This window comes from Micromonospora sp. HM134, from assembly GCF_007833915.1.
Taxonomy (GTDB): domain Bacteria; phylum Actinomycetota; class Actinomycetes; order Mycobacteriales; family Micromonosporaceae; genus Micromonospora; species Micromonospora wenchangensis.
The window spans coordinates 169,413-396,695 of the sequence record NZ_CP041061.1; the positions used below are offsets into that span (position 1 = coordinate 169,413).

The 227,283-nt window shown below is 73.0% G+C and carries 217 protein-coding genes, 4 tRNA genes and 1 pseudogene (2 of these 222 running past the window's edge); 118 read left to right on the forward strand and 104 right to left on the reverse strand.

What is annotated here, in order from left to right; translation table 11 throughout:
• The 3 genes from FJK98_RS00855 to purD form a co-directional block, all read left to right on the forward strand.
• Positions 1–1,086, forward strand: the 3' portion of a protein-coding gene (locus tag FJK98_RS00855) for an adenylosuccinate synthase (RefSeq protein ID WP_145917300.1). Its footprint begins 204 nt before the window's first position; only the last 1,086 of its 1,290 coding nucleotides appear in the window; its start codon lies off the left edge, out of view; its stop codon occupies positions 1,084–1,086.
• A 200-nt stretch (positions 1,087–1,286) separates the two neighbouring features.
• Positions 1,287–2,213 carry a type IV toxin-antitoxin system AbiEi family antitoxin domain-containing protein gene (locus tag FJK98_RS00860; protein ID WP_145917301.1) on the forward strand — a complete coding sequence of 309 codons (927 nt, stop codon included), beginning with the start codon at positions 1,287–1,289 and terminating at the stop codon, positions 2,211–2,213.
• Between the two features lie 240 nt (positions 2,214–2,453).
• A complete protein-coding gene (purD, locus tag FJK98_RS00865) occupies positions 2,454–3,704 on the forward strand; it encodes a phosphoribosylamine--glycine ligase (protein WP_145917302.1) in 1,251 nt (416 codons plus the stop codon).
• Positions 3,705–3,748: 44 nt separating this feature from the next.
• Here purD and FJK98_RS00870 read toward each other — a convergent pair whose 3' ends face one another.
• From FJK98_RS00870 to FJK98_RS00885, 4 genes are all read right to left on the reverse strand, one after another.
• Positions 3,749–4,924: a serine hydrolase gene (locus FJK98_RS00870; RefSeq protein ID WP_205789346.1), complete on the reverse strand. Its 1,176-nt coding sequence runs from the start codon at positions 4,922–4,924 to the stop codon at positions 3,749–3,751.
• 93 nt (positions 4,925–5,017) lie between these two features.
• A complete protein-coding gene (locus FJK98_RS00875) occupies positions 5,018–6,583 on the reverse strand; it encodes an AMP-binding protein (protein ID WP_145917303.1) in 1,566 nt (521 codons plus the stop codon).
• Between the two features lie 149 nt (positions 6,584–6,732).
• Entirely contained in the window at positions 6,733–7,947 is a 1,215-nt protein-coding gene (locus FJK98_RS00880) for an acyl-CoA dehydrogenase family protein (protein WP_145917304.1), read from the reverse strand.
• Between the two features lie 2 nt (positions 7,948–7,949).
• Entirely contained in the window at positions 7,950–8,402 is a 453-nt protein-coding gene (locus FJK98_RS00885) for an SCP2 sterol-binding domain-containing protein (protein ID WP_145917305.1), read from the reverse strand.
• Positions 8,403–8,480: 78 nt separating this feature from the next.
• Between FJK98_RS00885 and FJK98_RS00890 the strand changes: the two genes are divergently transcribed.
• Positions 8,481–9,119: a TetR/AcrR family transcriptional regulator gene (locus tag FJK98_RS00890; RefSeq protein ID WP_194821032.1), complete on the forward strand. Its 639-nt coding sequence runs from the start codon at positions 8,481–8,483 to the stop codon at positions 9,117–9,119.
• A gap of 16 nt (positions 9,120–9,135) precedes the next feature.
• On the opposite strand, the gene FJK98_RS00895 is transcribed toward FJK98_RS00890, so the two are convergent.
• The 7 genes from FJK98_RS00895 to FJK98_RS00925 form a co-directional block, all read right to left on the reverse strand.
• Positions 9,136–9,753, reverse strand: a complete 618-nt coding sequence (locus FJK98_RS00895) for a DedA family protein (RefSeq protein WP_145917307.1) — start codon at positions 9,751–9,753, stop codon at positions 9,136–9,138.
• Positions 9,754–9,826: 73 nt separating this feature from the next.
• Entirely contained in the window at positions 9,827–11,140 is a 1,314-nt protein-coding gene (locus FJK98_RS00900) for an adenylosuccinate synthetase (RefSeq protein ID WP_145917308.1), read from the reverse strand.
• Positions 11,137–12,096, reverse strand: a complete 960-nt coding sequence (locus tag FJK98_RS00905) for a hypothetical protein (RefSeq protein WP_145917309.1) — start codon at positions 12,094–12,096, stop codon at positions 11,137–11,139. Before FJK98_RS00905 ends, FJK98_RS00900 begins: the two co-directional genes overlap by 4 nt.
• A gap of 10 nt (positions 12,097–12,106) precedes the next feature.
• A complete protein-coding gene (locus FJK98_RS00910) occupies positions 12,107–13,147 on the reverse strand; it encodes a serine/threonine protein kinase (protein WP_145917310.1) in 1,041 nt (346 codons plus the stop codon).
• Positions 13,144–13,896, reverse strand: a complete 753-nt coding sequence (locus FJK98_RS00915) for an NUDIX domain-containing protein (protein WP_145917311.1) — start codon at positions 13,894–13,896, stop codon at positions 13,144–13,146. Before FJK98_RS00915 ends, FJK98_RS00910 begins: the two co-directional genes overlap by 4 nt.
• Before the next feature lie 147 nt (positions 13,897–14,043).
• The gene (locus tag FJK98_RS00920) at positions 14,044–14,934 is read right to left on the reverse strand and encodes a MaoC/PaaZ C-terminal domain-containing protein (protein WP_370517062.1); all 891 of its coding nucleotides are present in this window, start codon (positions 14,932–14,934) and stop codon (positions 14,044–14,046) included.
• A 230-nt stretch (positions 14,935–15,164) separates the two neighbouring features.
• Positions 15,165–16,613, reverse strand: coding sequence for a 3-oxoacyl-ACP reductase (locus tag FJK98_RS00925; protein ID WP_145917313.1), 1,449 nt, complete (start codon positions 16,611–16,613; stop codon positions 15,165–15,167).
• 56 nt (positions 16,614–16,669) lie between these two features.
• Here FJK98_RS00925 and FJK98_RS00930 point away from each other — a divergent pair, with 56 nt between their 5' ends.
• From FJK98_RS00930 to purB, 4 genes are all read left to right on the forward strand, one after another.
• Positions 16,670–17,962, forward strand: a complete 1,293-nt coding sequence (locus tag FJK98_RS00930) for an acetyl-CoA C-acetyltransferase (protein ID WP_145917314.1) — start codon at positions 16,670–16,672, stop codon at positions 17,960–17,962.
• Positions 17,963–18,105: 143 nt separating this feature from the next.
• A complete protein-coding gene (locus FJK98_RS00935) occupies positions 18,106–19,050 on the forward strand; it encodes a TNT domain-containing protein (RefSeq protein WP_145917315.1) in 945 nt (314 codons plus the stop codon).
• A gap of 112 nt (positions 19,051–19,162) precedes the next feature.
• Entirely contained in the window at positions 19,163–19,417 is a 255-nt protein-coding gene (locus tag FJK98_RS00940) for a hypothetical protein (protein WP_145917316.1), read from the forward strand.
• A 153-nt stretch (positions 19,418–19,570) separates the two neighbouring features.
• Complete coding sequence (gene purB, locus FJK98_RS00945) at positions 19,571–20,995, forward strand: adenylosuccinate lyase (protein ID WP_145917317.1); 1,425 nt, start codon at positions 19,571–19,573, stop codon at positions 20,993–20,995.
• 285 nt (positions 20,996–21,280) lie between these two features.
• Here purB and FJK98_RS00950 read toward each other — a convergent pair whose 3' ends face one another.
• Both FJK98_RS00950 and FJK98_RS00955 read right to left on the reverse strand, forming a co-directional pair.
• Positions 21,281–21,847, reverse strand: coding sequence for a YbjQ family protein (locus FJK98_RS00950; protein ID WP_145917318.1), 567 nt, complete (start codon positions 21,845–21,847; stop codon positions 21,281–21,283).
• 24 nt (positions 21,848–21,871) lie between these two features.
• Positions 21,872–22,555, reverse strand: a complete 684-nt coding sequence (locus FJK98_RS00955; RefSeq protein WP_145917319.1) for a DUF1986 domain-containing protein — start codon at positions 22,553–22,555, stop codon at positions 21,872–21,874.
• Between the two features lie 463 nt (positions 22,556–23,018).
• On the opposite strand from FJK98_RS00955, the gene purS reads away from it, so the two are divergent.
• From purS to FJK98_RS00975, 4 genes are all read left to right on the forward strand, one after another.
• Positions 23,019–23,279, forward strand: a complete 261-nt coding sequence (gene purS / locus FJK98_RS00960) for a phosphoribosylformylglycinamidine synthase subunit PurS (protein ID WP_145917320.1) — start codon at positions 23,019–23,021, stop codon at positions 23,277–23,279.
• Positions 23,276–23,959, forward strand: a complete 684-nt coding sequence (purQ, locus tag FJK98_RS00965) for a phosphoribosylformylglycinamidine synthase subunit PurQ (RefSeq protein ID WP_088641952.1) — start codon at positions 23,276–23,278, stop codon at positions 23,957–23,959. Before purS ends, purQ begins: the two co-directional genes overlap by 4 nt.
• A gap of 70 nt (positions 23,960–24,029) precedes the next feature.
• Entirely contained in the window at positions 24,030–26,834 is a 2,805-nt protein-coding gene (gene purL, locus FJK98_RS00970; protein WP_145917321.1) for a phosphoribosylformylglycinamidine synthase subunit PurL, read from the forward strand.
• Between the two features lie 4 nt (positions 26,835–26,838).
• A complete protein-coding gene (locus tag FJK98_RS00975; RefSeq protein WP_145922501.1) occupies positions 26,839–27,594 on the forward strand; it encodes a 2-phosphosulfolactate phosphatase in 756 nt (251 codons plus the stop codon).
• Positions 27,595–27,669: 75 nt separating this feature from the next.
• Here FJK98_RS00975 and FJK98_RS00980 read toward each other — a convergent pair whose 3' ends face one another.
• Positions 27,670–29,970, reverse strand: a complete 2,301-nt coding sequence (locus tag FJK98_RS00980; protein ID WP_145917322.1) for a carboxypeptidase-like regulatory domain-containing protein — start codon at positions 29,968–29,970, stop codon at positions 27,670–27,672.
• Between the two features lie 150 nt (positions 29,971–30,120).
• Here FJK98_RS00980 and FJK98_RS00985 point away from each other — a divergent pair, with 150 nt between their 5' ends.
• From FJK98_RS00985 to amcA, 5 genes are all read left to right on the forward strand, one after another.
• Positions 30,121–30,474, forward strand: coding sequence for a sterol carrier family protein (locus tag FJK98_RS00985; RefSeq protein WP_145917323.1), 354 nt, complete (start codon positions 30,121–30,123; stop codon positions 30,472–30,474).
• Positions 30,475–30,641: 167 nt separating this feature from the next.
• Positions 30,642–32,177 carry an amidophosphoribosyltransferase gene (gene purF, locus FJK98_RS00990; RefSeq protein WP_145917324.1) on the forward strand — a complete coding sequence of 512 codons (1,536 nt, stop codon included), beginning with the start codon at positions 30,642–30,644 and terminating at the stop codon, positions 32,175–32,177.
• A 59-nt stretch (positions 32,178–32,236) separates the two neighbouring features.
• Complete coding sequence (gene purM / locus FJK98_RS00995; protein WP_088641956.1) at positions 32,237–33,391, forward strand: phosphoribosylformylglycinamidine cyclo-ligase; 1,155 nt, start codon at positions 32,237–32,239, stop codon at positions 33,389–33,391.
• 129 nt (positions 33,392–33,520) lie between these two features.
• Positions 33,521–34,624 carry a cyclophane-forming radical SAM peptide maturase AmcB gene (gene amcB / locus FJK98_RS01000; protein ID WP_305070099.1) on the forward strand — a complete coding sequence of 368 codons (1,104 nt, stop codon included), beginning with the start codon at positions 33,521–33,523 and terminating at the stop codon, positions 34,622–34,624.
• Positions 34,593–34,826, forward strand: a complete 234-nt coding sequence (gene amcA / locus FJK98_RS01005; RefSeq protein ID WP_145917326.1) for a multiple cyclophane-containing RiPP AmcA — start codon at positions 34,593–34,595, stop codon at positions 34,824–34,826. Before amcB ends, amcA begins: the two co-directional genes overlap by 32 nt.
• Positions 34,827–35,007: 181 nt before the next feature.
• On the opposite strand, the gene FJK98_RS01010 is transcribed toward amcA, so the two are convergent.
• Together FJK98_RS01010 and FJK98_RS01015 are read right to left on the reverse strand one after the other, a co-directional pair.
• A complete protein-coding gene (locus FJK98_RS01010; protein WP_088641959.1) occupies positions 35,008–35,226 on the reverse strand; it encodes a DUF3073 domain-containing protein in 219 nt (72 codons plus the stop codon).
• A 340-nt stretch (positions 35,227–35,566) separates the two neighbouring features.
• Positions 35,567–36,649 carry a Glu/Leu/Phe/Val dehydrogenase gene (locus tag FJK98_RS01015; RefSeq protein ID WP_145917327.1) on the reverse strand — a complete coding sequence of 361 codons (1,083 nt, stop codon included), beginning with the start codon at positions 36,647–36,649 and terminating at the stop codon, positions 35,567–35,569.
• A 214-nt stretch (positions 36,650–36,863) separates the two neighbouring features.
• Here FJK98_RS01015 and FJK98_RS01020 point away from each other — a divergent pair, with 214 nt between their 5' ends.
• Together FJK98_RS01020 and FJK98_RS01025 are read left to right on the forward strand one after the other, a co-directional pair.
• A complete protein-coding gene (locus FJK98_RS01020; protein WP_145917328.1) occupies positions 36,864–37,703 on the forward strand; it encodes a hypothetical protein in 840 nt (279 codons plus the stop codon).
• A gap of 251 nt (positions 37,704–37,954) precedes the next feature.
• Positions 37,955–38,164, forward strand: a complete 210-nt coding sequence (locus FJK98_RS01025; RefSeq protein WP_007073996.1) for a BldC family transcriptional regulator — start codon at positions 37,955–37,957, stop codon at positions 38,162–38,164.
• 102 nt (positions 38,165–38,266) lie between these two features.
• Here FJK98_RS01025 and FJK98_RS01030 read toward each other — a convergent pair whose 3' ends face one another.
• A complete protein-coding gene (locus FJK98_RS01030; protein ID WP_145917329.1) occupies positions 38,267–38,656 on the reverse strand; it encodes a PPOX class F420-dependent oxidoreductase in 390 nt (129 codons plus the stop codon).
• Between the two features lie 43 nt (positions 38,657–38,699).
• Between FJK98_RS01030 and FJK98_RS01035 the strand changes: the two genes are divergently transcribed.
• Complete coding sequence (locus tag FJK98_RS01035; protein ID WP_145917330.1) at positions 38,700–39,482, forward strand: bifunctional 2-polyprenyl-6-hydroxyphenol methylase/3-demethylubiquinol 3-O-methyltransferase UbiG; 783 nt, start codon at positions 38,700–38,702, stop codon at positions 39,480–39,482.
• A gap of 31 nt (positions 39,483–39,513) precedes the next feature.
• On the opposite strand, the gene FJK98_RS01040 is transcribed toward FJK98_RS01035, so the two are convergent.
• Positions 39,514–39,816 carry a hypothetical protein gene (locus FJK98_RS01040; RefSeq protein ID WP_088641963.1) on the reverse strand — a complete coding sequence of 101 codons (303 nt, stop codon included), beginning with the start codon at positions 39,814–39,816 and terminating at the stop codon, positions 39,514–39,516.
• 168 nt (positions 39,817–39,984) lie between these two features.
• On the opposite strand from FJK98_RS01040, the gene FJK98_RS01045 reads away from it, so the two are divergent.
• Together FJK98_RS01045 and FJK98_RS01050 are read left to right on the forward strand one after the other, a co-directional pair.
• Positions 39,985–40,839, forward strand: a complete 855-nt coding sequence (locus FJK98_RS01045; RefSeq protein ID WP_145917331.1) for a 3-hydroxyacyl-CoA dehydrogenase family protein — start codon at positions 39,985–39,987, stop codon at positions 40,837–40,839.
• Positions 40,836–41,579 carry an enoyl-CoA hydratase/isomerase family protein gene (locus tag FJK98_RS01050; protein ID WP_145917332.1) on the forward strand — a complete coding sequence of 248 codons (744 nt, stop codon included), beginning with the start codon at positions 40,836–40,838 and terminating at the stop codon, positions 41,577–41,579. Before FJK98_RS01045 ends, FJK98_RS01050 begins: the two co-directional genes overlap by 4 nt.
• A 43-nt stretch (positions 41,580–41,622) precedes the next feature.
• Here FJK98_RS01050 and FJK98_RS01055 read toward each other — a convergent pair whose 3' ends face one another.
• The gene (locus tag FJK98_RS01055; RefSeq protein ID WP_145917333.1) at positions 41,623–42,975 is read right to left on the reverse strand and encodes an ABC transporter substrate-binding protein; all 1,353 of its coding nucleotides are present in this window, start codon (positions 42,973–42,975) and stop codon (positions 41,623–41,625) included.
• Positions 42,976–43,158: 183 nt separating this feature from the next.
• Here FJK98_RS01055 and FJK98_RS01060 point away from each other — a divergent pair, with 183 nt between their 5' ends.
• A complete protein-coding gene (locus tag FJK98_RS01060; protein WP_145917334.1) occupies positions 43,159–43,548 on the forward strand; it encodes a hypothetical protein in 390 nt (129 codons plus the stop codon).
• Positions 43,549–43,598: 50 nt separating this feature from the next.
• Here the strand turns inward: FJK98_RS01060 and FJK98_RS01065 are convergent, their stop codons facing one another.
• A complete protein-coding gene (locus FJK98_RS01065) occupies positions 43,599–44,012 on the reverse strand; it encodes a hypothetical protein (protein ID WP_145917335.1) in 414 nt (137 codons plus the stop codon).
• A gap of 126 nt (positions 44,013–44,138) precedes the next feature.
• On the opposite strand from FJK98_RS01065, the gene FJK98_RS01070 reads away from it, so the two are divergent.
• On the forward strand, positions 44,139–44,855 hold the full coding sequence (locus FJK98_RS01070) for a DUF2786 domain-containing protein (RefSeq protein WP_145917336.1): 717 nt from the start codon (positions 44,139–44,141) through the stop codon (positions 44,853–44,855).
• Between the two features lie 52 nt (positions 44,856–44,907).
• Here the strand turns inward: FJK98_RS01070 and FJK98_RS01075 are convergent, their stop codons facing one another.
• The 9 genes from FJK98_RS01075 to FJK98_RS01115 all read right to left on the reverse strand — a co-directional run bounded on the left by FJK98_RS01075 (position 44,908) and on the right by FJK98_RS01115 (position 51,232).
• Positions 44,908–45,432: an SRPBCC family protein gene (locus tag FJK98_RS01075; RefSeq protein WP_145917337.1), complete on the reverse strand. Its 525-nt coding sequence runs from the start codon at positions 45,430–45,432 to the stop codon at positions 44,908–44,910.
• A 210-nt stretch (positions 45,433–45,642) separates the two neighbouring features.
• Positions 45,643–45,716, reverse strand: a tRNA-Phe gene (locus tag FJK98_RS01080).
• A gap of 102 nt (positions 45,717–45,818) precedes the next feature.
• A tRNA-Asp gene (locus tag FJK98_RS01085) sits at positions 45,819–45,895 on the reverse strand.
• 31 nt (positions 45,896–45,926) lie between these two features.
• A tRNA-Glu gene (locus FJK98_RS01090) sits at positions 45,927–45,999 on the reverse strand.
• 143 nt (positions 46,000–46,142) lie between these two features.
• Positions 46,143–46,931: a polysaccharide deacetylase family protein gene (locus FJK98_RS01095; protein ID WP_145917338.1), complete on the reverse strand. Its 789-nt coding sequence runs from the start codon at positions 46,929–46,931 to the stop codon at positions 46,143–46,145.
• 62 nt (positions 46,932–46,993) lie between these two features.
• Positions 46,994–47,947 carry a MerR family transcriptional regulator gene (locus tag FJK98_RS01100; RefSeq protein WP_145917339.1) on the reverse strand — a complete coding sequence of 318 codons (954 nt, stop codon included), beginning with the start codon at positions 47,945–47,947 and terminating at the stop codon, positions 46,994–46,996.
• Complete coding sequence (idi, locus tag FJK98_RS01105; RefSeq protein ID WP_145917340.1) at positions 47,937–48,563, reverse strand: isopentenyl-diphosphate Delta-isomerase; 627 nt, start codon at positions 48,561–48,563, stop codon at positions 47,937–47,939. Before idi ends, FJK98_RS01100 begins: the two co-directional genes overlap by 11 nt.
• 4 nt (positions 48,564–48,567) lie before the next feature.
• Positions 48,568–50,049: a phytoene desaturase family protein gene (gene crtI, locus FJK98_RS01110; RefSeq protein WP_145917341.1), complete on the reverse strand. Its 1,482-nt coding sequence runs from the start codon at positions 50,047–50,049 to the stop codon at positions 48,568–48,570.
• 28 nt (positions 50,050–50,077) lie between these two features.
• On the reverse strand, positions 50,078–51,232 hold the full coding sequence (locus FJK98_RS01115; RefSeq protein WP_145917342.1) for a polyprenyl synthetase family protein: 1,155 nt from the start codon (positions 51,230–51,232) through the stop codon (positions 50,078–50,080).
• Positions 51,233–51,296: 64 nt separating this feature from the next.
• On the opposite strand from FJK98_RS01115, the gene FJK98_RS01120 reads away from it, so the two are divergent.
• The 3 genes from FJK98_RS01120 (at position 51,297) to FJK98_RS01130 (ending at position 55,130) form a co-directional block, all read left to right on the forward strand.
• Entirely contained in the window at positions 51,297–52,208 is a 912-nt protein-coding gene (locus FJK98_RS01120; RefSeq protein WP_145917343.1) for a phytoene/squalene synthase family protein, read from the forward strand.
• Positions 52,205–53,527 (forward strand): deoxyribodipyrimidine photo-lyase, encoded by a 1,323-nt coding sequence (locus FJK98_RS01125; protein WP_145917344.1) that lies wholly within the window; start codon positions 52,205–52,207, stop codon positions 53,525–53,527. The genes FJK98_RS01120 and FJK98_RS01125 overlap by 4 nt, the downstream gene beginning before the upstream one ends.
• Before the next feature lie 118 nt (positions 53,528–53,645).
• Complete coding sequence (locus FJK98_RS01130; protein ID WP_145917345.1) at positions 53,646–55,130, forward strand: NAD(P)/FAD-dependent oxidoreductase; 1,485 nt, start codon at positions 53,646–53,648, stop codon at positions 55,128–55,130.
• 136 nt (positions 55,131–55,266) lie between these two features.
• Here FJK98_RS01130 and FJK98_RS01135 read toward each other — a convergent pair whose 3' ends face one another.
• Positions 55,267–56,022, reverse strand: coding sequence for a crotonase/enoyl-CoA hydratase family protein (locus tag FJK98_RS01135; protein ID WP_145917346.1), 756 nt, complete (start codon positions 56,020–56,022; stop codon positions 55,267–55,269).
• 173 nt (positions 56,023–56,195) lie between these two features.
• On the opposite strand from FJK98_RS01135, the gene FJK98_RS01140 reads away from it, so the two are divergent.
• Positions 56,196–57,047 (forward strand): Rieske 2Fe-2S domain-containing protein, encoded by an 852-nt coding sequence (locus tag FJK98_RS01140; RefSeq protein WP_145917347.1) that lies wholly within the window; start codon positions 56,196–56,198, stop codon positions 57,045–57,047.
• A gap of 181 nt (positions 57,048–57,228) precedes the next feature.
• Here the strand turns inward: FJK98_RS01140 and FJK98_RS01145 are convergent, their stop codons facing one another.
• The 12 genes from FJK98_RS01145 to FJK98_RS01200 form a co-directional block, all read right to left on the reverse strand.
• Complete coding sequence (locus tag FJK98_RS01145) at positions 57,229–58,548, reverse strand: LysM peptidoglycan-binding domain-containing protein (RefSeq protein WP_145917348.1); 1,320 nt, start codon at positions 58,546–58,548, stop codon at positions 57,229–57,231.
• A gap of 76 nt (positions 58,549–58,624) precedes the next feature.
• Positions 58,625–58,999 (reverse strand): hypothetical protein, encoded by a 375-nt coding sequence (locus FJK98_RS01150; RefSeq protein WP_145922502.1) that lies wholly within the window; start codon positions 58,997–58,999, stop codon positions 58,625–58,627.
• A gap of 53 nt (positions 59,000–59,052) precedes the next feature.
• A complete protein-coding gene (locus tag FJK98_RS01155; protein ID WP_145922503.1) occupies positions 59,053–59,568 on the reverse strand; it encodes a TadE/TadG family type IV pilus assembly protein in 516 nt (171 codons plus the stop codon).
• 56 nt (positions 59,569–59,624) lie between these two features.
• Positions 59,625–60,074 carry a TadE family protein gene (locus tag FJK98_RS01160; protein ID WP_228543197.1) on the reverse strand — a complete coding sequence of 150 codons (450 nt, stop codon included), beginning with the start codon at positions 60,072–60,074 and terminating at the stop codon, positions 59,625–59,627.
• 68 nt (positions 60,075–60,142) lie between these two features.
• Positions 60,143–60,334, reverse strand: coding sequence for a hypothetical protein (locus FJK98_RS01165; protein ID WP_145917349.1), 192 nt, complete (start codon positions 60,332–60,334; stop codon positions 60,143–60,145).
• A gap of 28 nt (positions 60,335–60,362) precedes the next feature.
• Positions 60,363–61,226 (reverse strand): type II secretion system F family protein, encoded by an 864-nt coding sequence (locus FJK98_RS01170; protein WP_145917350.1) that lies wholly within the window; start codon positions 61,224–61,226, stop codon positions 60,363–60,365.
• A complete protein-coding gene (locus FJK98_RS01175; protein ID WP_145917351.1) occupies positions 61,223–62,122 on the reverse strand; it encodes a type II secretion system F family protein in 900 nt (299 codons plus the stop codon). Before FJK98_RS01175 ends, FJK98_RS01170 begins: the two co-directional genes overlap by 4 nt.
• A complete protein-coding gene (locus FJK98_RS01180; protein ID WP_145917352.1) occupies positions 62,119–63,672 on the reverse strand; it encodes a CpaF family protein in 1,554 nt (517 codons plus the stop codon). The genes FJK98_RS01175 and FJK98_RS01180 overlap by 4 nt, the downstream gene beginning before the upstream one ends.
• Positions 63,662–64,465, reverse strand: coding sequence for a ParA family protein (locus FJK98_RS01185; RefSeq protein ID WP_145917353.1), 804 nt, complete (start codon positions 64,463–64,465; stop codon positions 63,662–63,664). The genes FJK98_RS01180 and FJK98_RS01185 overlap by 11 nt, the downstream gene beginning before the upstream one ends.
• Before the next feature lie 2 nt (positions 64,466–64,467).
• Complete coding sequence (locus FJK98_RS01190) at positions 64,468–65,118, reverse strand: SAF domain-containing protein (RefSeq protein ID WP_145917354.1); 651 nt, start codon at positions 65,116–65,118, stop codon at positions 64,468–64,470.
• Between the two features lie 55 nt (positions 65,119–65,173).
• Positions 65,174–66,145 carry a hypothetical protein gene (locus FJK98_RS01195; protein WP_370516974.1) on the reverse strand — a complete coding sequence of 324 codons (972 nt, stop codon included), beginning with the start codon at positions 66,143–66,145 and terminating at the stop codon, positions 65,174–65,176.
• Between the two features lie 17 nt (positions 66,146–66,162).
• Complete coding sequence (locus FJK98_RS01200; RefSeq protein ID WP_145917355.1) at positions 66,163–66,723, reverse strand: hypothetical protein; 561 nt, start codon at positions 66,721–66,723, stop codon at positions 66,163–66,165.
• 532 nt (positions 66,724–67,255) lie between these two features.
• On the opposite strand from FJK98_RS01200, the gene FJK98_RS01205 reads away from it, so the two are divergent.
• Positions 67,256–67,984: an A24 family peptidase gene (locus tag FJK98_RS01205; RefSeq protein WP_240762531.1), complete on the forward strand. Its 729-nt coding sequence runs from the start codon at positions 67,256–67,258 to the stop codon at positions 67,982–67,984.
• A 6-nt stretch (positions 67,985–67,990) separates the two neighbouring features.
• Here the strand turns inward: FJK98_RS01205 and FJK98_RS01210 are convergent, their stop codons facing one another.
• Complete coding sequence (locus tag FJK98_RS01210) at positions 67,991–68,614, reverse strand: phosphatase PAP2 family protein (RefSeq protein WP_145917357.1); 624 nt, start codon at positions 68,612–68,614, stop codon at positions 67,991–67,993.
• Positions 68,615–68,782: 168 nt separating this feature from the next.
• Between FJK98_RS01210 and FJK98_RS01215 the strand changes: the two genes are divergently transcribed.
• Positions 68,783–71,134 carry a glycoside hydrolase family 65 protein gene (locus tag FJK98_RS01215; RefSeq protein ID WP_145917358.1) on the forward strand — a complete coding sequence of 784 codons (2,352 nt, stop codon included), beginning with the start codon at positions 68,783–68,785 and terminating at the stop codon, positions 71,132–71,134.
• Here FJK98_RS01215 and FJK98_RS01220 read toward each other — a convergent pair.
• Positions 71,099–71,584, reverse strand: coding sequence for a hypothetical protein (locus FJK98_RS01220; protein ID WP_145917359.1), 486 nt, complete (start codon positions 71,582–71,584; stop codon positions 71,099–71,101). The genes FJK98_RS01215 and FJK98_RS01220 overlap by 36 nt on opposite strands.
• A 186-nt stretch (positions 71,585–71,770) precedes the next feature.
• Between FJK98_RS01220 and FJK98_RS01225 the strand changes: the two genes are divergently transcribed.
• On the forward strand, positions 71,771–72,553 hold the full coding sequence (locus FJK98_RS01225; protein WP_240762533.1) for an SAM-dependent methyltransferase: 783 nt from the start codon (positions 71,771–71,773) through the stop codon (positions 72,551–72,553).
• A gap of 90 nt (positions 72,554–72,643) precedes the next feature.
• Here the strand turns inward: FJK98_RS01225 and FJK98_RS01230 are convergent, their stop codons facing one another.
• From FJK98_RS01230 to FJK98_RS01265, 8 genes are all read right to left on the reverse strand, one after another.
• Positions 72,644–73,735 carry an NADPH:quinone reductase gene (locus tag FJK98_RS01230; protein ID WP_240762535.1) on the reverse strand — a complete coding sequence of 364 codons (1,092 nt, stop codon included), beginning with the start codon at positions 73,733–73,735 and terminating at the stop codon, positions 72,644–72,646.
• Entirely contained in the window at positions 73,732–74,958 is a 1,227-nt protein-coding gene (locus tag FJK98_RS01235; protein WP_145917361.1) for an MFS transporter, read from the reverse strand. The genes FJK98_RS01230 and FJK98_RS01235 overlap by 4 nt, the downstream gene beginning before the upstream one ends.
• A gap of 239 nt (positions 74,959–75,197) precedes the next feature.
• Positions 75,198–75,671, reverse strand: coding sequence for an Rrf2 family transcriptional regulator (locus tag FJK98_RS01240; protein WP_204958567.1), 474 nt, complete (start codon positions 75,669–75,671; stop codon positions 75,198–75,200).
• A gap of 29 nt (positions 75,672–75,700) precedes the next feature.
• Positions 75,701–77,668, reverse strand: coding sequence for a chorismate-binding protein (locus FJK98_RS01245; protein WP_145917362.1), 1,968 nt, complete (start codon positions 77,666–77,668; stop codon positions 75,701–75,703).
• A 90-nt stretch (positions 77,669–77,758) separates the two neighbouring features.
• Positions 77,759–78,406, reverse strand: a complete 648-nt coding sequence (locus FJK98_RS01250; protein WP_305070087.1) for an isochorismatase family protein — start codon at positions 78,404–78,406, stop codon at positions 77,759–77,761.
• Between the two features lie 20 nt (positions 78,407–78,426).
• Entirely contained in the window at positions 78,427–79,200 is a 774-nt protein-coding gene (locus FJK98_RS01255; RefSeq protein WP_145917363.1) for a 2,3-dihydro-2,3-dihydroxybenzoate dehydrogenase, read from the reverse strand.
• Entirely contained in the window at positions 79,197–80,762 is a 1,566-nt protein-coding gene (locus FJK98_RS01260; RefSeq protein WP_145917364.1) for a class I adenylate-forming enzyme family protein, read from the reverse strand. The genes FJK98_RS01255 and FJK98_RS01260 overlap by 4 nt, the downstream gene beginning before the upstream one ends.
• 2 nt (positions 80,763–80,764) lie before the next feature.
• Positions 80,765–81,316: an SRPBCC family protein gene (locus FJK98_RS01265; protein ID WP_145917365.1), complete on the reverse strand. Its 552-nt coding sequence runs from the start codon at positions 81,314–81,316 to the stop codon at positions 80,765–80,767.
• A gap of 964 nt (positions 81,317–82,280) precedes the next feature.
• On the opposite strand from FJK98_RS01265, the gene FJK98_RS01270 reads away from it, so the two are divergent.
• The 7 genes from FJK98_RS01270 (at position 82,281) to FJK98_RS01300 (ending at position 88,751) form a co-directional block, all read left to right on the forward strand.
• A complete protein-coding gene (locus tag FJK98_RS01270) occupies positions 82,281–82,727 on the forward strand; it encodes a cobalamin B12-binding domain-containing protein (RefSeq protein WP_145917366.1) in 447 nt (148 codons plus the stop codon).
• Positions 82,724–84,004 (forward strand): methylaspartate mutase, encoded by a 1,281-nt coding sequence (locus tag FJK98_RS01275; RefSeq protein WP_145917367.1) that lies wholly within the window; start codon positions 82,724–82,726, stop codon positions 84,002–84,004. The genes FJK98_RS01270 and FJK98_RS01275 overlap by 4 nt, the downstream gene beginning before the upstream one ends.
• A gap of 12 nt (positions 84,005–84,016) precedes the next feature.
• Positions 84,017–84,973 (forward strand): amino acid ABC transporter substrate-binding protein, encoded by a 957-nt coding sequence (locus tag FJK98_RS01280; protein ID WP_145917368.1) that lies wholly within the window; start codon positions 84,017–84,019, stop codon positions 84,971–84,973.
• Positions 84,974–85,020: 47 nt separating this feature from the next.
• A complete protein-coding gene (locus tag FJK98_RS01285; RefSeq protein ID WP_205789348.1) occupies positions 85,021–86,061 on the forward strand; it encodes a DMT family transporter in 1,041 nt (346 codons plus the stop codon).
• A 1-nt stretch (position 86,062) separates the two neighbouring features.
• A complete protein-coding gene (locus tag FJK98_RS01290; RefSeq protein WP_240762537.1) occupies positions 86,063–87,133 on the forward strand; it encodes an aspartate-semialdehyde dehydrogenase in 1,071 nt (356 codons plus the stop codon).
• Positions 87,130–88,188: an aspartate kinase gene (locus FJK98_RS01295; RefSeq protein ID WP_168222362.1), complete on the forward strand. Its 1,059-nt coding sequence runs from the start codon at positions 87,130–87,132 to the stop codon at positions 88,186–88,188. The genes FJK98_RS01290 and FJK98_RS01295 overlap by 4 nt, the downstream gene beginning before the upstream one ends.
• A gap of 170 nt (positions 88,189–88,358) precedes the next feature.
• Positions 88,359–88,751 carry a Fur family transcriptional regulator gene (locus tag FJK98_RS01300; RefSeq protein WP_145917370.1) on the forward strand — a complete coding sequence of 131 codons (393 nt, stop codon included), beginning with the start codon at positions 88,359–88,361 and terminating at the stop codon, positions 88,749–88,751.
• A gap of 71 nt (positions 88,752–88,822) precedes the next feature.
• On the opposite strand, the gene FJK98_RS01305 is transcribed toward FJK98_RS01300, so the two are convergent.
• The 5 genes from FJK98_RS01305 to FJK98_RS01325 form a co-directional block, all read right to left on the reverse strand.
• A complete protein-coding gene (locus tag FJK98_RS01305) occupies positions 88,823–89,215 on the reverse strand; it encodes an SCO5389 family protein (protein ID WP_145917371.1) in 393 nt (130 codons plus the stop codon).
• A gap of 129 nt (positions 89,216–89,344) precedes the next feature.
• Positions 89,345–90,217, reverse strand: coding sequence for a hypothetical protein (locus FJK98_RS01310; RefSeq protein ID WP_145917372.1), 873 nt, complete (start codon positions 90,215–90,217; stop codon positions 89,345–89,347).
• Positions 90,205–91,101 carry a hypothetical protein gene (locus tag FJK98_RS01315; protein ID WP_145917373.1) on the reverse strand — a complete coding sequence of 299 codons (897 nt, stop codon included), beginning with the start codon at positions 91,099–91,101 and terminating at the stop codon, positions 90,205–90,207. Before FJK98_RS01315 ends, FJK98_RS01310 begins: the two co-directional genes overlap by 13 nt.
• A 222-nt stretch (positions 91,102–91,323) precedes the next feature.
• The gene (locus tag FJK98_RS01320) at positions 91,324–92,895 is read right to left on the reverse strand and encodes an aminotransferase class I/II-fold pyridoxal phosphate-dependent enzyme (RefSeq protein WP_145917374.1); all 1,572 of its coding nucleotides are present in this window, start codon (positions 92,893–92,895) and stop codon (positions 91,324–91,326) included.
• Positions 92,895–94,217, reverse strand: coding sequence for an NAD(P)/FAD-dependent oxidoreductase (locus FJK98_RS01325; RefSeq protein WP_145917375.1), 1,323 nt, complete (start codon positions 94,215–94,217; stop codon positions 92,895–92,897). The genes FJK98_RS01320 and FJK98_RS01325 overlap by 1 nt, the downstream gene beginning before the upstream one ends.
• A gap of 582 nt (positions 94,218–94,799) precedes the next feature.
• Between FJK98_RS01325 and FJK98_RS01330 the strand changes: the two genes are divergently transcribed.
• Positions 94,800–95,471: a hypothetical protein gene (locus tag FJK98_RS01330; RefSeq protein ID WP_228543176.1), complete on the forward strand. Its 672-nt coding sequence runs from the start codon at positions 94,800–94,802 to the stop codon at positions 95,469–95,471.
• 147 nt (positions 95,472–95,618) lie between these two features.
• Here the strand turns inward: FJK98_RS01330 and FJK98_RS01335 are convergent.
• The 6 genes from FJK98_RS01335 to FJK98_RS01360 all read right to left on the reverse strand — a co-directional run bounded on the left by FJK98_RS01335 (position 95,619) and on the right by FJK98_RS01360 (position 100,538).
• Positions 95,619–95,693 (reverse strand) — tRNA-Lys (locus FJK98_RS01335).
• Positions 95,694–95,780: 87 nt separating this feature from the next.
• Positions 95,781–96,578: an ABC transporter ATP-binding protein gene (locus FJK98_RS01340; RefSeq protein WP_205789467.1), complete on the reverse strand. Its 798-nt coding sequence runs from the start codon at positions 96,576–96,578 to the stop codon at positions 95,781–95,783.
• The gene (locus FJK98_RS01345; RefSeq protein WP_205789349.1) at positions 96,575–97,642 is read right to left on the reverse strand and encodes an iron chelate uptake ABC transporter family permease subunit; all 1,068 of its coding nucleotides are present in this window, start codon (positions 97,640–97,642) and stop codon (positions 96,575–96,577) included. The genes FJK98_RS01340 and FJK98_RS01345 overlap by 4 nt, the downstream gene beginning before the upstream one ends.
• A complete protein-coding gene (locus FJK98_RS01350) occupies positions 97,639–98,688 on the reverse strand; it encodes an iron ABC transporter permease (protein WP_145917377.1) in 1,050 nt (349 codons plus the stop codon). Before FJK98_RS01350 ends, FJK98_RS01345 begins: the two co-directional genes overlap by 4 nt.
• Positions 98,685–99,623 (reverse strand): ABC transporter substrate-binding protein, encoded by a 939-nt coding sequence (locus tag FJK98_RS01355; RefSeq protein ID WP_145917378.1) that lies wholly within the window; start codon positions 99,621–99,623, stop codon positions 98,685–98,687. The genes FJK98_RS01350 and FJK98_RS01355 overlap by 4 nt, the downstream gene beginning before the upstream one ends.
• 63 nt (positions 99,624–99,686) lie before the next feature.
• Positions 99,687–100,538, reverse strand: coding sequence for a siderophore-interacting protein (locus tag FJK98_RS01360; RefSeq protein ID WP_145917379.1), 852 nt, complete (start codon positions 100,536–100,538; stop codon positions 99,687–99,689).
• A 303-nt stretch (positions 100,539–100,841) separates the two neighbouring features.
• On the opposite strand from FJK98_RS01360, the gene FJK98_RS01365 reads away from it, so the two are divergent.
• The 3 genes from FJK98_RS01365 (at position 100,842) to FJK98_RS01375 (ending at position 104,236) form a co-directional block, all read left to right on the forward strand.
• A complete protein-coding gene (locus tag FJK98_RS01365) occupies positions 100,842–101,402 on the forward strand; it encodes a carboxymuconolactone decarboxylase family protein (protein WP_145917380.1) in 561 nt (186 codons plus the stop codon).
• Positions 101,403–101,665: 263 nt separating this feature from the next.
• Positions 101,666–102,805: a tryptophan dimethylallyltransferase family protein gene (locus tag FJK98_RS01370; RefSeq protein ID WP_145917381.1), complete on the forward strand. Its 1,140-nt coding sequence runs from the start codon at positions 101,666–101,668 to the stop codon at positions 102,803–102,805.
• Positions 102,806–102,826: 21 nt separating this feature from the next.
• Positions 102,827–104,236: a tryptophanase gene (locus tag FJK98_RS01375; RefSeq protein WP_240762539.1), complete on the forward strand. Its 1,410-nt coding sequence runs from the start codon at positions 102,827–102,829 to the stop codon at positions 104,234–104,236.
• Between the two features lie 64 nt (positions 104,237–104,300).
• Here FJK98_RS01375 and FJK98_RS01380 read toward each other — a convergent pair whose 3' ends face one another.
• From FJK98_RS01380 to FJK98_RS01395, 4 genes are read right to left on the reverse strand one after another with little or no spacing between them, the layout of a single operon-like run.
• The gene (locus tag FJK98_RS01380; protein WP_145917382.1) at positions 104,301–104,855 is read right to left on the reverse strand and encodes an ATP/GTP-binding protein; all 555 of its coding nucleotides are present in this window, start codon (positions 104,853–104,855) and stop codon (positions 104,301–104,303) included.
• A gap of 17 nt (positions 104,856–104,872) precedes the next feature.
• On the reverse strand, positions 104,873–105,238 hold the full coding sequence (locus FJK98_RS01385) for a DUF742 domain-containing protein (protein ID WP_088642016.1): 366 nt from the start codon (positions 105,236–105,238) through the stop codon (positions 104,873–104,875).
• Positions 105,235–105,666 carry a roadblock/LC7 domain-containing protein gene (locus FJK98_RS01390; RefSeq protein WP_145917383.1) on the reverse strand — a complete coding sequence of 144 codons (432 nt, stop codon included), beginning with the start codon at positions 105,664–105,666 and terminating at the stop codon, positions 105,235–105,237. Before FJK98_RS01390 ends, FJK98_RS01385 begins: the two co-directional genes overlap by 4 nt.
• Positions 105,663–108,071 (reverse strand): nitrate- and nitrite sensing domain-containing protein, encoded by a 2,409-nt coding sequence (locus FJK98_RS01395; RefSeq protein WP_240762541.1) that lies wholly within the window; start codon positions 108,069–108,071, stop codon positions 105,663–105,665. Before FJK98_RS01395 ends, FJK98_RS01390 begins: the two co-directional genes overlap by 4 nt.
• 534 nt (positions 108,072–108,605) lie before the next feature.
• Here FJK98_RS01395 and FJK98_RS01400 point away from each other — a divergent pair.
• From FJK98_RS01400 to FJK98_RS01405, 3 genes are read left to right on the forward strand one after another with little or no spacing between them, the layout of a single operon-like run.
• On the forward strand, positions 108,606–109,316 hold the full coding sequence (locus FJK98_RS01400; protein ID WP_145917384.1) for a hypothetical protein: 711 nt from the start codon (positions 108,606–108,608) through the stop codon (positions 109,314–109,316).
• Positions 109,317–109,373: 57 nt separating this feature from the next.
• Positions 109,374–109,571: a hypothetical protein gene (locus FJK98_RS33775; protein ID WP_240762543.1), complete on the forward strand. Its 198-nt coding sequence runs from the start codon at positions 109,374–109,376 to the stop codon at positions 109,569–109,571.
• Positions 109,547–110,131 (forward strand): hypothetical protein, encoded by a 585-nt coding sequence (locus FJK98_RS01405; protein WP_240762545.1) that lies wholly within the window; start codon positions 109,547–109,549, stop codon positions 110,129–110,131. The genes FJK98_RS33775 and FJK98_RS01405 overlap by 25 nt, the downstream gene beginning before the upstream one ends.
• A 25-nt stretch (positions 110,132–110,156) precedes the next feature.
• Here FJK98_RS01405 and FJK98_RS01410 read toward each other — a convergent pair whose 3' ends face one another.
• The 3 genes from FJK98_RS01410 to FJK98_RS01420 all read right to left on the reverse strand — a co-directional run bounded on the left by FJK98_RS01410 (position 110,157) and on the right by FJK98_RS01420 (position 112,953).
• Entirely contained in the window at positions 110,157–110,906 is a 750-nt protein-coding gene (locus FJK98_RS01410; RefSeq protein WP_145917385.1) for a ZIP family metal transporter, read from the reverse strand.
• A gap of 67 nt (positions 110,907–110,973) precedes the next feature.
• Positions 110,974–112,182, reverse strand: a complete 1,209-nt coding sequence (eis, locus tag FJK98_RS01415; RefSeq protein ID WP_145917386.1) for an enhanced intracellular survival protein Eis — start codon at positions 112,180–112,182, stop codon at positions 110,974–110,976.
• Between the two features lie 51 nt (positions 112,183–112,233).
• The gene (locus FJK98_RS01420; RefSeq protein WP_088642022.1) at positions 112,234–112,953 is read right to left on the reverse strand and encodes a PP2C family serine/threonine-protein phosphatase; all 720 of its coding nucleotides are present in this window, start codon (positions 112,951–112,953) and stop codon (positions 112,234–112,236) included.
• 63 nt (positions 112,954–113,016) lie between these two features.
• On the opposite strand from FJK98_RS01420, the gene FJK98_RS01425 reads away from it, so the two are divergent.
• Positions 113,017–114,051, forward strand: coding sequence for an AAA family ATPase (locus tag FJK98_RS01425; RefSeq protein ID WP_145917387.1), 1,035 nt, complete (start codon positions 113,017–113,019; stop codon positions 114,049–114,051).
• On the opposite strand, the gene FJK98_RS01430 is transcribed toward FJK98_RS01425, so the two are convergent.
• Complete coding sequence (locus FJK98_RS01430; RefSeq protein WP_145917388.1) at positions 114,036–114,596, reverse strand: helix-turn-helix domain-containing protein; 561 nt, start codon at positions 114,594–114,596, stop codon at positions 114,036–114,038. The two genes, FJK98_RS01425 and FJK98_RS01430, sit on opposite strands and share 16 nt — an antisense overlap.
• Positions 114,597–114,665: 69 nt before the next feature.
• On the opposite strand from FJK98_RS01430, the gene FJK98_RS01435 reads away from it, so the two are divergent.
• Positions 114,666–115,871, forward strand: a complete 1,206-nt coding sequence (locus FJK98_RS01435; protein ID WP_145917389.1) for a benzoate/H(+) symporter BenE family transporter — start codon at positions 114,666–114,668, stop codon at positions 115,869–115,871.
• A 28-nt stretch (positions 115,872–115,899) separates the two neighbouring features.
• On the opposite strand, the gene FJK98_RS01440 is transcribed toward FJK98_RS01435, so the two are convergent.
• On the reverse strand, positions 115,900–116,103 hold the full coding sequence (locus FJK98_RS01440) for a hypothetical protein (RefSeq protein WP_145917390.1): 204 nt from the start codon (positions 116,101–116,103) through the stop codon (positions 115,900–115,902).
• A 581-nt stretch (positions 116,104–116,684) separates the two neighbouring features.
• On the opposite strand from FJK98_RS01440, the gene FJK98_RS01445 reads away from it, so the two are divergent.
• Positions 116,685–117,899 (forward strand): IS110 family transposase, encoded by a 1,215-nt coding sequence (locus FJK98_RS01445; RefSeq protein WP_370516975.1) that lies wholly within the window; start codon positions 116,685–116,687, stop codon positions 117,897–117,899.
• 63 nt (positions 117,900–117,962) lie between these two features.
• Here FJK98_RS01445 and FJK98_RS01450 read toward each other — a convergent pair whose 3' ends face one another.
• The 4 genes from FJK98_RS01450 to FJK98_RS01465 all read right to left on the reverse strand — a co-directional run bounded on the left by FJK98_RS01450 (position 117,963) and on the right by FJK98_RS01465 (position 119,889).
• Complete coding sequence (locus tag FJK98_RS01450) at positions 117,963–118,322, reverse strand: hypothetical protein (protein ID WP_145917392.1); 360 nt, start codon at positions 118,320–118,322, stop codon at positions 117,963–117,965.
• A gap of 44 nt (positions 118,323–118,366) precedes the next feature.
• The gene (locus FJK98_RS01455; protein ID WP_145917393.1) at positions 118,367–118,615 is read right to left on the reverse strand and encodes a hypothetical protein; all 249 of its coding nucleotides are present in this window, start codon (positions 118,613–118,615) and stop codon (positions 118,367–118,369) included.
• Between the two features lie 80 nt (positions 118,616–118,695).
• Positions 118,696–119,166: a large conductance mechanosensitive channel protein MscL gene (gene mscL / locus FJK98_RS01460; protein WP_145917394.1), complete on the reverse strand. Its 471-nt coding sequence runs from the start codon at positions 119,164–119,166 to the stop codon at positions 118,696–118,698.
• Between the two features lie 39 nt (positions 119,167–119,205).
• Entirely contained in the window at positions 119,206–119,889 is a 684-nt protein-coding gene (locus FJK98_RS01465; protein WP_145917395.1) for a FadR/GntR family transcriptional regulator, read from the reverse strand.
• Positions 119,890–119,938: 49 nt separating this feature from the next.
• Here FJK98_RS01465 and FJK98_RS01470 point away from each other — a divergent pair, with 49 nt between their 5' ends.
• Positions 119,939–121,204 carry an MFS transporter gene (locus FJK98_RS01470; RefSeq protein ID WP_145917396.1) on the forward strand — a complete coding sequence of 422 codons (1,266 nt, stop codon included), beginning with the start codon at positions 119,939–119,941 and terminating at the stop codon, positions 121,202–121,204.
• Between the two features lie 9 nt (positions 121,205–121,213).
• Here the strand turns inward: FJK98_RS01470 and FJK98_RS01475 are convergent, their stop codons facing one another.
• Entirely contained in the window at positions 121,214–121,570 is a 357-nt protein-coding gene (locus tag FJK98_RS01475) for an STAS domain-containing protein (RefSeq protein ID WP_088642031.1), read from the reverse strand.
• A gap of 158 nt (positions 121,571–121,728) precedes the next feature.
• On the opposite strand from FJK98_RS01475, the gene FJK98_RS01480 reads away from it, so the two are divergent.
• From FJK98_RS01480 to FJK98_RS01505, 6 genes are read left to right on the forward strand one after another with little or no spacing between them, the layout of a single operon-like run.
• Positions 121,729–122,589 carry an STAS domain-containing protein gene (locus tag FJK98_RS01480; protein WP_145917397.1) on the forward strand — a complete coding sequence of 287 codons (861 nt, stop codon included), beginning with the start codon at positions 121,729–121,731 and terminating at the stop codon, positions 122,587–122,589.
• Positions 122,589–123,005 (forward strand): STAS domain-containing protein, encoded by a 417-nt coding sequence (locus FJK98_RS01485; RefSeq protein ID WP_145917398.1) that lies wholly within the window; start codon positions 122,589–122,591, stop codon positions 123,003–123,005. Before FJK98_RS01480 ends, FJK98_RS01485 begins: the two co-directional genes overlap by 1 nt.
• Entirely contained in the window at positions 123,002–123,418 is a 417-nt protein-coding gene (locus FJK98_RS01490) for an anti-sigma regulatory factor (RefSeq protein WP_145917399.1), read from the forward strand. The genes FJK98_RS01485 and FJK98_RS01490 overlap by 4 nt, the downstream gene beginning before the upstream one ends.
• The gene (locus FJK98_RS01495; protein ID WP_145917400.1) at positions 123,415–124,431 is read left to right on the forward strand and encodes a SpoIIE family protein phosphatase; all 1,017 of its coding nucleotides are present in this window, start codon (positions 123,415–123,417) and stop codon (positions 124,429–124,431) included. Before FJK98_RS01490 ends, FJK98_RS01495 begins: the two co-directional genes overlap by 4 nt.
• Positions 124,432–124,454: 23 nt before the next feature.
• Positions 124,455–125,780: a sensor histidine kinase gene (locus tag FJK98_RS01500; RefSeq protein ID WP_145922514.1), complete on the forward strand. Its 1,326-nt coding sequence runs from the start codon at positions 124,455–124,457 to the stop codon at positions 125,778–125,780.
• A 1-nt stretch (position 125,781) separates the two neighbouring features.
• Entirely contained in the window at positions 125,782–127,320 is a 1,539-nt protein-coding gene (locus FJK98_RS01505; RefSeq protein ID WP_145917401.1) for a SpoIIE family protein phosphatase, read from the forward strand.
• 845 nt (positions 127,321–128,165) lie between these two features.
• Here FJK98_RS01505 and FJK98_RS01510 read toward each other — a convergent pair.
• A complete protein-coding gene (locus FJK98_RS01510; RefSeq protein WP_145917402.1) occupies positions 128,166–129,011 on the reverse strand; it encodes a helix-turn-helix domain-containing protein in 846 nt (281 codons plus the stop codon).
• Positions 129,012–129,042: 31 nt separating this feature from the next.
• Between FJK98_RS01510 and FJK98_RS01515 the strand changes: the two genes are divergently transcribed.
• The 4 genes from FJK98_RS01515 to FJK98_RS01530 all read left to right on the forward strand — a co-directional run bounded on the left by FJK98_RS01515 (position 129,043) and on the right by FJK98_RS01530 (position 132,511).
• Complete coding sequence (locus FJK98_RS01515; RefSeq protein ID WP_145917403.1) at positions 129,043–129,612, forward strand: TIGR03086 family metal-binding protein; 570 nt, start codon at positions 129,043–129,045, stop codon at positions 129,610–129,612.
• A gap of 132 nt (positions 129,613–129,744) precedes the next feature.
• Positions 129,745–130,281: a PadR family transcriptional regulator gene (locus FJK98_RS01520; protein ID WP_145917404.1), complete on the forward strand. Its 537-nt coding sequence runs from the start codon at positions 129,745–129,747 to the stop codon at positions 130,279–130,281.
• Positions 130,278–131,003 carry an ABC transporter ATP-binding protein gene (locus tag FJK98_RS01525; RefSeq protein ID WP_145917405.1) on the forward strand — a complete coding sequence of 242 codons (726 nt, stop codon included), beginning with the start codon at positions 130,278–130,280 and terminating at the stop codon, positions 131,001–131,003. The genes FJK98_RS01520 and FJK98_RS01525 overlap by 4 nt, the downstream gene beginning before the upstream one ends.
• A complete protein-coding gene (locus FJK98_RS01530; protein ID WP_145917406.1) occupies positions 131,000–132,511 on the forward strand; it encodes an FtsX-like permease family protein in 1,512 nt (503 codons plus the stop codon). The genes FJK98_RS01525 and FJK98_RS01530 overlap by 4 nt, the downstream gene beginning before the upstream one ends.
• 117 nt (positions 132,512–132,628) lie before the next feature.
• Here FJK98_RS01530 and FJK98_RS01535 read toward each other — a convergent pair whose 3' ends face one another.
• The gene (locus tag FJK98_RS01535; protein ID WP_145917407.1) at positions 132,629–134,725 is read right to left on the reverse strand and encodes a S9 family peptidase; all 2,097 of its coding nucleotides are present in this window, start codon (positions 134,723–134,725) and stop codon (positions 132,629–132,631) included.
• 74 nt (positions 134,726–134,799) lie between these two features.
• On the opposite strand from FJK98_RS01535, the gene FJK98_RS01540 reads away from it, so the two are divergent.
• Positions 134,800–136,236 (forward strand): FAD-binding oxidoreductase, encoded by a 1,437-nt coding sequence (locus tag FJK98_RS01540; protein WP_240762547.1) that lies wholly within the window; start codon positions 134,800–134,802, stop codon positions 136,234–136,236.
• Positions 136,237–136,377: 141 nt separating this feature from the next.
• On the opposite strand, the gene FJK98_RS01545 is transcribed toward FJK98_RS01540, so the two are convergent.
• On the reverse strand, positions 136,378–138,441 hold the full coding sequence (locus tag FJK98_RS01545; protein ID WP_145917409.1) for a SpoIIE family protein phosphatase: 2,064 nt from the start codon (positions 138,439–138,441) through the stop codon (positions 136,378–136,380).
• Positions 138,442–138,733: 292 nt separating this feature from the next.
• On the opposite strand from FJK98_RS01545, the gene FJK98_RS01550 reads away from it, so the two are divergent.
• Both FJK98_RS01550 and FJK98_RS01555 read left to right on the forward strand, forming a co-directional pair.
• Positions 138,734–143,101 carry a HAMP domain-containing protein gene (locus FJK98_RS01550; protein ID WP_145917410.1) on the forward strand — a complete coding sequence of 1,456 codons (4,368 nt, stop codon included), beginning with the start codon at positions 138,734–138,736 and terminating at the stop codon, positions 143,099–143,101.
• Positions 143,098–143,655, forward strand: coding sequence for a two-component system response regulator (locus FJK98_RS01555; RefSeq protein ID WP_145917411.1), 558 nt, complete (start codon positions 143,098–143,100; stop codon positions 143,653–143,655). The genes FJK98_RS01550 and FJK98_RS01555 overlap by 4 nt, the downstream gene beginning before the upstream one ends.
• A gap of 72 nt (positions 143,656–143,727) precedes the next feature.
• On the opposite strand, the gene FJK98_RS01560 is transcribed toward FJK98_RS01555, so the two are convergent.
• Positions 143,728–144,234 carry a GbsR/MarR family transcriptional regulator gene (locus FJK98_RS01560; RefSeq protein WP_145917412.1) on the reverse strand — a complete coding sequence of 169 codons (507 nt, stop codon included), beginning with the start codon at positions 144,232–144,234 and terminating at the stop codon, positions 143,728–143,730.
• Positions 144,235–144,330: 96 nt separating this feature from the next.
• Here FJK98_RS01560 and FJK98_RS01565 point away from each other — a divergent pair, with 96 nt between their 5' ends.
• Positions 144,331–145,266 (forward strand): ABC transporter ATP-binding protein, encoded by a 936-nt coding sequence (locus tag FJK98_RS01565; protein WP_145917413.1) that lies wholly within the window; start codon positions 144,331–144,333, stop codon positions 145,264–145,266.
• Positions 145,263–146,855, forward strand: a complete 1,593-nt coding sequence (locus FJK98_RS01570; protein WP_145917414.1) for an ABC transporter permease — start codon at positions 145,263–145,265, stop codon at positions 146,853–146,855. The genes FJK98_RS01565 and FJK98_RS01570 overlap by 4 nt, the downstream gene beginning before the upstream one ends.
• A 4-nt stretch (positions 146,856–146,859) precedes the next feature.
• Here the strand turns inward: FJK98_RS01570 and FJK98_RS01575 are convergent, their stop codons facing one another.
• Complete coding sequence (locus FJK98_RS01575) at positions 146,860–147,195, reverse strand: STAS domain-containing protein (protein ID WP_145917415.1); 336 nt, start codon at positions 147,193–147,195, stop codon at positions 146,860–146,862.
• 170 nt (positions 147,196–147,365) lie between these two features.
• Here FJK98_RS01575 and hemL point away from each other — a divergent pair, with 170 nt between their 5' ends.
• Genes hemL through ccsB form a run of 6 tightly spaced genes read left to right on the forward strand, consistent with a single transcriptional unit; the run spans position 147,366 to position 153,399 of the window.
• Positions 147,366–148,703 carry a glutamate-1-semialdehyde 2,1-aminomutase gene (gene hemL, locus FJK98_RS01580; protein ID WP_145917416.1) on the forward strand — a complete coding sequence of 446 codons (1,338 nt, stop codon included), beginning with the start codon at positions 147,366–147,368 and terminating at the stop codon, positions 148,701–148,703.
• Between the two features lie 6 nt (positions 148,704–148,709).
• On the forward strand, positions 148,710–149,357 hold the full coding sequence (locus FJK98_RS01585; protein ID WP_088642050.1) for a histidine phosphatase family protein: 648 nt from the start codon (positions 148,710–148,712) through the stop codon (positions 149,355–149,357).
• Position 149,358: 1 nt separating this feature from the next.
• The gene (locus tag FJK98_RS01590; RefSeq protein ID WP_145917417.1) at positions 149,359–149,934 is read left to right on the forward strand and encodes a TlpA disulfide reductase family protein; all 576 of its coding nucleotides are present in this window, start codon (positions 149,359–149,361) and stop codon (positions 149,932–149,934) included.
• A complete protein-coding gene (locus tag FJK98_RS01595; protein ID WP_145917418.1) occupies positions 149,934–150,779 on the forward strand; it encodes a cytochrome c biogenesis CcdA family protein in 846 nt (281 codons plus the stop codon). The genes FJK98_RS01590 and FJK98_RS01595 overlap by 1 nt, the downstream gene beginning before the upstream one ends.
• Positions 150,779–152,401: a cytochrome c biogenesis protein ResB gene (locus tag FJK98_RS01600; RefSeq protein WP_145917419.1), complete on the forward strand. Its 1,623-nt coding sequence runs from the start codon at positions 150,779–150,781 to the stop codon at positions 152,399–152,401. The genes FJK98_RS01595 and FJK98_RS01600 overlap by 1 nt, the downstream gene beginning before the upstream one ends.
• On the forward strand, positions 152,401–153,399 hold the full coding sequence (ccsB, locus tag FJK98_RS01605; protein WP_145917420.1) for a c-type cytochrome biogenesis protein CcsB: 999 nt from the start codon (positions 152,401–152,403) through the stop codon (positions 153,397–153,399). The genes FJK98_RS01600 and ccsB overlap by 1 nt, the downstream gene beginning before the upstream one ends.
• Here ccsB and FJK98_RS01610 read toward each other — a convergent pair.
• Positions 153,365–153,586 carry a hypothetical protein gene (locus tag FJK98_RS01610; protein WP_145917421.1) on the reverse strand — a complete coding sequence of 74 codons (222 nt, stop codon included), beginning with the start codon at positions 153,584–153,586 and terminating at the stop codon, positions 153,365–153,367. The two genes, ccsB and FJK98_RS01610, sit on opposite strands and share 35 nt — an antisense overlap.
• A gap of 555 nt (positions 153,587–154,141) precedes the next feature.
• On the opposite strand from FJK98_RS01610, the gene FJK98_RS01615 reads away from it, so the two are divergent.
• Positions 154,142–155,719 carry a ricin-type beta-trefoil lectin domain protein gene (locus FJK98_RS01615; RefSeq protein ID WP_145917422.1) on the forward strand — a complete coding sequence of 526 codons (1,578 nt, stop codon included), beginning with the start codon at positions 154,142–154,144 and terminating at the stop codon, positions 155,717–155,719.
• 220 nt (positions 155,720–155,939) lie between these two features.
• Positions 155,940–157,085: a LacI family DNA-binding transcriptional regulator gene (locus tag FJK98_RS01620; RefSeq protein ID WP_240762549.1), complete on the forward strand. Its 1,146-nt coding sequence runs from the start codon at positions 155,940–155,942 to the stop codon at positions 157,083–157,085.
• 106 nt (positions 157,086–157,191) lie between these two features.
• Here the strand turns inward: FJK98_RS01620 and FJK98_RS01625 are convergent, their stop codons facing one another.
• Entirely contained in the window at positions 157,192–157,668 is a 477-nt protein-coding gene (locus FJK98_RS01625) for a MarR family winged helix-turn-helix transcriptional regulator (protein WP_145917423.1), read from the reverse strand.
• A gap of 63 nt (positions 157,669–157,731) precedes the next feature.
• Here FJK98_RS01625 and FJK98_RS01630 point away from each other — a divergent pair, with 63 nt between their 5' ends.
• Genes FJK98_RS01630 through FJK98_RS01640 form a run of 3 tightly spaced genes read left to right on the forward strand, consistent with a single transcriptional unit; the run spans position 157,732 to position 158,974 of the window.
• Positions 157,732–158,292, forward strand: coding sequence for a carboxymuconolactone decarboxylase family protein (locus FJK98_RS01630; protein WP_145917424.1), 561 nt, complete (start codon positions 157,732–157,734; stop codon positions 158,290–158,292).
• 47 nt (positions 158,293–158,339) lie between these two features.
• Positions 158,340–158,621 (forward strand): hypothetical protein, encoded by a 282-nt coding sequence (locus FJK98_RS01635; protein ID WP_145917425.1) that lies wholly within the window; start codon positions 158,340–158,342, stop codon positions 158,619–158,621.
• Positions 158,618–158,974, forward strand: a complete 357-nt coding sequence (locus tag FJK98_RS01640) for a ribbon-helix-helix protein, CopG family (protein ID WP_168222363.1) — start codon at positions 158,618–158,620, stop codon at positions 158,972–158,974. Before FJK98_RS01635 ends, FJK98_RS01640 begins: the two co-directional genes overlap by 4 nt.
• Before the next feature lie 69 nt (positions 158,975–159,043).
• Here FJK98_RS01640 and FJK98_RS01645 read toward each other — a convergent pair whose 3' ends face one another.
• The gene (locus FJK98_RS01645; protein ID WP_145917427.1) at positions 159,044–159,916 is read right to left on the reverse strand and encodes an alpha/beta fold hydrolase; all 873 of its coding nucleotides are present in this window, start codon (positions 159,914–159,916) and stop codon (positions 159,044–159,046) included.
• A gap of 191 nt (positions 159,917–160,107) precedes the next feature.
• Here FJK98_RS01645 and FJK98_RS01650 point away from each other — a divergent pair, with 191 nt between their 5' ends.
• Positions 160,108–161,568, forward strand: coding sequence for a menaquinone biosynthesis decarboxylase (locus FJK98_RS01650; RefSeq protein ID WP_145917428.1), 1,461 nt, complete (start codon positions 160,108–160,110; stop codon positions 161,566–161,568).
• Entirely contained in the window at positions 161,568–162,479 is a 912-nt protein-coding gene (mqnP, locus tag FJK98_RS01655) for a menaquinone biosynthesis prenyltransferase MqnP (protein WP_145917429.1), read from the forward strand. The genes FJK98_RS01650 and mqnP overlap by 1 nt, the downstream gene beginning before the upstream one ends.
• A gap of 236 nt (positions 162,480–162,715) precedes the next feature.
• Here mqnP and FJK98_RS01660 read toward each other — a convergent pair whose 3' ends face one another.
• The gene (locus FJK98_RS01660) at positions 162,716–163,681 is read right to left on the reverse strand and encodes a terpene synthase (RefSeq protein ID WP_145917430.1); all 966 of its coding nucleotides are present in this window, start codon (positions 163,679–163,681) and stop codon (positions 162,716–162,718) included.
• 203 nt (positions 163,682–163,884) lie between these two features.
• Here FJK98_RS01660 and FJK98_RS01665 point away from each other — a divergent pair, with 203 nt between their 5' ends.
• Positions 163,885–164,511: a UbiX family flavin prenyltransferase gene (locus tag FJK98_RS01665; protein WP_145917431.1), complete on the forward strand. Its 627-nt coding sequence runs from the start codon at positions 163,885–163,887 to the stop codon at positions 164,509–164,511.
• A gap of 173 nt (positions 164,512–164,684) precedes the next feature.
• On the opposite strand, the gene FJK98_RS01670 is transcribed toward FJK98_RS01665, so the two are convergent.
• Positions 164,685–164,951, reverse strand: a complete 267-nt coding sequence (locus tag FJK98_RS01670; protein ID WP_145917432.1) for a BldC family transcriptional regulator — start codon at positions 164,949–164,951, stop codon at positions 164,685–164,687.
• Positions 164,952–165,219: 268 nt separating this feature from the next.
• Between FJK98_RS01670 and FJK98_RS01675 the strand changes: the two genes are divergently transcribed.
• From FJK98_RS01675 to FJK98_RS01685, 3 genes are all read left to right on the forward strand, one after another.
• Positions 165,220–165,678 (forward strand): Lrp/AsnC family transcriptional regulator, encoded by a 459-nt coding sequence (locus FJK98_RS01675; protein ID WP_088642067.1) that lies wholly within the window; start codon positions 165,220–165,222, stop codon positions 165,676–165,678.
• A gap of 118 nt (positions 165,679–165,796) precedes the next feature.
• Positions 165,797–165,994, forward strand: a complete 198-nt coding sequence (locus FJK98_RS33780; RefSeq protein WP_228543997.1) for a hypothetical protein — start codon at positions 165,797–165,799, stop codon at positions 165,992–165,994.
• An 87-nt stretch (positions 165,995–166,081) separates the two neighbouring features.
• A complete protein-coding gene (locus tag FJK98_RS01685) occupies positions 166,082–167,173 on the forward strand; it encodes a PLP-dependent cysteine synthase family protein (protein ID WP_145917433.1) in 1,092 nt (363 codons plus the stop codon).
• A 23-nt stretch (positions 167,174–167,196) separates the two neighbouring features.
• Here the strand turns inward: FJK98_RS01685 and FJK98_RS01690 are convergent, their stop codons facing one another.
• The 4 genes from FJK98_RS01690 to FJK98_RS01705 all read right to left on the reverse strand — a co-directional run bounded on the left by FJK98_RS01690 (position 167,197) and on the right by FJK98_RS01705 (position 173,589).
• Positions 167,197–167,817 (reverse strand): putative glycolipid-binding domain-containing protein, encoded by a 621-nt coding sequence (locus tag FJK98_RS01690; RefSeq protein ID WP_145917434.1) that lies wholly within the window; start codon positions 167,815–167,817, stop codon positions 167,197–167,199.
• A 92-nt stretch (positions 167,818–167,909) separates the two neighbouring features.
• Positions 167,910–169,913: a DEAD/DEAH box helicase gene (locus FJK98_RS01695; protein WP_145917435.1), complete on the reverse strand. Its 2,004-nt coding sequence runs from the start codon at positions 169,911–169,913 to the stop codon at positions 167,910–167,912.
• Positions 169,914–170,157: 244 nt separating this feature from the next.
• The gene (locus FJK98_RS33785) at positions 170,158–171,888 is read right to left on the reverse strand and encodes a hypothetical protein (protein ID WP_145917436.1); all 1,731 of its coding nucleotides are present in this window, start codon (positions 171,886–171,888) and stop codon (positions 170,158–170,160) included.
• A gap of 123 nt (positions 171,889–172,011) precedes the next feature.
• Positions 172,012–173,589: a C40 family peptidase gene (locus FJK98_RS01705; protein WP_145917437.1), complete on the reverse strand. Its 1,578-nt coding sequence runs from the start codon at positions 173,587–173,589 to the stop codon at positions 172,012–172,014.
• A 246-nt stretch (positions 173,590–173,835) separates the two neighbouring features.
• Between FJK98_RS01705 and mqnE the strand changes: the two genes are divergently transcribed.
• The 3 genes from mqnE (at position 173,836) to FJK98_RS01720 (ending at position 175,908) form a co-directional block, all read left to right on the forward strand.
• The gene (mqnE, locus tag FJK98_RS01710; protein ID WP_145917438.1) at positions 173,836–175,005 is read left to right on the forward strand and encodes an aminofutalosine synthase MqnE; all 1,170 of its coding nucleotides are present in this window, start codon (positions 173,836–173,838) and stop codon (positions 175,003–175,005) included.
• Positions 175,006–175,028: 23 nt separating this feature from the next.
• Positions 175,029–175,469 (forward strand): hypothetical protein, encoded by a 441-nt coding sequence (locus FJK98_RS01715; RefSeq protein ID WP_145917439.1) that lies wholly within the window; start codon positions 175,029–175,031, stop codon positions 175,467–175,469.
• A 166-nt stretch (positions 175,470–175,635) separates the two neighbouring features.
• A complete protein-coding gene (locus FJK98_RS01720) occupies positions 175,636–175,908 on the forward strand; it encodes a DUF4229 domain-containing protein (protein ID WP_145917440.1) in 273 nt (90 codons plus the stop codon).
• A gap of 137 nt (positions 175,909–176,045) precedes the next feature.
• Here the strand turns inward: FJK98_RS01720 and FJK98_RS01725 are convergent, their stop codons facing one another.
• Positions 176,046–177,440 (reverse strand): C39 family peptidase, encoded by a 1,395-nt coding sequence (locus FJK98_RS01725; RefSeq protein ID WP_145917441.1) that lies wholly within the window; start codon positions 177,438–177,440, stop codon positions 176,046–176,048.
• 204 nt (positions 177,441–177,644) lie between these two features.
• Here FJK98_RS01725 and FJK98_RS01730 point away from each other — a divergent pair.
• From FJK98_RS01730 to FJK98_RS01745, 4 genes and pseudogenes are all read left to right on the forward strand, one after another.
• A pseudogene (locus tag FJK98_RS01730) lies at positions 177,645–178,952 on the forward strand (M14 family metallopeptidase); the annotation flags it as partial.
• A 363-nt stretch (positions 178,953–179,315) separates the two neighbouring features.
• Positions 179,316–180,254, forward strand: a complete 939-nt coding sequence (locus FJK98_RS01735; protein ID WP_145917443.1) for an ABC transporter substrate-binding protein — start codon at positions 179,316–179,318, stop codon at positions 180,252–180,254.
• Between the two features lie 97 nt (positions 180,255–180,351).
• Positions 180,352–181,386 carry an iron ABC transporter permease gene (locus FJK98_RS01740; protein ID WP_205789472.1) on the forward strand — a complete coding sequence of 345 codons (1,035 nt, stop codon included), beginning with the start codon at positions 180,352–180,354 and terminating at the stop codon, positions 181,384–181,386.
• Positions 181,383–182,174 carry an ABC transporter ATP-binding protein gene (locus tag FJK98_RS01745; RefSeq protein WP_145917445.1) on the forward strand — a complete coding sequence of 264 codons (792 nt, stop codon included), beginning with the start codon at positions 181,383–181,385 and terminating at the stop codon, positions 182,172–182,174. The genes FJK98_RS01740 and FJK98_RS01745 overlap by 4 nt, the downstream gene beginning before the upstream one ends.
• Before the next feature lie 18 nt (positions 182,175–182,192).
• Here FJK98_RS01745 and FJK98_RS01750 read toward each other — a convergent pair whose 3' ends face one another.
• From FJK98_RS01750 to FJK98_RS01775, 6 genes are all read right to left on the reverse strand, one after another.
• Positions 182,193–182,954, reverse strand: coding sequence for a VOC family protein (locus FJK98_RS01750; protein WP_168222605.1), 762 nt, complete (start codon positions 182,952–182,954; stop codon positions 182,193–182,195).
• A 91-nt stretch (positions 182,955–183,045) separates the two neighbouring features.
• Entirely contained in the window at positions 183,046–183,783 is a 738-nt protein-coding gene (locus tag FJK98_RS01755) for an ABC transporter permease (RefSeq protein WP_145917447.1), read from the reverse strand.
• Between the two features lie 12 nt (positions 183,784–183,795).
• Entirely contained in the window at positions 183,796–184,704 is a 909-nt protein-coding gene (locus FJK98_RS01760; protein WP_145917448.1) for an ABC transporter ATP-binding protein, read from the reverse strand.
• Positions 184,701–185,012: a transcriptional regulator gene (locus tag FJK98_RS01765; protein WP_088646174.1), complete on the reverse strand. Its 312-nt coding sequence runs from the start codon at positions 185,010–185,012 to the stop codon at positions 184,701–184,703. The genes FJK98_RS01760 and FJK98_RS01765 overlap by 4 nt, the downstream gene beginning before the upstream one ends.
• On the reverse strand, positions 185,009–185,635 hold the full coding sequence (locus FJK98_RS01770; protein ID WP_145917449.1) for a transporter: 627 nt from the start codon (positions 185,633–185,635) through the stop codon (positions 185,009–185,011). Before FJK98_RS01770 ends, FJK98_RS01765 begins: the two co-directional genes overlap by 4 nt.
• Before the next feature lie 65 nt (positions 185,636–185,700).
• Positions 185,701–187,833 (reverse strand): AAA family ATPase, encoded by a 2,133-nt coding sequence (locus FJK98_RS01775; protein WP_145917450.1) that lies wholly within the window; start codon positions 187,831–187,833, stop codon positions 185,701–185,703.
• A gap of 271 nt (positions 187,834–188,104) precedes the next feature.
• On the opposite strand from FJK98_RS01775, the gene FJK98_RS01780 reads away from it, so the two are divergent.
• On the forward strand, positions 188,105–188,956 hold the full coding sequence (locus FJK98_RS01780) for a menaquinone biosynthetic enzyme MqnA/MqnD family protein (protein WP_145917451.1): 852 nt from the start codon (positions 188,105–188,107) through the stop codon (positions 188,954–188,956).
• A 34-nt stretch (positions 188,957–188,990) separates the two neighbouring features.
• Here the strand turns inward: FJK98_RS01780 and FJK98_RS01785 are convergent, their stop codons facing one another.
• Both FJK98_RS01785 and FJK98_RS01790 read right to left on the reverse strand, forming a co-directional pair.
• Entirely contained in the window at positions 188,991–189,941 is a 951-nt protein-coding gene (locus FJK98_RS01785) for a serine hydrolase (RefSeq protein ID WP_145917452.1), read from the reverse strand.
• On the reverse strand, positions 189,941–190,924 hold the full coding sequence (locus FJK98_RS01790) for a hypothetical protein (protein ID WP_145917453.1): 984 nt from the start codon (positions 190,922–190,924) through the stop codon (positions 189,941–189,943). The genes FJK98_RS01785 and FJK98_RS01790 overlap by 1 nt, the downstream gene beginning before the upstream one ends.
• Positions 190,925–191,293: 369 nt before the next feature.
• Here FJK98_RS01790 and paaA point away from each other — a divergent pair, with 369 nt between their 5' ends.
• The 26 genes from paaA (at position 191,294) to FJK98_RS01920 (ending at position 220,345) form a co-directional block, all read left to right on the forward strand.
• Complete coding sequence (gene paaA / locus FJK98_RS01795) at positions 191,294–192,379, forward strand: 1,2-phenylacetyl-CoA epoxidase subunit PaaA (protein ID WP_145917454.1); 1,086 nt, start codon at positions 191,294–191,296, stop codon at positions 192,377–192,379.
• Positions 192,376–192,687, forward strand: coding sequence for a 1,2-phenylacetyl-CoA epoxidase subunit PaaB (paaB, locus tag FJK98_RS01800; RefSeq protein ID WP_145917455.1), 312 nt, complete (start codon positions 192,376–192,378; stop codon positions 192,685–192,687). The genes paaA and paaB overlap by 4 nt, the downstream gene beginning before the upstream one ends.
• Complete coding sequence (paaC, locus tag FJK98_RS01805) at positions 192,684–193,409, forward strand: 1,2-phenylacetyl-CoA epoxidase subunit PaaC (RefSeq protein WP_145917456.1); 726 nt, start codon at positions 192,684–192,686, stop codon at positions 193,407–193,409. The genes paaB and paaC overlap by 4 nt, the downstream gene beginning before the upstream one ends.
• Before the next feature lie 25 nt (positions 193,410–193,434).
• Positions 193,435–193,911 (forward strand): 1,2-phenylacetyl-CoA epoxidase subunit PaaD, encoded by a 477-nt coding sequence (paaD, locus tag FJK98_RS01810; protein WP_145917457.1) that lies wholly within the window; start codon positions 193,435–193,437, stop codon positions 193,909–193,911.
• Positions 193,908–195,020: a 1,2-phenylacetyl-CoA epoxidase subunit PaaE gene (gene paaE, locus FJK98_RS01815; RefSeq protein ID WP_145917458.1), complete on the forward strand. Its 1,113-nt coding sequence runs from the start codon at positions 193,908–193,910 to the stop codon at positions 195,018–195,020. Before paaD ends, paaE begins: the two co-directional genes overlap by 4 nt.
• A gap of 515 nt (positions 195,021–195,535) precedes the next feature.
• Positions 195,536–196,726, forward strand: a complete 1,191-nt coding sequence (mqnC, locus tag FJK98_RS01820) for a cyclic dehypoxanthinyl futalosine synthase (RefSeq protein WP_145917459.1) — start codon at positions 195,536–195,538, stop codon at positions 196,724–196,726.
• A 518-nt stretch (positions 196,727–197,244) separates the two neighbouring features.
• On the forward strand, positions 197,245–198,579 hold the full coding sequence (locus FJK98_RS33790) for a transposase (RefSeq protein ID WP_240762089.1): 1,335 nt from the start codon (positions 197,245–197,247) through the stop codon (positions 198,577–198,579).
• 250 nt (positions 198,580–198,829) lie between these two features.
• Positions 198,830–200,089, forward strand: a complete 1,260-nt coding sequence (locus FJK98_RS01830) for an LPXTG cell wall anchor domain-containing protein (protein WP_145917460.1) — start codon at positions 198,830–198,832, stop codon at positions 200,087–200,089.
• Between the two features lie 188 nt (positions 200,090–200,277).
• Positions 200,278–200,925 carry a demethylmenaquinone methyltransferase gene (locus FJK98_RS01835; RefSeq protein ID WP_240762903.1) on the forward strand — a complete coding sequence of 216 codons (648 nt, stop codon included), beginning with the start codon at positions 200,278–200,280 and terminating at the stop codon, positions 200,923–200,925.
• Positions 200,926–200,992: 67 nt separating this feature from the next.
• Positions 200,993–201,214 carry a hypothetical protein gene (locus FJK98_RS01840; RefSeq protein WP_145917462.1) on the forward strand — a complete coding sequence of 74 codons (222 nt, stop codon included), beginning with the start codon at positions 200,993–200,995 and terminating at the stop codon, positions 201,212–201,214.
• 134 nt (positions 201,215–201,348) lie between these two features.
• Positions 201,349–202,623, forward strand: a complete 1,275-nt coding sequence (locus FJK98_RS01845) for a geranylgeranyl reductase family protein (protein ID WP_145917463.1) — start codon at positions 201,349–201,351, stop codon at positions 202,621–202,623.
• A 136-nt stretch (positions 202,624–202,759) separates the two neighbouring features.
• A complete protein-coding gene (locus tag FJK98_RS01850) occupies positions 202,760–203,125 on the forward strand; it encodes an NADH-quinone oxidoreductase subunit A (RefSeq protein ID WP_067300536.1) in 366 nt (121 codons plus the stop codon).
• A 14-nt stretch (positions 203,126–203,139) separates the two neighbouring features.
• Complete coding sequence (locus FJK98_RS01855; protein ID WP_145917464.1) at positions 203,140–203,817, forward strand: NADH-quinone oxidoreductase subunit B family protein; 678 nt, start codon at positions 203,140–203,142, stop codon at positions 203,815–203,817.
• A complete protein-coding gene (locus FJK98_RS01860; protein WP_088646157.1) occupies positions 203,814–204,545 on the forward strand; it encodes an NADH-quinone oxidoreductase subunit C in 732 nt (243 codons plus the stop codon). The genes FJK98_RS01855 and FJK98_RS01860 overlap by 4 nt, the downstream gene beginning before the upstream one ends.
• Positions 204,546–204,600: 55 nt before the next feature.
• Entirely contained in the window at positions 204,601–205,926 is a 1,326-nt protein-coding gene (locus FJK98_RS01865) for an NADH-quinone oxidoreductase subunit D (protein ID WP_145917465.1), read from the forward strand.
• 52 nt (positions 205,927–205,978) lie between these two features.
• Positions 205,979–207,079, forward strand: coding sequence for an NADH-quinone oxidoreductase subunit NuoE (gene nuoE, locus FJK98_RS01870; protein ID WP_145917466.1), 1,101 nt, complete (start codon positions 205,979–205,981; stop codon positions 207,077–207,079).
• Positions 207,076–208,392, forward strand: a complete 1,317-nt coding sequence (gene nuoF, locus FJK98_RS01875; protein WP_145917467.1) for an NADH-quinone oxidoreductase subunit NuoF — start codon at positions 207,076–207,078, stop codon at positions 208,390–208,392. Before nuoE ends, nuoF begins: the two co-directional genes overlap by 4 nt.
• The gene (locus tag FJK98_RS01880; RefSeq protein ID WP_145917468.1) at positions 208,392–210,818 is read left to right on the forward strand and encodes an NADH-quinone oxidoreductase subunit G; all 2,427 of its coding nucleotides are present in this window, start codon (positions 208,392–208,394) and stop codon (positions 210,816–210,818) included. Before nuoF ends, FJK98_RS01880 begins: the two co-directional genes overlap by 1 nt.
• Positions 210,815–212,164, forward strand: a complete 1,350-nt coding sequence (gene nuoH / locus FJK98_RS01885) for an NADH-quinone oxidoreductase subunit NuoH (protein WP_145917469.1) — start codon at positions 210,815–210,817, stop codon at positions 212,162–212,164. The genes FJK98_RS01880 and nuoH overlap by 4 nt, the downstream gene beginning before the upstream one ends.
• Before the next feature lies 1 nt (position 212,165).
• Positions 212,166–212,804 carry an NADH-quinone oxidoreductase subunit NuoI gene (gene nuoI / locus FJK98_RS01890; RefSeq protein WP_067300509.1) on the forward strand — a complete coding sequence of 213 codons (639 nt, stop codon included), beginning with the start codon at positions 212,166–212,168 and terminating at the stop codon, positions 212,802–212,804.
• Positions 212,801–213,571: an NADH-quinone oxidoreductase subunit J gene (locus FJK98_RS01895; protein WP_145917470.1), complete on the forward strand. Its 771-nt coding sequence runs from the start codon at positions 212,801–212,803 to the stop codon at positions 213,569–213,571. The genes nuoI and FJK98_RS01895 overlap by 4 nt, the downstream gene beginning before the upstream one ends.
• 115 nt (positions 213,572–213,686) lie before the next feature.
• Positions 213,687–213,986 (forward strand): NADH-quinone oxidoreductase subunit NuoK, encoded by a 300-nt coding sequence (gene nuoK / locus FJK98_RS01900; protein WP_067300503.1) that lies wholly within the window; start codon positions 213,687–213,689, stop codon positions 213,984–213,986.
• 12 nt (positions 213,987–213,998) lie between these two features.
• Positions 213,999–215,957 (forward strand): NADH-quinone oxidoreductase subunit L, encoded by a 1,959-nt coding sequence (nuoL, locus tag FJK98_RS01905; RefSeq protein WP_145917471.1) that lies wholly within the window; start codon positions 213,999–214,001, stop codon positions 215,955–215,957.
• 64 nt (positions 215,958–216,021) lie between these two features.
• Complete coding sequence (locus FJK98_RS01910; RefSeq protein ID WP_145917472.1) at positions 216,022–217,554, forward strand: NADH-quinone oxidoreductase subunit M; 1,533 nt, start codon at positions 216,022–216,024, stop codon at positions 217,552–217,554.
• Between the two features lie 64 nt (positions 217,555–217,618).
• Positions 217,619–219,172 carry an NADH-quinone oxidoreductase subunit NuoN gene (gene nuoN / locus FJK98_RS01915; RefSeq protein ID WP_145917473.1) on the forward strand — a complete coding sequence of 518 codons (1,554 nt, stop codon included), beginning with the start codon at positions 217,619–217,621 and terminating at the stop codon, positions 219,170–219,172.
• Between the two features lie 90 nt (positions 219,173–219,262).
• Positions 219,263–220,345 carry a polyprenyl synthetase family protein gene (locus tag FJK98_RS01920; protein WP_145917474.1) on the forward strand — a complete coding sequence of 361 codons (1,083 nt, stop codon included), beginning with the start codon at positions 219,263–219,265 and terminating at the stop codon, positions 220,343–220,345.
• Positions 220,346–220,373: 28 nt separating this feature from the next.
• Here the strand turns inward: FJK98_RS01920 and FJK98_RS01925 are convergent, their stop codons facing one another.
• Complete coding sequence (locus tag FJK98_RS01925; RefSeq protein WP_145917475.1) at positions 220,374–221,564, reverse strand: MFS transporter; 1,191 nt, start codon at positions 221,562–221,564, stop codon at positions 220,374–220,376.
• A gap of 158 nt (positions 221,565–221,722) precedes the next feature.
• Between FJK98_RS01925 and FJK98_RS01930 the strand changes: the two genes are divergently transcribed.
• Positions 221,723–222,505 (forward strand): IclR family transcriptional regulator, encoded by a 783-nt coding sequence (locus FJK98_RS01930; protein WP_088646144.1) that lies wholly within the window; start codon positions 221,723–221,725, stop codon positions 222,503–222,505.
• Positions 222,506–222,602: 97 nt separating this feature from the next.
• On the opposite strand, the gene FJK98_RS01935 is transcribed toward FJK98_RS01930, so the two are convergent.
• Positions 222,603–224,729 carry a PhoX family phosphatase gene (locus FJK98_RS01935; protein ID WP_145917476.1) on the reverse strand — a complete coding sequence of 709 codons (2,127 nt, stop codon included), beginning with the start codon at positions 224,727–224,729 and terminating at the stop codon, positions 222,603–222,605.
• Positions 224,730–224,966: 237 nt separating this feature from the next.
• On the opposite strand from FJK98_RS01935, the gene FJK98_RS01940 reads away from it, so the two are divergent.
• Positions 224,967–225,461: a sigma-70 family RNA polymerase sigma factor gene (locus tag FJK98_RS01940; RefSeq protein ID WP_228543438.1), complete on the forward strand. Its 495-nt coding sequence runs from the start codon at positions 224,967–224,969 to the stop codon at positions 225,459–225,461.
• Positions 225,458–226,159: an anti-sigma factor gene (locus FJK98_RS01945; RefSeq protein WP_088646141.1), complete on the forward strand. Its 702-nt coding sequence runs from the start codon at positions 225,458–225,460 to the stop codon at positions 226,157–226,159. The genes FJK98_RS01940 and FJK98_RS01945 overlap by 4 nt, the downstream gene beginning before the upstream one ends.
• Positions 226,160–226,189: 30 nt before the next feature.
• Here the strand turns inward: FJK98_RS01945 and rarD are convergent, their stop codons facing one another.
• The gene (gene rarD / locus FJK98_RS01950; protein WP_145917478.1) at positions 226,190–227,113 is read right to left on the reverse strand and encodes an EamA family transporter RarD; all 924 of its coding nucleotides are present in this window, start codon (positions 227,111–227,113) and stop codon (positions 226,190–226,192) included.
• A 52-nt stretch (positions 227,114–227,165) separates the two neighbouring features.
• On the reverse strand, positions 227,166–227,283 hold the 3' end of the coding sequence (locus FJK98_RS01955) for a GNAT family N-acetyltransferase (RefSeq protein ID WP_145917479.1). 317 nt of this gene lie beyond the right edge of the window; only the last 118 of its 435 coding nucleotides appear in the window; its start codon lies beyond the right edge, outside the window; its stop codon occupies positions 227,166–227,168.

Sequence of the window (227,283 nt, forward strand, 5' to 3'; positions counted from 1 at the left end):
ATCGGCAACGGGGTGGTGGTCGACCCGAAGGTGCTGCTCGCCGAGATCGACGGGCTCGCCGAGCGGGGGGTGGACGTGTCCCGGCTGCGGATCTCCGGCGACGCGCACCTGATCATGCCGCACCACCGGGCGCTGGACCGGGTGGTGGAGCGCTACCTCGGCTCGGCCCGGATCGGCACCACCGGGCGCGGTATCGGCCCGGCGTACGGCGACAAGGTCGCCCGGATGGGCATCCGGCTCCAGGACCTGCTCGACCCGGGCATCCTGCGCAAGAAGCTGGAACTCGCGTTGCGCGAGAAGAACCAGCTGCTGTTCAAGGTCTACAACCGCAAGGCGATCGACGTCGACGAGACCGTCGAGGAGTACCTGCGGTACGCCGAGCGGCTGCGGCCGTACATCGCCGAGACCCGGGTGATGCTCTGGGACGCCCTGGACCGGGGCGAGACGGTGCTGCTGGAGGGTGCCCAGGCCACCATGCTGGACATGGACCACGGCACGTACCCGTTCGTGACCTCGTCGAACCCGACGGCCGGTGGGGCGTGCGTGGGTGCCGGCATCCCGCCCACCGCGATCAACAGGGTGATCGCGGTGAGCAAGGCGTACACCACGCGGGTGGGGTCGGGCCCGTTCCCGACCGAGCTGTTCGACGACAACGGCCAGCACCTGCGCAAGGTCGGCCACGAGTACGGCACCACCACCGGCCGGGAACGCCGGTGCGGCTGGTTCGACGCCGTCGTGGCCCGGTACGCGTGCCGCCTCAACGGCGTCACCGACCTGGTCGTCACCAAGCTGGACGTGCTCACCGGCCTGCCCAAGGTCCCGCTCTGCGTCGGGTACGAGATCAACGGCGAGCGGTTCGACGACATGCCGATGACGCAGACCGACTTCCACCACGCCACCCCGATCTACGAAGAGCACGACGGTTGGTGGGAGGACATCAGCAAGGCCCGTACCGAGGACGAACTGCCGGACAACGCCCGCCGCTACATCGCCCGCATCGAGGAGATCACCGGCACCCGGGTCAGCGTGGTGGGCGTGGGCCCCGGCCGCGAGGAGAACGTCGTCCGCCACCCCCTCCTCCCCTGATCTGCCCCCTCCGCCCTCCCCTCCCCTCCCCGTCCCGCTGCGCCCCGTCCCGCTGGCCCCGGTGATCAAGAGGTTTGCGTCACGGATTCGCCTTCCGGTGACGCAAACCTCTTGATCACCTGTGGAAACCCGGGGGTTGTCCACAGGGTTATCCACAGGGGTGGAAGTGGGGGTGGGTGGGGCGTGAGGGTGGCGGGGTGATGCCGCTCGAAATTCTCCGTCGGGTCGCCCTCGGGCAGGACGGCATGGTCACCACGTCGCAGGCCCTCGCGGCCGGGCTGACCCGGGACCACGTCCGGCAGCTCTGCCGCTCCGGCCGGTGGACGCGACTGTCCCGTGGCTGCTACGCCCCCGCCGGGCAGCCACCGGACGCGGTCGCCCGCCGGGCCCGCATCCGGGCGGCGGTGACGAGCCTCGGCCCCGGAGCCTTCGCCGTCCTCGACAGCGCCCTCACGCTGCACGACATCGCCGGGCCGCGCCGACCCGCCGTCCACGTGTCGGTGCCGGTGGACCGGCCCCGGCCGCAACGGCACACCGACCCCACGCTCGTCGTCCACCAGCTCACCGTGGCCCCGGGCGACGTCGTCGACGTGGCCGGCATCCCCGCGACCTCGCCGTTGCGCACGGTGACGGACATGATTCTCCGGCTCGACCGGTACCCGGCGGTTTCCGTGCTCGACTCGGCACTGAACCGGGGGCTCGTCACCCCGGATGACCTGGCGACCGCGCCGGCGCTCGTCCGGGGTCGCCGGGGTGCCCCGGCCGCCCGCAGTCACCTCGCCGAGGTGGACGGTCGCGCCCAGTCGCCGCTGGAAACCTGGTCGCGGCTGCGCTGCATCGACGGTGGAGTCCCGCCCGACGTGCTGCAACAGGAGGTCCGGGACGGGGACGGTCACCTGCTCGGCATCGGTGACCTCGGGTGGCGGGCGGCGCGGTTGATCGCCGAGGCCGACGGGGTGGGCCCACACGGCACCCCGGAAGCCCTGTTCGCCGACCGCCGCCGGCAGAATCTCCTGGTCAACGCGGGTTGGCGGGTGCTCCGGTTCACCTGGTCCGACGCGCTGCGCCCGGACTACATCCCGCACACCGTCCGTCAGGCCATGGCCCTCACCCGCTCCCGCCCCTAGGCCCTCGACGCCGCGCCGCTCCCGCCCCACGCCTCCCCTTCCTCTCGTCCCTCCCTCGGCCGGTGATCAAGAGGTTTGCGTCAGTTGATCAAGAGGTTTGCGTCAAAGTTGATCTTCAACGTGACGCAAACCTCTTGATCACCGGGGAGAGCCGGGGGGAGAGCCGGGGAGAGGGCGAGCGGGGGCGAGCGGGGGCGGGGCGGCGCGGGGGCAGGGGGGTGGTGGGTAGGATTCGTCGCCGTGCGCGTACTTCTTCTGGGTGGTGGCGGGCGGGAGCATGCGCTCGCGCTGGGGTTGGTCGAGGATCCGGCTGTCGAGGTCCTGTTCGCGGCGCCCGGTAACCCGGGGATCGCGGGTGTGGCGGAACTGCGACAGGTCGATCCGGTCGATCCCGCCGCGGTGGCCGGGTTGGCGGTGGAGGTCGGTGCCGACCTGGTGGTGATCGGGCCGGAGGCACCGCTGGTCGCGGGGGTCGCCGACGCGGTACGCGCCAAGGGCGTCCCCGTCTTCGGTCCGTCGGCCGCAGCGGCCCGGTTGGAGGGCTCCAAGACCTTCGCGAAGGAGGTCATGACGGCGGCCGGGGTGCCGACCGCCCGCGCGTACACCTGCACGGACGCGGAGAGCGTCGGACGGGCGTTGGACGAGTTCGGCACGCCGTACGTGGTGAAGAACGACGGGCTGGCGGCCGGCAAGGGCGTGGTGGTCACCGACGACCGGGCCGCCGCGCTGCGGCACGCGCAGGAGTGCGGCCGGGTGGTGATCGAGGAGTACCTCTCCGGCCCCGAGGTGTCCCTGTTCGTGGTGACCGACGGCGAGGCCGCCGTACCGCTGCTGCCGGCGCAGGACTTCAAGCGGGCCGGCGACGGCGACAGCGGCCCGAACACCGGCGGCATGGGGGCGTACGCGCCGCTGCCGTGGGCACCGCCGGGCCTGGTGGACGAGGTGATGGCTGACGTGGTCCACCCGACGCTGGCCGAGATGCGCCGCCGGGGCACCCCGTTCGCCGGACTGCTCTACGTCGGGCTGGCGCTCACCGCCGCCGGCCCCCGGGTGATCGAGTTCAACGCCCGCTTCGGCGACCCGGAGACCCAGGTGGTGCTGGCGCTGCTGGAGACCCCGCTCGGCGGGCTGCTGCACGCCGCCGCGACGGGCACGCTGGCCGCGCACCCGCCGCTGCGCTGGCGGGACGGCGCGGCCGTCACCGTCGTGGTCGCCGCCGAGGGCTACCCGGCCACCCCGCGTACCGGTGACGTGATCACCGGCGCCGACCACCCGGGCGTCATCCACTCCGGCACCGCCCGCCGGGCCGCCGACGGCGCGTTGCTCTCCGCCGGCGGCCGGGTCCTCTGCGGTACGGCCACCGGCCCGGACCTGACCGCCGCCCGCGACGCCGCCTACGCCCTGGTACGCGGCATCGAACTGGCCGGCTCGCACCACCGCAACGACATCGCCGCCACCGCGATCGACGGCCGGATCACCGTCCCGGACTGACGACCCCCGCCGGCCCGACCGGCTCCCGACCGCCGGGCGGCACCTCAGAGCAGGGACAGGGCGGCGGCGATCACCCGTTGGGCGGTGGCGCTGAGTTCCTCGCCCTTGGCGTCGGTGCTGGTGATCGAGTACTCCACCCGGAACCGGCCGTCGCGGGTGGAGGCGACCCCGGCGAGGTAGCCGTACCGGGAACCGGTCTTGATCCACAGGGTTTCGCCGTCGGGCAGCGGGAACGCGGTGAGTCCGGCGCTGTAGCGGGCCGGCCCGCCGCCGACGTCCGGGACACCCGGCAGGGTGAACATCGTGCCGAGCTGGGCCGACGGCACCACCCGGCCGGCGAACAGCGCGGTGAGGAAGGTGTCCAGGTCGGTCAGGCTGGAGATGACGTTGCCGGCGGCCGGGGTGAAGGTCTGGCTCCAGGTGGTGGCGTCGACCAGTTCGGTCCGACCGTCGCGGACGACGGCCTGGTAGCCGTGGGCGTGCGGGCCCCGGATGCGCGGGTCGTCGCCCGGCGCGTACGTGTCCTTCAGGCCGAGCGGTCGGGCGATGCGCCGGTCCAGTTCCGTCGCGTACGGGCGGCCGGTGACCTTCTCGATGAGCAGCCCGGCGACGATGTAACCCATGTTGGTGTAGTGCTGCCTCGTGCCGGGGTCGAACTCGCGGGGGTTGTCCAGCCCGAGCCGGACCAGCTGTCGTGGGGTCCACCTGTCGTACCGGTGGGCGAGTTGCCACTCGATGTCGTCCGGCACGACGGGGCTGGGCAGGCCGCTGGTGTGGTCGAGCAGTTGCCGGACGCTGACCGGCGGGTAGTCGGCGGGGAGCAGCCCGGGGAGGAGCCGTTGCACCGTCGCGTCGAGGTCGATCCGGCCCTCGGCCACGAGTTGCAGCACGATGGCGGCGGTGAACGCCTTGGTGACGCTGCCGACCCGGAACCGGGCGTGCGGCGGCACGGGGGTCTGGCCGCGCAGGTCCCGCACGCCGGTGCTGCCGGTCCAGCAGCCGTCCGGGGTGGTGATCCGGATCTGGGCGCTGGTCGCGTCGGCGTCGGGTAACCCGGCTATCGCCTGCCGGACGGGGGTCGGGTCGAGGGTGCCGGGTCGGCAGCCCGCAGCCCCGCGCCGGTCACCGGCGGAGGCGGGAGACGGTACGGGGGCGGCGACGGCGAGCAGGGCACCGAGCGTCGTGGCGACGAGCACGGCCCGGCTATTCATGATCTTCATGGCGTCGAGCCTGCCGGTCGCGGGGAGCGACGACATCGGGGAGAGTCCCCCGCCGCACCCCGATCGTCGGCTCGGGGGGACCACCGGGGAGGATCAGCCGTAGTAGCGGCGGAGTTCGCGGGTGAGCACCTTGCCGGTGGCGTTGCGCGGCAGGTACTTCACGAAGATCACGTCCCGGGGTACGGAGAACCGGGCCAGGTAGCGTCGGACGTACTCGCGTACCGCCTCGGGGTCGAGGGTCTCGCCGGGGTGCAGGGCGAGGAACGCGGCCAGCCGTTGCCCGTACTGCGGGTCCGGCACGCCGAGCACGGCGGCCTCGCGGACCTGCGGCAGCCGGGCGAGCAGGTCCTCCAGCTCGGACGGGAACACGTTCTCCCCGCCGGAGACGATCATGTCGTCGGCACGGCCGTCGACGAAGAGCAGCCCGTCGGCGTTGACCCGGCCGAGGTCACCGGTGTCGAGCAGCCCGTCGTGGGTCTCCCGGCGGGCCCCCGAGGTGTAGCCCTCGAAGAGCATCTCGTTGCCGACGAAGATCCGGCCGACCCGCCCGGCCGGCACCGGCTTCCCGTCGTCGTCGAGGATCTCCAGGCGGGTGCCGTGCGGGGGGCGGCCGGCGGTGGTGGGGGCCCGGCGCAGCTCGGCGGGGCCGGCGATGGCGGCCCAGGAGACCTCGGTCGAGCCGTACAGGTTGTAGAGGACGTCGCCGTAGGTGTCCATGAAGCGGGTGGTGAGGCCGCCGGGCAGCGCCGAGCCGCTGACCGCGACCACCTTCAGCGCCGGCCGGGGCTCCGGCGGCGGCACGTCGAGCAGGCGCTGCACCATCACCGGTACGGCGAACAGCGCCTGACACCGGTGCGTCACGAGCGCGGCCAGCGTGGCGGCCGGGTCGAACCGGCGGTGCAGCACGATGCTGGCGCGCAGCGCGAAGGCGACCTGGAGTGCCGCGTATCCCCAGGTGTGGAAGATCGGGGCGGCGATCAGCACGGTGTCGTGGGTGTGCAGCGGGATGCGGTCGATGATGGACACCAGCGGGCCGAAACCGGGCGGGACGGGCCGGCGGGCCCCCTTGGGTGTGCCGGTGGTGCCGGAGGTCAGCACGATGGTCCGGCCGTCCTGGGCGGGCGGGGTGAGCCGGTCGCCGGGGAGCGCGGCGGCGATCAGGTCGTCGAGGCCGGGTTCGTCGACCCGGTGCACCTCGGCGGGGACACCCAGGACCCGCTCGGCGAACTCGGTGTCGTGCACCAGCACCCGCAGCCGTTGCTCCTCGGCGACGGTGGCGAGCTGCGCGGCGGACAGCCCGGTGTTGACCAGCACCGCGTCGGCGCCGAGCAGGGTGGCGGCGACGATGCCCTCGATGAGCCCGTGGTGGTTGCGGCACAGCAACCCGACCCGGTCCCCGGCCTGTACGCCGAGCACGCTGCGCATCGACCGGGCGAGCCGTTCGGCCCGGTGGAGCAGTTCCCGGTAGGTGAGTTCGTGGCCGTGCTCGTCGACGACGGCGACCCGGCCGGGGTCGCGGGCGGCGGCCTGCCGCAGTTCGCCGGCCATGCCCCAGCCCCACCGGCGCAGCGCGGTGAGTTGCGAGGCGACCCGGACGGGACGTCCGGGGGTGAGCAGTCCCCGCCTGGTCAGTGTGGCCACGATGAACGGCAGGTCCATCCGGCGACCTCCTTCGGGGTACGACGTGGGGCCCGGCCGGGGCCTCACCAGGGATTCCTTTCCGATCATGCGTCGTCGCCGGCCGACCGCCCAGTCGGCGTCGCCCGTGGTGGACGGGCGGTGACCGGGCGGTCGACCGGTGGCGACGGTCAGCGGATCTGGACGCCGGAGATGGCCCGGGAGATGACCAGCCGTTGGATCTCGGAGGTGCCCTCGAAGATGGTGTAGATCTTGGCGTCCCGGTACCAGCGTTCGACCGGGTGGTCACGCAGGAAGCCGGCCCCGCCGAGGAGCTGCACCGCCTTGTCGGTCACCGCGACGGCCACCTCGCCCGCCTTGAGCTTGGACATCGAGCCCTCGCCGGCGGTGAACGGCCGGTTGTTGCGGCCCATCCAGGAGGCCCGCCAGACCAGCAGCCGGGCGGCGTCGATCTCCATCTTCATGTCGGCCAGCGCGAACGCGACGGCCTGGTTCTCGATGATCGGCCGGCCGAACTGGACCCGGTCCTTCGCGTAGTCGAGGGCGTACTCGTAGGCGGCGCGGGCGACGCCGAGCGCCTGTGCGCCGACGGTCGGCCGGGACAGTTCGAAGGTGCGCATCGCGGCCTGGCCGCTGGCCCGCCGGCCGGACCGGGCGCGGGCCAGCCGCTCGTCCAGCGCGTCCTTCCCGCCGAGCAGGCAGCGTCCGGGCACCCGGACGTCGTCGAGGAAGACGTCGGCGGTGTGCGAGGCGCGCAGTCCCAGTTTCTTCAGCTTGCGGGTCGCGTGCAGCCCGGCCGTCCCCGGCGGTACGATGAACGCGGCCTGCCCGCGCGAGCCCAGCTCGGGCGCGACGGAGGCGGTGACCACGTGCACCCCGGCGATCCCGCCGTTGGTGGCGTACGCCTTCTGCCCGCTCAGCACCCACTCGTCGGTGGCCTCGTCGTAGCCGGCGCGGGTACGCATGGCCGCGACGTCGGAGCCGGCCTCCGGTTCGGTGGTGCAGAACGCGGCGACGGCGGGTTCGTCGACGGTGCCGAAGCACTGCGGCACCCATTCGACGAGCTGGTCGGGGGTGCCGGCGCCGTAGATGGCGGCGACGGCGAGCGAGCTGCCGAAGATGCTCAGCCCGATGCCGGCGTCGCCCCAGAAGAGTTCCTCACTGGCGATCGGCAGGGACAGCCCGGTGGGGTCGGCCCAGCAGGTGGCGAGGAACTCGAAGCCGTACAGGCCGATCTTCGCCGCTTCCTGGATGACCGGCCAGGGGGTTTCCTCCCGGGCGTCCCACTCGGCGGCGGCCGGGCGCACGACCTCGGCGGCGAAGCCGTGCACCCAGTCCCGCAGGTCCCGCTGTTCCTCGTTCAGGTCGAGCGAGAACTCGGCCATCGTCAGGCCTTGGGGATGTCGAACAGGTTGGCGATGTTGGCGGCCAGGCCCAGGTCACCCTTGGCCTTGAGCTTGCCGGTCATGAACATCATCACCGGGTTGGCCCCGCCGGAGACGATCTTCAGGAACTCGACCGGGCCCATGCTGAGGGTGAGCTTCGGGTCGCGGGTGGGGGTCTCCGAGACGGTGCAGGTGCCGTTCTCGATGACGATCTCGTAGGTGTCGCTGCCGCCGTCGGGCCGGCCGGTGATGTTCCAGTGGATGACCGCGCTGGTGGCGCCGGCGCGGTCGGCGCGGAAGATCTGCGGCATCCGGCCGAAGACCTCGCTGAGCACCTTGCCGCGCAGGTCGCCGGACATCACCTCGGCGATCTTGTCGTCCGGGGTGGACTTGACCAGCTGGGCGAACTCCTTGGGGCCGTAGTTGGCGAAGTTGGCCGGGTCGAAGTCAGTCATGGAAATTGCACCTCTCGGGGCGGACCGGTTCTGGTTACTCTAGCGTAACCTTACGCACGAGTAGGTATGCTCGCAAGGGTGTCCAGCACGCCGAGCTTCAAGCGCCTCCCCCGGGCCGTACGCGAGCAGCAGATGCTCGACGCGGCCGTCAAGGTCTTCTCCCGGCGCGGCTTCCACGCCGCCAGCATGGACGAGATCGCCGAGGACGCGGGCATCTCCAAACCGATGGTCTACGCCTACCTCGGCACCAAGGAGGAACTCTTCATCGCCTGCCTGCACCGGGAGACCGCCCGGATGATGCTGGCGATCGCCGGGGCCGCCGCCCCCGACCTCCCGCCCGACCAGCGGCTCTGGCGCGGCCTGCGGGCCTTCTTCGGCTTCGTCGGGGCGCACCGCGACGGCTGGGCCGTGCTCTACCGGCAGGCCCGCGGCTCCCAGCCGTTCGCCGCCGAGCTGGCCGCGATGCGCGCCCGGCTGGTCGACGTGGTCGCCGGGATGCTCGACCACGCGCTGCGCGCCCGGGACCGGGAGGTCGCCGCGACCGAACTGGAGGTCGTCGCGTACGCCCTGGTCGGCGCGAGCGAGTCGCTGGCCGACTGGCTCGCCGACCACCCGGAGGCCGAGCCGGAGAAGACCGCCACCCGGATGATGAACGTCGCCTGGCTCGGCGCGGCCCAACTCCTCGACGGGGTCACCTGGCGTCCCCCGGCGGACTGACGCCCCACCGGCGGGGTCAGCGGTGGGTGGCGGCGCGGTGGCGGGCCCGGTGACGCAGCCAGCGGACCAGCTCCAACAGCCCGGTGACGGCCAGCGACAGCCCGACGCCGACGAGCAGCCCCCGGACCGGGTCCCGCTCGAAGGCCAGCCCGCCGAAATATCCGAGCAGCCCGCAGTACAGGCCCCAGACGACGGCGGCGACGGTATCGAAGAGCAGGAAACGGGGCAGCGGGTAGCGCACCGCGCCCATGGTGAGCGTGACGGCCGTACGACCGCCCGGGACGAACCGGGAGGTGGTGAGGATCGAGCCGCCCCGCCGGTCCACCGCCCGGCGGGCCCAGTCCGACCCGGTCCGGCGGCGACTGCCGTCGGGCAGCCGGGCCAGCCGGTGCGCGCCCCCGCCCCGGCCGATGCCGTACGAGGCGTGGTCGCCGACGAGCGCGCCCACCGTCGCCGCCGCGATCACCGCGGTCAGGTTCGGCTCGCCGGTGGCGGCGAAGACCCCGGCGGTGATCACCACGGTCTCGCCCGGCACGACCGGGAAGAACGCGTCGACCGCGGTCACCACGAAGATCACCAGGTACACCCAGGGCGAGGTGACGGTGTGGTGGAGCAGGTCGAGCACCGACTGCATGCCCTCATGCTCGACGCTGGGCCGCCGGCCGGGGGCCCAGTCGCCGGATCAGGCCGCCGCCCCGGTCGTCGGATCAGCTCACCCGCTGGGGAGCCGGCAGCGGATCGGCGGCCGACCGGCCGTGCTCCCGCTTGTCGGCGGCGGTGGGGCCGTGCGAGGTGAGCACCACCGGGGCGGCCAGCGCCTCGGACACCGCCGCCGGCCAGTCGGTCGGCGGGGCGTCGTACACCGGGCGGGTCCGCAGCAGGCGGGCGGTGAGGGCCGCCTGCCGCTCCAGGTCGCCGGGCGGGCCGGGGCGCAACCGGTCGATGCCGTCGTAGCGGCGGCACAGCTTCAGCGCCGGGCGGGCCGGGCCGGGGCGGGTCAGGTCGAGGTGGGTGAGGGCGAGGCCGTCCACCCCGCCGGCCACGTCCAGGGCGTACCGGTGGGCGACGGCGTCGAAGTGGCCGAACCGGAACCGGCCCTGCCACGGGTTGGTCGGGTTGCGCGGGTCGGTCAACGGCAGCGTCCGGTCCTCGGTGACCAGCGGACCGGGCCCGTGCCGGGTGGTCACCGTCCGCACCACCCCCAGCCGGTACGCCGCCCCGGCCGCCCCCGCCTCGGCGAGCAGCGCCTCGGCGTTGGCGAAGGTGGTGGTGCTCCACGTGGTGTACGGGTGGAAGCCGTGCCATTCGTCCAGCAGCACCCCCTGCGCACCCTCGAACACCACAGTCCCCGCCCGCAGCACCCCGGCCAGGTACGACCGGTCGACGATCGCCACCCGGTCGGCGAAGCCGGTGAACGCCGGCAGGCAGTCCGCCACCGGCGGGGCGTCCAGCGGGCCGAGTTCGGCGGTCAACCGGTCCCGCAGCGCGGTGAGCCGGCGGCGCAGCAGCTCCCGGTCCCGGCAGTCGGCCACCCGGGGTGCCTCGTCGGGGTGGGCGAGCCCGTACCGGACGGACTCGCCCACCCCCAACCCGCAGGAGCCGTGCCGGTCGGCCCCCCGGGCGATCTCCCGGAGCCGGTTCGCGGCCCGGTGGTACGGCGTGGCCAGCAGCGCCTCCCCGTCGACGGTCAGCCGGTCGAGGGCGTCGGGCACCCCGACCGAGGCGAGGTGGTCGGCCTCGGCGGCCAGCGCCAGCGGGTCCACCACCTGCTGCCGGGCCAGGTGGGTACGCACCTCCGGGCGGAACGTCCCCGCCCCGAACTGGGCGAACGTGTGGTGCCTGCCGTCGGGCAGCACCACGTTGTGGGCGGCCTGCGCACCCCCGTTGAACCGCACCACGGTGTGCACGTGGCGGGTCGCGCAGAGCCAGTCCACGACGGTGCCCTTGCCGGCGTCGCCGTAACCGAGGTCGACCACGATCACGTGCCGGCCGGGCTGTCCGGGGTCGGGGAGGCCGGTCACAGCCGGGTCACCCCACCGGTCCGGCGCGACGCGGTGGGCAGCGTGGAGACCTCGGCGCGCCGGCCGCCGCCCAGCGTGGCCAGCGCCTTCGACACGGTACGGCCGGCGGTGGAGCCGGCCCGGTCCAGGTCGCGCAGCCCCTCGTCCAGGTCGATGGCCTGCTCGCCGAGGCCGACGGTGAGCGCGATGGTCTCGCAGACCGCGTCCAGGTCGTCGAGGACGACGGCGCGCTGCCCGAGCAGGTCCCGCCAGAAGTCGAGCACCTTGGCGTTGCCGGCGTAGTGGCTGCCGGCGGGGAGCAGGTAGTAGGTGTCCCAGCGGCGGGTCACCTCGTCGACGATCTGCCGCAGCGGCACGTCCTCGCCGAGGTCGTCGCCGATCAGCCGGCTCACCTCCCGCCGGCTGACCCGGGGGTACGCCAGCTCGTCGCCGATGATGAACAGGTAGCCGCGCCGGCCCCGCTTCTCCCAGCTGTCGGTGACCGTGTGCCGGGCCATGAAGTACATCGCCAGCTCGTACGACTCGGTCATCTGACCGCCGCCGCCGCCCTCCAGCACGATCCGGCCGAGGTCCTCGTCCATCCGGTTGTCCGACTCGAACTGCCCCACCTGCAACGGCACCCGGTCGCAGGTGGCGTCGCCGATCGCGCCGAACAGCACCTGCGGGTCGCGGGCGTAGCCCTGGCGCAGCAGCAGGCCGAGCAGCTGCGGCAGCTTGGCCTGGAGGGTGCGGGGCACGGTCCCCATCGAACCGGTCACGTCGAACAGCACCGCGATGGGTGTCGACTGCGGGTGCTCGGCCGAGTCCCGGCTCTCCCGGACCGCGCCGCGCGGGTCGAGCGCCGGGTGCACGGTCCGGGCCCCGCTGTCGCTGTAGGAGAAGGCGCCCCTGCCCTTCTTCTTCCGGTAGCGGTCGGCGGCGTCGTACACGTCGGTGGACCAGATTCCGCTGCCCATGGCAGCCTCCCTAGGGGTTGAGGGTGAACGGTCGGAAGGTGCGCGGCCCGTAGAGCCGGTCGAGCACCTCGTCGAGTTCGCCGAGCAGTCGCCAGGCGTCGTCGGGTCGGGCGGCCAGCGCCGGGCGGCGGCAGCCGTCGGCGAAGGCGCGCAGTTCGCGGGGGGCGCGGTCGCCCATCAGCCAGCTCATGCACGTCGCGGCCATCGCCAGGTCGGTGCCGGGGCCGGCCGGCCGCCGCGCGGTGACCTCCGGCGGGTACCAGTCCTCGTGGCCGGGGACCAGCGCCGGGACGGTGCCGCCGTCGACGGCGGAGAAGCACCAGTCGACGAGCACCACGCCGTGCGCGTCCGGCTCGATCAGCACGTGCCGGGGGAGCACCGCGCCGTGCACCACGCCGGCCCGGTGGGCCAGGCCGAGGGCGACCAGCAGCCGCCGCCACATCCAGGCCGCGTCCCGGGCGTCCAGCCCGTCGGGGTACGCCCGGCGTACCGCGTCGAGGTCGTGCAGCCCGGGTACGGCGGCCAGCACGCTGATCCGGCGTTCCGCCCCGTTGGCGGCGTCGCGGTGCCGGAAGCTGTCCACCAGCCGGGGCACGTACGGCAGGTGGCGCGGGTCGCCGCGGTCTTCGATCTGCCGCAGCGCGTACGCCTCGCGGGCGACCAGGTCGTTGTCGGCCGGGTCGCGGGGCAGCTTGAGTAGCCGGTCCGCCCCGACGTCGTAGAGGTCGGCGAGGTCGCCGGCGTGGGCGAGCGCGCCGAGCCGGTATCCGCCGAGCACGACCGTCGCGTCGGTGGCGGTGCGGCCGGCGGGTGCGGGCCGGGCGGAGGCAGGACCGGCGGGGTCGGGTGTGCCGGTCGCCTGCCAGCGGGTGGTGACCTGGACGAAGGCGTCGGTGGCGGCGGCGCGTACCCGGGCGTCGAGCGCGCCCAGCCGGTCGGGGTGCAGGGCCGCGACCAGCTCGCGGTAGCGCCGGGCCGGGGTGTCGACGCCGAACAGGTCGGCGTCGGTGCGGGCTGCCGCGACCAGCCGGATCGCCTCGTCGGTCCTCACCGGACGGTCTCCTCCCGGGCGGGGCGCAGCAGCGCCGGGTGCAGCAGCCGGGCGTCACCGGCCCGGTAGAGCCGGGCCCGGGGACCGCCCCGGGCGCCACCCCGTTCGGTGTTGCCGCCGGTGCTCTCGACGAAGCCGGGGACGGAGAGCACCTTGCGGTGGAAGTTGCCGGCGTGCAGCGGGTGCCCCCAGACCGTCTCGTAGACGCCGCGCAGCTCGGCGATGGTGAACTCCGGGCCGAGGAAGCGGGTGGCCAGCGGGGTGTACTCCAGCTTGGAGCGGGCCCGCTCCAGCCCGTCGTCGACGATCCGGGCGTGGTCGAAGGCGAGCTGCCGGCTGGGCAGGGCGGTGACCGGCAGCCACCCGGCCTCGTCGGCGTCGCTGTCGGCGACCGGGTCGGGCAGGTCGGGGGCGAAGGCGAGGTGGGCGACGGAGACGATGCGCATCCGGGGGTCCCGGTCCGGCGCGCCGTAGCTGGCGAGCTGTTCCAGGTGGACGCGGCGCAGCCGGTCGCCGCCGAGGCCGGTCTCCTCGGCGAGTTCACGGCGGGCCCCGGTGTCGAGGTCCTCGTCGGGCTGGACGAACCCGCCGGGCAGCGCCCAGTGCCCCTGGTACGGGGGTTGGCCACGCCGGATCAGCAGCAGGTGCAGCGCGCCCTCGCGGATGGTCAGCGCCACCACGTCCACGGTGATCGCGGTCGCGGGGTAGGCGCTGGGGTCGTACCCGGCGAGGAAGTCCTGCTCGTTCACGGCGTTCCTCTCAGGTTGAGAATTACTCGATCTGAGAAGAACTTAGCTCACGAAGAAGTGCTCCGCAACCGGTGGAGCCGGCCCGGTACCCGCCCGGTGCTGTGCGTCCCGTCACGCGGGCCGCCCGGCACCGGGCGGCGTCCGGCCTCAGCGGACGGTGCCCACCAGGTGCGGGCGGCCCGTCCGGGCGTCGTGCAGGGCGAAGTCCCAACCCGGGACGGCGCTGAACGCCACCGTCGAGGGCAACGGCACCGGCAGCTTGAACCCCACCTCCACCGTGTACGCCTCCGGCAGCCGGCTCTCCAGCGCGGCCAGGCAGCGGGCCTTGCTCCACATGCCGTGCGCGATCGGCCGGGGGAAACCGAACAGCCGCGCCCCCAGCCGGGAGGTGTGGATCGGGTTGTGGTCCCCGGAGACCCGGGCGTAGTCCGTACCCACCCGGGGGGTGAGCCGCCAGTGCGCGGTGGCGGCCGGCGGTGCGGGCCGCTCGCCGGGGTCCCGCCCGGTGACGCCGGCCCCGCGCTCCCGACCCAGGTACGTCGACACCCCGCGCCACACCTCCTCGCCGTCGACCGATCCGACCAGGACGACGTCGATCTGCCGCCCCCGGGCATGCGGTCGCAGGTGCTCGGCGTGCGCGACGAAGTCCCACGGCACGTCGGCCGGGACCGGTCGGCGCACCGTGATCCGGTTGCCCACGTGCACCACCCCGGCCAGCGGGAACGGGAACTCCGGCAGGGTCATCAACCGCAGCGCCAGCGGGAACCCCAGCACGTGCGGGTAGGTCGCCGGCAGCGCGTCGGCCAACCGGAAACCGCACACCCGGTCGTACTCCGCGAGGTGGGCCCGGTCCACGGTGACCCCGGCGACGGCCAGCTCGACCGGGGGTGCGGCGTCCGGCCGGCGGGACCGGCCGATGCCGGGCACCGCGTCGCGCAGCGCCCGCCGGTAGAGCGCGCCCGGTCGGGGCAGCCCCGGCAGCACCACCCGGGCCTGCGCCGGCGGCTCGCCGTCGTGGCCGCCCGACCGGCCCGTCAGGTCCTCGGTGACGGCCGCCGTCGGGCCCGGGGCGGGCGGGGGTGTCAGGTCCCGGGAGGCGTACGCCGACAGGTCGTGGGTCTCGTCGACGCCCGCGTCCGGTGCCGGGCCGGCGGCGCGGGCGGCAGCCAGCGCGGCCGGTGAGATGACCTCGGTCGGCCCCTCGATCAGGTCGTTGACCGACAGTTCGCCGTCGTCGGAGTCCCCGGGTCGGTTCCTGCGCCGTGCCATCACGCCCCCAGCAGACTCTGACCGCAGACCCGGACTACGTTACCGCTGACCGCCGCCGAGGCCGGCCAGGCCAACCAGCCGATCGTCTCGGCGACGTCCACCGGCAGGCCGCCCTGCGCGAGGCTGTTCATCCGGCGACCGGCCTCCCGGATCACCAGCGGAATGCGGGCGGTCAGCCGGGTCTCGATGAACCCGGGCGCGACCGCGTTGACGCTGATCCCGCGTTCGACCAGCGCCGGGGCGAGCGCGTCGACCAGGCCGATCACCCCGGCCTTGCTGGTCGCGTAGTTGGTCTGCCCCCGGTTACCGGCGATCCCGGCGATCGACGATACGGCGACCAGCCGCCCGCCCTCGGGAATCAACCCCCGCTCCAGCAGCACGTCGTTGATCCGTTCCTGGCTGGAGAGGTTGACGTCGAGCACCGCGTCCCACCGGTCGGCGTCCATCCGGCCCAGCGTCCGGTCCCGGGTGATGCCGGCGTTGTGCACCACCACGTCGATCCGGCCGTGCCGGTCGGCCAGGTGGTCGGCGAGCCGGGTGGGGGCGTCCGCGCCGGTCAGGTCGAGCTGTACGGCGGTGCCGCCGATCTCGTTGACGACCGCCGCGAGGGCGTCGCCGGCCGCCGGGACGTCCAGCGCGACGACCTGCGCGCCGTCGCGGGCCAGCACCCGGGCCACCGCCGCGCCGATGCCCCGGGCCGCGCCGGTGACCAGCACGACCTGCCCGGCCAGCGGCCGGTCCCAGTCCGCCGGGGCGGCGGCCGGCCCGGTGCCGACCCGGACCACCTGCCCCGAGACGTACGCCGACCGGCCGGAGAGCAGGAACCGCAGGGTCGCCTCCAGGCTGGTCGCGGTGCCGGCGTCCCCGTCCGGGGTGACGTACACCAGTTGGGCGGTGACACCGCGACCGAACTCCTTGCCGATGCTGCGGGTCAGCCCCTCCAGGGCCCGCTGGGCGGTGGCCTCCCGGGCCGAGCCGCACTCGGCCGGCGGGGTGCCCAGCACGATCACCCGGCCGCTGGGCAGCACCGAGCGGGCCTGCGGGTGGAAGAAGTCGTAGAGCTGGCGCAGGCCGGTGGAGCCGGTGACGCCGGTGGCGTCGTAGACCAGGGCACCGAACCGGGCGGGCGTCCCGTTCCCGGTCGCCGCGCTGGCGGCGGCCGATCCGCCCGGGGTGTCCGGGTCGGCGGCTGCGGCGGAGCCGTCGTGCCCGACGGCGGGTGGGGTGGCGCCGGTTCCGGTGCGCACGTCGACCCCGGCGGCGGTGAGGATGGCGGTGACCGGCCCGGTGAGCCGGCCGCCGGCGGCCGCGCCGAACAGGACCGGGCCGGGCAGCAGCGGGTCGCCGGGGGTGTGCCGGCGCAGTCGCGGTGGGTCGGGCAGCCCGAGGCGCTTGACCAGCGCGCGGCCGGCCCCCGATTGGACGAAGCTCGCGTACCTGTCGGTCATAGGCGTAGCCTACTGACCAGTAGGTTGTGGGCAAGTCCTGAAACGGAGGCGGGATCGTGCAGAGCATCCGGCGGGTCGCGGTCATCGGCGGCAACCGCATCCCCTTCGCCCGGTCCAACTCCCGGTACGCCAGCGCGTCCAACGCCGACCTGCTCGGCGCGGCGCTGGACGGGCTGGTCGCCCGGTTCGGGCTGGCCGGGCGGCGGGTCGGCGAGGTGGTGGCCGGGGCGGTGCTCAAGCACGCGAAGGACTTCAACCTGACCCGGGAGGTGGTGCTCGGCTCGAAGCTCGACCCGCACACCCCCGCGTACGACATCCAGCAGGCGTGCGGCACCGGCCTGGAGGCGGCGATCCTGGTCGCCAACAAGATCGCCCTCGGGCAGCTCGACGTGGGCATCGCCGGTGGCGTCGACACCACCTCCGACGCGCCGCTGGCGATCAACGAGGACATGCGCCGTACCCTGCTGAAGCTCAACAGCGCCCGGACCCTCGGCGAGCGGCTGAAGATCGCCGCCAAGCTCCGCCCGCACCAGCCGTTCCGGCCCGAGCTGCCGCGCAACGCCGAGCCCCGGACCGGGCTGTCGATGGGCGAGCACGCCGCACGCACGGCGCTGCGCTGGCAGATCGACAGGCGGTCCCAGGACGAACTGGCCCTGCGCTCGCACCAGCGCCTCGCCGCCGCGTACGAGCGGGGGTTCTTCGACGACCTGATGACGCCGTACCTGGGTCTGACCCGGGACCAGAACCTCCGGCCCGACACCAGCCTGGACAAGCTCGGCGCGCTCCGGCCGGTCTTCGGCACCCGGGGCCCGGACGCCGAGCAGGCCACCATGACCGCCGGCAACTCGTCCCCGCTGACCGACGGAGCGTCCACCGTGCTGCTCGCCTCCGAACAGTGGGCGCGCGAGCACCAGCTCCCCGTGCTGGCCTGGTTCTCCTGGTCGGAGACGGCGGCTGTCGACTTCGTACACGGCGACGAGGGGCTGCTGATGGCCCCCGCCTACGCGGTGCCCCGGATGCTGGACCGGGCCGGGCTGACCCTCCAGGACTTCGACTTCTACGAGATCCACGAGGCGTTCGCGTCGCAGGTGCTGGCCACCCTGGCCGCCTGGGAGTCGCCGGAGTTCGGCAAGGACCGGTTGGGACGGGACGCCCCGCTGGGCGCGATCGACCGGGACCGGCTCAACGTCACCGGCTCGTCGCTGGCCGCCGGGCACCCGTTCGCCGCCACCGGGGGCCGGATCGTGGCCACGCTGGCCAAGCTGCTCGCCGAGAAGGGCAGCGGGCGTGGGCTGATCTCGATCTGCGCGGCCGGCGGGCAGGGCGTCACCGCCATCCTGGAGCGCTGACCCCGGGCTTCACCGCCCGGCGCGGGTCTCGCCTCCCGCCGGGACGGGGCACCCATCGGGGGATGAACCACCCAAAAGCTCACTTTCACGTGCTGACCTCCGCAGGATGAGGGCGCTACTCGTCCCGTTCCAGGAGGTTTGTGGTGAAATGCAGCCGTTGGCTTCTCGCCGTGCTCTCCAGCGCGGCCCTGGCCCTCCTCCCCGGGGCCGCCCCCTCGGCCGGCACGCCGGGCAGTACGGCCCGGGCCGCCACGCTTGTCGACGACACCTCCCGGGGGCCGGACGGCAACCGCCCCGGCTCCCCGGGGACGGACGACGACCGATCCGGCCACGGCGGGCAGCCCACCGCCCGCGCCGAACACCGCCGACCCCGCACCCCGCAGCCGCCGCCGGACACACCGAGCCTGTGCCGGCCCGGCCTGCCGCCGGACGCCCCGCAGACCACCCGGTTCTACGACGACAACCGGCTGCTCGGGCCGGCCGTGCTGCCGACGGAGAGCCCGGTCGGCCCGCTGCTCGCCGGCTACCGGCGGTTCGGTGCGCAGACCGAAGCCCAGTGGATCGGCAACTACACCGTGAACGGGGCCGGCACGGCGCTGGTCTTCCCGCCCGAGAACGGCTTCTTCCTCGGCCCCGACGGCAAACCGGTGAAGCAACGGCAGACCATGCTGCCCGGCTACCGGCTCGACCGGTTCGGCTTCACCGGCGGCAGCTTCCTGGCCCCGCTCGGCACCCCGTTCAGCTCCCGCTCCCTCGCCCCGCAGAGCCTGAACACCCCGCCCACCCCGCCGGCCACCACGCCCGCCGCGCCGCTGGCGAACTACCACACCTACTGCGTGCTGACGCCCTTCGACGTCGACTCCGGCCCGATCGCCCCCTGGTTCGCCCAGCCCGGCATGGGCACCCAGTTCCAGCTCAACCCGGCGTACGTGCCGGAGGCCGGCAAGCTGCTCACCGTGCAGTGGCTCCTCGACCACCACGTCATCGTCGAGGAGTATCTCGGGGGAAGCACCCCGCCGTGCGCGGCCGACGCCGTGCCGCGTCAGGGTGGGCGGGGCGGTGGGCTGCGTACCGCCCCGGTCTGCTGATCCGCCGCCGGCCCGACCTGCCCGGCCGCCGGCTCGGTCCGGTCCGGCTGGGCCGGCTGGTGGCTGCCGGGCCGGTCGCCCGGCGGCCTGTCGACGCACCCTGGAGGTCATCGTGGATCGGCACGAGCTGCGTAACGCCCTATTCGCGACCGGGATCTCCCCGGACGCCTTCGAACTGGAGGGGGTGCACGAGCACGTTCCCCTGCCACCCGACTTCTGGTTCCTCCGCCGCTCCGCCGACGGGCGGTGGGAGGTCGGGGCGTACGAACGTGGGGTGTACGACGTCCGCCTGACCTGCGACACCGAGCAGGAGGCGTGCGCGGGGTTGTGGCGGGCGCTGACCGGTCGGCCCGAGGGCGCGGGCTGAGGCCCGGCCTCGCCGGGTGATCCACTCATCGGAGGCGGAACAGCGGTGTCCCCGCCCGCGCGATACCGCTGCTCCGCCTCCCGGGAGCCGATCATTCCGCCCCGCGGCGGCCCGACCAGGGCGGCGGCCGTCGGGTAGGAGAGAATGAGGTACGTGACGACGATCCCGAACGTGCTCGCCCACCGGTACGCCTCACCCGAACTGGTCGCCCTCTGGTCCCCGGAGGAGAAGGTGCGGATGGAGCGGCGGCTCTGGCTCGCCGTGCTCCGCGCCCAGCGGGACCTCGGCGTGGCGGTGCCCGACGGCGTGGTCGAGGCGTACGAGCGGGTGGTCGACCAGGTCGACCTGGCCTCGATCGCCGAGCGGGAGCGGGTCACCCGGCACGACGTGAAGGCCCGGATCGAGGAGTTCAGCGCGCTCGCCGGGCACGAGCACGTGCACAAGGGGATGACCTCCCGCGATCTCACCGAAAACGTCGAGCAGCTCCAGGTGCGCGCCTCGCTGGAGCTGATCCGGGACCGCGTGGTGGCGGCGCTGGCCCGGCTGGCCTGGCTCGCCCACGAGCACTCCGGCCTGGTGCTGACCGGCCGTTCGCACAACGTCGCCGCGCAGGCCACCACGCTGGGCAAGCGCTTCGCCTCGGCGGCGGAGGAGCTGCTGATCGCGTACGAGCGGCTGGAGGACCTGATCGGCCGCTACCCGCTTCGCGGCATCAAGGGCCCGGTGGGCACCGCCGCCGACCAGCTCGACCTCTTCGACGGGGACGCGGAGAAGGTGGCCGAGCTGGAGCGTCGGGTCGCCGGTCACCTCGGCTTCGCCCGGGTGCTGGACAGCGTCGGGCAGGTCTACCCGCGTTCGCTGGACTTCGACGTGCTCGCCGCGCTCGCGCAGGTGGCCGCCGCGCCGTCGTCGCTGGCCACCACGATCCGGCTGATGGTCGGTCAGGAACTGGCCACCGAGGGCTTCAAGCCGGGCCAGGTCGGTTCCAGCGCGATGCCGCACAAGATGAACACCCGCTCGTCGGAGCGGGTGAACGGCTTCGCGGTGATCATCCGGGGTTACCTGTCGATGGTCGGCGAGCTGGCCGGGGACCAGTGGAACGAGGGGGACGTCTCCTGCTCGGTGGTGCGCCGGGTGGCCCTGCCGGACGCGTTCTTCGCCGCCGACGGGCTGTTCCAGACCTTCCTCACCGTGCTCGACGAGTTCGGGGCGTACCCGGCGGTGATCAGCCGGGAGCTGGAGCGCTTCCTGCCCTTCCTGGCCACCACCAAGATCCTGGTCGCGGCGGTGCGCCGGGGCGTCGGCCGGGAGGTCGCGCACGAGGTGATCAAGGAACACGCGGTCGCCGTCGCCCTCGCGATGCGGGAGAAGGGTGCCCCCGACAACGACCTGTTCGACCGGCTGGCCGCCGACTCCCGCCTCGGCCTCACCCGCAGCGAGATCGACACCCTGGTCGCCGACCCGACCACCTTCACCGGCGCCGCCCAGGCCCAGGTGGACGCGATCACCCGCCGCATCACCACGGTCGTCACCGCCCACCCCGAAGCCGCCACCTACTCCCCACCCCCCATCCTCTAACCGCCCCCCGCCCCCCGCCCCACCCTCCTCCGTCCCCCCGCCCCGGTGATCAAGAGCTTTACGTCACCACCGGAGATCAACCAGCCCCAAACCTCTTGATCACGCCCCTCCAGGCCCGGCCGGGCGTCGGCTCTGCCCGATGATCAAGAGGTTTGCGTCAGTGGTGGAGATCGAATTGGCGTAAAGCTCTTGATCACCGGGGCGAGGCGGGGACCAGGCCAGGCGGGGAGCAGGGGTCAGGCGGGAGTCGGGGCGAGGCGGGGCCAGAGGGCCGGGGCGGGTGGGTCAGGGGTTGCGGGTGGGGGTTTCGGCGGCGGAGGAGAGGTTGGGGGCGCTCGCCGGTTCGGCGATGCCGCCGGGGGCCTCGGCGAACCCGGGGTCGTGGGCGGTCTCGGCGGCGACCAGGGGCTGGTCGTGCGGCATGACGTCGGGGACCTTGGGTACCACGATCACGGCCGTGCCGTAGGCGCAGATCTCCATCCACATCTCGCCGCAGTCCCGGCTGTCGAAGCGCATCCCCACCACTGCGTTGGCCCCGATGCGCAGGGCCTCCTCGCCGAGCCGGGCCACCGAGTCGGTGCGCCAGCGGGTGAGGTTGTCCGGGGCCATCGGGTCGTACGCTCCGCCGCGCAGGTTCTTGACCCCCTCGCGGTACGGGTTCCGGGTCCGCGCCATCGACGACACCACTTCGCCGAGGATCTGGCGGATCTCGTAGCCGGGCAGTTGATCCGTCGTCACGACCAGCACGGTTCCGATGCTGTCAGCAGCGGTACGGCGTCGAAGCGTGCCGTACGCACCTGGTCGGATGCTGCAAAACCAGGCGGCGCGGACGGCCGGCGCGCGACCGGCCATCCGCACCGCGCGGGGTGGTAACCGTCAGACACCGGCCGTCGAGGTGATCCAGGCCCGGTTGTACGCGACGCTGCCGTAGTTCTGGATGCTCGACCCGTCGGCGGTGGAGGCGACCCCGACCTGCCGGCCGTTGTAGAACTGCGGGCCGCCGGAGTCGCCGCGCCACGCGTTGCCGTTGACCCGGGTGCTGCGGATCGCCTGCCCGCCGTACGCGTCGGTGGCGTTGGTGCTGGTCACCTGCACCGAGGCGGTCTTGAGCTGGCTGGACGCCCCGCAGCCGCTGTAGCAGGTCATGCCCCAGCCGTAGATGGTGTTGGTGGAGCCGACCGGCGGGTTGCTGCTGGACAGGCTGACCGCGGTGGTGCTGACCGTGCTGGACAGCCGCAGCAGGGCGAGGTCGTTGCGGGTGTAGGAGGCGCTGACGGTGCGGGTGGTGCCGCCCGAGGCGTAGTAGACGCTGCCGACCCGGACGGACATGGTGCCGCTGACGCAGTGCCGGGCGGTGAGCACCCACTGGGCGGAGATGACGCTGCCGGAGCAGGTGAACGACCCGTTGCTGAAGACCGCGGCGGCCCAGGGGGCGGAGGAGACGATGCTGCCGCCGATGATCGGCTGCGGGCCGGCCGGGGCGGCGGTGGCCCCGGAGGCGGCGACGAGGACACCGGCGAGGGCGGTGGTGAGCACCGCGAGCGTGGAGCGGAGACGCATCGGGGGGACTCCTTCGGTTCGGGCCCGGGGTCGCCGGGCGTGGTCGGGCGTCCGGGGCGGGGGTGGCCCTTCGTGGACGCCGACCAGACATCGATGTTTAACGATTGAGGCTAGGGGGCGGTGAGCGGCTTCACAAGGCTGACATCGAGATCGCCCAATGTGACAGAAATGACCCGGGATGTGCTCGTCCCTGTTTGTCGGATACCGGTCGCAAATCTGGCGTTGAGCCGCGTATTGCCTGCTCAGGTAGGGTGTGTCGGAGCGACGCGGCGACGATCGGCAACAAATCCGTATCAGAGCGGCAACGAACGGATCTCGACCGCCCGTCCCGGCGGCCGGTAATGTCGATCACTGCCTGAACTGCGCCCGGCCGGTGCGTCCGGACCGGAATCTGCCAGGTACGCTGGCTGCGCTCGCCCGTAGTGGGCCGGCACCCAACTGCGTACACAGTCAGGAGTGCCCAGTGCCTCGCGTCGTCGTCGACGTCATGCTCAAGCCCGAGATCCTCGATCCTCAGGGCCAGGCCGTCGCAAACGCGCTGCCGCGGCTCGGCGTCAGTGACGTCGCCTCCGTCCGGATCGGCAGGCGGATCGAGATCGAGTTCACCGGCGAACCGGACCTGGACCGGGCCCGGGAGATCGCCGACAAGCTGCTCGCCAACCCCGTCATCGAGGACTTCACGGTCCGGGTCGAGGCCGACGAGACCGCGGACGCGAACTCGTGACCGCCCGCGTCGGAGTGGTGACCTTCCCCGGCTCGCTGGACGACGGGGACGCCGCCCGCGCCGTGCGGATCGCCGGCGCGGAGCCGGTCCGGCTCTGGCACGGTGACCCGGAGCTGCACGGGGTGGACGCCGTCGTCCTCCCCGGTGGCTTCTCCTACGGCGACTACCTGCGCTGCGGGGCCATCGCCCGGTTCGCCCCGGTGATGGAGACCCTGGTCGACGCCGCCCGGGGTGGCCTGCCGGTACTTGGCATCTGCAACGGCTTCCAGATCCTCTGCGAGGCCCACCTGCTGCCCGGCGCGCTCACCCGCAACCAGCACCTGCACTTCCGCAACCGCGACCAGGTCCTGCGCATCGAGTCGGTCGGCACCGCCTGGACGAACACCTTCCAGCCCGGCCAGGAGATCCTCATCCCGGTCAAGAACGGCGAGGGCTGCTACGTGGCGGACACCGCCACCCTCGACGCGCTGGAGGCCGAGGGGCGGATCGTCGCCCGCTACGTCGGCGGCAACCCGAACGGCTCGCAGCGGGACATCGCCGCGATCACCAACGCCGCCGGCAACGTGGTCGGCATCATGCCCCACCCCGAGCACGCGGTCGAGGCGCTCACCGGCCCCTCCCTGGACGGTCTCGGCTTCTTCACCTCGGTGCTCAAGCACCTGGTGGGGACGCCGGCGTGACGGTGCGCGGCGGCAACATCGGTCGGCTCCACCGCCCCACCGGCGGGTACGAGCGCAGCGAGGAGAGGTCATGACCACCCACCAGGACCCGGCCGTTCGGGCAGCCGCGGGCGTCGCCCCGGCGGAACCGCACGCGGCCGTCGCGCCGCCGGCGGTCGCCGCCCGGCCCGACGGTCCGACGCCGGTCACCGACTGGGCCGACGGCGTGGACACCGTGCAACGGGCCGCCGGCACCGGCGACGAACTCCAGCCGTACGCCGAGCTGGGCCTGCGCGACGACGAGTACGACCGGATCCGGCACATCCTCGGCCGCCGCCCTACCCAGGCCGAGCTGGCCATGTACTCGATCATGTGGAGCGAGCACTGCTCCTACAAGTCGAGCAAGGTGCACCTGCGCCAGTTCGGTGAGAAGGCCCCGCCGAGCGACCGGCTGCTCGCCGGCATCGGGGAGAACGCGGGCGTCGTCCGGGTCTCCGACACGCTGGCCGTCACCTTCAAGGTCGAGTCGCACAACCACCCGAGCTTCGTCGAGCCCTACCAGGGCGCGGCGACCGGTGTCGGTGGCATCGTCCGGGACATCCTGGCGATGGGTGCCCGCCCGGTCGCGGTGATGGACCCGCTGCGGTTCGGTGCGGCCGACCACCCGGACACCGCCCGGGTGCTGCCCGGCGTGGTGGCCGGCGTCGGCGGCTACGGCAACTGCCTCGGCCTGCCCAACATCGGCGGCGAGCTGGTCTTCGACCCCTGCTACCAGGGCAACCCGCTGCTCAACGCGCTCTGCCTCGGCGTGCTGCCGGTCGACCGGTTGCAGAAGAAGGACGCCGCCGGCCCCGGCAACATCGTGGTGCTGCTCGGCGCGAAGACCGGCCGGGACGGCATCGGCGGCGTGTCGGTGCTGGCCAGCGCCACCTTCGACGAGGGCAGTGAGCAGCGCCGCCCGTCGGTGCAGGTCGGTGACCCGTTCATCGAGAAGCTGCTGATCGAGGCGTGCCTGGAGCTGTACGACGCCGAGCTGGTTGTCGGCATCCAGGATCTCGGCGGCGCGGGTCTGACCTGCGCGCTCACCGAGACCGCCGCGTCCGCCGGCACCGGGATGCGGGTCTGGCTGGAGCGGGTCCCGCTGCGCGAGCCGTCGATGGAGCCGCACGAGATCCTCGCCAGCGAGTCCCAGGAGCGGATGCTGCTGGTGGTAACCCCGGACAAGCTGGAGGCGGTGCTCAAGACCGCCGACAAGTGGGGCGTGCTCGCGACCGCGATCGGTGAGGTCACCCCGCCCGCGCCCGACGGCCGGCCGGGCCGGCTGCTGGTCACCTGGAACGACCACGTGGTCGTCGACGTGCCGCCGGGCTCGCTGGTCGACGACGGCCCGGTCTACGCCCGCCCGATGCGGGAGCCGGCCGACCTGATCCTGCTCCAGGCCGACCGGGCCGAGACGCTGCCCCGGCCGAGCAACCCGGAGGCGCTGCGGGAGACCCTGCTGCGCATGATCGCCTCGCCGAACCTGGCCGACAAGACCTGGGTCACCGAGCAGTACGACAGGTACGTGCTGGGCAACACCGTGCTGGCCCAGCCGGAGGACTCCGGCGTGATCCGGATCGACGAGCGGACCGGCCTCGGGGTCGCCCTCTCCGTCGACGGCAACGGCCGGTACGCCCGCCTCGACCCGTACCAGGGGACGAAGCTGGCGCTCGCCGAGGCGTACCGGAACGTGGCGGTGACCGGCGCGAAGCCGATCGCCGTGACCAACTGCCTCAACTTCGGCTCGCCGGAGGACCCGGGCGTGATGTGGCAGTTCGCCGAGGCCGTCCGTGGCCTGGCGGACGGCTGCCTGGAGCTGGGCATCCCGGTGACCGGCGGCAACGTCAGCTTCTACAACCAGACCGGTGCCGCCGCCATCCACCCGACCCCGGTGGTCGGCGTGCTGGGCGTGCTGGACAACGTGGCCGACCGGGTGCCGATGGGCTTCGTGCCCCGGGCCAACGGTGACCACGACCAGGTCTACCTGCTCGGCGACACGCACGTGGAGCTGTCCGGTTCGGAGTGGGCCTGGGTGACGCACGAGCACCTCGGCGGCATGCCGCCGCAGGTCGACCTGGGCCGGGAGCGGCAGCTCGCCGAGCTGATGGCCGAGGCGGCCCGGGTGGGTCACCTCAGCTCCGCGCACGACCTGTCCGACGGCGGCCTGGCCCAGAGCCTGGTCGAGTCGAGCCTGCGCCGGGGCGTCGGGGTCCGGATCGGCGTGCCGGAGCGGTTCGCCGACGGTTCGCTGCCGTTCGTCTTCCTGTTCAGCGAGTCGGCCGGCCGGGCGTTGGTGACCGTGCCCCGGGGACACGAGAAGGCGTTCACCGCCCTCTGCGACGAGCGGGGCGTGCCGTGGGAGCAGATCGGCGTGACCGACCCGGCGAGCGGTGCCCTGGACGTGCACGGCCAGTTCCGGATCGGTCTGGACGAGCTGCGGGCCGCGCACACCGCGACCCTGCCCCGGCTCTTCGGCGGCCCGGAGGCGGCCCAGGTGCAGGTCGAGGCGGTCCGGACGGGCACCACCACGATCGCGCCGGCCACCGCCACGCAGCCGGTGGACGTGCCGGAACAGCAGCAGCCGGCGGACGCGGACGACCCGGCCGCCGAGGTGGTGGCCGCTCCGACGGGCGCCGCCCCGGGGCCGGGCGACCCGGAGACCGGCGCTGCCGCGCCGGAACCGGGCACCGCGTCGACGTCGGACGCCTCCGCCGGTGCGGACGCCGCGTCGGAGGCCGGTGGGCACGATGCCGACGGACCGGCGGCCGGGCCCGCCCCGCAGGCCGGCGCGGACGACGCGACGGCCTCCGACACCGGCGACGGTGACGGGCAGCGCCCGACGCCCGATCAGCGCTGAGGCGGTGGCCTCGGCCGTCCACGTCCAACCCGGATCGGGTGCCCGCTTCGACTGGGGGCTGACCGGGGCGGCGGAACTCGGCCGGGTCTGTGCCGTACTGGTGGTGGTGGACGTCCTGTCGTTCACCACCGCCGTCGAGGTCGCGGTCGCCCGGGGGGTGCGGGTCCACCCGTTCCCCTGGGGCGAGCAGGCGGCCGACTACGCGCAACGGGTCGGCGCGGTGGCGGCGGTGGGCCGTCGACAGACGACCACCGCGCACCCATGGTCGCTGTCCCCGGCGGCCCTGGGCAGCGCGCCCGTCGTCGCCGACCTGGTGCTGCCGTCGCCGAACGGCTCCGCGATCAGCGCCGCCGCCAGCGCCACCGGCCGGCCGGTGGTCGCGGCCTGCCTGCGCAACGCCCGCGCCGTCGGGCGGTGGCTGCACCACCAGGGGTACGGCACGACGGACGCCCCGGTCGGGGTGATCGCCGCCGGTGAACGCTGGCCGGACGGCACACTGCGCCCCTCGGTGGAGGACCTGCTGGGCGCGGCCAGCGTGCTGGACGCCGTCTCCGGGGTGCCCGGTGGGCTGTCCGTGGAGGCGGCGATGACGCTCGCCGCCCTGGCCAGCACCCCGGACGTGCCGGCGGCGGTACGTGGCTGTGTCTCCGGCCGTGAGCTGATCGAGAGCGGCTTCGCCGGGGACGTCGAGGCGGCCGTCCAGCGGGACGTCTCGACCGTGGTTCCGGTGCTCCGTCAGGGTGTCTTCTCGGCCGGCTGACCCCGGCCCGGAAACGACAGTGGGCCGCCCCGACACGTATCGGGGCGGCCCACTGTCGTCGCTGTCGCGGGTGGGTCAGTCGTCCAGCCAGTCGAGGCGGCGTCCGCCACGCTCCGGGGGCGGGCCGTCCGGCCGGGCCCGACCGGACGGGGGCTGGTCGCGACCGGGCTGACCCTGCTCGCCGTAGTAGCCACCCTGCTGCTGGTCGTAGCCCTGCTGGTCGTACCCGCCGCCGCGCTGCTGCGGGGGTTCCTGGCCGTAGCCGCCCTGCTGCTCGGCAGCGTAGCCACCGGCCTGGCCGTAGCCGCCGCCCTGCGGGGAGCCGTAGCCGGGCTGCTGGTCGTAGCCGCCGCGCTGGTCGTAGCCGGCCGGCTGGTCGTATCCGCCCTGGTGGGCGCCACCCCGCTGGTCGTACCCGCCGCCGCGTTGGTCGTAGCCGCCCTGGTGGGCACCCGTCGGCTGGTCGTACCCGGCCTGCTGGTCGTAGCCGCCGTGCTGGCCGCCCTGGTGGGCACCGGTCGGCTGGTCGTAGCCGCCGCGCTGGCCGCCGCCGTAGCCCTGGGCCGGCCCGGCGTCGTATCCGGCCTGCTGGCCGTAGCCGCCGCCGGAGTAACCGCCGGTCGGCTCGGCACCCCGGCCGTAGCCGCCCTGCTCGGACTGGCCGTAGCCGCCCGCGCCCGGCTGGCCGTACGCGTCCGGCTCCGGCTGGTAGGTGCTCGTCGGGTACGGGTCGGCTGCCGGCGCGTACGCGGTGCTGTCGCCGGTGTACCGGCCGGTGGGCTCGTCGTAGCGCTGGTCGCCGCCGTAGCCGCCGGCCTGCTCCTGCGCCGGGTAGCCGGCACCGGCCGTCGCGCCGTAGTCCCGGCCGCCGTATCCGCCACCGGAGGCGGGCGCGTTGCCGTACCCGCCGCCCGACGCGGGCGCGTTGCCGTAGCCACCCCCGGAGGCGGGCGCGTTGTCGTAGCCGCCGCCCGAGGCGGGTGCGGCACCGTAGCCACCCCCGGAGGACGGCGCGTTGCCGTAGGCCGGTGGGTTCGCCGCGCCGTACGCGCCTGCGGCGGCACCCGCCGCGCCGGCCGCGCCGTAGCCACCGCCGGAGGCGGGTGCGGCACCGTAGCCGCCCGGCTGCCCGCCGTATCCGCCCTGGCCGGCGGGCTCGTCGCCGTAGCCGCCGGCGCCGGCCCAGTTGTCCTGCGGTGCGCCGTAGGGCTGCGGTGGCGCGCCGTACGGGTCCGGCGGGACGTCGTCGACGACCGGACGCTGCAACATCGTCGGCGCGTCGCTCAGTGCGGAACTGCCGACCATCGTCGGGTCGGGGCCGGCACCGACCCGGTTGACCACCCGGGTCTGGTCGTCGGTGCCGCGTGGGCTCCGGGGACCGGGGACACCACCGGCCGCAGCGGCGCCGGCCGGTCCGTTCCCGTCGTCGTCGGCGTTCTTGCGGCGGATCCAGAGCAGCACGATGGTGCCGACGCCGGCCGCCACCAGCAGACCGCCGAGCAGAATGATCAGGAAGGAGCCGAACCCGCTGTCGTCGTCCTGCGACGCGGCCTGCTGCTGCCCGCCGGTCGGTTCGGTGCTCTCCTCGGTGGTCTCCTCGGTCGTCTCCTCCGAGGGGGTCGGCTCGACGGAGGTCGACGGGGTGGCGCTCGGGCTCACCTCGACCTTCAACGCCAGGCTGATCCGCTGGTTGCTCAGGCTCTGCCCGGCCCCCGCGCTGATCGGCTTGGTGGCGACGACGCCGTCCTTGCTGGCCCCGAGCACCATCGAGCCGGGCGCGATCGGGTTGGAACTCGACCCGGTGATCCGGAAGTTGCCGCTGCCGTCGCTCGTGGTGTTGAACTGCTTGCCGGTCGAGTCCTCCAGCCCCACCACCGCGTTGGGCACCGCGTCGCCGGTGGCCGCCACGACCACCTTGCCGGAGATCGACTTCACCGTCGGCTTGTCCTGCGGCGCGGTGGTCTGCGGCGCGGCCTTAGCCACCAGGGTCACGGTGGTGCTGCCCGAATCTTCGCCGTTGGCATCGACGGCTCGGACAGTGATTTGGGCGGAGCCGTTGGACGCGTCGTCGGCGAGGGCGAAGCTGGCGCTGAAGTTGCCGCTCTGGTTGACCTTGCTGCGGTTGCAGCCGTTCACGCAGCGCAGCTTGCCATTGCTGGAGGTCACCGAGATGTCAACCGAAGCATCATCACTGACGGTGACTGAGAAGTTGACCTGGGTGGTCTTTCCGGCCTCGACGGAACTTGGGGACGCCGACACGTTGTTGACGCTCGGAGCGGCGAAAGCGGGTGTGGCGGGGACGGTGAGCAGGGCGCCGGCCACCAGGGCTACGACCACACCGGCCCGCTGCGTCCAGGCACGTCGGTGTGTTGACACGTCCACCGCCTTCCGGTCTGACTTCCCCGGCGGGGGCCGGGGATCATCACGGTACGAATACGCCGTCGGCAACTATGCCTTGTCTGACCGGATCGGCGCGACCCAGGGGCCAGCGTGGCGTCCGGCGGCCCCGGGTCGTATCGTCCCGTCGTGTCCTCTCCGCACATTAAGTCCGCCGTGGTACTGGCGGCGCTGACGGCGCTCGATGAGGGGCGTACGCCCGAACGACCGGTGTACCGCGAGGCGGTCCGTACCCTTCTGACCGCCCTCGCGGAGCGTGCCCCCGGCCGATCGGTGGAGGTGCGTGTCCCACCTTACGGTGCAGTTCAGTGCGTTCCGGGGCCCCGACACACCCGGGGCACCCCGCCGAACGTGGTGGAGATGACGCCGGACACCTGGCTGGCGCTGGCCACCGGACGGCTGTCGTGGGCGCAGGCGGTCACGGACGGTCGCGTACAGGTGAGCGGAAACCGGGCGGATCTCTCTGACCATCTGCCGCTCTAGCTGCACCGTTCCGCCCGAAGGGGTGACGGGGTGGAGGCGGATCGTGACTTTCTGTATTGACTCGTGTTCGCGTACACTGTCAGGCGACGACAGTGGTCCAGGGCCGAAAGGCGCGGAGCAGCCCCCGGCTCCGCCAGGCCAGTCCAGACCAGCATGAGGGAGCGGCAGTGCCCCGAGGCGATGGCCGGCTGAGCCACGACCTTGACCCCCAGCGACCCGGCCCCCAGGACGCCTGTGGCGTCTTCGGCGTCTGGGCCCCGGGTGAAGAGGTCGCCAACCTCACCTATTTCGGACTCTACGCACTCCAGCACCGCGGCCAGGAGGCCGCCGGCATCGCCGTCAGCGACGGCTCGGGAGTGGTGGTCTACAAGGACCTGGGCCTGGTGGCCCAGGTGTTCGACGAGCCGACCCTGAAGAGCCTGCGCGGCCATCTGGCGATCGGGCACGCGCGTTACTCCACCACCGGCGGCTCGACCTGGGAGAATGCCCAGCCGACCATCCGTTCGACCACCTCCGGCACCACGATCGCCCTGGCGCACAACGGCAACCTGGTCAACACCGCCGAGTTGCAGAAGGAGGTCGCCGAGCGTGGCCTGCTCGACGACGGGGCCACCAACGACACCTCCCTGGTGACCATGCTGCTGGCCAGCCGCCCCGACCTGTCGGTGGAGGCCGCCGCGCTGGAGGTGCTGCCGCAGCTGCGCGGCGCGTTCAGCTTCGTCTTCATGGACGAGTCGACCCTCTACGCCGCCCGCGACCCGCACGGTGTCCGCCCGCTGGTGCTCGGCCGGCTGGAACGCGGCTGGGTGGTGGCCAGCGAGACCGCCGCGTTGGACATCGTCGGCGCGAGCGTGGTCCGGGAGGTCGAGCCGGGCGAGCTGATCGCGATCGACGAGGAGGGCCTGCGGTCCAGCCGGTTCGCCGCGCCGGAGCCCAAGGGCTGTCTCTTCGAGTACGTCTACATCGCCCGCCCGGACGCCACCATCGCCGGCCGCAACGTGCACGCCGCCCGGGTGCAGATCGGCCGGCAACTCGCCAAGGAACACCCGGTCGAGGCCGACCTGGTGATCCCGGTGCCCGAGTCGGGCACGCCGGCCGCCATCGGGTACGCCGAGGCGTCCGGCATCACCTACGGCGCCGGCCTGATGAAGAACCCGTACGTCGGGCGTACCTTCATCCAGCCGTCGCAGACCCTCCGCCAGCTCGGCGTACGACTCAAGCTCAACCCGCTGCGGGAGAACGTGCGGGGCAAGCGGCTGGTCGTGGTCGACGACTCGATCGTGCGTGGCAACACCCAGCGGGCGATCGTCCGGATGCTCCGCGAGGCGGGCGCGCTGGAGGTCCACGTCCGGATCTCCTCCCCGCCGGTGAACTGGCCGTGCTTCTACGGCATCGACTTCGCCACCCGGGCCGAACTGCTGGCCAACGGGTTGGACAACGAGGGCATCCGGCGCTCGATCGGCGCCGACACCCTCGGTTACGTCTCGCTCCCCGGTCTCATCGCCGCGACCGAACAGCCCAGGAGCAGGCTCTGCCGGGCCTGTTTCGACGGGGAGTACCCGATCGACCTGCCGGCCGGGAACCTGATCGGCAAGCACGTGCTCGAAGGGGTGGGCCGGCGGGTCGCCGACGCCCCGGACACCTCCGAGCACCACACACCGCTCGTCGCCACTCCGGGCGGCGCGACCGCCCACCGCCCGTAGCACACCGGGGCCGTCCGGCCACCGTCGGCGCGGCACCGAGAACCACAAAGGGGAGAACCGTGACCTACGTGTCCGAGCGCAGCGGCGCAGGAAGCAGCCCGAGCGGCGCCGGTGGCGACCGCCAGCCCTGGACGGCGGGGACCGGCCGCACCACCCGCAAACGCTCGGTTTCGTACGCCGACGCCGGGGTGTCGATCGAGGCGGGCGACCGGGCGGTCGAGCTGCTCAAGTCGAAGGTGAAGGAGACCCGGCGGCCGGAGGTCATGGGCGACCTGGGCGGCTTCGCGGGCCTGTTCCGGCTGGACACCAAGAAGTACAAGAACCCGATCCTGGCGTCCTCCACCGACGGGGTGGGCACCAAGCTGGTCATCGCCCAGCAGCTCGACATCCACGACACGATCGGCATCGACCTGGTCGCGATGGTCGTGGACGACCTGGTGGCGTGCGGGGCCGAGCCGCTGTTCCTGCTCGACTACATCGCCACCGGCGAGGTCGTGCCGGACCGGGTCGCCGAGATCGGCGCGGGCATCGCCGACGGCTGCCGGTACGCCGGCTGCGCGCTGCTCGGTGGCGAGACCGCCGAGCACCCGGGCGTGCTGCGTCCCGACGAGTACGACGTCTCCGCGACCGGGGTCGGCGTGGTCGAGGAGAGCGAGATCCTCAGCCCGGACCGGGTCGAGGTGGGCGACGTGGTGATCGCGATGCGCTCGTCCGGCCTGCACTCCAACGGCTACTCGCTGGTCCGGCACGTGCTGCTCGGGGCCGGCCGGATGCGGCTGGACGTGGTGATCGACGACTTCGGCCGGCAGCGCACCCTCGGTGAGGAGCTGCTCACCCCGACCAAGATCTACGCGCAGGACTGCCTGAAGCTGATCACCGAGGCGGAGGTGCGCTCGATCGCCCACGTCACCGGCGGCGGCATCCCCGGCAACCTGGTCCGGGTGCTGCCCGAGCACGTCGACGCGGTGGTCAACCGGGCCACCTGGAAGCCGCAGCCGATCTTCGACCTGATCCAGTCGAAGGGTCGGATCGAGGACCCGGAGATGGAGTCGACGTTCAACATGGGCGTCGGCATGTTCGCCATCGTCTCCGCCGAGGACGCCGACCGCGCGCTGGCGACCCTCGCCGGCCGGGGCGTGGACGCCTGGCAGGCCGGCGAGATCATCGAGGGCACCGGCAACGTGCAGATGATCGGCCAGCACACCCGGGGCTGATCGGCGGGGCTGCTCGGCCGGATGCCTGGTCGGGGGTTCACCCGAGCGGCCATCGCCGCCTAGCCTGAAGGACACTTCGGGCACGGGGGAGGAGGGTCGATGGCTGCTCGGTGCCGGTCCGTGACGGGCATGCAGGGGATCGCGGCGATCCCGTCGTACGTGGTGATGCAGCCGACGACGCTGTGCAACCTGGACTGCGCGTACTGCTATCTGCCGCACCGGGCGGCCGACCGGCGGATGCCGGTGGCGGTGGCCGGGGCGGTCGCCGCCGCGGTGACCCCGTGGGTGGCGCGGGGCCGGTTCTCGGTGGTCTGGCACGGCGGTGAGCCGCTCGCCGCCGGCCGGGACCACCTGGCGGCGCTGATCGCCGAGTTCCCCGCCGGGGTGGAGCACCACGTGCAGACCAACGCCACCCTGATCGACGACGCCTGGTGCGCGTTCTTCGCCACGCACGGGGTGCGGGTGAGCGTGAGCGTGGACGGCCCGGCCGTCCGCAACGGGGACCGGGTGACCCGGGCCGGCGCCCCGGCGTACGACCGGATCGTCCGGGGGATAGCGGCGTTGCGTCGGCACGGTCTGCCGTTCTCGGCGCTGGCGGTGGTGAGCCGGCCGACGCCGGGGCTCGCCACCGAGTTGTACGACTACTTCCTCGACCTGGGTTGTGACGTGCTCGGGCTGAACATCGAGGAGACCGAGGGGGTCAACACCCGCAGCAACGCGCACGACGCGGCGACGGTGACCGCGTTCTGGGCGGAGCTGGTGGCGGCCTGGCGGCGGGCGCCCAGGGTGCACCTGCGGGAGGTCGAGTGGTCGTTGCGGTACGCGGCGGCGGTGCTGGCCGGCACGGAGGGCGACCTGCTGCCCCGGCAGCTCGACCCGATCCCGACGATCGGGTACGACGGCTCGGTGACCGTGCTCTCCCCGGAGCTTGCCGGCTTCACCGACGCCCGCTACGGCGATTTCAGCAGCGGTAACGTGCTGGCCACCCCGCTGGCCGAGATCCTGGCCGGGGCGGCGGGCACGGGCTGGGTGGGTGAGTTCCTCACCGGCGTCGAGGCGTGCCGGTCGTCCTGCCCGTACTTCGGCTTCTGCGGCGGCGGCCACGCGGCCAACCGCTACTTCGAGCAGGGGCGGTTCGACGGTACGGAGACCGAGCACTGCCGCAACAGCAAGATCCGCCTATTGGAGGGAGTGTTGGAGCATGCCCGAGACCACGAGTCACCGGCCACCTGAGCGGGTCGGGGCCGGCCCGGACCAGGTCACCGACCGGGTGCGGGAGGCCGCTGGGGGACTCTCCGCCCTGCTCCACGAGGCCGAGGCCGCCCGTCGTCACCGCGCGGAGGTGTCGGGCGCGGAGGGTGCCGGCGCGGTCTGCGCCTGGAACCATTTCGAGAACATCCCGACCTTCTACAACTGGAACAACCGGCCGCGCTGAGCGGGGGTGACCGGCCTCGCCGTACGGTGACGGGCCACGGACACCCCGATCAGGGACCGCGCCGACCGGCCGGAGTGTGCTCCGGGACGGCGTGGTCCCTGATCGTCGGTCGTGACGCTGCTCTGGTCGGGCACATGCGTGAGCACGCGGAGAGTTGCCGCGTGCTCAGTGTGACCGGAGGTCAGCGGGTCGGAGGAGCCCAGGGGTCCGGGTCGTCGTCCGCATGATCCTCATCGTCGTCGTCGACATACTCTTTGTAGTCGTCGTCGAAGTGCTGCTCAGACTTCCCACCAGCACCCGCCAGTTCGCGCTGCAAGGCGGTGAGGTCGGTGTTCGGGGAGTGGTACTTCAACTCCCGCGCCACCTTCGTCTGCTTGGCCTTAGCACGGCCGCGCCCCATGGCTCGACCCCCTCGCACAGAATGCGGGGCAGCCCGAAGGCGGGCCCCGATGACGTCAGGCATCTCTCGTGGCTCTTACGGTACATGGGGATGCCACCGTTCGGCACCTCGGGTTACCGTCTGCCGGCCCTGCGCGTCGCAGTCACCCGGTCGTCACCGAGTGTACCCGGTAAGGGGTGAGCCTAGGACCGCCCGTGACGCCGGTCAAACCGCCCGAAAAGCCGTGAAAGGCCATGCTATCGCGCGGTCGACCCGCCGGAGGCCGGCAGCCGTACGGATCCGGCCCGGTACGCCCGGTGGCGTCCCGGGCGCGGACCGTCGCCGCGCCCGGGACCTGCCCTCAGCCCAGGTGGATGGTGCGCAGCCGACCCACGTCGGCCATCCGGCGCTCGGCCAGCCGGTCGGCGGCCACCGCCGGGGGCACCCCCTCGTCGTCGGCCAGCCGGAGGATCTGCCGGGTGGTGTCGAAGATCCGGGTGGCCCGCAGCTTGGCCCGGTCGAAGTTGAAACCCTCGATCTCGTCCGCGACCTGGATGACCCCACCGGCGTTGACCACGTAGTCGGGGGCATAGAGGATGCCCCGGTCGGCGAGGAGCTTCTCGATGCCGGGATGGGCGAGCTGGTTGTTGGCCGCGCCGGCGACCACCCGGGCCCGCAGGGCCGGCACGGTGTCGTCGTTCAGGGCGCCGCCCAGCGCGCACGGGGCGTACACGTCGATGTCGGTGGCGACCAGCGCGGCGGTGTCGGCGACCAGGGCGACCCCGGGGTGGTTGGTCCGCGCCCACTCCAGCGCGCGGGGGTCGACGTCGGTCGCCACCACCTCGGCCCCGTCGTCGACCAGGTGCCCGGTCAGGTGCCTGCCGACCTTGCCCAGCCCGGCCACCCCGACCCGACGTCCGCGCAGGCTCGGGCTGCCCCAGACGTGCTCGGCGGCGGCCCGCATCCCCTGGAAGACGCCCCAGGCGGTGAGGACCGAGGAGTCACCCGCCCCGCCGTGCTCCACGCTGCGGCCGGTGACGTACCGGGTCTCCCGGGCGATCACGTCCATGTCGGCCACGTAGGTGCCCACGTCGCAGGCGGTGTAGTAGCGCCCGGCCAGGGACTGCACGAACCGCCCGTACGCGCGCAGCAGCGCCTCGCTCTTGACCTGGTCCGGGTCACCCCAGATGACCGCCTTGCCGCCGCCCAGGTCCAGCCCCGCCAGCGCGTTCTTGTACGCCATCCCGCGCGACAGGTCCAGCACGTCGGCCAGCGCCGCCTCCTCGCTGGCGTACGGGTAGAACCGGGTGCCGCCCAGCGCGGGCCCCAGCGCGGTCGAGTAGATGCCGATGATCGCCTTGAGGCCGCTCTGCCTGTCCTGGCAGAAGACGACCTGCTCGTGACCGGCCGGTCCGGGGTCGTCGGTGCTCACGAATACGCCCATGGCTCGCTCCTGGTGTCGGTGTGCGCCCTTGTGGGGCGCGGACCTGGTCGGCCGGCGGGGATGCTGCCGGCGCTGGTCAGCCTAATATCGGTCGGGAACCGTGCTGTCGTCCACGTCGCGTGCGACCGGGCCGGCCGGGGCCGCCCGCCGGCGGCGTTCCGGTCGCGCACGACGGCAGCGGCACCGGTGCGGGGTTTCGTGGGAGGATCGCGCGGTGCCGTCGCTCTTCGCTTCTTACCTGCGCGTGTACGAGCCGCTGACCGCCTTCGACCGGGACCGTCAGTCGTACTGGCGGCGCTACGTGCGGGAGGGGCGGGCGGTGGCCCCGTTGGAGGGGCCGGGCCGGCAACGGACCTCGGTCATCGCGGCGCTCGGCGCGGGCTGGACGAGACTGCCCGACCTGCCCGACGAGGCGTACGTGCTGGAGGTCGACGACGCGCTGCTGGTCTGCCCGTGGAACCTGCGGGTCCGGGTGGCCGAGGCGGCCCTGAGCGCCCGGGAAGGGGTGCCGTCGGTGATCGCCGACGCGTTCGTCCCGCCGATCCTGGCCGGGCAGGCCAAGACCGTGGTGGAGGACTGGCGCAGCGGCGCCCGGGTGCTGGAGCACGGGGTGCCCCGGCTGCACGAGCAGATCGCCACCTGGGGCGTGCCGCTGCGGTGGTTCGTGCTCTTCGAGGCGGGTGAGCGGGAGCTGGTCACCCGGCCGGAGCGGCGGGCGCTGCGCTACCGCACGGAGATCTCCAAGGCCCGCCGGCGGGCTTCGCGGGCGCTGTCGGTGCTCAAGAAGTCGATAGGTGCCGCGCCGATCACCGAGGCGGTCGAGGAGGCCGCCCGCTGGCTGGAGGAGTTCCACCCTCGGTCGGTGGTCGAGTTGGACTACGGCGGCCTGGTGCAGTTGCTCTCCGACGAGACACTGGCCGCGGACGACTCGCCGGAGCTGGTGGCGGGCGGCCTGGCCGGGCTTTCCCGGGGCGAGACGGACGAGGCGTCGGCGGCGTACGACCGGTTGGTGGCGCGGTGGCGGGCGATCCAGTTGCTGGAGCGGTGCAATTGACCAGATATCGCCCATTCGTGCTGTCAATTATGAGTCACCCTCGTAGTTAACGCATCACGAACCGTGATCATGAGTCCGAATAAGGTACTTTCTGCCGTGTAAAAGTCAGATAAATCGGGCATGGTTCATCCGTCCGTCTAGGGACCTTCGGCCGTTCGGCCCATGTCGGACATCGGGGACTAGCCGGACCATGGGAGACGCGTCGGCCGGCGGGACCCCGGCCGATGTCTATCCATGTGGAGGAGTGACCGATGGCATCGCGAACGCACGAACCAGAGCCGCTACTCACGCCGGCCGAGGTGGCGTCGATGTTCCGTGTCGACCCGAAGACGGTGACCCGGTGGGCCAAGGCGGGGAAGCTCAGCGCGATCCGAACCCTGGGCGGACACCGTCGGTACCGTGAGTCGGAGGTGCGGGCGTTGCTACAGGGCCAGATCCCCCAGCAGCGCCAGGGGGACTGACCCGGTCAGAACGTTACGGACCCCAGGGGCGGTTGGACGTCGCAGCAGCGACGCACCACCGCCCCTGAGTCGTCTCCGCCCTCCGCAGCGATCCGGTCCGGGTCACTGCGGCGGAGCGGTCAGACTGATCCGGATGCCGACGGTGCCCGCCTCGCCCCGGCGCAGCCGGCTGCCGAGCAGGGTCAACCGGCCCAGCAGCCGGTACTTGCGCTTGAGCAGGTCGCGTACCCGGCTGCTCTCCTGCGGCCCGCAGAGCACCGCGTGCCCCGGCACCGCCTCACCCAGCGGACGACCGCGCACGTCACACGGGGCCACCGTCACCGTGCCGTCCCGCCTGATCCGCTTGACCTTGCCCGAGTCGGCGACCGTCCAGACCGCCAGCGTGTCGCCGTCGCGGACCGCCCAGACCGGGGTGGACACCGCACGGCCGTCCTTGCGGAACGTCGTCAGCAGGACGTACTTCTCCGCCGCCAGGCGGTCCAGGTCGGTCACGCCGCCCAGGATACGGTGGAGGGACCCGGATAGCGTGCAGGTCGTGACCGGAGAACCTCGACTCGGCGACGTGTTCGGCGAACTGCTGCGCGACGCGTACGCGGTGCACACCGGGATCGGCCCCCGGCCGCTGGTCGGCGGGCGGCTGCCCCGACCGGTCATCGAGATCATCGAACGGGACGACGGGCTGGTCAACGGGGCCCCCGCCGCGCACTACCTGGACGGGCCGGAACACTGGCAGCCGTACGACCACCGGGCCGTGGACCGCACCCGGGGCGCCACCCTGGACGTCGGCGTCGGGGGCGGGCGGATCGCGCTGGTGCTCCAGGAGCGCGGCATCCCCGTCACCGGGCTGGACACCTCACCGGGGGCGCTACGGGTCAGCCGGCACCGGGGCGTCCGGGACCTCGTCCTCGGCACCGTCGACGAGCACGTCGCCGACGGCCGGCGCTACGACACGTTCCTGCTGCTCGGCAACAACCTGGGGCTGTTCGAGGGGCGGGACCGGGCACCGGCGTTCCTCGCCGCGCTGGCCGCCCTGGCCCGGCCCGGCGCGCAGGTCATCGCGCACGGCACCGACCCGTACGGCACCACCGACCCGGTGCACACCGGCTACCACGAGCGCAACCGGCAGCGGGGTCGGCTCGGCGGGCAACTGCGGCTGCGGCTGCGCTACCGCGAACTCGGCACCGACTGGTTCGACTACCTGGTGTGCTCCGCCGAGGAACTGGCCGAACTCGTCCGGGGCACCGCGTGGCGGCTGACCGACGTGGACGACCGCGACGCCCCGTACTACCTGGCCACCCTGCGGTTGCGCGGCAGATGAGCGGGGGCCCGGTCGGGCCCCCGCCCACCGGTCAGACCTGGACGGTCGGCGGGAGCTGCTCCGGGGGGAGGCCACCGTCGCCGTCGACCACCTCGTCCGGGGTGCCGTCCTCGTCGATGTCGACCATGGTGATGTCGACCTTGCCGTCGCCGTCGGTGTCGAACTGGAACAGGTCCGCCCGGCCGTCGCCGTCGGTGTCCACCACCCACACGTCGGTCTTGCCGTCGTTGTTGGTGTCGGCGCGGAGCAGGTCGACGCGCTCGTCGCCGCGCGTCTCCACGACCGCCGTGCCGTCGGTGGTGCCGCTGTCCACGGTCTCCGGTGCCTGGCTCATGTCGACTGGTTCCTTCCCTTGACGTTGGGCCGTCAGTACCCGGTGCGGCGGTCCCCCACGCATGCCGCCGGGAACGGTGCTGCATAGGGTCGCACCCATGAGCCAGCGGAGCGAGCGGCAGGGCGTGCCGGAGACCCCGCACGCCGCCGTGCGCAGTGAGGGAGCGTCATGAGTCGTCTTGTCGTCGTCGGGGCCGGCACGATGGGGCTCGGCATCGCCTACGTGGCAGCCGGTGCGGGCTACGCGGTCGAGCTGGTGGAGGTGGACCGGGGCCGGGCCGAGGCCGCCGCCGTCCGCCTCGACGAGCTGGGCGCGCGGGCGGTGCAGCGGGGGAAGCTCGGCGTCGACGCCGCCGCCGCGCAGCGGGCCCGGATCACCCTGCGGGGTGCGCTCGCCGAGGTCGCCCCCGCCCCGGAGGTGATCGTCGAGGCGGTGCCCGAGCGGCCCGACCTGAAGCGGTCGGTGCTCGCCGAGGCGGAGCGGCTGCGCCCGGCGCTGCTGGGCAGCAACACCTCCAGTATCCCCATCGGCGAGTTGGCCGAGGGGCTGGCCCGCCCGGAGTCCTTCCTCGGGCTGCACTTCTTCAACCCGGTCTGGGCGATGGCCCTGCTGGAGGTGGTGGTCGGCGCGGCCACCGCACCGGAGACCACCGCGGCGGCCGTCGCGCTCGCCGGCCGGCTGGGCAAGGACCCCGTCGTCGTACGCGACCTGCCCGGCTTCGCCACCTCCCGGCTCGGGGTGACCCTCGGCCTGGAGGCGATCCGGATGGTGGCCGACGGGGTGGCCGCACCGGCCGACGTGGACAAGGCGATGGTGCTCGGCTACCGGCACCCGGTCGGCCCGTTGGAGCTGACCGACCTGGTCGGCCTGGACGTGCGGCTGGACATCGCCCGCACCCTCCAGGCCGCCTACGGTGACCGGTTCGCGCCGCCGCCGCTGCTGGTCGAGATGGTCGCCGCCGGGAAGCTCGGCAAGAAGTCCGGCCAGGGCTTCTACACGTGGAAGGACGGTCGGCGGCAGTGAGCGGACTGCGGGTGGAGGAACTGCCCGACCGGGTGGTGGTGACGCTGGACCGGCCGGAGAAACGCAACGCCATCGACGCCGACCTGATCGGCGCGCTGCACGACGTCTGCGCCGCGCTGGAGGCCCGGCCCCGGCTGCTGCTGCTCACCGGGGGCGCGGATGGCCTGTTCGCCGGTGGCGCCGACATCGGCCAACTCCGCGAGCGGGGCCGGCTGGACGCCCTCGCCGCGATCAACTCGGCCGCCTTCGCCCGGCTCCGGGCGCTGCCGATGCCGAGCGTGGCCGCCGTGGACGGCCCCGCGCTGGGCGGCGGCGCGGAGCTGGCGTACGCCTGCGACCTGCGGGTGTGCACGGCACGGGCGGTCTTCGGCCAGCCGGAGGTGCGGTTGGGCATCCTGGCCGGCGCGGGGGCGACCCACCGGCTGCCGGCCCTGGTCGGTGAGGGCCGGGCCAAGGAACTGCTCTTCACCGGCCGCCGCGTCGACGCCGACGAGGCGTTGCGGATCGGCCTGGTCAACCGGGTGGTGGCCGAGCCGGCCGAGCTGCTGCCCACGGCACATGGGCTGCTCGACGAGATGGCGAAGGGTTCCGCGCTGGCGTTGCGGCTGACCAAGCTCGCGGTGGACGCCCCGCCCGGTGCCCACCCGCAGCTCGACCTGGTCAGCCAGGCGGTGCTCTTCGAGGACGAGGAGAAGCACCGCCGGATGACCGACTTCCTGGAGCGTCGCCGGCCCCGGTGAGCCGGGACGGGGCGGCACCGGACCGGTGCCGCCCCCGCCGACGTCAGTGGCGGATCGGCACGCCCGCGTCCGCCAGCGCCTTGATCAGTCCGGCGGACTCACCGAAGCCGATGACCAGCACCGCCTCCGGCTTGTAGTTCTTGATCTCGCCGGCCAGGCTGCCGAAGTCGACGGGTGGGGCCTTGGCGTCGGCCGGCGGCTCGTAGGTGAGCAGCTTCACCCGGTCGCTGCCGAAGCCGGCCCGCTCCAGCTCGGCGCGGACGGTCTCCTGGAGGCCCTCGCCGTAGGAGTCCTTGCGGGCCACCACCACGATCCTGTGCGGGCCGTCCCGGAGGATCACGTCGGCCAGCGCCCGGCCCTGGAGGCTGTCCGGCGGGGCGGTCCGGAAGTAGAGGCCCTTGTCGTCGGCCTGGCTCAACCCCGCGTCGGTGTTGGACGGCGAGAAGAGGATCTTGCCGGCCGCCACCACGTCCGGCAGCACGGCGGCGGAGATCCCGGACGCGGCGGCCCCGATGATGACCTGCACCTTGTTCTTGACGTGCGAGGCCACGGTGGCCTTGGCCACGGCCGGGTTGGTGCCGTCGTCACCGTCGAACCAGGTCACCGGGTCGCCGAGCACCCCGCCCGCGGCATTGATCTCCTTGATCGCCAGCGCCACGCCGGCGGCCAGCGGCGGGTAGGCCAGGGCCAGGTCGCCGGTCTTCGGCAGCAGGCCACCGATGATCAGCGGGGAGCCGTCGCTGCGGTCGTTGCGCCCGCCCCGCTGCTTCTTCGGCTTCGGTGCGGCCTTGGTGCTCACCCCGGACTCGTCCCCGGCGCCGACGAACTCGGTCTTCGCGTCGTTGATCTTCTGGTTGTCGAAGTGCAGGGTGGCGTAGCTGGCGGTGGCCGGCTCCCCGAGGTCGGTGAAGCCGGCGCGGTTCAGCGACGGGCCGCGGTACTCGATGTCCTGACCGTCCCGGGCCAGGGCCAGGCAGCTCGCCGCGTCCGTGCAGCGCTGGCCGTTGGTGGTCACCCCGACGATCTGCTTGGCGATGTCGGCCGGATCGGTGCTGCCGGCGAGTTGGGCGGCCAGCGCACTGATCATGACCGCGTCGTACGACTCCGCCGCGTAGAGATAGTCGGTCAGCTTCGCGTCGACGGTGCGGAGCCGCTGCTTGAAGTCGTCGCTGAGCGGCGTGAGCGGAGTGGTGCCCTTCATGCCGTCGACGAGGTCGGCCCGGTCCTTCAGCTCGGCGGCGAAGGAGTTCTGCATGTTGCCGTCGGTGCCGTACAGACGCACCTGCGGGGTGGCCGCCTCCTCGGGCTTGTCGGTCGTCCCGCACGCGCTGACGGCGAGCAGCAACGACGCACAGGCCGCCAGGATGGCCGCGCGCGGGCCGCGGGTTACGAGCATGGTGGTCCTTCCTCCGGCGCAGGTCCGGTGCGCACCATAGCGTGCCGGCGGGGACCGTGGGACCAGGGAGGCGGCCCTCGTCGCCGGCCCGACAGTGCAACGCACGCTCCGTCACGCTGTCCCGGCAGGTGGTCACCGTTTCCGGCGTCCGCCCGCTTGACCTGGCGTCCTACTGTGCCGCAGGTGACCGACGTACCGGATCAGACGCTCGCCGACGCTACCGCCGTACTCCATTCGGCGCTGACCGGGGACGGCGCCGCCGTGGTCGGCACATTCGACGCCGTGGTGGACCGGTCGGGGCTCGCCGGGGCGTACACGGTCGCCTGGACCCTGGCCGCGACGATGGTCGGTGACCCGCCGCCGCCCGGCACGTGCGCGCTGGACTTCCCCGGCATCGACGAGGCACGGTACGACACCCGCTGGGTGGCCCGGTTCGTCAGCGCGTACGCCAACCACGACGCCGACACCGGCGAGGCGCTGTTCGGGGCGGCGGTCGCCGACGGTCAACTGCCGGACTGCCTGCTCACCCTCGCCGGCTCGGCGGTGGCGACGCTGCGCAGCCGGGCCGGCTGACCCGCCCGGCCCCACCGCCCGTCCCTCGGCGGTAGGGCCGGCGGCGGGGCTCAGTACGCGTGGTACGCCACCAGCGGCTCGTACTCGTAGCGCAGGTTGGAGAAGCGGACCTTGAAGTTCGCGCCGTCGCGCACGTTGGTGGCGACGGTGATCCAGTCCGACTTCGCCGGCAGGTAGGTGAGGTAGTTGCACTTGTTGGTCTTGTCGATGAAGACCACGCACGCCTCGGTGCCGAACTCGCTGCTGTTCTTGACGTTCACGTCCTTGCACCGGGTGCTCGCCTTGTACGGCCCGGCGTCCCCGCCCCACCCGCCGGCCTGGAAGTACGAGCGGACCGCCCCGCCGTAGCAGGTCGCGGCCGACGCGGAGAGGTTCGTCTCCCCGGCGGCCTGCGCGGGTGTGCCGAACCAGAGCAGGGGCAGGGTGGCGACGAGCGCGGTCAGGCGGGCGGGCCGGGATGCCATGGTGGTGCCTCCAGGGGAAGAGGGGGACCCTGAGTCGCGGACAGGGCGCGGTGAGTGGCGATGATATATGTCTATCTCTGATCCCGCTGTGACAGACCGGTGAACCTTCTGTGGTACCAGTGACGCATGTCCGAGGCGATGCTCAGCAAGGTGCGCAAGCTGCTGGCCCAGGCCGAGGACCCGGCCTGCACCCCCGCCGAGTCGGCCGCGTTCACCGCCAAGGCCACCGAGTTGATCGCCCGGTACGGCGTCGATCGGGCCCTCCTGGCCGCCCGCGACCCCACCACCGACCCGGTCGGCGACCGGGTGATCGACGTCGTCGCCCCGTACGCCCGGGACAAGGCCGGCCTGCTCGCCGCAGTGGCCGACCCGCTGCGCTGCCGGTGCGTCCGTCGACCGGACGGCAGCGGGTTCACGCTGCACCTGTTCGGCTTCGCCAGCGACCTGGAACGGGTCGACCTGCTCTTCACCTCGCTGCTCGTACAGGCCGCACACGGGCTCGCCGGCACCGCCGTGCCCTCCGGTGAGCAGCCGGCCGCCTTCCGCCGCTCCTGGCTGGCCGGCTTCGCCCGGGTGGTCGCCGAGCGGCTCCGGGCCGCCGAGGCGGGTGCGGTGGCCGAACGCGGCACACCGTCGGTCGCGCTGGTGCTGGCCGACCGCTCGGACCGGGTGGCCCGCCGGGTCGCCGAGGTCTACCCCCGGCTGCGTACCGCGCCGACCCGCCGGCTCGCCGGCTCGGGCTTCGGCGCGGGCGCGGCGGCCGGCCACCGTGCCGACCTGGGCGGCCCCGACGCGGTCCGCCACCCGACCGCCCGGACGCCCCTCGGCGGCCCACCCCGCTGATCGGCCCGGTTCCCCCGCGTCCTGCCGGCGGACGCCGGCCGCGCGAAGTCGCTCACTGTGGTCCGGGGGCGGTCCGGGTCAGGGTGTCCAGGTAGCGGCCGAGCAGCTCGTGCCAGCCGGCGGTCAACGCCGCGCGGTAGCCCTCGGCGGCCTCACCGTGCCGGTCGAAGTGGCGGTGCTCCAACTCGATGCGGGTCTGCCCGGACTCGTCCGGCAGGAACAGCACCTCCACCTCGCTGGCCCGCGCCGGATCGGGCACCGGCACCCGGTCGGGGCCGAGCTGCCAGGTGAAGACGAGCCGACGCGGCGGGTCCCAGGTGAGCACCCGCCCCCAGTCGCCCCGGAAGCCGTACGGACCGATCTCGTAGAGCATGCCGCCGGCCCGGGGTTCCATCCCCAGCTCGGCCAGCGCCGCCGGCCCGGACCAGGTGTACTCGCGGACCCACCAGTCGGCCAGCGAGCCGGTGAAGACCGCGAACGCCTGCTCCGCCGGGGCGGGGACGAGGAGGGTGCAGCGCAGCGAGTACCGGTCGACGTCCTGATGGACGCCCTCCGGATCTGGCTTCTCCTGTCCCATAGGCCCGGACCATACCGGCTGGGGGTGCGCTCCGCAGCGCCGTGTACCGGCTCTTTCCGGTCAGTGGGCACCCACGACCCAGCGAGGCTCCTGGATGTCCCGGGGTGTGCCGCCACGGCGGTGGTCGATGGCGGGCCAGGGCCGGATACACGAAAACGGTGACCGCGTTTCCGCAGGTCACCGCTCTCTGTAGCCCGGCGAAAGGCTATGTGGCCAGGGGCGGGGTCGAACCGCCGACCTTCCGATTTTCAGTCGGACGCTCGTACCAACTGAGCTACCTGGCCTGGTACTTCGGGACATGGTACCCGGCGGGCGGGGTCTCCGCCGACAGGGTGCCGCGTCCCGATACGCAGAACGCCGCGCATTGGTACACGCGGCGTCGGCGCTGGCGGTCCTGACGGGACTTGAACCCGCGACCTCCGCCTTGACAGGGCGGCGAGCACTCCAACTGCTCCACAGGACCTTGCTCTGTTGCCTCCGGCTGAGCCGGACCGTGCCCCCAACGGGATTCGAACCCGTGCTACCGCCTTGAAAGGGCGGCGTCCTGGGCCGCTAGACGATGAGGGCGGCCCCGCCATCATTGCACACTCGCAACTTCAAGCGGACTTGCTCCCATCCGGCCCCGCCGGAGGCATGAGAAGCATATGCCATGCCCCGGCGGTCGGCCAAACCGGTATGCCCGCCGGGGTGCGGCCCGGCAAAGTAGCAGGTCAGCGAGGTGGCGCGATGCCGAAACGGCGCTTGAGGTCGCCGATGACGTGCGGCACGGCGCTCAGCGTTCGGCTCCGGTCGCCCCCGCCGTCGTGCATCAGCACCACCGCGCCGGGCCGGGCGGCGCCCGTGATCCGCCCGGAGATGACCCCGGCGGCGGGCTTCGCCCAGTCCTGGGGGTCGACGGTCCAGTGCAGCGACCGCATGCCGAGTTCCTTGGCGACCTGCACCACCTCCGGCGTCCACCGGCCACCGGGCTGGCGGTAGAACGGCACCTTCGCGCCCGGCACCGCCTTGGTGATGGCCTGGTTGGTGCGGACCAGGTCGGCCCGGATCTCGGCGACCGGCCGGCGACCCAGGTCGACGTCGTGGTGCCAGCTGTGGTTGCAGAGCTGGTGCCCCTCCCGGACGATCCGGGCCACCAGTTCCGGGTGCTTGCGCACCTGGGTGCCGACCACGCAGAACGTCGCCTTCACCTTGTTCGCCCGCAGCTGGTTGAGCACCCGGGGCGTCCAGGTCGGGTCGGGACCGTCGTCGAAGGTCAACGCCACCGCGCGTACCCCGGTCGCCTTGCGCAGCCCGGCGGGGAGCGTCTTGGGCTTCGGCCGGAGCCGGGGCTTCGGCTTGGTGGTGGGCAACGGCTTCGGGGACGGGGTGTGGGCCGGCTCCGGTGCGGTGGTGGTCGGGGCGGGCGCCGCTGCCGGCCGGACGTTCCGGTGCTGGTCGCCGCAGCCGGCGACCAGCAGGAGCAGGCCGAGGGCGACCGCCAGAACGGGGCGTGAACGCATCGTCACTCCGGGGGATGGGGTACGCGGACGGCCCCGACGGTAGTTCACGAAAGCGAAATATGTCAGGCCCGGTCGGCCCCCGTCGACTGGTCCAGCGAGTCCCGTACGGCCAGCGCGAGCGAGACCGCCTCGGCCAGGTCGACCGGGCGGACCACCCCGGCGGGCAGCGTGTCGGCCCGCCAGCCCGGCCCGGCGGCGAGCACCAGCAGCGGCCGGCGGGGCACCGCGAGCAGTGCGGACAGCTGCGCCGGGTCGGCGGTCGGCCGGGTGTGCGACCAGACCACCACGGCCGCCGGCCCGGTCCGGTTGACCGCCTCGACGAGCGCCGCCGCCGGCACCCGGGCACCGAGCATCCGGTAGGCCACCCCCGCTTCGGCCAGCGCCGCGGCGAGCGCCTCCAGCGGCAGGGTGTGCTGCTCCTCGTCGGCGCAGGAGAGCAGGATGCGGGCCGGCCCGGTGGCCCGGCCGGACCGGGCGACCGCCGCGAACGCCTCGGAGACGCACCGGGACATCAGGTGTTCCACGTCGATCAGGCCGGCGGTGGCGACGTGCCGTTCGCCGATGCCGGCCAGCACCGGCCGGAGCAGCCCCTCCCAGGTGGCGACGACCCCGTCGGCGGCCAGGGCGTGTGAGATCGTGTCGCTGATCACCGCCGCGTCCAGCCGCATGGCGGCGCGGGCCAGCCCCCGGGCCGCCGGGCCGGCCCGGCCGACCGGGATGGTCTGCCCACCGCCGTCGCGGCCGGCGCCCGCCCGTAGCCGGGAGGCGACCCCGGGACCGGGGACGACCGGGCTCAGTTTCGCCCAGCGGGCCGCCTCCGCCGGGGTGACCCCCTCGGCGGTGAGCTTGCGCATGATCTCCAGGCGGGCCAGGTCGGCCGGCGTGTAGCGCCGGTGGTGGCCCGGGACATGCTGGCTGGGGCCGAGGCCGTAGCGCTGGTGCCAGGTGCGCAGCGTGGTGACCGCCACACCCAGCCGGCGTGCCACGGCCCCCGCGCTCAGCGGCTCATCGACCACCCGACCGCTCCGACGCGTCGTCCACCCGGTCGCCGGACGGGGTGGCGGAGGCGGCACGGGGGCTGCCGGTGGGGCCGCTCGGGGCCGGGTGCAGCAGTCGGCTCACCACCCCGCCGAGCCAGGGGGCGTACGTGCGCGGGTCGGCGTCGATCTCGGTCATCAACCGGGTCGGGTCGGCCCAGCGCAGTTCGGCCACCTCGTCCGGGTCGGGCCCGAGGGGCAGGTCGACCGGCACGTCGGCCCGGAGCACGTGGTCGTACTCGAACTCGACCCGGCCGGTGGCCGGGTCCTCGGCGTAGTAGAGGTAGACGCCGACCTCGGTCAACGAAACCGGTCCGGTGCCCAGCTCCTCGGCGAGCCGGCGGTTGGCCGCCTCGGCCAGGGATTCGCCCGGCAGCGGGTGCCCGCAGCAGGAGTTGGCCCAGCGCAGCGGGAACCGGGTCTTGACCGGGGCCCGTTGTTGCAGGAGCACCCGGCCGTCCGGGTCGACCAGCAGCACCGAGAAGGCCCGGTGCAGCCGTCCGGGCGCCTGGTGGGCGGCGGCGACGGTGGCCTCGCCGAGCGCCTGGCCGGTGTCGTCGACCAGCTCGACGAGGTGGCCCTCCCGGGACTTCACGCGGTCACCGACCCGCGCCGGTGATGCGGTTGGCGGCCAGCTTGCCGGAGATCAGCACCATCGGCACGCCCACGCCGGGCTGGGTGCCGGAACCGGTGAAGACCACGTTGGGCAGGCTGCGGTGCAGGTTGGACGGGCGGAACGGCCCGGTCTGGAAGAGGCTGTGCGCGGCGGCGAACGGCGTACCGGCGGCCATTCCCTGCTCCTCCCACTCGGCGGGGGTGATCGTACGCAACACCTCGATGCCGGCGCCGAACCCGACGTACCCGCGCTCCTCCAGGGTGGTGACGAGCTGGTCGGCGTAGCGCCGGCTCAGGTCACCCCGCCAGTCGAACGGGGCCCGGTCGAGGTTGGGCACCGGGGCCAGCACGTAGTAGGTGTGCCGGCCGGCCGGGGCGACCGACGGGTCGGTCCGGCTCGGGTTGGTGACCAGCAGCGACGGGTCGGTCATCAGCTCGCCGCGCCCGATCACCTCGTCGAAGGTGCCCTTCCAGGACCGTCCGAAATGGATGTTGTGATGAGCGATCTTCCCATACCCCTGCGTCGATCCGACGTGCAGGACGACGCAGGACGGCGAGTAGGTCAGCTTCCGGCGTCGGCCCCCGGGCAGCAGGTCGCGGTAGGCGACCGGCAGGTCCGGGTTGAGCACCACCACGTCGGCCGGGATCAGCTCGCCGTCGGCGGTGACCACGCCGGTGGCCCGGCCGTTGGCGGTCTCCACCCGGGCGACCGTGGTGTCGTAGCGGATCTGGACGCCGTGCTTCTCGGCCGCGCCGGCCATCCCCCGGGAGACCGCGTGGATGCCGCCGCGCGGGAAGTAGACCCCGGCCACCGAGTCGAGGTAGGCGATGACGCTGTAGATGGCCAGCGCGTCGTGCGGCGCGAGCCCGGCGTACATCGCCTGGAAGGAGAAGATCCGCTGGGTGCGGGGATCGGAGAAGAACTGGTTGATCTTGGTCTGGAGGCGGCGGAACGCCCCGTTCGCCAGCAACTTCAGCAGGTTGCCGGTGAGCAGGTCGGTCGGGGCGTCCAGGTTGCGGTCGATGAAGTCGGCCCGCTCCCAGTTCCACAGGTTGCGGGCGTACTCGACGAACCGCAGGTAGCCGTCGGCCTCGCGGGGGCCGCAGACCCGGGAGATCTCGGCCGCCATCCGGGTGGTGTCGGTGATCACGTCCAGGGTGGAGCCGTCCGGGTAGTAGGCCCGGTAGGCGGGGTCGAGCGGGGTCAGGTCGAGCCAGTCGTGCAGCTCCTCACCGACCGCGCCGAGCGCCTCGGCGATCAGGTCGGGCATGGTGAGCACGGTGGGGCCGGTGTCGAACTCGTACCCGTCGACGCTGAGCCGCCCGGCCCGGCCGCCCGGCACCGGTTCGCGTTCCAGCACGGTCACCTGCCGGCCGCTGCCGGCCAGGTGCAGCGCGCACGCCAGCCCGCCCAGGCCCGCGCCCACGACCACCACCCGGTCCGTACGTCCCGTCACGGTCCGCACGCGACCACCTCCTTCACGAAGTTGCCCATCATGCCCGCCGCGCGGTGGCGGCGGTGGCGAGACCGGTCAGCGCGGTGCGCGCGGTCTCGTCGATCGACGCGGTCCCCAGCGCGGCCAGCGCGTCGGCGACCCGGTCGGAGATCATGTGTTCCACCCGGGCGACCGCCCCGGTGTCGGCGACGAGTTCGGCCAGCCGGGCCAGCTCCCGGCCACCGGTGACGCTGCCGGCCCGCTCCAACGCCCGCCGCTGGCTGCCGGTGGCGAGCTGCCGGGCGAGCATCAGCAGCGTGGTCGGCTTGCCGGTGCGCAGGTCGTCGCCGGCCGGCTTGCCGGTGGTGACCGGGTCGCCGTAGACGCCGAGCAGGTCGTCGCGGAGCTGGAACGCCTCGCCGACCGCCAGCCCGTACCTGGTGTACGCGGCGATCAGCGGCGCGTCGGCGTCGGTGCCGGCCAGGCAGGCGCCGAAGAGCAGGGGACGCTGCACGGTGTAGCTGGCCGTCTTGTAGCGCGCCACCCGCAGCGCCCGGTCGACCGACCAGTTCGCCGCGTCGTTCTCGCCGAGCACGTCGAGGTACTGCCCGGCGATGGTCTCCACCCGCATCTGGTCGTAGCAGCGCCGCACCTCCATGAGCCGGGACGGCGGCATGGTGGCGTGGGCGAGCAGCCGGTCGGCCCAGACCAGGCAGAGGTCGCCGATGAGGACGGCGACCGACTCACCGAACCGGTGCGGGTCGCCGGTGTGGCCGGCGGTGACGTGCCGCTCGGCGGCGGCCCGGTGCGCGGTGGGCAGGCCGCGTCGGGTGTCGGAGGCGTCCATCACGTCGTCGTGCACCAGGGCGAAGGTGTGCAGCAGTTCCAGCGCGGCGAGCGCGGGCAGCACCGTGGGCAGCGGCTCGTCCCCGCCCACCACCCCCCGCCAGCCCCAGTAGGCGAAGGTCGGGCGTACCCGCTTGCCGCCGGCCAGCACGCAGTCACGTGCCGTCGCGGCGAAACCGCCCATCGCTGCGTCGATCTCGGTCAGCGCGTCGACCTCGCGGGCGAGAAACGCCGACAGGGTGTCGTCGACGCCGTTGACCAGGTCACGGGCGTAAGCGGCCAGTACGCCGCGGACCGGATCGTCCGTCGCTCCCGGCTGTGCCGGCGCGACGCGGAGCGCATTACCCGCAACTGCGTCGTTGGCCATGTGGGGGAGCGTACCCTAGGGTTACGAGTTGCGTCGATTGCTGCGTCGAATCCGAGGAGGCCCGGTGGACACCGATCTCACCGCTGCCTATGCCCGCTCCCGGGAGCTGCACAAACACCACGGCCGCACCTACTATCTCGCCACCCGGCTGCTGCCCGCTTGGAAACGGCGGCACGTGCACGCCCTGTACGGATTCACCCGCTACGCCGACGAGATCGTCGACCGCACCGAGGACCTGCCGCCCGCCGAACGCGCCGCCCTCCTGGACGCCTGGGGTTCCCGCTTCGTCGCCGGACTGCACGGCGAACCGGTCGACGACCCGCTGCTGCCGGCGGTGCTGCACACCATCGCCGTGTTCGACCTGGACCGCGCCGACTTCGCGTCGTTCCTGCGCAGCATGGCGATGGACCTGACCGTCATGTCGTACCCGACCTACGACGACCTGCTCGACTACATGGAAGGGTCGGCGGCGGTCATCGGCACCATGATGCTGCCCATCCTCGGCAGCTCCGACCCGGCCGCCGCCCGGGAGCCGGCCCGGCAACTCGGGTTCGCCTTCCAGCTCACCAACTTCATCCGGGACGTCGCCGAGGACCTCGACCGGGGCCGCACCTACCTGCCCGACGAGGACCTCGCCAAGTTCAACGTCACCCGCGAGGACCTGCTCGCCGCGCGGGCCGCCGGCCGCAGCACCGACCGCATCCGCGACCTCATCGAGTACGAGGTGACCCGCGCCCAGGCCCACTACGCCGCCGCCGCGCCCGGCATCACCCTGCTCGCCCCCGCCTCCCAGGCGTGCATGCGCACCGCCTACGCCCTCTACGGCGGCATCCTCGACGAGGTCGCCGCCCAGGACTACGACGTGTTCGTCCAGCGGGCCGTGGTGCCCCAGCGGCGACGACTCGCGGTGGCGGCGAAGGCGCTGCTCACCCGTACCGGCACCCCGGTCGCGGTGCCCGGCCCGGCGGTGTCGTGAGCGGCCGTACGGCGGTCGTGCTGTTCACCCGCGACCTGCGGGTGCACGACCACCCGGCACTGGCGACGGCCTGCGCCGCGTTCGACCGGGTGGTGCCGCTGTACGTCCTCGACCCGGCACTGGCCGGCCACTCGCCCAACCGCAACCGGTTCCTGCACCAGTGCCTCGCCGAACTGCGGGACACCCTGCGCGCGCTCGGCGGTGACCTGGTGGTCCGCCGGGGCGACCCGGTGGCCGAGACGATCCGGCTCGCCCGCGAGGTCGACGCCGAAGGCATCGGCCTCTCCGCCGACGTCAGCCGCTACGCCCACCGCCGCGAACGCCGGCTGCGCGCCGAATGCGACAGGCACCGGCTGTTCCTGCGGCTGTTCCCCGGCGTCACCGTCGTCGAACCGGGCGAGCTGCGACCCGGCGGCGGCGACCACTACCGGGTGTTCACGCCCTACCACCGGGTCTGGTCGGGGGCGCGGTGGCGGGAGGAACTGGCCGCGCCCCGGCGGGTCACGCTGCCCGACGGGGTCGCCGTCGGTCGACTGCCGGCGGCACCGAAGGGGGAGTCGCCGGACGCCGCGGCCGGCGGCGAGTCCGTCGGGCAGTGCCGGCTCACGCAGTGGTTGCCCACCCTCTCCCGGTACGACGACATCCACGACGACCTGGCCGCCGACGAGACCTCCCGGCTCAGCCCGTACCTGCGGTTCGGCTGCCTGTCCCCGCTGACGGTGGCGAACCGGGCCGACGACCGGGGGCACCCGTTCGTCCGGCAGCTCTGCTGGCGGGACTTCTACCACCAGGTCACCGCCGCCTTCCCGGAGATCGCGGCCAAGGCGTACCGGCGCGGGGCCACCGAGGACTGGCGGTACGACGCGGCGGCGCTGGACGCCTGGGCCGACGGCCGCACCGGCATGCCGATCGTGGACGCCGGCATGCGCCAACTGCACGCCGAGGGCTGGATGCACAACCGGGCCCGGCTGATCACCGCCGGCTACCTGACCAAGGTGCTCGGCCTCGACTGGCGGCCCGGCCTCGAGGTCTTCTCCCGCTGGCTGCTCGACGGCGACGTGCCCGACAACTCCGGCAACTGGCAGTGGGTGGCCGGCACCGGCAACGACAGCCGCCCGTACCGGGGACTCAACCCCGTCCGCCAGGCCGAACGCTACGACCCCGACGGCGGGTACGTGCGCCGCTGGGTGCCCGAGCTGGCGACGGTCGCCGGCAAGGCCGTGCACCAACCGTGGCGGCTGCCCCCCGAGGTACGCCGCACCCTCGACTACCCGCCGCCGCTGGAGGTGCCCGGCGCTGACCCGGTCTGGCTCCGCTGACACCGGCCCGGGTGGTGCTGGGCTGGTCCGACATCGCCGGGCCGGGTCCGCCGCCCGGGAGCGGGAAATCCGGGATGGACCGGTGGCCGGGGGCGGGGCCGTGCGGAATGCTGGCGGGATGGCAGAGCCGGAACTGGTGGACGTGGTCGTGGTCGGGCTCGGCGTGGGCGGCGAGGAGGTGGCCGGGCGACTCGCCGAGGCCGGCCTCAGCGTCGTCGGCGTCGAACGGGACCTGGTCGGCGGGGAGTGCCCGTACTGGGGCTGTATTCCCAGCAAGATGATGATCCGGGCGGCGAACGCGCTGGCCGAGGCCCGTCGGGTCGACGGGCTGGCCGGGTCGGCGCAGGTCCGGGCCGACTGGGCCCCGGTAGCGAAACGCATCCGGGAGGAGGCCACGGACACCTGGAACGACCAGGCCGCCGTGGACCGGTTCACCGGCAAGGGCGGCCGGTTCCTGCGTGGCAGCGGCCGGTTGGACGGCCCTGGCCGGGTCCGGGTCGGTGACCAGGTGTTCCGGGCCCGGCACGGCATCGTCCTCGGCACCGGCACCCGCCCCTCGATCGCACCGATCGACGGGCTGGCCGACACCCCGTACTGGACGAACCACCAGGCGATCGAGGTGGCGGAGCTGCCGGCGAGCCTGCTGGTCCTCGGCGGTGGGGCGATCGGGGCGGAACTGGCGCAGGTCTTCGCCCGGTTCGGGGTCCGGGTGACCGTGCTGGAGGCGTCCGGCCGGATCCTCGCCCTGGAGGAACCCGAGTCGTCCGAGGTGGCCGCCGCCGCGCTGCGCGCCGACGGGGTGGAGATCGCCACCGACGTCAAGGCCGAGCGGATCGACCACGACGGCGACGCGTTCACCGTGCACGCCGGTGACCGGTCGTTCAGCGCCGAGAAACTGCTGGTGGTCACCGGCCGCCGGGCCCACCTGGACGAGCTGGGGCTGGACACCGTCGGGATCGACGCCGGCCAGCGCTACCTGCCGGTGGACGACCGGATGCACGTCACCGACGGGATCTGGGCGGTCGGCGACGTCACGGGCGAGGGCGCGTTCACCCACATCGCCATGTACCAGGCGTCGATCGTGGTCGCCGACGTGCTCGACCGGGTCCGGCGGGCCGGGGCCGGCCCCGATGCCAGCGGCACCGCCAGCGTGGTCGGTGGCGCGATGGGCGCGGCCAGCGCGGTCGGGGGGTCGATGGGCGCGGCCGGCCCCAGTGGTGCCGCCGGCACCGTGCCCCGGGCCGACTACCGGGCGCTGCCCCGGGTCACCTTCACCGACCCCGAGGTGGGCGCGGTCGGGCTCACCGAACGGCAGGCCCGCGAGCGGGGCATCAACGTGCAGGTCGGGTTCACCGAGCTGTCGTCGTCCACCCGGGGGTGGATCCACAAGAGCGAGCCGGGCGGCTTCATCAAGGTGATCGCCGACGCCGACCAGGGGGTGCTGATCGGGGCGACCTCGGTCGGCCCCGCCGGGGGCGAGGTGCTCTCGGCGCTGGTGGTGGCGGTGCACGCGGCCGTACCGGTCAGTCAGCTCCGGCACATGATCTACGCGTACCCGACGTTCCACCGGGCCATCCAGAGCGCCCTGGACGACCTGAGCTGAGCCCGGCGGGCCGGCCGGCACGGCTCACCGCCGCGCCGGCCGGCCCGCCCGCATCCGGTGCCCCCGCCCGGCGGTACGCCCGGCCGGGACCGCTCAGTGGCCCCTGATCGCGCGGTGGCCCGGGGGGCGGGCCGGCTCACTCGCCGTGGCGGCCGGCACCGGCGGCGAAGCGGGCCGCGCCGGCCAGCGCGTCGGCCGCGAGCGAATCCATCCCGTAGGCGAGTTCGGTGGCGAGCGCCTCCGGCTCGGGCCGCCCCTCCCCGGCCAGCACCGACGCCCGGTCGTTGCGCAGGCAGGTCTGGGGGTGCCGGGCGATCTCGGCGGCCAGCCGCTCGGCCGCCGCCCGTGCCTCACCCGGCGCGACCACCCGGTTCACCAGCCCCATCGCGTACGCCTCGTCGGCGGGCACCGGACGGCCGGTGAGGATCAGGTCCATCGCCCGGCTCCGGCCGATCAGCCGGGGCAGCCGCACCGTGCCGCCGTCGATCAGCGGCACCCCCCAGCGTCGGCAGAACACCCCGAGCACCGCGTCCGACTCGGCGACCCGCAGATCGCACCAGAGCGCCAGCTCCAGGCCGCCGGCCACCGCGTACCCGGAGATCGCCGCGATGACCGGCTTGGACAGTGACATCCGGGTCGGACCCATCGGGCCGTCGCCGTCGGGCTCGACCCGGTTGCCGCTCGGCGTGCCGATCGCCTTGAGGTCGGCACCCGAGCAGAACGTGCCGCCCGCACCCCAGAGCACCGCGACCCGGGCGGCCGGGTCGGCCTCGAACGCACGGAACGCGTCGGCGAGCGCCCGTGCGGTCGGCCCGTCGACGGCATTGCGGGACGCCGCCCGGTCTAAGATCACCGTGGTCACCGCCCCGTCCCGGACAACATGCACCGCCATCCCCCCAGCATCCCGCATCCCCCCGGCCGGGGCGCGCGGTGGTGGGCCGATGTTGCGGTGCCCCGGCGGCGTCGATACCGCTACCTGGCCGCCGTTGAGTCGATCGAGCCAGGGGACCCGGATTGGTGCCGGTCGCCCGGTTTGCGACCCGGTCAGCCGGGAAGTCGGACAGGGTGCGAGCGTTGATGACGAAACTCGAACAGGCCACCGCGCTGGACCGCACCGGAGACCGGTTGCAGCGTGCCGTCCAGGCGACCCTGCGCCCGCAGCGGGTCCGCGACCTGCTGCACGGCGTCTTCCTGGGCCATCCGCTGCACCCGGCGATGGTGCAGGTGCCGGTCGGTGCCTGGATCAGCGCCGCAGTGGTCGACCTGCTCCCCGGCCAACGTCGGGCGGCCACCGCGCTGGTCGCGCTGGGCACCGTGAGCGCGGTTCCCGCAGCCGTGGCCGGGCTCAACGACTGGGCGGAACTCTCCCGGGACCAGCGCCGGGTGGGACTGGTCCACGCCGCCGCCAACACCGTCGGCCTGACCCTGTACGCCGGCTCCCTCGCGGCCCGGTTGACCGGTCGGCACGGCGTCGGGCGGGCACTGGCCTACCTGGGGCTGGGCGCGGCGAGCGCCGGGGCGTACCTCGGTGGGCACCTGGCGTACAAGCAGGGGGCGCAGGTCAGTCAGAGCGTCTCCGAGCTGCACCGGATGGGCGACGGGTGGCGGCCGGTGGCCGAGCTGGCCGGGTTGCCGCAGCGCAAGCTGGTGACCCGCGAGGTGGACGACGTCTCGGTGATCCTCTACCGGCACGGCGACGAGGTCACCGTCATGCTGGAGCGCTGCCCGCACCAGAGCGGCCCGCTCGGCGAGGGCGAGGTACAGGAGATCGACGGGCACACCTGCGTGGTCTGCCCCTGGCACGGCTCGGCGTTCCGGCTCAACGGCGGCGAGGTCGTCCACGGCCCCTCTGCCACCGACCAGCAGATCCTCCCCACCCGCGTGGTCGACGGCACCCTCCAAACCCGCCTCCCCTGACTGTCCCCCTGCCCCCGCCCCCACCTCGCCCCGTTCCACGTCGCCCCGCCCTCGCCTTTGGAGGTTGATCAAGAGGTTTGCGTCAAAGTCGATCTTCAACTTGACGCAGACCTCTTGATCACCGGGGCCAACAAGGGCAGCGGACGGTGGGCGGGCGGCAGGGTGGGGCGTTCGGGCGGGGTCAGTCGCGGCGGTGGCGGCCGGTCACCAGGTCCCGGGCGGCGGAGGCGCGGCTGCCCATCGAGCGGCCCGGGGTGCGGCCGGTGGTGGTGCGGTTGGTGGACATCCGGGCGGCGGCGATCCGGGCGGCCGAGGTGCGGCCGGCGGTCACCCGGACGGGGCGGCGACGCAGGCCGAGCACCGCACCGATCTGCGCGCCGACGATGCTCGCCACGGCCAGTACCGCCGAAACGGCCAGCGGCCTGTTGATCGTGTCGTCCGGGGTGGCCCGGGACGCCCCGGCGGCCATCGCCGGTGGCACACCGACCGGCCGTTCGGCGGGCGGTTGGGCGGTCTGCGGGGTGGCCGTCTGCGGCGTGGCCGGTCCGATCTTCCCCGGCTTCGGGGTGGCCGGACCGGTCGGCTTCGAGGCGGCGGGCCCCGTCGGCTTCGGGGTGGCGGGTCCGGTCGGCTTGCCCGGGGTGGCAGGCGCACCCTGGTGCTGCGGGTCGGCCTGGCCGCCGGGGGTGGTGGCGGGCGGGCGCGGGGACGGCTTGCGGGGCGTACCCGGGACGAGGTGGCCGCTGGCGTGCCGGCGGGCTCCGGTGTCGTCGGCCTCGGCGGGGAGCCTGATGAGCTGACCCGGCCTGATCCGGTCGGCGTCGTGCAGGTCGTTGAGCCGGGCCACCTCGGGGTAGCGGTCGAAGTCGTCCAGGTAGCGTTCGGCGACCTCGCCCAGGTAGTCGCCCCGGGCCACCCGGTAGACCGGCTTCGCGGCAGGCTTCTCGGCACCGGGGACGGGACCGAGGCCGGTGCCGGGGGCGGCGCTGAGGGCAGCGCCGCCGATGCCGGCGCTGGGGGCGGCACCCAGGCCGGTACGGGAGGTGTCCAGCGTCGTCGCCACCCCGGTACCGGCGGCGGCCGGCATCGGCTGGGTCAGGGTCACCGCCGCGCTCGCCGCCGGACTCGCTGCGATGATCAACGCGACCGAGCCCAGCAGGGCCGCCGCCGCCCGCTGCTGCCGGCGCATACCGGGCAGCCGGGGTGTCTGCCGGCGGGTCACCTGGGCGCCGATCTCCACCAGTACGGAGAAGGCGAACGTCGCCCAGCCGAACCAGCCGACCAGCGCGAGCGCCCGGATGAAGAGCTGTCCGTCGTCGCGGCTGGTCAGTACGGTGCCGACCTCGGTGAGGGTGGGCAGGTGGTCGGGCAGCGGGTTGCCGGCGAAGGCGAGCAGCGCCACCGGCGCGCCGACCAGCAACGCCATCAGGACCACCAGCGACCCGAAGCCGGTGAGCAACTGGCCGGTACGTCGGGCGGTGGAACCACGGGGTGTGGTCATGCTGCCCTCCTTCCTGCGGTCTGCCGGTGCGGGGGCACCGGGTGCGTGGGCCGACGGGTCCGCCGGGCCAGCGGGTTCATGGTCGGTCGGTGAGGGTGCGGGCGGTCGCCTCGCCGGCGACGGTGACGGTGCGGTCCATGCCGATCAGGCCGAGCAGGTGCCGGCGGTAGACGACGGTGACGCGTACCCGGATCTGCTTCTCGCCGGCCACCACCGGGAAGCTGACCTGTTGGCCGGTCACGTCGGAGTTGCCCCGCAGGTACTGCGCGACGGCCGCGCGGGCACCCGGCTCGTCGATCACCTTGGGCCGGCCCTCGATCGCGGCTGCCCGGTCGATCACCTGGCCGCCGCTGCGGGCCGCCTCGGCGGCCAGGTCGTCGGCGCGTTGCAGGGTACGTAGCTGACCCGCGCCGTCGTACGCGACGCCGATCACCGCCAGCACGCCGATCATGGCGACGGCCAGGAACAGGCTGATCCGGCCCTCATCACCGGTGGGGCGGGCGGTCACTGCCGGCTCCGGTAGCGGTCCAGCGGGGAGCCGAACGTGGCCTCGACCCGCTTGTCGCCCATCGGCAGCCCGGGGAAACGCATCCCGGCGAAGGAGACCGTGCAGCTGACCCGGACCCAGATGCTCACCGGTTCGCCGAGTTGGCTGCGGAACGCCGTGCCCAGCGACGTGTGGTCGGAGTTGCGGGTGGAACCCCAGACCGTGACCTGGGGTGCGCTCGTGCAGTTGAGGCCCCGCCAGTCGAGCTGCCGGCGGGCGGCCGACCGGGCGGCGCTCTCCGCCGTGCCGGCGTCGCGGGCGATCGAGGCGGCCCGCGCGGCGTCGTGGGCCGCCGCCTCCACCGCCTCGTCGGCGACCGCGACCCGGCCGGCCACCCCGGCCAGCATCAGCAGCGCGAGGAACGCCGGGGCGAGCACCGCCACCTCCACCGACACCGATCCCCGGGTACGCCCCGCAGCACGGTCGCCCGGCGGGTCGGCGGTGGGGACGACGGACCGGTCGCCCCGGGGCAGTCGCCCGACCCGGCCGGCCAGCGCGGCACGCCAGGTGCGCCGGGGCGGGTGGCCGGTCACGGGTTCGTCCACCGTTCGACGGTGCCGTGGGCGGTCTGCCGGACGTCGAACCGGACGGCCGGGATGACGCTCAGGGATTTCCCGGTGACCGTGCAGGTCACCTCGGTCGCGGTGGTGGCGCAGGTGGTCTTCGCGCCGACCAGCCAGTCCCCGGCGGCACCCAGGAAGTGCCTGGCGCGGGCCTCGCCCGCCCCGGCCGGCGCCTCCAGGACCCGTTGCGCGTTCACCCCGCTCTGGGCGGCGTGCATCGCCGTCGACCGGGCCACGAACCAGGCGGCGATCTGGATGGAGCCGAAGAGGAGCACCAGCACCGCCGGCATCACCACGGCCAGTTCCACGGGGTTGGCCCCCCGGTCCGTACCCCCGGCGGTGAGCCGGCGGCGGGCGGCCCGACCGGCGGCGCGGAGCCCGGCCGGCACGGCACGCCCGGCGTCGGGTGCGCGCAGGGGTGCGCGCCGGGACCGGGCGGTGGGGGCCGTCCGGTCCCGACACGAGATGGCCAGGGGGATGCGGGTCACGGGTTCGCGATGCTGTTCATCCAACCCTCGGCCTTGGTCTTGACCAGGGCGGTGACTGCGGCTGCGGCAACCACCAGGCCGGCGATGATCACGGCGGTCGGGACGGGGCTGTCGCCCCGCTCCGCCTCGCGGCGTAGCTCGGCCAGCCGGGCCACGGTGGCCACGTAGAGGAAGGTGACGAGGTGCATGGCGGGACTCCTTGGGGAGGTGGACTACTCAGAGGCGGGCGACGAACGGATAGAGGACGAACGCCAGCAGCACGAAGACCAGCAGCGAGCCGGGAATGTCCAGCCGGCTGGTGACGCCCTCGGCGCGGGCCAGGTTGTCGGTGCGGATCTGGTCCCGGAGCGACTCGGCGCGGCTGCGCAGCGTCTCGTGCACCTGGGCGCCCTCGCTGCCGGAAGACCGCATGATCGCCCCGACGTCGCCCAACTCCGGGATGCCGATCTTCTCGGCCAGGTCCTGAAGCTCGTCCCAGGGCGAGTGCATCTGCATCTGGGCGATCCGCAGCGACTCCCGGATGCGGGCGAAGACCCAGCCGTCGCAGACCGCCGCCGCGCGCTCCAGCGACTGCACCGGGCCGTGCGCCGCCGACAACTGCAACGCCACCAGGTCCAGGTAGGTGCAGACGGCCGCGCGGAACTCCTCCCGGGCGGTGTCCGCCTTGGCCAGCACCGTGCGGTGCGCGAGCAGCGCACAGACCAGCGCCAACCCCAGACTGCCCAGCACCGGTACGACCACCGGCATGCTCACCCCGGCCAGGAAGAGCAGCGCCCCCGCCACCGTCGGGGTGGCCAGCCCGACCAGGGCGGAGAGCAGGATCGACATGGTGTACTGCTCGGGGGTCTGGTCGAGCAGGGCAAGCTGGCGGTGCGGCGGGCGCAGCCAGCGGGAGAAACCCCCCAACCAGTCCGGCCCGCGTCCGGCGGCGACGGCGGCGCCCGCAGGCTGGTGCAGTCGGCGCAACGCCGGGCCGAGCGCCGGGGAAGCCGGCAACGCCTCCCGGACCAGCAGGAACAGGCCGAGCCCGATGGCCGCGCCGCCGAGCACCGCGATGGTGAGCTGCCAGTTGAGCGTCACGCGACCACCTCCGCCGGGTCGGGCCGGGGCAGGAACCGGGGCGGCGGCGGGGGCTGGCTCATCGCGCGTACCCAGGCCAGCAGGGCGATGAACGCCGCGGCGAGCACCGCCATCAGCAGCTGACCGAAGAACGTCCCGTACGGCCGGACGTACTCGGTGTTGACCAGCCCGTACGCCAGCACGGCCAGGGTCATCCCGGTGAGGAAGCGGACCGCGAACCGGGGCTGGGTGCGCTTGGCCTCCACCTCGCGTCGGGTGGCCACCTCGGCGGAGGCGGCCGACGCGATGGAGCCGAGCACGTCGCCGAGGCGCTCGCCCCGGTCGGTCAGGTGCAGGATCAGCGCGGCGACCACCTGGTCACAGACCGGGTCACCGATCTCGTCGGCGAACGCCAGCAGGGCGGACCGGGCCGTCCAGCCGGCCTGGAGGCGGGCGGCGAGCAGCCGCACCTCCTCCTGGATCTCCTCCGGGACGGTGGCGATGGTGGTGATGATCGCCTGCTGGAGGCCCTGCCCGGTGTTGGAGACGTCCTTGAGCCGGCGGGTCCACTCGCCGACCGCCTCGATCCGGGTGATCGCCCGCTGTTCGGCCCGGCCCACCGCGAACAGCCACGGCACCCCCGGCACCGCCGCCGCCACGATCAACCCCACCACCGGCAGCCCGGTCAGCAGGAACGCCAGCGCCCCCGCCACCGCCGCCGCGCCCAACATCATCTGGTGCGCCCGCTGGTCCCGCCGGTTGGTGCCCGGGCCGAGCCAGAGCCGGCGCAGCCCGGTGGTCGAGTTCCGGGCCGGCCGGGTCGGCTTGGTGGTGCCGAACAACGCCACCACGGCCAGCACCATCCCGCCGACGCAGGCCGCGCCGGAGACCACCGCGAGCAGTTCGATGGTGCTCATCGGCGTACCGCCGGGGCGAGACGGCTGTGCCGGGGCCGACGCCACGCGCCCGCCCCGGCCTCGATGAAACGGGACAGCAGCCGGGCGTCGTAGCCGACCCGCAACAGTTGACCCCGGACCCGTTCCGGCAGGTGGCGGGGGATGGCCCGGCCGTCCGGGCCGGGCCCGAACACGGTGGTGGTGGTGATCCGGTTGGCGTCGCCGACCCCGATCACCTCCTCCACGTGGGAGACGAACCGGTGCTTGCGTCCGCCGATCGCGGTCTCGTCCTCGACGGTGACGTAGACGATCAGGTCGAGGGCGTTGCCGGCCATCCGACGGGCCTGGTCGACGGTCATCTCCCGGCCGTGCGCCAGGGCCAGCTCGATGATCCGCTCGCTCACCCCGGCCGGGGTACGGGCGTGGATGGTGCACATCGACCCACGGCTGGTGGTCATCGCCTGGAGCATCGGCACGATCTCCCGGGACCGGACCTCACCGACGATGATCCGCAGCACGCCCATCCGCAGCGACACCGGGATCAGGTCGGCGATGCTCACCTCACCGGCGGGCCGACCGTCCAGGCCGCGTTCGCCGTGCCCCTCCCGGGACTCGAAGCTCATCACCGCCCGGTGCTTGTCGCCGCGTCGGGCCGGCAGCAGCTCCCGGCTCTCCTCCAGCAGCACGTACGGCTCGTCGGGCGGGATCTCGTCCATCAGCGCCCGGATGACAGTGGTCTTGCCGGCCCCGGCCAGCCCGGCGACCATGATGTTCAACCCGGCCCGCATGGACGCCCGGAGGAAGTCGCGCAACAGCGGGTCGATCATCTCGTCCAGGTCGGGGCGGCTGCCGGCCAGGTCGTCGAGGCTGACGTCCAACGTGTTGTGCTTACGGATCACCGCGTAGGGGCGGTGGCTGACCAGGAACACCGCCGCCAACCGGCTGCCGTCGGGCAGTTGCAGGTCCAGCGTCGGCTTCGAGGTGGACAACGACCGCTCGGTGGCCCCGGCCCGGCGGGCCGCCGCCTGGAGGATCTCCACCAGCTCGTCGTCGCTGTCGGCGATCGGCTCACCCCAGTCGACGCCACCGCCGTGCCGGGTGATGCGCACCTGGTCGCAGCCGAGGATGTGCACCTCCTCGATGGTGTCGTCGACCAGCAGGGTCTGTAGCCGGCCAAGCCCGACCAGTTCGGCGGTCACCTGGTCGAGCAGGGTCCGTTCCTCGTCGGCGCTGAGCGGGGTGCCGGCCCGGCGTACCGCGTCGGCGTAGCCGGAGACCACGGCGACGGCGAGCCGGGCCCGCTCGACCTCCTCGGCGTCGGCGTCGAACTCCCGGCCGCGCTGCCACTGGGTGAGCCGTTCGCTCAACTCCCGACGCAGCTCGCGGACCACCGCGAAGTCCACCTTCGGCCGGGGAGGCGCGGTCGGCGCGGGCGTCGGCGGGGCGGTGGCCGGCGGCGTCGACGGGGCGGGGGCGTAGTGCCGGCCGTTCACCGGGGCCAGTGGCGGCATCGTGGAGGTGACCCCGGGCGGCGGGGTACGCGGGTCGTGGGAGACCGGCTCAAACCGCATCCGGCACCCCCTGCGCCGGGGTCGGCCAGGCCAACCGGGCCCGCCGCTGCTCCAGCAGCTCCCGTACCGGGGCCTCCAACGCGGTCGCCGCGCGCATCAGCGGCCGTCCGGCGCGGACCGTGCCGCCGAAGCTGAGCGCCTGTGCGGTACGCGGGTCCTCCGGCAACCGGGCGATCACCGGCACCCCCAGGGCCTTACCGATCTCGGCTTTGCCGTGCCCGTCGCCGACCACCACCAGCCGCAGCGTGCCCGGGGGCACCCGGTGGTCGGTGAAGTCCCGTTCGATGGCCCGGATCATCGACCGGGTGCCGGACAGGCCGGGCAACTGCGCCCGGGTCACCAGCAGCACCACGTCGGCGGCGCGCAGCAGCGGCCAGGGCGGCCCGAAGACCTGGAGCCGACCACAGTCGACGATCACGTCGTAGCCGGGGCGGCCCTTCTCCAGGGTGCGGAAGAAGTCGGCGAACCGCTGCCACAGCGGCGCGACGCTGCCGGCCTGCGCCGGGTCCACCACGCCGGGCAGCAGCAGCCGCTCCCGCCTCGGCGCGTCCAGGTCGACCAGTTGCGACCAGAACGTCGACTCCAGGCTGCCGTCGCGCAGCTCACGCACGGCCAGCTCGCCGATGCCGCGCGGCCCGTCGAGCTGGCCGCCCAGGTAGCCGGCGAGCACCGAGCCGCCGGCCGGGTCGCACTCGGCGAGCACCAGCCGCCGGTGCCAGCTCAAGGTGCAGGCCAGCGCCGTGGTGGTGACGCCGGGCGACCCCTTCGCCGAGACCAGCGCGATGATGGCCATGGTCAGGCCGCCTCGGTCAGCACGAGGGCGATCCGCTCCTGCGCGGCCAGCACCACCACCGCCGGGACGTCCCGGACCGCGAGCGCCAGGTAGATCACCACGTCGTCGTTCTCCGGGGTGAGGGTGTCGATCACCGTGGCGGTGAACCGGGTCGACGACGGCGTGTTGTCGGAATCCTCGTCCGGGGTGCTGACCAGCAACACCTTGTCACCGGGGTGCAGCTTGCGGGCCGGCACCTTGCTCGGCTCCAGGCCCAGCGCGATCTGCTGCTGCCCCTGGCTGAGCAGCGGGGCGTCGGTGAGCTGCGCCATGGTGAGCAGCGACCCGGGGACCAGCGACACGGCGGCCCGCTTGCCGACCACCTCGTCGCGCTTCTTCGCCGGCACCGGGGACAGCCCCGCGCCCCCGGAGACCTGCACGCTGACCAGGTCGTCGGCGGTCAGGACGCGGCCCACCTCGACCGGGCGGGCGACGGCCAGGTAGCTGCCGGTGGCCCGCACCGAGGTGACCGCGAAGGCCGCGCCGAGACCACCCAACGCGATCAGCAGCACGGCGAGCCCGAGCAGGCCGGGCCGGGTACGGCGCTGCCGGACCACCTTGGGCGGGGCGATCGGCGCATCCACCGGAACTCCATCGCGGGTGGCCAGACTCACTGGACAATCTCCGTTCGCGACTGCGGGGCTCGCAAAACCGTGGAACAGCCGGCGCTCATCGGGTCACCACCTGGAGTTCCTTGATCTGGATGTCGATGACGCCGCTGGTGCGGGTCTGCGCGATGTCGCCGCTGCGGCCACCGCCGACCCAGTGCACGTTCCAGAAGGTGGTGGCGCTGACCCGGTAGTTGCCGGCCTTGGCGTAACCGTCGTAGCCGCAGGTCGGCGACTTCTTGCCGGCGTTCGGGCCGGTCGCCTTGTACGGCGTGCCGGGAGTCCGGCAGGTGATCTTCTTGCCGTTGCCCATGTCCCACACGGTCCGTTGCACCCGGGCGGTGATGGTGACGGTCAGGCCCCGGTCGCTGGCCGAGGCGTAGAGCGGGCCGAAGTAGTTCCGACCGGTGCTGGCCCACATCCAGACCGGCAGGCCGACCAGGCCGGGGCCCACGCTGCGCCGGGGGGCCACCGAGGTCCGGGGCGGCAGCAGGCTGATCGAGGCGAGCGCCCGGCGGGCCAGTTCCTCCGGGTCGGGCGGGGTGCCGAACCCCGGCGGCGGCTCGTCGCGCAGCACCGTCGACTGCGCGCCCAGATCACCGCCGTTGCAGGTCTGGACGTACCACACCTGGCCCTCGGGGGCTTCCTCCTGCGGCTCGGCGACCTTGTAGTAGCAGCCGCTGGCGTTGTCGAACCAGCCGAGTTGCGGGTTGTAGCAGGGCAGCGGCTTGCCGTTCCACTGGCACTTCGGGGTGGCGCCGGGGCTGTTCGGGCTGCCCGGTCCGGTGCCACCGCCCGGGTCACCGGGGGTGCCCGGGTCGTCGTCCCAGATGCTGCAGTCGTTCTGGCCCGGTGGACACTCCACCCCCGGGCCGGCCGCCTGCACCGGGGCCGGTGGCGCGGCCACGGCCACCAGCGCGGCCAGCAGCAGGCCGGCGAGCACCCGGCGGGGCAGGCCGCCGACGGGTCGGAGCAGACGGCGGGCGGCGGGCTCGGGGCCGGCCGGGGGCAGGGTGGCGGAATGGGTCGGCACGGGCGTTCCTTCCCCGGTCAACATGGCTGGTCCTCGTGGGCGGCACCGTCGTTGATCAGCCAGCGGCCGTCCGGGTAACGGGTCGCGGTGGCGGTCGCCAGGTGCCGGGTGCCGGCCGAGCCGGGCACCACCCGCTTGTCCTTGCGGTAGACCAGCCGGTAGCCGGTGGCGTCCAGGCAGTCCTGGATCTCCACCGTCGCCGGGCGGCCGTCGAGGCTGACCGAGGTGACGGAGGGCTCCGACTTCAACGTCCCGGTGCGGATGGCGCCGTGCCGGCGGGCGTCGTCGATCGCCACCCGGACCCGGGTGAGCAGCGGGTCGCCCAGGAACCGGGTCAGCTTCGGATAGAAAGGGTCGCTGTCCCGGCTCGCCTCCCGGGAGGCTTCCAGGTATCCGGCGTACGCGGCCAGCGCGGCCCGCTCGGCCGCCTTTTCCACCTCGGTGGTTGGGCGGTCGTCGCTGGCCGGTCGGGGGGCGGGGCCGGAGGTCGTCTCCGGCGGGTCCGCGCAGCCGGCGAGGGCGGCCACCACGGCGACGACCAGGCAGCTGGTCCAGTGGCGGGATCGCCCTGTACGCATTGCCGTGCCCTCCTCGGTGGCACCCGGTGGCGACGATCGTGGCGGCCTCCGGGCATGCGGCGGTACTCCGGGATGATGTCGATCGGACAGTTCCGGGTGCTGCGGCATTTACCTGTGCGGATCTGTGCGGATGGGTGGATTCTGGCGTCCGACGCGGCTGCTCGGGGTTGCGTCGTACCCAAGGGGCGAGCATAGGCTGACGTGCGCCGATGCAACAGAGGCAATTCATCCGAGCACTCACCGTGATGGGCAGGAGTGACCGAAGGTGGGCGATGTCCAGGGTGTCCGGCCGGTGCCACCGGTGCCCGCCGATCGCGGTCCGGTGCCCACCGATCGGGTCGGCCCGGTCGGCGAACCGCCTGCGTCGCCGGAGGATATGGGACGGGTCGAGCGGGCTGGTCCGATCCGTTCCCCGAAGGTCGCGGTCGATGCCCCGGAAGCGCCCGGCGGGGTGGGGGACGCTCAGGTCTCCACTGAGGACGCCGACCTGATATCGGACCGTTACGTCGACCCCGTCCGGACGTCACGCTCCGTGTCTGTCCTCCGCCGACTGGCCGGGGCGCTGACGGTCGCGCCGGTGCTGCGGCTCGCGGTCGCCCGGTACGCCGTACCCCCGGGGGTGGCCGACCGGGTGGGGTGCGACGGCTGCGGCGCCGCGGTCGGGCTGGACCGGCCGCTGCCGGCGCTCGGGCCGACGGCCCGCTGCCCGGCCTGCGCGGGCCGGGTCGGTGCCGCGCCGTTCGTGGTCGAGGCGCTGCTGGTGGTGGCCGCGGCGGTGCTGGTGCTGGTCGACGGGCCGCTGGGCGAGCGGGTCGCGCTGGCCTGGTGGCTCGGCTGCGCGGTCCCGCTCGTACTCGTGGACCTGGCGGTGCACCGGCTGCCGGACCGGCTCACCTGGCCCGCCGCCGTCGGCACCTGGGCGTTGCTCGGGGTGGCCGCGGCGACCGGGGCGGGTGCCGGGGCGTGGCTGCGGGCGGTGACCGCCGGGGTGGCGCTCGGTCTGGCCTTCGCCACCACCACGCTGCTGCTCGGCCGGCGGGGTTTCGGCCTGGGCGACGCCAAGCTCGCGCTCGGGGTGGGGGCGTTGCTCGGCTGGCAGGGGTGGGGGGTGGTGGTGACCGGGCTGGTGCTGACCTTCCTGCTGTCGGCGCTGGTCGGGGTGGTGCTGCTGGCCAGTCGCCGGGTCGGGTGGTCGAGCCACCTGCCGTTCGGGCCGTTCCTGGTCGCCGGCACCTGTGCCGCGCTCCTGCTGGTCGGCTGACCCGGCTCAGCCGACCCGCTGACCCCGGTCGACCTCCCGGGCGGCCGGGTCGGCGTGCCGGCGCAGCATCTCGGCGAGGGGCCGGGCCGCCGGGAGGGTGACCAGCAGGGTCACCGCCAGGCCGAGCAGCAGGCCGGCGAGGACGTCGTGCGGGTAGTGCACGCCCACGAAGACCCGGGAGAACGCGGCGAGCAGGGCCAGCGGGGCGGCCAGCAGACCCCACCGTGGGGACAGCAGCAGGACGGCGGTGGCCAGCGCCCCGGCGATCGTGGCGTGGTTGCTCGGGAAGGACCAGTCACCGGTCGGCGGGCACGGTGCGGCCAGGATGGTGACCGCCCCCCGGCAGGGCCGCTCCTCGTCGACGAGCGACTTGAGTAGCTCGCTGCACCCGTACGCCAGGATGACGGTGGCCGGCGCGACCAGGGCGAGAGCCCGGCCCCACGGGTCTGGCCGGCGCAGCCGGGGCACGGCGACGGCCACCAGCATCAGGCCGAGCAGCAGGATCACCGCCTCGGTGAAGTGCACCGCGAACCACTGCGCCGGGGCCGGGGCGGCATCGGCCACGTCGACGACGTCGCGGTACCACTCTTCGCTGATGTCGGGAATGTCTGTGGCAATCGTCTGGTTCATCACTCACCTCACCAAAGTGTCATACCTCTTTTAGGCCCATCGGGGCACAGGAAACGGGTGGACCGGTCACATGGTGCGCGATGCCGGAGCGGACCCCCGCCCCCGTCACAGCGAGTTCACAGCGGCCCCCGCGATTGGCCGCCCACCGCCGCCGGGTACCTCCCCGCCGTGCAGACGGACGAGACCTGGCAGATCCGGCGGACCGCCACCGACCTGGACCGGCTCGGCGAGACCGAGTCGGTGTTCGCCCTGTCCAACGGCTGGGTGGGCTGGCGGGGCACCCTCGACGAGGGCCAGCCCTACGGCATGCCGGGCAGCTACCTCAACGGGTTCCACGAGCGGCGGCGACAGAGCTACCCCGAGGACGGGTACGCCTTCCCACAGGAGAGCGACACCGTGATCAGCGCGCCCAACGCCGCCCTGATCCGGCTCTGGGTGGCCGGCGAACCCCTCGACCTGCGCACCGGCACCGTCCGCGCCCACGAGCGCACCCTCGACCTGCGGGCCGGCGTGGTGGAACGGCACACCGAGTGGATCTCACCGGCCGGGCACGGGGTACGGGTCCGCAGCACCCGGCTGGTCTCGCTGCCCCGGCACGCCGTCGCCGCCGTCCGCTACGAGATCGAACCGTTGGACGACCGGCCGGTCGAGATCCGGGTCTGCTCGGACGTGCTGGCCAACGAGCGGGTGCCCGAACGCGCCGACGACCCCCGGGCCGCCTCGGTCGTGCACGACCCGCTCGACGCCGAGCTGCACCGCCCCGACGGCCACCGGGGCGTGCTGGTGCACCGCACCGACCGCAGCGCCCAACGGGTCGCCGTCGCGGTCACCCACGAGACGGACGCCCCGGCGGGGTTCACCGACGGCGATGACCACACCCCGGACCGGCTGCGCACGACCGTCGAGGGCCGGCTCGCTCCGGGCGAGCGGCTCCGCCTGACCAAGTACGCCGCGTACGAGTGCGCCGCAGTCGACGGCGGCACCCCCGACGAGCTGGCCGACCTGGTCACCGCCGAGGCCGACGCCGCCCGCCGGCACGGGTTCGACGCGCTCCTGGCCGACCAGCGGGCCGTGCTCGACGAGCGGTGGCGCACCGCCGACGTGGAGATCGACGGCGACCCGGAACTCCAGCAGGCCGTCCGGTTCTCCGTGTTCCACCTGCTCCAGGCGGGCCGGGTCGACGGCGACCGGACCATCGCGGCGAAGGGACTCACCGGCAACGGTTACGACGGGCACGTGCTGTGGGACACCGAGAGCTACGTGCTGCCGGTGCTGACGTACCTGCTGCCCGGGGTGGCCCGGGGCGCGCTGCGCTGGCGGCACGCCCACCTGCCGCAGGCCCGGGAGCGGGCCGCCGAGCTGCGGCTGACCGGGGCCACCTTCCCCTGGCGGACCATCGGCGGCCGGGAGTGCTCCGGCTACTGGCCGGCCGGCACCGCCGCCCTGCACGTCAACGCCGACATCGCCGACGCGGTGCTGCGCTACGTCACGGTCACCGGCGACCAGGAGTTCCTCGCCGACACCGGGCTGGAACTGCTGGTCGAGACGGCCCGGCTGTGGGCCGGCTACGGCCACTGGTCCGACGACGGCGCGTTCCACGTCACCGGCATCACCGGCCCCGACGAGTACGCCGCCCTGGTCGACGACAACGTCTTCACCAACCTGATGGTCCGGCGCAACCTGCGGGGCGCCGCCGACGCTGCCGGACGGTACCCGGAGCGGGCCGCCGCGCTCGGCGTCGACCCGGCGGAGATCGCCGGCTGGCGGGCCGCAGCCGACGCCGTGCACCTGCCCTACGACCACAAGCGCGGGGTGCACCAGCAGGCGGCGGGCTTCACCGGGCAACCCGAGTGGGACTTCGCGGCGATGACCGACGACGACTACCCGCTGCTGCTGCACTACCCCTACCTGGAGCTGTACCGGCGGCAGGTGGTCAAGCAGGCCGACCTGGTGCTGGCCATGCAGCGCTGCCGGGGGGAGTTCACCGCCGAGGCCAAGGCCCGCAACTTCGCCTACTACCAGGCCCGTACCGTCCGCGACTCGTCGCTGTCCGCCGGCTCCCAGGCGGTGCTCGCCGCCGAACTGGGCCACCTGGACCTGGCGTACGACCTGTTCGCCGAGGCGGCACTGCACGACCTCGCCGACCTCGGCGACAAGACCGGCGACGGGCTGCACCTGGCCGCGCTGGCCGGGACGTGGACGGCGGTGGTGGAGGGCTTCGGCGGGCTGCGCGACGACACCGGCGAGTTGTCGTTCGCCCCCCGGCTGCCGGCCCGGATCGACTGGCTCACCTTCCACCTGCGCTGGCACGGGCAGCGGCTGCGGGTCACGCTGACCCGCGACGGGGCCCGCTACGAACTGCCCGACGCCGACCCGGAGACGACCGTCGCGCTGCGGCACGCCGGGGAACCGGTCACGGTCACCGGCGCGGCGGCGGTCACCCGGCCCCTGCCGCAGGTGCCCGACCCGGGGCCGGAACCGCCGTCACCGCACGGCCGGCGGCCCGCCCGCCGGGCCTGACCCGCCCCGCATCCGCTCCCGTACCACCGCCAGCTCCTCGAAGGCGTACGCCCAGTTGTGGCACTTGAAGCTGCGCAGGCCGGTGACCGGGGTGTGACAGTCGAGGCAGTGCACCCCGGCGATCGCGCCCGGGATCTCGGTGTTGACGTAGCGGCGGTCACCGAGGATCACCGTGGCGATCATCAGCGGGTCGTGCACCCCCTTGAGGGCCGAGGCGACGATGTCCAGCCAGGTGGTCCGGCGTCCGCACTTGGAGCAATCCGGCTCGTCGCCGCTGACCCACAGGGGCGCGCCGATGCTCTGCGCCGGCATCCCGAGCAGCTTCTCCAGCCGGCGTACGTCGTGTTCCGGGGTGGTCCAGCGGTGCCGCCCCGGCAGCGAGGCGGGTGAGTCGTACACGGCCCGGAACAGGGCCGGGTCCACCTCCACGGTCTCCCGGGCAGTGTTCATCGGATGCCTCCTCGCCGACAGTCGGTGTCACCGTCATACCGGCAGGTGACGGTCGTGTGCTGCCGGCTCGCCGACACGGGGGGTCAACATGTCGTCGCCCCGGGTGCTAGACATCAGGGCGCGGGGTGCCCGCCGCCCGGCGGCGGGTCGTCCCGCAGCGACGACGCGAGTGGAGGGAGAGGGCCGGTGACCGCGCCGACCGACGCCGAGCAGGGACCGAACGTGGCCCGGATGTACGACTACTACCTCGGCGGGTGCCACAACTTCGCCGCCGACCGGGCCGCCGCCGAGCAGATCCTGCGGATCTTCCCGGACACCGGGATCGCCGCCCAGGCCAACCGGCACTTCCTGCGCCGGGCCGTCCGGCACGCCGCCGAGCTGGGCGTACGCCAGTTCCTCGACATCGGTGCCGGGCTGCCCACCCAGGGCAACGTGCACGAGATCGTCCGTCAGGTCGCCCCGGACTCGACGGTGGTCTACGTCGACTACGACGAGGTCGCCGTCACGCACGCCCGGCGGCTGCTGCCGACCGACGGGCGGACCACCGTCGTCCGGGGTGACCTGCGCCGGCCGGACGAACTGCTGGCGCACCCCGACGTCCGGGCGGCGATCGACCTCGCCCGTCCGGTGGCCGTGCTGCTGGTGGCGGTGCTGCACTTCGTCACCGACGCCGAGCAGCCGTGGGACGCCGTCGCCCGGCTGCGGGACGCGACGGTTTCCGGTAGCCCGCTGGTCGTCTCCCATCTCACCACCGACGGTGCCCCGCCGCTGCCCACCCAGCAGGGGCAGGCGGTCTACCAGCGCAGCAGCGCCCCGCTGGTGCCCCGCCCGCACGCCGACGTGCTGCGCTTCCTCGACGGCTACGACCTGGTCGATCCGGGGCTGGTCCGGGTGGCCGAGTGGCGGCCCGACGGGGAACCCCGGGAGCGGATCTCCCACGGCTACGCCGGGATGGGCCTGCGCCGCTGACCGCCGGACCGGGCCGTCCGCACGACGGGCCCGTCGTTCCCGGGCCGGCCGCCCGGTCCGCCGCCACCGGTCCGGCCGGTCCGGTGGTGGTCAGGGTGGGGTGGGCAGCAGAAGGGTGCGGACCCCGTGCAGGCCGTCCTCGGCGCGGCGGTGCGCCTCGGCGGCGTCGGCCAGCGGGAGCGTCTCGACGGTCCGGGCCCGCAGCCGGCCGTCGGCCAGCAACGCGTTGATCGCCCGCGCCGCGTCGGCCAGCTCGGCGACGGTGGCGTGCGAGATCACGAAGCCCAGCACCGCGCCGTCGCGCAGGTACAGCTCACCGGCGGGCAGCGTCGGGGTGGTGCCCAGGCCGGCCAGCACCAGCACCCGGCCCCGGGCGGCGAGCAGGCCGACGGTGCTGGTCAGGTCGTTGACCCCGGCCGCGTCCAGCACCACGTCCACCCCGGACGGGCAGGCCCGGCGGACCTGCGCGGCCCAGTCGGCGTCCCGGTAGTCGATCACCGGCTCCGCGCCGAGAGCGGCGCAGTGGTCGGCGTCGCGGGGGTGCGCGGTGGCCACCACCCGGGCCCCGGCGGCGCGGGCCAGGGTGACCGCGGCGCTGCCCACGTTGCCGCCCGCGCCGATCACCAGCACCACCTCGCCCGGCCGGACCCGGGCATGGGTGACCAGGGCGAGGTAGGCGGTCGCCGCCGGGTGCGCCACCGCCACCGCGGTCAACGGGTCCACCCCGGCCGGCACCGGGTAGAGCCGTTCGGCGGGCACCGCCACCCGCCCGGCGGCGGCACCGGGCCGGCCGGCGTGACCCATGCTGTTGCACCACACCCGGTCACCCGGCGCGAAGCCGGTGACGGCCGTGCCGACCCGCAGCACCGTGCCGGCCAGGTCCCGCCCGATGACGAACGGGAAGGTCAGCGGGGTGCGGAACGCGCCCGAGCGGACGAAGGTGTCCACCCGGTTCACCGGGCTCGCCTCGACCCTGACCAGCACCTCGGTCGGCATCGGTTCGGGCGCGGGCAGCGGGCCGACCCGGATCGACCCGGCCGGCCCGGTGCGGTCCACGTACGCGGCGGTCGTGGTGCCCGGCGCGCCGGGCCGGTCGGTCCGGGGTGTCGGCGGGGCCGACCGGCCCACGCCCGGCGTCGGTCGGGCGGTGGGGCCCCGGCCGGGCCCGGTCGCGCCGGTCACGACGCCACCGCCGGGGTACGCCGGGTGATCCACTGTCCGAGGTGGAGCACCAGCAGGGCCAGCACCGCCCCGGCCGCGCCGAGGGCGTACATGGCGGGCACGCCGGAAGCGAGGGCCGCCCCACCGGCGGTGGTGCCCAGGCCGATGCCGAGGTAGATGGCCGACGAGTTCAGCGACACCACCAGCGGGGCCTGCTGCGGCGCGGCGGCGATCAACCGGTGCTGCTGCGCCGGGGTCTGGCACCAGCTCGCCGCGCCCCACACGCCGACCAGCAGCCCGACCACGGGCATCGGCGCGGACCCGGCGGTGCTGAGCAGCCCGAGAACGCCCAGCGAGACGACCATCGCGGCGTACCCGACGGCCAGCACCGGCACCGCGCCCCACCGGTCGGTGGCGTAGCCGGAGGCGACGTTGCCGACGACCGCACCCGCCCCGTAGAGCAGCAGCATCAGGTTGACCTGGTACGCGCCGACGCCGAGCGCGCCGAGGGTGGGCACCGCGAAGGCGTACACCGTGTAGGCGGCGGCCATCCCGATCACGGTGAGCGGCAGCACGGCGAGCACGGCCGGCCGGCGCAGCGCGGTCAACCGGGCGCGTAGCGGCACCGCCGCTGCACCGGGCAGGGCGGGCATCGCCAGCCGGACGGCCACCGCGACGGCGAGTGCCAGCAGGGCCACCGCGACGAGCGCGGCCCGCCAGCCGAGCCACCGGCCGGTCAGCCCGCCCAGCGGGACGCCCAGCGCGGTGGCGACGGTGAGTCCGCCGATCACCACGGCCAGGGCCCGCCCGCGTAGCGCCGGTGGGACCAGGGAGGCGCCGGCCGCACCCGCGTTCGGGGTGTACGCGGCGGCGCCGGCGGCGGCGACGATCCGCCCGACGATCAGCACCGGCAGCGTGTCGGCGGCGGCCGAGAGCAGGTTGCCGGCGGCGAGCACCAGCAGCGCGGCGACGAGCAGGGTACGGCGTGGCAGCCGGGCGGTCAGGGTGGACAGCACCGGGGCGAGGACCGCGTACGAGATGGCGAAGACCGTCACCGACTGCCCGGCGGCGGCGGTGGAGACCCGCAGCGCGGCGGCCATGTCGGGCAGCAGCCCGGCGACCACGAACGCGTCGGTGCCGACGGCGAAGGTGCCGGTCGCGAGGATCAGCGTGAAGCGCAGGCCCCGGCCGGGCCCGGCGGTGGTGGCCGGCCCCGGGCCGGTGCGGGTGTGCAGGTGGGACATGAGGTCTCCGGATGCGGGACGGCATGCGGCGGCGCGGCGGAGCGCGCCGGGCACGGGATTCGGGTGTGGACGACCACCGGGTGCGGACGGTGGGGGAACCGCCCGCACCCGGCGGCCGGGACCGCGGGGCGGTGGTGCGGTCGCGGGTGGACCCCGGCCGGTCGCGGGTGGACCGTTGGCCGGCGGCGGGTACGTGGGCCGACGGTCGGCCGGCGGGCGCGTGGGTGGCGGCCGGGGCGTCAGCCGCGCAGCAGCGCGTAGCGGCGACGGGTGCGTTCGGCCGCCTCCGCCGGTGCCGAGGCGAGCAGGTCGGCCAGGGTGTGGCCGGCCAGTTCGCGTCGCCAGGCCAGGTCGGCGCGGTGCATGACGGTGCTGATGGCGCACGGGGTGCGGAACTCCGGCGCGGAGGGGTCGACCCCCGCGCCGCGCTGGCGGATCTCGGTGCACCGGAACGGGTTGTCGGCCCCCTCGATCGCCACCGTCACGTCCATCACGGTCACGTCCGCCGGTTGGCGGGCGAGCCGGAACCCACCGCGTGCGCCGGGCACCGACTGGAGGATGCCGGCCCTGGTCAGGGCCTGGAGGCACTTGGTGAGGTAGGCCGGGGGCAGCTCGAACCACTCGGCGAGCCGGACGGCGGGCATCGGGTGTTCGCCGCCGATCCAGGCGAGGGTCAGGCAGCAGTGCAGCCCCCACTCGACCTGCTCGCTCATCCGCATAACCTGGATAGTACACGTCCTGGTTAGCCGAGGAAGTCGACGCCGACGGCCGAATACGCGCGTCCCGCCCCCGGCTGCGGCAGGACCCGCAGTAGCTCCCGCAGAATGCCCACCCCGTCCTCGGTCAGGATCGACTCCGGATGGAACTGCACCGACGCGAACCCGGCCGCCCGCAGCGCGTACACCTCACCGGTCGCCGGGTCGCGGCTCACCTGCACCGTCTCGGCGTGCCGCCCCTGCGGCAGCAGCGAGGTGGGACAGCGCCCGGTGAAGGTGTTGTAGAAGGCGACCCGGTGCGGCACGCCGAACAGCCGGATCTCCTTCTGCACCCCCTGGTTGGGCACCGGCAGCCGGTGCAGCGGAATGCCCAGCAGGTCGCACAGCACCTGATGGCTCAGGCACACCGCGAGGAACGGGCGGCGACCGGCCAGCAGCGTGCCGATCGTGTCCCGCAGCAGCCGCACCCTCGGGTCGCCGCCGTCGCGCGGGTCACCCGGACCGGGCCCCAGCACCACCAGGTCGTACGCGTCGACGGTGAACGGCTCGTCGTGCCGGCTTACCGTCACGTGAAGCCCCAGCGAGCGCAGTTGCTGGCCGAGCATGACGGCGAAGGTGTCCTCCGCGTCGACCACCAGTACCCGCCGGCCGTCGAGCACCGGATCGGCGTCACCGGCCCGGTACGGGTCCCCGGCGTCGGGCTGGTCGGACGCCAACCAGAACCGGCCCACCCGCTCGTTGCGTTGCCGCAGTGCCCGCCGCACCCCCGGATGCCCGGCCAGCCCGCCGACCGGCTGGGCGTGCAGGGCGGTCAGCAGGCCGGCGGCCTTCGCCCGGGTCTCCGCCGCCTCCGCCACCGGGTCCGAGTCGCGCACCAGCGTCGCGCCGACCGACAGGCGCAGCCGGCCACCGGAGTCGATGTCGGCGGTCCGGATCACGATCGTCGAGTCCAACGTCCGGCGGCCGTCCCCGTCGTGGCCGATCAGGGCCAGCGCGCCGCTGTAGTAGGCGCGACCCGTCGGCTCGTACCGGCCGATCACCCGGGTCGCGTTCTGCAACGGGCTGCCGACCACGGTCGGGGCGAACATCGTCTCCCGCAGCACGTCCCGCACGTCCGCGTCGGTGCCCCCCTCGACCAGGTACTCGGTGTGCGCGAGCCGGGCCATCTCCCGCAGGTACGGGCCCCGGACCCGGGCGCCGTCCGGGCAGATCCGGGCCATCATCTTCAGTTCCTCGTCGACGACCATGAACAGCTCGGCCGTCTCCTTGGAGGTGGCGAGGAAGTCGAGCACGCCGGGCAGGGTCGGCCCGGACTCCGGGTACCGGTAGGTGCCGCTGATCGGGTTCATCACGGCCCGCCCGCCGGCCAGGCTGACGTGCCGTTCCGGGCTCGCCCCGACCAGCGTCCGGTCGCCGGTGTGCACCAGGAACGTCCAGTACGCGCCGTTCTCCGCCGCGAGCAGCCGGCGGAACAACCGCAGCGCGGCGGTCAGCGGGTCCCCGCCCAGGTCGGCCATCCAGGTGCGCTTGAGGACGAAGTTGGCCCCCTGGCCGCTGCCGATCTCGGCGTCGAGCACCGCGCGCACCAGCCCGGCGTACGCGGCGTCGGACAGGTCGTAGTCGCCGGGGCCGACCGGGATCTCGCCGTCGGGGATGCGCCGCAGTACCTCGGCCAGCGGCAGCACCTCCTGCTGCTCGACCCGCATCGCCAGCAGCGGGGTGCCGTCGTCGGGGGCGTCGAACCCCCGCTCGGCGAGCTGCCGGTAGGGGATCAGGACCAGCAGGTCCTCGGCTCCGGCCGGGCCGGCCGGCTCGGGCAGGGGCAGTTCGGCCAGCCGGTCGACCGGGGCGACCGGGCCGGCGAGCACGTCGACCCAGCCGTACTCGTGCGCGTACGGCCGGTGCAGCAGGGCGAACGGTCCGTGGCACCCGGCGCGGTCGACGGGTGGCAGCGCGACCGGTCCGGACGGCGCTGGTCGGTGCTCCGCGAACATCGGCCGCCTCCTCTCGTGGTGGGTGGCCGACCGGCCGGTGCAGGGGCCGGCCGGTCGGTGGTGGGACGGTGGGTGCGGGCCGAACCGTGCTCAGGCGCGGGCGGCGGTGCTGACGGACAGCGTGGCGAGCAGGGTGTCGGTGTCGGCGACCACGGCGCACCGGTTCGCCGCGTAGGTCAGGGCCATCCGGTGGTCGTCGGCGGTGAAGTCGGCCACCGCGTCGGCGGCCACGAACGTCTCGATGTCGTGCGAGAACGCGTCGCAGGCGGTGGCCAGCACGCCGACGTGCGCGTACACGCCGCAGACGACGAGCTGGTCGCGGCCGGCGGCGCGGATGCGGTCCAGCAGGTCGGTGCGGTGGAACGCGCTGTACCGCCACTTGGTGAACACCCAGTCCCCGACGGCGGGGGCCAGCGCCGGGTCGACCCGGCGCTGCTGCGGCTCGGCGGTCATCCCCGGCCCCCAGAAGTCGGCGAGCAGGCCCCGCTGGAGGGGGGTCATCGAGCCCGGCTGCGCGGTGTACGCCACCGGCACCCCCAGCTCGGCGCAGCGGGCGCGCAGCCGGGCCGCGTTGTGCCGCAGGGCCCGGCCCGGCTGCGCGTCGGGCGGGAACGGGCGCAGGAAGTAGCCCTGCATGTCGTGGACGAGCAGCACCACGCGGGCCGGGTCGGGCACCCAGCCGACGGTGTTGCCGGGCAGTTCGGGCAGGTCGTACCGGATGGTGTCCGGGATGCCCACGGTTGCCTCCTCGGTCAGGCTCAGACGCCGAGCGTGGCGCCGCCGTCGACGGTCAGGTGCTGCATGGTGATGTGCCGGGCGTCGTCGGAGATGAGGAACAGCACGGCGGCGGCGATGTCGGCCGGGTCGGCGATCCGGCCGAGCGGAATGCCCACCCGGTACGCCTCCGGCACCCCACCGATGGTGGAGCGCCGGGCGGCGTCGTCAGGCAGCAGCGCGGCCAGCATCGGGGTGTCGGTGGAGCCGGGGGCCACCACGTTGCACCGGATGCCGTACCGGGCGACTTCCAGCCCGAGCGCCTTGGTGAACGCGGTCGCCGCCGCCTTGGACGCGCCGTACGCGGACATGCCGGCGCGGGCGGTGCCGGCGGCGTTGGAGGCGACGGTGACGATGGTGCCGCGCCGCCGGGGCACCATCCGGTCGGCCACCGCCCGGCAGGTGTGGAACACCCCTGTCGCGTTGACCGCGAAGGTGAGCTGCCAGTCCTCCTCGGTGAGCGTGCGGGCCTCGCCCGAGCGCAGCACCCCGGCGGCGTTGACCAGCGCGTCGATCGGCCCGAGCGCGCGTTCGACGGTGTCCACCAGGTCGCGTACCGCCGCGCCCACCCGCACGTCGGCCGGGTACGCCGTCAGCGGCAGCCCGGCCGAACGGGCCTCGTCCACGGTGGCCCGCAGCCGGTCGGCGTCGCTGTCGACGGCGGCGACCGGGGTGCCGCGCCGGGCCAGCGCCCGCGCCACCTCGGCGCCGATCCCGCCGGCCGCGCCGGTGACCAGGGCCGTGCCGGTGGTGCTCACCGACCGATACCTTCGGCGACGAGCGCCCGGGCCAGCTCCAGCCGCTTGATCTTGGTGGTGGCGGTGTGCGGCAGGTCGGCCAGCCGGCGGTGCACCGGGTCGGCCATCGGCGGCAACCCCCGGGCCGCCGCCTGCCAGGCGTCGAGGTCGAGGGGCTTGTCGTCGCGGGTGCAGACCACCGGCACCGGACGGCCCCCGGTGCCCACGATGATCACTTCGGTCAGGTCGCTCATCCGGGCCAGCAGGTGGTCCTCGGCGACCAGCGTGCTACCGAAGCCGGGCACCACGTCGACCTCGCGGTCGAGCAGGTGCAGGCAGCCCCACCGGGTGCGGTAGCCGACGTCGCCCATCTTCCACCAGCCGCCCTCCACCTGTGCGGCGTAGCGTTCCGGCTCACCGAGGAAGGTGATCGCCCGCCCGTCGCTGCGGGCCTCGATCCGGCCCGGCGACTCCCGGGTCGGGGGGCGGCCGTCGACCGACACCACCCGGATGTCGGTCATGCCGGGGAACGGCACCCCGACGCAGCGTCCGTCGTGCTCCGGCTCCCACCGCCTGCTGTACGTCCGGCCGACCACCGGGCCGGTCTCGCTCTGGCCGTACAGCTGGGCGAACTTCGGGTTGCGGTGGGCGGAGGCAGCGAGCATCCGGCGGATGGTGCGCGGGTGGATCGCGTCGAACGTGCTGCTGAAGTAGCGGACGCTGGCCAGCGGCCGGCGCGGGTCGTCGGCCAGTTCCTCCCAGCGCAGGAACGAGTTGGGGTGCGCCTCGATCACCCCGGGCCGGAACCGGGTGAGCAGTTCGGCGGCCCGCGCCGGGTCGTCGTCCGCGAGCACGATCAGCGGTACGCCGCGCGACAACGCCAGCGTCATCGCGCTGATCGCCCGGGAGTGCACGAACGACACGTGCAGCAGCAGTGGTTCGCGGCGGCGGACCAGCGCGGCGATGGTGGCCTGCGGCCGGTACCGGGCCTGGAGCGACCAGCCGGTGTGCACCGCCATCTTGGGGATGCCGGTGGTGCCGGAGGTGTGGGTGACCAGCGACGGGTGGTCGGCGGGCATGGTCACCGGTGCGACCCGGGGTACGCCGGCAAGCTCCGCCAGCGCGGTGCCCGCCGGGTGGGTACCGGCGGCGAGCAGCACCCCGTCGGCCAGTTCGCCGACGCCCTCGGGCAGGCTGCCGGCCAGCTTCGTCCCGTCGGTGAGCAGGTACGCCGGGGCGGCCCGGCGCAGCAGCTCGGCGACGGTCGCGCCGTCCAGCTTGGGCGAGAGCAGCACCGGTACCGCGCCGATGCGGGCGACGGCGACGGCGAGCAGCGGGATGTCGAACCCGTCCGACTTGTAGACGACCACCCGGTCGCCGGGGCGGATGCGCGCCGCCCACAGCCGGGAGGCGAGGTCGTCGACGAGGTCCGCGAGCTCGGCCATGGCGATCCGGCGGCCGAGTTCCGGGGCGACGTCCAGGTCGTGGTCGAGGATGAGCAGGTTGGCGGGGTGCCGGGCGAGTGCCCGGTCGAAGACCGTGCCGAGTCGGATTCCCTGGTTGGCGACGCGTTGCAGCAGCATGGCTACCGTCCTCCGGAGGGCTGTTCGATGAAGGTCTTCAGCCGCGCGAGCGTCAGCTCGATGTCGCCGCGCAGCTTCTCGGTCCACTGGGTGAAGAACCGCTCGGTCGCCTCGGCGTCGAGGTCGGCGGTGATGCCCCGGATGCCCTCGGTCGCCGCACCCATCCGGAAGCGGTGGATGAGCAGGCTGCCGCCGGGGGCGGCGTTGATCTCGTACGACCAGACGCTCTCCTGCCGTTCGCCGGCGCTGTTGCGCATCGCCCAGGCGAACATCCGGCCGGGTGCGGCGCGTACCACCTCGGCGGTGGTCTGCCACTCGCCCCGGACCACGGGCGCCCAGGGCACCACGTCGTCGCTGCGGACGTTGTCGCCCCGGAACACCGCACCGACCGCGCCGGGGGTGCCGGAGATCCATTTCCCGCCCCGGCATTCCGGGCTCCACCGACCGCTGGCCGGTAGGTCGCTGACCACCTCGTAGATGTGCTGACCGGTGGCGTTCACCTCGATTTCGCCGTGCACCGAGAACAATTCGCGACGGCCTTTCGCACCCAACACGGAAACCTCCTCCCGAGGGCGTGCCGAGCCGCCGCACAATGGCGGCGACGGCACGGGGACGGTCGACGACGACCGGGACGTTCGGCGGCTGCGCGCGGTGCGGGGAACCCCCGTGACGCGGTGACGCCGGTGACTATGAGTGCCGCAATGATCACTGTCGATCAGGCGTGCGGGTAGACCATAGGTCGGTCGCGGGGGCCGTGCAACGCATCTCGGTACGCCGGGTCACCCCCGTCACCGTGTGCAGCGGACCATCGTGCCTTATCTATCCCCTGGCCACCGGGGTGGCGCGGATCGGCGTCATCCGTGACCCCTAGTCATCAATTGACCTGTTCAAGTGTCCCGAAATTCGGGACGCGTGATTGGTGGCGACAAGTGTCGGACCCGGTCGGGTGCCGCCGGGCGGGCCGAACACATGTCGGATCGGCGACCCGGCTCCCCCGGGTGAGCGGCGGGGGAGCGAATGGTAACGGGAATGATCTGGATCACTCCAGTGGGGGTGGTCGAGGGGTGCGCCGGGTGCAGCCGCCGACCGCTTCTCATGATGTGGGAGGTAGGGAGAGATTGTTCCGGTCACCCTGCGCCACGGAGGGTGTCGACCTGCCGGGCGGGCGGTGCTGGTGGGGAGCGGCCCGCGGGCGGCGCGGGCGGGCCGTGCCCGGAATGCCGGTGGCGATTTGGCTACCGTGCGTGTGCGCAGGGGGCGACCCGCCGGAAGTCAACCGGGACATTGCTTGTCAGGGTTCTGGTCGCGTCCTAGACTCGGCGACCGACAGATGTGTGAGACACCCACTTACGGGGAGTTGCGGTGTTCAATGCAATGGCGGGCCTGAGCTAGCCAGATCATCTTTCTCTGACCATGGAACGGCACTTTACGCCGAGCTTCCGTACGGAGGCTACGGCGACCCAGCCGTGCCCATTTTCCGTGACGATTTTCCGCTAGCGATGTGTCCTGGAGTTCGGCATGCGCCTCTCAACGGCCAACGCACCGGTCGCTGTCCTGTCCACCATTCCCTCCGACTCGCACACCTGGAACCTGGTCTACCTCCACCTGCTGCTGGAGGAGCACGGCTTCCGGGTGGTCAACCTCGGCGCCTGCACGCCGGTCGACGAACTCGTCGCCGCCCACCTGCGGCACACGCCCGACCTGGTCGTGGTCAGCACCGTCAACGGGCACGGCGCGGTCGAGGGCGGGCAACTGATCCGCCGGCTGCGCCGGCACGACCGCACCACCCCCGTCGTGATCGGCGGCAACCTCGGCGTGGCCGGGTCCGCCGACGGACGGCACGTGCCCGCCCTGCTCGCCGCCGGGTACACCGGCGTCTTCGTCGGCGACCGGGCCGTCGACGACTTCCGCGCCCACCTGCACACCCTGCACGCCCGTCCGCACCTGGCCGCGAGCCCGGTGTGACCCGGGGACGGTTCGCGTCGTACGTGGCCGACAACCGGGCCGCCGGTCGGTTGGTGGTGCAGCCCCGGATGGGCTTCGCCACCACCGAACAGATGCGCAGCGGCCTGCTCGCCGTCCGCGCCGCCCGGGCCACCACCGCCGGCACCCTCACCCTCGACAGCTTCACCCGGGTCGGCGACCACGCCAGCGCCGCCCGCGCCCTCGTGCACGCACACGACCTCAACGGCTATCCGCTGGTCGCGCACGGGGCGGTGATGACCCGGGCGATGCTGGAGGACATCGCCGCCGACGACTTCCCGGTCCAGGTACGACACGGCTCGGCACTGCCGCTGGGCATCTTCCACGCCCTGCTCGACGCCGGCCTCGACGCCACCGAGGGCGGGCCCGTCTCGTACTGCCTGCCCTACAGCCGGGTGCCGCTGCGGGCGGCGATCGACGAGTGGGCGGCCTGCTGCGAACTGCTCGCCACCGTGGGCGACGGGCGGGGCGCCCACCTGGAGAGCTTCGCCGGCTGCATGCTCGGCCAGCTCTGCCCGCCGTCCCTGCTCGTCGCGCTGGGCATCCTGGAGGGCCTGTTCTTCCGGCGGCACGGGGTACGCAGCCTGTCGCTCAGCTTCGCCCAGCAGACCAACCCCGGGCAGGACCTGGACGCGCTGCTGGCCCTGCGGCACCTGGCCGCCGAGTTCCTGCCGGACTGCGACGTGCACCTGGTGGTCTACACGTTCATGGGGCTGTTCCCCCGCACGCCGGCCGGTGCCGCCGCGATCCTGGCGGAGAGCGTCCGGCTCGCCGTGGCCGGCGGGGCGGCCCGGTTGATCGTCAAGACCTCGGCCGAGGCGTTCCGCATCCCCACCGTCGCGGAGAACGTCGCCGCACTGGAGTTCGCCGCCACCCAGGCGGCCGGCTGCGCCGCACCGACCCGGCAGTCCTTCGACCCGGCCGACTCCCCGGCGTACGCGGAGGCGCGGCTGCTCGTCGAGGCCGTGCTCGACCTGCACCCCGAGCCCGGTGCAGCGCTCGCCGAGGCGTTCGGCACCGGCCTGCTCGACGTCCCGTTCTGCCTGCACCCGGAGAACGCGAACCAGGCCCGCAGCCGGGTCGAACCCGACGGGACGCTGCGCTGGACCCGGACCGGCCGGATGCCGCTGCGACCCGCCACCGGCCACGCCGCCGACCTCGGTTCGGCCGAACTGATCGACATGCTCGCCTTCAACCAGCGCCGCTTCGACACCCCGACCACCGAGCCGACCGCGCCGGCCCTGAGCCCGGCCCGTTGACAGGGAGACCCGATGACCTCGGTCCTGACCAGCACGACCGCCCGCCTCGACCGGGTCCGCCGCCACGGCGCGGTGCGCGCCGGGGTGAGCACCGGCATCCGTGGCCTGTCCGCCCCCGACACCGACGGCCGGTGGCAGGGCCTGGACGTGGACACCGCCCGGGCGGTGGCCGCCGCCGTGCTCGGTGACGCCAACGCGGTCGAGTTCGTGCCGCTCACCCCGGACCAGCGGATGCCCGCCCTCGCCGGGGACGACATCGACCTGCTCACCTGCAACGCCACCTGGACGGTGACCCGGGAGGCCGGCTTCGGGGCCACCTTCGTCGCCACCACCTGCTATGACGGCGGGGCGTTCCTGGTGCCCCGGGCGGCGGGTGTCACCGCCGCCGCGCAGCTCGCCGGCCGCCGGATCGGGGTGCTCGGCGGCACCAGCAGCGCCGCCAGCCTCGCCCGCTACTACGCGCCGCTGGGCGCCGAGGTCGAGGTGGTGCCGTACCCGGACGCGGCGGACGCCCTCGCCGGCTACCGCGACGGCGCGGTCGACGCGTACGTCTGCGACGGGGTGGTGCTGGCGGCCGAGAAGACCCGGCTGCCGGAACCCGACGCGCATGTCGTCCTGCCCGAGCTGATCTCCCGCGAGCCGATGGGCCCGGCGGTCGCCGACGGTGACTCGCACTGGCTCAAGACGGTCCGCTGGATCATCTTCGCGCTGATCGCCGCCGAGGAGGAGGGCCTGACCTCGGCCACCGTCGGCCAGGGCGCGGCGTCGGCGCTGCTGGACGCGCAGGCCCGCCTCGGCGACACGCTCGGCCTGCCACGGACCTGGATCGGCGACGCCGTCGGTCAGGTCGGCAACTACGGCGAGGTGTACGACCGCAGCTTCGGCGTGGCCAGCGGTCTCGACGTGCCCCGCGGCCTCAACGACCTGTGGACGCGCGGCGGCCTGATGTACGCCCCGCCGTTCGCCTGAGCACGGCCGCAGCCGAGGGGGCGGCGACCGCAACCGGAAGGGACAGCATGGAGAACCACCGCAGCAGCAGGACACCGATGGTCCAGATCATCGTCGCGATGGCGGGCTGGGGCACGATCGGGGTGTTCGTCCTCGAATCCGGGCAGCCGGCGTTCAACGTGGTCTTCGCCCGGTGCGTGCTGGGCGCGGTCGCCCTCGCCGTGGCCTGCCTGGTCGGCGGCTACTTCCGCAACACCGGGCTGACCCGGCGCAACCTGCTGCTCGCCGCCGGTGGCGGGGTCTGCCTGGTGTTCAACTGGGTGTTCCTGTTCTCCTCGTTCGAGCAGACGTCGATCACCATCACCACCGTCGTCTACCACACCCAACCGTTCTACGTGCTGTTCCTCGGCGCGCTGCTGTTCAAGGAACGGCTCACCCGGGCCAACGTCGGCTGGGTGGTGCTGGCCTTCGTCGGGCTGGTGCTGACCACCGAACTGTGGACGGCGCTGCGCGGCGGGGGACTGGACTCCCGGCAGCTCCTGGGCATCCTCAACGCGCTGGCCGCCGCCGTCCTCTACGCCCTGGCCACCATCGCCGCGAAGCAGCTCAAGGGGGTACGGCCGCAGATCACCGCACTGATCCAGGTGCTGATCGGCATCCCGCTGCTGCTGCCGTTCGTCCGCTTCGCGGCGCTGCCGGCACCGGGCGCGAGCAGTTGGATCTGGCTGGCGGTGCTCGGGGTGTTCCACACCGGCGTGCTCTACCACCTGCTCTACTCCGCCGTTCCGCACCTGCCCAGCTCCACCATCGCGGTGGTGGCGTTCGTGAACCCGGCGGTGGCGATCGTCTGCGACGTCGTCGTCTACGCCCACCGGCCCACCCTCGCCGAGATCGTCGGCATCGTGCTGATCGTGCTGTCCAGCCTCGGCGTGACGCTGCGCTGGCAACCGCTGGCCGCCCGCCGGCCGAGTCCCGGGCCCGGCGACGCGTCGGCCGGGCCCGAGGTGCCCGCACCGGCCGAGGTGCCGGTGGCGACCGGGGCACCCACTCCTCTGGTGACCGTCGACGAGGCCGGGTCACCCCACTCCGTCCTTCGAAAGCAGGGCTGACGTGACATCCTCCACCGACACCCCCGCTCTCCCCGAGACCGACCTGCGGGCCGTCACCGGCGCCGCGTTGCCGATCGCCGTCGTCGGGGCCACCGGCGCGGTGGGCCGTACCCTGATCGACCTGCTCGTCCAGCGGGGTTTCCCGGTCGGCCAGTGCGTGCCGGTGGCGTCGGCGCGCTCCGCCGGGCAGCGCGTCGACGTGCCGGGCGGCACCGCCACCGTCCACGACCTCGACCGGTACGACTTCTCCGGCGTACGGCTGGCGTTCTTCTCCGCCGGCACCGGGACCAGCGAACGGCACGCCCGTCGCGCCGCAGCCCAGGGCGCACTGGTCATCGACAACACCAACGCGTTCCGGATGGCGGCGGACGTGCCGCTGGTGGTGCCGCAGGTCAATCCGGACGTGCTGGACCAGCGGCCGGACAGCGGCATCATCGCCAACCCGAACTGCTCCACCATTCCCCTGGTGCGCCTGCTCGCCCCGCTGCGCCAGCGGTACGGCCTGCGCCGGGTCACCGTCAGCACCTATCAGGCGGCCTCGGGCCGGGGTAACCGGGGCATGACGGAACTGCGTGCCCAGGCCGCCGCGGCGACCGACGACCCGACCCGGACCGGCCCGGTCGAGGCGTTCGGGGTGCCGCTGGCGTACAACGTGATCCCGCTGATCGACACGCTGCTCGCCGACGGGTTCACGCTGGAGGAGCAGAAGATGCGGCAGGAGAGCCGCAAGATCCTCCGCGACCCGACGCTGGACGTGACCGCCACCTGCGTCCGGGTGCCGGTGCTCAACGGGCACAGCGAGACCGTGGTGGTGGACTGCGACGCGCCGGTCGACGCCGGTGCGCTGGCCGCGCTGCTGGCCGGCGAGCCCGAGGTCCGGGTGTGGGCCGACAAGCCGCCGACCCCACGTACCCTCGACGACCCCGACCTGGTGCACGTCGGGCGGATCCGGGTCGACCCGGAGCACCCGAACCGGGTGGCGTTCTGGCTGGTGGCGGACAACCTGCGGATCGGCGCCGCGCTGAACGCGGTGCAGATCGCCGAGGTGCTGGTGGCGAGGGGGGTCCGGTGAGCCGGGTACGGGTGGTCAAGTTCGGTGGTTCCAGCTTCGCCGGTCCGGAGCACTTCCACACCGTCGCCGCCCACCTCGCCGGGCGGGTCCGGGACGGCGAGAAGCTGGTGGTCGTCACCAGCGGGATGCCCGGGGCCACCGAGGAACTGCGTCGCCTCGCCACCGAACTGCACCCCGAGGTCAGCAGCCCGGCCCTGCTCGGCCTGCTGCCGTTGGCCGACACGGTCGGCGCGGCCCTGCTGCGGATCGCGCTGGAACGCGCCGGTCTGCGCGCCGAACTGCTGCCGCCGCACCACATCGGCCTGGCCAGCAGCCCGGCGGGTGGGCAGGCCGCCGCGCTCACCGGTGTCGACCCGGTCTATCTGCACGGGCACCTGGCCGCCGCCGACGCGCTGGTGCTGCCCGGCGGTCAGGCGGCCGACGCCCACCAGCGCCCGACCTGGCTGGGCAAGAACAGCTCCGACCTGTCCGCGGTCGCGGTCGCCGCCGCGCTGCGGCTGCCCGGCTGCGACATCCACTCCGACGTGGAGGGCGTGTACGACGCCGATCCCCGGCAGGTCCCGGCGGCGCGACTGCTGCCGACCCTGGCGTACGCCGACGTGGTGACCATGGCGCGGGCCGGCGCGAAGGTGCTGCACTCCGGTGCCGTGGAGTTGGCCGCCCGGCACGGCGTGACGGTCACCTGCCGGCTGAACACCGGTGACTTCCGGGTCGGTTCGGTGATCGGCCCGACCGGTGACCCGGCGTACGCGGTGGTGGCCGACGCCCGTTCGGTGGTGCTCACCGGCGACGACCCGGACGCCGTCGAGGCGGTGCTCGCCGCCGAGGGCCTGGCCACTCTCCGGGTGGGTGGCGCGGTGGTGGCGACCGGCTCGTTCGCCGACGTGCCGGCGCTGCTCGCGGCGCGGGGCAGGGCCTGCACCGTGACCGGGCAGAAGCTGCTCACCGTGCTGCGCGCCGGGGTGCCCGAGTACGAACTCGTACCGGCGACCGAGCTGGCGGTGGTCGCCCGGTCGCGGCACGCGGCCCTCACCACGGTCGCGGCCGTGGCCTGACCCGCCCCCGGCGGCCGTCGTCCCCGGGCCGCCACGGGCCGTGGGGTGCCCGTATCCGCAGCGCATAATGGGTACGGCCTCCGCGTGGACCGGTGGGGGCGGGGAGCAGCGACGGCCGCCGGGCGGGGGCCGGGGCGACGAGCGGAGACGGCGGTACGGTGACCCAGGCGATGCCGAACGTGACCCGGAACACCCGTCAGCGCGGCGAGGTGCTGGCGCTGCTGCGCGAGGTCGACGGTTTCCACACCGCGCAGCAACTGCACCAGATGCTGCTGGCCCGCAAGGCCCGGGTCGGGTTGACCACGGTCTACCGCACCCTGCAACTGCTCGTCGACGCCCAGGAGATCGACTCCACCCGGCTGCCCGGCGGCGAGCAGTTGTTCCGCCGGTGCAGCCAGAGCCGGCACCACCACCACCTGGTCTGCCGCCGGTGTGGCAGCACCGTCGAGGTGGCCGGGCCGGCGGTCGAGCGGTGGGCCGACCAGGTCGCCGCCCAGCACGGTTTCACCGAGGTCGGGCACACCTTCGAGATCTTCGGCACCTGCGCGGAGTGCGCCCGCTGACGACCCGGCCACGTCGCCGGGTGGGCCGGACCGGGACGGTTCTCCCCGGTCCGGCCCACCCGTGCGGCGGGTCAGCAGTTGCGCAGCTCGGGTGACTGGTTCAGGAGCTGGCCACGGGTGGAGACGAACCGGCGGTAGGGCTCCGAGTCGACCGCCGCCGGCCGGAACGCGGCGACCCGGTGGCAGTTCTGGAACGCCAGCCTGACCCCGAAGTGGCGCTCCAGGCTGGCCCGGATGGCGTCGCTGGCCATCGCGCGCAGCAACTGCCCCCGCTCCGCGTCACCGGGCGGCGGTACGACGTTGTCCGCCCGGTCCGCGCCGGACGACTCCAGGTCGGCGACGACCCGGCTCACGGTCTGCCAGGCGTACGGCAGCGATTCCCGGACGCAGGCGACGAAGTCCCGGTCGTCGACGGGGCCCGCCTCGGCGGCTTCCAGCAGGGCGGATGGAACGGTGAGAGACATGGGCGCTCCTCAGGCTGATAACGATTATGATTGTCGTTAGCGCTAACGCAGGGAGCACACCACGTCACCCCGTCCGCGTCAACAGCGACACTCCGGCTGCCGGAGCGGTGCGGCTCCGTCCCGTCCGGCTCAGCCGCGCCTGAGCTCACACTTCGGCGGCGGGGGCTGCCCGGTCCACCGCAGCTCGGCGCAGTACCGCAGCGAACGCGCGGGCGACACCCGCCACTCGTAGCGGGCCGCCTGGAAACCCATGTGGGTGACCCGTGCACAGCACCGGAAGGGCACGTCGCCGTTGCGCAGCCGGTGCTCCTCGACCACCCCGTCGATCTCCATCCGTACCCGGAGCTGGTAGTCGACCGTGCCGTGCGGGAACACCTCGCCGCCGTCGTACGGCGGGCCCAGCGGGGCCGGCAGCTCGATCGTCTGCCCGGCGACGAGGACGCGCGGCCGACCGGGGTCCCCCTCCCACCTGCCCGCCGGCCGTCCGCTGCCGGAAGGGGTGGTGGCCGGGGCCGGGGCGTCGTCCCGGCAGGCCAACTCGACCCAGGGACCGTCCCCGCCCGACAGGTCGACGTCGGTGACCGACACCGCCGCCACGGACACGCCACCGATGTCGAGGGTGCGCCGGGCGTGCACCGACAGGGCGTGCACCGGCGCGACACCCACCGGGATGCCGCCGTCGCGCTGCGCCCACCCGGCGAACTGCCGACAGTCCGTGACCGGGGCCGGCGGTCCCGCCTCGGCGCGGGCCCGGGTGGTCAGGAACGTCAATTCGGTGCCGTCCTCGGTGCCGGTGATCCGGGCGGTCACGTCGAGGACCGGGCCGACGCCGACCGCGTCGGACGGGCTGGCCGGGCCCGACGGTGGAGGCGACGCGGCCCGGTGTCCCGCCCCGTCCCGCGCCCCGAGCAACCGGACCACCCCGAAGGCCAGCAGGGCGGGCAGGACCAGGGCGACCACGAGCAGGGCGGTCTGCCGCCGGCCGGTGTTCACAGTTTCCACACCGGCGGTCCGGCGCCGTCCGCGGTCCAGCCGTCGAGCAGGCTCACGTGGTACCGGTCCTGGTAGCGGGCGGCCACGCCGGTGCTGCGGAACGGCCGACCGTGGTCATCGACCACCTGCACCCGCTTCTCGCCGCCGAGGTCGAGTTCCAGTTCGATGACCCATTCGCAGTACGACCGGTCGGTGTACGCCTGGACGTCGATGGTCACCGGCTCACCCGGGCTGAGGGTCAGCGCGCGGCGGTCCACGTAGGCCGCACCGAGCGTCTCGTCCTTCGGACTGATCACCCGGGCGACGCTCTCCGGCTCGTCCAGGTCGAAACCGATGCTCAGCGGCTCCCCGTCGCCCTGGCTCCCCCGGAGGAGGAGAGCGCCGGACAGCGGCGCGGAACGCTTGAGCACCCGCGCGCGGATCTGCCTGACGAACACCGGGCCGGTCCACTGGCCGACCGCGGAGACGCGGAGCCGGGTGAGGACCCGGGCCAGCCGCCCGTCGACGGAGCGCACCACCCCGTTCACGACGTCCGGGAAGGTGTCCGCGACCTCCCCCTCGGCCGGCAGCGACCGGGAGAGGAGTCGCTGCCGCTGGTCGCCGGTCAGCGGCGTGGCCAGGGCCCAGACCACCGCCTCGTCGGAGCGGTCGTAGTAGTAGGCGTTGGTCGCGATCGGCGGCTTCCGCTGGGCGTCGGCCCGTTTGGCCTGCTCGACCGCGCGGTCGTCGCGTACCGCCTGCTCCGCGGAGGTGATCCGGTTGGCGACCGCGCCGATCACCGTGCCGATCACCGCGCTGGCCGCCGCCCCACCCGCCGCCAGCAGCAGCTTGCGCCGGGTGGACCGGTCAGCGGCGGCATCCGGCTGCCCGTCCGACAGCGGCGCGGCCGGCACCGGCTGCGGTCCCGTCGGCTGCGGCGTGGCCTCCCTGGGCTCGGCTGCTTCCGGCGGCGTGACCGCTTCCCGGGGCGTGGCCGCTGCCGGCTGCGGCGGTTCCGGTCTGCGCTGGCCCCTGGTCCGTCTGGGTCTGCGTGGTGGCACGCCTCTCACCTCCGCACGGCGACCGGATCGACACGTTACGCCATTGTGGATGGAGCCGCAGGGGTAACGCGCCCGTCAGCGGGGCGCGCTGCCGAACGCGCTGGAGAGGTAGGCCCGCGAGTCGGCGAGCGCGCCCTCGATGATCCGGGCCGCCTCGCGCGCCTCCTCGGGCCGGTGCCCGGCCTGCACCTGGAGCCGGAACCGCGACGAACCGGTCGGGGTCACCGGGAACTCGACCATGAACGCCAGCACCCCCCGGTCGAAGAGCAGCCGGTTCGCCGTCCGCGCCAGCTTCTCGTTGCCGATCAGCAGGGGCACGATCGGGGACGGCTCACCCATGCAGGTCAGGCCCCGCCCGGTCAGCTCGTCGCGCAGCGCGTGGATCGCCGTGAAGAGCCGCGCCCGTAGCGCGTCCCCCTCGGCCGACCGGATGATCCGGGCCGCCTCCCGCACCACCGCCGTCTGCACCGGGGAGAGCGCGTTGGAGAAGAAGTGCGAGCCGCCGAACATCTTCACGTACTGCTTCAGGGCCGGCGACCGGGACGCCACGAAACCGCCGTTGGAGCAGAACGTCTTGGAGAACGCCCCCATCACGATGTCGACCTCACCGAGCAGGCCCTGCATCCCCAGCACGCCCGTGCCGCCCGGCCCCATCGAGCCCAGGTCGTGCGCCACGTCGACCAGCAGCGTGGCGTCGTGCTCCCGGCAGAGGCGTTGCAGGGCGACCAGGTCCGGCCAGTCGGCGTCCACCGAGAAGAGCCCGTCGGTGACCACCAGGATGCCGTTGCGGCTGTCGGTGGCCCGGATCCCGGTCAGGTGCCGGCGGACCGCCTCGACGTTGAGATGCTCGTAGCGGACCACGTTGCGGGTCGCCGCCCGCGCCCCCTGCTGGAGGCAGGAGTGGGCCAGCCGGTCGATCAGGATGTGGTCGGACTGCCGGACCAGGCCGACGACCGCCCCGAAACCGGCCGCCCAGCCGGTCGGGAAGAGCGTCACGTGGTCGAGTCCGACCAGGTCGCCGAGGGCGGCCTCCAGGTCGTCCGAGATGCGGGTGTTGCCGAGCACCATCGGCGAGCCGGCGCTGTGCGGCCCGTAGTCGTGCATCGCCTTCGCCGCCGCCTCCCGGATCCCCGGGTGGGTGTTGAACGACAGGTAGTCCTGCGAGTTGAAGTTGATGCCCCGGGCCCGCCGGCCCAGGTCGTTGGTGATCTGGGCGACGCTGTCCGGCGCCGCCTCCAGCACCCGGGAGTACTGCCACGTCTCGGTACGACGGCGGGCCTGCACCCAGTCGTAGAAGTCCTCGGTACGGGTCAGCAGGTTGCGCCCGGCGGGCCGGTAGAAGTCGTAGGCGTTCTTGTCCAGCGCGTACTCCTCGTCGGGGTCGACGGGGTTGCGCAGGTGGGCCGGCTCCCACATCTCGGTCAGGTCCTCGACCACCCGGGCCAGTTCGTCGCCGTCGAGCGACCCGAGGTCGTCCCACGGGACGTGGGTGGCCCAGTTGCGGGTCATCTCGGAGACCTCCGACGCGGTACGCGCCATGGTCGCCGCGTCCCCGCGCCGGGCCGCCGCCAGGATGATCCCGATCAGTTCGCCGTCGTCACGCTGGTCCAGCTCGATGGTCACGGTGCCGTCTCCCGGGTGCGTCATCAGGCGAACAGGTTCTGCTGGTACGAGCGGGACGTCGCGGCGAAGTCGGCGAACACCGCGTGGTCGGCCGACGACTCCTTCGCGGCGTCGTTGAGCAGGAAGAGGTTCGACGCCTGGAAGAACTCCGACACCGGGGCGACGTCGGCGTGCGTGGCGATGAACCGGTCGGTCTCCTGCTGGTTGCCCCGCAACGCGACGAACAGCTGCAACTCGTCGTGCCGGTACGGCCGCATCTCGGCCAACGTGCAGACGTAGTCGTGGTACGCGGCGGCGTTCTGGCTGCGACGGCGGCCCCCGTAGGCGGCCATCGCCTCGTCGATCGACGCGGCACCGCGCAGCCACCGGTCCAGCGCGGCGCTGACCAGTTCCGCGTCGCGGAAGGCGTGGGTCATGCCGATCGCGGTGCACTGGTCCTTGGCCGACTCGGCGTCACCGACGAGCACCCAGCCCGGCCCGTGCAGCGGTCGCAGGAACGCCGACTGGTCCAGGGTGCCGTAGATGCGCTCCTCGCGGGTCCCCTTGGCCCGTACCATCTCGCCCAGCTCCGGGCTGACGAAGTCCAGGGCCCGCTGGTAGTTGCCCGGCACGTCGGCGCGGAACTCCCGCGACCACTCGCTCGGCCCCCAGACCAGCACCATGTTCTGCCCGAAGTTGGTCGGCACCACCGCGCAGGCCAGCCGGCCGCGCCGGTGCAGCTGCGCCGGGCCGAGGTCGAAACCGGACCAGTAGCTCCAGTACGCGAAGGTGCAGCGGGGCCGCTCGTCGAACTTCGGCAACCCGAGGGTACGGGCCACGAACGAGTTCCGGCCGTCGGCGCCGACCACGATCCGGGCCCGCTCCTCGACCTGCTCCCCGTCGACTCCACGCCCCCGTACGCCGACCACCTGCCCGTCCTCCACGACCAGCTCACGGACGGTGAACCCGGTGCGTACCTCGGCCCCGGCCCCGGCCGCCGCGTCGACGAGGATCTGGTCGAGCACCCGCCGCCGCACCGAGGCGTAGCTCTGCACCACGCCGGAGTCGTCGCCGTGCAGGTCCCGGAAGTACTCCCGGAGCAGCTCGACCGGCACCGAACCGGTAAGCGAGATGCCGTCGTTGACCACCTCGACCGTGGTGTGTGCCGGGGTGACCGCGAGAACCTCGTCGAGCAGCCCCCAGCGGTTCAGGTAGGACATCCCGTGCGGCCAGAGGAAGTGTGTCGAGATGACGTCGCTGGGGAACGAGGCGCGGTCCACCACCAGCACCCGGTGGCCCTGCCGGGCGAGCAGCAGCGCGGTGGACGCGCCCGAACAGCGGGCACCGATCACGATGGCGTCGTACATCTGCCTCGGTCCTTCCGGGGGTGGCGGCGGGGAAACCCACCCGCCGTGGTGCGGAGTCGCCGCAGGTCAACCCGGGTCTGTCAGGGGCCTCGACGGTTGCCTCCGGTGCCTGCACCACCCGGCCCGGCCAGCCCGAGCGCAGAGCATAGCTTACGTCCACAGTGGAACATTGCGGATCGGGCTTCATCGCGCACATGGGCTCTTCGTGTGGAGTTGGCCGTCGGAGGTGACCTCGAAGGCGTGCGGGGCCGCCACTGCGTGGATCACCCCGAGCCGGGCCGTCCGTTGCTGGACGCTGATCGTTGTCCGGGGGCTTCCGGGAATCGGCCGGACACGTCGCGTCGGCGCAGCCTGGTGGACAAGGGGAACACCCCGCCCGGCCAGAGGAGAGCCATGGTGAAGAAGAGATGGTTGCTGATAGCCCTTGTCGCGGTGGTTGTCGGTGCTGCGGCACCTCCGGGGAGTCCGGCGTCCGCCGCGATCTTCGGTCCCGACACACGGACACCGGTCAGCCCGACCACCGGGTATCCCGCCAGTGCCACCGTCCGGTTGACGTTCCCCGGTGGCCAGTGCACGGGCTTCATGATCAGTGAACGTACGGTCGCGTCTGCTGGCCACTGCCTGCACACCGGTCCGGGCGGCACGTGGCGTCCCAACATCGTGGCGTACCCGGGCTCCGATGGCAGCAACGCGCCGTTCGGTTCGTGCGCCGCCGTCCAGTTGTTCGCGCCAGTGGGCTGGACCGGGCGTTCCAACGCCCCGGGTGGGGGAGATCCGGCCCACGACTACGGGGCGGCCCGGCTCAACTGCACGGTCGGCACCAGGACCGGCTGGTTCGGCCTGGGCTACCCGACACAAACCACGACCGGGTCGTGCACGACGACCCAGGGATATCCGTCCGACCGGCCTGGGCAGTGGACCAGCAGCGACTCCGTCCGCGCCGAGGACGCGAACTTCCTCTACGTCCGGCACCCCTTCACCAGTGGGCAGGACGGCAGCCCGATCTATTTCGCCCAGCCGCCGGTGTCGGCGCTGTTCTCCGCAACGGACTGGGACGAGCTGTGCCCCCGGCCACCGGTACTGGTGAAACCATGCCCGTGCCCGCCGCCGCCGGCCCCCTGTGCCGACTGCCCACCCATCACGGTCGCGGCGATCCTCACCACCAACCCGTACGCCACCGGGCCCAGCCTCGCCAACAACATCGCTACCCGGATCACGCCCGAGATCGTCAACAATCTCATGCAGTGGCGTTGACCAGACCGTGGTCGCTCCCGGGACGGACGGCGGGCCGCCGCCCCGGGAGTTGGGCTGCGTCTGGTCGGCCGCCAAGCCCCAGCCCGGCACAGGGCGGTTGTAAGGGGTGAACGCGAAAGGCGATGAGGGCCTGTTTGTCAGTTCAGGTGGTGGGCCGCCAGGGACTCGAACCCTGAACCTAAGGATTAAAAGTCCTCAGCTCTGCCATTGAGCTAGCGGCCCGTCGGCCCACAGGTTACCCGACCACGTCCTCCGGTTCGGGTACGCCTGCGGGCAGCCCCCGACAGCCGGGCGGGCGGTCACCCCACCTCACCCCGCGGCCGGTTCCCTGGTGTCGGCCGGTACGACCATGGGTGCTCCGGTGACCGGGTCGGGGACGACCTGGTTCGGCATCCCGAACACCTCGGTGACGAGCCCGGCGCCGACCGTCGACGCCGGGTGCCCCTCGGCCACGATCCGGCCGTCGCGCATCGCCACCAGGTGGGTGGCGTACCGGGCGGCGTGGTTGAGGTCGTGCAGCACGGCCACCACGGTGCGTCCCCGGGTGACCAGGCGGTGCAGCACGTTGAGCACGTCGATCTGGTGTGCCACGTCCAGGTAGGTGGTGGGCTCGTCGAGCAGGACGAGGGGCGTCTCCTGGGCGAGCACCATGGCGATCCAGGCCCGCTGGCGTTGTCCGCCGGAGAGTTCGTCGACCCGCCGGTCGGCCAGGTCGGTGGTGCCGGTGGAGTCGAGCGCCGACTCGACGGCCTCCTCGTCGGCGTGGGAGAAGCGGCGCAGCACCCGCTGGTGGGCGTAGCGGCCCCGGCCGACCAGTTCACGTACGGTGATCCCCTCGGGCGCGGTCATGGTCTGCGGCAGGAGCGCGATCCGCCGGGCGCGTTCCTTGGCCGGCAGGGTGACCAGGTCCGATCCGTCGAGCGTGACCCGGCCCTCGGCGGGGCGGAGCAGCCCGGACAGGGCCCGCAGGAGCGTCGACTTGCCGCACGCGTTGGGCCCGATGAGCACGGTGAACGAGCCGTCGGGCACGGCGAACGACAGGTCGGCGCTGACGGTCCGCTGGTCGTACCGGAGGGTGACGTGCTCGGCCCGCAGCCGCGCGGTCAGCTGGTCGACCATCGGGTCCTCCTGATCTCGTGGACGAGCAGCCAGAGCAGGTACGCGCCGCCGAGGGTGACCGTGACCACCCCCACCGGCACGGTCAGCGGGATCACGTGCTGGGCGATCAGGTCGGCGCCGAGCAGCAGCAGCGCCCCGACCCCGGCGGTGGCGGCGAGCGGCAGACCGGGTGCCCGGACGAGCCGGCGGGCGATCTGCGGGGCGGCCAGGGCGACGAAGGAGATCGGGCCGGCGACGGTGGTGACGGCGCTGACCAGGGCGACCGCGATGACCACGAGGACGGCGCGGTTCCGGTCGACCGCGACTCCGCTGGCGGCGGCGACGTCGTCGCCCAGTTCGAGTTGGGCCAGGGCCGCCGCCCACAGCGGGGTGACGGCCAGCAGCACCAGGATGATCGCGGCGGCCGGCCAGACCACGTCGGCGGTGGCCGCGTTGAGCGAACCGGCGCCCCAGGCGGCGGCGAACAGCGCCGTCTCCAGGTCGGCGCGGAGCAGCAGCCAGGTGTTGGTGGCGGCGAGCATCGAGGAGACGCCGACCCCGACGACGATGAACCGGAACCCGGAGAGGCCGTCCCGGTAGGCGAGCAGGTAGATCGCCAGCGCCGCGAGCAGGCCACCGGCGAGCGAGCCGAGCATCAGCAGGTGCCAGCCGCCGCCGAGCAGCAGCAGGGCGATCAGCATGCCGGTGAACGAGCCGTTCGCCAGGCCGATGATGTCCGGGCTGGCCAGCGGGTTGCGGGTGATGGTCTGGAAGATCGCCCCGGCGACGCCGAGCGCCGCGCCGAAGGCGACGGCGGCGGCGATGCGGGGCAGCCGCCACTCCAGCACGACGGTGCGGGTCAGCCCGTCGATCCGGCCGTCGAGCACGCCGAGCACCTCGTCGAGGCGCAGCGGGAAGTCACCCAGCCAGAGGCCGACGACCGCCAGCACCGCGACGACGAGCGTGGCGGCGGCGCAGACGGCGGCTTCGCGTACGCCGACGGCCACGTGCCGGCGGTCGGTGCCGAGCAGTAGCCGGCGACCTCCGGCGGTGCGGCGGACCGGCCGGCTCACAGCGCGGTCGCCCGTCGGCGTCGGGCCAGCGCGATCAGCACGGGCGCGCCGACGAACGCGGTGACGATGCCGACGGGCATCTCACTCGGCAGGACGGCGACCCGGCCGAGTACGTCGGCCAGCAGCACCAGCATCCCGCCGGCCAGCAACGATCCGGCGAGGATGCGGCGCTGGTCGGTGCCGACGCCCCAGCGCACCAGGTGCGGCACCACGAGCCCGACGAACGAGATGGGGCCGGCGATGGCGCTCGCCCCACCGGCGAGCAGGGTCACCGCACCGAGCACGAGCAGCCGGGTCCGGACCAGGCTGACGCCCTGGGCGGCGGCCAGGTCGGGGCCGAGCGCGAGCGCGTTGAGGCTGCGGGCCGCGACCAGCGCGGCGAGCAGCCCGGCCACGATCAGCGGCAGCACCGGCAGCACCACGGCGGTGTCGCGTTCGAGCAGGCTGCCGGCGTTCCAGCCGCGCATCCGGTCGAAGGTGTCGGGGTGGGTGAGGGTGATCCCGGTGGTCAGGCCGGCGAGCACGGCACCGGTCGCCACCCCGGTCACCAGCAGCCGGGTGGGGGTGGCCCGCAGGTCGGCGGCGCCGCCGACGGCGTACACGGCGACGGCGACCAGGAGCGCGCCGAGCAGGGCGAGCCACATGTAGCCGGCCGGCGAGGTGATCCCGAAGAAGGCGATGCCGGCGGCGACGAACGCGGCAGCGCCGGCGTTGACGCCGAGGATGCCCGGTTCGGCGAGCGCGTTGCGGGTGAATGCCTGCATCAGGGCGCCCGCCACGCCGAGCCCGGCACCGACGAGCAGCCCGGCGAGGGTGCGGGGTAGGCGTTGTCCCCAGACGACGTACTGCGCGGTGTCGCTGCCCGCGCCCCGCAGCGCCGCCCAGACGTCCGCCGGGGGCACCGGGTTCGCGCCCACGAAGACCGACAACACCAGCGACCCCAGGAGTACGACGACCGCGCCGGCCAGCCAGCGTCGGGTGGTACGGCGACGCGCGGCACGGCCGGTGGTCGGCCGTGCCGCGCGGGCGGGTGCGGTGGTGGTCAACTCGACGCGGTGAGGATGCGTTCGAGGTCGTCGAGGACGGCCTGCCCGCCGACCGTGCCGACCCCGGTGATCCAGAACGACTGGTCGACGAGGTGCAGGCGGGGGAAGGCGGCGGCGTTGGCGGTGACCGAGGCGGGGATGGTGCTGCGGTCGTTGACGTCGACGGTGGTGACGAAGACGTGGTCGGCCTTGGCCTCCAGCACCCGTTCGGGGGAGACGTCGACCGAGATGGAGTTCTCCCAGTCGCGCTTAGGGGTGGTGAAGCCGACGCACTCCAGCGCGCTGCCGGCGAACGAGGTGGGCCCGTAGAGGGTGAGGACGCCGTCGCGGGGGCGGATGAGCTGCGCGGTCTTCCCGGCGGTGCCGAACTTCTTGGCGATCTCCGCGCACCGCTGCTGGAAGCCGGTGAGGAGCTTGTCGGCGGAGTCCGCTCCGCCGAGCGTGGTGGCGGTGAACTTCACGTTGTCCTGCCACGGGTCGGCCTGGGACGCCATGAACACGGTCGGGGCGACGTCGGTGAGCTGGTCGTAGAGGGCGGAGTGGCGGGACTCGGTGCCGATGATCAGGTCGGGCTTGAGGGCCGCGATCTTCTGCACGTTGGGTTCCTGGACGGTGCCGACGGTGGTGATGCCGGCGGCCTTGTCGCCGAGGTACTTGGGCACGCCGGCTGCCTCGCTGAGCACGGCCGCGCCGACCGGGGTGATCTCCAGGGCGATGGCGGTGTCGAGCTGGACCGGTTCGAGGACGACGACCCGGGTCGGCTTGTTGGGCACGGCGGTCTTGCCGCGTGCGTGCTCGACGGTTCTGGTGTCGCCGACGCTGCCCGCCGGGTCGGAGTCGTCGGAGCCGCAGGCGGCCACGGCGAGCACCGCCGCCGAGGCGACGGTGAGGGCGAGGAGACGTCGGCGGATTGTCCGAGGGGTGGGCGTGCGCATGGTGCAGGTTCCCGTCTGGCTACTGACAGTGATTACTCGCGGCGATGTTTAGGTTAGCATTACCTAATCATCGATCTCTTCGCGGGCTGGCCGGTCGTGCCAGTAGCCCTGGGTGTGCACCTGTTCCGGATCGATGTGCGCCTCGGTGAAGAGTCGGCGCAACACGACAATCTTGCTACTCTCCGTAGCTGCCCAGGCGTAGAAGTCGGTTCCCGCAGTCGCCGCCGCCCGACCGTTGCCGGCCAGCCAGTCGGCCACCAGCCCGGTCAGCGTCGTCCCGCCCCGGGCGTCGCCCCGCAGCCGGACCTCGACCTGGTGACCGGCGGCCACGTCGTCGAGGGTGCCGGCGTCCGCCGCGTCGCCGGCCTCCAGCAGGACCGTCGCCCGCACCCCCGGACCGAGGCCGGACAGGATGCCGCGCACCGCCGGGTATGCCGTCTCGTCCGCCGCGATCAGCACCCGCGTCGCCGGCCCCGGCTCCCACTGCACGCCGTACCCGGGGTGGCCGGCCCCCACGTGCGGGCCCGACAGGAGCAGCCGGTCACCCGGCCGGGCCGCCGCCGCCCAGCCGCTCGCCGGGCCGTGCGGCTGGTGCAGGTAGAAGTCCAGGTCCAGCTCGCCCGCCGCCGGCCGGGTCCGGTACGCGGTGTAGCTGCGCAGCCTCGGGCGCACACTGCTGGGAATGGACCGCCACTCGCGTCGCCACGTCTGCTCGGGCTGCCCCGCCCGCAGCTCGGCCGGGTAGCCGCCGTCGACCGGAAGCATGATCTTGATGCGCTGGTCGAGCTGGTACGGGGCCATCTCCCGCAGCCGCTCGTCGCCGAGCGTCACCCGGACGAACCCGGGCGACAGCTGCCGGGTCGCCGTCACGGTCGTCGCGAACAGGACGTTTGGCGAGTCGCCGAATGCTGACATGCCGGCAGAGGCTAGCGTGCCCCGTCCGGGCAGCTCACCGCCCCGGACCCGGCAGTGACCCGGGCCCACCCGGCCGGCGTCCGGTGACCCCCGCGCGACGCCCGTCGCAACGGTGGAACCCGCCGGGCCGGCGACGAACTCCCCGGCGGCATCCCTCGCCCCCGGTCGCGGCGTTCCCGGAGTCGGCCGCCCGACCAGGAAAAATGCGCGGAACATTGACGGTGGCCATGGTGGTGGCCCAATCTGACGCCGGCCCGGGTCTCCGCAGGTCCGGGCTTTCCACGCGTCGGCGAAGGAGTTCGTGTGCCACACATCACGCTCAATACGAATGAACCCGGAATCCGCGGCCTGTTCCGCTTCCGGCCGGAGACGGCGTTGCCGCTGAACGCGCTGGTCGAGGCCCTGCTGTGTGGCCCGGGCACGTTGACCCGGGGCGAAAGAGAACTCATCGCAGCCTATGTGTCGGGTCTCAACGAGTGCCGGTACTGCTACTCCGCCCACGCGGCGTACGCGGCGGCGCAACTCCCCGAGGGAATGCCCCTGGTCGAGCAGGTGCACGACGACGTCGACAGCGCGCCGGTGTCGGCCAAGATGCGGGCGCTGCTGGACGTGGCCGGCGCGGTGCAGCGCGGTGGCCGCGAGGTCACCGGGGACCTGGTGGCCGCTGCCCGGGCCGAGGGCGCCACCGACGTGGAGATCCACGACACCGTGCTGATCGCGGCCGCGTTCTGCATGTTCAACCGCTACGTCGACGGGTTGGCCACCGTCCTGCCGGACGACCCCGACTTCTACACCGACCGCGCGCAGCGGATCGCCGCCCACGGCTACCTCGGCGTACTGCAACAGGAGGTCATCCACGAGTGACCGGCCCGGCAGGCCCGTGACGTCGGCGCGGCGCGCCGTCAGCGGGCCTGCCGGAGCGCGTCGGCCAGTTCCGTCCCCGGGCACCCCCGGGCGGTCGTCAACTCCATGTGACGTATCCTGTACACGACTCTGGGTAATTGCCGGAGGTGATTTGCCGGTCTCGCTCCCGTTATGTCATTGCAAGTTGTGATCAATCTTGACCTTGTCGTGAAATGCTTCTTAAGGTCTCTTTTGGTCGTCAGCCTGATCGGGAGAGAGAATCGATGGACGAGGTGTCCCTTTCCGATCGTCTGGGCGACCAGCTACGGCGCTTGTGCGAGGCGGGCGGAATCGGTACGGCAGAGCCGTCGGAACTGCTGGAAAGCCTGCTCGGACCAGCCGGCGCACAGCCGTTGTCGGCCCCGCCGCGCTGGCCGTCCAATGTCGCGGACGACCACACTCCGGTGGAGTTCTCCATCGCGTTCAGCGCCACCGAACCGCCGACCGTACGGATTCTCGGCGAGACGCTGGGTGCGCCACCCGGCCGGTCGACCAACATGCTCGCCACCCAGCGGTTCCTCGACACCCAGGCGCACCGTGCCGGCCTGTCCACGTCCCGGCTGGATTCGGTACGCGACCTGTTCACCACCGACGACCCGCAGGGCGCCTTCGCGCTCTGGTGCTCACTGGTGTTCCGCAGCGGCCGGCGACCCGAGTTCAAGGTCTATCTCAACCCGGAACTCCGGGGGGTCGACCGGGCGCCGGGCCTGATCTCCGAGGCGCTGCACCGGCTCGGCCTGGGCCGGTCCTACCGGGCGATGCTCGACCACGGCATCCGGCCGGGCGAACTGGGCCACCAGGACCGGCTGACGTTCTTCGCCCTCGACCTGCACGACGACGCGCAGGCCCGGGTCAAGGTCTACCTGACCCACCACGACGCCGGGGTGCCCGACGTCCTCCGGGCGGCCGGGGTGGCCGACGGCGTGGACACCACCCGGCTCGCCGAGTTCGCCACGCTGGCCGGTGGCGGCCGGACCCGGTTCACCGGTCTTCCGCTGGTGGGCAGCTACACCCTCGTCGAGGGGGCGGACCGGCCGGTCGGCTACAGCCTCTACGTGCCGATCCGGGGCTACGTCGACGACGACGAGGAGGCGTACGACCGGGTGGTGGCGGTCCTGGACCGGTACGGCTTCGGCCGCACGGTGCTGGACCGGGCGCTCGCCGCGGTGGCCCGACGGCCGCTGCGCGACGGCGTCGGGCTGATCCCGCACCTGTCGTTGCGGCTGGGCGCCCCCCGACCGGGGGTGACCGTCTACCTGTCCGCCGAGGCGTACCAGGTGACCCCGCCGGTACGCCGCCCGGTGACCGTCGACCGCACGGCGCTGGCGACCCCGACCGGCCGGGCCGGCGCGGGACACCCCTGACTGTCCATCGAGGAGCGAGTAGTGGCCGTCGACGCCTACGAGATGTTGCCCCCGTACCGGATCAAGGTGGTCGAACCGATCCCCTTCCTCGACCCGCAGGAGCGGCGGGAGGCCCTCGCGGACGCCGGATACAACCCGTTCGAGCTGCGCGCCGACCAGATCACCATCGACCTGCTGTCGGACTCCGGCACCGGGGCCACCTCGGCCGCGCAGGAGGCCGCCGCCGCGCTCGGCGACGAGTCCTACGCCGGGGCGCGCTCCTGGTTCCGGTTCCGCGACGAGGTACGCGACCTCACCGGCTACCCGCACCTGCTCCCCGTGCACCAGGGGCGGGCCGGCGAACGGGTGCTGTTCACCAGCCTGCTCGCACCCGGTCAGCTCTGCCTCAGCAACACCCACTTCGACACCACCCGGGCCAACGTCACGCTGGCCGGCGCGGAAGCCCGGGACCTGCCCTGCCCGGCCGCGTTCGATCTCGACAGCGCGGAGCCGTTCAAGGGCGACATCGACCTCGACGCGTTGGCCGCCACGCTCACCGGGCCGGAACGGGACCGGGTCGGGCTGGTCCTCATCACGATCACCAACAACGGCCTCGGCGGGCAACCGGTCTCGATGGCCAACCTCACCGCCGTCCGCGACCTGTGCCGCACGCACGGCGTGCCGTTCTTCCTGGACGCGGCGCGGTTCGCCGAGAACGCCTGGCTGGTCGGGCAGCGCGAGCCCGGCTACCGGGACTGGACGCCCCGGCAGATCGCCACCCACGCCTTCGGGCTGGCCGACGGTTGCGTGGTGAGCCTCAAGAAGGACGGCCTGTCGGCCATCGGCGGGCTCATCGGGTTGCGCGACGACGACCTGTTCGCCAGGTGCGAGGCCAACCTGATCGCCACCGAAGGGTTCTCCACCTACGGCGGGCTGGCCGGCCACGACCTCGAACGGCTCGCCCAGGGGCTGCGCGAGGTGGTCGACCCCGCCTACCTGCGGGCGCGGGCCGCCTCCACCGCCCGGCTGGCCCGGCTGGTCAACGAGGCCGGGGTGGACACCGTGCAGCCCGCCGGCATCCACGCCCTCTACCTCAACGCCGGCCGGTTGCTGCCCCACCTGTCCCCGGCGCAGTTCCCCGGGCACGCCCTCGGCTGCCAGCTCTACCTCGACGGGGGCATCCGCTGCGCCGAGCTGGGTTCGCTCTACCTCGGCGGGATGGACGACCGGCACCGGCTGGTGACCCCGGCCCCCTTCGAACTGGTGCGCCTGGCCATCCCGCGCCGCGTCTACACCGACACCCACTTCGAGTACGTGGCCGCCGTGCTCGCCGACATCGCCAAGGAACCCGGACGGGTCCCCGGCTACCGGGTGGTCTCGTCGCCGCCCCTGCTCCGCCACTTCAAGGTGCGGTTGGCGCAGCTCCCGACGCCGGGCGGCGGCACCGACTGAGCCCGGTACGCCCGGCTCCGGTCGGCTACGGCCGGAGCCGGCGGGGCGGGCTCAGTCGCGTCGCTCAGGCGGTGGCGGGCAGCCGGGCCAGCGCGTGCCGGACCAGCTCGATCAGCGCCTGCTTGCTGGAGGCCCGGTCCCGGGCGTCGCACCACAGCAGCGGCACGGTCTCGTCCAGCTCCAGCGCGGCGCGGATCTCCTCCTCGGTGTAGGGGCACTCACCGAAGAAGCGGTTGACGGCGGCGACGAACGGGATGCCCCGCCGCTCGAAGTAGTCGACGGCCGGGAAACTGGTGCCGAGCCGCCGGGTGTCGACCAGCACGATCGCCCCCACCGCGCCCTGGGCCAACTCGTCCCAGATGAACCAGAACCGGTCCTGCCCCGGGGTGCCGAACAGGTAGAGCACGACGTCGTTGCTGATGGTGATCCGCCCGAAGTCCAGGGCGACGGTCGTGCTGGACTTGCCCTCCACGCCGGTGATGTCGTCCACCCCGATGCTGGCCTGGGTGAGGACCTCCTCGGTGACCAGTGGCGGAATCTCGCTGACCGACCCGACCAGGGTGGTCTTGCCGGTTCCGAAGCCGCCCGCCACGACGACCTTCACCGATTTCCGATCCACGTGTATCAGTCCCTCTTCTATATCCGCTGGAGGCCGGCGAGAACCGTCTCCAGCAGCCACCGGTCGGCGATCTTCTCCTGTGCCGGCGAGCCGATGTCCAGAAACCCCTGCTCGTGGAGCACGTCGACCATCACCTTGGTGATGGCGAGCGGCCGGTGCAGGTAGGCGCCGATCTCGGCGATGGAGATCCACCCCGTGCACTGGTGCAGGATCTCCCGGTACTCCAGCTCCAGCCGGGTCTGGTCGGCCGGCAGGGCGATGACCTGGGTGGCCAGGTCCAGGCTGGTGTTGCGGGGGCTCGTCCGCCCGTTGACGAGGATGTACAACGGCACCAGCCGGCCGGCCTCCGCCTCGTCGTCGCCGTCCCACACGTCGTGACTCATGGTTTCGACCCGGGTCGGTCGGCGAGCAACGCGCCGTCTAGGCGGGCCTCGGAGCCGAGATAGTCACCGATGCGGGTCACCAGACGGCTCATCTCGTACGCGACGGTGCCCATGTCGACGGACTGTTCGCAGAGCACCGCCAACCGCGCGTTCTGGCCGGCGGCGGCGACGAACAGCGTCCGTCCCTCGTACTCGATGATGACCTGTTGGACCGGGCCGCTGTCGAACCGGCGGCCCATCCCCGCGGCGATGCTGTGCAGGGACGACGCGCCGGCGGCCAACAGTTCCCCGGCGTCCTGCGGGAGCGACGTGGATTTCTGCACGATCAGCCCGTCGGTGGACAGGACAACCGCGTAGACCACGTCAGGGACCTCCACCAGATCGTCGAGGATCCAGGTCAGATCGTTCTGCGATGCCGAGTGGGTCATACGTTCCTGCCTTGGTCGTCTCTGCTGGCGGAGTCCCCGTTTTTCGCCGCCCGGCCGGCGGCCCAGGCCTTCTGGTACCTGCTGAACCGGTCCCGGGCCTCCTCGGGTGACCGGGCGGGAGCCGGCGTGGCGTCGGGCTTCTGCCCGGCTGGACCGTCGTCGCGCAACTCGGGAGCGAGGTGCTGCTGCGGCCGGCGGTGCGGCAGGGGCGGCCGGTCGGCGACCTGCGGGCCGGACGAACCGCTGCGGACCGCGCCACGCTGCGCCGGAACTTCGGTCATGATGCCCCCGATGCGGTCGGAGCGTCGCTCCCCGGTGGGATCGGCCGGCGCCTGCACGGCACCGCCCGCTGCCGTGGTCGCCACGGCGGTGGGTCGGGCCCCGGCGGCGGGGTGCAGCTCCCGCCGACCGCCACCGACCGGCAGCACCGCGCCGACGCCGGGGCGCGACATCGCCGTGGCGACGGTGCCGAGCGGAAGGACACCGGGGTCGGTACGGTCCAGATCGGCGGCGTACGGCTCGGTGACGATCACCCGGTCGGGCAGCAGCACGATCGCCAGCAGACCGCCGTACGCCGACGCGCGCAGGCTCACCTGGACGCCGTCCCGCTTGGCCAGCTCCGCCACCACGTGCAGGCCGACCTGCGCGCCGTCCTTCAGCGCCGTCACGTCCGGGGTGGGCGCGGTGGCGAGCAGTTCGTTCGCCCGCTCCAACGCGTCCGCCCGCATCCCCACGCCGGCGTCCTCGATCTCCACCGCGATGCCGCGCTTGACCTCGATGCAGGTCACCCAGACCGTGGTCTCGGGCGGTGAGAACGCCAGCGCGTTGTCCAGCAGCTCGGCGATCAGGTGGACGGTGCCGGCCACCGCCGGGCCGGCGATCGCCACGTCCGGGGCGCTGCGCAGGGTGATCCGCTGGTACTGCTGGGCCTCCGCGAAGGCCGCCAGCAGCACCCGGCGTACCGGCACCGGGTTCTGGAAGCGGCGGCCGATCTGACCGCCGGCCAGGATGACGAGGTTCTCCAGGAAGCGGCGGGTCTGGGTGAGCTGGTGGTTGATGTCGAACAGTTCCGCCAGCAGCTTCTCGTCGCCGATCCGGTTCTGCAGGTCCTCGATGACCTTCAGGCCACGTTGCAGGGGGCGCTGTGGGCGGCGGGCCACGCCCATCAGCATCGCGATACCCGCCGCCCGGGTCTTCGCCTCGTCGACCGCGGCACCCGCCGCCGCCTGCAACGACCGGTTGATCACCTCGGCCACCCGGCCGATCTCGTCGCTGCCGTAGTCCGGCAGGGGCAGCTCGGTGGCGAGGTCCACCCGCTCCCGGCGGCGCAGCCGGTCCATCATCGCCGGCAGTTGCTGGTCGACCACCGCCTCGGCGTCCCGGCCGAGCTGGGCGAGGCGGACCGACAGCGCCCGGTCCACCAGGATCTGCGACTGCCGGATCGCCCAGATGATCGCGGCGATGACGACGAGCAGGGCGACCAGACTGCCCAGCGAGGCGGTGAGCAGCTGGGTGTTGCCGGTGCGCAGGGTGCGCGCCGAGACCGTGTCGGCCTGCACCACGGTCAGGTTGATCAGATCGTCGGACACCTGCCGGGTGAGGGCCTCCCACCGGGCCCGGTTGAACGACAGGGTGCGCGGGGTACCGGAACGCCACGGCCCATTGCTGACCAGGGCGTTTTCCGCCGCGACGAGTTCTTTCCAGGAGTCGCTGGCGGTGATCGCGGCAAAGCGTTCCCGGGCCTCCGGTTCGAGGTGCGGGGCCACGTTGGCGAGGTCGGCGTGATAGGCCCCGACCAGGTTGGTGAAGTCGAGATGGTCCTGCGGGCTGAGGGTGCGGGCACCGAAAGCGCCGTCAATGGTGGAACCGGCCCGGGACATCAGGTCACTGGCGCGGAAAGCCTCGGTCGCCGCGATGCCGCCCTGGGCTGCGGTGACGTCGGGAACGATTCTCGCCTGGGTGTCGAAGAGGTCGGTCGCGGCGTCGAGCAGGCGGTTGTAGAAATCGTAGACACCCGTCCCGTTGGCCGACCGGGAATCGATGGTGCTCCGCACGGACGGCAATTCGTCGAGCAGGCCGGCCAGCGTCCCCCACCGGGTCACGATCGAGTCCGGGGCGCCGGCCAGCGCGGAGTCGGCGACGGGGCGCAGGGCGGCCACCCGCTGGTCGGTCTGCTGCCGCTGCTCGATGAGCCGGCTCAGATCCCGCGACGGCTGGGTGAGGTAGCTGACGCTCAGCCGCCGTTCCTGCTGGATCGAGGACAACGCGGAGACCGCCGGGATCGACACCTGCCGGACGCTGTTCGCGACCTGGCGGTTGTAGAAACCCTGGAAGATGAGATAGCCGGAGGCGACGAGCCAGACCACCAGGGCGACGACGCTGGGAATGAGCACCAGCCTGATCACGCGTCGTTTGATCGACTGCGGTCGACCGGCGCGGCGACCCGGTGTCGTCGGTGCGGCCTGGTCGTCTGAGGCGCGGCGCGGTTCTTCGCGGTCGGCCTGTTTGTGCGCCAAAGTCGTCGTATCCAATCCTGGTCAAGCCATAGACAGCGGCGGTCCTACGCCACTGGTCGACGCCGATGTGTGCCAACCCTACCGTCTATCCGGACCCGTACCCGCCCACGATTCGACGACAGTGGACGGTCGCGCTATTCGCACTGGTCAGCCATTTGGCAGGGGCCACGGTCGATGGAAATCACGGCATTGACGTGACGCGGGTCACTGTGGACGCGGGCTCCGGGGCCGACCCCGGCGCGGCCCGGCCGGCCGCCGGCCCCGGCGTACGGCGGCGCAGATAGATTCCTGTTCCCCCGGGTACGGGGAAACCGCCGGGGGGTCACCGGCGTCCAGTTCGATGCTGTGGCGCGTTCACCGTCCGGGTGGGGCGCAGAGGACACTCCGCGCACCCGCGCGGGGTCGCCGGTGGAGGAGCAGGGGATGTCGAAGTTGAAGTGGGTCACCGGGGTCGCGGTGCTGGCGTGCTCCGGGGCGCTGGTGGCCTGCGGGGACGGGGGCGGGACACCCGCCGCCACCGGGTCGGCCACCGCCACGCCGTCGGGACCGGCGACGCCCTCCGACGCGGTGACGCCCACCGCCACGACGGCACCCGACCCGACCAAGCCCCCGGCGTCGACGTCGGCGAGCCCGTCCCGGCCCACCGGGAAGCCGTCGGTCACGGCCGGTGCCGGCGGGGTGCTGTCCGGCAAGCGGGAGGTCACCATCGTCCGGGTGCAGGCGACCGAGTCCGGGGTGGCCCTGGACGGTGGCGCGCTCGTCGAGGTCGACGACGACAGCGGACGCCAGCTGTTCGTCCCGACGCCGGCCGGCGGTGGCAAGTACCTGATCAAGGCGTACGGCCGGCGCGACGGCCACCCCGCCAACGACGACCCGGCCTGCTGGCAGGTGCTCAACCCCGGCAACGGCAAGCCGCTCACCGTCGAGGGGACGGCCTGCGACAAGCGTCGACCCGCGCAGCTGTTCACCATCGTCAGCAAGGGCGGTGGCGCGTACGCGATCAGCAACGACTCGGCGTTCCTCCAGTTCTCGCCCAGCCGGGGCCTGATCCTCGAAGAGTTGGGTGACGCGCCGCTGCGCAGCACCTTCCGGCTGGTCGACAACGGCCCGGCCCGTACCCCGGCGGGCGGCTGACCCACGATCCGCCCTCGCGCGGGGTTGGCGGACGGCCCAGCGGGTACCGCACCCGGCATGCGGATCGTGATCGTGGGGGCCACCGGCAACGTGGGCACGGCGGTGCTGCGCCGGCTGGGTCGGGAACCGGGACTCGACCTGGTCGGCGTCGCCCGTCGGCTGCCCGGCCCCGACGCCGGTGCGCCCTACGCCTGCTGGACACCGTCGAGGCCGCCCATCCACGGCTGCGGGTGGTCCGGCTGCGCCCCGGACTGATCTTCCAGCGGGACGCCGGCACCGAGATCACCAGGTACTTCCTCGGGCCACTGGCCCCGGTGCGGCTGCTGCGGCACGGGCGGATTCCGTTCGTCCCGGCCAACCGGCGGCTGCGGATGCAGGCGGTGCACGCCGACGACGTCGCCGACGCGTACGCCCGGGCGGTCCTCGGTGAGGCGCGCGGCGCGTTCAACGTCGCCGCGGACCCGGTGCTGACCCCGGAGCTGGTGGCCCGGCACTTCAAGGGCTGGACGGTGCCGGTGGCCGCCCCGGTGCTGCGCGCCGCCGCCGCGCTGACCTGGCGGCTGCGGCTGCAACCGGTGGACGCGGGCTGGGTCGAGCTGGGGCTCGCCGCGCCGCTGATGTCCAGCGCCCGCGCCGAGACCGAACTCGGCTGGCAGCCACGGCTCGACGCGGTGACCGCGCTGAAGGAGCTGTTCGCCGGGATGGCCGACGGCGCGCACACCGCCGGCCCGCCGATGTCCGGCGTCGCCGACCTGCCCGGCCGGCCCGCCGGCCTGCTCCGGGGCCGCGTCCCCGGCCAGGGCGACCCCTACTGACCGCCGCCACCGGCGGGACCGGTCGTCAGGCGTGGGAGAGGGCGAACGCGGTCAGGAAGCCCAGGACGGTGATCAGGCCGACCAGCAGGTGGGCGTCCTCGAACGCCTCCGGGACCATGGTGTCGGTGATCATCGCGAGGATCGCCCCGGCGGCCAGCGCGGTGATGGTGGCCAGCAGCTCCGGCGGCGCGCCACCCAACAGGGTGTTGCCGAGCAGCGCGGCGACCCCGCTGACCAGGGTGATCGCCGTCCAGAGCCCGAAGACGTACCGGCGGGAACGGCCGGCCCGGCGCATGCCGGCGGCGCTCGACAGGCCCTCCGGCACGTTGCTGAGGAAGACCGCGACCACGGTGACCAGGCTGACCGGACCGCCGGCCAGCAGGCTCGCGCCGATCACCACCGACTCGGGTACGCCGTCGAGCAGCGCGCCCACCGCGATCGCCGACCCCGAACCCGGCTGCTCCCGCTCGGAGGGTTGTTCCCCGCCGGAGCGTTTCCGGTGCCGGGCACCCCGTCGGGCGAGGAGCAGGTCGGCCCCCGTGTACGCCAACGCCCCGCCCGCCGCGCCGATCGTGGTCGGCAGTAGTCCACCCTGCTCGTGCGCCTCGGCGATCAACTCGAACGAGACGGCGGAGAGCAGGACACCCGCACCGAACGCCATGATCGAGGCGACGACCTTGCGGGGCACCGGCAGGAAGAACCCGACGGTCGCCCCGACCAGGAGAGCGGAACCGGCCAACAGGCCCCACGCCCCGGCTTGCAACCACTGCGGCATTCCGGGGACCGTACCCGCCCCCGCACCGCGTCGACCAGACCCGGCGGCCCCGCCGGGGACCGGTCGCTCAGAAGTCGGCGAACAGGTAGGGCAGTGCCCGGGGAAAGAGCCGGCGCAACTCGTCCGCCGCCTCCGGGCCGACCTCACCCAGCCCCCGGATGTGCACCTCGGCCGGGTCGAGCACCCCGTAGGCCAGCGCGGACAACCCGGCGGCGGTGAGCGTAGCCGTCGGCACCGGACCACCGGCGGTCACCGCCGACCCGCCGCCGGGGGCCAACGCCAACCGCCCGTCGACACCGTCGAGCAGGTGGGTGCCGGCGAGCCACCGGTCGTCGACCAGGTCCACCCGTACCCGGCCCGGCCCGGCGGGCAGCCCGGCGAGGGCGTCCACGCTGAGCAGGCGGGCCATCGGCGCCGGCGAGCCGGGCCGGGACACCCGGGCCTCGACGTGCACGGCCAGGTCGGTCAGCCACAGTTCGGGCAGGTCGTCGGCGGGGACCCGGAGGCTGATCCGCTCCACCTGGTCGACGTGCCGGGCGAGGAACTGCAACAGCAGGGCGCGGGCGTACGGGTCGGTGGCGAGCAGGTCGTCGCCGACCAGGTCGCCACCGTGGTCGTCGATCCGGTAGGTGAGCGCACCGACCACGCTGCCGTCGATGGTCGCGGTGATCAGCCATCTGTCGTCCCGGTCCCGCAGCCCCACGTCCCGGAAGTCGGGGAAGATCGCGAAACCGTGCCGCTCCCGCAGGCACCGCTCGGTGAACGAGCGGTAGTGCGGGTAACCGACGCCGATCCGTTGCCAGCCCACCGTGCCGGGCAGGGTGGCCCGCAGCAGCGGGGCCAGGTCGGCCGGGGAGAACCGGACGGTACGCGACCGGGGCAGCCCCACGTAGCCGAACCGCTCGTAGAAGCTGGCCCGGAACGGGTACAGCGCGGTCACCGGGTGCCCGCCGTCGCGCATCTCGTCGAGGAGTTGGCAGAGCAGGGCGCGGACGTACCCCTGGCGGCGGGCCAGCGGGTGGGTGGCGATCCCGGCGACCCCGGCCATCGGCAGCACCGCGCCGCGCAGGTTCTGCCGCATCGGCACCGCGCTGGCGGTGGCCCGCGCCTCGCCGCCCTCCTCGACGACCAGGGTCCGGTTGCCCTTGTTGTACGGCAGGTAGCGGTGGAACGCGTCGACCCGTTCCCGGCTCAGCGGGGTCGCCTCGAAGGCGTACGCCTGGAGCGGGAAGCTGGTGGTCAGTCGTTCCTCGGCGGCCAGGCGACGGATGAGCATCCGTCCATCCCAACCCGGCCGGCGGTCGGCCGCAACCCGGTCGGCCCGGGTTCAGCCCTCGGTCACGTCGGAGACCACCACGGTGACGTTGTCCGGCGCGCCGGCCTGGTGGGCCAGCTTCACCAGTTGCTCACCGCAGTGCCGGCGGTCCTGGTAGGTGACGAGCGCCCCATGGATCGCCTCGTCGGCCACGTAGTCGGAGAGCCCGTCGCTGCACAGCAGCACCCGGTCCCCGGCGAACACGGTCAGCACCCCGATCGCCGGTGGCGCGTCCGCCCCCTGCACCGCCCGGGTGACCAGGGAACGCTGCGGGTGGTGGCGGGCCTGGTCGGGGGAGAGCGCCCCCTGGTCGACCAGCGCCTGGACGAAGGTGTCGTCCCGGGTGAGCTGGGTCAGTTCCCCGTCGCGCAGCAGGTAGCACCGGGAGTCACCGACCTGCGCGAGGACCAGGGTGTCCCCGGCGAGGAGGGCGGCGGTCAGCGTCGTACCCATGCCCTCGCGGGCCGGGTCGGCGGAGATCGCCGCCCGGATGCGCCGGTTGGCGGTGGAGACCACGGCCCGTAGCGCCTCGGCGGCCTCGTCGGTGCCGGTGGGCGGGACCAGCTCGTCCAGGATGCGGATGACGATCTCGCTGGCCACCTCGCCGGCCGGGAGCCCACCCATGCCGTCCGCCACCGCGACCAGGCGTTCACCGGCGAGGGCTGAGTCCTCGTTGTTGGTGCGGACCAGGCCGACGTCGTTGAGGATGGCCGAGCGGAGGATCAGCGTCATGGGACAAGCTTGCCGGATACACCCTCCCTCCGTCTCTACGCACTAGTACGTAGGGTGGGAGAAATGATCCCGGTGTCCATGGTGGGTCGCGTCGGAGAGCTCGCCGAGCTCGACCGGGCGTGGTCCACCGTGGCCGGGACGGGCCGCTCGGCACCCGCCGTCACGGTCATCACCGGAGCCGCCGGGGTGGGCAAGAGCCGCCTGGTCGCGGCGGCCGTCGAGGGTCTCTCCCCCCGACCGGCGGCGATCCTCGCCGGGACGGCGCGGGTGCACGATCCGGCCCCCTACGACTGGCTGGCGGCGGTGCTCAGCGTCCGCGACGTCGGCGCGCTCGACCTGCCGTCCGACGCGCTCGCCTGGTTGGCCCAGCATCCGACCGCGCCGCGTGAGCGGTACGCCCCCGGCACGCTGCTCCGGCTCGCCGTGCGTACCGTCCGGTTGCTGGTGGGTGCCGGCCCGGCCGTGCTGGTGGTGGAGGACCTGCACGATCTCGACCCGGCCAGCCTCAACCTGGTCGTCGAGCTGGCCACCGCGCCGCAGTTGCCGGCGCTGCTGGTGGTGGCGAGCCGGCCGCCGGCCGACGCGGTGGCACCGGACCTCACCCGCCGCGTCCTGGCCCGCCTCTGCGGGGTACGCGGCGCGGTGCGCCAGCACCTCGGCCCGCTCGGCGTCGCCGAGGTGGCCGAGATCCTCACCCAGGTGTACGGCGACAGCCCGCCTCCGGCGCGGGTCTGTGCCGGTGTCTGGCAACGCACCGGCGGCAACCCGTACGCGCTCACCGAGCTGCTGGCGGTGCACGCGGGCCGGGGGCCGGACGCGTTGGTCCGGGAACCGTTGCCGGAGCACCTGCGGCTGCCGTCGCCCCGGGCCGCCGCCCCGCCCGAGGCCGAGCTGACCGGCCGGGAGGTCGAGGTGCTGGGCTGCCTGGTCGCCGGGATGTCCAACAAGCAGGCCGCGCGGGCACTGGGCATCTCGGTGCGGACGGTGACCGTGCACGTGTCGAACCTGCTGCGCAAGACCGGCTCGGCGTCGCGTACCGAGGCGGCGCTCTGGGCGGTGCAGCACCGGGTGCCCGGCGCGGGTCAGGTGCGGGGGTAGCGCAGCAGCAGGCTGGCGGCGACCTCCTCGTCGCCGAGGGCGGCGTAGCCGTGCGGTACGTCGGAGGTCCAGCGCAGGTGACCACCGGCGGCGGCGGTGAGCGGGGCGTCGACCGGGCCGGCGCGGAGCATCCCGGCGAAGACCGTGACGTGTTCGGTGACCCCGGGCTGGTGCGCGGGGGAGACCTGTTCCCCGCCGGGGCGGACCAGCAGCCGGTACAGCTCGTAACTGGCGTCGGTGTCGGTGAACGACTCCAGCAGGGTGGCGACGACCGTGGCGCCCCGCACGGTCGGGGTGGCGGCGGGCCCGGCGAGCACGGCCGCCAGCGGTACGCCGAGCTGGGCGGTGATCGCGTAGAGCGTCTCCAGGGTGGGGTTGCGGGTGCCGTTCTCCAGCGCCGAGAGGGTGGCCTTCCCGACCCCGGCGGTGCGGGCCAGCGTGGAGAGGGAGACCCCGCGTTCGACCCGCAGCGCGCGTAGCCGGTGGCCGACCGCCCCGGCGTCGGCGTCGAGCGCGGGCCGGCGGGCTGGGCGAGGCGGGGTCATCCGGCTATGGTGCTACACGCCGCCGTTCCGTAAACGGAACGATGGCGGCCGGGCGTGAGGGGGAGTGTGGTGGGGGATCGGTTGCAACCGGTGCTGGCCGGCGTGGTGACCGCCGTGGTCGGCTTCGCCAGTTCGTTCACCGTCGTGCTCGCCGGGCTGCGGGCGGTCGGCGCCAGCGAGGCGGAGGCCGCCTCCGGGCTGCTCACGGTGAGCGTCGCCGCCGGGATCTGCGCGACCTGGCTCGGCCTGCGGCACCGGATGCCGATCGCCATCGCCTGGTCCACGCCGGGCGCGGCGTTGCTGGTCGCCACCGGGCCGGTCCCCGGCGGGTGGCCCGCCGCCGTGGGTGCGTTCGTGCTGTGCGGGCTGCTCATCGTCACCGCCGGTCTCTTCCCCGCCCTGGGTCGGGCGGTGGCCGCGATCCCCGCCCCGGTGGCGGCCGCGATGCTGGCCGGGGTGCTGCTACCGCTGTGCACCGCCCCGGTACGCGCGCTGGTCGAGGTGCCGGCCCTCGCCGCCCCGGTGATCCTGACCTGGCTGGTGCTGCACCGGTTCGCCCCCCGGTGGGCGGTCCCGGCCGCGCTGGTGGCGGCGGCGGTGGCGATCGCCGTGACCACTACCGGCGTGGGAGTCACCCCCGGTGACCTGCGGCCGGTGGTGTCGCCGACCGTGCCGGCGTTCACCCTGCCCGCCGTGGTCGGCCTGGCGCTGCCCCTGTTCCTGGTCACCATGGCCGCGCAGAACGTGCCCGGCACGGCGGTGCTGCGCGGCTTCGGCTACCGGCCGCCGCTCGCCCCGGCGCTGCGCGCCACCGGGCTGGCCAGTGCGCTCGGTGCCGTCACCGGCGGGCACGCCGTCAACCTCGCCGCGATCACCGCGGCCCTCGCCGCCGGCCCCGACGCCCACCCCGATCCGGACCGGCGCTGGATCGCCTCGGTCACCGCCGGCATCGGCCTGGCGTTGCTCGGGCTCGGCGCGGGCGCGGCGACCACGCTGGTGCTGCTCTCCCCGCCGGTGCTCATCGAGGCGGTCGCCGGGCTCGCGCTGCTCGGCGCGTTGGCCGGCGCCCTCACCTCGGCCCTCTCCGCCACCCCACCGTCGGTCGTTCCCGATCCCCGGAGCCGGGAAGCTGCGGTGGTCACCTTCGTGGTCACCGCCTCGGGGGTGAGCCTGCTCGGCGTGGGTGGGGCGTTCTGGGGGCTGCTCGCCGGCTGGTTGATGCTGCTGCTCTTCCGCCGTCGGACGCCCACCCCGGCCGCCACCCCCGTCCCCTGACGACCGGTCCGACCGTATGGGCTGGCGGTCACGGGGCGCTGGCGGTCACGTCGACCGCCACCACCCGTAACCGCAGGTCCGGCACGTACTGCTCGACGGTCGCCGCGAACTCCGACGCGTGTTCCCGGCTGTCGAGCAACACCGGGGCGTGTCCGATCTCCTGGTCCGCCTCGCCCGTGCCCCACCAGCCGCGGACGGACCCCGGGCTCTGCCGGCCGGTGCCGGTGGTCACGTCCGTGCAGGCGCAGGCGGGCGGCGGGCATGGACATCACTACGGGCCCTTTCGAGCTGATGACGTCAACGGCTCACCTGACTGTCCGCTCACCGCCGCACGCGCCATCGCCGGGGGGAGAGAGAAGTTGGTCGGTGACGGGCACCCACACCGAGCGCGCTGCGGCCGTTCTCGGTGTCGCGGCGTTCCCGCACGTTCCCGCACGCTGTCGTGTGTGCCGCTGGAGGTGTCGCGCGTGCCGCCAAACCAGGCATGCCGGGTCCCTGGCCGTGATTCGTTGACGTCATCAGCTCGAAAGGGCGCGCAACAGGTATCGCGGCACCCGGGAGCGCTGCTGTCGAGATGGGTGCAAGCCCCGTTACCTTTTTGATCGTCCCCAGCCGGGGACTCCTCGGTCGCCCGGCCCGGTATGACTTTCTGCCCCTGTCGTTCTCATGATCCGGGGGGTGTTGTCGCCGGGTCGGGTGGCGTCGGCGGACCGCTGATAGGGACACGGCCACCCGTGTTGGGGTAGGTCTCTTCGTAACGTGGCTCCCGGCAGTCCGACGCCCAGACCAGCGGCCGAGGCCACGGAACGATGCGTGGAGGCGAGTGGGGTGAACGGCGACTACGGCGTCTACCTCGGTTTGGACGTCGGTAAAGAAGGTCATCACGCGGTCGGGTTGGCGCCGGGCGGCAAGCGGCTGCACGACGCGGCGTTGCCGAACACGGAGGCTCGGCTGCGGCACCTGTTCGACAAGCTCGCCCGCCACGGCCGGGTACTGGTGGTGGTCGACCAGCCCGCCTCGATAGGCGCCCTGCCGGTCGCGGTCGCCCGAGCGTGCGGTCATGAGGTGGCCTACCTGCCCGGCTTGGCGATGCGCCGCATCGCCGACCTGCATCCCGGTGCGGCGAAGACCGACGCCCGGGACGCCTACGTCATCGCCGACGCGGCCCGCACCTTGCCGCACACGCTGCGGAGCGTCGATGTCGGCGACGAAGCACTGGCGGAGCTGGAGGTGCTGGTCGGGTTCGACGACGATCTCGCTGGCGAAGCCACCCGCGTGTCCAACCGGATCCGTGGCTTGCTCACGCAGATCCACCCCGCTCTGGAACGGGTTCTCGGCCCGAAAGTCCACCACAAGGCGGTCCTGGAGTTGCTGTCGCGCTGCGGCGGACCCGCCGGCATGCGCAAAGCCGGCCGCCGGAAATTGACCTCGATCGCCACCGTCCACGCCCCTCGCATCGGCGACCGGCTCGTCGAACAGATCATGACCGCCCTCGACGAACAGACCGTCACCGTCCCCGGCACAACAGCGGCCGAGACGATCCTGCCCCGCCTGGCCGACAGCCTCCGCGACGTCCTACGCCAACGTGACCAGGTCGCAGGCGAGGTCGAGAGGATGCTCGATGCGCACCCTCTCGCCCCGGTCCTGACCTCGATGCCCGGCATCGGCGTCAGGACCGCAGCCCGGATCCTCCTCGAAGTCGGCGACGGCACCGCCTTCCCCACCCCCGGCCACCTCGCCGCCTACGCCGGACTCGCCCCCGTCACCCGACGATCCGGCACCAGCATCCGCGGCGAACACCCACCAAGGGGCGGCAACAAACACCTCAAACGAGCCTTCTTCCTCGCCGCGTTCGCCGCCCTCGCCGACCCCGTCAGCAGGGCCTACTACGACCGCAAACGCGCCGAAGGCAAACGCCACAACGCCGCCCTCATCTGCCTCGCCCGACGCCGCTGCGACGTCCTCCACGCCATGCTCCGCGACAAAATCCCCTACCAACCACGCCCCACAAGCCCCGCCACCGCTTGACCAAACCCATAGGGACACCCCCCGTGCTGTCGGGTCGGGGAGGGTGTGGGGGCGGTGGGTGGGTTACTCCTCCGGGGGCAGGTCGCCGACGGGGACGTGCAGGCGTACCTGGTCGTCGGTGACCGTGGCGATCTGGTCGGCCAGCACGTACACCGCGCCGGTGCGGGCCAGTTCGGTGGAGACCTTGAGGTAGCCGGTGCGCAGCAGGCGGGCGGCGAGGTCGGCCGGGACGTCCGGCTCCTCGACGGCCACCGACTCGATCAGCTCGTCCAGGCTGCCGCCCGGATCGGCGGTCGACGCCTGCACGGTCACCGCGTTGGGATCGCCCCGCTGGACGAGGTCGACGGTGCCGATCTCGACCCCGACCGTGTCGACCACCCGCATGCCGGTGGTGATCCGGGAGATGACCGCCTGCTCTGCCATGCCCTGCTGCTCCATCCCCGGGCGGTTCCCTGCCCCACCCACCGCTAAACCGCCGGCCCCCAGGCGCTGGGCGGGCGCGGGGACAGCTCCCGCCAGGCGTCCGTCCCCTCCAGCAGGGCCCGGACGGTCTCCTCGGCCTCGTCGGCGCTGCCGTACTCGTAGAACTGGGAGACGCCCTCCGCGCCGCCGGCCCGCTGCTCGACGTGCCACCGGTCGGCGTCGACGCGGAGGAAGATGTCCCGCCGGGCCAGTCGTCCCCATTTGCCGTTCCACCAGTGCCTACGCTGCTCCATGGCGGAACTCTATCGAACATGTGTACGACAAGATGCGGCCCCTGCGGGAATTCCGCAGGGGCCGATGTGCGCCGGTCGGGTCAGCGCGGGGCGGGCGGCTCCGGACGCCGGCCGAGCACGTCGTCCAGCGCGCCGCGCTGCCCCGGGGTGGCGTGCCCGCCGGCGAGCAGCGCGTCCCGGATCTCGGTGAGCAGCTTGACCTCCTCGCTCGGCGCGGCGGGCGGCGGCTCCTCGCCCCGCTTGCGCCGCTCGGCGAGCCGGTTCATCGGGTAGACGACCAGGAAGTACAGCGCCGCCGCCGTCAGCGCGAAGGTGATCGCCGCGTTGACGAAGGCCACCCAGTCGAACGGGATGCCCCGGAATTCCGGGGTCGAGCCTTTGAGGCCGTCCTTCTGGCCGGTGATCAGCACGATGAAGACCCGGACCAGTGGTTCGAGGAACGACTTGGTCAGCTGGGTGACCACGCCCGTGAACGCGGCGCCGATGACGACACCGACCGCCAGGTCGACGACGTTGCCGCGCATGATGAAGTCTTTGAAGCCCTTGAGCATCCGTACTCCTGTGCCGTCCGATTCTCCGTCGGGGACAACCTATGCCCCGGACGGGGACTCCAGGAAAGCACCGGCCTCGATCGCCGCCCGCCCGGGATCGCCGTCCCGGATCGCCGTCACCAGCCGGCTGTGGTCGACGTGCCGCTGCGGGTGCAGGGTGTCACCGGTGGCGTGCGCGACGGTGCTGCGCAGCGCCGCGCCGACCGAGGCGTACAGCTCGGCCAGCATGGCGTTGTGCGCGGCGGCGACCACCGCCATGTGCAGCGCGACGTCCGCCTCCACGAACGCGGCGACCCCGCCCGACCGCCAGGCGGCCTCCCGGGCGGCGAGCGCGCCGTCGAGCGCCGCCAGATCCTCCGGGGTACGCCGCAGCGCGGCCAACCGGGCCGCCTCGACCTCGAACGCCCGGCGGACCTCGACCACCTCGGCCATCCGGTCGTCGGTGAGCCGGCGGGCCACCACCGGGGCCAGTTCGTCGGTCGACACCACGTACGTCCCGGAGCCCTGCCGGCACTCCAGCACCCCGGCGTGCACCAGTGCCCGGACGGCCTCCCGGACGGTGTTGCGCCCCACCCCGAGTGCCGTCACCAACTGCGGCTCGGTGGGGATGCGCCCGCCCACCGGCCACTCGCCGCCGAGGATCCGTCCCCGGAGCTGCTCGATGGTCTGCTGCACCCGCTGACCGCGCGGGGGCACGGGCGGGGAATCGACGGACGGTGTCACCGGTTACACCAGCTGCCGAAATTCATCCCATGATTGTAGGTTCGAGGTCATGACCCCGCCAACCGCTCCCGCCGTCGAGGCAGCGCCCGATCCGCTCGCCCACCGGCCGGCCCACCGCGCTCCGTCGCCGGTCACCGGTGGTGCGCTGGTGCTGGTCGGGATGCTGCTGGTCGCGCTCAACCTGCGGGCCGCGGTGACCAGCCTCGGCGCGCTCCTCGACGAGGTACGCACCGGACTCGGTCTCTCCGGTGCGATGGCCGGGTTCGTCACCACCCTGCCCACCATCGCCTTCGCCGGTCTCGGCGCGCTCACCCCGTGGCTGATCCGGCGCTGGCCGGCGGCCCGGGTGCTGGTGGTGGCGATGCTCGCGCTCACCGTCGGCCAGGTGCTCCGCGTCGTCACCGGCTCGGCGACGGTCTTCGTGCTCACCAGCGCGCTCGCCCTGGCCGGCATCGCGGTGGCGAACATCCTGCTGCCGATGCTGGTCAAGCAGCACTTCCCGCACCGCACCGGGCTGGTCACCGGGGCGTACACGATGGCGCTGACCACGGGGACCACGGTCGCCGCCGCCTCCGCCGTGCCGGTGGCGCACGCCTTCGGCTCCTGGCGGGCCGGACTCGGGGTGTGGGCGCTGCTGGCGGCGGTGGCCGTACTCCCGTGGGTGCCGCTGGCGCTGCGGGCGCGCGCCGCCCGACGGGCCGCGACCCCGACGGCGGTCCCGGCCGCCCGCACCCGGGTCCGGCCGGCCCGCACCCGGCTCGGCTGGGCGATGGCGGTCTACTTCGGCGCGCAGTCGCTCAGCGGGTACGCGGTGATGGGCTGGCTGGCCCAGCTCTTCCGGGACGCCGGCTTCCGGCCGGAGAGCGCCGGCCTGCTGCTTGCCGGGGTCACCGCGCTCGGGGTGCCGGTGGCCCTGCTGATGCCGACGCTGGCCGGCCGGCTCCGCACGCTGCGCCCGCTGGTGTTCGGGCTGACCGCCTTCTCCGCGGCGGCCTACCTGGGGCTGGCGTTCGCGCCCCGGGGCGGGGCGCTGCTCTGGGTGCTGCTGCTCGCCTTCGGTCAGGGCGCGTTCCCGCTGATCCTGACCACCATCGGCCTGCGGGCCCGCACGGCCGACGGCACGGTGGCGCTGTCCGCCTTCGCGCAGAGCACCGGCTACGTGATCGCCGCGCTCGGCCCGCTGCTCGTCGGGGTGCTCTACGAGGCGACCGGCGGATGGACCGCGCCGATGGGCTTCCTGCTCGCCGCCCTCGCCGTGCAGACGACTGCGGGCATGGTGATCGCCCGTCCCCGGTTCATCGAGGACGAGCGCTGAGGAGACCGGTCAGGACGACGCGGGGGTGGGATCACCCGCGACGGCCTGCTCGACCGTCGGATAGGTGTGCAGCACCTCGACCAGTCCGCTGACCTCCAGGATGCGCAGCACGCCGCGCTGCGGGGCGGCCAGTCGGACCACGCCGCCGGCCTCGTCGCAGCTGTTCTTGGCCCGGACGAAGACCGACAACCCGGTCGAGTCGCAGAACGACACCTCGGCCAGGTCGAACACCAGCCGGCTGCGACCCTTGTCGAGCAGGTCGGTGATCTGGTCCTGCAGCTGCGGTGCGGTCGCCATGTCGAGTTCGCCCGCGACCGACACGACGACCACGTCGCCGCGCTGTTCCGTGTGCACCGTCAGGGACATTCAGACCTCCTGTTATCGGTGGAACGGTATCCCACGAACGGGGGGACACGCAGAACGGGAGCGGTTCCGGTGGGAGCGATCATTCCTTTGCCGCGCGGCAACTACCGGGTCTGCCTCCGGTGATAGAGTCCGGCCGGCCCAGCTCACAGGAGGTAACCATGGCGTTGACCGCAGACGGGGGCGACCGGCTCGTCGGGCTGCTGAGTGAGCACGGTGAGCGGGTCGTGCAGCGGTGGACCGAACTCGTCGCCGCCTCGCTGCGCGGTCGGCTGAGCCAGGCCGAGCTGCGCCTCCAGGTGCAGGAACTGCACGCTAGCATGATCAACGCGGGCGGCGCGGGCCTGGCCGACCTCCAGACGCCCGCGGCGGGCGAGCTGCGCGCGGTGCTCGCCGACCTGTCCCGCAGCCGGGCCCGGCAGAGCTTCACCGCCACCGAGACCGCGATCAGCATCTACGCCCTCAAGGACGTCCTGGTCGAGCTGGCCGAGACCGACGGCGTCGAGCTGTCGCTGCGGGACATCCTCGACGTCACCGGCCTGGTCGACCGGATGGGGCTGCTCACCTTCGAGACCTACGTGCAGACCCGCGAGGGGCTGATCGCCGACCAGGCCGAACAGCTGCTTGAACTCTCCACCCCGGTGGTGAAGATCTGGGACGGCGTGGTCGCCGTGCCGCTGGTCGGCACCCTCGACTCGGCGCGCGCCCAGGTGGTGATGGAACGGCTGCTCCAGACCCTGGTCGACACCGGCTCGCCGTACGCGATCATCGACATCACCGGTGTGCCGGCGGTCGACACCCAGGTCGCCCAGCACATCCTCAAGACGGTGGTGGCCGCCCGGCTGATGGGTGCCGACTGCATCATCTCCGGCATCCGCCCGCAGATCGCGCAGACCATCGTCGCGCTCGGCATCGAGTTCGGCGACATCGCCACCAAGGCGAGCCTGGCCGACGCCCTGCGGCACGTGCTGCGCCTCACCGGCGTCGAGACGTCCCGCCGCCACCCACGCCGGGAGGTGTGATGGAACGGGTGCCGATCCTGAAGATCGGCGACATCCTGCTGGTCTCCATCCAGATCGACATGTCCGACCAGACGGCGGTCACCCTCCAGGACGACCTGGCGGAGCGGATCGTGGCGACCGGCTGCCACGGCGTCATCATCGACATCACCGCGCTGGACATCGTCGACTCGTTCGTCGGCCGGATGCTCTCCACCATCGCCTCGATCTCCAAGGTGCTCGACGCCGAGACGGTGGTCGTCGGGATGCGTCCCGCGGTCGCCATCACCCTCGTCGAGCTGGGCCTGTCGCTCAACGGCATCCGTACCGCGCTGAACGTGGAACGGGGCATGGAGCTGATCGCGGCGACCCGTGACGACGGCCCCGGGTACGACGACCCCGAGGACGTCGAGTCCGGGACGGCGGCGACATCGCCATGACCGCGGGAGTCGACCTGGGCCCGAAGACCCAGGCGATCGGCAGCGACGAGGACGTCGTCCGGGTCCGTCAGCTGGTGCGTACCGTGGCGGTGGCGGCCAAGCTCTCCCTCGTCGACCAGACGAAACTGGTCACCGCCGCGAGTGAGCTGGCCCGCAACACCCTGATCTACGGTGGCGGCGGCACCGCCGAGGTGAGCGTCGTCGAGGACGGCCGGCGACGCGGGGTGCGGATCGTCTTCGCCGACTCCGGGCCGGGCATCGCCGACCTGAACCTCGCCCTCACCGACGGTTACACCACCGGCGGCGGTCTCGGCCTCGGTCTCAGCGGCTCCCGCCGGCTGGTCGACGACTTCGACATCCAGACCGCCCCCGGCGAGGGCACCCGGATCACCGTGACCAAGTGGTCCCGATGAACCACGAGGTGGTCCCGGACGCGGGCCACTGGTACCGGGTGGAGAGCGGCAGCGCCGCCAGCACCGTACGCCGCGCGGCGGAACGCCTCGGCGGGCAGCTCGGCCTCGGCGGCAACCGGCTCGCCGAACTGGCCATCGTCGCCGCCGAACTGACCAGCAACCTGGTCAAGCACGCCCAGGAGGGCGTCCTGCTGCTGCGGCCGGTGCGTACCGCCGACGCCGCCGGGGTGGAACTGGTCGCCGTCGACTCCGGCCCCGGCATGGCCGACCTCACCGTGTCCTCCCGCGACGGCCACTCCACCACCGGCACGCTGGGCATCGGCCTCGGTGCCATCACCCGGCAGGCCAGCTGGTACGACGCCTGGTCCCGGCCGGGGCGCGGCACCGTCTTCGCGGTGCAGGTGTGGGCGAAGGAGGTACGGGTCACCCCGACCTGGGCGGCGGGGTTGACCCGGCCGATCACCGGCGAGCAGGTCAGCGGCGACAGCCACGCGGTGCGTACCGGGGACGGCCGGCACCAGGTGCTCGTCTGCGACGGGCTGGGGCACGGGCCGCTGGCCAACGTCGCCGCCGAGGCGGCCGTGGCCGCCTTCCGGGCCGCGCCGGACGGGCCGCCCGCCGTCGTGGTGACGCACCTGCACCGGGCGATGTCGCACACCCGGGGGGCCGCGTTGGCGGTGGCGGAGCTGGACCCGGCGGCGGGTCTGCTGCGCTACGCCGGCCTGGGTAACGTCACCGGGACCGTGCTGGCCCCCGACGGCACCCGGCGGGGGCTGGTCTCGCTGCCCGGCATCGCCGGCCACCAGCGTCCGACGGTACGCGGGTACGACTACCCGTTCCCGGCTGGTGCGACCCTGGTCATGCAGAGTGACGGCGTGGTGGACCGGTGGCGCTCCGAGGACTATCCGGGGCTGTTCGGGCGGGCGCCGGTCGTCGTCGCGGCGACCCTGCTGCGCGACGCCGGGGTGCGCCGGGACGACGCCTGCGTGCTGGTCGCGAGAACGCCGTCGTGACCGCCCGCGAACCCCTGCTGCGGATGGCGTTGCGGGTGGAACAGGACATCTTCGGCGTACGCCAGCGGGGCCGGGAGGTCGCGGCCGCGATCGGGCTGGAGCACCAGGACCAGGTCCGGTTCGCCACCGCCCTCAGCGAGGTGGCCCGGGACCTGCTGCGCGCGGTGGACGGCGCGGACGTCACGTTCTCCTGTCTGACGGAGCCGGACGGCCGGCGGCTGCTCAGCGTCGACCTCGCCCCGCTGCGCCCGTTGCCCGGCAACCGGTACGAGCCGCAGTCCGGCGCGGTGGCGCGGTTGGTGGACACCCTGGGGCTGGCGGACGCGCAGGGAGATACCGTCGTGAGGATGTCCCGACGTGTCCCGCCCACCGCTGCGGCGCTGACTCCGCAGCGCCTGGCGGAGCTGCGCGCCGAACTGGGTGCCAGCGCGCCGGCCAGCGCCCTGGACGAGTTGGCGACCCAGAACGGGCAGCTCATCGCCGCTCTCGACGAGGTACGCCGCCAGCGCGACGAGCTGGCCGTGCTGAACGCCGAGCTGGAGGAGACCAACCGGGGTGTGATGGCGCTCTACACCCAGCTCTCCGAGGAGCTGGAGGAGACCAACCGGGGCGTGGTGGCGCTCTACGCCGAGTTGGACGAGAAGTCGGCCCAGCTGCGTGCGGCGAGCGAGTCAAAGAGCCGGTTCCTGGCCAACGTCAGCCACGAGCTGCGAGCCCCGGTGACCGCGATCATCGGGCTGGGGCGGTTGCTGACCGACTCGGCGTCGGACCCGCTCACCGTCGAGCAGGCCCAGCAGGTCGAGCTGATCCGGTCCTCGGCCGCCGACCTGCTCTCCCTGGTCAACGACCTGCTCGACCTGGCCAAGGCGGAGGCGGGCCGGATCGAACCGGAGTGGGCGCAGGTCGACCTGCGGGCGGTCTTCGGGCAGTTGCGCGGGACGCTGCGCGCGCTCACCCTGCGTTCCGAGGTGGAGCTGGTGGTGGAGGAGCCGCCCCCGGGCACCGTGCTCCGCTCGGACGAGGTGCTGCTGGCCCAGGTGCTGCGCAACCTGCTGCACAACGCGGTGAAGTTCACCGACCGGGGCGAGGTGCGGATGCGCGCCGAAGGTGTCGACGACCGGGTCCGCGTCTGCGTCTCGGACACCGGGCCGGGCATCCCCGCCGAGCTGCACGAACGGGTCTTCGAGGAGTTCTACCAGGTGCCCGGGACCAGCCGACGCAGCGGCACCGGCCTCGGCCTGCCGTACGCGCGGCGGTTGGTGACGCTGCTCGGTGGCACCCTGGAACTGGTCAGCGAGCCGGGCCGGGGCAGCAGCTTCACGGTGGACCTGCCCGTGGCGGGAGTGTGAGGTGGCCGGTGCCCCGGCGACGATCCTGGTGGTCGACGACAGTCCCACCAAGCGCTACCTGCTGGTGAGTTGGCTGACCCGGGCGGGTTTCACCGTGCGGGAGGCGGAGAACGGCACCGAGGCGCTGGCCCGGGTCGGCGTGGACCCGATCGACCTGGTGGTCCTCGACGTCCGGCTGCCGGATCTGAGCGGCTTCGAGGTCTGCGAGCGGATCAAGGCGGACCATCCGGCGATCCCGGTGATCCACGTGTCCGCGCACGCGGTCGACGTGGTGGACCGGACCCAGGGGTTGACCCGGGGCGCGGACGCGTACCTGGCCGAGCCGATCGAGCCGGAGGAACTGGTCGCCACCGCGCACGCGGTGCTGCGCTACTACCAGGCGCGGCAGCGGGCGGAGCTGCTCGCCGAGCGGCTCACCGGGCTGGCCGACACCACCGTGGCGGTGCACGCCGCGTCCACCTTCGCCCGCCTGTTGCTGGAAGCGGCGGCGGGTGCGGCGCAGATCTTCCGCAGTCCGGCGGCGGTGGTCGCGGAGACCTTCGACGGGGAGTGCCTGGCCGGGGTCGCCGCCGGTCCGGGCGCGGAACCGGAGGTCGTGCCGTGGGTGGTCGACGACACGGGTGTGCCGACCGGGGCGACCGTGCGGGTGGACGCCCCCGACGGATGGGGGCTGGTGGGCTGGCCGGCCGACGACACGGTGACCGTGGCCGCCGCCAAGCTGCGGGAGGACCGCGCCCCGCTGTACGTGGTGGTGCCCACCGCCACCCAGACCGCCCGCACGCCGGTGCTGGTGCAGCTCGCCCAGGCGGTCGCCTCGGCGGTGGAGGCGCAGCGCTCCTACGACGAGGAGCACCGGATCGCGGTCACCCTCCAGCGGAGCCTGCTGCCCCGGCGGCTGCCCGAGGTGGCCGGCCTCGACCTGGCGGTGCGGTACGAGCCGGCCAGCGCGCAGACCGAGGTGGGCGGGGACTTCTACGAGCTGGTGATGCTCGACGGGCACCTGCTGGTGGCGATCGGCGACGTCGCGGGCCACTCGCTGCACGCGGCGACGGTGATGGCCGAGCTGCGGCACGCGATGCGGGCGTACGCGGTGGAGGGGCACCAGCCGGGGGTGATCGTGGACCGGCTCAACGTGCTGATGCGTACGTTGCTGCGCAACGAACTGGCGACCCTGTGCATCCTGCTGCTGCATCCGTCGACGGGTCGGATCAGGCTGGCCAGCGCCGGGCACCTGCCGGCGTTGGTGACGGTGGACGGCCGGGTGGAGTTCGTCCAGCAGTCGGCCCCGCTGCTCGGGGTACGCGCGGACCGCCCGGAGGACCTGGAGTTCACCCTGCCGGCCGGGGCGACGCTGGTGCTCTACACCGACGGGCTGATCGAACGCCGGGACACCACCATCGACGACGGCCTGGCCGCGCTGGCGTCCTGCGCGACGGTGGTCGACGACGACCTGGACGGTTTCTGCCAGCGGCTGCTGGTGGAGCTGGCTCCGCCGGAGATCCACGACGACGTCGCGGTGGTGGCGGTCCGCCGCCGCTGAGCTGCTCCGGCTGCTGTTCAGCATCTGCCCTGCGGTACGGAGGGGATGTCCCTCGTGCGTCGGGATCACACCCGACGGGGGCCCGAGTGGGCTGCCCGCCGGCTCGCCCAAGCTCAGCCGGCTCGGTCGGGCTCAGCCGGGCCAGCCGGGATTCGGGCGGTCTCCAGCCAGGCTCGGGCGGCCCTGAGCCGTTGTTCTGATTACTGAGGGTATTTAGGCGGGGAGAAGCTCCCGATGTCGCTCACCGTAACCATGCTCCCATCCACCATCAACCCCCTCTCCGTCCTTTGCTCTGCTGCCCTATTCGCACCAGTGCCTTGAGCTGCAACTCCAGAAATCGTCGGAAAGCACGCCGCTTCCACTATCGGGCACGGTGAGTAGCTGTCGCCTGGATGGCAGCAGAGCAAAGGATGCGGGTGAGTGGAGGGGTGGCGGTGGCTGTCGTTACTCACCGTCGTCGGTGAGGTGGGCTGGTTGCTGCTGGATCTCACCGGGAGATCCGCGATGCGTCCAGCCTGCGGTGTTCCTGTGGCTCCTCGGGTGTCCGGGGGTGCCGCACCACCCGGTGAGGGTGGGCAGGGCACCCGCTTGACCTGGCAGTCGGGCTGGGCTGGCGGAGTGGTGCGGTGCGGTGATCGTGCGGGAGGCGGTGACCGGCGGCGCGCAGAGGATTGTGGAGAGTTCTTGCGGCTATGACGACAACAATTCTGCACAAACCCCGCCGAGCATCGGCGCGGCTGCCAGACGGCCCGTTCGGTGGGGGCGTCAGTCGGCCTGCCGGCGGGCTGAGCGGGCGGGGTGGACAGCGCGCAGGGCCGACGGGGTGAACGGCGGGCGGGTGAGGATCAGTGCAGGGAGCGGGCGTAGCCGGTGGGGGTGCGGCCGGTGACGGCGGCGAAGTCGCGGGCCAGGTGGGCCTGGTCGCTGTAGCCGAGGTCGGCGGCGAGGGCGGCCCAGTCGGGCAGCCCGGTGACGACCTGTTCGATCGCCTCCAGCAGGCGGTACCGACGGATCACCCACTTGGGGCCGACGCCGACATGGTCCAGGAAGAGCCGCTGCAACCGCCGGACGGAGAGGTCGTGTCGACGGGCGAGGTCGTCCACCCGCAGCACACTCCGGTCGGTGCGGATCGTCTCGGCCAGGGCGATCGCCTCGACCGTCGCCGGGTCGGGCTGCGGCGCCCAAGCGAGCAGGAAGGCGTCCAGCGCCCGGCGGCGCTCGTCGTCCGTACCCCCGCAGCGGGGTGACGCCACGGCGGACCCGGTGGCGTGAGGAGCGGTCGGGTCGGCGGACCGGGTGGCGCGGGCGGCGGTCGGATCGGAGTCGAGCGGGACGTGCCGGTCGGTGAGTTCGGCGACCGGGCGACGCCAGAACGGGCGGAAGCCGCCGGGACGGAACTGGATGCCGCTGACCGTTCCGGTGCCGGTCAGGGTGACCGAGAACAGCCGCCGGCCGACCCCGGCCACCTCGGCGGTCTCCGGGCCGCCGGCATCCTGCCGGAAGACCACGTTGACCGCCGGGTGCGGCACCACCTGCTGGGTGAACGGCGCGGTCAGCGCCCAGTCGACCAGCCAGTAGTGCTCCACCCACGGGCGCAGCGACGGGTCCGGCAGGTGCCGCCGGAACCGCAGCTCCCGGCGGAGCCGGGCCGGATCGAGGATGCCCCGGTCGTCCCCGCGTGGCTGTCGCATTCGTTCAAGACCACCTTCATACGCTGGCCGTATGCCAACGAAGACTAGTGAGCTGCTGGCCGCCGCCGCCCCACGGACCGTGGCGTTGGTCCGGGCGATCGGCGACGACCAGCTCGACCTGCCCACCCCGTGCGCGGACTACACCGTCCGGGGGCTGCTCAACCACGTGTACGACGTGGCGGTCAACTTTCAGCGGTTGGCCGCCGGGCAGGAGGCGGACTGGTCGGTGAAGACCGATCATGCGGCCGAGCCCGGATGGCGGGACCGGTTCGCGGCCGAGGTGGCGCAGCTCGTCGTGGCCTGGGACGACCCGGCCAGCGAGCAGGGGGTCGTGCCGGGGACGGGGCTGTCCCGGTCGACGGTCGGCCTGATGGGGGTGGCGGACCTGGTGGTGCACGGCTGGGACCTGGCGCGGGCGACGGGCCGGCCGTACCAGCCGGCGCGGGAGAGCATCGCGGCCCTGCACGGCTTCATGGACGAGATGGGGCCGATGGGCCGGCAGATGGGCGCGTTCGGCGCGGAGGTGCCGGTCGACGCCGACCGGACGGAGCTGGACCGGCTGCTCGGTCGTACCGGCCGCGACCCGGCCTGGAGCAGCTGACCAGCGCCGGGCCCGCCCCGCCGCCAGGTGGACCAGCTGGGCCGGGCCGCCCGCCGAACCGCTCGACCGCGCCCCGGTCGGATCGACCGAGCTGCTTGACATCAACTATTCACCGGATGAATAGTTGGCCGGGTGTCCACGTCGCACGTGCTGCTCGGGTTGCTGGCTGCCGGCAACCGGCACGGCTACGAGCTGAAGCGGGCCCACGACACCCGGCTGCCCCGGGCCAAGCCGCTCGCCTTCGGGCAGGTCTACGCCACCCTGGGCCGCCTGCAACGGGACGGCCTGGTGGTCACCGCCGGTCAGGAACGCGAGGCCGGCCCCGACCGGACCGCCTACGCGCTCACCGACCAGGGCCGGGCCGCGCTCGACGGCTGGCTCGCCGCCGTCGAGCCACCCATGCCGTATGTGACCAGTGCGCTGTTCACCAAGGTCGCGGTGGCGTTGCTGGTCGCCGACCTGAACGCGGCCCGGTCCTACCTGATCGCCCAGGCGCGGGCACACACCGACCGGCTGCGCGAACTCACCGCCGTCAAGACGGCACCCTCGACCACCCTCGATGACGTCGTCGCCGTCGACTACGCCGTCGCTCATCTCGACGCCGACCTGAGGTGGCTGCGCACCACCCTGGCCCGCGTCGCCGACTGGCACCGGGAGGTGCACCCGTGAGCGGACTCCAGGCACACGGCGTGGTCCGGTCGTACGGCCCGACACCGGCCCTGCGCGGCATCAGCCTCGACGTCGCCGAAGGGGAGATCGTCGCCGTGACCGGGCCCAGCGGCTGCGGCAAGTCCACCCTGCTGCACTGCCTCGCCGGCATCCTGCGCCCGGACGAGGGTGCGGTGCACTGGCGGGGGGAGCGGATCGACACCTGGCCCGAGGCGGCGCGGTCCCGGCTGCGCCGTACCGAGTTCGGGGTGTTGTTCCAGTTCGGTCAGCTCGTCGCCGAGCTGACCGCGGTGGAGAACGTCGCCCTGCCCCTGCTCCTCGCCGGCTCGGGGCGGCGAGGAGCAGGGCAGGCGGCGCGCGAATGGCTGGACCGGCTCGGTGTCGCGCACCTCGCCGACGTCCGCCCCGGCGCGATGTCCGGCGGGCAGCAGCAGCGCTGCGCCATGGCCCGCGCCCTGGTCACCGGGCCCCGGGTGCTCTTCGCCGACGAGCCGACCGGTGCCCTCGACACGCTCAGCGGCGAGGAGGTCCTCACCCAGCTCGTCCGGTTCGCCCGCGAGCAGGGCACCACCGTCGTCCTGGTCACCCACGAACCCCGGATCGCCGCGTACGCCGACCGGGAGGTGATGCTCCGCGACGGCGTGGTCGACCCGACCGGCCTCGGCCTGGACGAACCCCTCGTCCCGGTCCCGGCGGCGGCTCCCGGCGCGGACCCCCGGTGAGGCCGGACGTCGCGCTGCGGCTCGCCCTGGCCGGCAACCGCACCGACACCGCCCGGGTCGTCCTCACCGCGCTCAGCGCCGCCCTGGCCAGCCTCGCCGGGCTGGCCGCCCTCACCGTGCTGGCCATCCCGACCCCACCCGGCGGGCGGGGCGGCAACAACTCCGAGCAGTACACCAACGCGCTGCTCCGCGAGCCCGGTCTGCGGGGCGGGACGGCGGTCGCGCTGCTGCTGCTCGCCGTTCCGGTGCTCGCCCTGGCCGGGCAGTGCGTCCGGCTCGGCGCGCCGGCCCGGGATCGTCGACTCGCCGGGTTCCGGCTGGCCGGGGCCACCCCCGGGCAGGTGACCGGGCTGGTCGCGGTGGAGGCCGGGCTGGCCAGCCTGCTCGGCACCCTCGTCGGGCTGGTGGCCTACCTGGTCGGCCGGGTGCTGCTGCACCGGCCCGACGCCCGGGGACTGCTGCCCCTGCCCACCGACGTGCTGCCGTCGCCGCTGGCGATCGGGGCGGTGGTGCTCGGCCTGCCGGTGCTGGCGGGGCTGGTCGGCGTGGTCCTGCTGCGCCGGGTCACCGCGACCCCGTTCGGCGTGGTCCGGCGGATGCGTCGGGAACGCGCCCCGGGGTCGTGGGCCGGGCTGCTGATCCTGGCCGGGTTGGCCGCGTACAGCCTGCTCGTCCCGATCGGCCAGTGGTACGCCGACCGCGGTCAGCACCCCCCGGCGCTGCTCAGGCCGGCGCTGACGCTGGGCGGCGGGCTGGCCGCGCTGGTCGGGGTGGTGGCGGGCACCGGCTGGCTGTCGTACATGGCCGGGCGGCTGCTGCACCGGCACGGTCGCGGGCCGGCAGCGCTGCTGGCCTCCCGCCGGTTGACCGCCGACCCGTGGGCCGGCAGCCGTACCCTGGCCGCCCTGCTGGCGGCGGTGATCGTGGGTGCGGGCGCGGCCGAGGTCCGGTCGTCCATGACCGCCGACATGGCGGCGAACCGGGCCGGCGGCCAGAGCTTCGCCGCCGATGACGACTTCTACCTCAACACCATGGACCTGGTCGACCGGGCTGTCTACCTGGCCATTGCGCTCGCCGCCGGGGGCCTGATCGTCGCCCTGGTCGAGGGGATCGTCGCCCGCCGCCGGACGTACGCGGCACTGGTCGCGTCGGGGGTCCCCCGCGGCGTCATCGGCCGGTCGGTGGCCTGGCAGGCCCTGGCTCCGGCGGTGCCGGCCATCGCGCTGGCGCTCGCCGCCGGCCTGCTGCTCACCTGGGGCGTCGCGGGCCGCCAGCGCACCTACGAGGGGCACTCCCTCCAGGTGTGCACCGGTGATCGGGTCCGCTGCGCCGACCCGGCGGCGCTGCGCACGGTGTGGGTGCCCGAGACCGTGGTGACACCCGAGCTGCCGTGGGCGCAGCTCGCCTGGGTCGGTGCGGGTGCCCTGGCCGCCGTGCTGGTCACGGTCGGTGTCGGCCTGCTCTTCCTGCGGATGAGCACCGCCGTCGAGGAACTCCGCGCCGGCTGACCGCGATCAGCCGGCGCGGAGCGGCAACCGCCCGCCGGCCCCCGGCCGGCCCGGGGGCCGGCGTGGGTTGGCCCGGCGGTGGCGGGGGCCGGTGGTGGCGGGGGCCGGTGGTGGCGGTCAGGCCCGGCCCAGCCGGTCGAGGATCCAGGCGTTGACGAACGCCTCCTCACGCCAGGCGTCGTACCGGCCGCTGGGGCCGCCGTGGCCGGCGCCCATCTCGGTCTTGAGCAGGTAGTCGCCCTGTGGGGCCACCGCCCGCAGCCGGGCGATCCACTTGGCCGGCTCGTGGTAGAGCACCCGGGTGTCGTTGAGGCTGGTCACCGCCAGGATCGCCGGATAGTCCACGGGCGCGACGTTCTCGTACGGGGTGTACGACTTCATGTACGCGTACACCTCCGGGTCGGCGAGCGGGTTGCCCCACTCCTCCCACTCGGTGACCGTCAACGGCAGCGACGGGTCGAGGATCGAGGTGAGCGCGTCCACGAACGGCACCTGCGCGACGATCCCGGTGAACGCGTCGGGGGCGAGGTTGGCCACCGCCCCCATCAGCAGGCCCCCGGCCGAGGCGCCCCGGGCGACCAGCCGGTCGGCCGCCGTCCAGCCGGACTTGACCAGGTGCCGGGCGCAGGCGACGAAGTCGGTGAAGGTGTTCTTCTTGGCCAGCAGCTTGCCCTCGTCGTACCAGCGGCGGCCCAGTTCACCACCGCCCCGGATGTGCGCCACGGCGAACACCACGCCCCGGTCGAGCAGGCTGAGCCGGGCGACCGAGAACCACGGGTCCATGCTGGCCTCGTACGAGCCGTACCCGTAGATCACGGCGGGGGCGGAGCCGTCGCGCGGGGTGTCCCGGCGGCAGACCAGCGAGATCGGCACCCGGGTGCCGTCGTCGGCGAGCGCCCACTCGCGGTGCTGCTCGTAGTCGTCCGGGTCGTACGCGCGACCGTCCGGCCCGGGGAGCACCGGCTTGCGGCGGCGCAGCGTCAACTCCCGGGTGACCAGGTCGTAGTCGTAGACCGAGTCGGGGGTGACCAGCGAGGTGTAGCGGAAGCGGAGCTGCCGGGTGCGGTATTCCGGGTTGGCGTCCAGGCCGACACTGTGGATCGGCTCGGGGAACTCGATGTCGTGGGCGTCGCCGCCGCCGACGGGGAGCACCCGCAGCCCGGTCAGCCCGTTGCTGCGCAGCGAGACGACCAGGTGGTCGGCGAACGCGTCGACCGACTCCAGCCGGGTGCCGGGGCTGTGCGGGATCAGCGGCACCCAGTCGCCGGGCGCGTCCGCCGAGGTGTACGCCAGCGCGAAGTCCTCCGCGCCGTCGTTGTGCAGGATCAGGAAGCGGTGGCCGTGGTGCTCGACGCTGTATTCGACGCCCTGCCGGCGCGGGGCGATCACCGCCGGCTCACCCGTCGGGTTGTCGGCCGGGATGACCCGCACCTCGCTGGTGACCTTGCTGGTGCTGTCGATCAGCACGAACCGCTCGGAGCGGGTCAGCTCGACGCCCACCCAGAACCGCTCGTCCTCCTCGGCGTGCACCACCACGTCCTCGCCCGACGGGGTGCCGACGGTGTGCCGCCACACCCGGTCCGGCCGCCACGCCTCGTCGACGGTGATGTAGAACAGCACGCTGGCGTCGGCCGACCAGGCGGTGCCGTAGAAGGTGTCGGGCACCTCGTCGCCGAGCAGCTCACCGGTGCTCAGGTCCTTGATCCGCAGGGTGAAGCGCTCGTCGCCGGAGAAGTCCGTCGAGTAGGCCAGCCAGCGTCCGTCGGGGCTGACGTCGAACGCGCCGAGGGAGAAGAAGTCGTGCCCTTCGGCGAGTTGGTTGCCGTCGAGCAGCACCTCCTCGCCGTCGAGCGGGGCGCCGTCCGCGCTGACCGGCGGGTCGGTCTCGCCGTCGCGGACGGGGCGGCGGCAGTGCACGCCGTACTGCTGGCCCTCGACGGTGCGGGTGTAGTACCAGTGGCCGCCCTTGCGGGTGGGCACCGACAGGTCGGTCTCCTGGGTGCGCTGCCGGGTCTCGGCGAACAGCGTGCCGCGTAACGCTTCCAGGTGCGCGGTGCGCTGCTCCGTGTAGGCGTTCTCGGCGGTGAGGTGGGCGATGGTCGCCGGGTCGTCCTTGGCGGCGAGCCAGGCGTACTCGTCGACGACGGTGTCGCCGTGGTGGGTGCGCTCCGCGCGGACCTGTCGGGCGACGGGCGGGGTGGTCTCGGTGGTCACGGCGTCACGTTACCGGCCCGTCGCGCTCCGCCGCGCGGTCGAACCACCACGCGCCGCTTTAGAACATGTGTACGATGACTGCCATGTCGACGCCAGCGGGTTCGATCGGTGCAACGGAGATCACCCGGCGGTTGGCCGGGATCTGCGGTCCCTCCTTCGCCCGGTTCGCCGGTGCGGCCGACGAGGTCGCCGGCCGGCTCGCCCGGTGGGTGGCCGTCCCCGGTGGGCCCCGGGCGGCGGCCGAGGTGCTGCGGCTCGCCGCCCGGCACGATCTGTCGGTGGTCCCCCGGGGTGCCGGCACGAAGATCGACTGGGGCGCGGCGCCGGCCCGGGTCGACATCATGCTCGACACCGGCCGGCTCGCCGGGGTCGGCCACCGGCCGGCGGCCTCCCCGGTGGTCGAGGTGGGCGCCGGCACCCCGCTGCGGGCGGTGCAGGCCACGCTGGAACGCTCCGGCCGCCGACTGGCCCTCGACCCGCCGTCACCCGGGGCCACCCTCGGCGGGGTGCTCGCCGCCGACGAGTCAGGCCCGTTGCGGCACCGGCACGGCACCGCCTGCGAGCAGCTCGTCGGCCTGCGCTGGTTGGACGCCGACGGCGAGCTGGTCAGCGCCGGGCGCAGCGCGGCCGAGCTGGCCGGCGCGGCCCCACCGGTCGGTCTCGACCTGGGCCGGTTGCTCTGCGGCTCGCAGGGCGGGCTGGGCGTGCTGGTCTCGGCGACGCTGCACGCGCACGCCCTGCCGCCGAGCCGGGTCTGGGTGACCCGGCCGGTGTGGAGTCCGTTGGAGGTGCACGACCTGGTCCGGGCGGTGCTCGCGGCCGACCTCGATCCGGCGGCCGTCGAGCTGGACCTGCCGGCCGCCGGGTCACCGCCACGCCCGGCGGTCGCCCCGGCGGCGGGCGCGACGTCGGGGCCGGGCGGTCGCCCGATGTCGGCCGCCGAGGCGTCGGCCCGCGCCAACCATCCCGCGATGGCCGGCCGCCGGGCCGCCCCGCCGCCTCCCCGGGGCAGCGCCGGTGAGCTGTCCGTGCTGCTGGAGGGCGGCCGGTCCGAGGTGGCCGAGCGGGCCGACCGCCTGCTGGCCCTGCTCGGTGCCACGGCCAGCCTCGCCCCGGACGCCCCGGCCTGGTGGCGGCGTTACCCGTTCGCCCCGGGCGACACCGCGCTGCGGGTCGAGGCCCCGGCCGCCGACCTGCACGCCGCCGTCTACGCGCTGCGCGACGCCGCCGGCACGCCGCAGTCGGTACGCGGCTCCGCCGGGCTGGGCGTGGTGCACGCCGCGCTGCCCGGGTCGCTTCCGGTCGACCGGGTGGCCGGCATCCTCGCCGCCGTCCGTGGGGTGCTCCTCACCCGCCGGGGCCGGTGCGTGGTGGTCGCCGCGCCTGCGGCGGTGCGTCGTGAGGTCGACGTGTGGGGTGAGGCGGCGGTGATTCCCCGGCTGCGCGAGGCGAAGGAACACCTCGACCCGCACCGCCGGCTCGCCCCCGGCCGCCTCCCCGGCGGCCTCTGACCAGCCCCCGCACCCCAGCCCCCATACGCCAGCCCCCGCGCGCCGGGCCGCAGTGATCGACTCGTTGTCCGCCCAACTGCGGTATCCGACGCGCTCGACACCACTGTTGAGGCGAAATGGAGTGGATCAAGAAGTCGGCGCTCAGAGGGCGTCGTTGCGCAGCACCAGGATGGCGATGTCGTCGCGGGGCGACTCGACCGAGAAGTTGATCGCGGTGGACCGTAGCCGGGCCGCGACCACGTCGGCGGAGTAGCCGGCCAGCGGGGCGGCGGCCTCCCGGAGCCGTTCGGTGCCGAAGAGTTCCCGGCCGCGCCGCCGCTCGGTGACCCCGTCGGTATAGAAGATCAGCGCATCGCCCGGCGCGAGCACGATCTCCGCCGCCGGGGAGGTGATCGCGTCGAGCAGACCGAGCGCCGTGCCCCCGATGCCGACGAAGTTGGCCCCACCGGTCCCGTGCAGCAGCACCGGCCGGTCGTGCCCGGCCAGGTGCAGCGAGACGTCGAGCCGGTCGCCGTCGCCGGGCCCGACCGCCGCCAGGGCCAGCGTGCAGTACCGACCACCACCCCGCTCGACAAGCGTGTCGTTGAGCCGGGCCAACGCCTCGGGCAGCGGCTTGCCGTCCCCGACCAGCACCCGGATCACGTCCCGGACCAGCCCGGTCACCGCCGCCGCCTGCACCCCCTTGCCGGACACGTCGCCGACCACCACCAGCCAGCGCCCGTCCGGCAGCGGCACCACGTCGTAGAAGTCGCCGCCGACCTCGGCCTCGTCGCCGGTCGGGACGTACTCGGCGGCGAAACCGATGCGCTCGACGACGGGGAGCACCGGCGGCAGCAGCGACTGCTGGAGGGTCTGCGCCACCCGACGCCGTTCGGCGTGGATGCGGGCGTTCTCGATGGCGAGGCCGGCCCGCCGGGCCACGTCCTCCAGCACCGCGACCTCGTCCGGGTCGTGCCGGTGCCGCTGGTGCCGTCCCACGGCCAGGGTGCCGAGGCGCTGGCTGCGGGCGACCAGCGGCACGGCGAAACCCTCCATCGGCCCGCCGAGCGGCACCTGCGACCCGGTCCGCGACGCCTCCCGCAGCCGGGCCTGGACCGAGTCCGGGCCGGACTCCTCAAGCACCTTGTGCAGTTGGGGCAGGACGGACTCGTCGGCGTGACTGGACGCGGCCAGCCTGAGCCGACCCCACTCGTCGGTGGTGTGCACCGCGCACCACTGGCCGAGCCGGGGCACCACCAGCTGCGGGATCAGTGCCATGGTCAGGTCGACGTCGAGCGACTGGGCGAGCAGTTCGCTGGCCTCGGCGAGGAAGGTCAGCCAGGCCGAGCGGCGGACGTCGGCCCGGCGCAGCCGGTCGTTCTCCAGATGCAGGGCGAGTCGTTCGGCGGCGAGGACGGCCAACGGCCGGGCGTACGCCGACGGTGCCGCGTCCAGCTCCAGTTCCCCGACGTACGGCCGGTGCACGGCCAGCGGCACCTGCAACAGCTCGTTGCCGGGGCGGGGCTGACGGCCGTACCGGGCCAGCACCTGCGGGCCCTCCCCCTCGCCCCGGTCCAGCCGGATCACCCCGCCGGCCGCGCCCACCATCTCGGCGACCCGGGTGAGCAGGTCGGTGGCGAACTCGGTGAGCGGTTCGTCGGCGTACGGGTCGGGGCTGGTCTGGGTGAGTTCGCTCATCGCGGCGGCGCTCGGCGCGGTGGTCGCCGGTTCGCTGTCGGCCTGCCCGGGTGGCGGGTACGGGGCGCGTGGCGCGTCGCCGTGGTCGCCGTGCCGGTCGAGCCGGAACCACACCCCCTTGCCGGTGGGCAGGTAGGTGGTGCCCCAGCGGCTGGCGAAGTGGTCGACCAGGAGCAGTCCCCGCCCCCGCGCGGAGACCTCGCCGATCTGGTCGGTGTCGTTGCGGATGCCGACGACCAGTTCGTCGACCGGCCCGGCGGCGAAGTCGGAGACGGTGACGGTCAGGCCGATCTGGTCGGCGACGACCTCGATGTCCAGTTCGGTACGGGCGTGTTCGACGGCGTTGGTGGAGAGTTCGGTGGTCAGCAGCAGCGCCTCGTTGAGCAGTTCGTCGAGGTCGGCTTCGGCGAGCACGGAGCGGACCACGGCGCGGGCGGCGGCCGGGGTTCGCCGGTCGGCGGGCAGCCGGACGCGCCGGACGTGCTCGTCCCGTCCCGCGTCTGTCCCGGCCCCCGGCTCCGCTGACACCCCCGTATCCTCTACCGCCACCGGCCGGGTGCCAAGCCGCACCACGTACCGTCACACCCGCCGCACCGATCGGTCGGTGGTGGTCACCCTCCGCCGTCGGGCCGGGCGGGGCCCGCCGGGTGGCGGTACGGGCGGGGCCGGCGGGCGGCGTGCTGGACCACGTCGGTGCGGGGCGGGGCGGACGCCGCGTCGTCGCTGGGCACGTCGTATCCGGGGGCCCGGCGACGACCCGGGCACAATGAGGGGAAGTCGGCGTGTCGGCACGCCGGAAGCCCTCCGAGTTGAGCGAGGAATGATGACCGCGAAACAGTCGGTGACGGCGGACGGGTCCGCTTCCGAGCATGACGCGCTCCTCGGTGAGCTGTCGGAGGCGCTGCGGCGGGTCGGCCGGGGCGACTTCAAGGTACGGCTGCCCCGGCGTGCGGGCGCGGCCGGTGAGGTGGCGGACGCCTTCAACGAGGTGGTGTCGCTCCAGGAGCGGCAGCACCTGGACCTGCGCCGGATCAGCCGGGTGGTGGGCCGGGACGGCCGGCTGACCGAACGCCTGGACGAGGAGGGCCTGGACGGCTCCTGGGCGGAGGGCCAGCGGGCGGTCAACTCGCTCATCGACGACCTGGGCCGGCCGACCACCGAGATCGCCCGGGTGATCATGGCGGTGGCCGACGGCGACCTCTCCCAGCACATGGAGCTGGAGATCGACGGTCGCCCGCTGCGCGGTGAGTACCTGCGGATCGGCCGGACGGTCAACACGATGGTCGGGCAGCTCTCGTCGTTCTCCAACGAGGTGACCCGGGTGGCCCGTGAGGTGGGCACCGAGGGCAAGTTGGGTGGTCAGGCGGACGTGCGGGGCGTCGCCGGCACCTGGAAGGACCTCACCGACTCGGTGAACACGATGGCGTCGAACCTGACCGGCCAGGTGCGGTCGATCTCCCAGGTGGCGACGGCGGTGGCCCGGGGCGACCTGTCGCAGAAGATCACGGTCGGGGCGCGGGGCGAGGTCGCCGAGCTGGCCGACACGATGAACTCGCTGACCGACACGCTGCGCCTGTTCGCCGAGCAGGTGACCCGGGTGGCGCGCGAGGTGGGCACCGAGGGCAAGCTCGGTGGGCAGGCCGACGTGCCGAACGTCGCGGGCACCTGGAAGGACCTCACCGACAGCGTCAACTCGATGGCGTCGAACCTGACCAGTCAGGTGCGTAACATCGCGCAGGTCTCCACGGCGGTGGCCCGGGGCGACCTGAGCCAGAAGATCACGGTGGCGGCGCAGGGTGAGATCCTGGAGCTGAAGGACACCGTGAACACGATGGTGGACCAGCTCTCGTCGTTCGCCGACGAGGTGACCCGGGTGGCCCGTGAGGTGGGCATCGAGGGCAAGCTCGGCGGCCAGGCGCAGGTACGCGGCGTCTCGGGCACCTGGCGGGACCTGACGGAGAACGTCAACCAGCTCGCCGGCAACCTGACCAGTCAGGTCCGCAACATCTCCCAGGTCTCCACGGCGGTGGCGAAGGGCGACCTGTCGCAGAAGATCACGGTGGACGCGCAGGGTGAGATCCTGGAGCTGAAGAACACCGTGAACACGATGGTGGACCAGCTCTCGTCGTTCGCCGACGAGGTGACCCGGGTGGCCCGTGAGGTGGGTACCGAGGGCAAGCTCGGCGGTCAGGCGCAGGTCAAGGGCGTGAGCGGCACCTGGCGGGACCTGACCGACAACGTGAACTCGATGGCGTCCAACCTGACGTCCCAGGTGCGCAACATCGCGTCGGTCACCACGGCGGTCGCCAAGGGTGACCTGAGTCAGAAGATCACCGTCGACGCCCGGGGTGAGATCCTGGAGCTGAAGTCCACGGTCAACACGATGGTCGACCAGCTCTCCTCGTTCGCGGACGAGGTGACCCGGGTGGCCCGTGAGGTGGGCACCGAGGGCAAGCTCGGCGGTCAGGCCCAGGTACGCGGGGTCGCCGGCACCTGGCGGGACCTCACCGACAACGTGAACTCGATGGCGTCGAACCTGACCAGTCAGGTGCGTAACATCGCGCAGGTCTCCACGGCGGTGGCGAAGGGCGACCTGTCGCAGAAGATCACGGTGGACGCGCAGGGCGAGATCCTGGAGCTGAAGAACACGGTCAACACGATGGTGGACCAGCTCTCCTCGTTCGCGGACGAGGTGACCCGGGTGGCCCGTGAGGTGGGCACCGAGGGCAAGCTCGGCGGTCAGGCCCAGGTGAAGGGCGTGTCGGGCACCTGGCGGGATCTCACCGACAACGTGAACTCGATGGCGTCGAACCTGACCAGTCAGGTGCGTAACATCGCCTCGGTGACCACGGCGGTGGCCAAGGGCGACCTCGGCCAGAAGATCACCGTGGACGCGCAGGGCGAGATCCTGGAGCTGAAGAACACCGTCAACACGATGGTGGACCAGCTCAGCTCGTTCGCCGACGAGGTGACCCGGGTGGGCCGCGAGGTCGGCATCGAGGGCAAGCTCGGCGGTCAGGCGCAGGTGAAGGGCGTCTCGGGCACCTGGCGGGACCTCACGGAGAACGTGAACCAGCTCGCCTCGACCCTGACCACCCAACTCCGGGCGATCTCCCAGGTCTCCACGTCGGTGACCCGGGGCGACCTGACCCAGCGGATCGCGGTCAAGGCGCAGGGCGAGGTCGCCGAGCTGAAGGACAACATCAACCAGATGATCGTCACCCTGCGGGAGACGACCAAGAAGAACGCCGAGCAGGGCTGGCTCGACTCCAACCTGGCCCGCATCGGTGGCCTGCTCCAGGGCCAGCGGGACCTGGGCGAGGTCTGCCGCATGATCATGATGGAGGTGACCCCGCTCGTCGACGCGCAGCTCGGTGCGTTCTTCCTGGCGGACACCTCCGAGGGGGTGATGCGGCTGCGGCTGACCGCGTCGTACGGCTATGTGGCGCGGGGGCACGACGTGACCTTCGGGCCCGGTGAGGGGCTCGTCGGTCAGGCCGCGCTCTCCCGCCGGACGATCCGGCTCAACGCGCTGCCCGACGGCCGGATCACCCTGCGCTCCGGGCTGGCCGACACGCTCCCGTCCGACCTGGTGGTGCTGCCGATCCTGTTCGAGGGCGAACTGCTCGGGGTGATCGAGTTCGCCAGCGTGGCCCGTTTCTCGGAGCTGCACCTGGCGTTCCTGGAGCGGCTGGTGCTCACCATCGGCATCGCGGTCAACACCATCCAGGCCAACCGGCGTACGGAGGAACTGCTGGCCCAGTCGCAGCGGCTGGCGCTGGAGTTGCAGGACCAGTCGGCGGAGTTGCAGCGCACCAACGCCGAGCTGGAGGACAAGGCGAAGCTGCTGAGCGAGCAGAAGGGCAACATCGAGACCAAGAACCGGGAGATCGAGCTGGCCCGGCTGGGGCTGGAGGAGAAGGCCCAGCAGCTCACCCGGGCGTCGGCGTACAAGTCGGAGTTCCTGGCGAACATGAGCCACGAGCTGCGTACGCCGCTGAACTCGCTGCTGCTGCTGGCCCGGCTGCTGGCCGAGAACCCGGAGCAGAACCTCAGCCGCAAGCAGATCGAGTTCGCCCGGACGATCCACAGCGCCGGCTCGGACCTGCTCTCGCTGATCGACGACATCCTGGACCTGTCCAAGATCGAGGCCGGCCGGATGGACGTCGAGCCGACGGAGATCCGGTTCGCCGAGATCCGCAGCTACGTGGAGCAGGCGTTCGCCCCGCAGGCCGAGGAGAAGAACCTCGACTTCCAGGTGCGGGTGGCCAAGGAGTTGCCGCCGGCGCTGGTGACCGATGCCCAGCGGTTGCAGCAGATCCTGCGCAACATGCTCTCCAACGCGGTGAAGTTCACCGACAACGGCGCGGTCACCCTGCGGATCGGCCCGGCGGCGGAGAACGTCGTCTTCGACGTGCCGGCGCTGACCAACGCCCGGCAGGTGATCGCCTTCACCGTTATCGACACCGGCATCGGCATCTCCGACGACAAGCTGAGCATCATCTTCGAGGCGTTCCAGCAGGCCGACGGCACCACCAGCCGGCGTTACGGCGGCACCGGGCTGGGCCTGTCGATCAGCCGGGACCTGGCGCGGCTGATCGGCGGCACGATCACCGTGACCTCCGCACCGGGGCAGGGCTCGACGTTCACCCTCTTCGTACCGGACGTGCTGGCGCCGGACGCGGTGGTGGCGCCGCAGTCGCCGTCGCCGCAGCGCGCGGGCCTGCCGTCGTCGCTGCTGATGCCGCCGATGGAGCTGCTGCCCGCGCCGGAGGCCCCGGCCACCCGCCAGTTGGACGGCGCAACCGTACTCATCGTCGACGACGACGTACGCAACGTGTTCGCGTTGACCAGCGCGTTGGAACTGCACGGGATGACCGTGCTGTACTCGGACAACGGCGCGGACGGTGTTCGCGTGCTGGCCGAGCATCCGGAGGTGGACATCGTACTGATGGACGCCATGATGCCCGACCAGGACGGTTACGAGACGACCCGGCAGATCCGCCGTAACCACCGCTTCGCGGACCTGCCGATCGTCTTCCTCACCGCGAAGGCGATGCCCGGCGACCGGGAGTCGGCGCTGGCTGCCGGGGGTAGCGACTACATCACCAAGCCGGTGGACCTGGACGGGCTGATCGAGCGGATGGCGTCCTGGATCAGTGGCCGCCGAGACAGGGAGAATTCGTGACGCAGACGGCCAAGGCGCTGCTGGTCGACGACCGTCGGGAGAACCTGATGGCCCTGGAGGCGATCCTCCAGGGGCTCCCGGTCCAGTCGGTGGCCGTGGAGAGCGGTGAGGCGGCGCTGAAGCAACTGCTGGTGGACGACTTCGCGGTCATCCTGCTGGACGCCCAGATGCCCGACATGGACGGTTTCGAGACGGCCAGTCACATCAAGCGCCGGGAACGGACCCGGCACGTGCCGATCATCTTCCTCACCGCCGCCGACCGGGACGCCCAGTTGGCGCTGCGCGGCTACGCGGTCGGGGCGGTCGACTACCTGACCAAGCCGTTCGACCCGTGGGTGCTGCGGGCCAAGGTGTCGGTGTTCGTGGAGTTGTGGGTGAAGACCCGGCAGCTGGCGGCGCAGTCCGACGTGGTGCGTGAGCGCGACGCCCAGTGGCGGGTGCTCACCGACGCGGTGGACGAGGCGAGCGCCCTGCTCCGGGTCGAGGACGACCCGGAGGCCCGGCAGCGTGCCCTGGACATCCTGGAACAGGCCCGCTGGGGCAACACCGCCTGACCGACGGGCCGCCGGCGGGCGGGCGACGGGCCGGCCCGCTGGCGGATGGGGTCCGGTGGGGTGGCGACGTGATCAGGTGGGCGGCCGGTCGGCGTGGCCGGTGGCGGCCCGGCGGACCCGCCAGCGCTCGCCGAGGGAGTCGATCTCCTCCTGGATGAAGATGAAGAAGTCGCGCATCTCGGCCACCCGCTCGCCGCCCGGGGTGCCCGGACCGCCCAGCGCGTCGACGCCCGCGGCGGCGATGTCGATGAAGTTCTTGTAGAGGCCGGTCTTGGTGATGGTCCCCTCGTACCAGGGGTTGTCCGGCACCCGGTAGCGGTCCCGGCGGGAGCGGGGGACCGGCTCGCGGACCAGCATCCCGAACTGGGTCAGGTAGCGCACCGCGCCCGAGACGGCCGCCGCGCTGACCCCCAGCCGCTCGCCGATCTCGGCGGCGGTCAGCGGCCCGTCGGCGCTCATCACGGCGAACAGGACCCGGGCGGCCATCCGGGGGAAGCCGACGTCCGCGAAGGCCATCGCCATCCGTTCGACGAAGAGGTGGACCTCGTCGTCGTGGCCGGGTTGACGGTCGTCAGACATCGGATCGCTGCTCCTCGGGGTGTCGGTGGTGCTGGCGAGGGTGCCGCACCGACCACAGGCTTCACAACTTTGTGAAACGAGCGTAGCTTCCGAATTATGGAAACTCCGATAGCGGTGACCGGTCTGGTGAAGACCTTCGGCCGCACCCGGGCCCTCGACGGGCTCGACCTGACCGTCCGGGCCGGCGAGGTGCACGGCTTCCTCGGCCCGAACGGCGCCGGCAAGTCGACCGCCATCCGGGTGCTGCTCGGGCTGCTCCGGGCGGACGCGGGGGCCGTCCGACTGCTCGACGGCGACCCGTGGCGCGACGCCGTCGCACTGCACCGCCGCCTGGCGTACGTGCCGGGTGACGTCACCCTCTGGCCGCAGCTGTCCGGCGGCGAGGTGATCGACCTGCTCGGACGGATGCGCGGCGGGCTCGACCCGAAGCGCCGCGCCGAGCTGCTGGAGTCGTTCGAGCTGGACCCCCGCAAGAAGGGGCGCACCTACTCCAAGGGCAACCGGCAGAAGGTCGGCCTGGTCGCCGCGCTCGCCTCCGACGTCGAACTGCTCATCCTCGACGAACCCACCTCCGGGCTGGACCCGCTGATGGAGGAGGTGTTCCAGCACTGGATCGACCGGGCCCGGCGCGACGGCCGCACCGTGCTGCTGTCCAGCCACATCCTCGCCGAGGTGGAGGCGCTCTGCGACCGGGTGACGATCATCCGCAACGGGCGTCACGTCGAGACCGGCACCCTGACCGAGCTGCGCCACCTGCACCGCACCGCGATCGACGCCGAACTGGCCGGCCCGGTCGACGGCCTGGCCGACCTGCCCGGCGTGCACGACCTGCGGGTCGACGGCGAGCGGGTCCGCTTCGACGTCGACACCGTCGCGCTCGACACCGCGCTGCGCCGGCTCACCGAGATCGGCGTGCGCAGCCTGGTCAGCCAGCCGCCGACGCTGGAGGAACTGTTCCTGCGCCACTACGAGACGCCCCCGGCCCCCGCCGCCGCGTCGGGCGGCGACCGGCCGACGGGGGTACGGCGATGAGCACCCTCACCGGCACCGGTCACCTGACCCGGCTGATCCTGCGCCGGGACCGGATCGTCCTGCCGCTCTGGGTGCTGCCGCTGGCCGTCCTGCCGGTGTCGTACGCGGGCAGCTTCCTCGCGCTGTTCCCGACCGCCGCCGAGCGGGCCGCGTACGCCGACGGCACCGCCCGCAGCCCGTCGGTGGTGGCGCTGCTCGGCCCGGTCTACGGCGACAGCGTCGGCGCGCTGACGGCCCAGCGGGGCGGCTTCCTCCAGGTGATCGTCGGACTGGCCGCCCTGCTCACCGTCATCCGGCACACCCGCACCGAGGAGGAGGCCGGCCGGCGGGAACTGCTCGGCGCGACCGTCCTCGGCCGGCACGCCGGGCTCACCGCCGCGCTGCTGGTGACGTACGCGGCCAGCCTGGTGCTCGGTCTGCTCACCGCCGCCGGGCTGGCCGCGACCGGGCTGCCGGCGGCGGGCTCGCTGGCGTACGGGCTGTCGGTGGCGCTGGTGGGGGTGGTCTTCGCCACGGTGGGCGGGTTGGCCGCCCAGCTCACCCAGACGGCCGGTGGGGCACGCGGGATCGCCGTCGGGGTGCTCGGGGTGACGTTCGCGCTCCGGCTGGTCGGGGACACCTCGCGGCAGGAGTGGCCGAGCTGGCTCTCCCCGCTGGGCTGGGCCCCGCGCATCCGCGCGTACGAGGGGGAGCGGTGGTGGGTGCTGGCGCTGCCGGTCGCGTTGACCGTGCTGCTGGCCGTGGTGACGTACCCGGTGTCGGTGCGGCGGGATCTCGGTGCCGGCGTGCTGCCGTCGCGGCCGGGACCGGCGCGGGCCGGGCGGGCACTGTCCGGGCCGTTCGGGCTGGCCTGGCGGCTGCACCGGGGGCAACTGCTGGGCTGGTCGGTGGGCTTCGGCCTGCTCGGGCTGGTCGTCGGCGGTGCCGCCGAGTCCGCCGGCCGGTCGGTCGCCGGCAACGCCGCGCTGGAACAGGTGATGGCCCGGCTGGGTGGCGCGTCGGGGCTGGCCGAGGCGTACCTGGGGGCGTCGCTGGGGGTGGCCGGGCTGGCCGCCGCCGGGTACGGCGTCCAGGCGGCGCTGCGGATGCGGTCGGAGGAGGCCGCCGGGCGGGTCGAGCCGGTGCTGGCCGCCGGGGTGCACCGGTCGGCCTGGCTCGCCGCGCACCTGCTGTTCGCCCTGCTGGGGCCGGTGGTGGCACTGGCGCTGACCGGTCTGGCGGCCGGCCTGACCTACGGGCTCAGCATCGACGACGTGCCGGGCCAACTGCCCCGGATGCTCGGTGCCGGCCTGGCGCAGGTGCCGGCGGCCTGGGTGCTGGCCGGCCTGGCGGTGCTGCTGTACGGGCTGCTGCCCCGGTTCGCCGCGACGGCCTGGGTGGTGCTCGCGCTGGCGGTGCTGCTCGGTCAGCTCGGCGCGGTGCTGGAGCTGAGCCAGTGGCTGCTGGACCTGTCGCCGTTCACGCACACCCCGCAGGTGTTGCGGGCGGGCTGGAGCGTCACCCCGCTGCTGGTCCTGACCGCGCTGGCCGGGGTGTTCTGCGCGGCCGGATTCGTGTCCTTCCGCCGCCGCGACACCCCGGTCGGCTGACCGGTCAGCCGGAGGGGGTCTCGTTACGGATCATCAGGGCGGAGCGGAGGCCGGTGATGTCGAGGACGCGGAGCAGGAAGTCGCCCACGTTGCTCAGGATCAGCAGGCACTGGGAGTGGCTGGCCTTGCGGCTGAGCACCACCAGCGTGCCCAGCCCCTGGGAGTCGCAGAAGGTCACCCCGGCCAGGTCGAGCACGATGCGCGGCGGAGGATCGGCGAGCACCTCGTTCACGACGGTCGACAGCTGGGCGGCGGTGAGCATGTCGATCTCACCGGCCAGGCGCAGCACCACTTCGTCGCCCGTCCGGTGTACCGTGATGGACAGTTCGGCACGATCCACCCGGTCAGCCTATCGCGAACCCGCCAACCCGGCCCGGTGAGACGATCCGCCGTGCCGATCACCGTGCGGGCGGCAGGTCCGCCGACCGGCGTCGGGTGGGGTGAGCCGGGTAACCCGGCCCCGGGGTGGCTGCGGATTCCCCGGCCGGCGCTGACACAATGGGCCGCATCGTGACCGATACCTTTTCCGCCGGCACCGGCCGTTACTCCGCCGACGCGCCGGCCTCCGAGGCCCTGTTCGACCGCGCCCGGGCCATCGTGCCGGGCGGGGTCAACTCCCCCGTGCGCGCGTTCCGTGCCGTCGGCGGCACCCCGCGCTTCATGGTCCGGGGGGAGGGTCCCTGGATGTACGACGCCGACGGGCGACGCTACGTCGACCTGGTCTGCTCGTGGGGGCCGCTGATCCTGGGCCACGCCCACCCCGAGGTGGTCGAGGCGGTCCGCGAGGCCGCCACCCTCGGCACCAGCTTCGGCACCCCCACCCCGGGTGAGGTGGAGCTGGCCGCCGAGATCGTCGACCGCACCCCGGTCGAGCAGGTCCGGCTGGTCAACTCGGGCACCGAGGCGACCATGTCGGCGATCCGGCTGGCCCGGGGCTTCACCGGCCGATCCAAGATCATCAAGTTCGCCGGCTGCTACCACGGCCACTCCGACGGGCTGCTCGCCGCCGCCGGCTCCGGCGTCGCCACCCTCGGCCTGCCCGACTCGCCCGGGGTCACCGGCGCGGCGGCCGGCGACACCATCGTGCTGCCCTACAACGACCTCACCGCCGTCGAGGCGGCGTTCGCCGCGCAGGGGCCGCACATCGCGGCGGTCATCACCGAGGCCGCCGCCGGCAACATGGGCGTCGTCGCCCCCCGCGACGGCTTCAACTCCCGGCTCGCCGCGATCGCCCACGCCCACGGCGCGCTGCTCATCGTCGACGAGGTGATGACCGGCTTCCGGGTCTCCCGCTCCGGCTGGCACGGCCTCGACCCGTCGGATGCCGACCTGTGGACGTACGGGAAGGTGATGGGGGGTGGGCTGCCCGCCGCGGCCTTCGGCGGGCGCACGGAGATCATGGCCCGGCTCGCCCCGGCCGGCCCGGTCTACCAGGCCGGCACCCTCTCCGGTAACCCGCTCGCCTGCGCCGCCGGCCTGGCCACCCTGCGGCTCGCCGACGACGCCCTCTACCGCCGGCTCGACGACACGGCCGCCGTCGTGGGCAAGCTCGCCGCCGACGCGCTGGCCGCCGCCGGGGTCCCGCACCGCCTGTCGTACGCGGGCAGCATGTTCTCGATCTTCTTCACCGACGCCGACGTGGTCGACTACGACAGCGCCCGCACCCAGCAGGTGCCCGCGTTCAAGGCGTTCTTCCACGCGATGCTCGCCGCCGGCGTCTACCTGCCGCCGAGCGCGTTCGAGTCGTGGTTCGTGTCGGCGGCGCTCGACGACGCCGCCCTGGAGCACATCGCCGCCGCCCTGCCCGGCGCGGCGACAGCAGCGGCAGCGGCAGGCAGCGGGGGGTAAACACCAATGAGCAAGACCGTCGTCCACGTGCTGCGGCACGGCGAGGTGCACAACCCGGACCAGATCCTCTACGGCCGCCTGCCCGGCTTCCGGCTGTCGGAGCTGGGCGTGCAGATGGCCAAGGCCGCCGCCCAGGCGGTCGCCGAGCGGGAGATCGTGCACGTGGTGGCCAGCCCGCTGGAACGCGCCCAGCAGACCGCCGAGCCGATCGCCGGCCAGTTCGGGCTCCCGGTCGGAGTGGACGAGCGGCTGATCGAGAGCGCCAACTGGTTCGAGGGCAAGAAGGTCTCGCCCGGTGACGGCTCGTTCCGCGACCCGCGCAACTGGTGGGTGCTGCGCGACCCGGTGACGCCGAGCTGGGGCGAGGCCTACCGGGCCATCGCCGAGCGGATGTTCGCCGGCCTGCACGCCGCCCGGGTGGCCGCCGAGGGGCGCGAGGCGGTCATCGTCTCCCACCAGCTCCCGATCTGGACGCTGCGCCGATACGTCGAACGCAAGCGGCTCTGGCACGACCCGCGTCGCCGGCAGTGTGGGCTGGCCAGCCTCACCTCCTTCCACTTCGACGGGGCGAAGGTGGTCGGGATCGGGTACTCCGAACCGGCCGCCCACCTGATCGCCATGTCCGCGACAGCCCGGACGGCCAAGGGGGCCTGAGATGCGTTTCCGGAGGCCGCTGGCCGTCCTGCTCGCCGCCGTCACCGCCGGGGCGGCGCTGGCCGGCTGCTCCTCCGGCACCGACGAGAGCCGCTGCGCCAACAACGGCGGCATCGTCGAGTGCGCCCCCGAGCAACGCTCCGCCGCCCCGACGATCGCCGGTGACCTGCTCACCGGCGGCCGGTACGACACCAGCCAGGCCCGGGGTCAGGTGGTGGTGATCAACTTCTGGGGTTCCTGGTGCGCGCCCTGCCGCGCCGAGGCCGACGACCTGGAGGCGACCTACCAGGCCACCAAGGCCGCCGGGGTGACCTTCCTCGGCATCAACGTGCAGGACAGCCGGGACAAGGCGATCGCCTTCGAGGAGGGCCGGGTCACCTATCCGAGCCTGTTCGACCCGGCCAGCCGGCTGGCGCTGGCCCTGGACATCCCGCCGAACACCATCCCGGCCACCGTCGTGCTCGACCGGCAGGGCCGGATCGCCACCGTGATCCGGGCCGCCGTCACCACCGACGGGCTGCGCCCGATCGTCGAGCGGATCGCCGCCGAAGAGCCGGCGTCCACCGGTTCCCGCTGATGGGCGAGACGTTCCGCGAACTCGCCCAGTCCGGCCCGCTGCTGCTGGCCATCGGCGCGGCGGCGCTCGCCGGGCTGGTCAGCTTCCTGTCCCCGTGCGTGCTGCCGCTGATGCCCGGCTACCTGTCGTACGTGACCGGGCTGGCCGGCACCGACCTGGAGGGCCGCGCCCGGCCGACCACCCCGGCCGGCGGGTCGGCCTCCGACGGCGGCCCTGACGGCACGGTGGCGACGGCGACCCGGGCGGAGGCCCGGCCGGTGGCGGCGGTCAAGGGGCGGGTGCTGGCCGGGACGCTGCTGTTCATCGCCGGCTTCACCGTCGTCTTCACCGCCACCGCGATCCTCTTCGCCGGCTTCGGCCGGATCTTCTTCGACTACGAGCGCACCTTCCAGGTCGTCATCGGCGCGCTGATCGTCCTGCTCGGGCTCAGCTACCTGGGGGTGCTCCCCGGCATGCAGCGGGAACTGCGCATCCGTCGGTTGCCCGCCGCCGGGCTGCTCGGCGCGCCGGTGCTCGGCGCGGTGTTCGCGCTGAGCTGGATGCCGTGCACCGGCCCGACGCTCGGCGCGGTGCTGGGGATGGCCGCCACCGGCGGGCAGACCGACCGGGCCGTGGTGCTGGCGGTGGCGTACTGCCTGGGGTTGGGGTTGCCGTTCGTGGTCTTCGGGTTGGGCTTCCACCGGCTGCTCGGGGTGTTCCGGGCGGTGCGGCGCAACAGCCGGTGGGTGACCCGGATCGGCGGGGTGCTGCTGATCCTGATCGGCCTGGCGCTGGTCACCGGCGGCTGGCAGAACTTCGTGATCTGGTTGCAGACGACCGTGGGGCCCGGCGAGGTGAGCATCTGATGACGACCGTCGAGGACCGGCCGGCCAGCCCTCCCGCCGAGGCTCCCCGCCGAAGGCCGAACCCGCTGCTGGCCCTGCTGCGCAACTCGTGGCGGCAGCTCACCAGCATGCGTACCGCGTTGATCCTGCTGTTCCTGCTCGCGGTCGCCGCGATTCCCGGCTCGGTGCTGCCGCAGCGCGGGGTCAACCCGGAGAACGTCGACAGGTACTTCGTCGAGCACCCGGAACTCGCCCCGCAGCTCGACCGGATCGGCGCGTTCGAGGTGTTCGGCTCGGTCTGGTTCTCCGCCATCTACCTGCTGCTGTTCACCTCGTTGGTGGGCTGCATCCTGCCCCGGATGCGCGACCACGTGCGCGCGTTGCGGGCCCGGCCGCCGGCCGCGCCCAAGCGGATGGACCGGCTGCCGCAGCACACCGTGCTGGAGGCCCCGGGGGCCGCCGACCCGCAGGCCATCGCCGCCGTGCTGCGTCGCCGCCGGTGGCGGGTGCAGGTGCGCGGCAACGAGGTCTCCGCCGAGAAGGGCTACCTCAAGGAGACCGGCAACCTGCTGTTCCACACCTCGCTGGTCGCCGTACTGATCGGCGTCGCGCTCGGCTCGTGGTACGGCTGGCACGGCAACCGCCTGCTGGTCACGGGCGCGGACAACGCGTTCTGCAACACCCGCCAGCAGTACGCCGAGGCGAAGCTCGGCCCCCGCGTGGACAGCGCCGACCTGCCGTCGTTCTGCCTCACCCTGGACAACTTCGACGCCCGGTTCCTGCCGTCCGGGCAGCCGGAGAGCTACCGCGCCACCGTGACCGTGGACCGGCCGGACGGCTCCGACCGGCGGACCGCCGACTTCTCGGTCAACTCGCCGCTGCGGCTCGGCTCGGCCAACGTCTACCTGCTGGGCCACGGGTACGCCCCGATCCTGAAATACACCGACCGGTACGGCCGCAGCCAGACCAGCACGGTGCCGTTTCTGACCAGCGGCGACGCCAACCTCACCAGCGAGGGGGTGGCCGCCTTCCCGGACGCCAACGTCGACCCGGCGACCGGCCGCCGGGACGCCAACCAGCAGGTCGCCTTCGAGGGGCTGTACCTGCCGACCGCCCCGGACACCGGGCCGTTCGCGTCGTCGCGGTTCCCCGAGGAGCGCAACCCGGCCGTGGTGCTGGCCGCCTACCGGGGCAACCTGGGGTTGGACGCCGGCATCCCCGGCTCGGTCTACCAGCTCGACCAGCGGCAGGTGACAAGCGGCAAGCTCAAGCAGGTGGGCGACAAGAAGCTCGCCCCGGGCGAGACGTGGACCCTGGACGACGGCAGCAAGCTGGAGTTCCTCGGCACCAAGCGGTACGTCACCCTCTCCGTCCGGCACGACCCGGGCGAGGAGCTGATGCTGGGCGCCTGCGTGGTGCTGCTGGTCGGGCTGATGGGTTCGCTGTTCGGCCGCCGTCGGCGGGTCTGGTTCCGGGTGACGCCCCCCGACAGTGGATCTCCGACGGGCGGTAGTAGTTTGGTGTCGGCCGGTGGGCTGCCGCGCACCGAGCATCCAGGGTTCGCCGAGGAGTTCGCGCAACTCGTCGCCGCGGTACGCGACGACGGGCGGCCCGACCGGCGGGCGCGAGAGGGAGTCGAGTGATGTCCGCAGTCTCCGACCAGTTGGTGACGTTCGCGATCCTGGTGTACCTGATCGCGATGATCAGCCACGCCGTCGAGTACGCCCTGGGCAACGTCCGTGCGGTGTCGGCCCGGGTCGCCCCGGCGCGGGAACTGGTCGGTGCGGGTGTCGGTGGCGCGGGTGTCGACAAGGTCGACGGGCCGGTGGTCGACGCCTCCGGGACCACGCCGCCGTCGGCCCGGCCGAGCCGGTCGGCGGGGCGGGCCAGGCTGGCCGGGCGGATCGCCGCCGGGCTGACCGTGGTCGCCGCCGCGCTGCACCTCGGCGCGCTGGTCACCCGGGGCATCGCGGCCGACCGGATGCCCTGGGGCAACATGTACGAGTTCGTGCTGACGGTCACCTGGATCGGGACCGCCGCCTGGCTCGTGGTGCTCTGGAAGCGGCCGTCACTGCGCCGGCTCGGGCTGTTCCTCACCCTGGTCATGGTGCTGCTGCTGGCCTTCGCCGAGCTGAAGCTCTACGTCCCGGTGGTGCCGCTGATGCCGGCGCTCCAGTCGTACTGGTTCATCATCCACGTGTCGACGATCGTCTTCTCCTCGGGCATCTTCCTGCTGGGCGTGGTGCCGGCGGTGTCGTTCCTGCTGCGCAACGGCTACGAGCAGGGGCGGCGCAGTTTCCCGTACACGCTGGCCCGGCGGCTGCCCGGGGCGGCCGACCTGGAGCGGCTGACGTTCGCGCTGCACGCCTTCTCGTTCCCGATCTTCACCTTCGCGGTGATCGCGGGCGCGATCTGGGCCGAGGCGGCCTGGGGCCGGGCCTGGGGCTGGGACCCGAAGGAGACCTGGGCGTTCATCTCCTGGGTGGTCTACGCCGGCTACCTGCACGCCCGCGCCACGCCCAGCGTCCGGCGCAACGTGGCGACCTGGATCGCGGTGCTCGGCTTCCTGACCGTGCTGATGAACCTGTTCGGGGTGAACTTCTTCTTCACCGGCCTGCACTCGTACGCCGGGGTGGAGTGAGCCGGCCGGTGAGCACCCGGTCGACGCCCAGGGTCACCTGGTAGGCGACCTCCGGCACGTCGGCCAGGTCGAGGTGCTCGGCCCGCAGGGCGAGCTGGGCGTGCAGCTCCCGGGCCACCGCGTCGCGGATCTCCCGCAGCAGCGGGGAGAGGCCGTCGGGATCGCCCACCGTGTACGCGTCGTCCATGCGCCCCATCCTCCACCGGAGGACCAGGTGTGTCGATGCCCCTTGGCCTGCGAACGTCTCCCCCTCCCGAAGCCGGTCAGCGGTACCGACCGCCAGCGGTAGTCGGTGGTCGTGATGCCCTCCAACTGGCCGACACCTTGACGCCCCATAAGGCTGGTGACATCATCGCCGAACGATGTTTGCGTAAACAATTTAAGGCTTAAATCGGACATCAGCTTCGATTGCGGCGTCCGGATGGGGCCGCGCTTCTTGTCGATGTTTACGTAAACATCGACAAGGGTGACGCGGTCGACGTTGGCGGCCGGCGGGGGAGACGCCTTGACCCCTGGCCCACCCGCCTGGGAGGAGAGACTCTCCATGGGAAAGCTGGACAGGCGCATCGCCTGGGTGCTCGTACCCCCTTGATAGCGACGCACCCTACGAGGACAACGACCAGCCGCTGGACACCAACTCGCCCGGCTGACAGTTCCCTGAACTCCGCCGTACCGCCACCTGGTAACTCCCGACGCGGCGGACCCGGACGAGAACCTCGTTCCCCCGCTATTGGAGCCGCACATGTTCCCGAAGCAGACAGGCGTCAGATCCGGCGCCGCCCCGCTTTCCCGTCCCTTCCCCCTCCTTGTCCTGCTCCTGCTGCTCGCCCTGGTCGCGGCGGTCGGCACGGTCCTCCTCCCCACGGTGAGCGAGGCCATCACCCGCTCCTCGCAGACCATGTACACCCCGCCGCCCGGCACCCCCGCCCCCGGCACGCTCTACCCCAGGGGGATACGGCTGGAGCACAGCGGGTCGGCCAACGGCACCATGCTCGCCACCTTCGAGCAGTACACCACCGGCAAGCCCGTCTTCCCGATCTACCGCAGCACCGACACCGGCAACTCCTGGACCAAGATCTCGGAAGTCGCCGACACGCAGAACGGCTGGGGCATGCGCTGGCAGCCACAGCTGTTCGAACTGCCCACCGCGATCGGCAACTTCCCCGCCGGGACCATCCTGGCCGCCGGCGACTCCGTCCCCAGTAACCGCTCCGGGTTCAAGATCGACATGTACGCCAGCACGAACCAAGGGCAGACCTGGACCTTCGTCAAGAACATCGCCAACGGCGCGGGCAGACCGGTCTGGGAACCCTTCTTCCTGGTCAACGGCAACAGACTCATCGTCTACTACTCCGACGAGCGAGACAGCAGCCACAGCCAGAAGCTGGTGCACCAGGTCAGCACGGACGGCATCAACTGGGGCCCCGTCGTCGACGACGTGGCGACCTCCACCCAGAGCGACCGGCCCGGCATGTCGACAGTTGCGAAGCTGCCGAACGGCAACTACGTGATGACGTACGAGTACGGGGGCTCGCCAGCGGGGAACCTCGCGGTCTATTACAAGATCTCCTCCAACCCCGAGGCGTTCGGCTCAGTCACCGGCCAGGTCCTGAGGTCGACCGACGGCCACACCGCCTTCTGGAACCCGTACATCACCTGGCTTCCCACCGGCGGCTCCAACGGCACCCTCGTCGTCAGTGCGCAAAGCACAACCGACGTGTTCGTCAACACCCAGGGTGGTGCCGCGAACGCCTGGACCCGTGTCGATTCCAAGGTCGCCGGCGGCTACAGCCGCGGCATGGTTCCGCTGGCCGACGGCCACAGCCTGGTGGTGCTCAGCGGCGGCTACAACGGCAGCACCGTCAACTCCGTCACGTACAGCACCATCGACCTGGGCGGCGTCGTGCCGACAACGCCGGTCCCGTCCACGGGGACAACGACGGCGAGGCTGATCGGCGCTCAGTCGGGTCGTTGCCTCGACGTGCCGAACAGCAACTCCGCAAACGGGACCAGGCCGGCGCTCTGGGACTGCCACACCGGGGCCAACCAGCAGTGGACGTACAACGCCTCCACCCGCCAGTTGCAGTCGCTCGGCAAGTGCCTGGACGTCTCCGGCCAGAGCACGACGCCGGGCGCCACGGCGGTCCTCTGGGACTGCGGCAGCGGTGCCAACCAGCAGTGGACCCTCACCAACAACACCGTGGTGGGAGTCCAGTCCGGGCTGTGCCTGGACGTCGCCAACAACGCGACCGCGAACGGATCAGCGGTGAACATGTGGACCTGCAACGGAGGCGCCAACCAGCGGTGGACCCGCGGCTGACACCAACCTGACGTCGGAGGGATCCGGAACGCCTGTTCCGGATCCCTCCGACGTCTTTCTACGGGGTCGTCTCCACGACGGCGACGCCCCCGGGGCGCCAGACCGTTCGGGCCACGGGTCCTGGCATCCTCGCCGGTGTTCACGATCGGGTCGCCGTCGAGCAGTTGGAAGCTGCTGATGTTTACGTAAACATCGTCGGCGATAATGTCACCAGCCTCGGATGGCGCAAGAACCGGACAGCTGCTTTATCGTGTCGTTCAACAGCCCGCCGGGCTGCGAAAGGAGCACCGTAGCGATGATCCCAGCATCGCCGGACGGTGTGCCGCGGGCCCTCGCAGGATCGTCAGGCATCACCCGGCGTCACCGGCGCGTGTCGATGGCGGACGTGGCCCGAGCGGCCGGGGTCTCCGCGCAGACGGTATCCCGCGTCTCCACCGGCCATCCCGGGGTTGTCGCGTCCACCCGCCAACAGGTTCTCGCGGCGATGCAGCAGTTGGGCTACCGGCCCAACAGCGCGGCCCGGGCGCTGAAGAACGGCGAGTTCCGCACCATCGGCGTCATCATCTTCACACTGTCCACCACGGGAAACAGCCGGCTGCTCGAGGCGATCGCCACCCACGCCAGCCGTGCCGGTTACGTGATCACGCTCATGCCCGTGGCGACACCCACCCAGCACGGCGTGCTGGGCGCGTTCACCCGACTGGGCGAGTTGGCGGTGGACGCCGTCATCGTGGTGATGGAGGTGCATCTGCTCGACGCCGCGAATTTCGTCCTCCCGCCAGGGGTGCATGTCGTGGTCGTCGACTCCGATGCCGGCGACCGTTACAGCGTGGTGGACACCGATCAGGCCGACGGCGCGCGGCAGGCCGTCCAACACCTGCTCGACCTCGGCCACCACACCGTCTGGCACGTCGCCGGGCCGCCGGAGTCCTTCGCCGCCGGGCGTCGGGCGACGGCGTGGCGCTGCGTGCTCGAAGGGGCGGGTCGGCCCGTACCGGCGATGTACCGCGGCGACTGGTCGGCCGAATCCGGCTACCGCGCCGGCCTCCTGCTGGCAGACGAGGCGTCGTGCACCGCGGTATTCGCCGGCAACGACCAGATGGCCCTCGGCGTGCTGCGGGCGTTGCACGAGAAGCAACGGGTCGTTCCCCGCGACATCAGCGTGATCGGCTTCGACGACATCCCGGACAGCGCCTCGTTCATCCCACCGCTGACCACGATCCATCAGGACTTCGCCGAAGTAGGCCGCAGATGCGTCGAGACCGCGCTGCGACAGATCCGCAACCAGCCCGTCGAGCCCGGTACCAGCCTGGTGCCGAACCGGCTGGTGACCCGGGCCAGCACGGCAGCACCGCGAACCGCCTGACCCGAACCGGGCTGCTCCTGCCGGTGCTTCCGCCCGCATCGTCGGTGCAGGAGTTGATGCGTGCCGTGTCCCGCGCCCGGATCGTCGTTGCTCGGCTCTGGAGTGGTCAGGTGCCGAACCAGCCGGGTACGTCGAGGCGGAAGGAATCCGGCGGGGTGACCGCGCGCAGGTCGTCCTCCAGGGCGGCCACCCGCTCCGCGCCGAGTCGCGCCACCCAGCGCTCCCGCAACGCGTCGAAGAGCACCGCCGACCGGCGTAGTCCGTCGACACCCTTCTCCGTCATCCGGACCAGTTTGCGGCGGGCGTCGGCCGGGTCGTCGGCGCGTTCCAGGTAGCCGAGGGTGACCAGCCGGTCGACGGTCTTGCCGGCGGCCTGCTTCGAGACGCCCAGGCGGTGCCCCAGGTCGGACGCGGTGGTGCCGTCGACCCCGACGGCCTGGAGCACGAAGCCGTGCGCCGGCCGCAGCTCCGGGTGGCCCTGCCGGGCCAACTCGGCGTGCAGCTCGTCGATGAGGCTGCGGAAGCCGGCGAGCAGCAGCAACGGCAGCACGAAGCCGGGGCGCTCGGGGTCAGCCGTCGACACGTTCGACAACCTGGTTTACTGTTTGGACAACCACGTTGACTATCGTATGTGAGAGGTGCCGCCATGTCCCGACCGGCCTTCCCCGTCCACACCCTCGACACCGCGCCCGACCCGGCCCGCACGACCATGGCCGGCGTGCACCGCCGGCTCGGCCACCTGCCCGGCGCGGTCGGCCTGATGGCCGAATCCCCGGAACTGCTCAAGGGGTTCCTGACGGCCTCCGCCACCTTCGAGGCCACCGACCTCGCACCGGTCGAGCGGGAGGTGGTGGTGCTGACGGTGGCCACCCGCAACCGGTGCCACCTCTGCGTGGCGATGCACACCGTCACCCTGCACCGGCTGGGTGCCGCCGCTGAACTGATCGCCGCGCTGCGCGACGGCACCGAGCTGCCGGAACCCCGGCTGGCGGCGCTGCGCCGGTTCACCCTCGCCGTCCTCGACCACGCCGGTGACGTCCCGGACGACGAGCTGACCGCCTTCCTCGACGCCGGCTACCGGCCCCGGCACGCCCTGGACGTGGTGCTCGGGGTCGGGACGTACACCATCTCGACCCTCGCCAACCGGCTCACCCGCGCCCCGCTCGACCCGCCCCTGACCGGTTACGCCTGGGAGCCGGCGGCCTGATCGCAGCGATCCACAGCGGACGTATTACAACGTGTTACGCTTGAGGGGTGTCGGATCGCGAGTATGTCTGGACCGACGAGGGCCTGGACAACGCCAGCCGCAACGGCGTCGGCGTGGACGAGACGACCCAGGCGCTGTACGCCCCGGCGGGCCTACGCCACGAGCGCGCTCTCGGGGATCTGCTGCTCATCATCATGGGGATGGCCGACAGTGGTCGAGTGATTGCCGCACTGTGTGACCGCATTGGTGCGACGAACACATACAAAATCATCGGGGCCCGGCCCCTACGCGGCGCAGACCTCGACGAATGGAGGAGGCGAGTCCTATGACCGAGCCGGACTTTGAGCGGATGACCAAAGACGAGGTCGTGGCCTGGTTCCAGCACACCGACAGCCTGGCGCCGGTCATCAGGTCCATGACGGCGACGCCAGCTTCCGGCACCGCACCCGAGACACCGATGGTGCTGGTCAGCACCCGGCTGCCGGTGGCGCTGGTGAAGCACCTTGACCGCCTCGCCGAGCAGACCGCGAGCCGTCGCTCCGACATCATCCGCGACGCTCTGACCAGGTACGTGACCATTCGCACCGAGCCAGTGAGCCACGACGAAGCCGAGCACGCCCTTGACGTGCTGCGTCGTGTCGTAACCGCCCGAACCGCCGAAGGCCGGGCGGACGCGGCGTAACCCTTCGGCGAGGCGCCTTCGCCGCACGTCCGACATCCGGCTCGACCTGATCTCGCCAGACCGGGGCTGTCAGTCATGCAGGAAAGGGAGCAGGAGGGCGGTCAGTTCGGCGGGGCGCTCCTCGAACAGCCAGTGGCCGCAGTCGGCGACCACCCGGCCGTCGACCATGCGGGCGTAGCGGCGTACCTGGTCGGCGACCTGTCCGCCGAGGCTGGCCGCCGCGCCGACGGCCAGCACCGGCATCGGCAGCGGATTCTCCCGGTACGCGGCGTTGTCCGCGACGTCCTGCCCGAAGGCGCGGAAGTAGCCGAAGCTGGCCCGCAGGTGGGCCGGATCGGTCAGGTGCTGGGCGTACTCCGCGATGTCGTCCGGGCTGATGCTGCCCTTGTTCACCATGATCGAGTCGGTGAAGCGGTCCACCCAGCGTGCCTCCCGGCCGGTGACCAGGTCCTCCGGCAGGCCGTTGGTGAGGCTGAAGAAGCCGAAGTTCCACACCGCCGGACCGGCGGCGGTCAGCGCGGGGAACGTGTAGATGCTCTCGTCCGGGATCGGCGCCTCGGTCAGCACCAGCCGGGACACCGCGTCGGGGTGGGCGGCGGCGTAGGCGTACGCGACCATGGTGCCCACGTCGTGACCGACCAGCCGGATGCCGTCGGCCAGGCCCAGCCCGGTCAACAGGCCGTGCAGATCGGCGGCGACGGTCAACTTGTCGTACCCGTCGGGTGGGGCGTCGCTGTCGCCGAAACCGCGCAGGTCGGGGGCGACCACCTGGTACGTCGCGGCCAGTTCCGGCAGCAGCGCCCGCCACATCCGCCAGCACTGCGGATAGCCGTGCAGCAGCACCAGGGTCGGCCCCCGGCCGCCCCGGACGTAGTTGATCGCCACGTCACCGACCTGCGCCCGCTGCTCGGTGAACCCCGCCGGAACCCGTCCGTCGCCCATCCCGCCCCCCGCCCCCGTCCCGACGTCGCCGGCTGGCACCCGCCCCACCGTCACCCGTGCAACGAGCAACTGTCGGCCGGAGAGACGCGTCTGCCCGCGCGGGGAGGCGTGCCGGCCCGGGTGGGGAGACGCACACCGCCCGGCCCCACCCAGCGTGGGCGGTGCCGGCAGCGGTGCGGGAGACTGGCCGTATGGCGGCTCGTGGCTTCCCGTACACCGATCTCAAGGACTTCCTCGCGGCGCTGGAGCGCGCGGGCGAGCTGCGGCGGGTGACCGTCCCGGTGGACCCCACGCTGGAGATCAGCGAGGTGGTCACCCGGACGGTCCGGGCCGGCGGGCCGGCGCTGCTGTTCGAGCGGCCCACCCGGGGCGAGATGCCGGTGGCGATCAACCTGTTCGGCACCGAGAAGCGGATGGCGATGGCGCTCGGCGTCGAGTCGCTGAACGAGATCGGCGACCGGATCGGTGCGTTGATCAAGCCGGAGCTGCCGGTGGGCTGGTCCGGCATCCGCGAGGGCCTGGGCAAGGTCATGCAGCTCAAGTCGGTGCCGCCGCGCAAGGTCAAGACCGCCCCCTGCCAGGAGGTGGTCTACTCCGGTGACGACGTCGACCTGAACCGGCTGCCCGGCCTCCAGGTCTGGCCGGGTGACGGCGGGATCTTCCACAACTACGGGCTGACCCACACCAAGCACCCGGAAACGGGCAAACGCAACCTGGGGCTCTACCGCCTCCAGCAGCACTCCCGCAACACGCTCGGCATGCACTGGCAGATCCACAAGGACTCCACCGCCCACCACGCGGTCGCCGAGCGGCTCGGCCAGCGGCTGCCCGTCGCCATCGCCATCGGCTGCGACCCGGTGGTCAGCTACGCCGCCTCCGCGCCGCTCCCCGGTGACATCGACGAATACCTGTTCGCCGGGTTCCTGCGCGGCGAACGGGTCGAGATGGTCGACTGCCTCACCGTCCCGTTGCAGGTGCCGGCGCACGCGCAGATCGTGCTGGAGGGCTACCTGGAACCTGGTGAGCGGCTGCCCGAGGGGCCGTTCGGCGACCACACCGGCTTCTACACCCCGGTCGAACCGTTCCCGGTGCTGCACATCGAGACGATGACCATGCAACGTAACCCCGTCTACCACTCGATCGTCACGTCCAAGCCGCCGCAGGAGGACCACGGCCTCGGCAAGGCCACCGAGCGGATCTTCCAACCGCTGCTCAAGCTGATGATCCCGGACATCGTCGACTACGACCTGCCGGCCGCCGGGGTGTTCCACAACTGCGCGATCGTGTCGATCCGCAAGCGCTACCCGAAGCACGCGCAGAAGGTCATGAACGCCATCTGGGGCGCGCACCTGATGTCGCTGACCAAGCTGATCGTGATCGTCGACGAGGACTGCGACGTGCACGACTACCACGAGGTCGCGTTCCGGGCCTTCGGCAACGTCGACTACGCCCGCGACCTGCTGCTCACCGAGGGCCCGGTGGACCACCTCGACCACTCGTCCTACCAGCAGTTCTGGGGCGGCAAGGTCGGCGTCGACGCGACCCGCAAGCTGCCCACCGAGGGCTACACCCGAGGCTGGCCGGAGGAGATGACCATGTCACCGGAGGTCACCTCCCTGGTCGACAAGCGCTGGAAGGAGTACGGGCTCTGATGGCCACCGCCGTCGCCCCGGCCGCCCGCCCCGGCCGGGTCAAGTCCTTCCTCAAGCTCGTCGCGATCGAGCACTCCGTCTTCGCGCTGCCGTTCGCGTACCTGTCGGCGCTGACCGCCATGCAGGTCAACGGCGGGCGGGTGCGCTGGGCAGACCTGCTGCTGATCACCGTGGCGATGGTCGGCGCACGGACGTTCGCCATGGCCGCCAACCGCATCCTCGACCGGAGGATCGACGCGCGGAACCCGCGTACCGCCGGGCGGGAACTGGTCACCGGGGCGGTGAGCGTGCGGACGGCCTGGACCGGCGCGGCCGTCGCCCTGGTGGTCTTCCTCGCCGCCGCCGCCCTGCTCAACCCGCTCTGCCTGGTGCTCGCCCCGCTCGCCGTGATCCCGCTGGTCGTCTACCCCTACGGCAAGCGGTTCACCGACTGGCCGCACGCCATCCTGGCGATCGCCCAGGCGGTCGGCCCGGTCGGCGCCTGGCTCGCGGTCACCGGCACCTTCACCGGCTCGGGGCCGGCCTGGCTGCTCGGCGCGGCCGTCGGGCTGTGGATCGGCGGCTTCGACCTGATCTACGCCTGCCAGGACGACGAGGTCGACCGGCGGATCGGGGTACGCAGCGTCCCCGCCCGCTACGGGCGGCGCTTCGCGCTGCACGCCTCCACCGTGGCGCACGTGGTGACGTTCGCGCTGTTCATCTGGTTCGGTGCGCTGGTCGGCTTCGGCTGGCCCTGGTGGATCGGGCTGGCCCTCACCGCGGTCGCGTTCGGCTACCAGCACGTGGTGGTCACCCCGACCGACCTGAGCCGGGTCAACCGGGCTTTCTTCACCGCCAACGGCTTCGTCGGCATCGCCCTGTTCGTCTTCGCCCTGCTCGACCTGGTGATCCGCCTCGACCTGCGCCCCTGATCCCGCCTCTTCCCTACTGCGCAATCCGGCGCTGCACTGTCCTGCACCCTGCTCTGTCCTGTGCTCGGCCCGCTGCCCCCGGTGATCAAGAGGTTTGCGTCAGTTGATCAAGAGGTTTACGTCAAGTTTGATCTTCGAGTTGACGTAAACCTCTTGATCACCGGGGTGGGTCCCAGTGGGGTGGGGCCCAGCGGGGCGGGGGCGCAGTGGGGTGGGGTGGCTGGGGGTGGGGGCTGTCAGGGGTGGGGGTGGACGGGGTAGCGGGCGCTTTCCAGGGTCCAGTCGATGGTGCCGCGGACGGCGTTCGCGATGCCGTCGAGGTGTGCGGCGACGGAGTCGTCCAGCGCCGGGCCGAACGACGGGACGGCCGCGCACTGCACCTGGAACCGGGTCATCGTGTCCCGCCAGCGCTCGGCGACCAGCTCGGCGGCCCGTTCCACCGGCACGGCCCGTTCGTCGGCCAGCGCCAGCACCAGGTTGTGCCCGCCCGAGGTGGTCCGGTCCCGTTCCATCGAGGCGAGGTCGTTGTACCAGGAGAGCAGGTCGTTGCCGAGTTCACCGATCCGGCGCAGCAGCGGATGGTGGTAGACCGCGTCCGGCAGCGCCCGGCCCCCGACGAACTCGATCAGCGGATACGACACGTACGCCGCCGAGGTGGCCCGGCGCAGCGTCACGTACTCGGCCACGCCGGGCGTCCGGCCGCTCTCCTTCGCCACCGCCTCCCGCCAGTTGCCGTCCAGGTGGTCGGCGACCGCGTCGGCGAACCGCAGCCGCCAGCGCGCCGGCATCCGGCGGCGGGGCATCCGCCACGCCTCGACCAGCAGCCGGCGCAGCGGCCCCCCGAATCCCGGGTGCCGCCGACGGGGCCCGTCGTGCAGCAGGGTCAGCGTCCCGCGGCGCAGCGCCCGGATCTGCTCCGAGGGCAGCCGGTCCGGCCCGTCGCAGGCGTCGTCGACCAGGAAGAACCAGGTGAAAAGGGCCGACACGGTACGCAGGTCCGGCTCGCTGGCGTCCGGGTAGAGACGGCCCGCGTACCGGGCGAAGCCGGCCCGGTCGAGCCGGTGCAGCGCCTCGGCGCCCAACGGCAGACCCAGTCGGGGCAGCAGCTCCAGCAACCACTCCTGCACCCCGTCGGCGTACGGGGAGAGCCGGGGCGGGATCGGGCACGCCGACCGTAACGACCAGAGGATCTCGTCGACCATTACCGATGTCTCCCCCGTACCGTGTGGATCATCCGTCCGCAGCATCGCAGGTCCAGCGCTGACGTGCCGTCCGGGCCTGCCGCCGGAGGCACGGACCACCGGTACGGCGACGGTGGGTCGACCGGCCGGTCCCGTACCGTGCCGACGGGGTCGATTGCGGGGGTGGGCGTCGCCGGTCGGCGTACACCAGGCAGGCTGGGCGTATGCGCGAACCATGGGTGGTGGGGGTTTCCGGGGCGTCCGGCACCCCCTACGCGGCGGCCGTCGTCCGGGGCCTGCTCGACGCCGGGCAGCCGGTGGACCTGATCGTGTCCCGGGCCGCCCGGCTGACCGTCCTGGACGAGACCGGCCGGCCGTTCCGGGACGGCCACTGGGCCGAGGACCTCGCCGGTTGGCTGGGCCGGGACCTCACCGGCGACGACGTGCGGCACTGGCCGGCCGGCGACATCGCCGCCGGCCCGAGCAGCGGCTCCTACCGGGTACGCGGCATGGCGGTCGTGCCGGCCAGCACGGCGGCCTGCGCCGGCATCGCCATCGGCCTGTCGAAGGACCTGCTGCAACGCGCCGCCGAGGTCAACCTCAAGGAACGACGCCCGGTGGTGCTGGTGCCCCGGGAGACCCCGGTGACCCGCAGCCACCTGGAACACCTGATCGCGCTGCACGACGCCGGCGCGGTGGTGCTGCCGGCCAGCCCCGGCTTCTACGGCGCGGGGGCGTCCGCGACCGCACAACAGCTGGTCGACTTCGTCGCCGGCAAGGTGCTGGACGCCCTGGGTGTGCCGCACACCCTGTTCCGCCGCTGGTCGGGCGAGTTGGCCGCCGAACGCTGACCGGCCCCCGACGACAGCCGACCGGTGGTCGGGGTCATGATCAGCCCACGCGGGCCGCTACCGCCCGGGCCCTGGCGCAGGGCCCGGGCGGCGAACAGGCCGCGCCGCCGAAAGCCGTTCAATGGGCGACGGGCCGGCCTCGTCGGCCGGCCCGCGCGTCCGTCTCGCACCATTCAGTACATCCCGGCATTGGCCGGACCCGGCCCGGTCGAGGCGGCTGGGCCCATGTTGCGTGGCTTGCCCATGTCGTCCGCCTCGTCCAACATGCCCTCCCCTTCCAGCAGGGCCCGCACCTCGGATTCCCGAAACCGGCGATGCCCGCCTGGAGTCCGGATGCTGCCTATCCGGCCGGCCGCCGCCCACCGCGTCACAGTCTTCGGGTCCACCCGAAACAGTGCGGCGACCTCACCCGGTGTCAGCAGGCGATCTCCAGTGTCCACAGCCCCCTCCTCGCGTCGACGAAGCCCTCGGCTGAACACACTGCCCCCGGCCGGTGCGAGCCCAGAGCCGTCATGAGGGACGTATGGCAATTACAGCACCAGCGAACTGGCCTGTCCGCCAAACGCGAAAAAAGCACGGAGTGGGAAGTTAGTAAATGGTACCGGCGCGGGACTCCCTTGACCGTCGGTCTGCGAACTGTCACCTGCTGTCAGATCCAACGGATGCCGGTCGCCGGACGTTACGCCCCAACGGATAGGCTCACCCTCCGTGGACGCGATCGACCGGAGCCTCGTCGAACTACTACGCGGTAACGCCCGCCTGTCGTACGCCGAGCTGGCCCGGCAGGTCGGCCTCTCCGCGCCGGCCGTGCACGAACGGGTCGGCAAGCTGGAGTCCAGCGGCGTCATCCGGGCCTACCGGGCCGAGGTCGAGCCGGAGGCGATCGGCCTCGGCGTGACCGCGCTCATCGGCATCGTCGAGGACTCCGGCGGGGACACCGACGACGTGCTGGAGACGTTCCGGCAGATGCCCGAGATCGAGTCCTGCTACTTCATGGCCGGCGTCGAATCCTTCCTGCTCAAGGCCCGGGTGGGCACCATCGCCGAGCTGGAACAGCTGATCGTGCGGCTGAGCCGTACCCCCGGGGTGGCCTCCACCCGCACCGGCATCGCCCTGTCGACCAAGTGGGAGAACCGGCCCCAGCCGATCGAGCCGCCGGCCTCCTGACCGGCCGACCGGGGCTGGCGCCGGCATCCCGGTCACCGGCACCCTCGCCGACCTGCGGACGGCCGGGCCGCGTGACGTACACGTCTCCTGCCTCTGCCCGGACGGCATCCGGACGCCGATGCTGCACGACCGGCTCGACGACGACGGCGCGGCGGCCTCCTTCGCCGGCACCCTGCTGCGCCCGGAACGGGTCGCGGCCCGGTCGCCCGGCTGGCCTGCCGCCCCCGGCCGGTGGTCAGCCTGCCGCGCTGGTAGGGCACCCAGGTACGCCTGCTGGACGCCTTCCCCCGGCTGGCGCTGGCCCTGCTCCCGGTGATCCGGGCGGCGGACCGGGCCGGGCAGCGCCGGCAACGACGCCGGGCCGGCCCGAACCCGAGCTGACCTCGCTTGTACCGTTGCCGACGTGACTCATCTCGACCGGTGCGACGAGGCCAGCCGGGTGTGGGTGACCGAGGCGATCGCCGCCGTGGAGGCCGACGCCAACCGGTCCGCCGACACCCACCTGCTGCCGTTCCCGCTGCCCCGGCAGTGGGGGATCGACCTCTACCTCAAGGACGAGTCGGTGCACCCCACCGGCTCCCTCAAGCACCGGCTGGCCCGCTCGCTGTTCCTCTACGGGCTCTGCAACGGCTGGATCGGGCCGGCGACCACGGTGATCGAGGCGTCCTCCGGCTCGACGGCGGTCTCCGAGGCGTACTTCGCCCGGATGCTCGGGCTACCGTTCGTCGCCGTGATGCCCGCCTCCACCTCACCCGAGAAGATCGCCCAGATCGAGTTCCACGGCGGGCGCTGCCACCTGGTCGACGACCCGGCCAAGGTCGTGGTCGAGGCGCGCTGGCTCGCCGAGGACAGCGGCGGGCACTTCATGGACCAGTTCACCTACGCCGAACGGGCCACCGACTGGCGGGGCAACAACAACATCGCCGAGTCGATCTACGCCCAGCTCTCGTTGGAACGGCACCCCGTGCCGGCCTGGATCGTGGTCGGCGCCGGCACCGGCGGCACCAGCGCCACCATCGGCCGGTACGCCCGCTACCAGCGGCTACCCACCAAACTCTGCGTGGTCGACCCGGAGAACTCGGCGTTCTACCCGGCCTGGCAGGCCGCCGACTGGTCGGTACGCACCGGCCGGGGCTCCCGGATCGAGGGGATCGGCCGACCCACCGTCGAGGCGTCCTTCCTCCCCTCGGTGGTCGACCGGATGACCCAGGTGCCCGACGCCGCGTCGCTGGCCGCCATGCGGGCCGGCTCGGCGGTGCTCGGCCGGCGGGTCGGCGGCTCCACCGGCACCAACCTGTGGGGGGCGTTCGGGCTGATCGCGGAACTGCTCGCCCAGGGGCGACCCGGCTCGGTGGTGACGCTGATCTGCGACGCCGGGGACCGGTACGCCGACACCTACTACGACGACGGCTGGGTGGCCGCGCAGGGCCTCGACCTCGCCCCGCACCTGGCCACCATCGACCGGTTCCTCACCACCGGGAGCTGGCCGGGCTGACCCGGCACGGCCCGGTTCCGCCGTCAGCCCAGGTCGGCCCGGTCGGCCAGCCCGGGGTAGTGCCGGACCAGCCCCTCGCCGTCCACCTCCAGCTCGGTGCGGAAGGTGTCGCTGGTGAACCCCACCCGACCCGGACCGAGCGCGGTGTAGACCTGCTCGCCGGCCACCACCTCCAGGCTGGGCACCAGCACCCACGCCACGGTGATCCGGTGCTCGGTGCTGGACACGGCCCCCGCCAGCCCCAGCCGACGGATCGGCAGGCTGTTGAACAGGGCCGAGCCGCCCAGGTCGACGTCGAGCGCCGGTTGCAGCCGGTCGGTGTCCTCGATGCCGGGCAAGCCGGCCGGTGGCTGCCCGGCCGCCCGCAGCGCCGCGTCCAGGTCACCCTGCTCGCCGGTACGCACCCGCCAGGCGTCCGCGCCGCGTTCCAGCCGTACGCTCCGCGACCAGCCGGCCCCCTCCACCTCCACGGCGAGCGAGGTGGTGGCCCCGTCCGCACCGGTCACCAGCCGGTAGCGGCAGGTGTAGGGGATCGGGTCGACCGACAGTTGGGTGCCGTGCGCGGTGAGTCCGGCCCCGTCGTCGAGGACGGCGTGCTCGGCCCCGGCGGTGTCGGTCCGGCTCCAGAAAAGTGACCTCGGCATGGTCCGGACGTTACGCCAGCAGGGCGTCCACGGCAGCGCATGCGGAAACGCCGCCCCGGAGCGGGTGCTCCGGGGCGGCGTCGGAAAACCGGTCAGTGGGTACGCGCCGGCGGCCGTCCGCCGAAGCCCCGCCGGTCGTCGCGCGGCCGGTCGTCGCGGACGCGTCCCTCGGTGCGGAACCCGCCCCGACGGTCGGCGCCACGCGGGTCACCGCCGCCGAACCGGCGCTCACCGGACCGCTGCTCGCCCCGGGCGTCCCGGTCACCGAAGCGCGGCTCGCTGCGCTCGCCGAAGCGCCGGTCACCGAAACCCCGGTCGCCGTAGCTCCGGTCCGTCCGGGGACGGTCGGCGTAGCCGCGCTCGCCACCCGGCCGGTCGCGGTGGCCCCCGCCGGTCCGGTCGCCGAAGCCCTGCCCGCCGCCGGCCCGCTCGCCGTGGCCGCCGGTGGTCCGGTCGCCGTAGCCGGCGGTGGGGCGGTCGCGGTAGCCCCGCTCGCCGCCGCTGCGGTCGCTGTGCTCGCGGTAGCCGCCGGTGCGCTCGCGGTAGCCCCGGTCGCCGCCCCCGGCCCGGTCGTCGTAGCCCCGGTCGCCGGTGGGGCGGTCGTCCCGGGCGGCGCGGTCACCGAACGGGCGGTCGCCGTAGCGGCGGTCCCCGGTCGGCCGGTCGCCGTAGCTCCGCTCCCGGGCCGGTCGCTCCGTGCCGTAGCTGCTACGTGGGCGTTCCCCGCCGTAGCCGCCGCGGCCGTCCCGGCTGCCGCCGTGGCCCCGGTCGCCGCCGTGGCCCCGGGCGTCCCGGTCGCCGAAGCGACGCGGACGGTCGCCGTGCCGACGCGGCTCGGGCTCCTCACGGACCGGGACACCGCTGGGCTCGCGGGCACCGGTCAGCTCGGCGAGCACCGCGTCGCCGGCCCGTACCCGGGTCTCGGCCGGCTCCACGCCGGCCTTCTCCAGCATCGCCAGCGTGGTCCGCCGCTGCTTGGGCAGCACCAACGTGGCCACCGCGCCGGACTCGCCGGCCCGCGCGGTACGGCCGGCCCGGTGCAGGTAGTCCTTCGGGTCCTTCGGCGGGTCGATGTGCAGGACCAGCGACACCCCGTCGACGTGGATGCCCCGGGCCGCCACGTCGGTGGCGACCAGCACGTCCATCCGTCCCTCACGGAACTCGGCGAGGGTCTTGGTACGCATCCGCTGGGTCTTGCCGCCGTGCAGCCCACCGGCCCGTACGCCCACCGCACCGAGCTGTTCCACCAGCCGGTCGACACCGAGCTGGGTACGGGCGAAGAGCATTGTCCGGCCGGACCGGGCCGCGATCGACGCCGCCACGGCGAACTTGTCGTGCGGCGGGATCAGCAGCAGGTGGTGGTCCATCGTGGACACCGACGCGGTCGACGGCGCGGTCGAGTGCGTCACCGGGTCGGTCATGAACCGCTTGACCAGTGCGTCGACGTCACCGTCCAGGGTGGCCGAGAACAGCAGCCGCTGGGCACCCGCCGGGGTCTTGGCGAGCAGTTCGGTGACCTCGGGAAGGAACCCCATGTCGGCCATCTGGTCGGCCTCGTCGAGGACGGTCACCTCGACGTCGTCCAGGACGCAGACACCCCGGCTGATCAGGTCGCCGAGCCGGCCCGGGGTGGCCACGACGATCTCGACGCCCCGCCGCAGCGCGTCGATCTGCCGGTCGTACGGCACGCCGCCGACGGCGGTCTTGAGGAAGATCCCGACGGCCTTGCCCAGCGGCAGCAGCGCGTCGTTGACCTGCATCGCCAGCTCGCGGGTGGGGACGAGGACCAGGGCGCGCGGGTGCAGCGGCCGGGCCCGGTTCAGCTCGGCCAGCCGGGCGACGATCGGTAGGCCGAAGGCGAGGGTCTTGCCGGAGCCGGTCTGGCCCCGGCCGAGGACGTCCCGGCCGGCGAGGGCGTCGGGCACGGTGGCCCGCTGGATCTCGAACGGGGTGGTGATGCCCTGCCGGGCGAGGGCGTCGACGAGCTGCCGGGGCAGCCCCAGGTCGGCGAAGCCGACGGGGGTGGCCGGGGCGACGTCGTCGGTCGGGAGGTCGTGGGCGGACGGACTGGTGCCGGGGTCAACGGAGGTGGTCAAGAAATGCCTTTCGAGCGGGGCGCATCTTCGCGATGGCCCGCCGCAGCATGGGTACGCCGCCGAATCGCCCGCAAGATCGCCCAGGGGCACGCCACGCGTGCCGGGTCAGTGATCCCGACAAGTGTACGGCGCTCCGGTGACGTCGCCAGGGGGCCCCGAGCCGGTAGTGGGCGGACTCACCCGTTCCGGGCATCTTCCACCCGCCCGGCGGTCCCCCTCCACCGGCATCGCCGTCGGGCCGGCCTCACTGGGACAGCATGCCGCCGACCAGCCCGTCCATCACGTCGTTGGCGAGCAGGACGACCAGCACGCTGATCGCCACCAGCAGCCCCAGCGAGGCGGCGAGCACGATCACCACCCGGGTGGTCCTGGATCGCGGGGCCGGCGTGTCGGACCAGCCCTGGGCCAGGATGTGCCCGGTCAGCGAGCCGGAGTTCTCCACCGGGTTGGCGGCCGGGAAGGCCACCGTGGCGTGCCCCGGGCCGTCGGTGCCGCCGTACCCGACGCTGGCCAGGTCCGGGCCGCCCCGGTAGGGCGTACCGGGGGAGGGGCGGGTGGCGTCGCCGGCCGTGCGGCGCGGCGCGGACCCGGATGCGGGCCAGCTGGGCAGCGCGGGGGCCGGCACCACCGGCAGCGCCGAGGTCGCGCCGTCACCCACCGGGTCGGGCACGACCGGCGTCCGGAACGTCGGCATGGCCGTACCGGCTGCCGCACTGCCGGTTCCCGCGCTGCCGGCATCCGTTCGGCCGGTACCCGCCGTGGCGGGAGGCACCGAGGTCGGCGGGGTGAATGCGGAGGTTGCCGGGGGTGCGGAGGTCGGCGGGGTGAACACGGAGGGAGGCGCGGAGGGTGCCGGGGGCGCGGAGGTCGGCGGGGTGAATGCGGACGGGGCTGGGGGTGCGGAGGCGGGCGGCCGGAAGACGGGGGAGGCCGGGGCCGGGGGCGCGGAAGCCGGGGGTGCCGAGGTGGATGGGGCGAGGGTGCCGCCGGTCGCGGGCGCGGTGACGGAGGCGCTGGCCCGGAAGGTCGTCGGGGTGCCGGGCATGGCCGGCGGCGGGGGGAACGGGGGTGCCGGCATCGGGCCGGGTGGCGGCGGGGGCGGGGGCACCGCCGGGCCCGGGGGCGGCAGCGGTGGCCCCGGTACGGGTGGGACCGGGCCGGGAGGTACCGGAACGGGACCCGGCGGTGGACCGGGCAGCGGCGGGACCGGTGCGGGGAACGGGCTGGGGGTCGGCGGCTCGGGAGTGCCCGGCGTCGGGGCCGGCCCGGGCGTGGGGGCCGGCGACGGTTCGGGGGCGGGCTCCGGTTCCGGCGTCGGCGGGGTGGGAGGCTGGACCGGCTCCGGGGGCTGCGCGGGCTCTGGTGGCTCCGGGTTGACCGGCGTCGACCGGTACACCCCGGGGGCGGCGTCCCCGGGCCGGGTGCCCGCGTCGGCCGCCGCGCCCTCCGCCTCGGCGGCGGAGACCCGGCTGAGCCCGGGGACGGAGACGCTGGCCCGTGCCGGGCCGCCGTCCGAGCCGTCGCGCTGCCCGGGAACGGTCGCCGGGCCGGGCGGGCCGCCGCCGGTGGGGTCGTCCGGGTCGGACGCCCGGGAGGTCGGGGCGGTGACCGGGCCGCCCGGGGTAGGGCCGCCGTCGGCGGAGCCGGCCGGCTCGGGTGTTCGGGAGGCCGGGACGGCCGGGTCGGCGGCGGCCGGGGTACCGGCCCGGTAGGTGGTCGCGGTCGTCGACGCCGCCGGCAGGTCCTCGCCCTCGGGCGGGGCGGTCACGGTACGTACGCTAGCCGTGGCGCGGGCCGTGCCGTCGACGGGCGGGCCGGGCCGGACCGGGGTGCTGGTGACCCGGTCGGGGCGGGGCGGGGCGTCGCCGGGTTCCGGGGTGGCCCGCCCGGCCTCGTCGGCGTGAGCGGTGGGTCCGGCCGGGTCGGGCACCGGTCCCCGGTCGACGTGCCCCACCGGAACCTCTTGCTCGCCCATGATCGCCCTCCGTGCACCCTCGCACCCGCGTCCCGCGAACGGTGACCGGATGTGCCTCGTGTCACCGTGCCACATCTCGTCCCGTCGGCACAGCCGGAGTGCCGACGGGACGGTGGCGGCCGGTCAGCTCCCGGTGCTCGCCGAAGCGCCCGCCGACGCCGGGGCGGACGCCGACCGGCTGCTCTCCACGGTGCCGCTGTCCTGCGGGCTCGGGGTGCCGGAACCGGTGAGGCTCGGCGTCGGGTCGGCGGTCCTGGTCGGCGTGGGGTCCGGCGGTGTGGAGGTGACCGACGGCCTCGGGGTGGCCGGCGGCTTCGTCGGCGCGGTGGTCGACCCTCCGGTGGGCCGGGGCGTGGGCGTGGTCGGCTTCGGCGACGCCGTGGTGGGCTTCGGCGTGGGGGTGGTGGGCTTCGGCGACGCCGTGGTGGGCTTCGGGGTCGGCGGCGGGGGCTGGGTGACCGGGGCCCCGGGGCTGTTCACCGCGCCGACGACGCGGGTGGAGGCGTAGAGGCCGGACCACCGCACCTGGGAGATCTTGACCACGTCCCCGCTGCGCGGCGCCTGCACCATCCGCCCGTTGCCGATGTACATCGCGACGTGGTGGATGGTCGTCCAGCTGCTACCCGAGGCGAAGAAGAGCAGGTCGCCGGGGAGCAGGGCGCTCTGCGAGACCGTCCGGCCGCGGGTGGCGTAGTACTGGTCGCGGGCGACCCGGGGCAGGTCGTAGTAGCCCGCCGACCGGTAGGCCGCCCACATCAGACCCGAGCAGTCGAACCGGTCCGGGCCCTCGGCCGCCCAGAGGTACGGGTCGCCGAGCTGCGCCAGCGCGTACCGCACGGCGGCGAGCGCCTGCGGGCTGGCGTTCAGGCCGCTGCTGCTCTGCCCCTCGACGTACGCCGACCCGAGCTTCTGCTCGGCGGCCTCCTGCTGCTTCTCCAGGGCGATGAGCTGGGCCTGGTTGTCCGCCCGCAGCTTGGCGATCTTGGCGTCGTTGTCGCGCAGCGCCTTCTGTACCGCGGCGAACTGGTCCTCGGCCCGCCGGACCCGGTCGGTGGCGGCGGTGACCGCCTGGGCGGCGACCTGCTCGGCCGTACGGGCCCGGGAGAGTTCACCGGCCGCCGCCGTGGTCTCGCCGTCGGCCTGCTCGCCCCGGGAGACCCGTTGCAGGACGCTCAGCCCGTGCAGGTCGCGGGCGAACTCGCCGGGCGGCAGGGCGGCGGCGGCCTTGAAGGCGTCCGCGGCGACGGCGTTGGCCCGCTGCTCGGCCACGGTCAGCGCGCCCCGGGCCCGGGTCAGCTCGCCCTGTACGCCGGTGAGCTGCACCCGGGCGTCGTCGCGCTGCTTTTCGAGCTGGAGGAGCTGGTCGGCGAGCTGACCGTTCTGCGCGGTCAGGGTGTCGATCTGGGACAGCAGCGGGCTGGTCGGGAGCCCGCCGACCGGCAGCGCGGTCGGGCTGCCGGGCTGGCCGGCGGTCGGATAGCCGGGAGCCGCCGCGCCGGGCAGTCGCAGCGCGCCGGTCGCCACCGGCCGGGAACCGGTGTCCGGGACGGTGTTGGGTAGTGCCGGGTCGGCGTAGACCGGGGTGGCCAGGGCCATCGCGGCGACCGCGCCGAGCAGGGCCGACCAGAGCGCCGGACGCAGCACCGGGGAGATCACCGGAACGCGTCGTCGCTGCCGTCGCCTGTGCCCGCTGTCGACCATTCCGCTCCCTGTGCCGCGTGATGGTGTCACCGCGTGAGGTGGGGCGCGGCGACCCGGAACGCCGCCGCTGTGCGCCGCGTCCCATCCTGTCTTACCGCACCGGGACAACGATGTCGATGCGGTGGCAGCTTGGAGAACCCTGGGAGTGCGGGTGAGGTAGGTCGCTGGCGGTGCCCGTCCTGCCGACCTGTCGGTCGTCCGACGTAGGCTCGATCGGACCGCAGGTGGAAGGGACGTGGCTTTTCGATGGACGCCGGACTCAAGCGTGAGCTCGAAGAGAAGGTGTACGCGGGGGAGCGACTGACCCGCTCGGACGGGATCGCCCTCTACGAGAGCGACGACCTGACCTGGCTGGGCCGGCTGGCCCACCACCGGCGTACGGAGTTGAACGGCGAACGGGTGATGTTCAACGTCAACCGGCACCTCAACCTGACGAACGTCTGTTCCGCCTCGTGTGCGTACTGCTCCTTCCAGCGCAAGCCGGGCGAGAAGGACGCGTACACGATGCGTATCGAGGAGGCGGTCCGCAAGGCCAAGGAGATGGAGGACGAGCAGCTCACCGAGTTGCACATCGTCAACGGCCTGCACCCCACCCTGCCCTGGCGCTACTACCCCAAGGTGCTGCGCGAGCTGAAGGCGGCGCTGCCCAACGTCAAGCTCAAGTGCTTCACCGCGACCGAGGTGCAGTGGTTCGAGAAGATCAGCGGCCTGTCCGCCGACGAGATCCTCGACGAGCTGATGGACGCCGGCCTGGAGTCGTTGACCGGCGGCGGCGCGGAGATCTTCGACTGGGAGGTCCGCCAGCACATCGTCGACCACAACTGCCACTGGGAGGACTGGTCGCGGATCCACGCGTTGGCCCACGCCAAGGGCATGAAGACCCCGGCGACGATGCTCTACGGCCACATCGAGGAGCCCCGGCACCGGGTCGACCACGTGCTGCGGCTGCGCGAGTTGCAGGACCAGACCGGCGGGTTCGCGGTCTTCATCCCGCTGCGCTACCAGCACGACTTCGTCGACTCGGCGGACGGCAAGATCCGTAACCGGATCCAGGCGCGGACCACGATGGCGTCGCCGGCCGAGTCGCTCAAGACGTTCGCGGTCTCCCGGCTGCTGTTCGACAACGTCCCGCACCTGAAGAACTTCTGGGTGATGCACGGCCTGTCGGTGGCCCAGCTCTCGCTCAACTTCGGCGTGGACGACCTGGACGGCTCGGTCGTCGAATACAAGATCACTCACGACGCCGACTCGTACGGCACCCCGAACACCATGCACCGCGACGACCTGCTGCACCTGATCTGGGACGCCGGTTTCCAGCCGGTGGAGCGGGACACCCGCTACAACGTCGTCCGCGAGTACGACCGGGCGCCGTCGCTGGCGTCTCGGCGTGCCGAGCCGCAGCAGGTCTGGGCCTGACCCGGCCGTATGCTCGTCACACCATGACCGGACAGCAGCCGACCGCGCAGCAGCGCAGCGGGTTTCCCCGCCGGGACGCCGAGGGACGCATCCTGACCCTGGGCGACCTGCTCGGGGTGAGCCTCGCCGGCTGGGTGATCGGCGTGCTGGCGCTGGTGCTCTTCGACTGGGCGTTCGCCGTGGCCGGCGCGGGTGACTTCGGCCGTACCAGCGGCTGGCTCGCGGTGATCCTGCCGGCCTGGCTGTTCTGGGACGACTTCCGGGCCTGGGACTTCGGCGCGGCCCGGGTGGTCGCGGCGTTGTCCGCCGCAGTGGTCGCGGTGCTCGCCGGGCTGCTGGTGGCGGGCCTGGCGTCCGGGCTCGCGCCGCTGTTCACCGGCGGGTTGGCCGCGCTCGCGTTCACTATCGGGTACGCGGTGCTCTGGTTCCAGGGCGTGCACTGGCTGGCCCGCCGCACGGGTTGAGCCACCGGCGTCGGAGCCCCGACGCAGAAGCAGGGAGTGGGGAAAGACGTGAGCGCGAGGAGTGAGCGGGTTGTGCGAGCCCCGCAGTCGCGAGCCGGGGTGGCACTGTGAGCGCGAGGAGTGAGCGGGTTGTGCGAGCCCCGCAGGCACGGGTCGAGGCGGTCTGGTGAGCGCGGCGGTCAAGTACACGTTGGCCCGGATCGGGCTGTTCCTGCTGGTCGTGGTGGCACTGTGGCCGGTCGGGATGAACCTGTTCCTCAAGCTGATGGTGGCGTTGATCTTCTCGGCCGCCGCGTCGTTCTTCCTGCTCCGGGGCTGGCGGGACCAGATGGCCGAGGAGGTGGCCGCCGCCGCCGAGCGACGCCGGGCGGAGAAGGAGCGGCTGCGCTCCGCCCTGGCCGGCGACGACCACCCCGCCGAGGGCGACCCGCGCACCTGACGCCCCACCGGGTGGTGCCTCAGCCCGCCCCAAGATCCACTCCAGATCGGCCCAATGGCGGTATCGCCGCCGGAGTCATGCCGCTATTTCGACTCCCGAGAGTGGATCTTGGGCGGGGCGGGTGGGGCTGGGTGGGGTCACCAGTTGGTGGAGCCGGGGACTACCGGCCAGGGGCGGTCGGTCGGCTTGATCAGGTAGGCGATGCCGCCCGAGCCGCCGGCCACGGTGCCGTCGGCCCGGTGCCGCTTGGTCCGTAGCCAGATCTGCTCGAACTGGTCGCGTCGGTAGACGTTGCGTACCTCGGCGTTGGACGCCGACGCCGGGTCGTTGACGATCACGTCACCGTCGGCGGTGAAGCCGACGATCACGAACAGGTGCCCGGAGGTGCCGTAGTTCGACCCGTCCAGTTCGGTGTCGAGGAAGGACTGCGAGGTGACCACGGGGATGCCGGCGCGGATGAAGCGTTCCGCCTCGTCGAGGGAGTGCAGCCGGGTCACCCGGGCCTCGATGCCGGGGAAACTAGCCGCGTACGCGGTGTTGAACGGCCAGTTGCCCGCGCCCTCGTACTCGTTGTCCCAGGTCATCCGGGCGGCGTGGACGACCTGCGGGTCGGGGTGGCCGGGCTCGATCCAGGACAGGTCGGCCGCCGACGGGAGCCTGCGGTAGTACTCCAGCACCATCGTGGTGGACGTCGGGCTGCACCAGACCTGGCCGCCGCCGCCCCACTCGGGGTAGCTGCCCCGGTGGATCATCTGGGATCGGGCGGGCACCGGCAGTTCGATGCCCCAGGCGATGCGGCCCCGGCTGGGCGGGACGGTGAACCGGTCCGGCACGTGTGAACTCATCGCGCCGAGCATCCGGACCCGGGGTGCGGCGGCCTGGCCGGGCACGCGGTAGAGGGTCAACCGGAGCTGGTACGACCGCAGCAGCACCCCGGCGTCGGCGTCGTCGATGGCGAACGTGTCGGTCCACACGCTGGACCAGGGGTCACCCTGACCGTCCAGGGTGGCCCGGGCGATGTCCTGGTCGCCGGAGGCCCAGCGGGCCATGACGTACCACGGGGTGTGGCCGCCGGTGGAGTAGGTGCCCTGGAGTTCGACCTGGAGCCAGGTGCCGGCGGGGGTGTCGGCGTTCCAGGAGGCGACGAGTTCGGTGGCGTCGAAGCCGATCGGGGTGGGCGGTGAGGTCCAGGTGGAGTATTCCCAGGTGCGGGTGGTGCCGGTGTGTTCGTCGGTGAACTCGGTGGTGCCGGCGGGTCGGCCCATGGTGAGGCCGGCGCGGTGGCCGGGTGCGGCGTGGGTGCCCCGGTGGGTGCCGGCCCGCCAGTCGGGGTACCGGGACCACTCCTGGAAGGTGATCTGCTCGTCGTGCCCCCCGGCGGGAGGACGGTCCCCGGCGGGCGGACGGTCCCCGGCGGGCGGGTGCGCCCCGGTGGATGACGGGCCGCCGGCCCGGACGGGTGCGGTGCTGGCGAGCAGGGTGAGGGTGGCGACGCCGACCAGGGCGACCGTGCGCAGGGCTCTGCTGGACATGGCAACTCCGCGGGGTGGGGAATCGTTGCCGTTCACTGTCCCGCCTGGCAGGAAGTTTCGCCAGATGGTGTCATCAAGAAAACCATTGCCGGTATGACGATCCGGTCGGGATGGTGGGAGATAGTCACGGATATTGATATGACCATGTGACTGCTGGTGAAGTGGGCGCACAACGGGATACCCCGTACCCCGAGGAGGATGTCCATGGCCTTCCGCACCTCCCCCTTCCGGCGTCGCCTGGCGCTCGCCGTCGTCGCCGGCCTCGGTCTCACCGCCGTCGCCACCGGGCCGGTCTCCGCCCGCCCGGCCCCGGAGCCCGAGCCCGCCGCCGTCAGCTACCGCGTGCTCGGTCCGCGTACCCTCGCCGACCGCAACGCGGTCGCCCGCACCGGCGCGGCCATCGACTCCGCCGAGCACGGCGTGCTGTACGTCTCGGCCAACCGGTCCGAGGCCGCCGCCATCACCCGGCTCGGCTTCCGGCTGGAACGGGAGGTCGAACCGGCCCCCGCCGAGGGTGCCCGCGCCAACGCCTTCCCGCCGGCCGACTCGAACTACCACGACTACGCCGAGCTGACCACAGTGGTCAACCAGGTGGTCGCCGACCACCCGGCGATCGCCCGCAAGATCAGCATCGGCAAGTCGTACGAGGGCCGCGACCTGATGGCGGTGAAGATCTCGGACAACGTCGGCACCGACGAGGCCGAACCGGAGATCCTGTTCAACGCCCAGCAGCACGCCCGCGAGCACCTGACCGTCGAGATGGCGATCTACCTGCTCAACCTGTTCACCGACAGCTACGGCAGCGACTCGCGGATCACCAACATCGTCAACTCCCGGGAGATCTGGATCGTCCCCACGGTCAACCCGGACGGCAGCGAGTACGACATCGCCACCGGCTCCTACCGGTCCTGGCGCAAGAACCGGCAGCCCAACAGCGGCGCGGCGGCGGTCGGCACCGACCTGAACCGCAACTGGGGCTACAACTGGGGCTGCTGCGGCGGCTCGTCCGGCACGCCGTCGTCGAGCACCTACCGGGGGCCGTCCGCCTTCTCCGCGCCGGAGACCAAGGCGCTGCGGGACTTCGTCAACAGCCGGGTCGTCGGCGGGGTGCAGCAGATCAAGGCCAACATCGACTGGCACACCTACTCGCAGCTGGTGCTCTGGCCGTTCGGCTACACCACGGCGAACACCCCCAGCGGGATGACCGCCGACCAGTACAACACCTTCGCCACCCTCGGGCAGCGGATGGCGGCCACCAACGGCTACACCCCCGAGCAGTCCAGCGACCTCTACATCACCGACGGCGACAGCCTCGACTGGATGTGGGCGACCCACAAGATCTGGGCGTACACCTTCGAGATGTACCCCGGGTCGTCCGGGGCCGGCGGCGGCTTCTACCCGCCCGACGAGGTGATCCCCGCCCAGACCTCCCGCAACAAGGAGGCGGTGCTGCTCCTGTCCGAGTACGCCGACTGCCCCTACCGGGTGATCAACAAGCAGAGCACGTACTGCTGAGTTACCGGACGTGATTCCCGGGTGGGGTCCCGTAAGCCCCCGACGGGGCCCCACCCACCCCTCCCGTCCGGACGATCTTCGCTGGTCGTGCGCTACCGTGGCACCCGATCGACCGCAGCGAAGCCGGTGCGAAACCGGCGCTGTCCCGCAACTGTGATGACCCACCGAGGCTCCCCGCCCCTGCGCCGGAGCCGCCGCGACGCCCGGCCCGACGTGGCCGGCGTCGCCGTGTGTGGGGACGAGCCAGGTCGCCTGCGGTCGGTCGCGACACGCGCTCTCGAGGAAGGGCGCCTCGCGGACGGGCACGCACCGCGCGCCCTGTCGGCGAAGCACCACGCTCCTCGACCGACAGGAGGCCAGATGTCCCGACGTACCCCCCGGTTGTTCGCCGTCACCCTCGCGGTGGCCGCCCTCGCCCTCGGCGCGTGCGCCGAGAAGACCTCCTCCGACACCCCCGCCACCGGCGGCAGCTCCGGTGCGGCGGCCTTCCCGGCCACGGTGGGCAACCTCACCCTGGAAAAGCGGCCCGAGAAGATCGTCTCGTTGTCGCCCACCGCGACCGAGATGCTCTTCGCCATCGGCGCAGGCCCGCAGGTCACGGCCGTCGACGACCAGTCGAACTTCCCGGCCGACGCGCCCAAGAGCGAGCTGTCCGGCTTCCAGCCCAACGCCGAGGCGATCGCCGGCAAGAACCCCGACCTGGTGGTCCTCGCCAACGACACCAACAAGATCGTCGCCCAGCTCACCGCGCTGAAGGTCCCGGTGCTGCTCACTCCGGCGGCGACCACCCTCGACGACACCTACCGGCAGCTCACCGACCTGGGCACGCTCACCGGCCACCCGACCGAGGCGGCCGACGTCACCGCCCGGATGAAGGACGAGATCGGCAAGCTCACCAAGGACCTGCCGCAGCGGTCGACGAAGCTGACCTACTACCACGAGCTGGGGCCGGAGCTGTACAGCGCGACCAGCAAGACCTTCATCGGCTCGATCTACGCGCTGGCCGGCCTGGAGAACATCGCCGACGCCTCCGACGCCGACGGCAAGAACGGCGGATACCCGCAGCTCTCCCAGGAGGTCATCGTCAAGGCGAACCCCGACTTCGTCTTCCTCGCCGACGTCAAGTGCTGCCAGCAGAGCGCCGACACGGTCAAGGTCCGCAGCGGCTGGGCCGGCGTCACCGCCGTCAAGAACAACCAGATCGTCGCGCTCGACGACGACATCGCCTCGCGCTGGGGGCCGCGCGTGGTCGACCTGCTCCGGTCGATCGTCGACGCCACCGCCAAGGTGCCCGCGTGACGGTCCGCTGACCGTGCGGTCCACCACACCCGCACCGGCCGGGACGCGCGACGCGTCCCGGCCGGCCCGCGTCACCGGTACGCCCCGGCCGGCCGGCCTGCGCAAGCGCTGGCTCGCCGCCGGGGTGCTCGCCGTGCTGGTGGCCCTGGTCGCCGGGGTGTCCCTCGGCCCGGTCAGCCTGCCGCCCGGCAGCGTCGCCGCCGAACTGCTCAACCTGCTGCCGGGGGTACGCCTCGACAGCGGGCTCACCGAACGCGAGATCGCCATCGTCACGGAGCTGCGGCTGCCCCGGGTGGTGCTCGGCCTGCTCGTCGGCGGCCTGCTCGCCCTGGCCGGCGGCTGCTACCAGGGCGTGTTCCGCAACCCGCTGGCCGACCCGTACCTGCTGGGGGTGGCGGCCGGCGCGGGGTTCGCGGTGACCGCGGTGATCACGCTGGGCGGCGTCGGGGCGGGCGGTGCGCTGACCGGGATTCCGGTCACCATCCCGCTCGCCGCGTTCGTCGGCTCGCTCGGTGCGGTCGCCCTGACGTACCTGCTCGGGGCGGCCGGCGGGCGGGACCGCTCCCCGGCCACCCTGATCCTGGCCGGGGTCGCGGTGTCCGCGTTCCTCGCCGCCGGGCAGACGTACCTGCTGCAACGGCACTCCGACAGCATCCAGCAGGTCTATTCCTGGCTGCTCGGCCGGTTGGGCACCGCCGGCTGGGGTGACGTGCGGCTGATCCTGCCGTACTTCGTGCTGACCACCGTGGTGGTCCTGCTGCACCGGCGGGAACTCGACGTGCTCTCCGTCGGCGACGACGAGGCGGGCAGCCTCGGCCTGCACCCGCAACGTTCCCGCTACCTGCTGATCGCCGCCGCCTCGCTGGGCACCGCCGCCGCGGTCTCCGCCTCGGGGCTGATCGGCTTCGTCGGGATCATCGTGCCGCACACCGTGCGGCTGCTGGCCGGGTCGAGCCACCGGGTCATCCTGCCGCTGTCGCTGCTCTTCGGCGCGGCGTTCCTGGCGCTGACCGACGTGGTCGCCCGGACCGCCGCCGCTCCCGCCGAGATCCCGATCGGCGTGGTCACCGCCCTGCTCGGCGGCCCGTTCTTCGTCCTGGTCCTGCGCACCGCCCGCCGGGTTTTTCCATGAACGTGCCGGCGGTGCAGGTGCGGGGGCTGCACGTGCGGCTCGGTGGGGCGGTGATCCTGGCCGGCGTCGACCTGACGGTCGCCAGCGGCGAATGGGTCACCGTGATCGGGCCGAACGGCGCCGGCAAGTCGACCCTGCTGCGTGCCGTCGGCGGCCTGCTGCCCGCCCCGGGCGCGGTCTCCCTCTTCGGTACGCCGTCCGGCGCGCTGCGTCGCCGGGAGCGGGCCCGGGTGGTGGCGACGGTGGCGCAGTCCCCGGTGGTGCCGGCGGGCATGTCGGTGTTCGACTACGTCCTGCTGGGGCGGACCCCGTACATCGCGCCGCTGGGCCGGGAGTCGGCGGCCGACCTGGCCGCCGTGCACGACGTCCTCGACCGGCTGGACCTGACCGGGTTCCACGGGCGGGAGCTGGCCACCCTCTCCGGCGGGGAGCGGCAGCGGGTGTTCCTGGCCCGTGCCCTCGCCCAGGGCGCCACCCTGCTGCTGCTGGACGAGCCGACCAGCGCGCTGGACATCGGCCACCAGCAGGAGGTGCTGGAGCTGGTCGACCAGCTCCGCCGCACGCACGGCCTCACCGTGCTCGCCACCATGCACGACCTCTCCGTCGCCGGCGAGTACGCCGACCGGATGGTGCTGCTCGCCGACGGCCGGGTCGTCGCGGCGGGCCCGCCCGACCAGGTGCTCACCGAGGAGTTGCTGTCCCGCCACTACCGGGCCCGGGTCCGGGTCGTTCCCGGCGACCACGGTCCGCTGGTGGTGCCCAGCCGTCCCGGCCCGCCGCGGCACTGACCTGCGGCGTCACCGTCGTCAGGCGGGATCGGTGGCGGGGTGGAGCAGGGAGAACCGGGCGCCTCCGGGGTCGCGCAGGGTGCTCCGGCGGCCCAGCAGGGTGTCCCGGGGCGGGGTGAGGATGGTGCCGCCGAGGGTGGTGGCGCGGGCGGCGGCCGCGTCGACGTCGGCCACCGCGAAGAACACCGACCAGTACGCCGGCCGCGCCGGGTCGGGGGTGGGTAGCATCCCGGCCACGATCCGTGCCCCGCACCGCCAGCCGGTGTAGCCGGGCCCGCCGGCGGGCTGCTCCTCCGGGTGCCAGCCGAAGACCAGCTCGTAGAAGACCTTCGCGCCCTCCGGGTCGGGGCTGACCAGCTCGTTCCAGCACATCGCGCCGGGGGCGTCGAGCAGTTCCGCCCCGGGCGTCCGCATCGGCTGCCAGACGCTGAACACCGCGCCGGCCGGGTCGGCGAAGACCGCCATCCGGCCGGCGTCGAGGACGTCGAACGGGGCGACCAGCACCTGACCGCCGGCTGCCCCGACCCGGGTGGTGACCAGGTCGGCGTCGTCGGTCGCCACGTACGTCGACCAGACCGGCTCCCGGCCCGGGTCGGCCGGCGGGCCGGCGCCCGCCACCGCCCGGCCGTCCCTGTGGAAGGTGGTGTACCCGGCCATCCGGGGTTCCGGCGCGATCCGGCCGGTCCAGCCGAACAGCTCGGGGTAGAACCGCCGGGCGGCGTCCAGGTCGGGGGTCGCCAGGTCGGTCCAGCAGGGCGTGCCTGCGGCGACGGTGCGCACGTCGACCCCTCTCGGCTCGGGGCGTACGGGTGGACGCCCTGCCGGCATCGTGGCACCGGGCGGCGGCCACCGGGCCGAACCGGCGTACAGGTCAACTGAACCGGCGACCCTCGTCCCGCCGGTACGCCCAGCCGGAGACCGTGGCGAGCAGCACGATCCAGACCCCGAGCATGGCCAGGGCGAGCGGGTCCGGCTGCCAGTCGCCGACCGCCGCCCACATCAGCTCGACCGCGCCCCGGGTGGGCAGGAACGGGGCGACCACCTGGATGAAGCCGGGCGCGTCGCCCGGCGCGGAGAGCAGGCCGCCGCCGAAGGCCAACGGGAAGAAGATGACCTGCGCGACGACGATCGCGGCCTTGCTCGGCAGCGAGTAGCCGATGGCGAGCCCGAGCAGGGTGAACGGCACCGAGACCACGGCCACGGTGGCCGCGCCGAGCAGCAGCCCGACCGGGGTGATCCGGGCGGCCGTGGCGACCGCCGCGATGACCACGACGGGCAGCATCGACAGGTACGTCAGCACCAGCCCGGCCAGGATCCGCCCGGCCAGTCGGGGTCCCGGCCCGGCCGGCAGGGTCCGGGTGTACGGGTTCCACGGCTGGTCGCGGTCCTCGGCGACGCCGACGCCGTACTGGAAGATGTTGGCGCTCATCACCGCGAAGGTGACCATCGCGGCGGTGGCGTAGGTGGCGCCGGTCGGGTCGTCCCCGGCGAACGGGACGACGAAGAAGAGCATCGCGGCGGCGGGGAAGAACGCGCTGCCGACCACGGCGACGGGGATGCGGATGGTTTCCAGGAGCTGGTAGCGGGCGTGGACCAGGGTGAGCGGCACGGCGTCGACTCCTCAGGCGGTGGGTCGGGCACCGACGGCGGTGCCGGTGGCGGTGGCCGGGTCGGCGGTGATGGCGAGGAACGCCTCCTCCAGCGAGGTGGGGCGGACCTCCAGCTCGCGGAACGTCACCCCGGCGGTGACGAGGTCGCGGACCAGTTGGTCGGCGTCGGTGGTGAGCAGGTGGGTACGTCCCTCGGTGTGTTCGGCGGCGACCACGCCGGGCAGCGCCGGCAGGTCGTCGGCGACGAGGCTGACCCGGCGGACGCCGACGATGCCCCTGATCGCGGCGGTGGTGTCGTCGGCGAGCACCCGGCCCTGCCCGAGCACCACGACCCGCTGCGCCAACGCCTCGACCTCTTCGAGGTAGTGGCTGCTCAGCAGCACCGTCCCGCCGTCGGCGTGGAACGACCGGATGGCCTCCCACAGGGTGTGCCGGGCCTCGACGTCCAGCCCGGTGGTCGGCTCGTCGAGGACGACCAGCCGGGGCCGGCCGACGAACGCCAGCGCGACGGCGAGCCGACGCCGCTGGCCGCCGGAGAGCCCGCCGGTCTGCCGTCGTACCTGGTCGGTGAGGCCGAACCGGTCGAGCAACTCGCCCCGGGGCACCGGGTCGGGGAAGTGCGCGGAGACGAAGTCGACCACCTCGCCGACGCGGAGGGTGCCGGGCAGACCGGTTTCCTGCGGGGTGACCCCGAGTTGCCGCCTCGACGCCGGCTGGCGGGGGTCGCCGCCGAAGAGTTCGACCCGGCCGGCGGTGGGCCGGCGCAGCCCGACCAGCAGGTTGATCAGGGTGCTCTTGCCGGCCCCGTTCGGGCCGAGGAGGCCGACGAGTTCGCCGGCGGAGACGGTGAGGTCGGCCCGGTCGAGGGCGAGGACGTCGCCGTACCGGCGGGTGGCCTGGTCGGCTCGGGCGAGGATCATCGGGGCTCCCGGGGGTCGGCGGGGTCGAGCAGGGCGCGGATGTTCTCGGTGTATTCCTCGAACGCCCGCCGTCCGCGCCGGCTGAGCCGGACCAGGGTGGTCGGGGTGCGTCCGCGGTGGGTCTTGTCGATCTCGACGTAGCCGGCGTCCTCCAGCTTGCGCAGGTGGACGGAGAGGTTGCCGGCGGTCATCGCGAGCAGTTCCTGGAGGCGGGGGAAGGTGATCCGGTCGCCGTCGGCGAGGGTGGCCAGGGTGACCACCACCCGCAGCCGGGCCTGGGCGTGGATGACCGGGTCGAGTTCGCTCATCCGTGCCGCCGCCGGGCGAGCGCGCCGGCCACCAGCAGTCCGCCGCCGCCGGCCACCGACACCACCAGGGCGTGCCAGCCGGGGCCGGCGATGACGCCGACGATGTTGACGGCGGTGAGCCAGACGCCGAGGCGGAACAGGGTGCGGTCGAGCCAGATCGCGCCGCCGGCCATGTGCAGGGCGCCGGTGAGCCCGACCGACAGCGCCGACCAGAGCAGCCCGGCGAGGTCGGGCGGCAGGCTGTCGGTGACCCGGCCGATCACCACGGACAGGCCGAAGAACCCGAGGCCCCAGGCGGTGCCGTACCACCTGCCGCGCCGGGCCGACTCGCCGGCGACGTGCCGGTAGGCGCGGGCGCTGCCTACCCCGAAGACCACGGCGGCGGCGGCGAGCAGCACGAAGAGCAGGGTCAGCGGTAGCCAGGCGGGCATCGGTACGAGGGTGCGGCCGTCGGGGGAGAAGCGCAGGAAGTAGACCCCGAAGCCGATCAGCCAGGCGAACCCCCACGGCCAGTAGTGCACCCGGGGGTCGGGTTCCAGCCCGCGGACGGTGCTGGCCTGTTGCTCGCGGATCAGCCGCATCGCCGCGGCGGCGTCGATCGGGGCGTCGTCTTCGGGGGTCATGCAAACTACTTTAAAACACAAAGTCGAGTGCGCGGCCGTCCGGGTCGGCCACCGGACAGCGGGGCTCAGGCCGGCGTCGGATCACCCGACGGGTCGGCCAGCGGGTCGGGCAGCGGGGCGGTGTGCAGCACCGACAACCGGGACACCGCACGGGTCAACGCCACATAGAGGCGGTGCAGGCCCCGTGGCTCGGCGGCCACGATCGCCGCCGGCTCGACCACCACCACCTGGTCGTACTCCAGGCCCTTGACCAGGGTCGCGGGGACCACGGTGACCCGCACCGAGGCGGTCGGGTCGTCGGCGGTCGCGGTCGGCACCCCGGCGTCCGCCAGCGCCGCCCGCAGCCCGTCCACCGCGTCGTCGGCGGCGATCACCCCGACCGAACCGTCGTGCCCGAGCGCCGCGCGCACCTCGGCCACCGTCGCCGCCGCCAGGTCGGTCACGGTACGCACGTCGAGCGCGCCGTCGCGGCGCAGCGACACCGCCGGCGGTACGTCGACCGCCAGGGCCGGCAGCAGCCGGTTGGCGAACGCGACCACCACGGCCGGCACCCGGAACCCGACGCTCAGCGGCACCACCACCGCGTCCGGCTTGCCCAGGTGGGCCAGGGACTCCCGCCAGTCGGTCGCCGCCCACGGCGCGGTGCCCTGGGCCAGGTCGCCGAGCAGGGTGATCGAACCGTGCTCGCTGCGCCGGGCGATGGCCCGGCACTGCATCGGCGAGAGATCCTGCGCCTCGTCGACGACGACGTGCCCGAAGCCGGTGGGCCGTTCGATCAGCCCGGCCGCCTCGTCGATCAGCACCGTGTCGGCGGCGGTCCACCGGGTCGCCTTCGGCGTGCGGCCGAGCCTCGTGCCGACCGTGACGGCACCCGACCGGCTCCTGACCGACCCGGTGCCGGTCGGGTCGGTGGGGGTCGCCCCGCCGCGCAGCAGGGCCTGCTCGTCGGGGGTGAGCAGGCCGTCGGCGGCGGCGGCGAGCACGGCCGGGTCACCGAGCACCGCGTGCACCAGCCCCTCCGGGGTGAGCGCCGGCCAGGCCGCGTCGAGGAAAGCGGTGACCGGGCGGGCCTTCCCCATCCGGCGCAGCCAGGCGTCGCCCGGCGACTCGGCCCGGCGGGCCTCGGCCTGCCGTTGCAGCAACCCGACCACCCGGGCCCGCACCCGCTCCCGCCCGGTGTCGTACGGCAGGCCCTCCCGACGGGTCTCCTCGACCACCCGGTGCAGCGGGTCCAGGCCGATCCGCCAGCGGAACGACCCGTCCGACACCATGATCGGCTCGGTCGGGGCGGTGATCCGCTGGTCCGCCGCCCGACGCAGCACCCCGGCCATCCGTGGGTCGTGCTTGAGCGCGGCGACCGCCGGATCGTCGACCGCGCGGACGGGCACCCGGGCGACCAGGTCCTCCACGGTGGCCTGGGCCACCTCGACCTCGCCGAGGGCGGGCAGCACCGCCGCGATGTACGACAGGAACGCCCGGTTCGGGCCGACGATCAGCACCCCGGCCCGGCGCAGCCGTTCCCGGTGCAGATAGAGCAGGTACGCGGCGCGGTGCAGCCCGACCGCCGTCTTGCCGGTGCCCGGCGCGCCCTGGACGCAGATCGAGTCGGCCAGGTCGGCCCGGACCAGTTCGTCCTGCTCGGGCTGGATGGTGGCGACGATGTCGCGCATCGGCCCGACCCGGGGGCGTTCGATCTCGGCGGTGAGGATGCGGCTGGCCGTGCCCAGTTCCTCGCCCCGGTCCAGGTGCTCGTCCTCGAAGCTGGTCAGCGCCCCGGCGCTGAACCCGAACCGTCGTCGTACCGCGACGCCCTGCGGGTCCCGGGCGCTGGCCCGGTAGAACGAGCGGGATACCGGGGCCCGCCAGTCCAGCACCAGCGGTTCGCCCCGGTCGTCGGTGACGTGCCGCCGGCCGACGTGGTAGCCCCGCCCGGCGTGCTCCCGGTCGGCGGGGCCGAAATCCAGGCGGCCGAAGAACAGCGCGGTGGTCGGGTCGTCGGCCAGCTCGGCGACCCGCCGGGCCAGGTGCCGGCCGAGCTGCTCGGCGGTGTACGCGTCCCCGGCGACCTTGTCGCCGGTGGCGAAGAGCGACTCGGCGCGGTCGCGCATCCGGCGCAGGGCCTGCCGGGAGGTTGCCAGGTGGGCCCGCTCGGCGGCGAGCTCGTCGTCCAGGGACTGTTCGGGGGCGTGCAGGGTCATCCTCGTACTCCTCGACACGGGAAGAACGCTGCCGCTCGCGTTTCCGACCCGTGGTCGGCGCGGGGACGTCCGCTGCGGTGCTACACACCTCGGCCGTCGGGCGGGACAAAGTAGCCTACTACCGCCGACCGGCCCGGCAACCGAATTACGGCCGCAGCAGCGGGGCCGCCCGTGATCGGACCAGGTCGGTCCGGTGGGAGGCGGTGCGGGCTTGGCCACTGTCCGGGCCTCCCGGTGAGCCGGTACGGGCCGGCGGGGATACGGTCGGGGCATGGTTGAGCGCGTGGCACGTCCCCGGGTCGGGCACATCCAGTTCCTGAACTGCCTGCCGATCTACTGGGGGCTGATGCGTTCCGGCGCGCTGCTCGACGTCGACCTGCACAAGGACTCGCCGGACCGGCTCAGCGCGGCGTTGGTCGCCGGTGACCTGGACATCGGCCCGATCTCCCAGGTGGAGTACCTGCGGCACGCCGACGAGCTGCTGCTCCTGCCGGATCTGGCGGTGGGCAGCGACGGGCCGGTGCTCTCGGTCAACGTGGTCTCCACCAGGCCGCTGGCCGAGCTGGACGGCCGCCGGGTCGCGCTCGGCTCGACGTCGCGGACCGGGGTGCTGCTGGCGCAGCTCCTGCTCGCCGACCGGTACGGCGTCCACCCGGAGTACTTCCGCTGCCCGCCGGACCTGACCCAGATGCTGCTGGAGGCCGACGCCGGGGTGCTGATCGGTGACGTGGCGCTGCGCGCCCTCTACGAGGCGCCGGGTCGGGGGCTGGCGGTGACCGACCTGGGTCAGGCGTGGCGGGAGTGGACCGGGCTGCCGATGGTGTTCGCCGTCTGGGCGGTCCGCCGGGACTTCGCCGCCGCGCATCCGGGCCTGGTCAAGGAGGTGCACGAGGCGTTCCTGCGCTCCCGTGACCTGTGCCTGGCCGAGCTGGACCAGGTGGCCGAGGCGGCGGCCCGCTGGGAGCCGTTCGACGCGGCGACCCTGGCCACGTACTTCCGTACCCTCGACTTCTCGCTGGGTGGGCGGCAGGTCGCCGGCCTGCGCGAGTTCGCCCGCCGCGCGGCGGCGACCGGCGAGGCGCCCGCCCTGCCCGAGGGCGGCCCGGAGTTCTTCGCCGGCTGACCTGCCGGCCCGGCTTGGGACCGGCCGGTTTGGGTCAGGTGCTGGGGCCGATCAGGGCTTCGGTGATCTTCTGGCAGTTCTTCATGCCGTACTCGTAGCCCATGTCGATCGGGTAGCGGACCATCACGCCCATCGTCCAGGTGTCGCCGATGGCCAGGCAGTTGATGTGCATCTCCTGCTCGCGGGTCCGGTCGATCCAGCCGTTCTTGATGGCGATCTTCTTCTGCTCGGCCGCCGGGAACGCCTTGCGGATGCCGAAGTCACCCGAGCCCCGGACCAGCTTCATCTCGTTGAGCAGCCACTTGGTCCACGTGGGGCCGGCGGCGCGACCGTCGGCGATGCAGTTGCCGAGCCGGGCGGCGTCGCGGGGGGAGAGGTTGGTCCGGCTCCAGCCACCGTCGGCGGCCACGCTGCTGTCGGTGAGCTTGCACAGCGAGAGCAGCCGCTTGATCGAGGCGGACCGGCCGACCCCGTTGTAGAACTGCTCGGCCCGGGTGTTGTCGCTGTCCCGGATGATCCGGGTGGCGTCGGCGAGCTTGGCGTCGCTCGGGGTCTGCCCGTTCTCGGCCGCCCGCCGCAGGTAGTCGGCGACGATCCACGACTTGATCAGCGAGGCGGTGGTGCTGGTCTCGGCCATGTTGTCCGAGCCGATGATCGTGCCGGTCCGGCGGTCCAGCACGCTCCAGGCGTACCAGCCCTTGATTTCGAGGTCGATGTCCCGGTCCGCGAAGGGCAGCGGTGTGAGCGACGGGGTCGGCGACGGTGCCGGGTTCGGCCGGCTGTGGCGGTCGACGGCCGACCCGGTGGACCGGGACGCGGTGGACGGGTCACCCCAGCGCGAGGCGGCGGTGGACTCCATCGGTGAGCCGGGGAGCAGCCGCAGCGAGACGAGCACGAGACCGGTGAGGACCGCGGCGACCGCGATGATCTTCAACGGCTGGTGGTCCCGTCGGGCGGAGCGGCGGGGCCGCCGGCTGCCCGGCATCAGAGCTTCCCGAGCGGCTGCGGCACCTTGAGCGCGGCGCCGGGCTGCGGGGTGACCAGCTGGGTGGCGACGCTGGCGCACACCTTGGCACCGTACGCCAACTGCTGGCGGACCGGGTAGCGCATCATCACGGCGAGGCTCCACTTGTCGGTGACGGCAAGGCAGCTGACATGCCAGTTGCCGTCGTAGCTGAGGGGGGTCCAGCCGTTCTTCATCGCGACCGGGCCCTGCTTGATGATTTCGTCGGGCAGACCGTCGACGATGCCCCACCGACCGCCGCCGGCACGGGCCAGCTGCTTGCTCACGCTGCCCCGGACCTGGGCCATCTCGTTGAGCACCCACTTGGTCCAGTGGGGGCCGGCGGCCTTGCCGTCGGCGATGCAGTCACCGAGCCGGACGGCGTCGCGGGGGGACATCCGGGTGAAGCTCCACCAGCCCTCGTAGCCGGGGACGTTGCCGCGCTTGGTGTCGGTCAGGCCGCAGATCTGGATGGCCCGCTTGAGCACGACACTGGGCTGGCCGCGATCCAGCGCCCGGTAGGAGCCGCCGGCCGCCGCGTAGATCCGGTTGGTGGCGTCGTCGTTGCTGTCCCGGATGGCCAGGCTCGCGTTCTTCAACATCGGTGCCGGCGGTTTCCGGTCGCCGAGCTCGCGCAGGTAGTCGGAGACGATCCAGACCTTGAGCATCGACTCGGTCGAGCTGGTCGAGGTCATGTTCTTCGAGCCGGAGAGCTGACCGGTCGTGCGGTCCTGCAGGGCCCAGGCGAAGAACTCCCCCTTGAAGTTCACCGAGACCGTGGTCCCGGCCAGGGTGGGCGCCGGGGGCGCGGTGGGCGTGGGCGCGGGCACCTTTTCGGCCGCGCCGCCGCCGCTGCCGCCGGTCGGGTCGTCGCCGGCGAGCTTGGCGTAGGCGGTCGGCACCAGCAGGCCGGTGCCGAGCAGCACCGCCAGAACGGCGAACACCATGATCACGCGAGATCGCATGCGTGGGTGAGCTCCAGATGTCAGGGCCGGGGGGACCGGCTGCTTCCGCGGGTATCGGCTCGACCGCCGAGGCCGGGGGAATGGCCTGTTTCTCGCTGGCGATCGTCGGTAGCCGATCGGTGGTGACCGGGGAAGTCTACGTCCGGACAGCCGACTCGCCAGAATCCGACGCACGGCAAACTGCCGGTAAGTCGAGATAAAGGCACGGTTTGCGCCCCTTGTAGGTATTCATCTTTGATCAGTGACCCAAGTCATAGCCGACCAGGTGTCCTGGTGTCGACCGGGCGCATCCGCCTGGTAACGGAAGGCGCTACTCAAATCCTGTTACACCCTCTGGTGTCATTGGAGGCGAGCTGTAACACTTGACGAATGTATGGCAACGACTTCGCCCCGGAGCAGGACGCGCCCGGCGGTGGCCTGCTCGGTCAGGTCGAGGCCGCCGAGGCGGCGCTGCGCGAGGCGGCGGCCCGCGCCCGGGAGGGCGATCCCATGCCCGGCGCGGACCCGGCGGCGTACTTCGCCGACGTGATCGACGCCGATCAGAAGATCGAACCCCGCGACTGGATGCCCGACGCCTACCGTCGGACGCTGGTCCGGCAGATCGCCCAGCACGCCCACTCGGAGATCATCGGCATGCAGCCCGAGGGGAACTGGATCAGTCGGGCCCCCTCGCTCAAGCGCAAGGCCATCCTGCTGGCCAAGGTGCAGGACGAGGCCGGCCACGGCCTCTACCTCTACGCCGCCGCCGAAACCCTGGGCGTCAGCCGCGACGAACTGGTCGAGCTGCTGCTCGACGGTCGGCAGAAGTACAGCTCGATCTTCAACTACCCCACCCTCACCTGGGCCGACGTGGGCGCGATCGGTTGGCTGGTGGACGGCGCGGCGATCGTCAACCAGGTCCCGCTGTGCCGCTGCTCCTACGGGCCGTACGCGCGGGCGATGATCCGGGTCTGCAAGGAGGAGTCGTTCCACCAGCGGCAGGGCTTCGAGATCCTGCACACCCTGGCGCACGGCACCCCGGGCCAGCGGGCGATGGCGCAGGACGCGCTCGACCGCTGGTGGTACCCGTCGCTGGCGATGTTCGGCCCACCCGACGGTGACTCCACCCACTCCGCGCAGTCGATGGCCTGGAAGATCAAGCGGTTCTCCAACGACGAGCTGCGGCAACGCTTCGTCGACATGTGCGTGCAGCAGGCGGAGATCCTCGGGCTCACCATCCCCGACCCCGACCTGCGCTGGAACGACGAGCGGCAGGCGTACGACTTCACCCAGCCCGACTACGACGAGCTGATGCGGGTGATCTCCGGTGAGGGCCCCTGCAACCGGCAACGGATGGAACACCGGCGACGGGCCCACGCCGACGGCGCCTGGGTCCGCGAGGCCGCCACGGCGTACGCCGCGAAGCGGGCCGCGCGGAGCCGGGCCACGGACCAGCGGGAGAAGGTGGCCGCGTGAGCGAGCAGAACGAACCACCCCGGGTGCCGGCGACCTCGCCGCTGTGGGAGGTCTTCGTCCGGGCCCGGCGGGGGCTGTCCCACACCCACGTCGGCAGCCTGCACGCCCCCGACGCCGAGCTGGCCCTGCGCAACGCCCGGGACCTCTACACCCGCCGGCAGGAGGGCGTCTCCATCTGGGTGGTGCCGGCCGGCGCGATCACCGCGTCCAGCCCCGACGAGAAGGACGCCTTCTTCGACCCGGCCGCCGACAAGGTCTACCGCCACCCCACCTTCTACGAGGTGCCGGACGGGGTGGCCCACCTGTGAACGGCCCCTTCGACTTCACCCTCGCCCTCGGCGACGACGCGCTGGTGGCCGCCCAGCGGCTCGGCGAGTGGGCCACCCGCGCGCCCGAGATGGAAGAGGACATCGCGCTGGCCAACATCGCCCTCGACCAGCTCGGCGCGGCCCGCCTGCTGCTGTCGTACGCGGGGGAGCTGGAGGGCGCCGGCCGGGACGAGGACGCGTTGGCGTACCTGCGCGACGACCGGGAGTTCCGCAACTGCCTACTGGTCGAGCTGCCCAACGGCGACTTCGCGGTGACCATGGTGAAGCTGCTGCTGCTCGCGGCGTACCAGGTGCCGCTCTACACCGCGTTGGCCGGCTGCCCCGACGAGCGGCTCGCCGCGATCGGCGCGAAGGCGCGCAAGGAGTCCGCCTACCACCTGGACCACTCCGCGCTGTGGGTGAAGCGGCTCGGCGACGGCACCGACGAGTCGCACCGCCGCGCCCAGGCCGCGCTGGACCAGCTCTGGCCGTACCACCACGAGCTGTTCACGACGGACCCGGCGGCACCGGTCGACCCGGCCACCCTGCGGGCCGACTTCGACGCCGTGGTGCACCCGGTGCTGGCCGAGGCCACCCTGACCCGGCCGGAGACCGGCTGGACGCCGGGCGGCGGCCGTGACGGCGTGCACACCGAGCACCTGTCCTTCCTGCTGGCCGAGATGCAGGTGCTGCACCGCGCCCACCCCGGGGCCCGGTGGTGAGCGGGCCGGGCCGGGGACGGCAGCGGTGACCGACCCCAGGACGGCCGTCGCGGCGGTGGTGGACCCGGAGATCCGGGTGATCACCATCGACGAGCTGGGCATCCTGCGGGCGGTCGACGAGGACCCGGGCACCGGCCGGGTGGTCGTCACGATCACCCCCACCTACACCGGCTGCCCGGCGATGGACGTGATCCGGGCCGACATCCGGCGGGCGCTGACCGCCGCCGGGCACCCCGACGTCGAGGTCCGCACGGTCTACACCCCGGCCTGGAGCACCGACTGGATCTCCGCCGCCGGGCGGGCCAAGCTCGCCGCCGCCGGCATCGCCCCGCCCGCCCCGCGCGGCGACGGCACGGCGGTGCCGGTGACCCTGGCCGTCCGCTGCCCACGCTGCGGGTCGCCGGAGACCAGCCAGCTCAGCCGCTTCGGCTCCACCGCGTGCAAGGCGCTGTGGCGCTGCCGGTCCTGTTCCGAACCCTTCGACCACCTGAAGGCGCTGTGACTGTCACGATCACCCGGCCGGTGCGCCGCAGGCCGGTCTTCCACCCGCTGCCCGTGGCCGCCGTGGACCGGCTCACCGACGACTCGGTGTCGATCACGTTCGCCGTACCGGAGGACCTGCGCGGGACGTTCGCGTTCTCGGCCGGGCAGCACCTCACGGTCCGCCGTCCGGCCGACACCGACGGCACGGAGGTGCGCCGGTCGTACTCGATCTGCTCCACCCCCGACGAGCTGGCCCGGCACGGCCGGTTGCGGATCGGGGTGCGCGAGGTGCCGGGCGGGGCGTTCTCCGCGTACGCCTGCGGGGCGCTGCGCCGCGGCGACACCGTCGAGGTGCTGCCGCCGCTGGGGCACTTCACCTCCGCGTTCGCCCCGGACCGGGTCCGCCGCTACGGCGCGGTGGTCGCCGGCTCCGGCATCACCCCCGTGCTCGGGCTGGTCGCGACCGCGCTGGCGACCGAGCGGCACAGCACGTTCACCCTGGTGTACGGCAACCGCACGGCCAACTCGGTGATGTTCGCCGAGGAACTGGCCGACCTGAAGGACCGCTATCCGACCCGGCTGCACCTGGTGCACGTGCTGTCCCGGGAGATGGGTGAGTCGGCGCTGCTGTCCGGGCGGATCGACGCCGACCGGCTGACCCGGCTGCTCGACACCGTCGTGCCGGGCGATGCGATCTCCGAGTGGTTCCTCTGCGGCCCGTACGGGATGGTGGTGGACGCCAGGGCGGTGCTGGCGGGTCGCGGGGTGCCGGACACGGCGGTGCACACCGAACTGTTCCACGTCGACGCCCCACCCGAGCCGGTGCGCCGCGACGCCGACCGGCCCGGGGCCGGCACCGAGGTGACGATCGTGCTGGACGGGCGGTCGTCCCGGTTCACGATGGGCCGGCACGAGCGGGTGCTGGACGCGGCCCTGCGGGTGCGCGGCGAGCTGCCGTACGCCTGCAAGGGCGGGGTGTGCTCGACCTGCCGGGCGAAGGTGACCTCGGGTGAGGTCGCGATGGCCCGCAACTACGCGCTGGAGCCGGACGAGGTGGCCGCCGGATACGTGCTGACCTGCCAGGCCAGCCCGGTGACCGACGAGCTGACGGTCGACTACGACGGATAGCCGGGACTGCTTTTTCATGCCTCCCGGGATCCTGCCCGCCCTGCCCCGGTCCTCCCGCTACGGACGGTAGTCCTAAGTCTGTTGCGGGCCCTGTCGAGCTGATGACGTTGGCGGCTCACCCGAAACCGATCGGTCTCCGCCGCTGGCCAGGGCGGTCCGAACCCTGGGGCTCGCCGAGGAGGCGGGTGTCGGCGTGGATCCGGATGGTGCGGATCGCTCTCGACCTCGATGCCCGGGCGACGTCACGGTTGCTCAGTGACCTGGTCGACCGAGGGCTGCTGGTCCGCGTCTCCGGGTCACGCCGGGCACCTCGGTCACCTACGGTCCCGGTCCGGAGCTACCAGCCGCTGGCCGACGCCGACCGGGACGGAGCCGGTCGGTTGGAGCGGACGAGAATCCCCGCCTCGGTGAGCCGATCGGGCTTCGGTGGGCACACGAACGCTCGCGGTGCGGGACGCGTCACGGGTCGACGTACCACTCGGGGCCGGGCCGGGAGGTCGGCGTACGCTCGGGATGTGACGGCGAACCGGGAGATCGACGACATCCTGCAACGCGGCGCGGACGGTGGGCGGATCACGCCCGAGGAGGCGCTGCTGCTCTACACCGAGGCGCCCTTCCACGGGTTGGGCGAGGCGGCGGACGCGGTACGCCGGCGGCGCTACCCGGACAACATCGTCACCTACCTGATCGACCGCAACATCAACTACACCAACGTCTGCGTGACGGCGTGCAAGTTCTGCGCCTTCTACCGCGCGCCCAAGCACGCCGAGGGCTGGACCCACCCGACCGAGGAGATCCTGCGCCGCTGCGGCGAGGCGGTCGAGCTGGGCGCCACCCAGGTCATGCTCCAGGGCGGCCACCACCCGGACTACGGCGTGGAGTACTACGAGGAGCTGTTCTCCTCGGTCAAGAAGGCGTACCCGCAGCTCGTCATCCACTCCATCGGGCCGAGCGAGATCCTGCACATGGCGAAGGTCTCCCAGGTGAGCCTGGACGAGGCCATCGCCCGGATCAAGGCCGCCGGGCTGGACTCGATCGCCGGCGCCGGGGCCGAGATGCTGCCGGACCGGCCACGCAAGGCGATCGCCCCGCTCAAGGAGTCCGGCGCGCGCTGGCTGGAGGTCATGGAACTGGCCCACCGGCAGGGCCTGGAGTCCACCGCCACGATGATGATGGGCACCGGCGAGACCAACGCCGAGCGGATCGAGCACCTGCGGATGATCCGCGACGTGCAGGACCGCACCCGGGGGTTCCGGGCGTTCATCCCGTGGACGTACCAGCCGGAGAACAACCACCTCAAGGGCCGCACCCAGGCCACCACGCTGGAGTACCTGCGCCTGGTGGCGGTGGCCCGGCTGTTCTTCGAGACCGTGCCGCACCTGCAGGCGTCCTGGCTGACCACCGGCAAGGACGTCGGTCAGCTCGCCCTGCACATGGGCGTCGACGACCTCGGCTCGATCATGCTGGAGGAGAACGTCATCTCCTCGGCCGGCGCGCGGCACCGGTCCAACCTGCACGAGCTGATCGGCATGATCCGCTCTGCCGACCGGATTCCCGCCCAGCGGGACACCCTCTACCGTCGGCTGGCGGTGCACCACACCCCCGCCGACGACCCGACCGACGACCGGGTGGTGTCGCACTTCTCCTCGATCGCCATGCCCGGCGGTGGCGCCGGCCGTACGCTGCCGCTCGTCGAGGCCCGCTGAGCCACCCCGGCCGTCACGGGGAGTGACTGGACGGGCCGGTGTGGTGACTGGCTGAACGGGTCCGGGTGTCGGCCCCGGGGATATTCGTGGTCGCCGTTCGGCCGAGACGGCGCGGGATCAGCCCCCACAAGACGCGGCAATTGGGGCGGCGTGCGGCACGCTGGGCGGATATCCCGCTCCCGGTGCTGCGGCGCGGGGGTTGGCGCGGCGCGTCGGTGCCCGCTAACGTGCGCCCGACGTACCTCCGCCCACCGCCTGCGGTAAGCGGATGACGAGTGTCGTACGTCCTCCATCGGCCCGGGAGGGCCGTTCATATAAAACGGGGGCGGGACGGGTGACCGTCCCGCCCCCGCTCTCGTGTTTTGACCATCGGGGGGATTTTCGGTGGTCGAGGTCTAGCGGATTGGGGAGGACCCTGTTCATGATCTGAGTTCTCACGCAAAGATCATCAATGAACAGGGTCCTCGATGAGCAGGGTAGCGGTCGCCGGTACCGGTCATGGTGAGCCGGGCAGGATCTTGTTGGATTCATGGCGGCGGGAGTTGTACGAGGGCGTCCTGACCGCACGGTCGCGGACGTTGTTCGCCCTGGTCGACGAGCTCGCCGCCGATCAGGGCCGGTGTGGGTGCCCGGCGCATCTGTCGCTGGGCACGGTCACCGGGCATGCCGCGGCCTATCGGGCGTTACGCGACGGCGAGGTCGACACCGGCCGGGCGTTACGGGCGGCATGCCGGATCGCCCGGACCTGCGGTCTGCCGCGGATATACGCCGTCGACACCACCGCCTGGCCACGGCCGAACGCAGCCACCAGCCCGGACCGGCAGCCGCAGTACACCCCCGGCGGACCCCGCGGATCGGCGCTGATCAAAACCGGGTGGCGGTATCAGCACGTCGTCCGGTTGACCCTGACCCCGGACTCGTGGGTCGTCCCGGTCCTGACCGACCGGGTCGCCTCCGACGAGGACCTGGCAGAGGTCACTGTGCAGCACATCACGCGGGTCTGCGCGGGTGACGGCGCGACCAGGGCCGACCCGTCACTGTTCCTGCTGGACTCCGGCTACCCCGCGGCCCGGATCACCCATCTGCTACGCGACCGTGGGACTCCCGCGGACGTCCTGGTCAGGCTGGCGACCTCACAGACCATGTGGACCCGACCCGAACGCCGGGCCGCTCACCCCCTGGGCGGTCGCCCCCGACGACACGGGTTCCGGCTGGCCCTGCGCGAACCCGACCTCACCCCGGACGCCGGCGTCAGCGGCCCGATCGACATCTACGGCACCGTCACCGTCCGGGCATGGCACCAGGTCCACCCCAAACTCACCCGCGCCAGCCGCGGATTCACCGGCCAGGCCACCCTGCCGATCGTCGAGGGCACCGTCCTCCTCGCCCGGGTCCAGCACCTACGCCCCAGCCGCCGCGCCGGCGACCTCGCGCTCTGGTACTCCGGCACCCGCCGCGACCTGCTCACCCTGGTCATGACCTACCTGGCCCGCTTCGACATCGAACACTACTTCCGCTACCTGAAGACCACCGCCCACGCCGGTGACTTCCACCCCCAGCAACCCGGCACCCTGACCACCTGGCTACGCCTGCACGCCTACGCCTACCTGCACCTGTTCTGCACCCGCAACCACATCACCCACCACCGGCTGCCCTGGGAACCCACCGCCACCACCAGCCCGACCCCCGGTCAGACCCGCCGCCAGGTTTCACCCGCTCTGCGCAACGCCTGGCACCCACCAGGCCACCCGAAACCCGGACACCCCGGCCCCGGCCGACCCGCCGGCCGACGCCGTAAACGCCGAACCCGCCACCCAGTGATCCGCAAGAACGTCGTCCACAAGGGCAAATGACAGCCCTAACCCCGCCACCACCAACACCCACACACCGCGCTACCAAACCACCCTGCCCACAAACGGTCAAAACACGAGAACGGGGGCGGGACGGGTGACCGTCCCGCCCCCGCTCCTCGTCCGTTCGGCCCCGTCTGGGACAAAATCGCACGTCACGGCTGGCGCACCGGCGTCGATCTCGGATAACGTCCGCTCGGTTCGCCACATCAGCCCCACCTTTCCCAGCAGTCCCTAGCCCCCCGGGGGATCGATGACTCTGTTCCACCGCTCGGCCCTGGCCCGCGTCGGCGCCGTGGCCCTGCTCGCCGTCGGTGGCCTGGCCACCGTCGCCGCCCCGGCCAGCGCCGCCGACCAGGCGCAGCTCGACCTCGTTCCGCTCAGCTCCCAGCTGGCCCTGGGCGTCAAGGAGGCCAAGGCCAAGCCGTTCAAGTTCTCCGTGCAGAACGTCCGCGGCACGGTCGACGCCAAGGACGTGAAGGTCACCGTCGAGACCGCGGGCCTGAGGCCCAACAAGGTCGGGGTGCTCGTGCCGGACGGCTGCGCCGTCAGCGGCACCGCCTTCACCTGCTCCCTGTCCGACCTGGGCGGCACCACCGACGGCATCGCCGCCGGCACCACCGAGGAGTTCGGCATCCCGCTGTTCGGCACCGACACGCGCGGCAAGGGTGGCGTGCTGAAGGTGACCGTGAGCGGATCCAACACCACCTCGGACTCGGTCGACCACGAGATCATGGTCGTCAAGCCCGGCTACGACCTGACCACCTGGGTGCAGGACGTCTACGCCGACGTGGTGGTCGACGGCGACGAGGCCGGCGAGAGCGGACTGACCGGCGTCAAGCCCGGCGGGACCGCCCCGCTGGACTGGGCGGTCTACAACGGCGGCAGCCGCCGCGCGACCGGCGTCTTCTACGGGATCGCCCTGCCGGACGGCGCCAGCTTCGTCGACCTGCCGGAGAGCTGCGTCACGCAGGACCTGGGCGGCGTGGTGGCGTACTGCGAGGACGCCGGCGCGGTGCTGCGGCCGGGCGAGTTCTACACCGCCGACGTACGGGTCAAGGTCGGCGCGGGCGTCACCGAGAAGGTGCTCACCCCGGGCGTCCTGTTCGCCGCCGGGCTGACCGAGGCCGAGGGCACGCCGGAGGAGGAGCCGCAGGTCGCCAGCAAGGCGCAGCGCAAGGTCTTCACCGAGACCGACGACGGCGACAACGCGTCGCTGTTCGACGTGTTCGTCGACCTGAGCACCGGCCCGAGCCCCAGCCCGAGCCCGACCGGGGAGCCGAGCCCGAGCCCGAGCACCAGCGGTCAGCCGAGCCCGAGCACCAGCGTCAGCCCGACGACCGGTGGTGGCACGGGTGGCGGCGACGGCGGTCTGCCGGTGACCGGCGCGCAGGCCACCCTGATCGGTGGCATCGGTGCCGTCGTGCTGCTCGCGGGCGGCGCGCTGCTGATGCTCGCCCGTCGGCGTCGGCTGGTGCTGGTGACCCCGGGCGACGAGAAGCCGCAGAGCTGACCGCAGGCAGGTCTTTCGCGTAGGGCAACCGGCGGGCGGGGTGGACGACCATCCCGCCCGCCGCGTGTCCGTGGGAAGAGCCACCCCACGCCGGGCGGGTGGGATCAGGCTGGCAGAGTGGAGGGGTGAGTCGTACCCCGCAGGGCCAGCGCGCCGGCCTGGACAAGTCGCCACCCGAGGTCGCCGCGATGTTCGACGGCGTGGCCGCCCGTTACGACCTGACCAACACGGTGCTGTCCTTCGGGCAGGACCGGTCGTGGCGACGCGCCACCCGGGCGGCGCTCGGGCTGCTCCCCGGCGAGCGGGTGCTGGACGTGGGCGCCGGCACCGGGGTGTCGACGCAGGAACTGGCCCGCTCCGGGGCGTACGCGGTGGGCGCGGACCTGTCGCAGGGCATGCTGCACGCCGGCCGGCGGGTCCGGCCGGAGGTGCCGCTGCTGGCCGGGGACGCGCTGCGGCTGCCCTTCGCCGACGCCTCCTTCGACGCGGTGACGATCTCCTTCGCCCTGCGCAACGTCAACGACCCCGACGCGGCGCTGCGGGAGCTGGCCCGGGTGACCCGGCCGGGCGGCCGGCTGGTGGTCTGCGAGTTCAGCACGCCGGTGCACCCGGCCTTCCGCACCGTCTACCTGTCGTACCTGATGCGGTCGTTGCCGACGGTGGCCCGGACGGTGTCCAGCAACCCCGACGCGTACGTCTACCTGGCCGAGTCGATCCGGGCCTGGCCGGACCAGGCGGCCCTGGCGGCGCGGGTCGGCGCGGCCGGCTGGGGCCGGGTGGCGTGGCGCAACCTGACCGGCGGGGTGGTGGCCCTGCACCGGGCCGTCCGGGTGTGACCGAGGGTGAACGCCCCCTTTCGCTGATGTCCGGCTTTCGTCTAGTTTGGGGCGTAAGCTCCCGGGCATGACCGGAGTAGTGCCCAGCGACCCCACGACCCCCACCGACGACGATGCCGCCGAGCTGGTGGCCCAGCTCAGGGAGCTGGCCGGCGCGGACCCGGCCGAGGTCCGCCAGGTGGTCGCCGAGGTGCTGGGTGCCCTCGACCGGGCGGCCGGCGGAGCGCTGCGTGACCACCTGCCGGCGGCGGTCCGGGCCTACGACGGGCTCGACATCGCCCGGAACTGAGGGACGAACCCACCCCGACCGGCATGTTTCCAGGAAGTTAGGTACCCCTCACCCGGCAGCTGTGTAACCACGGTCATAGACTCCAACCCGATCGGCTTGTGAAGCATTTCACGAGCGTGCGGGAGGAGGCGCAGATGACATCGGTGGAGAACGACGCCGACGTGATCGTGGTGGGCGCCGGTCCCGGTGGATCGGCGACGGCGTACCACCTGGCGCGGCACGGCGTACGCGTGCTGCTGCTGGAGAAGACCGAGTTCCCCCGCGAGAAGGTGTGCGGGGACGGGCTCACCCCCCGGGCGACCCGGCAACTCATCCGGATGGGCGTGGACACCTCGCCCGAGGCCGGCTGGCTGCACAACAAGGGCCTGCGGGTGATCGGCGGCGGGGTACGCCTCGAACTGGACTGGCCCGACCTGGCCAGCTTCCCCAACTACGGCCTGGTCCGGACCCGGCTGGACTTCGACGACCTGCTCGCCCAGCGGGCGGTCTCCGCCGGTGCCGAGCTGCGGACCAACGTCAACGTCATCGGCCCGGTGCTCGACGCGGCCGACCGGGTGATCGGGGTGACCGCCGAGGTCGGCCCGGACCGGGAACCGGCCACCTTCCACGCCCCGCTGGTGGTCGCCGCGGACGGCGTCTCCGGCCGGTTCCCGCTCGCCCTGGGCCTGGCCAAGCGGGAGGACCGGCCGATCGGCGTGGCCGTCCGCCGCTACTACCGTTCGCCGGCCCGGCACGACGACGACTACCTGGAGTCCTGGCTGGAGCTGCGCAGCAAGGGCAGCGACGCGCTGCTGCCCGGCTACGGCTGGATCTTCGGCCTCGGCGACGGCCGGGTCAACGTCGGCCTCGGCGTGCTCAACTCCTCCTCCGCGTTCGGCAAGACGAACTACCGGCGGCTGCTCACCGACTGGCTGGCCAACACCCCGGCGGACTGGGGGATGACCGACGAGACGAACGCCGACGGCCCGATCCTCGGCGCGGCGCTGCCGATGGGCTTCAACCGGGTGCCGCACTACACCCGGGGGGTCCTGCTGGTCGGCGACTCCGGCGGCATGGTCAACCCGTTCAACGGCGAGGGCATCGCGTACGCGATGGAGTCCGGCGAACTGGCCGCCGAGGTCATCGTGCAGGCGCTGGCCCGGCCGGCCGGCCCGGAGCGGGAGCGGGCGCTTACCGCGTACCCGCAGGAGCTGAAGGCCCGGTTCGGCGGCTACTACCGGCTCGGCGGGATCTTCGTCAAGCTGATCGGCCGGCCCGAGGTGATGCGGATGGCGACCAAGCACGGCATGCCGCACCCGATGCTGATGCGCTTCGTGCTCAAGCTGCTGGCCAACCTGACCGACCCGCGCGGCGGGGACGCGATGGACCGGGTCATCAACGCGATGACGAAGGCGGCCCCGGCCGTGTGAGGCGTGACCGGGCCAGGGCCAACGGCGGCACCGGCACGGACAGGGATCGACCCCCGCTGACGGCAGTCACGAGGGACGTGAATAGTGTGAATTTTGTCAAGCACCTGGGGCAGGGGAAGGACGAGCAGGAGAAAAGATGTCGCTCTCGCCTTACGCACCGATCATCGGGCTGTTCGCCCTCGCCGCGGCGTTCTCGCTGTTCTCCGTGGCCGCCGCCCGCTTCGCCGGTCCCCGGCGCTACAACAAGGCCAAGCTCGAGGCGTACGAGTGTGGGATCGAGCCCAGCCCGCAGCCCGTGGGCGGCGGACGGTTCCCGATCAAGTTCTACCTGACGGCGATGCTCTTCATCGTCTTCGACATCGAGATCATCTTCCTCTACCCCTGGGCGGTCTCCTTCGACGCCCTGCCGATCTTCGGCTTCGTGGAGATGGTCCTGTTCATCGTCGCGGTCTTCGTCGCGTACGCCTACGTGTGGCGGCGCGGCGGGCTGGACTGGGACTGAGGGAGGAACGTCAGATGGGCATCGAGGAGAAACTCCCCGCCGGCGTCCTGCTCACCTCCGTGGAGAAGCTGGTCAACTGGTCGCGGAAGTCGTCCGTCTGGGGCGCCACCTTCGGCCTGGCCTGCTGCGCCATCGAGATGATGGCGGCCGGTGGCCCGCACTACGACATGGGCCGCTGGGGCATGGAGGTCTTCCGGGCCTCGCCGCGCCAGGCCGACCTGATGATCGTGGCCGGCCGGGTGAGCCAGAAGATGGCCCCGGTCCTGCGCCAGATCTACGACCAGATGGCCGAGCCCCGCTGGGTGCTCTCCATGGGCGTCTGCGCCAGCAGCGGCGGCATGTTCAACAACTACGCGATCGTCCAGGGCGTCGACCACGTCGTCCCGGTCGACATGTACCTGCCGGGCTGCCCGCCCCGCCCCGAGATGCTCATCGACGCGATCCTCAAGCTCCGCGAGAAGATCATGTACGAGCCGCTGGGCCCGAACGGCCGCAAGATGCAGGCGGCCCGCCTGGAGCGCGGCGACGTGCCCGTGGTGCCGTACGGCTCGATGCCGTCGTCGTACCGCAACGACAAGGCCCGCCGTGCCGAGTGGACGAAGGCGGTCCGCGAGGGGCGCGAGGAGCAGTTGCGGATCGAGAACTGGATGAACGCCCAGAACCACCTCCAGCCGCAGGGGGGCCCCAAGTGACCGACGACCGCACCAACGACGGCGGGGTGCCGGTACCGGTCACCCCGGCCGGTGCGACGAGCGGCGCCCCCGCCGAGCTGCCGCCGTCCAGCCCCGCCGGGCGCGGCATGTTCGGCATGCAGGGCACCGGCGACGTGTCCGGCTACGGCGGCCTGGTCCGCCAGCGCACCCCGATCGAGGAGGCCCCCCGGCCGTACGGGGGCTACTTCGACGAGGTACGCGACGCGCTGGAGGAGGCGTACCCGCAGTTCGGCGACGCGATCGAGAAGGTCGTCGTGGACCGGGGCGAGCTGACCCTGCACGTCCGCCCGGAGCGGATCGCCGAGGTGTGCCAGGTGATGCGGGACGACCTCGCGCTGCGCTTCGAACTGTGCTCCTCGGTGTCCGGGGTGGACTACCTCGGTGCCGACGAGCGCCGGCTGCACGTGGTCTACCAGCTCACCTCGATGACCTACCGGCGTCGGGTCCGGCTGGAGGCGGCCGTCTCCGCCGAGCACCCGCACCTGCCCAGCGTCACCGCCGTCTACCCGACGGCCGACTGGCAGGAGCGCGAAGCGTACGACATGTTCGGGGTCATCTTCGACGGCCACCCCAACCTGACCCGGGTGCTGATGCCGGACGACTGGGAGGGCCACCCGCAGCGCAAGGACTACCCGCTCGGCGGCGTCCCCGTCGAGTACAAGGGCGCGGAGATCCCGCCGCCGGACCGCCGGAGGTCGTACCAGTGAGCGCGAGGAGTGCAGCGGAGCGGAGCCCCGCAGTCGCGAACGGAGGGCCGGAGCTGTGACCACGTCCAACTACGCGACCGAGCGGGAGACCACCGAGGGGCGGGTCTTCACCGTCACCGGTGGGGACTGGGACCAGGTCGTCTCCGGCACCGACCCGATCAACGACGAGCGGATCGTCGTGAACATGGGTCCGCAGCACCCGTCGACGCACGGCGTGCTCCGGCTGATCCTGGAGCTGGAGGGCGAGACGGTCCGCGAGGCCCGCTCGGTCGTCGGCTACCTGCACACCGGCATCGAGAAGAACCTCGAATACCGCAACTGGGTGCAGGGTTCGACCTTCGTGACCCGGATGGACTACCTCGCCCCGATCTTCAACGAGACGGCGTACAGCCTCGCGGTGGAGAAGCTGCTCGGCATCACCGACGACATCACCGAGCGGGCCAACACGATCCGCGTGCTGATGATGGAGCTGAACCGGATCTCGTCGCACCTGGTCTGGCTGGCCACCACCGGCATGGAGCTGGGCGCGATCTCGATCATGCTGTACGGCTTCCGCGAGCGGGAGTACATCCTCGACATCTTCGAGACCATCACCGGCCTGCGGATGAACCACGCGTACGTCCGACCGGGCGGGGTGGCGCAGGACGTCCCGGACGACGCGATCCGCAAGATCCGCGAGTTCCTCAAGATGATGCCGAAGAAGCTCAAGGAGTACGAGGACCTCCTCTCCGGCCAGCCGATCTGGACCGAGCGCACCCAGGGTGTCGCGGTGCTCGACGTGACCGCCTGTGTCGCGCTCGGCGTCACCGGCCCGGTGCTGCGCTCCGCCGGCCTCGCCTGGGACCTGCGCAAGACCATGCCGTACTGCGGCTACGAGACGTACGAGTTCGACGTGCCGACCCACCCGGACGGCGACGTCTGGGGCCGCTACCTGGTCCGGCTCGCCGAGATCCGCGAGTCGCTCAAGCTGGTCGAGCAGGCGTTGGACCGGTTGAAGCCGGGCCCGGTGATGGTCGCCGACCGCAAGATCGCCTGGCCGGCGCAGCTCGCCATCGGCGTGGACGGCATGGGCAACTCGCTGGAGCACGTCGCCAAGATCATGGGTCAGTCGATGGAGTCGCTGATCCACCACTTCAAGCTGGTCACCGAGGGCTTCCGGGTCCCGCCGGGCCAGGTGTACGTCGGCATCGAGTCGCCCCGGGGCGAGCTGGGCGTGCACGCGGTCTCCGACGGTGGCACCCGGCCGTACCGGGTGCACTACCGGGAGCCGAGCTTCGTCAACCTCCAGGCCCTTCCGGCGATGGCCGAGGGCGGCCTGATCGCCGACGTGATCGCCGGCGGCGCCTCGCTGGACCCCGTGATGGGTGGTTGTGACAGGTGAGCGCGAGGAGTGAGCTTGCGAGCCCCGCAGTCGCGAACGGAAGGCGACGCCGATGAGTGTCTTCACTGAGGAAACCCGGGTCCGGGCACGGGAGATCATCGCCCGGTACCCGGCCGACCGGTCCCGCTCGGCGCTGCTGCCGCTGCTGCACCTGGTGCAGGCCGAGGAGGGCTACGTCTCCCCGGCCGGGGTGGCGTTCTGCGCCGAGGTGCTGGGGCTGAACAAGGCCCAGGTCGGCGCGGTGGCCACCTTCTACACCATGTACAAGCGCCGGCCCACCGGTGACTACCTGGTCAGCGTCTGCACCAACACGATGTGCAACGTGCTCGGCGGCCAGGAGGTCTACGACACGCTCGTCGAGCACCTGGGCGTCGGGCACGACGAGACCACCGCCGACGGGAAGATCACCCTGGAGCACGCCGAGTGCCTCGCGGCGTGCGACTACGGCCCGGTGATGACCGTCAACTACGACTTCTTCGACGGCGTCGACCCGCAGGGCGCGGTCGGCGTGGTGGACGAGCTGCGCGCCGGGGGCCGGCCGATGCCGACCCGGGGTGCCCGGCTCTGCACCCTCAAGGAGATGGCCGTCCAGCTCGCCGGGTTCGCCGACGAGCGCGAGGGCGCGGTCGCCGACGGCGGGCCGGGTGAGGCCACCCTGCGCGGCCTGCGCCTGGCCGAGCAGCACGGCATCACGGCACCGGGTTACGACCCGAAGACCCCGATCCGCAGCAAGGCCGAGGCCGACAAGGCCGCCGCCGAGGCCAAGGCGAAGGCCGAGGCCACCAAGGCCGCCGCGCCGGCCGCCCCGGCGGCGAAGCCGGAGCAGGTCACCGGCAGCACCGCGCCGGACGTCAAGGCACCGGACGACAAGTCGCCGCAGGTGCGTACCGCCGAGACCCGGCAGCCCGACGCGGCGACCGCCGTGCCGGACGCGCCCGGCACGAAGGTCCCGACCGACGGTCCGCCGCCGGCCTCCCCCGACGCCCGGGCGGCGCAGGCGGCCGGGGTGGCCGCGAACGCTCCCGCCGGTGACGGCAAGCCCGCCGGCGACGATGCCGGCGCGCAGCAGCGCAACCTCAAGGAAGCCGAGGCGGGAACGGGCGCTGCCGGCGCGGGCTCCGCCGTCGCGAGCGAGACGGGGGCCAAGAAGTGACCACTCCCCGGCCGGAGACCCTGGCCAAGCTGACCCCGGTGCTGACCCGCCGCTGGCTCTCCCCGGACGCCTGGCGGATCGGCGCCTACGAGAAGCTCGACGGCTACGCCGCGCTGCGCAAGGCCCTCAAGGCCCACCCGGACGACCTGATCCAGCTGATCAAGGACTCCGGGCTGCGCGGGCGGGGTGGCGCGGGCTTCCCCACCGGCCTGAAGTGGGGCTTCATCCCGCAGGGCGACGGCAAGCCGCACTACCTGGTGGTCAACGCCGACGAGGGCGAGCCGGGCACCTGCAAGGACCTGCCGCTGATGACCCACGACCCGCACTCGCTGGTCGAGGGGGTCATCATCGCCTCGTACGCGATCCGGGCCAACCGGGCCTACATCTACATCCGGGGCGAGGCGGTGCACGCCGCCCGTCGGCTGCGCAACGCGGTGGCCGAGGCGCAGGCCAAGGGCTACCTCGGACGCAACATCCTGGGCACCGGGTTCGACCTGGAACTGGTGGTGCACTCCGGCGCCGGGGCGTACATCTGCGGCGAGGAGACGGCGCTGCTGGACTCGCTGGAGGGGTTCCGGGGTCAGCCCCGGCTCCGCCCGCCGTTCCCGGCCACCCACGGCCTGTACGCCAGCCCGACGGTGGTCAACAACGTCGGCACCATCGCCAGCGTGCCCTACATCGTGCTGGGCGGTGCGGACTGGTGGAAGTCCATGGGCACCGAGAAGTCGTCCGGGCCGATGATCTACTCGCTGTCCGGGCGGATCGCCAACCCGGGTCAGTTCGAGTGCGGCCTGGGCGTCACCCTGCGGGAGCTGATCGAGCTGGCCGGCGGGATGCAGCCCGGTCACCAGCTCCGGTTCTGGACGCCGGGTGGCTCGTCGACCCCGCTGCTCACCGCCGAGCACCTGGACGTGCCGCTGGACTTCGAGGGGGTGGCGGCGGCCGGCTCGATCCTGGGCACCACGGCCACCCAGATCTTCTCCGACCAGGACTGCCCGGTCTACGCGACGTACCGGTGGCTGGAGTTCTACCACCACGAGTCGTGCGGCAAGTGCACCCCGTGCCGGGAGGGCAACTACTGGATGGTCCGGGTCTACCGGCGCATCCTCGCCGGCCAGGGCACCCACGAGGACCTGGACACCCTGCTCGACACCTGCGACAACATCCTCGGCCGCTCGTTCTGCGGTCTGGGTGACGGCGCGACCAGCTCGGTGACCTCGTCGTTGCAGTACTTCAAGCAGGACTACCTCGACTACATCGAGGGGCGTACCGCGCCGAAGCTCTCCGACAAGCAGCTGGTTGGAGCCCACTGATGACTGACGTGGCGAAGGCCGCCGAGACCGTAACGCTCACCATCGACGGCGTCGAGGTCACCGCCCCCAAGGGGGCGCTGCTGATCCGGGTCGCCGAGCAGTTGGGCACCGAGATCCCCCGGTTCTGCGACCACCCGCTGCTGGCCCCGGCCGGCGCCTGCCGGCAGTGCCTGGTCGAGGTGGAGGGGCAGCGCAAGCCGGTCGCCTCCTGCACCCAGACCGTCGCCGAGGGCATGGTGGTCCGCACCCAGCTCACCTCCCCGGTCGCCAAGAAGGCGCAGGAGGGGGTGATGGAGCTGCTGCTGGTCAACCACCCGCTGGACTGCCCGATGTGTGACAAGGGCGGCGAGTGCCCGCTGCAGAACCAGGCGATGTCCACCGGCCGTACCGACTCCCGCTTCCACGAGCACAAGCGGGAGTACGAGAAGCCGATGGAGATCAGCACCCAGGTGCTGCTCGACCGGGAGCGCTGCGTGCTCTGCCAGCGCTGCACCCGGTTCTCCGAGGAGATCGCCGGCGACAAGTTCATCGACCTGATGGGCCGGTCGTCCGCCGAGGAGATCAACATCTACCGGGACGACGCGTACGGCGCGGAGGGCGACGAGGGCGACGTCCCGTTCAACTCGTACTTCTCCGGCAACACCGTGCAGATCTGCCCGGTCGGCGCGCTCACCGGGGCGCAGTACCGGTTCCGGGCCCGCCCGTTCGACCTGGTGTCCAGCCCGAGCGTCTGCGAGCACTGCTCGGCCGGCTGCGCGCAGCGCACCGACTGGCGGCGGGGCAAGGTGCTGCGCCGCCTCGCCGGGGACGACCCGCAGGTCAACGAGGAGTGGAACTGCGACAAGGGGCGGTGGGGCTTCCAGTACACCCGCGCCTTCGACCGGCTCACCACCCCGCTGGTCCGCGACGAGAAGTCCGGTGAGCTGCGGGAGGCGTCCTGGAGCGAGGCGCTGACCCGGGCCGCCGACGGGCTGCGCGCCGCCCGCGACGAGGGTCGCGGCACGGCGGTGCTGACCGGTGGCCGGCTGACCGTCGAGGACGCCTACGCGTACGCGAAGTTCGCCCGGGTCGCCCTGAACACCAACGACATCGACTTCCGGGCCCGGCCGGTCTCCCGCGAGGAGTCCGACTTCCTGGCCAGCACCGTCGCCGGGGTCACCGACGTGACCTACGCCGACGTGGAGAAGGCGTCCACGGTGGTGCTGGTCGGGCTGGAGCCGGAGGAGGAGTGCCCGATCCTCTTCCTGCGGCTGCGCAAGGCGTACCTGAAGAAGAAGCTGACGGTCTACGCGATCGCCCCGTTCGCCACCCGGGGCCTGGAGAAGCTCGGGGCCAAGCTGGCCCGGGTGGTGCCGGGCGAGGAGGCGAGCGTGCTCGCCGACCACGACACGGTGGCCGAGGCGCTGAGCGCCGAGGGCGCGATCCTGTTCGTCGGCGAGCGGCTGGCCGGTGTGCCCGGTGGCCTCTCCGCCGCCGCGGACGTCGCCCGGCGTACCGGCGCGAAGCTGGCCTGGGTGCCGCGGCGCGCGGGTGACCGGGGTGCGGTCGACGCGGGCTGCCTGCCCAACCTGCTGCCCGGTGGGCGTCCGGTGACCGAGCCGTCGGCCCGCGCCGAACTGGGCGAGGCGTGGGACATCCCGGCCGGGGTGATCCCCAGCCAGGCCGGTCGGGACACCGACCAGATCCTGGCCGCCGCCGCGAACGGTCAGCTCGGCGCCCTGGTGGTGGCCGGCGTGGACCCGGCCGACCTGGCCGACCCGAGGCTGGCCGAGCAGGCGCTCGACGCGGTGCCCTTCCTGGTCAGCCTGGAGCTGCGCAACTCGGCGGTGGCCCGCCGGGCCGACGTGGTGCTGCCGGTCGCCCCGGTGGTCGAGAAGGCCGGCAGCTTCCTGGACTGGGAGGGTCGGCTGCGCACCTTCGAGGCGGTGCTGCACACGGCGGCGATGACCGACGCCCGGGTGCTGGACGCGATCGCCGCGCAGCTCGACGTCCGGCTCGGCACCGCTGACGTGTCGAGCATCCGCCGTGAGTTGGGCGCGCTGCCGCCGACCCGGGCGGACCGGCCGGTCAGCCCGTCGGTCGCCCCGGCGACCGTGCCCCAGCCGGGTGCGGGCGAGGCGGTGCTGGCCACCTGGCACCAGCTGATCGACCTGGGCAGCCTCACCGACGGCGACGAGCACCTCGCCGGCACCGCCCGCCCGCCGGTGGTCCGGCTGGGCAAGGGCACCGCCGAGACGCTCGGCGTCGCCGACGGTGACCCGGTCACGGTGGGCACCGACCGGGGTGCGGTCACCCTGCCGGCGGCCATCACCGAGATGCCCGACGGCGTCGTCTGGCTGCCGACCAACTCGCCCGGTTCGACCGTACGGCGCAGCCTCGGCGTCGCGTCCGGCACGGTGGTACGGATCTCCGGAGGTGCACAGTGAACACCCTCCTGGCGCAGGACCCGACACTGGCGGACTTCGGCAGGGACCCGTGGTGGCTGGTCCTTATCAAGATCGTCTTCGCCTTCGTCTTCGGTCTGCTCGCCACCCTGCTCGGCGTCTGGTTCGAGCGGCGGGTCGTCGGCTACATGCAGGTCCGGCCCGGCCCCAACCAGGTCGGCCCGTTCGGCCTGCTGCAGACCCTCGCCGACGGCCTCAAGATGGCCTTCAAGGAGGACATCCTCCCGAAGGCCGCCGACAAGGTCGTCTACTTCTTCGCGCCGGTCATCTCGGTGGTCTGCGCGGTCACCGCGCTGTCGGTGATCCCGTTCGGCCCGATGGTGAGCATCTTCGGCCACCGGACGCCGTTGCAGGTCACCGACGTGCCGGTGGCGGTGCTGGTGCTGCTGGCCTGCTCGTCGCTGGCCGTCTACGGCATCGTGCTCGGCGGTTGGGCCTCCGGCTCGACGTACCCGCTGCTCGGCGGCCTGCGCTCCAGCGCCCAGATGATCTCGTACGAGGTCGCGATGGGGCTGAGCATCGTCGCGGTGTTCATGACCGCCGGCACCATGTCCACCAGCGGGATCGTCGCCGCCCAGGGGGACGCCACCCGGCTCACCATCGGCGGCGTCGAGATCCCCGCGCCGGGCTGGTACGCGATCCTGCTGCTGCCCAGCTTCATCATCTTCTTCATCGCCACGGTCGGTGAGACCAACCGGGCGCCGTTCGACCTGCCCGAGGCGGAGTCGGAGCTGGTCGCCGGCTTCATGACCGAGTACAGCTCGCTGAAGTTCGCGCTGTTCATGCTCTCCGAGTACGTGGCCATGGTGACCATGTCCGCGGTGACCACGACGCTGTTCCTCGGCGGCTGGCGGGCCCCCTGGCCGATCACCCTGTGGGGCGACGCCAACACCGGCTGGTGGCCGATGCTCTGGTTCTTCGGCAAGGTGCTGATGCTGGTCTTCGTCTTCGTCTGGCTCCGGGGCACCCTGCCCCGGCTGCGCTACGACCAGTTCATGCGCTTCGGCTGGAAGGTGCTGCTGCCGATCAACCTGGTCTGGATCCTGGTCCTGGCCGGGCTGCGCTCCATCGAGGACTGGCAGTCGCGGGACCGGCTGCTCGCCACCGCCATCGGCGCGGGCGTGCTGCTGCTGGCGACGCTGCTGTGGCCGAGCCGCAAGCCGGCCCCGAAGCCGACCCCGCAGGAACAGGCCGACAACCGGCCGTACGGCAGCTTCCCGCTGCCCCCGCTGGATCTACAGGTACCACCGAGCCCGCGCACCAAGCGCGTGGTCGCCGAGCGGGAGCCGGCCAACATCGCCACCGGCTCCGACTCCAGGGAGGTGTGACGTGGGCGCGATCACCGGAACGTTCAAGGGCTTCGGGGTCACCTTCTCGCACATGTTCAGGAAGGTCGTCACCACCGACTACCCGTTCAAGCCGCCGGTTTCGGCGCCGCGCTACCACGGGCGGCACATCCTCAACCGGCACCCGGACGGCCTGGAGAAGTGCATCGGCTGCGAGCTGTGCGCCTGGGCCTGCCCGGCGGACGCGATCTACGTCGAGGGTGGCGACAACACCGACGAGCAGCGCTTCTCGCCGGGTGAGCGGTACGCCAGCGTCTACCAGATCAACTACGCCCGGTGCATCTTCTGCGGGCTCTGCATCGAGGCCTGCCCGACCCGTTCGCTGACCATGAGCAACGAGTACGAGCTGGCCCGGGACAACCGGCAGGACCTGATCTTCACCAAGGAGCAGTTGCTCGCTCCGCTGCTCGAAGGCATGGAGCAGCCGCCGCACCCGATGCGGCTCGGTGACAGCGAGAAGGACTACTACGTCGGCGCGCTGACCAACCCGGGCACCTCGGCCGGTGCCGAGCAGTCGCCGATGGGGCCCGGCCGCTACCGGGTCGAGGAGCACCCCGGGGTGACGTTCCCGGGTGCCGAGCAGGCGGCCCAGCGGGCGGCGGGCAAGGGAGCCGGAGCATGAACACGTCCACGGTGCTCGCCGCGGCGGGCCAGGTGTCCGGGGGTGAGGAGGTCACCTTCTGGATCCTCGCCCCGTTGGCGCTGATCGGCGCGATCGGCATGGTCTGGGCGCGCAACGCCGTGCACTCGGCGCTGTTCCTGGTGCTCACCATGCTCTGCCTGGGCGTGTTCTACGTGCTCCAGGCCGGGCCGTTCATCGGCATGGTGCAGATCATCGTCTACACCGGCGCGATCATGATGCTGTTCCTGTTCGTGCTGATGCTGGTCGGCCGGGACGCCTCCGACTCGCTGATCGAGACGCTGCGCGGCCAGCGGATCGCCGCGGTGGTGCTCGGCCTCGGCTTCGCCGGGCTGGTCGGCACCGGCCTGTACCGGGCGCTGAACGGGGTCACCGCCGTCGGCCTGGACCAGGCCAACGCGGAGGGCAACGTGCAGGGCATCGCCCGGCTGCTGTTCACCAAGTACGTCCTCGCCTTCGAGTTGACCTCCGCGCTGCTGATCACGGCGGCGATCGGGGCGATGGTGCTGGCGCACATCGAGCGGCGCAAGGAAGACAAGATGGACCAGGTCGCCACGATGAAGGCCCGGTTCCGCCCCGGCAACTACCCGGGCCCGAAGCCCGGTCCGGGCGTCTTCGCCACCTCCTCCTCGGTGGCCACCCCGGCCCGGCTGCCCGACGGCCGGCTGACCGACCGCAGCACCCCGGCGATCCTGCCGCAGCGGGAGCTGACCGCCGAGGAAACCACCCTGAAGGGGACGGAACGGTGAGCGCGAGGAGTGCAGCGAAGCGGAGCCCCGCAGTCGCGAACGGCGGCGTGGCCTCGGTGAGCGCGAGGAGTGCAGCGAAGCGGAGCCCCGCAGTCGCGAACGAAAGGTCGGTCCGGTGACCCCCGACTACTACCTGATCCTGGCCGCGGTGCTGTTCACCGTCGGCGCGGTCGGCGTGCTGGTGCGGCGTAACGCGATCGTGCTGTTCATGTGCGTCGAGCTGATGCTCAACGCGGCCAACCTGACGCTGGTCACCTTCAGCCGGATCAACGGTGACCTCAACGGACAGATCATGGCGTTCTTCGTGATGGTGGTGGCGGCGGCCGAGGTCGTGGTCGGGCTCGCGATCATCATGTCGATCTTCCGGACCCGGCGCTCCGCGAGCGTCGACGACGCCAACCTGCTGAAGTACTAAAGGGGCCCTGCGGTGGATGAGATTCTGACGTACGCCCAGGCAGAGCCGGCCGGCGCCGTCACCTACGCGGCGGCGGACGGCCTGCTGAGCAGCGTCTGGCTGCTGGTGGCGATCCCGTTGGCCAGCGCGGCGATCCTGCTGCTGCTCGGCCGGCGGGCCGACCGCTGGGGGCACTGGCTGGGCGTGGCCGCGATCGGTGCCGCGTTCGTGCTGGGGCTCACCTCGTTCTTCCAGCTGCGCGGGCTGGAGAACAAGTCCGTCGAGCTGAGCCTCTGGGACTTCATCACGGTCGGCGACCTGCGGGTGGACTTCGGTCTGCTCTTCGATCCGCTGGCCGCGGTCTTCGTCCTGCTGATCACCGGGGTGGGTTTCCTGATCCACCTGTACGCGGTCGAGTACATGGCGCACGACGAGGGCCGGCGACGGTTCTTCGCGTACTTCAACCTCTTCGTCGCCGCGATGCTGCTGCTGGTGCTCGGCAACAACTACGTGATGCTCTACTTCGGCTGGGAGGGCGTCGGTCTGGCGTCGTACCTGCTGATCTCCTTCTGGTACGGCCGGCCGAGCGCGGCCACCGCCGGCAAGAAGGCGTTCCTGATGAACCGGGTCGGCGACGCCGGCCTGGCGATCGGCATCTTCATCCTGTTCGCCACCCTCGGCACCACCCAGTACGACGAGGTCTTCTCCTCCGTCGGCGGGTTGGCCAGCGGCACGGTGCTGGTGCTGGGCCTGCTGCTGCTGCTCGGCGCGGCCGGCAAGTCCGGTCAGTTCCCGCTCCAGGCGTGGCTGCCGGACGCGATGGAGGGCCCGACCCCGGTGTCGGCGCTCATCCACGCCGCCACCATGGTCACCGCGGGCGTCTACCTGATCGCCCGGTCCAACCCGATCTTCTCGGCCAACGAGACCCTCCAGCTCGTGGTGGTCAGCGTCGGTGCGCTGACCCTGCTGATGGGCTGCGTCATCGGCGCGGCCAAGGACGACATCAAGCGGGTGCTGGCCTGGTCGACGGTCAGCCAGATCGGCTACATGTTCCTCGGTGTCGGCCTCGGCGGTGCGGCGTACGCGCTGGCCATCGTGCACCTGCTGGCGCACGGCTTCTTCAAGGCCAACATGTTCCTCGGTGCCGGCTCGGTCATGCACGGCATGAACGACCAGGTGGACATCCGCCGCTTCGGCGGGCTGTCGAAGTACATGAAGATCACCTGGATCACCTTCATGATGGGCTGGCTCGCCATCATCGGCATGTTCCCCTTCTCCGGCTTCTTCTCCAAGGAGCCGATCATCGTGGCCGCGTTCGAGCGGGAGGGCTGGACGGCCTGGCTGTTCGGCGGGGCGGCGCTGCTCGGCGCGGGGCTCACCGCGTTCTACATGACCCGGTTGTTCGTGCTGACCTTCCACGGCCCGAAGCGGTGGACCGAGGACATCGAGCACCCGCACGAGTCGCCGAAGCTGATGACCATCCCGCTGATCCTGCTGGCGATCGGCTCGGTCGGCGCCGGTTTCCTGCTCGCCACCTCCGTGCCGGACTGGCTGACCGCCACCGCCGGGCTGGGCGGCGAGCACGCCGAGCACGCGGCGGTGCTGCCGCACTGGCTGCTGACCGCGCTGTCGCTGGTGGTGACGGTGCTCGGCGCCGGGCTGGCCTGGGCGCTGTTCCGCAACGGCACGGCCACCGCGCCGCAGCCCGCCGGGGTGCTGGTCACCGCCGCCCGGCGCAACCTCTACACGGACGCCTTCAACGAGGTGGTCTTCGAGAAGCCGGGCATCTTCCTCACCCGGGCGCTGGTCTTCCTCGACAACCGGGGCGTCGACGGGCTGGTCAACGGCCTGGCCGCCGGGGTCGGGGGCGGTTCGGGTCGGCTCCGGCGGTGGCAGACCGGCTTCGTCCGGTCGTATGCCACCTCGATCCTGACCGGCGCGCTGCTCGTGGTGGCGGCGTTCCTGGCGGTGCAGGCGGGGTGGCTGGCGTGATCGACCTCAATGCGACCGCCCCCGCCGGCGGGCCCCGCATCCACGACGGAGGTAAGGCCGCATAATGTCCAACTTCCCGTTCCTCTCGGTGCTGACCGTGGCACCGCTGGTCGGCGCCCTGGTCGTGGCCTTCCTGCCGCGTCGCCGGCCCGACCTGGCCAAGCAGGTGGCGTTCGGCTGGTCGCTGCTGGTGCTGGCGCTGTCGGTGGTGATGTGGGTTTCCTTCCAGGCCGACGGTGACCGGCTCCAGTTCCGCGAGTCGTACCCGTGGATCCCCACCTGGGACGTCAACTTCACCTTCGCCGTCGACGGCATCGCGCTGGTCATGCTGATGCTGATCGCGGTGCTGGTGCCGCTGGTGATCCTGGCGTCCTGGCACGACGCCGACGCGTCGAAGCGGTCGGTGCCGGCCTACTTCGCCCTGCTGCTCGTCCTCGAATCCACGATGATCGGCGTCTTCGCCGCCGCCGACGTCTTCCTGTTCTACGTGTTCTTCGAGGTCATGCTGGTGCCGATGTACTTCCTGATCGGCAGCTACGGCGGCCACCAGCGGCAGTACGCGGCGGTGAAGTTCTTCCTCTACTCGCTGGTCGGCGGGCTGTTCATGCTGGCCGCCGTGATCGGCCTGTGGGTGGTCGGCGGCAAGACCTTCGACTGGCAGACGCTGACCCAGGTGGACATCTCCACCGGCACCGAGCGCTGGCTGTTCCTCGGCTTCTTCCTCGCCTTCGCGATCAAGGCACCGTTCTTCCCGTTCCACACCTGGCTGCCGGACGCCGGTCGGGCCGCCCCGGCGGGTGCCGCCGCGCTGCTGGTCGGCGTGCTGGACAAGGTCGGCACGTTCGGCATCCTGCGGTACTGCCTGCCGCTGTTCCCGGAGGCGTCGAAGTGGTTCGCCCCGTGGGCGCTGGCGCTGGGGCTGATCGGCATCCTGTACGCCGCGTTGCTCGCCGTCGGCCAGTCCGACCTGAAGCGGCTGGTGTCGTACACCTCGATCGCGCACTTCGGGTTCATCGGGGTCGGCATCTTCGCCTTCACCACCCAGGCGGGCACCGGCGCGGTGCTCTACATGCTCAACCACGGGCTGGCCACCGGCCTGCTGTTCCTGGTCGTCGGGATGCTCATCGCCCGCCGGGGATCGTCGCTGATCTCCGACTTCGGCGGGGCGGGCAAGCTGGTCCCGCTGCTGGCCGGGGTGCTCTTCTTCGCCGGTCTGGCCTCGCTGGCGCTGCCCGGCACCGCGCCGTTCGTCTCCGAGTTCCTGGTGCTGATCGGCACCTTCACGGTGAACAAGCCGGTCGCGGTGATCGCCACGCTGGGCATCATCCTGGCCGCCGCGTACGTGCTGTGGATGGTGCAGCGCACCACCCAGGGCACGCTCAACCCGGAGTTGACCGAGGTCAAGGCGATGCACCGCGACCTCACCCTGCGCGAGAAGGTCGTGGTCGCTCCGCTGATCGCCCTGATCGTGCTGCTCGGCTTCTACCCGAAGCCGGTCACCGATGTGATCAACCCCGCCGTCCAGGCGACCATGCAGGACGTCGGCAAGACCGATCCCGCCCCCGAGGTCGGCAGCGTCCAGGAGGCTGCACAGTGAGCGCGAGGAGCGAACGGGCGCAGCGAGTGAGCCCCGCAGTCGCGGGCGAAAGGCAGCATCTGCGATGACCGAACTCAAGTTGCCGTCGATCGACTACGCGGCGATCTCCCCGATCCTGATCATGCTGGGGGTCGCCCTGCTCGGCGTCCTGGTGGAGGCGTTCGTACCGCGCCGCCGCCGGCACCTGGTGCAGCTCTCGCTGTCCCTGCTGGCGGTGCTCGCCGCGCTGGTGATGGTGGTGCTCAGCGCCGACGCCCGGCTGGTCACGGCGGGCGGGGCGCTGGCGGTGGACGGCCCCACCCTCTTCCTCCAGGGCACCATCCTGGTGCTCGCCGCGATGGCGCTGCTGCTGATCGGCGAGCGGTCGGTGGAGCGCGGCGGCGCGTTCGTCGCCCAGGCGGCGGTGACCGCCGAGTCGGCCGACGACCGGCAGCAGGCCGAGGGACGTAACGGGGCGACCGAGGTCTACCCGCTGACCAGCTTCGCGATCGGCGGCATGCTGATCTTCGTGGCGGCGAACGACCTGCTGACCATGTTCATCGCGCTGGAGGTCTTCTCCCTGCCGCTCTACCTGCTCTGCGCGCTGGCCCGTCGCCGGCGGCTGCTGAGCCAGGAGGCGGCGATGAAGTACTTCCTGCTCGGCGCGTACGCCTCGGCGTTCTTCCTGTTCGGCGTGGCCCTGGTGTACGGCTTCACCGCCGGCATCCCGGGCCGCTCGGCAGGCGTCGACTTCGCCACCGTGCACGCCGCGGTGAACGAGTCCCCGTCCAGCGAGGTGCTGCTGTTCGCCGGGATGGCGCTGATCGCCATCGGCCTGCTGTTCAAGGCCGCCGCCGCCCCCTTCCACGTCTGGACCCCGGACGTCTACCAGGGCGCGCCCACCCCGGTCACCGGCTTCATGGCGGCCTGCACGAAGGTGGCCGCGTTCGGCGCCCTGCTGCGGGTCTTCCATGTGGCGTTCGACCAGGCCGCCTGGGACTTCACCCCGGTCCTCGGGGTGGTGGCGGTGCTCACCATGCTGATCGGCGCGGTGCTGGCGGTCACCCAGACCGACATCAAGCGGCTGCTGGCGTACTCGTCGATCGCCAACGCCGGGTACCTGCTCGTCGGGGTGCTCGCCCCGACCGGCGCGGGCGTCTCCGGCACGATGTTCTACCTGGCCGCGTACGGCTTCTCGGTGCTCGCCGCGTTCGCCGTGGTGACCCTGGTCCGGGACGCCGACGGGGAGGCCACCCACCTGTCCCGCTGGGCCGGGCTGGGCCGCCGCTCGCCGTTCTACGCCGGGGTCTTCACCTTCATCCTGCTGGCCTTCGCCGGTATCCCGTTGACCAGCGGCTTCATGAGCAAGTTCGCGGTCTTCGGCCCGGCGCTGGAGAGCGGGCACGCCTGGCTGGTGGTGGCCGGTGTGCTGACCAGCATGGTGCTGGCCTTCCCGTACCTGCGGGTCGTGGTGATGATGTGGCTCTCCGAGCCGGGCGAGACCACCCCGACCGTCGCGGTACCGGGTGGGCTGACCGCCACCGCGCTGATGATCGGGGTGGCCGCCACCCTGATCCTCGGCGTGCTGCCGGCGCCCCTGCTCGACCTGGCGACGGACGCGGCAGCATTCGTCAGGTGATCCGTTCCGTACGACCGTGGGGCCGGTGCGCGCAGGCGTGCCGGCCCCACGGCCGTATCCCCCGTCCGGAGCAGGTCGAACGGGTGTGGCATGGTTGATGGTGTGGTGATTCCGGCGGGGGAGCGTTCAGGTGCCGTCGGCTCCGGTGGTCGTCGGGGTCGGGCGGGCACGGGTCAGGTCGGCGCGCTCGGCGTGCATCTGGCCGATCCACGGGTCGAGGCGTCCGTGCTGGGCCTGCTGGACGACGTCGAGGTGGAGCTGCGGGCCAGCGTGTCCAGCGCCGACCCGCTCGTCACCGAGGCGGCCCGGCACCTGGTCGAGGCGGGCGGCAAGCGGTTCCGGCCGTTGCTGGTGGCGTTGGGCGCGCAGTTCGGCGACCCGGCCGGCCCGCAGGTCGTGCCGGCGGCCGTGGTGATGGAACTCACCCACCTCGCCACCCTCTACCACGACGACGTGATGGACGAGGCCGCCGTGCGGCGGGGCGCGCCCAGCGCGAACTCCCGCTGGACCAACTCGGTGGCCATCCTGGTCGGCGACTACCTCTTCGCGCGGGCCGCCGATATCGCCGCCGACCTCGGTCCGGAGGCGGTACGGCTCCAGGCGCGTACCTTCGCCCGGCTCGTGCACGGGCAGATCGCCGAGACCGTCGGCCCCCGTACGGAGGACCCGGTCGACCACTACCTGCGGGTGATCGCCGACAAGACGGGCTCGTTGATCGCCACCTCGGCCCGCTTCGGCGGCATGTTCGGCGGGGCGTCAGAGGAGCACACCGAGGCCCTCGCCGGCTACGGCGAGACCATCGGGGTGGCCTTCCAGCTCTCCGACGACCTGCTCGACATCGCGTCCGAGTCGGTGCAGTCGGGCAAGACACCCGGCACCGACCTGCGGGAGGGGGTGCCGACCCTGCCGGTGCTCTACGCGCTGGCCGGCGACGACTCCGACGCGGCCTCGGTGCGGCTGCGGGAGATCCTGGCCACCGGCCCGCTGGTCGACGACGCGCTGCACGCCGAGGCGCTCGGCCTGCTCCGGGAGTCCCCGGCGCTCAAGCGGGCCCGGGAGACCGTCCGCAGCTACGCCGAGGATGCCCGCGCCCAGTTGACGCCGCTGCCGCGGATTCCGGCCCGGCAGGCGCTGGAGTCGCTCTGCGACTACATCGCCGACCGCACCAGCTGAACCCCGTACCGTCCCGGGGCCGGCCCGCTCAGGGCGCGGCGGAGCGGCGCAGCAGCCGGCTGCCGGTGAGCATGAGGACGGCGGCGAGGAGCATGGCGACCCCGGCGGTCAGCCACATCACCGGGTAGCCGCCGGCTCCGGCGAGCGCACCGAGACCGAGCGGGCCGAGGCAGCCGCCGGCGTACACCCCGGTCTGGGTGATCGAGGTGGCGGCGGCCGGGGCCTGCGGGTGCAGCCGGACCACCGCGAAGTTCATCAGGCCGGGCCACGCCCAGCCCAGCCCGAAGCCGAGCACCACCCCGACGGTCAGCGGCACCGCCCCGGCCACCGCCAGCAGCCCCAACCCGACGGCTCCGACCACCAGCATCGCGGCGATCAGCGCGACGTGACCGGTGGCACGCCGGTCGGCCAGCCAGCCGACGCCGATCCGGGCCGCCACGCAGACCGCGCCGCCCAGGGTGAGCACCAGTCCGGCGGGGCCGGGGGCGAGGCCCCGGTGCACCGACGAGTCGACCACGAAGGTGCCCAGCGCGTTGGCGGCCCCCGCCGCGAGGGTGGCCGCCACGCCGACCACCACCAGCGCCGTGGTGGCCCCGCCGCCGCGTTGCGCCGCGCGCTCCCGTACCGGTCCGGGAGGTTGCGGGGGTACGGCCGGCAGCGCGGCCAGCGCGGCCCCGGCGGCGGCCACGAACGCCCAGCGCCAGCCGGCGGTGAGGGCGATCGCCGGCACCGCCGCCCCGGCCAGCAGGGTGGAGGCGGGGATGGCGGCCTGCTTCACCCCGAACGACAGGCCCTGCCGCCGGGCCGGCACGTGCCGGGCCAGCGCGGCGTTGCTGGCGAGTTGGCCGAGCGCGTTGGCAGCGGCGCTGAGCGCGAGCAGGCCGACCAGCACCGGGTACGAGCGGGCCAGTCCGGCGATGGCGAGCAGGCAGCCGGCGGCGAGTCCGATGGCGGCGCGGGCCACCACGGCCGGGCCGATCCGCTCCACCAGCCGGCCCGACGGCATCGAGGCGAGGGCGCTGACGCCGAAGTAGACCGACACGGCCAGGCCCAGCCCGGCGGGGGAGAAGCCCAGGTCGTCGCCCATCTGTACGGCGAGCCCGCCGACCAGGAAGACCGGCAGGACGCTGGCGATGGTGGTGGCGACCGCCCCGCCGCCGGCCCGCAGGGGGCGTACGGTCGGCCGGCCCGGCGTACGGCTGAGGGCGGTGTCGGTCATCGTGCGCCCAACCTACGCGGGTCGTGTTCCTGACAACCCTCGGCGTGTCGCCCGGGAACCCGCCGTATACCGCCTGATCTGGCATCCTCCACCCGAACGGGCGTTCCGTCCCGGCCGGGTTTTTCATATGGTGTAAGTCCCCGGCTGCGGAGGTGGTTGTGCGTGACCCCCTGGCGGAACCTTCGGATCTGATCCGAAGTGTCTCCCGCGCGCTACGCGTGCTTGAGTCGGTCGGCCGTGCTCCGAAGGGCCTGACCGTCAAACAGATCGCCCGGCGCTGCGAGCTGACCGTCGCCACCACGTACCACCTGGTCCGCACCCTGGCCTACGAGGGCTACGTGATCCGGCGCGAGGACGGCACCTACATCGTCGGCCTGGAGATCGCCGACCGCTACCGGGAACTGGTCACCGCGTTCCGGGGCCCGGCTGCGGTCGGCGAGTCGCTGCGGCGGGCCGCCGTCGACACCGGGTGGAGCCACTACCTGGGCCGGTTCGTCGGCGGCCAGGTGGCGGTCACCGCCGTCGCCGAGGGGGCCCGCTCGCCGTACCTGGAGGACATGGTCCCCGGCTTCGACGAGGGCGCGCACGCCACCGCCCTGGGCAAGGCGCTGCTGGCCACCCTCACCACCGAGCAGCGCCTGCGCTACCTGCGCGACTACGGCATGCGGCCGTTCACCACCGCCACCCTGACCAGCCCCGAGGCGTTCGAGGCGGACCTGGCCGCCGGTGACCGGCGGGGCATGCAGCTGGAGCTGGGGCAGTTCCGGCAGGGGGTGGCGTGCGCCGCCGTCCTGGTCACCCCGGACAAGGACATGGAACGGCGGGTGGTGCTGGCCTGCGCCCTGCCGGCCAGCGAGATGATGACCTCCGCCCGGGTGGTACGTGCCAAGCTGCTCACCGCCGCCCGCGCGGTCGCCGACGGCATCGCCGCCGACCTCTGAGCATCCCCGCCCGGCGCACGGGGAAGGCCCCCTCCCGGACCGAAGCGGGAGAGGGCCTTCGCGGCCGGCCCGGCGGGGCCGACCCGGGACGGGCGCGTCAGCTGCCGATCGGGCCGCCGTCGAGCCGCCAGGTGACCACCACGCCCGGCTTGGCGTAGTCGCCGTCCGGCCAGGTCGACGCCGGCTTCTCCACCGACGCGCCGGTGATCTCACCGGGGTGCTGCACGGCCACGAACACCGACCGGTTGTCGCCGGTGATGAACGGCCCGCAGGTCTCCGCACCCAGCGGCACGGTCAGGAACTGCTTCAGGTGCCCCCGCTCCGGCCCCTCGACGGCGGTGGCGAACAGGCCGTCGTTGCTGCCCAACGCGTTGCCGTCGGTGGAGATCCAGAGGTTGCCGGTGGCGTCGAAGGCGACGTTGTCCGGGCAGGAGATCGGCGAGACCTTCGTCTTGTCGTACCCGGCGAAGTAGGTCGACGGGTCGGCCGGGTCACCGGCGACGATCGGCAGCGACCAGGTGAAGGACTCCGCCGTGTTGTCGCCCCGGTCCTCGACCAGTTCCAGGATCTGCCCGTGCTTGTTGAGGTTGCGCGGGTTGATCTCGTCGGCCGCCGGCTTGCCGGCCTTGCCCCGGTCGGTGTTGTTGGTCAGCGCCACGTACACCTTGCCGGTGAGCAGGCTCGGCTCGACGTCCTCCGGCCGGTCCATCTTGGTCGCGCCGACCTTGTCCCCGGCGAGCCGGGTGAAGGTGAGCACGTCGGCGGCGGTCATCCCGTCGACGTACGAGCGGTTGCCGCTGACCAGCCTGATCCATCGGCCGGTGCCGTTGAACGCGCCGTCGGCGGGCAGCTTGCCCGAACCGTCGATCTCGGCGGCGCTGGTCTGGCCGAACTGCGCCACGTAGAGGGTGCCCGACTCCAGCAGGGTCAGGTTGTTCTTGCGGGCCACCCAGGAGTCGCCCGGCATGAACTTCTTGTCGGAGACGAACTTGTAGAGGTAGTCGAAGCGCTCGTCGTCACCCATGTACGCGACCACCCGCTTGTCGCGGGCCACGATCACGTTGGCGCCCTCGTGCTTGAACCGGCCCAGCGCGGTGTGCTTACGCGGGCGGCTCTCCGGGTCGAACGGGTCGATCTCCACGATCCACCCGAACCGGTGCGCCTCGTTGGGGTGCTTCGCCAGGTCGAACCGCTCGTCGGCCCGCTCCCACTTACGGCTGCCGCTGGGGTAGCGGGCGGTGGTGGTGATGCCGTACCTGTCGAACTTCGGCTTCAGCTCGGCGGGTGCGGCGTCGGCGCCGACGAAGTACTGGTTGAAGTTCTCCTCGCCGGAGAGCACCGTCCCCCACGGGGTGACCCCACCGGCGCAGTTGTTCAGGGTGCCGACCACCGTGCGGCCCTTCGGGTCGGCGGCGGTACGCAGCCACGCCGAGCCGGCGGCCGGGCCGGTCAGCTCGAACTTCGTGGCCAGCGCGGTGACCCGCCGGTTGTACGGCCGCCGGCCCTGGCCCACCGCCCGCCACTGCCCGGTGCCGTCCACCCGCTCCAGCTCCACCACCGACATGCCGTGCGCGGCCATCGCGGTGCGCACCTGCTCGACGGTGAGGTTGTCCAGGCCGGTGAAGCCGGGGAACATCAGGTCCTCGTTGGTGTACTCGTGGTTGACCACGAGCAGCGCCCGCCTGCCCCGCCGGTCCAGCGGCAGCACCCCGACGAAGTCGTTGTTGTAGCCGAACTGCTTGGCCTGGGCGGCGGCGGTCTGCCCGTGCAGGTCGAACCGGGGTGCACCGGGCAGCACCGGGTCGCCCCAACGGATGACCACGTGGTGGTCGTACCCGTTGGGGACGACCAGGGTGTCGAGCTGGTTCGGCGGGATCGGCTTGAAGGTCAACGCGCCGTTGCCGACGCCGCGCTGCGGCGCGGTCGGGTCGCCCACCTCCGGCACCACCGGGGTGGCCGGTGCGGCACCGGCCGGGGCGGCCCCGGCCAGCGCACCGGCGGCGGCACCGCCGAAGCCGAGCACCAGCGCGCCCACCGCACCCGCCCGGACCACGCCCCGCCGGGTCACCTCACCCTCGACCAGGTCGCCGAAGTAGGTGTTGTCGGAGGTGTTGGGTACCGGATGGTCGCAGGCGTTGCCGCAGCGGTACAGGCAGGTCATCGCATCGCGGCTACCGTGCCGGGTGGTGCCGAGCAGCGGGAGCAGCCGGGGACGGTCGCTCATGGAAGGGAGCCTCCTGGAAGCAGGTCGGTGGCACGCCGTTGTCACCTGCGCGACGTGCGTACCGGGCGGACGCTGCCAGGACGGGGTGAGCGGCCCCCGGACGCGGTGTGAACCGGATGTGAACAGCAGTCACCGCTGAACCGATCGGGGTCACGGCGCGTAATAACCGGCGGACACGTTCGCCGGACCTGTCGGGCGGGAAGCGAGGGGATCACCATCAGCGACCACGACGCCCAACTGCTGCGCGCCCTGCACGACGAGCACGCCGAGGCGCTCTACGCGCACGCGCTGCGGCTGGTCAACGGGGACCGCACCCGGGCCGAGGACCTGGTGCAGGAGACCCTGCTGCGGGCCTGGCGTCACCCCGAGTCGCTGGACCCGCGTCGCGGCTCGGTCCGCGCGTGGCTCTTCACGACCGCCCGGAACCTGGCGATCGACGCCTGGCGACGACGGTCGACCCGGGTCGGCGAGGTGTTCACCGACGACCTGCCCGAACCACCCGAGACGGTGGACGAAGCGGAGCGCGCGGTGGAGGCCTGGACCATCGCCGAGGCGCTCAACCGGCTCAGCCCCACCCACCGGGAGGTGCTGGTCGAATGCTTCTACCAGGGCCGTTCGGTGGCCGAGGCGGCGGCCCGGCTGGGGGTGCCGCCGGGGACGGTCAAGTCCCGCACCCACTACGCGCTGCGTTCACTACGGTTGGCCCTGGCCGAGATGGGGGTGACCGGATGACCCGCTGCGAGTTCGCACACGACGACGGCGCGTACGTGCTGGGTGCGCTCGCCCCCGCCGACCGGGCCGCCTACGAGCGGCACCTCGCCGGGTGCGCGGCGTGCCGGGACGCGGTGGCCGAGATCGCCGTGCTGCCGGGCCTGCTGGGCCGGCTCGACCCGACCACGCTGGAGGAGTTCCTCCCGCCGCCGCCCGAGGTCAGCCGGGTGCCCGACCTGATCGCCACCGCCCGGGACCGCCGCCGCCGGGAACGGACCCGCAACCGCCGACGGTACGCGCTGACCGCCCTCGTCGCCGCCGGGTTCGCCCTGGTGCTGGGCGTCGCCGGGGCGTCCGCCCTGCGCCCGGCCCCGACGCCCGCGCCGACCACCCAGGCGGTACGGATGGTGTCGATGGCGCCGGTGGCGGCCAAGACCCCGGCGGTGCACGCCGAGATCGGGCTGAGCGGCACCAAGTGGGGTACCGAGGTCACCATGCACTGCGGGTACGACGCGACGGCGGGCTACGGCAAGGCGTACACGTTCCGGCTGGTGGCCCGGGGCCCGGACGACGCGACGGAACAGATCGCCTCCTGGCTGGCCGCCCCCGGCGACGACGTGAACCTGCGCGGGGCGACCCGGTTCACCGACGCCGAACTGGTCCGCCTCGAACTGCTGCGGGCCGACGGGACGCTGGTGCTCAGCTACGACGTCCGCTGAGCCCCGGAGGCCGGGCGACGGTCGGGTGGCTCAGTGGGCGGCGGCGGGCAGCGGCGCGGCGGCGCGGGCGGCGGCCCGGGTGCGGCGGCCGTGCCGCAGCGCGTCCAGGCTGAAGATCACCAGGGCCAGCCAGACCAGGGTGAATCCGGCCAGCCGGGCCGGCGGCATCGGCTCGTGGAAGATCAGCACGCCGCAGCCGAGCTGGAGGACCGGGGCCACGTACTGGAGCATGCCGAGCGCGGTCAGCGGCAGCCGGTTGGCCGCGCCCGCGAACAGCAGCAGCGGGACGGCCGTCACCGCTCCGGCCGCCACCAGCAGCGCGGTGTGCCCGGCCGAGACCTGGCCGAACGTCGACCCGCCCCGGCTCGCCAACCAGCCCAGGTAGCCCAGGGCGGGCAGCGCCAGCACCGCCGACTCGACGAACAGCCCCTCCGCCGCCGGCAGCCCGAGCCGCTTCTTGGCCAACCCGTAGCCGGCGAAGCTGGCCGCCAGGATCAACGCCAGGTAGGGCAGCCGGCCGTAGTCGACGGTGAGCACCGCGACCGCCGCCGCTCCCACCCCGAGCGCCACCCACTGGGCCGGGCGCAGCCGCTCCCGCAGCACCAGCACCCCGAGCAGCACCGACACCAGCGGGTTGATGAAGTAGCCGAGGGCGGTCTCCACCACCCGGGCGGAGTTCACCCCGTAGATGTAGGTGCCCCAGTTCACGGCGATCAGCGCCGCCGCGACGACGATCCCGGCCAGCGTCCGGGGGCGGCGGGCCAGTGACCGCAGGAAGCCGACGTTGCGCATGGCGGCGAGCAGCAGCGCGACGAACACCACCGACCAGATGATCCGGTGGGCGAGGATCTCCATCGGCCCGGCCGGGCGGAGCAACTTCAGGTAGAGCGGGATGAAACCCCAGATCAGGTACGCACCAAAGCCGTAGAGGTAGCCGAGCCGCAGCGGAGTCACGATCCCACCGTAAGGGGTAAAGCCGGATCAGGCTCCTTTCCGGTGAGCGGGGTCACCGCTCGTTCACCCACTCCATCCACCGGGCCGGGGGCGCCGGGGTGAAGCCCAGCTTCGCGTACACGCCGTGGGCGTCGGCGGTCGCCAACGCGATCCGGCGTACGCCGTACCCG

Bases quoted from the DNA above. Each gene is read 5' to 3' on its own strand.
- mscL (WP_145917394.1), bottom strand. From the start codon at position 119,166: ATGCTCAAGGGCTTCAAAGACTTCATCATGCGCGGCAACGTCGTCGAC.
- FJK98_RS01760 (WP_145917448.1), bottom strand. From the start codon at position 184,704: ATGATCCTCGCCCGAGCCGACCAGGCCACCCGCCGGTACGGCGACGTC.
- FJK98_RS01945 (WP_088646141.1), top strand. From the start codon at position 225,458: ATGACCCGCTGCGAGTTCGCACACGACGACGGCGCGTACGTGCTGGGT.
- FJK98_RS01540 (WP_240762547.1), top strand. From the start codon at position 134,800: ATGACTGCCATGTCGACGCCAGCGGGTTCGATCGGTGCAACGGAGATC.
- FJK98_RS01135 (WP_145917346.1), bottom strand. From the start codon at position 56,022: ATGGCGGTGCATGTTGTCCGGGACGGGGCGGTGACCACGGTGATCTTA.
- FJK98_RS01615 (WP_145917422.1), top strand. From the start codon at position 154,142: ATGTTCCCGAAGCAGACAGGCGTCAGATCCGGCGCCGCCCCGCTTTCC.
- FJK98_RS01280 (WP_145917368.1), top strand. From the start codon at position 84,017: ATGACCTCGGTCCTGACCAGCACGACCGCCCGCCTCGACCGGGTCCGC.
- FJK98_RS01150 (WP_145922502.1), bottom strand. From the start codon at position 58,999: ATGATCGGCGTGCTGGCGGTGATCGGCGTCGCGTACGACGGCGCGGGT.
- FJK98_RS01065 (WP_145917335.1), bottom strand. From the start codon at position 44,012: ATGGCATCCCGGCCCGCCCGCCTGACCGCGCTCGTCGCCACCCTGCCC.
- FJK98_RS01780 (WP_145917451.1), top strand. From the start codon at position 188,105: ATGGTTGAGCGCGTGGCACGTCCCCGGGTCGGGCACATCCAGTTCCTG.
- nuoE (WP_145917466.1), top strand. From the start codon at position 205,979: ATGAGTGTCTTCACTGAGGAAACCCGGGTCCGGGCACGGGAGATCATC.
- FJK98_RS01360 (WP_145917379.1), bottom strand. From the start codon at position 100,538: ATGTCAGCATTCGGCGACTCGCCAAACGTCCTGTTCGCGACGACCGTG.
- FJK98_RS01550 (WP_145917410.1), top strand. From the start codon at position 138,734: ATGATGACCGCGAAACAGTCGGTGACGGCGGACGGGTCCGCTTCCGAG.
- FJK98_RS01330 (WP_228543176.1), top strand. From the start codon at position 94,800: ATGATCAGTGAACGTACGGTCGCGTCTGCTGGCCACTGCCTGCACACC.
- FJK98_RS01455 (WP_145917393.1), bottom strand. From the start codon at position 118,615: ATGGAGCAGCGTAGGCACTGGTGGAACGGCAAATGGGGACGACTGGCC.
- FJK98_RS01715 (WP_145917439.1), top strand. From the start codon at position 175,029: ATGACCGGACAGCAGCCGACCGCGCAGCAGCGCAGCGGGTTTCCCCGC.
- FJK98_RS33785 (WP_145917436.1), bottom strand. From the start codon at position 171,888: ATGGGCGAGCAAGAGGTTCCGGTGGGGCACGTCGACCGGGGACCGGTG.
- nuoN (WP_145917473.1), top strand. From the start codon at position 217,619: ATGACCGAACTCAAGTTGCCGTCGATCGACTACGCGGCGATCTCCCCG.
- FJK98_RS01855 (WP_145917464.1), top strand. From the start codon at position 203,140: ATGGGCATCGAGGAGAAACTCCCCGCCGGCGTCCTGCTCACCTCCGTG.
- FJK98_RS01075 (WP_145917337.1), bottom strand. From the start codon at position 45,432: ATGGGACAGGAGAAGCCAGATCCGGAGGGCGTCCATCAGGACGTCGAC.
- FJK98_RS00895 (WP_145917307.1), bottom strand. From the start codon at position 9,753: ATGCAGTCGGTGCTCGACCTGCTCCACCACACCGTCACCTCGCCCTGG.
- FJK98_RS01220 (WP_145917359.1), bottom strand. From the start codon at position 71,584: ATGAACACTGCCCGGGAGACCGTGGAGGTGGACCCGGCCCTGTTCCGG.
- FJK98_RS01115 (WP_145917342.1), bottom strand. From the start codon at position 51,232: ATGGCCAACGACGCAGTTGCGGGTAATGCGCTCCGCGTCGCGCCGGCA.
- FJK98_RS01370 (WP_145917381.1), top strand. From the start codon at position 101,666: ATGGACGAGGTGTCCCTTTCCGATCGTCTGGGCGACCAGCTACGGCGC.
- FJK98_RS01765 (WP_088646174.1), bottom strand. From the start codon at position 185,012: ATGAGCGAACTCGACCCGGTCATCCACGCCCAGGCCCGGCTGCGGGTG.
- FJK98_RS01645 (WP_145917427.1), bottom strand. From the start codon at position 159,916: ATGGGCGACGGACGGGTTCCGGCGGGGTTCACCGAGCAGCGGGCGCAG.
- FJK98_RS01245 (WP_145917362.1), bottom strand. From the start codon at position 77,668: ATGTTCGCGGAGCACCGACCAGCGCCGTCCGGACCGGTCGCGCTGCCA.
- FJK98_RS01480 (WP_145917397.1), top strand. From the start codon at position 121,729: ATGGCGTTGACCGCAGACGGGGGCGACCGGCTCGTCGGGCTGCTGAGT.
- FJK98_RS33780 (WP_228543997.1), top strand. From the start codon at position 165,797: ATGCTGCACGACCGGCTCGACGACGACGGCGCGGCGGCCTCCTTCGCC.
- ccsB (WP_145917420.1), top strand. From the start codon at position 152,401: ATGTCCGCAGTCTCCGACCAGTTGGTGACGTTCGCGATCCTGGTGTAC.
- FJK98_RS01650 (WP_145917428.1), top strand. From the start codon at position 160,108: ATGGCGGCTCGTGGCTTCCCGTACACCGATCTCAAGGACTTCCTCGCG.
- mqnP (WP_145917429.1), top strand. From the start codon at position 161,568: ATGGCCACCGCCGTCGCCCCGGCCGCCCGCCCCGGCCGGGTCAAGTCC.
- FJK98_RS01835 (WP_240762903.1), top strand. From the start codon at position 200,278: ATGTTCGACGGCGTGGCCGCCCGTTACGACCTGACCAACACGGTGCTG.
- FJK98_RS01775 (WP_145917450.1), bottom strand. From the start codon at position 187,833: ATGACCCTGCACGCCCCCGAACAGTCCCTGGACGACGAGCTCGCCGCC.
- FJK98_RS01920 (WP_145917474.1), top strand. From the start codon at position 219,263: ATGGTTGATGGTGTGGTGATTCCGGCGGGGGAGCGTTCAGGTGCCGTC.
- FJK98_RS00905 (WP_145917309.1), bottom strand. From the start codon at position 12,096: ATGGGCAGCGGAATCTGGTCCACCGACGTGTACGACGCCGCCGACCGC.
- FJK98_RS01300 (WP_145917370.1), top strand. From the start codon at position 88,359: ATGCCGAACGTGACCCGGAACACCCGTCAGCGCGGCGAGGTGCTGGCG.
- FJK98_RS00870 (WP_205789346.1), bottom strand. From the start codon at position 4,924: ATGAAGATCATGAATAGCCGGGCCGTGCTCGTCGCCACGACGCTCGGT.
- FJK98_RS01620 (WP_240762549.1), top strand. From the start codon at position 155,940: ATGGCGCAAGAACCGGACAGCTGCTTTATCGTGTCGTTCAACAGCCCG.
- FJK98_RS00925 (WP_145917313.1), bottom strand. From the start codon at position 16,613: ATGACCGACAGGTACGCGAGCTTCGTCCAATCGGGGGCCGGCCGCGCG.
- FJK98_RS00885 (WP_145917305.1), bottom strand. From the start codon at position 8,402: ATGACTGACTTCGACCCGGCCAACTTCGCCAACTACGGCCCCAAGGAG.
- FJK98_RS00880 (WP_145917304.1), bottom strand. From the start codon at position 7,947: ATGGCCGAGTTCTCGCTCGACCTGAACGAGGAACAGCGGGACCTGCGG.
- paaA (WP_145917454.1), top strand. From the start codon at position 191,294: ATGTATGGCAACGACTTCGCCCCGGAGCAGGACGCGCCCGGCGGTGGC.
- FJK98_RS01725 (WP_145917441.1), bottom strand. From the start codon at position 177,440: ATGTCCAGCAGAGCCCTGCGCACGGTCGCCCTGGTCGGCGTCGCCACC.
- FJK98_RS01390 (WP_145917383.1), bottom strand. From the start codon at position 105,666: ATGACCCACTCGGCATCGCAGAACGATCTGACCTGGATCCTCGACGAT.
- FJK98_RS01705 (WP_145917437.1), bottom strand. From the start codon at position 173,589: ATGGTCGACAGCGGGCACAGGCGACGGCAGCGACGACGCGTTCCGGTG.
- FJK98_RS01165 (WP_145917349.1), bottom strand. From the start codon at position 60,334: ATGCACCTCGTCACCTTCCTCTACGTGGCCACCGTGGCCCGGCTGGCC.
- eis (WP_145917386.1), bottom strand. From the start codon at position 112,182: ATGCTCATCCGTCGCCTGGCCGCCGAGGAACGACTGACCACCAGCTTC.
- FJK98_RS01175 (WP_145917351.1), bottom strand. From the start codon at position 62,122: ATGAGCACCATCGAACTGCTCGCGGTGGTCTCCGGCGCGGCCTGCGTC.
- FJK98_RS01490 (WP_145917399.1), top strand. From the start codon at position 123,002: ATGACCGCGGGAGTCGACCTGGGCCCGAAGACCCAGGCGATCGGCAGC.
- FJK98_RS01040 (WP_088641963.1), bottom strand. From the start codon at position 39,816: ATGAGCCAGGCACCGGAGACCGTGGACAGCGGCACCACCGACGGCACG.
- FJK98_RS01385 (WP_088642016.1), bottom strand. From the start codon at position 105,238: ATGAGTCACGACGTGTGGGACGGCGACGACGAGGCGGAGGCCGGCCGG.
- FJK98_RS01180 (WP_145917352.1), bottom strand. From the start codon at position 63,672: ATGCGGTTTGAGCCGGTCTCCCACGACCCGCGTACCCCGCCGCCCGGG.
- FJK98_RS01015 (WP_145917327.1), bottom strand. From the start codon at position 36,649: ATGGGCGTATTCGTGAGCACCGACGACCCCGGACCGGCCGGTCACGAG.
- mqnE (WP_145917438.1), top strand. From the start codon at position 173,836: ATGGACGCCGGACTCAAGCGTGAGCTCGAAGAGAAGGTGTACGCGGGG.
- FJK98_RS01850 (WP_067300536.1), top strand. From the start codon at position 202,760: ATGTCGCTCTCGCCTTACGCACCGATCATCGGGCTGTTCGCCCTCGCC.
- FJK98_RS01025 (WP_007073996.1), top strand. From the start codon at position 37,955: ATGGCATCGCGAACGCACGAACCAGAGCCGCTACTCACGCCGGCCGAG.
- FJK98_RS01430 (WP_145917388.1), bottom strand. From the start codon at position 114,596: ATGACCCCGCCTCGCCCAGCCCGCCGGCCCGCGCTCGACGCCGACGCC.
- FJK98_RS01285 (WP_205789348.1), top strand. From the start codon at position 85,021: ATGGAGAACCACCGCAGCAGCAGGACACCGATGGTCCAGATCATCGTC.
- FJK98_RS01830 (WP_145917460.1), top strand. From the start codon at position 198,830: ATGACTCTGTTCCACCGCTCGGCCCTGGCCCGCGTCGGCGCCGTGGCC.
- FJK98_RS01425 (WP_145917387.1), top strand. From the start codon at position 113,017: ATGATCCCGGTGTCCATGGTGGGTCGCGTCGGAGAGCTCGCCGAGCTC.
- FJK98_RS01790 (WP_145917453.1), bottom strand. From the start codon at position 190,924: ATGCGATCTCGCGTGATCATGGTGTTCGCCGTTCTGGCGGTGCTGCTC.
- purL (WP_145917321.1), top strand. From the start codon at position 24,030: ATGACCACCCACCAGGACCCGGCCGTTCGGGCAGCCGCGGGCGTCGCC.
- amcB (WP_305070099.1), top strand. From the start codon at position 33,521: ATGCAGGGGATCGCGGCGATCCCGTCGTACGTGGTGATGCAGCCGACG.
- FJK98_RS01840 (WP_145917462.1), top strand. From the start codon at position 200,993: ATGACCGGAGTAGTGCCCAGCGACCCCACGACCCCCACCGACGACGAT.
- FJK98_RS01470 (WP_145917396.1), top strand. From the start codon at position 119,939: ATGACCCCGCCAACCGCTCCCGCCGTCGAGGCAGCGCCCGATCCGCTC.
- FJK98_RS01235 (WP_145917361.1), bottom strand. From the start codon at position 74,958: ATGTCCCACCTGCACACCCGCACCGGCCCGGGGCCGGCCACCACCGCC.
- FJK98_RS01485 (WP_145917398.1), top strand. From the start codon at position 122,589: ATGGAACGGGTGCCGATCCTGAAGATCGGCGACATCCTGCTGGTCTCC.
- FJK98_RS01690 (WP_145917434.1), bottom strand. From the start codon at position 167,817: ATGCCGAGGTCACTTTTCTGGAGCCGGACCGACACCGCCGGGGCCGAG.
- FJK98_RS01475 (WP_088642031.1), bottom strand. From the start codon at position 121,570: ATGTCCCTGACGGTGCACACGGAACAGCGCGGCGACGTGGTCGTCGTG.
- FJK98_RS01055 (WP_145917333.1), bottom strand. From the start codon at position 42,975: ATGCTCGTAACCCGCGGCCCGCGCGCGGCCATCCTGGCGGCCTGTGCG.
- FJK98_RS01210 (WP_145917357.1), bottom strand. From the start codon at position 68,614: ATGAACCAGACGATTGCCACAGACATTCCCGACATCAGCGAAGAGTGG.
- FJK98_RS01640 (WP_168222363.1), top strand. From the start codon at position 158,618: ATGACCGAGCCGGACTTTGAGCGGATGACCAAAGACGAGGTCGTGGCC.
- FJK98_RS01010 (WP_088641959.1), bottom strand. From the start codon at position 35,226: ATGGGGCGCGGCCGTGCTAAGGCCAAGCAGACGAAGGTGGCGCGGGAG.
- FJK98_RS01410 (WP_145917385.1), bottom strand. From the start codon at position 110,906: ATGCCGCAGTGGTTGCAAGCCGGGGCGTGGGGCCTGTTGGCCGGTTCC.
- FJK98_RS01260 (WP_145917364.1), bottom strand. From the start codon at position 80,762: ATGCTGCTGCAACGCGTCGCCAACCAGGGAATCCGACTCGGCACGGTC.
- FJK98_RS01770 (WP_145917449.1), bottom strand. From the start codon at position 185,635: ATGACCCCCGAAGACGACGCCCCGATCGACGCCGCCGCGGCGATGCGG.
- FJK98_RS01320 (WP_145917374.1), bottom strand. From the start codon at position 92,895: ATGACGCACCCGGGAGACGGCACCGTGACCATCGAGCTGGACCAGCGT.
- FJK98_RS01665 (WP_145917431.1), top strand. From the start codon at position 163,885: ATGCGCGAACCATGGGTGGTGGGGGTTTCCGGGGCGTCCGGCACCCCC.
- FJK98_RS01565 (WP_145917413.1), top strand. From the start codon at position 144,331: ATGGAAACTCCGATAGCGGTGACCGGTCTGGTGAAGACCTTCGGCCGC.
- FJK98_RS01420 (WP_088642022.1), bottom strand. From the start codon at position 112,953: ATGACGCTGATCCTCCGCTCGGCCATCCTCAACGACGTCGGCCTGGTC.
- FJK98_RS01590 (WP_145917417.1), top strand. From the start codon at position 149,359: ATGCGTTTCCGGAGGCCGCTGGCCGTCCTGCTCGCCGCCGTCACCGCC.
- FJK98_RS01240 (WP_204958567.1), bottom strand. From the start codon at position 75,671: ATGAGCGAGCAGGTCGAGTGGGGGCTGCACTGCTGCCTGACCCTCGCC.
- FJK98_RS01045 (WP_145917331.1), top strand. From the start codon at position 39,985: ATGAGTCGTCTTGTCGTCGTCGGGGCCGGCACGATGGGGCTCGGCATC.
- amcA (WP_145917326.1), top strand. From the start codon at position 34,593: ATGCCCGAGACCACGAGTCACCGGCCACCTGAGCGGGTCGGGGCCGGC.
- FJK98_RS00860 (WP_145917301.1), top strand. From the start codon at position 1,287: ATGCCGCTCGAAATTCTCCGTCGGGTCGCCCTCGGGCAGGACGGCATG.
- FJK98_RS01325 (WP_145917375.1), bottom strand. From the start codon at position 94,217: ATGTACGACGCCATCGTGATCGGTGCCCGCTGTTCGGGCGCGTCCACC.
- FJK98_RS00875 (WP_145917303.1), bottom strand. From the start codon at position 6,583: ATGGACCTGCCGTTCATCGTGGCCACACTGACCAGGCGGGGACTGCTC.
- FJK98_RS01785 (WP_145917452.1), bottom strand. From the start codon at position 189,941: ATGCCGGGCAGCCGGCGGCCCCGCCGCTCCGCCCGACGGGACCACCAG.
- FJK98_RS01070 (WP_145917336.1), top strand. From the start codon at position 44,139: ATGTCCGAGGCGATGCTCAGCAAGGTGCGCAAGCTGCTGGCCCAGGCC.
- FJK98_RS01570 (WP_145917414.1), top strand. From the start codon at position 145,263: ATGAGCACCCTCACCGGCACCGGTCACCTGACCCGGCTGATCCTGCGC.
- FJK98_RS01610 (WP_145917421.1), bottom strand. From the start codon at position 153,586: ATGGACGACGCGTACACGGTGGGCGATCCCGACGGCCTCTCCCCGCTG.
- FJK98_RS01500 (WP_145922514.1), top strand. From the start codon at position 124,455: ATGGCGTTGCGGGTGGAACAGGACATCTTCGGCGTACGCCAGCGGGGC.
- FJK98_RS01745 (WP_145917445.1), top strand. From the start codon at position 181,383: ATGAACGTGCCGGCGGTGCAGGTGCGGGGGCTGCACGTGCGGCTCGGT.
- FJK98_RS00950 (WP_145917318.1), bottom strand. From the start codon at position 21,847: ATGGCCGGTCGCGCGCCGGCCGTCCGCGCCGCCTGGTTTTGCAGCATC.
- FJK98_RS01630 (WP_145917424.1), top strand. From the start codon at position 157,732: ATGTCCCGACCGGCCTTCCCCGTCCACACCCTCGACACCGCGCCCGAC.
- FJK98_RS01185 (WP_145917353.1), bottom strand. From the start codon at position 64,465: ATGGCCATCATCGCGCTGGTCTCGGCGAAGGGGTCGCCCGGCGTCACC.
- FJK98_RS33775 (WP_240762543.1), top strand. From the start codon at position 109,374: ATGCGGATCGTGATCGTGGGGGCCACCGGCAACGTGGGCACGGCGGTG.
- FJK98_RS01145 (WP_145917348.1), bottom strand. From the start codon at position 58,548: ATGACCACACCCCGTGGTTCCACCGCCCGACGTACCGGCCAGTTGCTC.
- FJK98_RS01560 (WP_145917412.1), bottom strand. From the start codon at position 144,234: ATGTCTGACGACCGTCAACCCGGCCACGACGACGAGGTCCACCTCTTC.
- FJK98_RS01735 (WP_145917443.1), top strand. From the start codon at position 179,316: ATGTCCCGACGTACCCCCCGGTTGTTCGCCGTCACCCTCGCGGTGGCC.
- FJK98_RS01925 (WP_145917475.1), bottom strand. From the start codon at position 221,564: ATGACCGACACCGCCCTCAGCCGTACGCCGGGCCGGCCGACCGTACGC.
- FJK98_RS01585 (WP_088642050.1), top strand. From the start codon at position 148,710: ATGAGCAAGACCGTCGTCCACGTGCTGCGGCACGGCGAGGTGCACAAC.
- FJK98_RS01450 (WP_145917392.1), bottom strand. From the start codon at position 118,322: ATGGCAGAGCAGGCGGTCATCTCCCGGATCACCACCGGCATGCGGGTG.
- FJK98_RS01660 (WP_145917430.1), bottom strand. From the start codon at position 163,681: ATGGTCGACGAGATCCTCTGGTCGTTACGGTCGGCGTGCCCGATCCCG.
- FJK98_RS01515 (WP_145917403.1), top strand. From the start codon at position 129,043: ATGCCAACGAAGACTAGTGAGCTGCTGGCCGCCGCCGCCCCACGGACC.
- FJK98_RS01895 (WP_145917470.1), top strand. From the start codon at position 212,801: ATGAACACGTCCACGGTGCTCGCCGCGGCGGGCCAGGTGTCCGGGGGT.
- FJK98_RS01600 (WP_145917419.1), top strand. From the start codon at position 150,779: ATGACGACCGTCGAGGACCGGCCGGCCAGCCCTCCCGCCGAGGCTCCC.
- FJK98_RS01495 (WP_145917400.1), top strand. From the start codon at position 123,415: ATGAACCACGAGGTGGTCCCGGACGCGGGCCACTGGTACCGGGTGGAG.
- FJK98_RS01910 (WP_145917472.1), top strand. From the start codon at position 216,022: ATGTCCAACTTCCCGTTCCTCTCGGTGCTGACCGTGGCACCGCTGGTC.
- FJK98_RS01845 (WP_145917463.1), top strand. From the start codon at position 201,349: ATGACATCGGTGGAGAACGACGCCGACGTGATCGTGGTGGGCGCCGGT.
- FJK98_RS00955 (WP_145917319.1), bottom strand. From the start codon at position 22,555: ATGCGTCTCCGCTCCACGCTCGCGGTGCTCACCACCGCCCTCGCCGGT.
- FJK98_RS01935 (WP_145917476.1), bottom strand. From the start codon at position 224,729: ATGAGCGACCGTCCCCGGCTGCTCCCGCTGCTCGGCACCACCCGGCAC.
- FJK98_RS01305 (WP_145917371.1), bottom strand. From the start codon at position 89,215: ATGTCTCTCACCGTTCCATCCGCCCTGCTGGAAGCCGCCGAGGCGGGC.
- FJK98_RS01880 (WP_145917468.1), top strand. From the start codon at position 208,392: ATGACTGACGTGGCGAAGGCCGCCGAGACCGTAACGCTCACCATCGAC.
- FJK98_RS01355 (WP_145917378.1), bottom strand. From the start codon at position 99,623: ATGCGCACGCCCACCCCTCGGACAATCCGCCGACGTCTCCTCGCCCTC.
- FJK98_RS01200 (WP_145917355.1), bottom strand. From the start codon at position 66,723: ATGCGTACAGGGCGATCCCGCCACTGGACCAGCTGCCTGGTCGTCGCC.
- FJK98_RS01595 (WP_145917418.1), top strand. From the start codon at position 149,934: ATGGGCGAGACGTTCCGCGAACTCGCCCAGTCCGGCCCGCTGCTGCTG.
- FJK98_RS01270 (WP_145917366.1), top strand. From the start codon at position 82,281: ATGCGCCTCTCAACGGCCAACGCACCGGTCGCTGTCCTGTCCACCATT.
- FJK98_RS01400 (WP_145917384.1), top strand. From the start codon at position 108,606: ATGTCGAAGTTGAAGTGGGTCACCGGGGTCGCGGTGCTGGCGTGCTCC.
- FJK98_RS01130 (WP_145917345.1), top strand. From the start codon at position 53,646: ATGGCAGAGCCGGAACTGGTGGACGTGGTCGTGGTCGGGCTCGGCGTG.
- FJK98_RS01095 (WP_145917338.1), bottom strand. From the start codon at position 46,931: ATGCGTTCACGCCCCGTTCTGGCGGTCGCCCTCGGCCTGCTCCTGCTG.
- FJK98_RS01510 (WP_145917402.1), bottom strand. From the start codon at position 129,011: ATGCGACAGCCACGCGGGGACGACCGGGGCATCCTCGATCCGGCCCGG.